A 223,015-nucleotide genomic window follows, 5' to 3' on the forward strand; every position below is an offset into this window, starting at 1 on the left:
AGAGGTGCTGAACTCGGCGAAGACGCTGTCGTCTGAAAGCACGCGCCTGCGGGCCGAACTGGACCGCTTCATGGCGAATATCAGGGCGGCGTAGGGATCACTCCCTCCCAAACGCCCGCGTCAGCTCTACCTTGGCCTTCTCCAGCCGTTCGCGCTGCGTCTTCGGCAACGTCTTGCCGGCGCGCTTGGTACTCTTGCGTGCGGTGCTGCGCCTCGCGCTGGTCTTCTCGCGTGCTGACGGTTTGCGTGAATGTGTCGTCTTTCTGACATGAGCCATGCGTCAACTCCTTGCGGCTCCAGCGGAAACGGCCGGTATTCGGCGACGTTCCTATTGGAACCTGCCCCTGCCGCGGACGTTGTCGCAGGTGGCAGGCGGAATGCCGCACCCCCCATGACCCAGCAACCCGATGGAATTGCAGCAGAGCCGAGCGCTGAATGATGGACCTGTCGTCTCGGCGGCGGCCGTGACCGATCGCATCGTCGAGACCAGCATTCCCGCGCGGCTCGATGCGCTGCCCTGGAGCGGCTTTCATACCCGCGTGGTCCTGGCGCTCGGGATCACCTGGATTCTCGACGGCCTCGAGGTGACGTTGGCCGGCGCGCTCTCGGGGGCGCTGAAGCAGAGCCCCACGCTGCTCTTTTCCAATCTCGATCTCGGGATCGCCAACTCCGCCTATCTTGGCGGTGCCGTGCTCGGCGCGCTCGGCTTCGGCTGGCTCACCGATCGCATCGGCCGCAAAAAACTGTTCTTCATCACGCTTGCGCTCTATCTCACCGCGACGGCCGCGACCGCGCTGTCGTGGAATATCGAGAGCTACGCGCTGTTTCGCTTCCTCACCGGCGCCGGCATCGGCGGTGAATACACTGCGATCAATTCGACCATCCAGGAGCTGGTACCCGCGCGCTATCGCGGCTGGACCGATCTGGTCATCAACGGCAGTTTCTGGATCGGCGCGGCGATGGGCGCGGTTGCGGCCATCGTGCTGCTCGACCCCGCGTTGCTTGGCCCCGATCTCGGCTGGCGTCTCGCTTATCTGATTGGCGCGACCATCGGCCTCGTCGTGCTGTTGATGCGGATGTGGATTCCGGAAAGCCCGCGCTGGCTGATGATCCACGGCCGTCCCGACCAGGCCCACAAGATCGTCGACGACATCCAGCGTTCGGTGATCGGACACGATCAGGACACGAGCGACGGGCGCTTCGCCAAGATGCGGCTGAAGATGCGCGATCACACGCCGATCAGGGAAGTTGTGCACACGCTGTTCGTCACCTATCGCCAGCGTTCGCTGGTCGGCCTCGTGCTGATGGTGGCGCAGGCCTTTTTCTACAACGCGATCTTCTTCACATTCGCGCTGGTGCTGACCGATTTCTACGGCATCAGCGCCGATCACGTCGGCTGGTACCTGCTGCCGTTCGCGGCCGGTAATTTTTTGGGCCCACTGCTGCTCGGCCGCCTGTTCGATACGCTTGGCCGGCGCACCATGATCACGCTGACCTATGGTGTCTCTGGCGTGCTGCTGGCGGTGTCGGGCTATCTGTTCTCGATCGGCGCGTTGAGCGCGCAGGGGCAGACCATCGCCTGGATGGTGATCTTCTTTTTTGCCTCACCGGCCGCGAGTGCGGCCTATCTCACGGTGAGTGAGACCTTCCCGCTCGAAATTCGCGCGCTGGCGATTGCGGTGTTCTATGCGGTTGGCACCGGCATCGGCGGGGTGATCGGTCCCGCGCTGTTCGGCGCGCTGATCGACACGGGATCACGCAGCAGCGTGTTCGCCGGGTATTTGCTGGGAGCCTTCCTGATGATCGTGGCCGCGATCGTGGCGTGGCGCTATGCCATCTCGGCGGAACGCAAATCGCTCGAAGAAATTGCGCGGCCACTCGCCTCTATGGAGTAATCTCATGAAATCGGAACTGGCGGAAATACCACTGGATCAGAAGCGAGCCATGCCTGACGACGAAACTCCCGACGCGGTGCCGGTGCCGCAAGCGCTGGTCCCGCATCTCCACGAGACCGCGATCCTGCTCGATATCGACGGTACGCTGCTCGACCTGATGCCGACGCCGCGCGAGGTGTGGGTGCCGCCGGGCTTGTCGGAGACGCTCAACCAGTTGACGGAGCGCACGTCGGGTGCGCTGGCGATGGTCAGTGGCCGTTCGCTCAACGACATCGATCTGATCTTCGCCCCCGATGTGTTTCGCGCCGTCGCCGGTCACGGCGCTGAGATGCGCCTGTCGATTGGCAATGAGGCCGACGACGTGCACGCGCCGCCGATGGACAAGGAACTGAAGCGGCGCCTTGCCGCGATCGCAAAGCTCAGCCCCGGAATTCTGCTCGAGGACAAGGGCTATTCGCTGGCATTGCATTATCGTCTTGCGCCGCATGCGGAGAAGGCGATCTACGAAGCCGTCTCGCTGATCCGCGCCGATCTGCCCAATGCGCCGATCGAAATTCTGCCCGGAAAGTTTGTCTGCGAGATCAAGCATTCCGGTTTCACCAAGGCGACCGGCGTGCGCGAATTGATGCAGCATGAGCCATTCAAGGGACGCCGGCCGATCTTCATCGGTGACGACGTCACTGATGAAACCGTGTTCGCGATCATGCCCGACATGAACGGTCTATCTTTCTCGGTCGGCCGCCGCGCGATCGGCGTCAACGGTCACTTCGATGCGCCGAACGATGTGCGCGCGTTCCTTGCGCGCTTGCTCGACGACACAAGGTTGGAATAAGGCGCGGTCACCTCAGAGCCACATTGTTGTCCGCCCGGCTCCAGTGTTCGGGTAATTCACACTGCGAACCAATTGCAAAACGCGGTCTTCCTCAATGAAATCGCTGGGTTCCTTCAACGGAAAACTGGTTCCAACGCGCATGCCTGACTTTGGTTTCATTTCGTAGAAATGATGACAGGAACCATATTGATGAACGGCAGTTAAATGGGGTGGAATGAACAGGAGGGGACGACCTGTGAACTTAGTCGTCGTTTCGAATCGAGTTGCGCGCGGTAAACCCAACGAGCCGATGACGGGTGGCCTTGCGGCTGCCTTGTTGCCTGTCGTGGAGAACTCAGGTGCGATCTGGGTGGGTTCCTCCGGCCGCGTGCGCGACGGCCACCAGAAGGAACCCTTCGCCGAGATCGAGGCGCTGGGGTCGGGTGCCATTGCGACGCTGGATCTGCCGGCGGCACATTACGGTGGCTACTATGAAGGCTTTGCCAATTCGGCACTGTGGCCCGCGCTGCATTCACGCAGCGATCTGATCCGCGTCTCGCGCGACGACTATGTCAGCTATCGCGAGGTCAACGCGTTCATGGCGCGCGCCTTGATGCGATTCCGCAAACCACAAACGGGCTTCTGGGTGCAGGATTATCATTTCCTCGCGCTCGGCGCGGAGCTGCGCGATCTCGGCGTCGATGATCCCATTGGCTTCTTCCTGCATACGCCTTGGCCGGTTGCTGCGGTGATGCAGGGCGTGCCCAATCATCGCGAGTTGATCACGGCGATGCTTGCCTACGATCTGCTTGGCTTCCAGACGGATGAAGATTGCCAGAATTTCCTCGGCTATGCCGCCGGCGAGCTTGATCTCACAATCGAGGACGGTGTCGTCATCTCGCAGCATGGCTGCACGCGCTGTGAAACGTTTCCGATCGGCATTGATGCGGAAAAATTTGCGGCTTATGCCGCGAAGTCGGCGTCGCATCCGGACGTTTCGCGCCTGCGCCGCAGCCTCAACGGCGAGCGGCTCGCGATCGGTGTCGACCGGCTCGATTATTCCAAGGGCCTGATCAATCGCATCAGCGCGTTCGACCGTCTCTGGACTGAGCAGCCGCAGTTTGCGCGCAGCATTTCGCTGCTGCAGATCGCCAATCCTTCGCGTGGCGCGATCGAAGCGTATGGCAACCTCCAGAACGACGTCGCGCGCCTTGTTACCGACGTCAACGGCCGCCATGGCGAAGTCGACTGGACGCCGATCCGCTATCTCAACAAGGGCTTTAGCCAGGCCGTGCTCGCGGGCCTTTATCGCACCGCGCAGATCGGTGTGGTGACGCCGCTGCATGACGGCATGAACCTCGTCGCCAAGGAATATGTCGCTGCGCAAAATCCGGCCGATCCCGGCGTGCTGGTGCTGTCGAAATTTGCCGGTGCGGCCAACGAGCTCGAGACCGCGCTGCTGGTCAATCCGCACGACATCGACGGCATGGCTCGCGCCATCGCGGTCGCCGCCGCGATGCCGCTCACCGAGCGCAAGATGCGCTGGGAGGCGATGATGAAGACGCTGCGCGGTCACACCATCCAGCAATGGTCGGCGGATTTCGTCGCCGAGCTGGAGAAGTGCCGCACCGAGAAGGTTGCAGAGGCACCGCTCGCAGCGCAGCCGCCGCAAGCGTTGCGCTGGCTGAAGTCGGCGATATCGGGCGTGCGGTTGATCTAGATCTTTCTTCCGTTCCCCGTTTTCGCGGGAGAGGCGAGCCTCAATAGCAATACGACACGCTATCCAAAATCGCGCACTGCCGCTTGTTCGGCGCGTTTGGATCATCCATCGGCACCATGCCCTTGCCTTGGCCGACGAACACGCCGGGTCCGACATGCACCGAGCTTTTGTAGCCGATGATCACGCTCTGGTGCGGGGTCGAGCTGGATCTGGTTCCGTCCGGCCAGAGGATGGCATCGCCCGAAAGCACCCCGCGCCGCCCATCGTCGCAGGTTACATCGACGCCCTGCCGGGTGCAGGCCTGTGCCTTGGCCGATGCGGTCAAGGCGGCGCCGAGTGCCAAAACCAGGCTCAGCGCGGCAATGGTTTTGCAGACGGTCATGGCGTCCCCGGTCGTGTTTGGCATCCTTGAGTGAATCGTCGCGCCCAGCCCGCCACAGGTTCAGCCTGAAGTGAGTTCCACGCAGTCTCCGGCGTGCGATATTCCTCCGTAAATACAATATGTTGCGGAAAACTTACCCGATTTACCCGCGATCTCTTGCAAAATCGCCGGCGCCCCTTCAAGAGAAGGCGCTCCGGAGAGATGGCCGAGTGGCTTAAGGCGCACGCTTGGAAAGCGTGTGTGCGGGAAACCGTACCGTGGGTTCGAATCCCACTCTCTCCGCCATCCAGGCCGAAAAGTCATTAATTTTCAGCGCTTCGTGACGGTAGCTGTTCGGCAGCCCATATCCGCGCCCATACTCGCGATCAATGATCAACGGCAGACTTTCGTCGCGCCTTGGCTCCGGGAAACCCTTGATCCTTGCTAACCGCCGGGAACGCGCGGCGATTGGAAAGGGATTTGGCCTTAGCAGGAGTAATCCGGATGCCGAGAGCAAGGAAGACCGGCAGGCAATCCGGATCACGAGAGGCTGGGCGATCGACGTGCTGCAGGAGGTCCGCGCCATCGGCAAAGTCGATGAGGCCGGCTAGGCGTAGGACTGAGCGGACCCGCCGCGAGTTCGCCTTAGATATATCCAAGAAGAATTCCGCCCGACGGCATCTCGGTTAACGAAGCCGTCGCGGAAGTGCTCGTTGTCCTCGATGCGATCGGCGACACCTGCCCGAGTGTCCAGCGGGATAGGTGTGTTGAACGACATTATTCCCGCGGGCGTCGCGGCGCGTCCTTAAGTCTTTCCTTTCCGCTCTCCGGCGCTCCTACTGCGCCTTATCCAGCGCACGCCTGCGCTTTCGCCATTGCCATGTCGCGTTTCGCCCGCCCCCTTTCTACCGCGCCGTCACTCTTGCGGCCCGGCATCCCGCCGTTTCCAATCGCGTTCGAACTCCGCAGCGGCTCCTGCCGCTGAGTCTGCTTCTGTGCGCTTCCCTTCAAGCTGGCGTCCTAAGGGTCAGACTCCGGAACTCTGTTAGCGTTCTTGGCTCCGCACCGGGTACCAAGGAATGAGAGATATAAACAAACGTCCTGGTTGTGATTGGCGCGCTATTAATTATAGATGAAATTGCAGGAACTTGAATCGAAGCTGGTTGGTGCTGGGAGACCGCCAGAAACGCGCTGGGCATGCCGCAAGGGGCGGAGCACAAAGCGCAGGGGGTTGTTCGCTTCTAAATTTCGATAGCTGCACCGCAGTGGTCGTCCCCGACAACGGTCGGTTCGAGGGCGCGGGGGAGAATGTGCTCCGCAAAGTCTCTTGCGCCGGGACAGCGCGTCGACGATCCGAACATCAACCCGTTGCCAAGCGGGATCAGTACCGTGCCAAGAGTGGGAAACCGCCCTCGACCGTAGTCGCGATGACCCAGGATCACGCCCCTGTCGTTCATCAAACGCAGTCAAAAATGCAGTGGGCTCGATGAACCTGACGGTTCGTGACTGGGGTTCAGCTGAGCATTGCTCGCATACGATGCCAAACTCAGATCTCTGGAAATGGATCTCTGGATGGCCACAGCTCTTGCAAATTCGGTAGTACTTGTCCGGCATGTACTCCTTGGACCGACGCACGATGCCGCGACTGGTCCAGATTCGCCCACCAGCGACTACCTCGGCACCTGGAGCGTATTCCCCTATCGCAAGCGCCGCGTCGCGATCGAGCTGGAGAGACGCACCTTGCGCGAAGCGACTCTCGTCGGCCGTCGCACGATTTTCGGAGATCTCAAGACGAATAGAATGAACAGGGAAGCTGTAGGTCGGTATGACCGCTGACCGCGACAACACGGTTACTAAGAACTGGTCGAGAAACTGCGCCTTCTCACGCATTTTCGCAGCAAGGCGATTTGAAGCCTTTCGCTTATCGTCCTCGCTAGACGCTTCATCCATGATGCGACGCTGCTCTGCTGCGGCGGCATCGAGCGCCTGCCACCTCTCTGAGATATCATCAACGAACCGATCAACAACTGACGTGACGTGATTTCTTAAGTCGTCGCCGACGAGACCAACAGTGCTAAGTTCGCCGGGAAGCCAATCATGCAAAGTTTCGGCGAGCCGAACAAAATGCGCTCCCTGCTCTGTCGCAATCCAGGTAGAGAATTCGACTCGAAGCGTCTGTTGATCTTCCCCTGTTAATGAGTCCGAGAAGAACTCTTTCAGTCTTGGAGCCCCCGTACGGTTGCGATTGGTCAATCGACTTTCGAGGAAGCCAGCTAAAACCGTGGATACTTGATGCCTTCGAAAGAAGCTCGGGTTATCCAAAGTGAGGTAAGGAACGGCCGGCTTAGCGTTCAGATAGCTGTGAAGATCGCTGTACTGCGCCTGGTCGTACCGGCTATTTCGCGCGACCAGCAAGGCGGTCGGCGCTACTTGCGCTCTGCGGCCTGCTCGCCCCGCTCGCTGCTGATAGTTGGAAATGCCAGGAGGAACGTTACGGCAGAGAACCGCCTCGAGGTCTCCAATATCGACGCCCATCTCCATTGTCGTCGTGCAACTGAGTAGGTTGAGTTCGCCTTGCCGAAACTTCTCTTCAATGTCAGACCGCAGATCGGGACCGATCGCCGCTGTGTGCTCCCGGGCAAGTGCAGCAAGTGGGGTTCCCGCGTATCTGTTGACGTAGTGACTCGTTCGCGATTTTTGCGAAGCTCGGCCAGATCGGAAAGTGCGCTTGGTGGTGTGCTCGGGCCTACCGCTTTCGCAATCACCGCTATCCACGCTCGATCGACAGATTATTGACCTGCTGCTCCCGCTTGAAGCAGGCGATAAGCTGGACGTGTTCCTAATTCCACGGACCATGTTGGAAGGCGCACCACGCATTGCTGCTCGTAAGCGCAAGAAGATCGAGATGAGGTTCGCACACTTGAAGCGCATCCTGAAGCTTGGTCGGCTCCGACTGCGTGGCCCGCGAGGTGCCCAGGATGAGTTTGTTCTGGCCGCCATCGCCCAGAACCTGAGGCGGTTTGCATCGCTGGTCGCACGACCGCCACCGGCCCAGGCTCTGCGCATCGCGTAGCGTCGAAGTTGCGTAAAATGCGTCAGGGCCAGCGCTTCAGAGCGCGGCTCAACGAAAGACCCAACGGCCAAATCCACTACAGCCGACTTTTGCAACAAAATCGGCCCTTAGCGGACTTACACGGCGACGCCCCGTTGAGGACCGCAAGGCGGACGTTCGTAAGTCCGTCCTGTCCGTCTGCGAGCTCATGTCAGAGAAGCGAGTCGGAGGACTGCGGGCGAAAGCGCGGCGGGGCGCCAGGTAGGCTGCAGGCTTGAGAGCAATTTTGGGGGCTTACGTACAGACGTTCAGGAGATTATAAAGGGCCCTAATCGCCGGCCCGGGTGCCGCCATCCCTCCCAACGGCACATTGATTACGGACGCTACGCAACGGCTCACGGAGAAGGTTCGAACCCAGGTGCTCTCCCTCCGCCATCAGGTCGATATAACGGGCTGAAATCACAAGATATTTTGCGAAAGTATGGCGGTTGGCCTCCAAATTCGTTCCGATATCCGCGTTGATGCGCCGACCGCTGATCATGATCGAAGGCATGTGCGGTTGCATGTTCTGAACAAGTTAGTTCCGGCGGCACGATAGAGTCTCCGGAATGCTCTTCAACTCCTATCAATTCATATTCGTCTTTTTGCCCATCGCGCTCTTGGGCTATTTTTTTATAGGGCGCTTCGGGCCCGTGTTGCCGGTGGTTTGGCTAGCGCTCGCGTCGCTCGTTTTTTACTCGATCAGCAACGCGCAATTTGTAGCCCTGCTACTTGCGTCCGTCGCCTTCAATTATGCCATCGGCTCGCTGTTGATACGGACGCGGCTTGTTGGCGGTCGGCGGTTCGCGGTTCTACTCGGCATCCAGCAACACAGCGAATTCATTTACTTCAGATTTTGATGAGCAAAAGCCTTGCACCGGTCGGATGGCTCTTGGCGTTGTCGGCAACAATCGTCGGCCTCGTCGCCGCTTTCAATTTCGTCGTCGATCCCCTACAACTTTTTCGGCCCGCTATCCTTTACAAGCCGCTCTACTCGTCTGACACCCGAATGCAAGATGCCGGGCTGATCAGAAGCCAAAAGTTTGACACCGTATTTATGGGTACATCGCTGGCGGTCCACTATCGCCAAAGCGAAATCGATGCGGCGCTGGGCGTCAAATCCTTGAAACTGGCGATGTCCGGCTCAAACTCGGTGGAGCAGAGCTTCGTCCTTGCCGCCTCGCTTCAACGTCACCCCAAAAATGTAATTTGGGAGATGGACGACTGGATTTTTCGGAAGTCTCCCACTGTCGACGAAAACCAGTTCTTGCCGGCGGATCTCTATCGGATGAACATTAAGGGCGTCGCTAATTACTTGTTCAGTTTAGACACGGCCCGAGAGGCGTTCTTCACCGTTCTTCGATTCATAAAACCGATGAAGGAGGTTGCACATGCATTGGCAGCCGCACAATACCTGAAATTCTACAATGATCAGGTCAACGAGATAAACACACTGCCGCCCCATCTTGATCTTTCCACCATTTACAACAGCGAGAAAGCACGAGCTTCATTCGCGCACTACGCTAAATTTCCTGCTGAGATCATGGCGTCCTATGATTACGACACGATAGTCAGAAATTTCGAGCGGGATGCGATAACTCTAATTCGAGAAAACCCCCACACCAATTTTCGTATCTTCTTTCCGCCCTATTCGATTCTGCAGACCGTCGCAATGCGGGACTTTGACCCGAAGGCACTTCAGACTTTCTACCAAGCTAACACTTATATACTGGAGCGGTTGGTGCAGTTCCCGAATGTGAAAGTCTATGATTTTCGGGATGCCCAGGAAATAACGCACGACCTCGGCAATTACGCAGATGTTGTCCATCACTCGCCGATAGTAGACCGAAAGATACTTTCACTTATGGCGGCAGATAGTCACTTGGTGAACTCTGAGGCTCCGATTGCGTCGCTCGATGCTCTAAAGAGACAGGTGGAGATGTATCGCTAATTTGCGCTGCTACGAAGCGGTTGCCGCTTCCTCAGTTCGGCGTTGGGACGGTGCACTCGTGCGGGACTGCAATGATTATCGTCGAAAGAACAAAGCCGATGACCTGAACGCGCGCCGGATTTTTGGCGACTCCGGCGGAACGGTTAATCCAGATTGACTCGAATTTTAGCCAATTTACCAATAATCATTAGGGTTACTTCCTCGATCTCTAAGCGAATTATTGTCCGCTTTACCACCCGCCTCTAACGGAGGGACGGCGGACAACGCACATGCCTCATCCAGGCCGATAAGTGCGGCCCGCGTCCCACGCGGAGGTGGCACGATGCGCAACGAGACGATCGCTATTCACGCCGGCTACGAGCCCGAGGCCACCACGCACGCGGTTGCCGTGCCGATCTACCAGACCGCCGCCTATGCCTTCGACAGTGCCGATCACGGCGCGGCCCTCTTCAATCTCGAGGCCGAGGGCTATCGCTATAGCCGCATCGCCAATCCGACTAGCGCCGTGCTGGAGAAGCGCATCGCCCAGCTCGAAGGCGGCGTCGGCGCACTCGCGGTTGCGACCGGCCAGGCCGCACTGCATTTCGCCTTCGTCAACGTCGCCGACCACGGCGGCAACATCGTGTCCGTGCCGCAGCTCTACGGCACCACCCACACGCTGCTCTCTCATATTTTGCCGCGCCAGGGCATCACCGGCCGCTTCGCAGAGAGCGACGCTCCTGATGCGGTTGCAAGGCTGATCGACGAGAACACCCGGGCGGTGTTCGCCGAGACCATCGGCAATCCCGCCGGCAATGTCTGCGATATCGAGGAGCTGGCCAAGATCGCGCATGCCCACGGCGTGCCGCTGATCGTCGACAACACCGTCGCCACGCCCATCCTGCTCAAGCCGTTCGACTACGGCGCCGACATCGCCGTGCATTCGTTGACCAAATTCCTGGGCGGTCATGGCACCACCCTGGGCGGCGCCATCGTCGATTCCGGAAATTTCCCCTGGGCCAAGCACGCCGACCGCTTCCCGGGCTACAACAAGCCGGACGCCTCCTATCACGGTCTCGTCTATGCCGAGCGTTTCGGCAAGACCGCCTACATCGAGCGCGCGCGCAGCATCTATCAGCGCACCATGGGTTCGGTGCTGTCGCCGTTCAACGCCTTCCTGCTGCTCCAGGGCATCGAGACCGTGGCGCTGCGCATGGAGCGCCATTGCGAGAACGCCCGCAAGGTCGCCGAATTCCTGCGCAACGATCCGCGCGTCGCCTGGGTCAACTACACAGGCTTCCCGGAAAGCCCCTATTACCCGCTGGTCCAGAAGTATCTCGACGGTGACGCCTCCTCGCTGTTTACGTTCGGCATCAAGGGCGGCATGGAGGCTGGCAAGGCTTTCTATGATGCGCTGAAGCTGATCACGCGCCTCGTCAATATCGGCGATGCCAAGTCACTGGCCTGCCATCCGGCCTCGACCACGCACCGGCAAATGTCGCCGGAGCAGCAGCGCATAGCTGGCGTGCTGCCGGAAACGATCCGCCTCTCGATCGGCATCGAACATGCGGCTGATATCATCGAGGACATCGACCAGGCGCTGGAAAAGGCTTGTCGGGCCGCGCGTCTTCAGGCGGCGGAGTAGGCAATCGGGCCGATGAGTGTCTTGATCGACAGGGATCAAGGTATCGCAAGCCCGGCGCTGGTGCCGGCCGAGGCTGGCTTCGCGCGCGATTGTGCTGGCGCTGTGCTCAATATCGGCCTGATCAACAACATGCCTGATACGGCACTGAAGGCGACTGAACGGCAGTTCATGAAGCTGCTTCAGGCTGCTGCGGGGCCGCGCCGCATCCGCTTTCACTGCTTCTCGCTGCCGTCGGTGAGGCGATCACCGGAAGCGAAGTGGCATGTCGAGAGCGAATATTCCGATCTCTCCGATCTCAAGCGCCAGAAGTTCGACGGGTTGATTGTGACCGGTGCCGAACCGGTCGCGCCCCAGCTCGATCAGGAGCCGTACTGGCGCGATCTCACCGAGTTGATCGACTGGGCCAGGACCAATACCCGCTCGACGATCTGGTCATGCCTCGCCGCACATGCGGCGGTGCTGCATCTCGATCGTATCGAGCGACAGCGCCTGCCATCCAAATGTCATGGCATCTTCGGGTGCGAGTCTGTAACCGGCGACCCGCTGACACGCGATGCCCCGGCGCCGCTCAAAGTCTCGCATTCCCGTCTCAACGAAGTCACCGAGGGGGATCTCACGCAGGCCGGTTATCAGGTGCTGACCCGGTCGGCCCAGGCCGGCGTCGACGTCTTCGTCCGGCAGTATGACAGCCGCTTCGTGTTCTTCCAGGGGCATCCCGAATATGACGCGCTATCGCTCCAGCGTGAATATCTGCGCGACATCGGCCGCTTCCTCGCGCGCGAGCGAGAGGCCTATCCCGCGCTCCCCGTGAGTTATTTTGACGCACCGACGGAGGAGAAGCTGGTTCGATTCGAAAGGCGAGCGAGGCATCAGCGGCATCCGGCACTGACCAATGAACTGCCGGCGCTGACTCTGCGCACCGATATTGCGGCCGGCAGCGCCGCCGCTGTGCTTTTTCGCAACTGGCTGCGATATCTCGGGGTAGACGCCGAAACTCCCCTGCTGGCGCGTTAACTCCGGGCTGTTGGTTCCGCGTTAGGATTACCCAGGCGTTAGGCTTGCCTCAGACCGCGCGCAAATGTTTCAGTACAGAAATATGGAATTACAGGAAGTGCACCCGTGCTGTCGGCCCTCAACGGACGCTTGAGCAATCGGCTGGCCCGGCATTTCCGCGCCGCGCCGCACCGCTTGCCGGGGCACGCGCCGATGGTGAGCTTCACCTTCGACGACGCGCCCGACAGCGCCGCAGGCGAGGGCGCCTCGCTGCTGGAAGCGCATGGCGGGCGCGGCACCTTCTATCTCGCCGGCAGCCTGATAGATCAGCCGGGAGACCATTGGCACGGCCTGTCGAATGATGCGATCGTTCGGCTGCATAGCGGCGGCCACGAGATCGGCTGCCACACTTTCTCGCATTTGCGTGCGGTCGATCTCGACGAGAGTGCGATGGCGCGCGAGATCGAGCGGAACCGCGACTATTTTCTCGGCATCGACTCCTCGATCCGGCTTGAGAATTTCGCCTACCCCTATGGCCTCGCCTCTGTCTGGCGCAAGCCGCAGCTCGCCCAAAACTTCCGCTCGGCGCGCGGCATCCTTCCCGGCGTCAATAGCGACGTTATCGATCTTCAGTTCCTTCGCGCCTCGCCGCTGGTCGATAGCGAGATCGATACCGATGGTGTCGATCGCTATTTCGACGATGCCGTCGCAAGCGGCGGCTGGCTGATCTTCTACGGCCATGACGTCGTCGATGCGCCGAGCCCTTATGGCTGCACGCCGGCCCTGCTGCGCCACGCGCTGAAGGCGGCCGAGGCGCGCAACATGCCGATCGTGACGGTCGCCGAGGCCTTGCGTCGGATCGAGGCGTAGCTTTTCACCTCTCCTGCTTGCTGGGCAGAAGATGGACTTGCAACGCCCGCGCCGTCATGCGACTGGCCTTGTGACGAATCTCGCAAACCCCCGACACGCCCATGCCCGTCCCTTCCACCGCTCCGCTGCCAGCGCCGGCCGATGGCCGCGATGCGTTGTCAGTGCTGCAGTCGGTGTTCGGCCTGCCTGGGTTCCGAGGCGCGCAAGGCGAAATCATCCGGCATGTCACCGACGGCGGCAATTGCCTGGTGCTGATGCCGACCGGCGGCGGCAAGTCGTTGTGCTATCAATTGCCGTCGCTGTTGCGCGAAGGCTGCGGCATCGTGGTCTCGCCGCTGATCGCGCTGATGCGCGACCAGGTCGCAGGTCTGCTCGAGGCCGGCGTCAACGCGGCCGCGCTGAACTCGTCGCTATCGCTACAGGAGGCCTCCGACATCGAGCGGCGCCTGATCGCGGGCGATCTCGACCTGCTCTATGTCGCGCCGGAACGCCTGGTGACGCCGCGCTGCCTGTCGATGCTGGCGCAGGCCAAGGTGGCCCTGTTCGCGATCGACGAAGCGCACTGCGTCTCGCAATGGGGTCATGACTTCCGGCCCGAATATGTCGGCCTCTCCATCATCGCCGAGCGCTTTCCAAATGTGCCACGCATCGCGCTGACAGCGACCGCCGACGAATTGACGCGGAAGGAGATCGTCGAGCGGCTTCAGCTGACTGATAGCCCGCAATTCGTCTCGAGCTTCGATCGCCCGAATATCCGCTACGAGATTGTCGACAAGCGCAACGCGGTGACGCAGCTCAAGGAATTCATCCGTGAGCGCCACGCGTCGGACGCGGGCGTCGTCTATTGCCTGTCCCGCAAACGGGTCGAGGAGGTCGCTGCCGCGCTCGACGAGGCCGGGATTGCGGCGCTGCCGTATCACGCCGGGCTCGACAGCAGCGTGCGCTCGCGCAATCAGGACCGTTTCCTCAACGAGGACGGCATCGTCATCGTCGCGACCGTCGCCTTCGGCATGGGCATCGACAAGCCGGACGTGCGCTTCGTCGCGCATCTCGACCTGCCGAAGAGCATCGAGTCCTACTACCAGGAGACGGGACGCGCCGGCCGCGACGGCAAGCCGTCGGCCGCCTGGATGGCCTATGGTCTCTCCGACATCGTGCAGCAGCGCCGCATGATCGACGAATCCAACGGCTCGGACGATTTCAAACGCGTCTCGATCGGCAAGCTCGACGCGCTGGTCGGGCTCGCCGAGACCGCGCAGTGCCGCCGCCGGCGTCTGCTCGCCTATTTCGCCGAGACCCTGCACGGCGAAACTTGCGGCAACTGCGATAATTGCCTGACTCCGCCAAAGATGCGCGACGGCAAGGTGCTGGCGCAGAAGCTTTTGTCCTGCGCCTATCGCACCGGCCAGCGTTTCGGCGCGATGCATCTGATCGACGTGCTGATCGGACGCCTGACCGAGAAGGTGACGCAGTTCGGCCACGACAAGCTGTCGGTGTTCGGCATCGGGCGCGAGCTCAACGAGAAGCAGTGGCGCACTGTGCTGCGGCAGCTGGTCGCGATGGGGCATTTGCAGAGCGACAGCGAGGCTTTTGGCGCGCTGAAGTTAACGGACTCCGCGCGCGGCGTGCTGCGTGGCGAGACCGAGGTGTGGCTGCGCGAGGAAGCGCCCGGCACCCGGATCCGGTCAAGCCGCACAAAATCCCGCCGCGGCGACCTCGCGCCGGCGGCCAGCACCCCGCAGGGCGATGTCGATCCCGAATTGCGCGCGCGGCTCAGGTCCTGGCGTTCAGATATCGCGCGCGAGCGCGGCGTGCCGGCCTATGTCGTGCTGCACGATGCCACCATCGACGGCATCGTCCGGGCCTGGCCGACCACGCTGGACGAACTACGCAATGTCCCCGGGATCGGCGACAAGAAGCTCGAGCATTATGGCGACGAGCTGCTGCAGATCGTCCGCACGCGATAGCGCGCGCCTCTCATTCACCCGTTCCGGAATGCATATCCATATCCGTTGAGCGCGGGCGCGCCGCCGAGATGGGCGTAGAGAATCTTCGCGCCCTTCTCGAAATGGCCCTTCTGGGTGAGGTCGATCAGGCCCTGCATCGATTTGCCTTCATAGACGGGATCGGTGATCATCGCTTCTAGCCGTGCGGTAAGGCGGATCGCCTCCTTGGTCTCTTCCGACGGCACGCCATAGGCGGGATAGGCGTAGTCCTCGATCAGCACGACGTCGTCTGCAACGATGTCCTTGTCGAGCTCGACGAGCTTCGCAGTGTTCTGTGCGATCGAGAGCACCTGCGCTTTCGTCTGTGCCGGCGTGAAGGAGGCGTCGATGCCGATTACTTTTCGCGCACGGCCGTCGGAGGCGAAGCCGACCAGCATGCCGGCGTGGGTCGAGCCGGTCACGGTGCAGACCACGATGTAGTCGAACTTGAAGCCGAGATCGGCTTCCTGCTTGCGCACTTCCTCGGCGAAGCCGACATAGCCGAGGCCGCCAAATTTGTGCACGGAGGCGCCGGCGGGAATCGCGTAGGGCTTGCCGCCCGCGGCCTTCACTTCCTCGATCGCCTGCTCCCAGCTCTTGCGGATGCCGATGTCGAACCCGTCGTCGACCAGGCGTACATCGGCGCCCATGATGCGCGAGAGCATGATGTTGCCGACGCGGTCATAGACGGCGTCCTCGTGCGGCACCCAGGCTTCCTGCACCAGGCGGCACTTCATGCCGATCTTGGCGGCGACCGCAGCGATCATGCGGGTGTGGTTCGACTGCACGCCGCCGATCGAGACCAGCGTGTCGGCGTTGGAGGCGATCGCGTCGGGGATGATGTATTCGAGCTTGCGCAGCTTGTTGCCGCCATAGGCGAGGCCCGAATTGCAGTCCTCACGCTTGGCGTAGATCTCGACATTGCCGCCGAGGTGCTTTGACAGCCGCTCCAGCTTCTCGATGGGCGTCGGACCGAAGGTCAGCGGATAGCGTGCGAATTTGTCCAGTCCCATTGGATCATCCCGATTGGCGTTGGTGTCTGGGATGTGGTTAGCATCGCACTGCAAAAAAGTGCTCTCGAATATTGCGCCTGTATTGCAGGAAATCTTGCGAGTATTGCGGATTCTGATAACATTCTTTCCGTAATAGCATCGATTGTCGGAAGATTCTTCCATGTCCGCCCGTCTCGATCGCACCGACCTCAAGATGTTGAGATTGCTGCAGAATAATGGCCGGCTCAGCAACGCCGAGCTGGCCGAAACGGTCGCGATCAGCCCCGCCACCTGCCACCGTCGCACCCAGCGCCTGTTCGAGGACGGCTTTATTGCCGCGGTCCGCGCCATGGTGGCGCCGAAGAAGGTGGCCAAGGGCACGTTGGTGATGGTCGGCGTCGTTCTCGACCGCTCGACGCCGGAGAGTTTTGCGACTTTCGAGCAGGCGATCGCCAGGTTGAAATTCGTGCTCGACTGCCACCTCGTCGCCGGCGACTTCGACTACTTCCTGAAGATCCGTGTCGGCGACATGGAGGACTTCAACCGCATCCATGGCGAGCAGCTGATCGCGCTCCCCGGCGTGAGGCAGACCCGCACCTTCTTCGTCATGAAAGAGGTCGTCGACAGCGCGCCGCTGGAGTTCTGAGCCAGAGCATTTTCCAGCGAAGTGGAAACCGGTTCGCGTTATGAAAACGCGTCAAAACAATAATCTACGGCTATTGATGCGCGATACGCATCATGAGAGGTTCGCCCGATGCAGCCGCTTCCCTTTCGCCAGCATGATCCCGTCGCACCGGCCTACCGGCGCGGCTGGGTCGACGAGGCCATCGCGGCGATTGAGGCCGACCAGTGCCGTACGGCCGACACCCATCTGATTCGTCTGATCGTGCCGGCGCTATCGGGCATCGACCTCTATCTGAAGGACGAGTCGACGCATCCGACCGGGAGCCTGAAGCACCGGTTGGCGCGCTCGCTGTTCCTTTACGCGCTTTGCAACGGTCACATCCGCGAAGGCACGCCCGTCGTGGAGGCCTCGTCGGGGTCGACCGCAGTATCGGAAGCATATTTCGCGCAGATGATCGGCGTGCCCTTCTACGCCGTGATGCCGCGCACGACCTCGGCGGAGAAGATCGCCGCGATCGAGCATTACGGCGGAAACTGCCATCTGATTGACGACGGCCGCGCGCTCTATGCCGAGGCCGCCGCGCTCGCGACCCGGCTCGGCGGCCACTACATGGACCAGTTCACCTTCGCCGAGCGCGCCACCGACTGGCGCGGCAACAACAACATCGCCGAATCGATCTTCACGCAGTTGAAGGGCGAGACGCGTCCGCTTCCGGACTGGATCGTGATGGGGGCGGGGACCGGAGGCACCTCGGCGACCATCGGGCGCTATCTGCGCTATCGCCAATATCCGACGCGGCTGTGCGTCGCCGATGTCGAGCACTCCGCGTTCTTCGATTGCTTCCGCTCGCAGGACCGCTCCCATGTTTGCGAGCGCCCCTCGCTGATCGAAGGCGTCGGCCGCCCACGCTGCGAGCCGTCCTTCGTGCCGGGTGTGGTCGACCGCATGATGAAAATCCCCGATGCGGCGACGATCGCCGCGATGAACGTGCTGTCGCGCCGGCTGCGCCGTGCGGTCGGCGGCTCCACGGGGGCCAATTTCCTGGCGCTGTGCCAGCTCGCTTCGGAGATGCGCAAGGCGGGCCAGACAGGATCGCTCGTGACGTTGATCTGCGATTCCGGGGAGCGTTACCGGCAGACTTATTACGAGCCCGCCTGGCTCGCCGCGCGTGGTCTCGACCCGGCCCCGTTCGAGGCGGCCTTGTCGTCGTTCCTCGATACCGCGCAGCCATTGGCGCTCGCGGTCGAAGATGTCGTCAATCCGCAAAGCAAATGAAGCCGTGAGGGCTCCTAGCGGAGTCTCCTGGCCGTTTGCAAAATTGCACGATCGTCACGGCAACTTCACTTGCCATGCGCGCATACGCGGGTGACGGTCGCCCCTTCTCAACGAGGAGACCTTGCCGTGCGCCTTCCCATTCTCGATCCGAAAGAGCTGACCGACGAACAGAAGCCGCTCTATGCCGACATGCAAGCGGGCATCAAGGACCACTTCAAGGGCTTTGTGAACATGCGCGACGACGGCGCGCTGCTCGGCCCCTGGAATCCCTGGATCCGCGAGCCGCGCTTCGGCGGCCCTGTGTGGGAGCTGGTCAAGGCGATCGCATCGAACCCACTGCTGCCGGCGCCGGTGCGCGAGGTCGCGATCCTCGTCACCGGCTCGCATTTCCGCTCCGGCTACGAACTCTATGCTCACGTGATGGTGGCCGAGCAGCGCGGCCTCTCCGATGAGAAGCTCGCGACCATCGTTGCCGGACAACGGCCGGTCGATCTCACCAAGCAGGAGGCGGTCGCCTACGACATGGCGTCTGCGCTGGTGAGTGGCGGCGTGCTGCCTGAACTGACCTATCGGGCTGCGGTAAAGGAGTTCGGCGAGCATGGTGCCGCCGAGCTGTCCTATCTCGTCGGCGTCTATTGCATGGTTTCGGTCACGCTGAATACGTTCGATGTGCCGGTGCCGGACTAGCCGGATCGTGCTCTAGTTCCGGACTGCGTAAAGCGGCGTGCGTAGCGTCATCTGGTAGGACGGTTTCGGCATCCACGCGATCTGCGCGGTGATGCCGAACAGGCGGTTGTCGTTATCGTCCATCCGGTCGAGGTCGAGGCGCAGGATCGGCTGGGTGAAGGACTCCGCCAGCACCCGGCCTGCGATCTGTGCACCGCCGAACGACTGCATACCAAGGCGCCCGGTGAATTTCCAGTTGCTCGGCCATTGGTAATAGCCGCCGGCATAGAGGATCGTGTTCGGCCGGATGCTGGCGAATGGGCTCGCGATGGTGCTGGTGTATTGCACGCCGGCAAGCCAGCCCCTCGTTTCGTCCTCGTCGAGCGCGTAGTCGAACTCCAGGATGTTGTTGAATGAGTTCGTCATGCCCGTTTCGTTGGGCACCGACTGCGTCAAGGTCGATTGCAGCGTGATCGTCGGAAACGTCCCGCCATTCTGCTGATAGAGGTCGGCCTGCACGCCGATGTTCCAGCTGGTAATGTTGAATGCCGACCAGCCGCCGCCGATATCCGTCGTTGAGCCCGACACGCCGCCATAGAGCGAGACGCGATCGCTGACGTCGACCGTCAGCGGCAGGTCGACGGCGATTGATTTCGCCGCCGGCAAGCCGCCCGGCAGCGTCGCACCTCGTCGTGCCGCCAGGGCTTCGAAAGCGGCCGATAGCGAGGTGCTGCCGAAGCCGAGCCCAAGGGTGCCCGCCGGGATCGTCGCGTAGGTCGTGCGGAGATCGAGATAGATGTTCGGCACAGCCGGTCTTGCCGGTGCATCTTCCCCATCGTCAGCGGCGAAGGCGGCGCCTGCCGAAATTGTCAGGCACAGCATCCCCATCGCGACAGCGCGCAAAGCGGGGCGATGCGATGGGCTGTGATGGGACACGTGACAATCCGACGCGTGGCGATTTGATGGCGGAACCGTTGTTAGATGGAACGTGATCGCTCGTATGGTCAAGCGCTATCCGCAAGCGATGGACTGCACGGATACGCGCGATTACCATGCCGCGATCGCTGACACACTGGCCCGCCACTGTGCAGGCCGGCAATGGAGACGGCAGCCATGAACACGTCACGCCGCACCTTGCTCACTGGCCTGGCGGGGCTCGCCGTGGCTCCGAGCGCCGTGGCCGCTGCGCCGACGTCCGCCATTGGGGATGCGACAGTTGCCGAAGAACGCTTCGCGCGCATGATTGCCGCCGCGCATGCATCCGATGTCGCCTGCGCGCGCCAAGCCGAACGCTATGCGGATGCGCATTGGCCGGACTATGTCGTGGCAGCCAGGGCCGTGCTCGACGCGCGCGTGTGATTCGCGCCTTTATTTCTCCACCGCGCGCCTGACCTGCTCGCCGATCTGCGACAGCACGAGCTGCGCCTGCGGCAGGATCGCGCCCATGGCATGGAAATTGTGGACCATGCCGTCATGGCAGACGTGCTCGACCGCGACGCCCGCGGCGAGCAGCTTGCGCGCATAGGCATTTCCCTCGTCGCGCATCGGATCGAATTCGGCGGTGTGGATGATCGTGGTCGGCAGGCCTGAGAGACGCGTCGCGCGCAGCGGCGAGACGCGGGGATCGGCGGCATCCAGGCCCTCGGGCAGATAATCGGCGAGATCGGCCTCGATGGTGACGCGGTCGATCAGATGGCCCTCGGCGAAGGCGTCGCGCGAGGGTGAAGTTTCCTCGAAATCCAGCACCGGGCAGATCAGGCATTGCGCGACAATGGAAAGACCGGCGCTCTGCGCCGCCTCCTGGCACACGATCGCAGCCAGCGTGGCGCCTGCGGAATCGCCGCCGACCACCAGCCGCTCGGCGTCGATGCCGAGTGAGGATGCTTCGCGCGCGACCCACTCGGTCGCAGCGATCGAATCGTCGACGGCGGCGGGATATTTGTGTTCGGGCGCGAGGCGGTAGTCGACCGAAACGAGACGGCAGCCGGTCGCATGCGCCAGCGCAGCTGCGATACGGTCATGCGTCGCAATGCTGCCGGCGACGAGCCCGCCGCCATGAAAGAACACGAAGCCCGGCGCACGCTCGCCGGCAGACGCCGGCGAATAGAGCCGATAGGATAACTCGCCACCGGGGCCAGGCAGCGTACCGTCGGACGCCGTCACGTCCGGCGCATCAGTGCGTGCGAACTGCATCAGCTTCGCCAGCGATTGTCGCCGTGCCTCGACGCTCGGCCGGCTTCGCGCCTGCGGCGCAGCCGCAGCCATCATGGTCAACAAGCGCTTTGCAAGCGGATCGAGCGGCATGGGAAACTCCGTGACGTGCCGACACTATAGCCGGTTTGGTCGCGCTGTCGTCTTAACCTCCCGGGAGAGGAGAGTTGATGCTTCGCCACAGCAAATCGTTTAGAAATTGGGACAATAGTACCCGGGCATTTTTCGAGGGGAGGCCGGTCATGGCCGAGATCAAGAAGCCGATCGAATATTCGCCGAGCTGGACCTTCTTCGAGGGCAAATGGCATGACGGCAACGTGCCGATCATGGGGCCGCGCACGCATGCGGCCTGGCTCGGTTCGGTCGTGTTCGACGGTGCGCGCGCGTTCGAGGGCGTCGCGCCCGACCTCGATCGTCACGTCGCCCGCGCCAATCAATCCGCGATCAATTTTGGCCTGAAGCCGGTGGTCGATTCCGGCGCCTGGCTCACGCTCGCGAACGAAGGCATCGCGCGCTTTGCGCCGAATGCGGAGCTCTATGTCCGCCCGATGTACTGGGCACAGAACGGCTCGGGTGGCGGCGTGCTGTTCGACCCCGAGACCACCAATTGGTGCCTCTGCATCTACGAAGCGCCGATGCCGAAACCGGTCGGCAATGCGATCACGCTCTCGCCGTTCCGCAGGCCCACGGCCGAATGCGCGCCGGTGGATGCGAAGGCGGCCTGCCTCTATCCAAACAATTCGCGCGCGTTGGCGGAAGCGGCCTCGCGCGGCTTCCAGAACGCGCTGATGCTCGACATGCTCGGCCATGTCGCCGAGTTCGGCAATTCCAACGTGTTCATGGCCAAGGACGGCGTGGTCTTCACGCCGGTGCCGAACGGCACCTTCCTCAACGGCATCACGCGTCAACGCGTGATCAGCCTGCTTCGCGGCGACGGCGTCACCGTGGTCGAGAAGACGCTGCGCTATGCGGATTTCCTTGCCGCCGACGAGATTTTTTCATCCGGCAATTTCGCAAAAGTCGCGCCGGTAATTCGTATCGACGAGCGCGAGCTGAAGCCGGGGCCGTTTTACGCCAAAGCGCGAAAACTCTATTGGGACTTTGCGCATGCGGTGAAGCTGGCGGCGTAGGCCGGCGCACTCCTCGCGAACTCCGTCATTGCGAGCGCAGCGAAGCAATCCAGAGTCTTTCCGCGGAGGGATTCTGGGCTGCGCTCGAGATGACGACGATGAGACAACCGGGCAAGGTAGCCGCGGGCGTGCTCGCGGCCGGTACGGCTTACGAAGGATCTACTCGTCCTTCTTCGACATCTTTTCGAGGCGTTCCTGCATGTCCTTCATCTGCTGGCGCAGGTCGTCGATGTTGGTGTCCTTGGCTGGTTCGGCGCTGGCATCGGGCTCCGTCGTAGCTCCCGCGGGGCGTCCCGCGGCGCCCGGCGCAAACGGCTTGAACATCGAGAAGGTCTGCTGGAACAGCTCCATGTTGCGGCGGACCTGCTCCTCCAGCGGTGCGAAGGGCGTGCCGGAGAGCGAGTTGGCGATCTGCTTGCGGAACTTCTCCTGCTCCTGGGTCAGCGTCGCGATCGACTGCTCCAGATATTTCGGCACCACCATCTGCATGCTGTCGCCGTAGAAGCGGATCAACTGGCGCAGGAACGTGGTCGGCAGCAGGTTCTGGCCGGCCTTGTTCTCCTGCTCGAAGATGATCTGGGCGAGCACGGAGCGGGTGATGTCGTCGCCGGACTTGGCGTCGTAAACCAGGAAATCTTCGCCGTCCTTGACCATGGCGGCGAGGTCTTCCAGCGTCACGTAGGTGCTCGTCCCGGTGTTATAGAGCCGGCGGTTCGCGTATTTCTTGATCGTGGTGGGTTGGTCTGATTTCGCCATGGGCTCTCACTTGCAAACGCTGAGAACGGGAACCTGCCGGGCTATGCCGCAGGGCGGGAAGAGTACGCAACGCAACAAAGTAAGCATTTTCAACGGGAGCACGCTACCGTTTTGTGCGGCACGGTTAATCGCGCAGCTAAAACGTGCTTGCGAAAGCGCCAAGAACGCTATTTTGAATGCGCTGCGGCATGAATTCGGCCACCGGCCGATTGACATGCCGCAACGACGTTAACAGGATGCCGTCCGAGACTGGCGAGCCGTTTCCCCAGCCCCGCCTGCCCCCATTCAACACCAGGAGATGCCCATGTCAGACGATGTCGTCATCGTCAGCGCCGCCCGCACCCCGGTCGGAAGCTTCAACGGAGCGTTCGCGACCCTTCCCGCCCACGATCTCGGCGCGATCGCCATCAAGGCCGCGCTGGAGCGCGGTGGCATCGAGCCCGGCCGGGTTTCCGAAGTCATCATGGGCCAGATCCTGACCGCCGCTCAGGGCCAGAACCCGGCCCGCCAGGCCTCGATCATGGCCGGCATTCCTGTGGAGAGCCCGGCCTGGGGCGTGAACCAGCTTTGCGGTTCGGGCCTGCGCACAGTCGCGCTCGGCTATCAGGCGCTGCTCAACGGCGATTCCGAGATCGTCGTGGCTGGCGGCCAGGAATCCATGAGCATGGCTCCGCACGCCCAGTATCTGCGCGGCGGCGTCAAGATGGGTGCGGTCGAGTTCATCGACACCATGATCAAGGACGGCCTGTGGGATGCCTTCAACGGCTACCACATGGGCAACACCGCCGAGAACGTCGCGCGGCAGTGGCAGATCACCCGCGCCCAGCAGGACGAGTTCGCGGTCGCCTCCCAGCAGAAGGCCGAGGCCGCGCAGAAGGCCGGCAAGTTCAACGACGAGATCGTTCCCGTCACCATCAAAGGTCGCAAGGGCGACGTCGTCGTCAGCGCCGACGAATATCCGCGTCACGGTGCGACGCTCGACGCAATGGCGAAGCTCCGTCCAGCCTTCGAGAAGGAAGGCACGGTCACCGCAGGCTCGGCCTCCGGCATCAATGACGGCGCTGCCGCCGTGGTGCTGATGACGGCCAAGCAGGCCGCCAAGGAAGGCAAGACACCGCTCGCGCGCATCGTGTCCTGGGCGCAGGCCGGCGTCGATCCGAAGATCATGGGCTCGGGCCCGATCCCGGCCTCGCGCGCCGCGCTGAAGAAGGTCGGCTGGAGCGTCGGCGATCTCGACCTGATCGAAGCCAACGAGGCCTTCGCGGCGCAGGCCTGCGCCGTCAACAAGGATCTCGGTTGGGATACCTCCAAGGTCAACGTCAATGGCGGCGCGATCGCGATCGGCCATCCGGTCGGCGCTTCCGGCGCACGCGTGCTGGTGACGCTGCTGCACGAAATGCAGAAGCGTGATTCGAAAAAGGGCCTTGCCACGCTGTGCATCGGCGGCGGCATGGGTATCGCGATGTGTCTGGCGCGCGACTGACGTTAGCTGACGCGTAACTTACGCGTCGTCCGCGCGTGCGCTGCACTCGGATCGAGTGCGTTGCACGCGATTAAAAAGGCAGCGGTTGCAAATCAAATATTCTTCGCAACCGCGCAAGCCTCGACTAAATACGAACGCCCGGCTCAACGCCGGGCGTTTTGTTCTTGATGTCCGTCAAACCAGCCGCATAATCCATCACTAAAAAGATCACCCAGAAACGTCCGAAGAGTCCAAGGGAAGGAATACGATATGGCACGAGTTGCATTGGTGACGGGTGGTACGCGGGGCATCGGAGCTGCGATCAGCAAGGCGTTGAAGGCGGCCGGCTACAAGGTCGCGGCGAGCTATGCCGGCAACGATGCGGCGGCGGAGAAGTTCAAGGCCGAGACCGGCATCGCCGTCTACAAATGGGACGTCAGCAATTTCGATGCCTGCGCCGAAGGCGTGAAGAAGGTCGAAGCCGAGCTCGGCCCCGTGGACGTGCTGGTCAACAATGCCGGCATCACCCGGGACACTGCCTTCCACAAGATGACGCTCGAGCAGTGGAATGCCGTGATCAACACCAATCTCGGCTCGCTGTTCAACATGACGCGCCAGGTGATCGAGGGCATGCGCGCCCGCAAGTTCGGCCGCGTCATCTCGATCTCGTCGATCAACGGCCAGAAGGGACAGTTCGGCCAGGTCAACTATTCCGCGGCAAAGGCCGGCGACATCGGCTTCACCAAGGCACTCGCGATCGAGAACGCCAAGGGCGGCATTACCGTCAACGCGATCGCGCCGGGCTACATCAACACCGAGATGGTGCAGGCGGTGCCGAAGGATGTGCTGGAGAAGAACGTGATCCCGCAGATCCCGGTCAATCGCCTCGGCGAGCCCGAGGAGATCGCGCGCGCGGTCGTGTTCCTCGCAGCCGACGAGGCCGGCTTCATTACCGGCTCGACGCTGACCATCAACGGCGGTCAGTACCACGCCTGATAGCGCGCCAAGCCTGTAGCTTCAGGCGCGACAAGACGATAATGAAGACGTTATGCCCGGCCTCGTGCCGGGCATAAGCGTCCTCAGAGCCTCTCGATCGATGAATCCGCGCACTGCAACCTTGATCGGATTGACCGCGATCCTGATGTGGTCCCTGTTGTCAGTGATGACGGTGGCGACCGGAAAGATTCCGGCGTTCCAGCTCGCCGCCATGACGTTCGCGATCGGAGGTCTCGTCGGCCTGCTCACCTGGATCGGCCGCGGCGATGCGGCGAAAAGCCTGCGCCAACCGCTGGTCGTCTGGGTGGTCGGTGTCGGCGGCCTCTTCGGTTATCACGCGCTGTATTTCCTCGCGCTGCGCTTCGCGCCGCCGGCCGAAGCCGGACTTCTGAATTACATGTGGCCGCTGCTGATCGTGCTGTTCTCGTCATTGCTGCCCGGCGAGCGGCTGGCTGTGCATCACATCATCGGCGCCGGGCTCGGTCTCGTCGGAACAGTGCTGCTGTTTGCCGGCAGCGCCACCGGTTTTGCGCCAGGCCAGGTGCCGGGATTGATTGCGGCGTTCATCGCGGCGTTCGTCTGGGCGGCCTATTCGGTGCTGTCGCGGCGATTGAAGACGGTGCCGACCGACGCGGTCGCGGGCTTCTGCCTCGCCACATCGGTGCTCGCCGCGCTGATGCATGGTCTGCTCGAAACCACGGTGTGGCCTGAGACCGCGCTGCAATGGCTCGCCGTGATCGGGCTCGGCATCGGCCCCGTCGGCGCGGCCTTCTACGCCTGGGACATCGGCATGAAGCGTGGCGACATCCGCGTGCTCGGCGCCGCCTCCTACGCGACGCCGCTATTGTCGACCGGCTTCCTCATCGCCGCCGGCTTCGCCAAAGCCAGCACCAACATTGCGATTGCCGCAATCCTGATCGCCGGCGGCGGTCTGATCGCGGCTAAAGACATGGTGCTGCGGAAGCGGTGAGCCTACGGCTCCCAGCCCTTCGGTGCGAGCTCGAATTTCGCGAACTCGAAGGCGGGTGCCACCGTGCAGCCGACCAGCGTCCATTCGCCGGTGGCTTCCGCCATCTGCCAGGCGTCCGCAGGCACGATCGCCTGCGGCCGCTCGCCGCGCACAAGGTCAGTGCCGAGCCGCACCTCGTGCTGGGAGCAGCCGTCATGGGCGATGCGCAGGGTCAGCGGGCTGCCGGCATAATAGTGCCAGGTCTCGACCGCATCGATACGATGCCAGTGCGAGCGCTCGCCGCGCGCGAGCAGGTAGTAGATCGACGTCGAACGCGATCGACCATTGGCGTCCGTGGTCTGGTCGCGAAAGGTCTCGCGGTAATGCCCGCCCTCGGGATGCGAGCGGAGTTCGAGGCGCGCGATGATCTCGGCTGCGGTCGGCATCGATCCCCGTCAGGGCTTGTTCTCAGGACTTGTTTTTGCGTTCGCGCAGCTCGCCGAACACCACGGCGGCATCCGCGCCCTTCATGTGTAGCCTGGCCGCGACCGACGGTTCATCAGCGCGCAGGAACACGTTTGCTCGCTTCTCATCACCAAGCAGTGAGGGAATGGTCGGCTTGTTCTCCGCCCGCAACCTCGTCACTTCCGCCGCGCGCGCTTGAAGGGCCGCATTGTCCGGATCGACGGTCAGCGCGAATTTGACGTTGGAGGCCGTGTATTCGTGGCCGCAGTAGAGCTTGAAGTCGTCGGGCAGGGCACGCAGCTTCAACAGCGAGTCCCACATCATCGGGTAGGTGCCCTCGAACACGCGGCCGCAGCCGATCGAGAACAGCGTATCGGCGGCGAACAGCGTCTTCTCGGTGTCGAACACGTAGGAGATGTGGTCGAGCGTGTGACCGGGCGTCTCGAGCACGCGCCCCAGCAAGGTGCCGACCTTGACCACGTCGGCATTGGCGACGCGCAGATCGACATCGGCGATCTTCGTCGTCTTGTCATGCGGCGCGACGACGCGGCAATTGTACTTCTGCTTGAGTTCGGCGACCCCTCCGACATGATCGCCGTGATGATGGGTGATCAGGATGTCGGTGAGCTGCCAGCCCTCGCGTTCCAGCGCCTTGATGATGGGGCCGGCCTCCGGCGCGTCGATCGACGCCGTCGCCTTGGTTTCCACATCGTGGATCAGATAACCGAAATTGTCGTTTAAACAGCTGAAAGTACGAATTTCGGCAGCCATGACATCTCCATCGCGCTCAGCCCCGTCAGACAAATATGGCGTTAACGTTGCGCAGGCAATGCAATATTCAGCGCGCAGCCGCCGCCTTGTGCATGGTACATTGCCGTCATGACCATTGATGTCGTCGATCTTCGCGAGTTCTATTCCCGGCGCCTCGGCATCGTGGCGCGGCAAATGATCAATCGCGGCATCAGAGAGCGCTGGCCGATCGCCGACGGCCAGCGCGTGCTCGGCATCGGCTATCCGACGCCCTATCTCGGGCTGTTCCGCGAGGACGCCGAGCGCTGCATCGCCTTCATGCCGGCGGCTCAGGGCGTGTTGAAATGGCCGACGGGGAGGCCCGCGCTGGCCGCACTGATCGACGAGTTCTCGCTGCCGCTTCCCGACGCTGCGGTCGACCGCATCCTGCTGGTCCATGCGCTCGAGATGTCGGACGATCCGGCCGCGCTGTTGCGGGAGGTCTGGCGGGTGCTGTCGCCGTCCGGCCGCGTCATGGCGGTGATCCCGAATCGGCGCGGCGTGTGGACGCGCAGCGACAACACGCCGTTCGGCCACGGCCGTCCCTATTCGCGCTCGCAGATCACGGACCTGCTGCGCCAGACCTGGTTCACGCCGACCGGCTGGGGCGAGGCGCTGTTCATGCCGCCCTATGCGGGCCGCTGGGTGCTGAAATCGGCGCAGATGTGGGAACGCGCCGGAGCTGCGCTGTCGCTGCCCTTTGCCGGCGTCCACATCGTCGAGGCGACCAAGCAGGTCTATCGCGCGATCCCCGCCAAGCGCGAACGGGCGCGGCTGATTCCCTCGTTGAAGCCGGTGCTGGTGCCGTCCTCGACCACGGTGAGGCGGACCTGAAAGCAAATCGTCCCGGCGAAGCCGGGACGATGCAGTCCTGAAAGTTCAGAAGATTTGGTGCGGCTTACTCGCTGGGAGCGAGATCGTCGCCGGACGCGGCTGGAGCTGCTTCGCGCTCGGGGCGAGGGCCGCTATGCGGCCGGCGGCGCCGCCGCGGGAAACGTTCGCCAGCACCACTATTGCCACCTTCGAAGCCGCCGGGAGCACCGTTCGTCTGCGGCTGGGCACCGGTGATGAAGGAGGGAAGGCGGTCGACATTGCCGGCGTCTGGTGCAACCGGCTGCGGCTGGCTCTGCGGTTGCGGCTGGGGTTGATATTGCGGCTGCGGACGGTGGTCGCGTTCGCGGTGCTCGCGCGGCTGCTGCTGATCACGCTGATAGGGCTGCTGGTTGTTGTCGCGCTGTTGGTAGTCACGCTGGTGATCGCGCTGGCCGTCGCGGTCGCGCGAGAAGGGCTGCTGCTGCTGTGGCGGCTGCGGAACGAAGCCCGGCTCTTGGCCGAAATTCGAGAAATTCTCGCCGTCGTCCTCGCCGTCATCGCCGCTATTGTTGCTGCCCGTGGCCTCATCACCGCGCGGCTGCTGGTTCTGCCGGAACTGCTCCTGGGCGGCCGCAATCAGGCGGAAATAATGCTCGGCATGCTGGTAGTAGTTCTCGGCCGCGACCGGATCGCCGGAGGAGGAGCGCGCGTCGCGCGCAAGTTGAAGATATTTTTCGGCAATGTGCGAGGCGGTGCCGCGGATCTTGATATCGGGGCCGTTGGATTCGTAGACCCGGGTCATCGGGTTCTGGCCGCGCCGGTTATTATTATTGTTATTATTGTTGTTGTTATTGTTGCGGCTGCGCATCCGCTGCTTGTTCTGACCGTTTCTCATGTCCTGCCTTTAATTCCAGCCCTAAAGGTTGCACGCATTACTGATTGCAGAGAGTGACCTGATGACAGCGGTTCACATGCCTCGCGCGCACCGCGCACAAGAGCGGATTGAACCCTGCCGATGTTCGTCGACCGTCGCGTTCAACAAAGACGCGTTCCCACCGCCAGCATCCATTGCCAGCGAACCCATTCATATCGCCTGCCGAAACAAGCCCAGCTGTGTTGCGTAAGTTTTCAAGCGCAATATCAGGCTTTCGTTCACGTTGCGGTCGGAAAGCAGCGTACCTCAATGGGCCATCGCGCTTAACAGGACCTGCGGCTTGGAACCTTAAATCAGTGAAGCTCTCGCCTGAGAGCCCGGCTTTCGCCCGTAGGTCTACGGGGCCGACACCGATGTGTTGACCGGAAGGTAGTCGTTCCCAGGGGATATTCCAAGAGGTTTTTTAGAGACCGATCCGGCTTTTATCGGGGCATTTTTCGGGCCGGGACGGCCCTCGGAATGCCCCCCAGGTCGGCTTTGGGCGGCCTGTCCACCGTTAACGCCGCGGCCGTCATCAAGGTCTGGATATCGGCGGCCTGCCCCTGCCCGGCCTCGACGATGAGTGCGCCGCCGGGCGCGAGCCGTTCGGCCGCCTGCGGAATCAGCGCGCGGTAGGCGTCATAGCCGTCATTGCCGCCGTCGAGCGCCAGACGCGGATCGTGCTCCCGCACCTCGATGCTCAGTTTCGGAATTTCCTCCGCAGGAATATAGGGCGGGTTCGACACGATCAGATCGAACGGGCCGTGAAGCGCCGACGCATAGGAGCAGGCGACGAAGGCCGCGCGGTCGGCGAGGCCTAGCGCGGCGGCATTGCCCCTGGCGGTGCCGAGCGCAGTGAGGCTCAGATCGGTGCCGACGCCGAAGGCATCTGGAATCTCGTGCAGCAGCGCGAGCAGGATGGCGCCGGACCCGGTGCCAATATCAGCGATGCGCGGGCGCCGCCCTCCGGTCGCGCGTTCCCGAAAAATATCGAGCGCCAGCTCCACCACGGTCTCGGTGTCCGGCCGCGGCACCAGCGTCGCCTCGGACAGCCGGAACGGCAGGCCCCAGAATTCCCGCACGCCGAGAATGCGGGCGACCGGCTCATGCGCAAGACGCCGCTGCGCATATGCTTCGAGCCGCGCAGCTTCGTCTGGTGTGAGATTTCGTGCCGCCTGCATGATCAGGGCGGTCAGATCGAGCCTCATTGCGGCGCCGACGAGCAGGCGCGCGTCGAGGGCCGGCTCTTCGATGCCGGCCGCTTGCAGCCGCGTCGTGAGGGCGCGTCGCGCACTCTCGATGCTGAGCCCGGAATTGGAATTTTTCGCCAATGGAGCCATCCTGCCTGGCATCGTGGATAGATCGCCGGCAATGCTTGCGTCAACGGAAAGGAGCGCATTTGATCGCGCCTCGCAGAGAAGGAGGGCATCCATGACGGCCTATGACGATCAGAACGTTTTCGCAAAGATCCTCCGCGGCGAGATCCCCTGCTTCGAAGTGTTCAGGGACGAGCGCAGCTTCGCCTTCCTCGACATCATGCCGCGCTCGCCAGGACACGCGCTGGTGATTCCCCGGGCGCCGGCGCGCGGCATCCTCGACATCTCCGACGACGATCTAGCCGCGGTCGCCCGGACCGCCAAGCGGATCGCGGTCGCTGCGATGAAGGCATTCGACGCGGAAGGAATTATCCTGCAGCAGTTCAGCGAGCCCGCCAGCGGGCAGGTGGTCTTTCACCTGCACATGCATGTCATGCCGGTCAGGGCCGGCGTCGATCTGCTGCCGGCGCAGACGCGCAAGGAAGACATGGCCGTGCTCGCCGATCATGCCAGGCGGATGACCGCGGCGCTTGGTGGCTGATCAAACGCCGAGATAGCGCTGGAGCAGTTCCGGCTGCGCCTTGAGCTCCTGCGCCGGACCCTCGTGGACGATGTGGCCGTTGTTGATGATGTAGATCCGCGTCGCCAGCGCCAGCGTGGCCGCAAGGTTCTGCTCGACCAACACGATGGTCTGGCCGGCAGCCGCGAGCTCGCGGCAGGCCTTGACGAGATCGTGGACGATGACGGGGGCGAGCCCCTCGAACGGCTCGTCCAGCAGCACGATCTTGGGATCGCGCACCAGCGCGCGTGCGATCGCGAGCATCTGTTGCTCGCCGCCGGAGAGCTCGGTGCCGCGATTGTTGCGCCGCTCCTTCAGTCGCGGGAACATCTCGTAGATGCGACCGAGCGGCCAGCGCTTCGGGGCGGTGAAGCCGGCGAGGACGATGTTCTCCTCTACCGACAGACTGCCGAAGATGCGCCGCTCCTCGTGCACGAGCTGCATGCCCGCCTGCGCGATCTTGTGGCTCCTGCGGCCGGCAATGTCGATGCCGTCGAACTTCACGCTGCCGCTGCGCGGCGTCACAACGCCCATCAGGCTCTTCAGCGTCGTGCTTTTGCCGGCGCCGTTGCGGCCGAGCAGCGCCACAACCTCGTGACGTTCGACATGCATGGCGACGTCGAACAGGATGTGGGAATCCCCGTAATAGCTGTTCAGGCCGTTGACCTCGATCAGGCTCATGCGGCGATCTCTCCGTGAACGCCGCCGAGATAGGCTTCCTGCACCGCGGCGTTGGTCTTGATTTCCTCAGGCGTGCCGGAGACCAGCACGCGGCCCTCCTGCAGCACCGTGACGCGCTCGACCAGCTCGAACAGCGAATCCATGTCGTGGTCGATGATGATCATGGTGCGACCGCGCGCGATCGATTTGAGCAGCTTGACGGTCTCGATCCGCTCGCGCGGGCTCATGCCAGCAAGCGGTTCGTCAAGCAGCAGCAGGCGCGGCGACGTTGCCAGCGCGAGCCCGATCTCCAGCCTGCGCTTCTCGCCATAGGCGAGCTCGGACACCGGCGTGTCGGCGCGGCGGGTCAGGTTCACCAGAGCAAGCGTGTGCTCCACCTGTTCCGTCAGGCCCTTGACGCCGGCGAGCGTACGGAACAGGTCGAGCCGGAATTTTCCGCGCAGCTCCGCGAGGGCGGCGATCGTCAGGTTCTGCCGCACCGTCAGGCCCGTGAAGAGCTGGTTGACCTGGTAGCTCTTGGTCAGACCGAGCTGGCAGACTTCAGTGACCTTCAATCCCGTGATATCGCGGCCCTCGAACACGATCTGGCCGGAGGTCGGTGCGATCTCGCAGGTCAGCATCTTGAAGAAGGTGGATTTGCCGGCGCCGTTGGGGCCGATGATCCCGCGCAGCTCGCCTTGATCGACGCTGAAATCGATGTCGCTGTTGGCGACGAGGCCGCCATAGCGCTTGGTGAGACCGGTGGCTTTCAGGATCGGCCCGGAATAGGTGGGATGCTCGACCGCCTTGGCCTGCATCGGGGCAGGCGGAGCTTGCGGCGGCGTCTCGACCTCAGCTTCCTCCTCCGTATCCGCAGCCTTCCGGTCTCGCTTGCCGGAGACGAGGCCGTAGAGATCGACGAGGCCGCCAACGATGCCGCCGCGCAGGAAGCAGACCAACAGCACGAACACGACGCCGAGCACGAGCTTCCAGGCTGCTCCCAGACCAAGCGCGGACTGGAGGAAATCCTGAAGGAACAGCCAGACAGTCGCGCCGACCAGCGGGCCGAACAGTGTGGCCCGGCCGCCAATGGCGGTCTGCATCACGAGCTGGCCGGACGTGTCGAACGTGAAGGCGTCAGGCGGCATGAAGGCCTGGAGCACCCCGAGCAGGCCGCCGGCGAAGCCCGCGTAAGCGGCTGCGATCACGAAGGCGGTCAGCTTGTAGCCGTGGATGTTGTGGCCGACGGCGGTGGCGCGCAGCGGATTGTCCCGGATAGCACTCAGAATCGCGCCGACCGGCGAGCGCACGATCCTGAGCGCAATGATGACGCCGATGAGATAACACAGCGCGATGAACTGATAGAGCGACCAGCCATTGGTGAAATGGACGGTGGTAAAGCCAAGATTGAAGCTCGGTGTCGGTACGCCCGGTAGGCCGTTCTCGCCACCGGTGAAATCCGAGAGCGGATTGAACTCGACGAAGAAGAACACTTCCGCGATCGCCACCGTGATCATGGCGAAATAGATGCCGGTGCGGCGGAGCGCGATCAGGCCGATCAGATAGCCGGTCCCTGCCGCCGCGATCATGCCGATGACCAGCGCGCCCAGCACATTGCTGAAGCCGGTGCGGGTCAGAAGGTAAGCGGCGACGAAGCCGCCGGTGCCGTAGAAGGCGGACTGGCCGAACGACAGCAGGCCGGTGAAGCCGAACAGGATATCGAAGCCGAGGCCGAACAGGCCCCAGACCAGGATCCGGTTCACGGTGTTGGGCGCAAAGCCGAGATGAGGCAGCACGAAGGGAGCCACGATCAGGCCGATGGCCGTCAGTGTCTCGATCAGGAACGGGCGTTGCTTGAGCATCAGCGGATCACTTATTCGCGGCCCTGGGCGCCGAGCAGGCCGTGCGGTCGCACCACGAGCACGAGCGTCATCGCCGCAAACAGCATCACATAGGCGTAGCCGGGGTTGAACATGGAGGTGACGCTGATGATCTCGCCGGCGATCAGGCCGCCGAGGATCGCGCCGGGGAATGAGCCGACGCCGCCGATCACCACCACCACGAAGGTCTGGACCAGGATGTCGTCACCGATGCCCGGTGTCAGCGACACCACCGGCGCGTTGACGATGCCGGCAAAGCCGGCGGCCATCGCGCCGATGCCGAACACGATCATGAAGACGCGGTAGACGTTGATGCCGAGCGAATCGACCATCACCGAATCCTCGATGCCGGCGCGCACGATCATGCCGAGCCGGGTCCGGTAGAGGATGATGAACAGCGCGCCGAGCGCGATCGCGACGATGCCGACCACGGCGAGCCGGTAGGTCGGATAGAACATGAAGCCGAGATTGGTGATGCCCTGGAACACGGCCGGCGGCGGCACCAGCTGCGACTGGCTGGAGAAGATCAGGCGCACGATCTCGACGAAGCAGATGCCGAGCCCGAATGTCACGAGCAGCTGATCCTCGTGCGGGCGGTGATAGAAATGGCGGATGATGACACGTTCCATCACGACGCCGAGCAGCATGACGAACAGTGACCCCGCGATAACGGCGAGAATGAACGATTCCGTGTACTGATAGGTGACGAAACCGGCATAGCCGCCGATCATGAACATCGCGCCATGCGCGAGGTTGAGCACGCCGAGCGTGCCGTAGATGATGGTCAGGCCGGAGCTGATCAGCGCAAGCAGGGCGCCGAGCGCGAGCCCGTTGAAAAGCTGCGAAACGAGATTGGGCCAACTAATCATGCAACAATCGCTGTTGTGACGCGCTACGGGCTTACGTCAAAAAAGGCGACGCCGCAGGTCCAGAGTAAGGCCTGCGGCGTCACAGGGGTTAGCTTGGGATCAGGTGTAGTCGCCGAGATGGCAGCCGAACGCGTCCGGCTTCTGCATCAGGCCTTCACCCGGGACGATCTCGACGATGTCGTACCAGTCTTCCTTGTTCTTCATGTCCTTCTGCTGCTTCCCCTTGACGATGATCACCGGGCGAATGCACTGGTGATCCTCGGGGCGGTAATGCACGTCGCCGACCAGGGAGGGGATCGTCTCGCCCTTTTCATAGGCCTTGATCACGTCGGGCGGATTGAAGCTGCCGGCTTGCTCGCACATGTGGGCCCAGTGCGCGAAGCTGACATAAGCGTTTTCGGCACCCCATTCCGGCTTGTAGCCGTACTTCTTCTCGAAAGCCGCGTTGAACATCTTGGCCAGCGGGAACTTGTCCTCGATGGTCCACCAGTAGTCGGTGGCGGCGTAGACGCCCTGCATCAGGCCGCCGGTCTCGCGCGCGATAAACGGCACTTGGTAGGGGACGACCAGCTTCATCTTGTCGAGCACGCCGAACTGCTTGGCCTGCTGGGTCGACAACACCGCGTCGTGACCCCAGTTGACGTTGATGAGCACGTCGGCGCCGGAGTTGGCGACGTTCAGCAGATACGAGGAATAATCAGGTGCGCCGAGTGGGGCGACCTGGTTGGTCACGGTGGTCCAGCCGGACGCAGCGAGGAAGTCCTGCATCGACTTGGTGACGGTGTGGCCATGGGTGTAATCCGGCGTGAGATACGCGGCTTTCTTACCCTTGCCGAACTCACGCACCATCACCGGGCCGATCGCGGCCGCGGCGGTCTGGCCGAAGAAGTTTTGACGGAAGCCGTAACGCACACAATCCTTGCCGGTGGTGTCGTTCGAGCCGGAGATACCGCACACGAACAGCACGTGCTCGCGCTGCGCGAGCTTGTTCAGCGCGACCGCAACGGCGCTCGAGGTGCCGCCGGTGATCATGATGGCCTTGTTCTCGCTGATGAAGCGCTGCTGGGCCTGAACCGCCTCGTTCGGCTTCGCCGCAGAATCCGCAACACCGAATTTCAGTTCCTTGCCGAGCACGCCCTTGCTGGTCTTCGGCGAGATCTTCTTGATCAGCTCGTGACCCTCGTTGATGTGCTCGATCGCGAGCTGATAGCCCTTGAGCTCGTCCTCGCCCTGCACCGCATAGGTTCCGGTGCGCGGCACCGAGATTCCGATGAAGGCGGTGGAACCCGACACGCCCGCGGGATAGGAGCCGATCGCCGGCTTGTCCTCGGCAAAAGCCGGCATCGCCGGCAGCATCGAGCCGCCGATGAGGCCCGCCGTGGTCTGAAGCAGGCCACGGCGCGAAAGGCCGCGGCGGATAAGATCGTCAGTCATGGTCGTTTCCTCCGAACATCGTTCTTGTTTGCAGGCAAAACACGAATTGTCCAGCGTCGGCCGGCCCCGTAGGCCTGCCCGCGCCGGGCACGTCACATCCGCGTGTAGCTCTTGGACGTAAGCATCGCTTGTGAAGGCCGTCTGTCAATTTCGTCTTTGGTCGAACGACGAAAATTATGTCGTGAAAACATGTCGGATGGCGATATATATTAGCCTTTGTGAGTACGAAGCTGGCGGGTTCGGCGAAAGAAATGGCGCGGCAGACGACAGTGGCAGGTGCCCGGAAGCGACGATCATGGTTGCAGGAGACGGAGCAGCCTGAGGCGGCGCGGCCCGCTGAGGCCAATGACCAACGTGCGACGCCGCAGTCCGGCGAGGCCTCCCGCACGCCCGAGCCACGCAATCGGCCGACCGGCGAGCGAGGACCGGCTGTCGGCTCCGTTCAGGCCAAGCGCGCGCCGGTGCCGATGAAGCGACTGAGCGTACGGGCCCAGAATGTCCTGAAGGAGCTCGCGGTCGAGCTCACCGGCGAGCAGCCGCCGAAGGGGACTTGGTCGCCTTCGCGCGATCTGATGCGCGCGCTGACGGCCGAACGCCTCGCGACCGCGCGCAATTGCGGTCCGCACACGATGCGGGAGATCGTCGACTGGGCGCAGGGTTGCGGCGTCACCATCAAGCCGGTGATCCCGCCCGGTGGCTCGCTGTCGCAGATGTGGGCGGAGCTGATTGCCAACGCGTCGGCCGGCGCCTTGACCAGTGCGGAGATCGCCGGCGCGCTGCAGCGCTCGATCCGGCGGAAGAGCGTCCGCATCCCGATCGCGTTTCAGGTCATCCTGGTGAAGATCCTGCTATCCAGCTTCGAATAGGCGACTGGATAGTTGTGCATCTGTGACGCCGGCCGGTTGGTCTGGCGGCGGTCGCTTGCTACTTTGGGCTATGTCTTCCGCGACGCGGGGCGACATCGTCGGAGCGAGCATGGTTCAAGCGAAGAAGGCGCAGCGGTCCAGGGTAACGACGTCGTCGCGGCGCACCGGCAGCACGATGCGTAATTCCGATTACGCCGCGCTGTCACAGTTTCGCTATCAGATCCGCAGCTTTCTGGCGTTTAGCGAGGCGGCGGCGGCCCAGCAGGGATTGACACCGACGCAGCACCAGGCGCTGCTTGGCATCAAGGGCTTTGTCCGTCCGGGACCAGCAACCGTCGGCGATGTCGCGCGGTTCCTGTTGATCCGGCATCACTCCGCTGTCGAGCTCATCAACCGCCTTGCCAAGCTCGGGCTGGTCAGCCGGGTTGCAGACCCCGAAGACGCGAGGCGCGTTCATCTCAAGCTGACGAAGAAAGGTGAGCAGAAGCTCCAGGCTCTTTCCCGGAAGAACCTCGAAGAGCTCCGCCGCGCTGCAAACCCGGCGTTGAGCTGGCTCTTGAAATCATTCCGAGTCTCCAGCGAGGCCTGAGCGCCTGCTACGCTGCCGCGCCTTGCGCCGCGAGCTGTGCGGCCTGGTGCTCAGTGGTCAGCGCATCGGTCAATTCGCCGAGCGCTTCGCCGGCGATCACCTGCGGCAGCTTGTAGAGCGTCAGATTGATGCGGTGGTCGGTGACGCGGCCTTGCGGGAAATTATAGGTGCGGATGCGCTCGCTGCGGTCGCCGGAGCCGACCTTTTCCTTGCGCTCGGCCGAGCGTGCAGCGTCGACGCGCTGCTGCTCGGCGTCGTAGATGCGCGAGCGCAGGATGTTCATGGCAGACGCGCGGTTCTTATGTTGCGAGCGGCTGTCCTGCATCATCACCACGATGCCGGTCGGAATGTGGGTGATGCGGATCGCCGATTCCGTCTTGTTGACGTGCTGGCCGCCCGCCCCTTGCGCGCGCATGGTCTCGATGCGCAGATCGTCGTTCTTGATCTCGACGTCGACCTCCTCGACCTCCGGCATCACGGCGACGGTAGCGGCAGATGTGTGAATGCGCCCCTGCGTTTCAGTGTCGGGCACGCGCTGCACGCGATGCACCCCGGATTCGAACTTGAGCTTGGAGAACGCACCGCGGCCCTGCACCTCCGCGATGATTTCCTTGTAGCCGCCGACCGTGCCCTCGCTCGCCGAGATCACCTCGACCTTCCAGCCTTGAAGGCTCGCGAACCGCTCGTACATCCGGAATAGATCGCCGGCGAACAGCGAGGCCTCGTCGCCGCCGGTGCCGGCGCGGATTTCCAGCACGACGTTGCGGTCGTCCATGGCGTCCTTGGGCAGCAGCGCGACGCGGATCTTCTGGACCAGATCGTCGATCTTCGGGTTGAGTTCGTCGCGCTCGGCCTCGGCCATGCTGCGCATCTCGGCATCGGTCGCAGGATCGGCGATCAGCGCCTCGGTATCGGCGAGTTCTTTGACCGCCGACCGATAAGTCTTCACCGCCTCGATCAGCGGGTTGATCTCGGCGAGCTCGCGCGTGACCTGCACGTAGCGTTCGGAGGAGAGCTGTCCCAGCGATTCGGCCTCGAGCGAAGCGTGATGCGCGAGCAGGACGTCCAGTTTGGCTTCGGGGAGTGACGACATCGGTATGGTCTCAAATGGCGGAAAGAGGCGAGGCGGCGGAGACGAGCGGCAGGCCCGCTACAACGCCAGGCCTTCGGCCTCGGCAAATTCCGTCAGCTTTTGCCGGATCGAAACGCTGCCGCTCGGCGCATCCAGCAGCGGGCCGAGCATCGCTTCGGCCCTCTTGGCGTCGAGGTCGATCACCATCGCCTTGACCGGGCCGAGCGCGGTCGCCGACAGCGAGAGCGAACGGTAGCCCATCGCGATCAGCGCCAGCGCGCCGATCGGCTTCGAGGCCATTTCGCCGCACAGTGACAGCGATTTCTTCGCGTCTTGCGACTTGCGCGCGATGTCGCGCAACGCGCGCAGGATCGGCGTCGACATGGTGTCGAAGCGCTCGGAGACCTTGGCATTGCCGCGATCGACCGCGAACAGGAACTGGAATAGATCGTTGGAGCCGACCGAGATGAAGTCGACTTTCCTCAGGAGCTCATCGAGCTGATAGAGCAGCGCCGGCACCTCGACCATGGTGCCGATGTCGATGCGCTCCGGCAGCGTGTGGCCGTGCTGGCGCAGATAAGTGAGCTCGCGTTCGACCAGTGCCTTCGCCGAATCGAACTCGGCGACCTCGGAGATCATCGGAAACATGATGCGCAGCGCACGGCCGCCGCCGGCGCGCAGCAGCGCGCGAATCTGGCCGCGCAGCAGGCCGGGACGGTCGAGCCCGAGCCGGATCGCGCGCCAGCCGAGCGCGGGATTCTCCTCGATCACCGTCTCCATATAGGGCAGCGCCTTGTCGCCGCCGATGTCGAGGGTGCGGAAGGTCACGGGCTTCTGGCCTGCGGCATCCAGCACGGCGCGGTAGAGCGCGAGCTGGTCGCTGGTGCGCGGCAGGCTCTGGCCGACCATGAATTGCAGCTCGGTGCGGAACAGGCCGATGCCGGCGCTGCCGGTGTCGTCGATATGGGGCAGGTCGATGGCGAGGCCGGCATTGATCAGCAGCTCGACCTTCTCGCCGTCCCTGGTGACGCAGGGCCGGTCGCGCAGCGCCACATATTGCGCCTGGCGGCGGGCGCGGAAACGCACCCGCTCGGCATAGGCCGCTTCGACTTCCTGCGACGGGCGCACATAGATGGCGCCCGAGGTGCCGTCGACGATGATGGCGTCACCGGGGTCGGCAATGCCGGTCGCGTTCGGCACCTCGCCGACGGCGGGAATACCGAGCGCACGCGCCACGATCGAAACGTGGGAATTGGCGGTGCCTTCCTCCAGCACGATGCCGCGCAGGCGCTTGCGGTCGTAGTCGAGCAGCGCCGCCGGTCCCATCGCACGCGCGATGACGATGGCATTGTCGGGCATCTGCTCGCGCGACGGCGCATGGTCCTGGCCGACCAGCTGCCGCATCAGGCGGTAGCCGAGGTCCTCGAGATCGTGCAGCCGGTCGCGCAAATAGGGATCGGTCACGCGCAGCATGCGGGCGCGGGTGTCGGATTGCACGCGCTCAACGGCGGCTTCCGCCGTGAGGCCGGTGGCGACCGCCTCGTGCAGCTTGTGCGACCAGCCCTGGTCATTGGCGAACATGCGGTAGGCTTCGAGCACGTCGCGGTGCTCACCGCCCTCGGCGACATCGCCGCGCTCCAGCATGCGGTCGAGATCCGAGCGCAGCTTGGCGAGCGCGGTGTCGAGCCGCTTGATCTCCTTCGGCAGATCCTCGGCGATGTAGTCCTTGATGACGACGCGCGGCTCATGCAGCACGACATGGCCGAGTGCGATGCCCTCCGAGAGAATCGCGCCGGCCTTCTGCGTCGAATGGCGCGCGGCCGGCTCAGCGCCGGGCTGGGCGAGCGCGGACAATTCGCCGGAGGCGATCAGCTCCGCCAGCACCATGGCGGTGGTCTGCAGCGCCTCGAGCTCTTCCTCGACATAGGTGCGCTTGGCGCGATTCTGCACCACCAGCACGCCGAGCGTGTTGCCGGCGCGCAGAATCGGCACGCCGAGGAAGGAGTGGTAGATCTCTTCACCGGTTTCGGGGCGGAACGAGAAGGCCGGATGGCTCTGGGCGTCGTTCAGATTGAGCGGCGTCGCCTCGCTGGCGACGAGGCCGACCAGGCCCTCATGGGCGCTCAGCACCGTATGGTGCACGGCCTCGCGGTTGAGGCCTTCGGTGGCGTAGAGCTCGAGCGTGTTGTCGATGCGCAGCACATAGGCCGAACACACCTCGGCCACCATATTGGCGGCGATCAGCACCACGATCTTGTCCAGCCGCTCCTGGGCTGAGACCTGCTCCGCCATGGTTTCGCGGAGCCGTCTCAACAAGACGCGGGGACCTCCCGACGCGCTCCGCATGAACCGTCAATCTCCTCCGTGTGCCCGGCCCGGCGATATTGGCCGGCGGCTGGCCTAAAATTCCAGAGAAACAATCAATCTGTTTATCCGGCGCGGGCACAAACCCAAATCTACTTGAGATTTTGCGCTTGCGCCGAATCAGCGCCACCTGAACTGGGACACAGTCCGCGGCAGCCCACCCTGTTCGCCGTATAGCGAATTGAGGCTTGTTTTGCCAAGCAAAACGCCTGCCAAACGCGAAGGTGTGTACACCTTCGCGTTTGCTGCGACCGCTAAGAGAAAATTAGTCCAGGCATGGTCCGGAAAAGTGCGAGGCGGTTCTCCGGAAAGACCATGCTCGAACAGCAACCTAAAGCGCGACGACAGTCGCGCTTTAGGCCTGATCGAGGCCGTAGAGCGTGTGCAGCGTGCGCACCGCAAGCTCGGTATAGGCGGTGTCGATCAGAACCGAGAATTTGATCTCGGAGGTTGTAATGGCCCGGATGTTGATATTCCGTCCGGCGAGCGCCGAAAATGCCTGGGCGGCGACGCCGGCATGGCTGCGCATGCCGCTTCCGATGACCGAGATCTTGGCGACATCGGTAGCGGTATCCAGCCGGGCATAGCCGATCGTGGCCTTGGCGGCGGTAATCGTATCCTTGGCGCGGTTGTAGTCGGCCGCCGGCACCGTGAAGGTGAGGTCCGTGGTCTTGCCGTCCTCAGACACGTTCTGAACGATCATGTCGACGTTGATATTGGCATCCGCGAGCGGGCCGAAGATCGACGCCGCGACGCCGGGCTTGTCCTCGATCTGGCGCACGGAAATCTGAGCTTCGTCCTTCGAAAAGGCGATGCCGGTAACGACGTGGCTTTCCATGATCTCCTCCTCGCTGCAGATCAGCGTGCCGGGCGGTTGGTTGGCATGCGGGTCGATATCCTCGGGCTTGTCGAAGCTCGAGCGGACGAAGATCGGCATGTTGTGGACCATGCCGAGTTCCACCGAGCGCACCTGGAGCACTTTCGCGCCCTGGGAAGCCAGTTCCAGCATGTCTTCGAACGCGATCTTGTCGAGCCTTTTGGCCTTCGGCACGATGCGCGGGTCGGTGGTGTAGACGCCGTCGACGTCGGTGTAGATGTCGCAGCGGTCGGCCTTGACGGCGGCGGCGATCGCCACGGCCGAGGTGTCGGAGCCGCCGCGGCCCAGCGTGGTGATACGGTTGGTCTTGGGATCGATGCCCTGGAAGCCGGCGATGACCGCGACCTCCTTGCGATCCTTGAAACGGGTGATGATCTCGCTGCCGTCGATGTCCTCGATCCGGGCCGAGGCATGGGCGTCGCTGGTCTTGATCGGAATCTGCCAGCCCTGCCAGGAGCGGGCCTGGATGCCCATGCCCTGAAGCGCGATGGCCAGCAGACCCGAGGTGACCTGTTCGCCGGAGGCGACGACGGCGTCGTATTCGCGCGCGTCGTGCATCGGCGAGGCCTCGGTGCACCAGGCAACCAGCTCGTTGGTCTTGCCGGACATCGCCGAGACGACCACGGCCACCTCATGGCCGGCATCGACCTCACGCTTCACATGGCGTGCGACGTTGCGGATACGTTCGATGTTGGCGACGGACGTGCCGCCGAATTTCATCACGAGGCGGCTCATGACGACGCGTGCATTCCTTCATAAGGATCAGTATGGTGACCCGCACTGGACGGGTGCCTGCGGACACCGACCGCGCGTATACATAGCGGCGGGGCCGGGGGCAAGCGGGTTCCTGCGGGACCAATCCGGGCAATGGGTTAATCGAGGTTATGGCGCGCTATATCGACGACATCCTGCAGCCCGGCGAGCGGGTGCTGTATTCGACCAATGCGCATTGGATCTTCTATTCTCCGGCCATCCTGGCCTGGATCGTGGCCTTGGCCCTGTTCGTGGCCTCCCGCCAGATGATCGATGTTTATAGCGTGATGATCCTCTGCCTGTTCGGCGCCGGCCTGGTGGCGCTGGCCGCGCTGTACTGGACCCTGAAGGGCTGGTTCCATCGCTTCACCACCGAGACCGACGTCACCAATCTCAGGGTTGTGCATAAGACCGGATTCATCAAGCGCCGCACCTTTGAAATGGCGCTGGACAAGGTCGAGAGTGTCGACGTCAACCAGTCGATCCTTGGACGTATTCTCAACTACGGCGATGTGACCATCAACGGCGTCGGCGAAGGTCGCGAGACCATCGCAACCATCGCCTCGCCGCTCGCCTTCCGTAGTTCGATCACCACGCGGTAGGACCGCGCGTAACCATGAGCATGCAGCAAGACACTTCCGCAACCGCAAGCCCGCAGGCGGCCTCGACCGTCGACGCCGCCGAGATCGCGAAATTCTCAAAACTCTCGGCCGAGTGGTGGGACCCCAAGGGCAAAATGGCGCCGCTGCACCGGATCAATCCGTTGCGGCTCGGCTATATCCGCGACTCTGCCTGCCGCAAGTTCGAGCGCAATGTGCGCAGCCTCAACTGCCTCGGCGGCCTTCGCGTGCTCGACATCGGCTGCGGCGCCGGCCTGTTGTGCGAGCCGCTGTCGCGGCTGGGCGCGCAGGTCATCGGCGTCGATCCGTCGGCCAGCAACATCGCCGCGGCGAAGCTGCATGCCGACAAGGGCCATCTATCGATCGACTACCGCTGCACCACGGCGGAGGAGATCGACCCGCGCGAGCGCTTCGACATCGTGCTGGCAATGGAAGTGGTCGAGCACGTCGTCGACGTCGGCGTTTTCCTGAAGCGCTGCGCCTCGATGCTGAAGCCGAACGGTCTCATGGTCGTGTCCACGCTCAACAGAAACTGGAAGAGTTTTGCGCTCGCCATCGTCGGTGCGGAGTACGTCCTGCGCTGGCTGCCGCGCGGCACCCACGAATGGAACAAGTTCGTCACCCCGGACGAGCTGACCAAACACCTCCTCGACAACCGTCTCGTCATTACCGAGCAGACCGGTGTCGTCTACTCCCCCTTCGCCGACAAATGGACCCTCTCGTCGGACATGGACGTGAACTACATGGTCGTGGCGGAAGGGATGGTGTGAGGGGCTCTGAGTGAGGCGCGAGCTGTCGCTCCGCAGATGCTGTCGTCCCTGCGAACGCAGGGACGACAGCCTGCGTGTTGCGAGAGCATCGCTCCCATGACGTCCGTGCGGTTGACCGCGCTTGCCCTAGCTTGCAGGTTGGCCGCGGTCATTTCTCACTAACGTCCTGTTACTCCCCGCCCCATGTTCACCGTCACCAGCCTCTGGATTCCCTTCACAATCATTGCCGCGTCCGGGCAGGTCGCGCGCAATGCGATGCAGCGATCGCTCACGAAGCCGCTGGGGACATGGGGCGCGACCAATATCCGCTTCCTGTTCGGCTTTCCGTTCTCGCTGCTGTTCCTGGGCGGCGTGCTGGTGGCGACCGGCGATCACCTCGGCATGCCGCCGACCGTGTTCTGGCCGTGGCTGCTGCTCGGCGCGCTCAGCCAGATCGTCGGCACCGGGTTGATGCTGCTGGCCATGAACGATCGCTCCTTCGTGGTGACGACAGCGTACCTCAAGACCGAGGCGATCCAGACCGCGATCTTCGGCTTCGTCTTCCTCGGCGATCATCTGACATGGGTCAAGGTGCTGGCGATCGTGATCGCGACCGTCGGCGTCGTCATCACCGCGCTGCGGCCGGGCGGCGAGAAGAGCTTTGCCGAGCTGAAGCCGACGATTACCGGCCTCGTCGCCGCCGCGGCGTTTGCGCTCTCCGCGGTCGGTTTTCGCGGCGCCATCATCAACGTGCCGGGCGTATCCTTCGTCACATCAGCATCGTTCACGCTGGTGCTCGGCCTGTTTGTGCAGACGCTGATCCTGACGGTCTACCTGCTCTGGCGCGCGCCAAAAGTGCTTCAGTCGATCCTGGGGCTCTGGCGGCCGTCGCTGCTCGCGGGCTTCATGGGCGCCTTCGCCTCGCAGTTCTGGTTTCTGGCGTTCGCGCTGACGGCCGCCGCCAATGTCCGCACGCTCGCACTGATTGAGGTGCTGTTCGCGCAAGCGGTGGCTTATTACTCGTTCAAGCAGCCGATCGCGTCGCGCGAGATTTTTGGCATCGTGTTGATCGTGGTCGGCGTAGCGCTGCTGGTGGGCTTCTGACGCGTCGTACGCGTCAGTTTCGGTCTTCCGGCAGCGTCGGCAGCGCCGACACCTCGATGCCTTCGTCGATCAGCGATTTTGCCTCATCCGGCGAGGCCTCGCCATAGATCGGACGGTGCTCCTTGTCGCCGTAATGCATCGCACGGGCTTCGTTCGCAAAGCGCTCACCAACATTATCGGCGTTCTTCACGATGTGGTCGCGCAACTCTTTCAGCTTGCTGCGCAGCTCTTTCTCCTGCGCCATCATCAGCGAGGTCGGTCCGGACGGCGCTGCCTCTGGCGCGGTGGCGGTCGTAGTCGGCTCCGGCGGCGGCATTGCGCGGCCGCGGCCCTTCTTGCCGACGATGCGCGGCGCCATGATCGCCTTGTCGATCTTGGCCGAGCCGCAGATCGGGCAGGTCACGAGTTTGCGCTTCACCTGCGAATCATAGGCCGACGAGCTCTGGAACCAGCTCTCGAAGGCGTGGTCGCGGTCGCAATGGAGCGCATAGCGGATCATGCCGATCCCCGCACCAGGTGCAGATGGTCGGGCCCGGCCTTGGGGTCGGCGACACCGAAGCGGCGGCCGTGCTGGAGCGACGGGATTGCACGGCGTGCGATCTCGACCTTGGCTGGATCGATCCTGGCCATGATGATGCCGGGCTCGACATCGCCCTCGGCGAGGATCTCGCCCCAGGGATCGATGATCAGCGAGTGGCCGTAGGTCTCGCGCTTGTTCTCGTGCAAACCAGCCTGCGCTGCGGCGAAGATGAAGCAGCCGGTCTCGATCGCGCGCGACCGCAACAGGATATGCCAGTGCGCTTCGCCGGTCTTGCGGGTGAAGGCGGAGGGAACGGTGATGAAGTAGGCGCCACTTTCAGCGAGCGCGCGGTAGAGCGCGGGGAAGCGCACGTCGTAGCAGATCGTCAAGCCAACGCGGCCCCAGGGCAGGTCGGAGATGACCGCAGTCTCGCCCGGTTGGTAATTGGCGGATTCGCGATAGCTCTCGCCGTCCGGCAGCTCGATGTCGAACATGTGGATCTTGTCGTAGCTCGCGAGCACCTGGCCCTCGGGCCCGATCAGGAAAGAGCGATTGACCGCCTTCTCCGGCGAAAAGCGCAGCGCCAGCGAGCCGACATGGATGTGAATCTTCAGCTCGGCCGCAAGCTCGCGATACGCCTTCAGCGAGGCGTCGTCCTCCTCGCTCTGGAGGTGCTCGAACAGCGCCTTGCGGTTCAGCTGCATCATGTTGCTGACCTCGGGCGTCTGCACGTAGTCGGCGCCGTTGGCCGCAGCCTGCCGGATCAGCTTGGTTGCCTGCGCAAGGCTCGGCTCGGGCATCAGGCCGGTGCGCATCTGCACCATGGCCGCGGTGAAGGTCCTGTTGTCAGTCATGAGACCGCCTTGACGCTTTCGAGGAGGCCGTCGAGCTTGCCTTCGCGGTCGAGCGCGTAGAGGTCGTCGCAGCCGCCAATATGGGTTCCGCCGATCCAGATCTGCGGGAAAGTCGAGCCCTCGCCGGCGCGGTCGTACATCTCGTCGCGCCATGACGGGTTCTTGGCGACGTCGAATTCCGTGAAGCTCACTTTCTTGCGGGTCAAAAGCGACCGGGCGGCGGAACAATAGCCGCAGCCCGGCCTGGTGTAGATCTCGACAGCAGCGGTCATGGCGTCCAGCGCTTTCATGTCATGAATTCGTTGAATTATATGGGAGTTTACCGGCTCTCGACAACCCGGGCAAAGACCAGCACGTCGACCTGGGCCGCCTTGGCACGGAGCAAGGCCCGCGCACATGCATCCAGCGTTGCGCCGGAGGTCAGGACATCATCGACAAGGATGATGCGCCGGCCCTGGACCTCGGCCTGACGGTCTGGGGATACCCGGAATGCGCCCTGCACATTGGTGGCGCGCTGGGCCCGCGACAGGCCGATCTGCTGCTCGGTGGCGCGCACCCGGCGCAGCACCTCGCCGCGCACCTTGACCCCGCTCTGCCGCGCGATGATGTGCGCCAGCGCGCCGGACTGGTTGTAGCGGCGCCGCCAGGCCCGCCGCCAATGCAGGGGCACCGGCACCAGCATGTCGGCGCCCGCAAGCAGCTCGCCGCCGGCGCGCGCCATCCAGCGGCCCATGGCCGGCGCCAGATCCGTGCGGTCCTGGTATTTCAGCGCATGCACCAACGTGCGCGCGACGTCGTCATAGCGCACCGCTGCGCGCGCCCGCTGGTAGGCCGGCGGGCTCGCGATTGCCTCCATCGACAGCATGTCCGGGCCGGGATCATAGACGAAGGGAATGCCGAGCCTCGGACAATAGGGCCGTTCGATGAATGACAGCTTTGACCAGCAGGCGGCGCATACGCCCTCGCCATCGACCGGCTCGCGGCAGGAGACGCATAGCGTCGGCAGCGCAATGTCGAGCGCAAGTTTTGCCGCACGCGTCAGCACATGGCGGCCGGCCGTCCATGCGGCACGGAAGGGTGCGGCGGTGAATCGGGCGGGGGCTGCGGCGTCGGCGTCCATGATCGGGAGGCTAGCTCTGCACGCGCCGGATTGCCAGAACCGTCGTGATCGGCGTAACCAGCGGCATGGCCCAGAACCCGCAGACCCCGCCGGCTTTGTTTGATCGCGCTTTGCTGCATGCGCGGCAGCAGCGTGCGCAGGCGCAGGGGGCTGTGAGCTTTCTGCTCGACCGGGTCGCCGAGGACATGTCCGACCGGCTGGCCGCGGTGATGCGCGAATTCCACGCGCCGGCTGATCTCTGGACGCCCGGTGCGGGGCTTGCGACGCTGCGGGCGCGGCTGCCGTGCATCGAATGGATCGCGCTCGATGCAGCGGGCTCGGAGAAATTGCCCCTCGCGCCGGAAAGCCTCGACCTCGTCGTCTCCGCGCTGGCGCTGCAATTCGTCAACGATCTTCCCGGTGTGCTCGCTCAGGTTCGCCGTGCGCTACGGCCGGACGGGTTGCTACTCGCCGCGATGATCGGCGGCGATAGCCTGACCGAGTTGCGGCAGGCCTTTGCGGCGGCGGAAGCCGAATGCGAGGGCGGCGTGTCGCCGCGGGTGGTGCCGTTTGCCGATCTGCGGGACGTCGGCGCGCTGTTGCAGCGGGCGGGCTTTGCGCTGCCGGTCACCGATGTCGATCGCGTCGTGGTGCGCTATGCGAACGCCTTTGCGCTGATGCAGGATCTCCGCCGGATGGGCGCGACCAATGTGCTGATCGAGCGGCGGCGTGCGCCGAGCCGGCGTGCGACGCTGCTGCGCATGGCCGAAATCTATGCCGAGCGCTTTGCCGATTCCGACGGCCGCATCCGGGCTACCTTCGACATCATCTGGCTCTCCGGCTGGGCGCCGCATGCGAGCCAGCAGCAGCCGCTCAAGCCCGGCTCGGCCAAGGCGAGCCTGGCGGAGGCGGTGAAGAAGGCCGGGAAGGAGTGATCGCCATGAGAGGTGAGGTCCGGCCTCACATCAGCAAATCAATCAAATGCGGGATCAGCGGAATGTCCGCCGGCGGCATCGGATAGTCGCGCAATCTGTTGGCGCGAACCCAGGCCAGATTCTGGCCTTCGCGGGCTTCAACGATCCCTTCCCAGCGCCGGCAGATGTAGAGCGGCATCAGCAGGTGAAAGGTCTCGTAGCCGTGGCTCGCAAAGGTCAGCGGCGCCAGGCACGGCTCTGCGACGGTGATGCCGAGCTCCTCGTGGAGCTCGCGGATCAGGCTCTGCTCCGGCCGCTCGCCGGGTTCACACTTGCCGCCGGGAAATTCCCAGAGACCTGCGAGCGCCTTGCCTTCGGGGCGCTGCGCGATCAGGACGCGCTTGTCGGCGTCGACGAGCGCGCATGCCACCACCAGTGTCAGTTTGAGTTCGGCCATCGGCGTTCGGCTTAAGACCTGTAATCCCCGTTGATCGCGACGTATTCCTTGGTGAGATCGCAGGTCAGCACGCGGTCGCGGCCCTTGCCGAGGCCGAGCGAGACCTTGATCGCGATCTCCGGGGCCTTCATCGCTTCCGACACTTCCGCCTCGTCATAGGACGGATCGCGCGCGCCGCTCTTGGCGACGCGGATGCCGTTGAAGGAGATCGAGAGCTTGTCTCGATCGGCCGGCTCGCCGGCCTTGCCGACCGCCATCACCACGCGGCCCCAATTCGCGTCTTCGCCCGCGATCGCGGTTTTCACCAGCGGCGAGTTCGCAATCGACATCGCAATCTTGCGTGCCGAGGCCTTGGTCTTGGCGCCCTCGACGGTGATCTCGACCAGCTTGCGTGCGCCTTCGCCATCGCGGGCGACCTGTTCCGAAAGATTGGCGAGCACCTGGTTGAAGGCTTTTACGAAGGCCTTCAGGCGCGGATCGCTGGCGCGGCTGATTTTTGGCGCGCCGTGTTCTGCGGCAGCGCCGGTCGCGAATGCCAGCAGCGTGTCGGAGGTCGAGGTGTCGCCGTCGATCGTCACCGCATTAAAGGTGTCTTCGACGCCGGTCTTGAGCAGCGCCTGGAGCGCAGCGGGCGCGATCGGCGCGTCGGTGAAGATGAAGGACAGCATCGTCGCCATGTCGGGGGCGATCATGCCGGCGCCCTTGGCCATGCCGTTGATGGTGACCTTGGCCTTGCCGAGCTTCACGGTCGCGGTCGCGACCTTGGGGAAGGTGTCAGTGGTCATGATCGCCTTGGCAGCGGCGAGGTAATCACCGGCTTCCGCGGTTTCGGCGAGACGGCCCAGCACGCCGTCGAACTTGGTCGCGTCTAGCGGCTCGCCGATCACGCCGGTCGAGGCCAGGAAGATCTCGCTCTCGCTGCAGCCGACGGCCTTGGCCGCGATCTTGGCGGTCATCGCGGTGGAGCCGCGGCCGGTCTTGCCGGTGAAGGCATTGGCATTGCCGGAATTGACGACCAGCGCGCGCGCCTTGCCGCCCTTCAGCTTGGCGCGGCACCATTCGACCGGCGCGGACGGGCATTTCGATTGGGTGAAGACGCCCGCGACCGCTGTGCCCTTGTCCATGATCGCCAGCAGCACGTCGGTGCGGTTCTTGTAGCGGATGCCGGCCTCGGCCGTCGCGAGACGGACGCCCGCGATCACGGGCATGTCGGGATAATGTTTCGGGGCGAGGGGAGAGACGGCTGAGGACATCGTTGGGCGCGCCTTGATGAGGTCTGGATATGCAGATGCCCGGCACGGGGGCCGGGCATCACAAAGGCTTAGATACTATTCGCGTCACCGAAGTGACAGCAAATTCTTACTTCTTGGCCGGAGGGGCCATCTTGCTGTCGGAGGGCTTCGCGTCGGCGGGCTTCGCCGCATCGGCCGGCTTGGCGTCTTTTGCAGCGTCCGCCGCCGGCTGGTCCATCCGCTCGACCTTGGCCTCGGCGCGGAGCTTGGCCACGTAGTCGGCCTGGGCCTTGCGGGTGACGTACTGCTCGATCTGGGGCTTGACCTGGTCGAACTCCGGCGCCTTGCGGTTGCGCTTTTCCTCGACCTTGATGATGTGCCAGCCGAACTGCGACTTCACGGGGTCGGAGATCTTGCCCGGCTCCAGCGCGAACGCGACGGCCGAGAATTCCGGCACCATCTGTTCCTTGGTGAAGAAGCCGAGGTCGCCGCCGTCGGCGGAGCCCGGATCCTTGGACTTCTTCTTGGCGAGCTCGGCGAAATCGGCGCCCTTGTCGAGCTCGGCCTTCACCGCCTTGGCCTCGTCCTCGGTCTCGACCAGGATATGGCGGGCGCGCACTTCCTGCTCGCCGGTGATCTGCTTGGAGGCCTCCTCATAGACCTTCTTCATGGCGTCGTCGTTGGTCGCGGCCTTGCCTTCCTGGGCCAGCAGGCTGTCCATCAGGAGGCGGTTGCGGGCGAACGCCATCCGCTTCTTGAATTCCTCACCGTCGGCGACCTTCTTGTCCTCGGCGGCCTTGGCGACGATCTTCATGTCGATCAGGAACGACAGGACGTTCTCATCCTTGGTCGCGGGGTCCATCTGGGCCAGGCTCGGTCCGAGTTCCTCCGTGGCCATGGCGACGTCGCTCTTCTTGATTTCGGCGCCATTGACCTTCGCCAGAACCGGATCGTCGGCGGCCCGGAGCGGGCCCGCGAACGCCATGGTCAGCGCCAGGGCGAAGCAGCCAGCCAGGGCGGACGCATGGCGGAAACGCTGGCCGGTGGTTACCGGGAACGAGGTGGTCATGGAAAATCCTTTTGTTGAAGCAGGGGGCTGCTCGAGCGGGGCGGACACTCGCCCAATTCAGGGGGGCTTGGCAACGCGAAAAGTCTGTCAAAATGATGAATTAGCGGCAAGATCGGCCGCCGTTGACAAGGCTTGGACCCGGCCATATCTCTGCCGGGTCGCGTCCATGGCGATGGCGTTTATTTTGCTGCGTTTTTGGCCGTTGAACCCTGACTTGCCCAAATCCCACCCATATGGCGGATGACCCGCAGTCGGGCACTGACACCACAAGGCGTCACGGTGAGTTGATAGGCAGGGGGGTGCCAATCTCTTGGCTGCAACGCGGTTAAATCGCGAACACAGGAACTGGTCATGATCGGCGCGCTCGCCCGCAAGTTTTTCGGCTCCTCCAACGACCGGCGGGTGAAGGGGTATCAATCCCGCGTCAGCGCGATCAACGCGCTGGAGCCCGAACTCGTCAATCTCTCCGACGAAGAGCTCAAGGCCCGTACCGCCGAGTTCAAGCAGCAGCTCGCCGAGGGCAAGACGCTGGACGATCTGCTGGTGCCCGCCTTCGCCACCGTGCGCGAGGCCGCCAAGCGCACGCTGGGCCAGCGCCATTTCGATGTCCAGCTGATCGGCGGCATGGTGCTGCACGAGGGCGACATCGCCGAGATGAAAACCGGCGAAGGCAAGACGCTGGTGGCAACGCTCGCCGTGTACCTCAACGCGCTCGCCGGCAAGGGCATCCACGTCGTCACCGTCAACGACTATCTCGCCCGCCGCGACTCCGGCTGGATGGGCCAGATCTACAGTTTCCTCGGCTTGACCACGGGTGTGATCGTCCACGGCCTCGACGATGCCGAGCGCAAGGCGGCCTATGCCTGCGACATCACCTACGGCACCAACAACGAATACGGCTTCGACTATCTGCGCGACAACATGAAGTACCGGCTCGAGGACATGGTCCAGCGGCCGCACTTCTACGCGATCGTCGACGAAGTCGACTCCATCCTGATCGACGAAGCCCGCACGCCGCTGATCATCTCCGGCCCGCTCGACGACCGCTCGGATTTTTACAACACCATCGACGGCTTCCTGCCCAAGCTCGACAAGACCGATTACGAGGTCGACGAGAAGCAGCGCACGGTGACGCTGACCGAAGGCGGCATGGAGAAGATCGAGACCTTGCTGCGCGACGCTGGCCAGCTCAAGGGCGAATCGCTCTACGACGTCGAGAACGTCTCCGTCGTTCACCACATCAACCAGGCGCTGCGCGCCCACACGCTGTTCACCCGCGACAAGGACTACATCGTCCGCGACGACGAAGTCATCATCATCGACGAGTTCACCGGGCGCATGATGGCCGGCCGGCGCTATTCCGAAGGTCTGCACCAGGCGCTCGAAGCCAAGGAGCATGTCCAGGTTCAGCCCGAGAACCAGACGCTCGCCTCGATCACCTTCCAGAACTATTTCCGGATGTACGAAAAGCTCGCCGGCATGACCGGCACGGCCTTGACCGAAGCCGACGAGCTCTTTGACATCTACAAGCTCGAAGTCGTGGAGATTCCGACCAACGTGCCGGTAGGCCGCCTGGACGAGGACGACGAGGTCTATCGCACCCAGAAGGAAAAATACTCGGCCATCCTCGCCGAGATCGAGCGCGCCAATTCGCGGCTCCAGCCGGTGCTGGTCGGCACCGCCTCGATCGAGAAGTCGGAAGTGCTCGCCGAATTCCTCAAGCAGAACGGCTACAAGCAGATCGATTTCGGCAAGGAGAACGCGCTCGACAAGCTTTATGCGGCGGCGCGCGCCGGCAAGCAGGCCAAGCTGTTCGCGGTGCTGAACGCGCGCTTCCACGAGCAGGAAGCCTATATCGTCGCTGAAGCCGGCGTGCCCGGCGCGATCACGATCGCGACCAACATGGCCGGCCGCGGTACCGACATCAAGCTCGGCGGCTCGCTCGAGATGCGCATCCCGAAAGAGACTGCGGGCATCGAGGACGAAGCCGAGAAGGCCGAGAAGATCGAGCAGATCAAGGCCGACGTCGAGCGCTTCCGCGATATCGTGCTGAAGGCGGAAGAGACCGTCGAGATCGAGCCGGCGAAGGGCTCGAAGCCCGCCAAAACCGTGAAGAAACCCGGCGGCCTCTACATCATGGGCTCCGAGCGGCATGAATCCCGCCGCATCGACAACCAGCTTCGCGGCCGTTCCGGCCGTCAGGGCGACCCCGGCCGCTCGAAGTTCTTCCTGTCGCTGGAAGACGATCTGATGCGCATTTTCGGCTCTGATCGCCTCGACAGCATGCTCCAGCGTCTCGGCCTGCAAGAGGGCGAGGCGATCATTCATCCCTGGATCAACAAGGCTCTTGAGAAGGCGCAGCAGAAGGTCGAGGCGCGCAACTTCGACATCCGCAAGAACCTGCTCAAGTTCGACAACGTCCAGAACGATCAGCGCAAGGTGATCTTCGATCAGCGCGTCGACCTGATGAAGGATGAGAGCGTTGCCGAGACCGTCACCGACATGCGCCACGCCTTCATCGACGACCTCGTCGCCAAGCATGTACCCGAACATGCCTATGCCGAGCAGTGGGACGTCGCCGGCCTGAAGGAAGAGCTGAAGCGCGTGCTCGACCTCGACCTGCCGGTCGAGGACTGGGCCAAGGAAGAGGGCATCGCCGACGAGGAGCTGCTCAACCGCATCGAGACCCGCGCCGACGAGCACATGGCGGCCAAGGTCGGGCAGTGGGGTCCCGACGTGATGCGTTACGTCGAGAAGACCATCCTGCTCCAGACGCTCGATCACCTCTGGCGCGAGCATCTGATCATGCTCGACCATTTGCGCCAGGTCATCGGCCTGCGCGGCTACGGCCAGCGCGATCCATTGCAGGAGTACAAGACCGAGGCCTTCAACCTCTTCCAGGAGATGAGCGCGCATCTGCGCGAGGCCGTCACCGCGCAGCTGATGCGGGTCGAGATCGTCCCGCCGGAACAGGAAGCCCCTGTCCTGCAGCAGATGGAAGCGCACAAGTTCGATCCGAACACCGGCGAGGACGAAATGGCCGTCGCGAACGTTTCGCTGGCCCCGCAGGCCACCGACGCCGCGCTGCGCGATCCGAAGAACCCGGCGAGCTGGGGCAAGATCGGCCGCAACGAGGATTGCCCCTGCGGCTCAGGCAAGAAGTACAAGCACTGCCACGGGCGGTATGGTTAGTGCTTGATATGTAACGGTGAGGCGCGACGTCAGCGGGGTGTGTGGCGCGCAGCTACCTTGTAGCCCGGATGCAGCGAAGCGTAATCCGGGAGTTCTATCCGTATGCGAGAAGGACCCGGATTGCGCTTCGCTCCATCCGGGTTACGGCGGATTAGCGAGACGCGCGACCGGGCCACCTCAATTCGAACTATCGATCAAGCTCTCCAGCAGCCGCTTGAGTTCGCTCGTCGATTTGTCGCCGTAGCTCTCCAGGATATGCTCCTCCTGGTCGACCGCGAGCGAGTTGAGCTTCCTGCACAGCACCTTGCCGCGGTCGGAGATGAACATCAGCACCTTGCGGCGGTCGTTCGGGTCCTGCACGCGATAGACCAGCGTGTCGGAGACCATGCGGTCGATCATCTTGGTCAGCGTCGGGTGGTTGAGCAGCACGGCGTCCGCAAGCTCGCCCATCGAGTGGCCATTGCCATCCGACAGCACCTTAAGGATGCGCCATTGCTCGACGGGGACGCCCTCCTTGCTCAACCGCAGCTCCAGCTGCCGGTTGATCTCCCGGTTGGCTTGCGCGAGCAGGTAAGCGAGGTGTTCGGTGATTGGAGAGTTCGATTTTGCCACGGCTAAGACTTCGTCTTGACCCAAATGAGTGAATGTCTTGCAATCAATGCTGCTTCTATATGCACTTCAATTGTTGAATATTCAATATTTTCAAAATAGGATCATTGCACAACAAAAGGGCGGATGCCGCGGCCGCCTGCTCAATGTGCTTTCAGGTCTGGTGCCAGACAGGAGTTGGCGTGCGCGCGACGGTAAACTTCCCGGCTCACGGCGGCCCGGCGTTGCCGCCGTCCTTGCTGCTCAGGAACCTGTCGTCCTCGGCGGATGACGGTGCGTTGCTGCCGAGCGATCATGCCTTCCTCGGGCGCCGCGGCACCAACAAGCTGCGCATCGGGGGCTTCATCTGCTGCACCGGTTCGCCCGGGGTCTGGGGTCCGTGCGCGACCAACAGTGCGCAGCTCGCGGTCGCCGAAATCAACAAGCGCGGCGGCATTTTGGGCCGCGAGATCGAGCTTTCCATCTACGACGCCGGCGGACCGCTTGATAAGGTCCTGAACCTCGCCGAGCAGGCGATCGCCTTCGACGAGATCGATCTCATCGTCGGATTGCACACCAGCGCGGTCCGTGTCGGCCTGCGCGACGTCACCAGGCGGCATCGCATCCCCTACATCTACACGCCGGTCTATGAAGGCGGCGAGCGGACGCCGGGCGTGATGGCGATCGGCGAGACGCCGCGCTGGCAGAGCCGGCCGTCGATCCACTGGCTTGCCGACGTCAAGAAGGCGCAGCGCTGGTACCTGATCGGCAGCGATTACGTCTGGCCCTGGCAATCGCACCGTGCGGTGAAGAACTACATCAGGGAAACCGGCGGCCAGGTCGTCGGCGAGGAGTTCGTTCCCCTCGGCGAGGACAATCACGAGCCGCATCTGGCGCGTATCCGTTCCGCGAGACCCGACGTCGTGCTCATCTCGCTGATCGGCACGGACAGCAGCGCTTTCAACCGCGCCTTCGGCGAATGCGGCTTAGGTGCCACCACGCTGAGGTTCGCGGGGGCCATGGACGACACCGTGCTGCTCGGTATTGGCGCCGACAACAGCGAGAACATGTTCTGTGCTTCCGGCTATTTCACCGGCACCGGCGCGCGCGCCAATGACGACTTCCAGAGCCGCTATCGCGCCATGTTCGGGCCGAATGCGCCGCCGATCGGCTCGGTCGGACAATCCAGCTACGAAGGCCTGCGTTTCCTGGAGGCCGTGGCCAACAAGGCTGGTTCGTTGGCGATGGCGCCCATGCTCGCGGCCGGTCGCAACATCGTCTACAGCGGCGCCCGCGGTCCTGTCGCCGTCCGGAACGGGCACGCGCGGATGCCGATGCATCTCGCCGAGGCCGACGGTCTCGACTTCAAGCTGATCAAGCCGATCTGACATCGCCGCGGCGATCTGCGGGCCTAAACGCAAAATAATACTTGAAAAGGAAAATATTTCCGTTTTGAATGTTCCTGCGGGGCCGGTGATGCGTGCGTCGTGCCGGGGCGGCCGCGCCTAACGTTCGTTTCAAGAAACTCCAGGAGAGCGCCGTGACAGTTGTCCTTCCCACGCCAGCCCAACTTCGTGATGTCGCCGAGCAGTGCGGCCTTTCGCTGACCGACGGCGACGTCGCCTCGTTCCGCGGCCTGATGCAGGGCTCGATCGATGCCTACAATCTCGTGGGCGCGATGCCGGACGAGGTGCCGGAGGTGAAATATCCGCGCACGCCGGGCTATCGCCCCTCGCCGGAGGAAAATCCGCGCAACGCCTGGTATCGCAAGTCGACCGTGAAGGGAGCTTCAAGTGGCAAGCTCAAGGGCAAGACCGTCGCGCTGAAAGACAACATCATGCTGGCCGGCGTGCCCATGATGAACGGCTCGACGACTCTGGAAGGCTACGTCCCCGATTTCGATGCCACCATCGTGACGCGCATGCTCGATGCCGGCGCCGAGATCGCGGGTAAGGTGCACTGCGAATCCTTCTGCATGTCGGGCGGCAGCCACACCAACGCGGTTGGGGCCGTCCATAATCCCCACAAGATGGGCTATTCCGCCGGCGGTTCGTCCTCGGGCAGCGGTGTCGTCGTTGCGCTGGGCGAAGTCGATATGGCGATCGGCGGCGACCAGGGCGGCTCGATCCGCATGCCGTCCTCGTTCTGCGGAACCTATGGCATGAAGCCGACCTGGGGCCTCGTGCCCTACACCGGCATCATGCCGATCGAGATCTTCGTCGATCACACCGGCCCGATGACCGCGACCGTTGCCGACAACGCGCTGCTGCTCGAGGTGCTCGCCGGCGACGATGGCTACGATCCCCGCATCAAGGCTCCGAAAGTCGAGGAGTACACCAAGGCGCTCGGCCAGGGTGTGAAGGGCATGAAGATCGGTATCCTCAAGGAAGGCTTCGAGCAGGCGACCGCGGAAGCTGCCGTCAGCGAAAGCGTTCGCGAAGCCGCCAAGCGCTTCAAGGATATCGGTGCCACCGTCGAGATCGTTTCGATCCCGATGCACCTCGTCGGCCCCGCGATCTGGACCCCGATTGGCACCGAGGGCATGACCCAGACCATGATGTATGGCGACGGTTACGGCCTCTCCCGCGCCGACCTCTACTCGACCACGCTGATGGATTTTCATCGTGGCTGGCGCCGGCAGGCGGACTCGCTGTCCGAGACGACAAAGCTGTTCCTGATGCTGGGCACCTACATCAACAATACCTTTGGTCCCCGCTACTACGGCAAGGCGCTCAATATCTCGCGGCGCCTGACTGCGGCCTACGACAAGGCCTTTGGGGAATACGACCTCCTGTTACTGCCGACGACGCCGATGAAGGCGACCAAGCTGCCGGAGCCGACGGCGAGCCGCGAGGACTACGTTGCCCGTGCACTGGAGATGATCACCAATACCGCGCCGTTCGACATCACCCATCATCCCGCGATGTCGCTGCCCTGCGGCATGGTCGATGGCCTGCCCGTCGGCCTGATGCTGGTCGGCCGCATGTTCGAGGAATCCACCATCTACCGCGCTGCGCACGCCTTCGAGCAGATCGGCGACTGGAAGAAGATGTGAGCGAGGCGTTGATGCAGACGAACGGAAGATCAGAGCGGTTTCGAGCGAAGTGGATACCGGTTCGCGTGAAGAAAACGCGTCAAAACAAGAATCCACCAAATGGCTAACGCGTTCGTCGCGGCGTTCGAGATCCTGAGCTTTGGCGCGATCATCGTCCTGATCGTGCTGGGGCTCGGGATCATCGCCAGCATGATGGGCATCTTCAACTTCGCGCAGGGCGAGTTCGTCCTGCTCGGGGCCTATATCACCTATCTCGCTTATGCCAACGGCCTGCCGATCTGGGTCGGCATGGTTGCGGCGCCCTTCCTGGTCGGTGCGCTCGGCTTTGTGCTGGAGGCGCTGATCATCCGCCGCTTCTATGCCGCGCCGATCGTGGCGATGCTCGGCACCTACGCGCTCGGCCTGATCATCCGTGAAACCGTGCGCGGCCTGATCGGCGGCTTCTATCTCACCGTGCCGGAGCCGATTGGCGGCTCGATCGACATCGGCACCATGCACATTTCGGCGTGGCGCTTCACCATCATCGTCATCACGCTGATGGTGATGGTCGGCTGCTATCTCCTGCTGTCGCGCACCAGTTTTGGCCTCCGCATGCGCGCCACGCTGGAAAATCCGTCGCTCGCGCGTGCGTCAGGCATCTCGACCCCGCTGATGTACGGCGCCACCTTTGCGTTTGGCTCGGCGCTCGCCGGCCTTGCCGGCGCTCTGATCGTGCCGGTGTTCAGCCTCTACGCCGATCTCGGCATCCGCTTCCTGATCCAGGGCTTTGTCGCCGTCATGGTCGGCGGAGTCGGGTCCTTCATCGGCCCCGTCGCCGGCGCGGGTGTGATCGGAACGCTCAGTGCGGCGCTGCCCTGGGTCATGGCACCTGTGGTCGCCGATGTCCTCGTCTTCGTCCTCGCCATTGCTTTCATCAAATTCCGGCCACAGGGCCTCATCGCTGGAAAAGGGGTTTAGTCACATGTTCGATCGTCAACTCTCACGCCGCCGCTTCATGTCCAATCTCGCCTTCGCGTCCGGTGCGGTCGCGACCGGTGTCGGCAGCTGGGTGATCCCGGCACCGTGGGCCAACGCGGCCGAAGCCCCGATCAAAGTCGGCATCGCAACCGACCTCACCGGTCCGATCGCCTATGCCGGCAACGCCGACGCCAACGTCGCCAAGATGGTGATCAAGGAGATCAACGCAGGCGGCGGCCTGCTCGGTCGTCCGCTCGAGCTCTACATCGAGGACACCGCATCGAACGAATCGGTTGCGGTGGGCAACGTGCGCAAGCTGATCCAGCGCGACAAGGTCGACATGGTGCTGGGCGGCATCACCTCGTCGATGCGCAACGCGATCAAGGACCCGATCGTGGCGCGCGGCAAGACGCTCTACATCTATCCGCAGCTCTACGAAGGCAAGGAGTGCACGCCCTATCTGTTCTGCACCGGGCCGACGCCGGCGCAGCAATGCGACGAGTTCATCCCCTGGCTGGTCAAGAACGGTGGCAAGAAGTTCGCGCTGCCGAGCGCCAATTATGTCTGGCCGCACACGCTCAACGTCTATGCCCGCAAGGTGATCGAGGCCAACGGCGGCGAGGTCGTGTTCGAGGAATACTATCCGCTTGACCAGGTCGACTTCTCGGCGACCGTCAACCGCATCATCTCCAACAAGGTCGACGTCGTCTTCAACACCGTCATTCCGCCGGGCGTCGGCCCGTTCTTCAAGCAACTCTATGAGGCGGGCTTCCTCAAGAACGGCGGCCGTCTGGCCTGCGTCTACTACGATGAGAACACGCTCAACATCAATCAGGCTGCCGAGATCGAAGGACTCGCGAGCTGCCTCGATTATTTCAAGGTGCTGACCAAGGAGAACCCGTTCGACGCGAAAATCCAGGCCGCCTACGAGAAGGATTTTCCAGGTAACTTCCTGTTCGCCGCCGGCAGTGCTGCGACCGGTACCTATCGCGGCCTCAAGCTGTGGGAAGCGGCCGTCAAGGAAGCCGGCAAGGTCGACCGCGACTCGGTTGCCGCCGCGCTCGATCACGCCAAGATCGCCGAAGGTCCGGGCGGACCGGCCGAGATGGTGCCCGGCAAGCGGCACTGCAAGATGAAGATGTACACGGCGGTTGCCAAGGCTGGCAATTACGAGATCGTCGGGCGCAGCGACGGGCTCGTCGATCCGAAAGAGTGCTAAAGCAGAATGCCGAAGTCGATGGGTGCAGTGAAGCAGGCCGTCCCCGCCGAGATCGGCGGGGAGATGGACGTCGCCATGGGTAGCAGCGGAGTGGCGGGACAGGCCGCGGCGGGACGAAAAGTCCTGCCGATCGTGGAGGGCGTCGTGCTTGTCGCCGCGCTGGTCGCCCCGCTGGTGCTGCAGGATTACCTCACGGTGTTCGCGACGCGTGTCATCATCCTCGCGCTGTTCGCGTTGTCGTTCGATCTGGTGTGGGGCTATGCCGGCATCATGAGTTTTGGCCAGGCCCTGTTCTTCGGCTCGGCCGGCTATGGCGTCGCGCTGCTCGCACGCGACCTCGAGATCACCAACATCCTGCTGGTGCTGCCTGCGGGCACCATCATCGGCCTCACCTTCGCGCTCCTGCTCGGCGGCTTCCTGCTGCTGGGCCGGCATCCCTCCAGCGTGATCTTCGTGTCGCTCGGCACGCTCACCGGTTCCTATGCCGCCGATCGCCTCGCGCGCGGCTGGTACTATCTCGGCGGCCAGAACGGCATTCCCTCGATCTCGTCGATGACACTCGGCGGCTACGAATTCTCGGAAGGGCCGGCGTTCTATTATCTCGTGCTCGGCATCCTCGTCGTCGTCTATTTGCTTTGCCGCTTCCTGGTGCGCTCGCAGTTTGGCCTCGCGCTCGCAGGCCTGCGCGAGAACGAGCAGCGCATCGCCTTCTTCGGCTACAAGGCGCAGCACCTGAAGGCGATCATCTTTGCGATCGGCGGCGCCATCGCGGGGCTCGCCGGCAGCCTTTATGCCTTCCACGAGGGCTTCGTCTGGCCCAACATGGTCGGCGTCGTCGTCTCGACGCAAGTGGTGCTCTATGTGCTGTTCGGCGGTTCCGGCACCCTGATCGGTGCCGTCATCGGCACGGTGATCGTCGAGGGCGTCAGCTTCTGGCTGTCGGACAATTATCGCGACATCTGGCCGATCATTCTGGGATTGTTGCTGCTGCTGGTGATCCTGTTCCGGCCGCTCGGCCTGATCAGTTTCGTGCTCGGCGAGCGCGAGCGCGTTGGCAGTTTTGGTGCGCAGGGCAAGGAGAAGCGCGATGCTTCTTGAAGCTGCCGGCATCTCAAAGATATTCGGCAAGCTCACCGCGCTCGATGGCGCCGCGCTCATCGTTGGCGAGAACGAGTTTCACGGCCTGATCGGCCCGAACGGCTCGGGCAAGAGCACGCTGATGAAATGCATCGCCGGCGCCGAGGTGCCGACGCAGGGCAAGGTCTCCTTCGTCAACACCGACATCACCGCCTTCACGCCGACCGAGCGGGCGCGCGCCGGCATGAGCCTGAAATTCCAGATCACGAGCGTGCTGCCGTCGCTGACGCTGTACGACAACGTCCTGCTCGCACTGCAGGCGCAGTCCTCGCTGCTCGATCTCGTGCTCTCGCGCACGCGCGGGCTGCTGCATGATCAGGTCATGACCATGCTGACGCAGTTCCGCCTTGCCGATCGCGCCTTCGATGCCGCGGCCGCGCTGTCGCACGGCCAGCAGCAATGGCTGGAGATCGCGATGGCGCTCGCGGGCAAGCCAAAACTTCTGTTGCTCGACGAGCCGACCGGCGGCATGAGCCTGGAGGAGCGCCGCGTGACAGGCGAACTATTGCAGCCGATCAAGAAACATTGCTCGCTCGTCATCGTCGAGCACGACCTCGATTTCATCCGCGACATCTGCGATCGGTTGACCGTGCTCGACCAGGGCAAGGTGCTGGCATGCGGCACCGTGTCCGAGATCCAGGCCAACAAATCCGTCCAGGAGATCTATCTGCGCCGTGCCTGAATTTTTGGACATCAAGCATCTCGACGCCGGCTATGGCCGCAGTCAGGTCCTGTTCGACGTCAATCTCGGCATCCCCTGGCGCGGCGGCGTCGCGGTGCTCGGGCGCAATGGCGCGGGCAAGACCACGCTGATGAAGACCATCGTCGGCGAGTTGCCGGCGTGGAAGGGCGAAGTCGCGTTCGACGGCCGCGACATCAGCCGACGCGCGACGCAGGAGCGCGTCCGCGCCGGCATCGGCTACGTGCCGCAGGAGCATTCGGTGTTCGCGCGCCTGTCGGTGCGCGACAATCTCGCGGTCGGCTCGCTGGCGAGCAGAAAGGCCGACGCAGTCGACCACGTGCTGACGATCTTCCCAAAACTCGGCCAGCGCCTCGACCAGCCCGCCGGCACGCTCTCCGGCGGCGAGCGCAAGATGCTCGCCATCGGCCGCGCCATGCTGGGCGATCCAAAATTGCTGCTGCTGGATGAGCCGACCGAAGGCGTCTGGATCGGCGTGATCGAGGAGATCACCGAGCGCCTGATCGAACTCGCCAGGAATATCGCCGTCATCATCGTCGAGCAGCACCTCGACCTCGCGCTCCGCGTCGCCGACTACGCCTACGTGCTGGATCGCGGAAGGGTCGCGCTGCAAGGGCAAGCGGGCGAGGTGAGGAGCAATCCGGAGCTGATGCGGTATCTGGCGCCGTAAATATTCACGCGCGGAACGCCCGCTTACTTCACCGCTCCAAACCGGCTGTCGAACGAGTTCGACGATATCACCGGCGCCGCGCCCATCATTTGCGACGCATCACTCGCGCCATCCGAGACCGATTGCTTCAGCGCCGGACGTGTCGCCGCGAGGCGCGTATCGGGCTGCTTCGCCGGCTCGACCGGCCTGGCGGCTGCTACAGCCGGCTTCGGCGCGTCCTTCGCGGCATCGTGGTGACCGGGCACGAACCGCGTCACTGCGGCCTTCAGCCTGGAGGCCGTGCTCGGCGCTGCGGGCGCGGGGGTTACCGACGCGGTCGCTTGCGGCGCTGCTGATGCGGTCGCCGTCGTGTCGGCGATGCTCATGCCCATCTTGCGGCCGAGATTGGAGAAGAAGCCGCCGGATTTCGCGGCTGGTGCAGCGGTGGCAACGCGCGTGTTGGTTGCGGGTGCGGTGACCGCCACGACCGGCTCCTCCTGCGGCGCGGCTGCGACCGCCTCGAGATTCGGCTTCGGCGGATTGACGGTGCCGGGAATCGTGCCCGGCGCCTTCGACATCGACAGCATCTGCAGCGTATTGCCTTCGGCGCCTTCCGACAGGCCGGTCGAGCCTTCCGGAATCTTCGCCGCAAAAATCTTGTTCATGCCGCCGTCGATGCCGGTGTTCATCCGCGCCACGGGCGTACCGCGGGCGACGAGCTTGTTGTACTCGGCCTCGTCGCGCTGCTCCTTTCCACGTACGGCGCTGGCGATGTCCTCGGGGATCACATAGGCCGGGCACTTGGCCGAGGCGTCGAACACGGGATCGCGCTTCGCATCGGGCGCCTTGGCCGCGTCGAAGACGTACTTCTTCTCACAGAAGTCGACCTTCGGCTCCTGCCGCGTCACCTCGAAATGATCATAGCCTTCCTTGATCATTTTCCAGAAGGCCATGTTCGGATTGTTGCGGTGCTTGGCCATGTTCACCGGCGTCATCCTGAACGGATACGCCTGGAACTGGAACGCCTTCTGGCCGCCGAAGAAGGACTCGCGGCCGAGCGAATAGATCTCCGCGATCTGCTCGTCGGTCATGGCGTAGCAGCCACGCGACGAGCAATCGCCATGCACCATCAGCTGCGAGCCGGTGCGGCCGAGTGCCTTGTCGAACGCGTTGGGGAATCCGGTGTTGAACGAGAGGTAATAGGCCGACTGCGGATTCATCTGGCTCGGGTTGATCGAGTAGAATCCTTCCGGCGCCTGGCGGTCGCCTTCGCGCACCTTCGGACCGAGATCGCCCGACCAGCGGCAGATCGGATAGGTCTTGAGCAGCGCGAACTGGCCGGAGCGGGTCTGCTTCCAGATCTCGAGCTCGGCCTCCGACTTGAACAGGCGGATCAGGATCGGCGATTGCAGGTCCATGTCCTTCTCGCCCATCGCGGCGACGAGCTTTGGCGAGACCGGCTGATTGGCCTTGGCGTTGGTCGCGAGCGAGACCTGGTCGGTATCGCAGCCGGCCAGCACAATGCTGGCCGCTAGCGCAACCGAAGCCAAAAGCGCACGAGCAAGCGAACGAGAATTCAAGATGGACCCCACGACGTGCCGGGCAAGGAGCGCGAACCCCAATTTTTGGAGCATGGCCTGACCGGAGAACCGGACTTTATTCAGACCAAGCCCCAGCGCTTATGCCCTGAAGCCATTGATTAAAATTCTAACCTCCGGCCTCAAGCGTCGCAACCCGACCGGGGATCACGAGCCCGTTGGCCGACAGGCGTGGTCAACAGAGACTTAATCTGGGCCGTAACTTGGGACTCAATGGGGCTTGGCAGCCAAGCCCTACTGAGATCGCCGATTTGGGCAAAAAAAGGGTTAATACGGGGTTAGCGGCCACCTCTTTACCTCCCGCGCTTGCGGGGGAGGGAGCGCACCGCCGTTGGGGCGCCGGAATCCGCCCGGATCAGCCCAGTTTCCGGCCGATATCGAGGAATTTCTGCCGGCGCTGCTTGCGGATGGCGTCGCCGTCCAAGTCTCGCATCTCGTCGAAAGCTTTGGCAATGGCGTCACCCGTGGTGGCGATCATGGCGGCGGGGTCGCGGTGGGCGCCGCCGACCGGCTCCTTCAAAATGCTGTCGATCACCCCGAAGCGCAGCATGTCCTGCGCGGTGATCTTCATGTTGTTGGCGGCTTCCTGCGCCTTGCTGCCGTCGCGCCAGAGGATGGAGGAGGCGGCCTCGGGCGAGATCACGCTGTAGATCGCATGCTCCAGCATCAGCACCTTGTTGGCGGTGGTGATGGCAATCGCACCGCCCGACATGCCCTCGCCGGTGATGATGGCGACGTTCGGCACGGTCAGCGCCATGCAGGCATCGGTCGAGCGCGCGATGGCTTCGGCCTGGCCGCGCTCTTCGGCGCCGATGCCGGGATAGGCGCCGGCGGAATCGGCGAGCGACAGCACCGGCAGGCCGAACCGCTCGGCCATCTCCATCAGCCGCACGCATTTGCGATAGCCCTCGGGCCGCGCCATGCCGAAATTGTGCTTGATGCGGCTCTCGGTGGAATCGCCCTTTTCCTGGCCCATCACGCAGATGGCTTCGCCGCGGAAACGGCCGAAGCCGGCAACCAGCGCCTCGTCCTCGCCGAACTTGCGGTCGCCCGCGAGCGGGGTGAATTCGGTGATCAGGCCCTTGATGAAGTCGTTGAAATGCGGCCGCTGCGGATGCCGCGCGACCAGCGTCTTCTGCCACGGCGTCAGGTTGAGATAGAGGTCGGCCAACGCCTGCGCCGCCTTGTCCTCGATCCGGCCGATCTCCTCGGCGATATCCGTGCCGGAGGCCGCGAGCGTCCGCAGCTCGTCGACCTTGGAGTCGAGCTCGGCGACGGGCTTTTCGAAGTCGAGATAGCTGCGCATCTGGTCTGGCATCAACTCTATATAGAGGGGCGGGGCGAGAGAGCGAAGCGAGGTTGGCTTCTGGATAAGAAGTGTAGCTTCTTCAAGGGGTTCACCTGTGCGCTCCACGGGAGAGCGCCAAATCACGGTTGAGGCCACGGCTCTTTCTGCGGAGATGTGGCCGAAGTCAAGGCGGTTTCGGCCGCCGCTGCGCAGCGGCGGTTACTTCTCCGCCAGCGGGTGCAGATCGCGCACCAGGCTCTTCAGCCGCTCCTCGACCACGTGGGTATAAATCTGGGTGGTCGAGATATCGGTGTGGCCGAGCAGGGTCTGCACGATGCGCAGATCGGCGCCATTGTGCAGCAGGTGGCTGGCAAACGCGTGGCGCAGCACGTGCGGGGAGACCAGGCGCGCTTGAAGCCCCGAGGCGACCGCGAGCTCCTTCAGGTCGCGAGCAAAATGCTGGCGCGTCAGATGCCCGCTTTCGCCGAACGATGGAAACAGCCATTTCGTCGTGGCTGCACTGCCCTTCTTCTCGCCCTTCGCCGCTTCCGTCGCCGCGAGATAATCCGCCATCGCCTGCCGCGAGGCCTCGTTGAGCGGCACCAGGCGTTCCTTGTCGCCCTTGCCGCGCACCACGATCATGCGGGCGTCGCGTTTCGCGGCCGTGCGCGGCAGCGACACCAGCTCGGAGACGCGCAGGCCCGTCGCATAGAGCACCTCGAGCAGGCAATAGAGCCGCAAAGCGCGCAGCCGCTGCGACGGCGAGGCGTCCGCCGCCTCACTCAATTCCTTGGCGCGCTGGAGCATGCGATCGACATCGGCAATCGACAGGACCTTTGGCAGGCCGCGGCCGCGCTTGGGGCCGGACAGAATCGCCGCGGGATCTTCGCTGCGGATGCGCTCATTCAGCAGAAAGCGGAACAGATGCCGCATCGCAGACAGCCGCCGCGCGACGCTGGAGGATTTGAAGCCGCGCGCATCGAGATCGCCCAGATAGTCGCGCAGGACTTGCGTTTCGGCGTCCGCAAATGTGTGACCGACACGGCCGAGAAACTCGGAGAAATCGGTGAGGTCGCGGCGATAGGCGTCGAGCGTATTGGGCCCGGCGCCCTGTTCCGCTGCGAGCATGTCGAGGAACAGGCCGGTGAGCTTGGTATCTGAGGGCTTGCTGGCGGACGATTTGCGCATGCCCCGGAAGCTAGCTCCTATTTCTTGAGAAACTTATCCGGTGGGATCGTCACCGTCATTTCCCGCGGCTTCGGATTGACGAAGTTGGCCAGCGCGAAAACCGCGCCATAGACGATGCCGGCGAGCACGGCGACGACCGTCAGGAAGCGGAACAGGCTGGGCATCGGGTAAGCTCTCGACGAGGGTCTTGAACGGGCAAATTAACCAATGAAATCATCCAACATGTTCGCCGTTTCGTGGCAAGAGTCCTCTGGCGAGGGCCCCGAGGGGGTCGTATAGGTGGCCAGGGATGCCGCCTTTGGCGGCAGATTGAGCGAGATCCAGAGCAAGATCCAATGTCCGACGCCGCATTGCCAGCACAAACGAGCCCTGAGGCCGACATCCTGTCGGCGTTGGGCGCGCGTTCGATCGTGCTGGTCGGCATGATGGGCGTCGGCAAATCGACCATCGGCCGCCGCATGGCGGCGCGGCTCAAGTTGCCCTTTGTCGATGCCGACACCGAGATCGAGGCGGCGGCCGGCATGACCATACCGGAGATTTTCGAGCGCCATGGCGAGCTGCATTTTCGTGACGGCGAGGCCCGCGTGATCGCGCGTCTTCTCGACGGCGGCCCCATCGTGCTGGCAACCGGCGGCGGCGCCTTCATGCGCGAGGAGACGCGGAGCCGCATCGCGGCCAGGGCGATTTCGATCTGGCTCAAGGCGGACCACGACGTCATCATGCGCCGTGTGCGCCGCCGTGCCGACCGCCCGCTGCTCCAGACCGCCGATCCCGAAGGAACCGTGACGCGCCTGCTCACCGAGCGCGAGCCGGTCTACGGCCATGCCGACCTCACCATTGCCTCGCGCGACGTCCCGCATGACAGAATCGTCGAGGAGACCATCGAGACGCTGCGCGCCCATCTCTGTGGCGAGAGCGTATCCCAACCGTCAGCCGACGTCGCGAGTGCCGTTCGATGACCGCGCCTTTGAAGCATTCCGATCCTGTTAACGTCGACGTCGCGCTCGGTGATCGCGCTTACGATATCGTCATCGGCCGCGGCGTGCTGTCCTCGCTCGGCGAACGCGTCGCTGCTCTACGCCCGGGCGTGCGGACCGCCATCGTCACCGACCGCACCGTTGCAAAATATTGGCTCGAGCCGACGGAAGCCTCGTTGGCGGCCGCCGGCATCTCGACATCGCGCATTGTCGTCGAGGAAGGCGAGATTTCAAAAACCTATGCCGGCCTCGAGAAGGTCGGCGAGGCGCTGATTGCGGCCAAGATCGAGCGCAACGATCTCGTCATCGCGCTCGGTGGCGGCGTGGTCGGCGATCTCGCCGGCTTTGCCGCAGCGATCCTGCGCCGCGGTGTCGATTTCGTGCAGGTGCCGACCTCGCTGCTGGCGCAGGTCGATTCCAGCGTCGGCGGCAAGACCGGCATCAACTCGCCGCAAGGCAAGAATCTCCTTGGTGCCTTCCACCAGCCGGTGCTGGTGATTGCCGACACCGCCGTGCTCGACACGCTGTCGCCGCGGCAATTCCGCGCCGGCTATGCCGAGGTCGCCAAATACGGCGTGCTCGGCGACGAGGCGTTCTTCACCTGGCTTGAGAAGAACTATTCCGACATCTTCAAGGGCGGTTCGGCGCGCGAGCACGCGATCGCGACCTCCTGTCGCGCCAAGGCCGGTGTCGTCTCGCGCGACGAGCGCGAGACCGGCGAGCGCGCGCTGCTCAATCTCGGCCACACCTTTGGTCACGCGCTGGAAGCCGCGACCGGCTTCTCCGACCGCCTGTTCCACGGCGAGGGCGTTTCGATCGGCATGACGCTGGCCGCGCAGTTCTCGGCGGAACTCGGCATGATCGGCGAGGCCGATGCGGCCCGCGTCGAGCGTCACCTCATCGAAGCCGGCCTTCCGACACGCTTGCAGGACATCGCGGGTTTTGCGCAGGAAGGTTTGGCGGATGCCGATGCGCTGATGGCGCTGATGGCGCAGGACAAGAAGGTCAAACGAGGCAAGCTCACCTTCATCCTGCTGGAGGCCGTAGGTCGCGCCGTCATCGCGAAAGACGTGGAGCCGACTCCGGTGCGCGATTTCTTGAAAGAGAAGCTCGCGCAAAAGGCCTGAAACGCGTCAAAACAAGAAACCAGAGTGTCTCATGGATTGGCTCGGCTTCACCTTCGTCATCATCTGCCTGCTCGTGTCCGGTTTCTTCGCCGCGAGCGAGACCGCGCTGACCGGCGCCTCGCGCGCCAGCATGCTGCGGCTCTCCAAGCAGGGTAACCGCGACGCCGATGTGGTCTCGAAACTGCTCGACATGCGCGAGCGCCTGATCGGCGCGCTGCTGCTCGGCAACAACATCGCCAATATCAGCGCATCCGCGCTTGCCACCAGCATCTTCACGGCCTGGTTCGGCGATGTCGGCGTGCTCTATGCCACCGGCCTGATGACGGCGCTGGTCGTGATCTTCGCGGAGGTGCTGCCCAAGACCATCGCCATCAACGCGCCGGACCGCATGGCGCTCGCGGTCGCGCGCCCGATGCGAATGACGATGTACGTGCTGGGGCCGCTGCTGCGGGTCGTGGAAGTCATCGTGCGCCTGCTGATGCGTCTGTTCGGTCTGGCGGGCGAGCACCAGGCAATCCTGTCGCCGACCGAGCGCCTGCGTGGCGCGGTCGACCTCTTGCACCACGAGGGCAAGGTCGAGAAGCAGGATCGCGATATGCTCGGGGGCCTTCTGGATCTCCGCGAGCTTCAGGTCTCCGACGTCATGATCCATCGCACCGAGATGATCATGATCAACGCCGATTTGCAGCCGGAGGAATTGGTGCGCGAGGTGCTGGCGACCGAATATACCCGCATTCCGCTCTGGCGCGAGAAGCCCGAAAACATCATCGGGGTGCTTCACGCCAAGGATCTCTTGCGCGCGATCCGCGTCTCCGACGGCGACACCTCGCGCATCGACGTCTCGGCCATCGCGTTGCCGCCCTGGTTCGTGCCGGAGATGCGGCCGGTGTCCGAGCAGCTGAAGGCATTCCGTCGCCGCAAGACCCATTTCGCGCTCGTCGTCGACGAGTACGGCGAAGTTGAAGGCCTTGTGACGCTGGAAGACATTCTGGAAGAGATCGTCGGTGACATCTCCGACGAGCACGACGTCGTTGTCGCCGGCGTGCGCGCCCAGCCGGATGGCTCGGTCGTCGTCGACGGCTCGGTGCCGATCCGCGATCTCAACCGCGCCATGGACTGGCGTCTGCCCGATCAGGAGGCAACCACGGTGGCGGGCCTCGTCATTCACGAGGCGCAATCGATCCCCGACCGCGGCCAGAGCTTTACGTTCCACGGCTTCCGCTTCCGCGTCCTCCGCCGCGAACGCAACCGCATCACGGCGCTCCGTATTTCACCGGTGCCGCGTGAGGCGGAGTTGGAGGGAGCGAAGCCGAAACGGGCAGGGACGTCGTTCTAGGTGTCGCGTGACCCTGTCGACCCTCATGGTGAGGAGCGCCGCAAGGCGCGTCTCGAACCATGCAAGGCCAAGATGCCGCAGCGGGGGCCTCTATCCTTCGAGACGCGCGCAAGAGCGCGCTCCTCAGGATGAGGGGAATCGCGCAATTTGCCGTTCGAATTAGCGAGTTACCTCTCGCCTTCCCCCGGCGCCTGCGCGTGGATCGCCAGGGCGTGCACGCTGCCGGAGAGTTCCGCGGCCAACGTCGCATTTATCATGCGATGACGGTCGACCCGGCTCTTCCCTTTGAACGCCTGAGACACGATATAAACGCGGAAGTGCGTCTCGCCGCTCGGCCGATGGCCTGCGTGGCCCTCATGCAAATGTGACTCGTCGACGACCTGCAAGCTTTCCGGCGTGAAAGCTTCCTGCAACTTGTTGCTGATAGTGTCTTTCATAACCATGACTGCCATTAAGGCATGCGATCGCGCTCCGTCAATTGCCATAGGCCGCCTCTGGCGGCCGTTCTAAAAAACGCCGAAGTGAGACTTCCGCTACGGGTTTTGTCCTAATTGCAATGTCAAGACTTGAAGGTTTTTGCATTGCGTAGTCAAAGTTAGCCATGCCGATCGATTCATCAAAGTTCTTCGACTCTATCCGCGTGAAGCCGCGGGGCAAGCAGCCCGAGGTGAAGCCGCGCGATACCGTGGCCGCCTGCGAATGGACCGGGTGTCAGAACAAGGGCGCGCACCGCGCGCCCAAAGGACGCGATAACCAGCGCGAGTACTGGCACTTCTGCCTGGACCACGTGCGCGAGTACAATCAGAACTACAATTTCTTTTCCGGCATGAATGCCGACGCGGTCGCGCGGTACCAGAAGGATGCGCTGACCGGCCATCGTCCGACCTGGAAGATGGGCGCCAATGGCGGCGTCAAGAAGGGCGCGGAGGCCGAGATCGACGGTGCCTTCGATCCGTTCAGCATGTTCCAGGAGCTTAACGGCCGTACCGGTTGGCGGAAGGGTCCAGAGGCCGCCCAGCCCAAGGTCGAAACGCGCAAGGTGATGAACGCCGAGCGCAAGGCGCTCCAGGTGATGGGCCTTGGTCCCAGTGCCACGCTCGCCGACGTCAAGAGCAAGTACAAGGCGCTGGTGAAGCAGCACCACCCCGACGCCAATGGCGGCGACCGCTCCACCGAGGATCGCCTGATCGAGATCATCAAGGCGTATAATTATCTGAAGACGGTGGTACGGGAAGTCTGAGCCTTGCGGCCTTCTCTGGTGTCGTCCCTGCTTTCACAAGGACGACAGTATCGTAGGGTGGGCAAAGCGGAGCGTGCCCACGACTTCTGGTGCAATTTCGGATCGATGGTGGGCACGGCGCAAATGCGCCTTTGCCCACCCTACGATTCCGGATTCGCGGAGAACCTCACGCCTCCGGCATAGCCCCCACATAGGACGAACTCGGCCGGATCAACCGTCCCGTCCGTTGCTGCTCGCGCGCATGCGCGGTCCAGCCTGCTGCGCGTGCCACCGCGAAGATCGGCGTGAATGCCTGCCTTGGAATCGCCAGCGCATCGAGCAGGATCGCGGTGAAGAACTCGACATTGGTCTCCAGCGGCCGGTCCGGATTCTTCTTGCGCAGGGCGCCGCGGATATAGGCCTCGACCTCGCCGGCAAACGGCAGGTCGGCTCCGTTTGAGGCGAGCGCCTCGACCGCGGTCTTGAGCACGTCGGCGCGGGGATCGCGCACGCGATAGACACGGTGACCAAAGCCCATCATCCGCTCGCCGCGTGCGAGCGCCGCATCCACCCAGGGCTGGATCCGTTCGCGCGAGCCGATCGCGTCGAGCATTTCCAGCACCGGCTCCGGTGCGCCGCCATGCAGCGGGCCGGTCAGCGCGCAATAGCCGGCGGTCACGGCGGCGAACAGATCGGCTTGCGTCGAGGCCACCACGCGCGCGGTGAAGGTCGAGGCGTTCATGCCGTGGTCGCTGGCGGTGACGAGATAGGCATCGAGCGCGGTGATTTCGCGCGCAGCGGGCGCCCGTCCATGCAGCATGCGCAGCGTATCCGCGGCATGGCTCACGTTCGGATCGGGCGCGACGGGATCAAGCCCTTTCGCGCGGCGAACCAGTGCGCCCGCGATCACCGGAAACGCACCGACGATGGTCGCTTCATGCTCAAGCCCATGCTCGGCGCGCAACCCCGCGACCGCTGCACGAAACCCGTCGATGATGCCCATGCCCTGGGTTGCCGGCAGCAACTCGTCCAGCCGCGCAAAGGCACGTTCGCGAGCCGCGCCCAGGCTCGACCGGACATTGGCTTCGGTGAGGGTGGTCTTGCTGGCGCCATTCCAGAGCCGGGCGGTGACGCCCTCAAAGCTCGATTTGACGGCGAGGCGGCCGACATACTCGCCGGCGATGATCAGCTCGCCGCGCTCGCCGTCGACATGGCTCAGCACGGTTTCCGCTGCGGGAACGCCGTCCAGCCCGATCTGGCTTTTGGTGAGGTGGATGTTCATGGCCTTATCTCCTTTGCACTGCACCAAGGAAAAATCGGGCCTCTCGACAGATTGATCAATCTTGATTACATAAATCAATATGAAAAATTCGGAAGGCCTATACCTCTCCGCGCGGGAAGCTGCGGCCGAGCTCGCGATCTCGCCGGCCACGCTCTACGCCTATGTCAGTCGCGGCCTGATCCGCTCCGAGCCGACACCGGACTCGCGCAAGAACCGCTATCGCGCCGAGGACGTCCGCGCCCTGAAGGAGCGCCGGGTGCCGTCGCCGGAGCCGCGTGGCCTGCGCAGCTTCGATGCCGATCTGCCGGTCATGGATACGGAGATCTCGACCATCACCGAGGAGGGCGCGATCTACCGTGGCGTCAACTGCATTGATCTCGCCGAGAACGACACGCTGGAGCACACCGCAACGCTGCTCTGGGACGTCTCCGACGTCGATCCCTTCGCGTCGGACAATCAGCCTGCGATGTCCGACGAGATGCGTGCGATTGCGGACGCCGCGCGCCGCGCAGCTCCGATCGATCGCGCCATCGCGGTGCTGGCACTCGCGACCAGCGCCGATCCCCGTGCTTTCACCCGCGCGCCCGATGGCCGCGCGATGGTCGGCGCGCGCATCGTCCGGCTTCTCGTCGCGATCATGCTCAATGCCGAGCCGTCGCCCGAGCCGCTGCATCAGCAGATCGCAAACGTCTGGGCACCCGACAACAAGCACGCGCCCGACCTCATCCGCCGCGCGCTGGTGCTGCTGGCCGATCATGAGCTGAACGCCTCGACCTTCACCGCGCGCTGCGCGGCGTCGACCGGGCTTAATCTCTACGACTCCGTCATCGCCGGCCTCGCTGCGCTGAAAGGCCCAAAACATGGCGGCGCCGGCGTGCTGGCCTCGCAGTTGGTCAAGACCCTGGTCGACCGCGACGTCGAGCCGATGGTGCGCGAGCGCGTTGCGCTCGGCGAGCGCTTTCCGGGCTTTGGCCACGGCGTCTACAAGCACGGCGATCCCCGCGCGCAATCGCTGCTGAACGCGTTGGCGCGCGCCGGCGCACCGCGCAAATTCACGCGCGAGGTCCCGGAGCGGATCGCGGAAGCGACCGGCGAGTTCGTCAACATCGACTATGTGCTCGCCGTGCTCGTGCACGCGCTGCGCTTACCCGCCGGCAGCGAGCTCGCGCTGTTCGCCATGGCCCGCAGCGTCGGCTGGATCGCGCATGCGAGCGAGCAATTGCAGTTCGGCAAGCTGATCAGGCCGCGGGCCAGGTATGTGGGACCGGCACCGGGGCGAAGGATGGGGGCTGGTAGTTAGAATAACTGTGGGCGTTCCGCTCTCCGCTGTCGTCCCTGCGAACGCAGTAACCCATACCGCGTGATCCATCGATTGCGGTCAGTAAGAGTACCGATGGACCAGTCTTCGCCAAACTACTCCCTGGGGTTATGGGTCCCTGCGTTCGCAGGGACGACCCCGGGGGTGGGAGCGGCGTCCTAAGCCCGCGGCTTGACCGCCGCCACGCTACCGCCGTTCCGCCGACGATAGATCCAAACCCCCACGCCCAGCATGATCGCCACGCCAACCACGGTCAAAATCCAGATGTGCCTGCCCGGATGCCCCTGGTGCGCCACCCCGAAATATTCGTGGAAGGCCGACACCGCCAATACGCCCGGCAGCACATGGGCGGGGGCCCAAGCCAGAATCGCCGGGATATTGATCGCGTAGAAGCGCACCGGCGGCATCCCCAGTGCGCCAGCCGTGACCGGTACGAAGGCGCGGATCGGGGGCACGAAGCGAGCAAAGAACACGGCCCAGGTGCCGTAGCGGTTGAAGAAGGTCTCGCTCTCCTCGACCACGCGGGGATAGTTGGTCAGCGGCCAGGTGTTGAGGATTTTGCGCTGCTGCCGGTGTCCGAGCCAATAGGCCGAGCCGTCGCCCAGCATGGCGCCGCTGGCTGCGGTCAACAGCACCCATTGCAGCTTCAGGTCCCCGCCCGGAACCAGCGCGCTCAACGCCAGGATGATGGTCGAGCCCGGAATCACCGATCCCAGCACTGGAACGGCTTCGAGAAGCGCTGCCAGGAACAGGGTCAGGTAGGCCAGCCACGCATGGACTGAAACGAAGGATATCAGGGGATCAAGGAAGGACGTCACGTCGTCTCTGTAGCAGGCTGGGGCATTCGGGTTCAGACCCTTACATAAGTAGGGAGAGGCGATGAAAGTGCCATTCGCTTGGGCCGGGCACCTATTCGGTACGAAATTTGGGCGAGATTTGCAGGGCAGCCTTCCAAAAATCGCGTTCCTTGCCTATCTAAATGAAAAGACAACGGAACTTTGATTGGGGCGCGGGCTTCTGCCGGCCGGTCGTCTCTGATAGGTTCGCAGCCGCACCCAGCCGCAGCCAACGTGCAAATAACTGGTCTCGGGATCGCCCGGGACCTCGGAGGATTGATGACGACCGCCGCCATGTCCAAAGTTGAGGAAGTTTCCGGTCTGCCCGACATGAAGGTGTCGGTGCGCCAGGTGTTCGGGATCGACACCGATCTCGAAGTGCCGGCCTATTCCGAAGTCGATCCTCACGTGCCCGAAGTCGATTCCGATTACCGCTTCGACCGCGCCACCACGCTTGCCATTCTCGCCGGCTTCGCACGCAACCGTCGCGTGATGGTGACCGGCTATCACGGCACCGGCAAATCCACCCATATCGAGCAGGTCGCTGCCCGCCTGAACTGGCCCTGCGTGCGCGTCAATCTCGACAGCCACATCAGCCGTATCGACCTCGTCGGCAAGGACTCGATCGTGGTCCGCGACGGCAAGCAGGTCACCGAATTCCGCGACGGTATTTTGCCCTGGGCGCTCCAGAACAACATCGCGCTGGTGTTCGACGAATACGATGCCGGCCGTCCCGACGTGATGTTCGTGATCCAGCGCGTGCTGGAGGTCTCCGGCCGCCTGACGCTGCTCGACCAGAACAAGGTGATCAAGCCGCATCCGGCGTTCCGCATGTTCTCGACGGCCAACACCGTCGGCCTCGGCGACACCTCGGGCCTCTATCACGGCACCCAGCAAATCAACCAGGGCCAGATGGACCGCTGGTCGATCGTCACCACGCTCAACTACCTCAGCCATGACGAGGAAGTGGAGATCGTGCTGGCGAAGGCCAAGCACTATCGCACGCCCGAGGGCCGCGACATCGTCAACAAGATGGTTCGCCTTGCCGATCTCTCCCGCAACGCGTTCGCCAACGGCGATCTGTCGACGGTGATGAGCCCGCGCACGGCGATCACCTGGGCCGAGAACGCCGACATCTTCGGCGATATCGGCTTCGCGTTCCGCGTCACCTTCCTCAACAAGTGCGACGAGCTCGAGCGTCCTTTGGTCGCCGAGTTCTACCAGCGCTGCTTCAACGCGGAGCTGCCGGAATCGGCAGTCAACGTGGCGCTGTCCTGATCTCTCGGCATGTCGTCCCGGCGAATGCCGGGACGGACGCCGCGAGGTCTCTCGATGAAGCGACGCTGATAGTTTTCCCTGACGCACCAACCGTCGGTGGCTATGGGTCCCGGCCTTCGCCGGGACGACGGTGAGATCGAGATGAGCACGCCCTCCAACTCCAAATTCCGCAACACCAAGGAAGCCCCGACCGAGCCGTTCAAGCGCTCGGTGGCCTCGTGTCTGAAGGCGATTGCGAAGTCGCCCGAGCTCGACGTCAGCTTCGCCGCCGAACGTCCGGGCCTTGCGCCCGGCAAGGCGCGGCTGCCCGAACCCGCGCGGAAAATGACCAGGCGCGATGCGGCGATCGTGCGCGGCCACGCGGACTCGATCGCGCTGAAGATCGCCTGTCACGATGCAAAGCTGCATCGCAAGCTGATGCCGGGCAATCCGCAGGCGCGCGGCGTGTTCGAGGCGGTGGAGCAGGCCCGCGTCGAGGCGATCGGTGCGCGCCGCATGGCGGGCGTTGCCAAGAACCTCACCGCGATGCTCGACGATCACTTTCATCGCGGCAAGTTCGACGAGATCACCGACCGTGCCGATGCGCCGCTGGCGGATGCGCTGGCGATGCTGGTGCGCGAGCGCCTGACCGGCATGGCGCCGCCCGCGGCCGCAAGGAAGATGGTCGATCTCTGGCGTCCCATTCTCGAAGACAAGATCGGCAAGCGGCTCGACCGGCTCGATGGCGTGGTCGAGGACCAGACCAGGTTCAGCGATGCCGTGCATGATCTCCTGACCGCGCTCGAGCTCGGCGACGAGCGCAACGCCGACAGCGAGGACAATGACGACAACGACGAGAACCAGGACGGCGACAACGATCAGTCCGGCGCCGAGGGCTCGCCCGATTCCGATGCCGCGCAGGAGATGAGCGCCGACCAGGCGCAGGCCTCGTCGGAAGAGATGAGCGACAGCGCCATGGAAAGCGCGCAGGCCTCGACGTCGGACACGTTCGATGACGGCGAGCTCGGTGACGACGAGACGCCGGGCGAGGCGACACGGCCGAATTCGCACGGCAAGAACGAGCCGCGCGGGCCGGAATACCACGCCTTCGCGCCGAAATTCGACGAGATCATCGCGGCCGAAGATCTCTGCGACCATGACGAGCTGGAGCGGCTGCGCGCCTATCTCGACAAGCAGCTGGCGCATCTGCAGGGCATCGTCGCCCGCCTCGCCAACCGGCTGCAGCGCCGCCTGATGGCGCAGCAGAACCGCGCCTGGGAGTTCGACCTCGAAGAGGGCATCCTCGACCCCGCGCGCCTGTCGCGCGTGGTGACCGATCCCTATCACCCGCTGTCGTTCATGCACGAGAAGGAGGCGACGTTCCGCGACACCGTGGTGACGCTGCTGCTCGACAATTCCGGCTCGATGCGCGGACGCCCGATCACGGTCGCTGCGACCTGCGCCGACATTCTCGCGCGCACGCTGGAACGCTGCGGCGTCAAGGTCGAGATTCTCGGCTTCACCACGCGCGCCTGGAAGGGCGGGCAATCGCGCGAGGCGTGGCTTGCCGCCGGCAAGCCGGCCAGTCCCGGCCGCCTCAACGATCTCCGCCACATCATCTACAAGTCGGCGGATGCGCCGTGGCGCCGCGCGCGGAAGAATCTCGGCCTGATGATGCGCGAGGGTCTGCTCAAGGAGAACATCGACGGCGAGGCGCTCGACTGGGCGCACAAGCGCCTGCTCGGCCGGCCCGAGCAGCGCAAGATCCTGATGATGATCTCGGACGGTGCGCCGGTCGACGATTCCACGCTGTCGGTCAATCCCGGCAATTACCTCGAGCGGCACCTGCGCCACATCATCGAGGAGATCGAGACCCGCTCGCCGGTCGAGCTGATCGCGATCGGCATCGGCCATGACGTGACGCGCTACTACCGCCGCGCGGTGACGATCGTGGACGCCGAGGAGCTCGGCGGCGCCATCACCGAAAAGCTCGCCGAACTCTTCAGCGAGACCAACACCGCGCCCACGCAACCGGCCAATCGCCCGCGACGCAAATTGCATTCGTGAGCAACACCACATCCCGCCGCCTCTTCCTCGGCCACGCGGCGGCGGGATTTTCCACTCTCTTGGTTCCTCGGCTCGCACACGCGCAGCCCGCGCCAAGGCCGGCGCAGCCCGAGCACGCCCTCACCGAACCGGTCGGCATCGAGGTCAACGCGCGGCCGATCCCGAATTTCGAGCCGCGCGACCGTTCGCGCGTGCGCTTCGGCTCATTGCAATATCGCAGCGGTCTGGTGCTGACCTCGCCGCATCGAGGCTTCGGCGGCCTCTCCGGCATCCGTTTCCTCGATGACAAGGGCGAACGTTTCCTCGCGCTGTCCGACCAGGGCAGCTGGTTTACCGGCAGCATCCGCTATTCCGGCAGCAAGATGAGCGGGCTCGACGATGTCGAGGCCGCGCCGATGCTCAATGCCGAGGGACGGCCGATCACGGAGAAGCGGCTGTGGTTCGATACCGAGTCGCTCGCGCGCGACGGCTCGCTGGTCTATGTCGGGCTCGAACGCGTCAACCAGATCATGCGCTTCGATTTCGCCAAGGGCGGCATCCGCGCCCGTGGCGAGGTGGTGCCGACGCCGCCGGCGGTGCGAAAACTGCCCTACAACAAGGGGCTCGAGGCGCTGGTGTTCGTGCCCAGGGACATGAAAGGACAGCCGCTCTCCGGCACGCTGATCGCGATGTCCGAAGGCGGCTTCGATGCCGACGGCAATCTGATCGGATTCTTGATCGGCGGCCCGTCGCCCGGCCAGTTCAGCATCAAGCGCACCGACGAGCAGTTCATCAGCGACGCCGTGCTCTTGCCCTCGGGCGAGCTGCTCATTCTCGAACGCAAATTCTCATGGTTCACCGGCATCAAGATCCGCATCCGGTCGATCGCCTTGAAGACAATCGCGCCCGGCGCGGTCGTTGACGGCCCCGTGCTGTTCGAGGCCGATCTCGGCTACGAGGTCGACAACATGGAAGGCATCGACGCCCATGTCACGGCAGAAGGCGAGACCGTTCTGACGATGGTGTCGGACGATAATTTCTCCCCGCTCCAGCGCACTCTGCTGTTGCAGTTCACGCTGGTGGAATGATTTCGTAGATCTTTGGGATCATATGACCGCCGCAATGCATGGCCCCGCGACCGGCCATGTCCCCCGCGCGGCTGGCAATCCGCGCGTCCCCCACTACACTTCATGCAATTGCTTTTATCCGCCCCGATCGCCCTCCCATTCCGGAACTCCCTCGCATGAGCGCCCTGTTTTCCCCGATCAAGCTGCGCGGCCTGAATTTGAACAACCGTCTGGTGGTGTCGCCGATGTGCCAGTATTCGGCCGAAGACGGTGTTCCCACCGACTGGCATTTCACCCACATCAACAATCTCGCGCTGTCGGGCGCGTCGATGTTCTGCATCGAGGCGACCCATGTCGAGGCGATCGGCCGCATCACGCCGGGCTGCCTCGGGCTCTACAGCGACGCTGCGGAAGCCGCGCTGAAGCAGATCCTCACCTCCGTGCGCAAGCGCTCCAGCACGGCGATCGCGATGCAGCTCGCGCATGCGGGCCGCAAGGCCTCGAGCGCGCGGCCCTGGGATGGCGGCCAGCTCATTCCGCTCAGCGAGGGCGGCTGGCAGACGGTGGCGCCGTCAGCGCTGCCGCACAAGGAGGGCGAGGCCGCGCCGCTGGCGCTCGATGCGGCCGGCCTGAAGCGCATCCGCGAGGCCTTTGTCGACAGCGCGAAGCGCGCGGACCGCATCGGCATCGACGCGATCGAGCTGCACGGCGCGCACGGCTATCTCATGCATCAATTCCTGTCGCCGATTTCGAACAGGCGCACCGATGAATATGGCGGTTCGCTCGAAAACCGCATGCGCTTCCCGCTGGAAGTTTACGACGCGGTGCGCGCGGTATTCCCGCACGACAAGCCGGTCGGCATGCGGGTGTCGTCGACCGATTGGGTCGAGGGTGGCTGGGATCTGGCGCAGACCATCGAATTCGCCAAGGCGCTGAAGGCGCGCGGCGTCGACTGGATCGATGCCTCCTCCGGCGGCGTGTCGCCCTTGCAGAAGATCACGCTCGGCCCCGGCTATCAGGTGCAGTTCGCCGAAGCCATCAAGCGCGAAACGGGATTGCCGACCATCGCGGTCGGCTTGATCACGGAAGGCAAGCAAGCTGAAGAGATCGTGGCGTCCGGCAAGGCCGACATGGTCGCGCTCGCCCGCGGCATGCTCTACGACCCGCGCTGGGGCTGGCACGCCGCCGCGGACGTCGGCGGCGAAGTCGAGGCCCCGCCGCAATACTGGCGCTCGCAGCCCTCGACGCAGAAGGCGCTGTTCGGCAAGACCACGTTCGGGGCGCGGTGAGGTCTTCTTTACCTCTCCTCGCTTGCGGGGAGAGGTCGGATCGCCCCCGGCGATGCGAAGCATCGTCCGGCGCGATCCGGGTGAGGGGGTACAGGTGCGGCGATAGTCTCATGCGCGGAGAGAGGCCCCTCACCCCAACCCTCTCCCCGTAAGGACGGGGAGAGGGAGTTAACTTCGACCTCACGCATCCGTAACTCCCCCAACCTTCCACCCGTCGCAAAATGGGCCTAACCTCCGCTGGTTCGGGGCACCACGGAGGTCCGTCATGCGGTTTCGTGTTCGCAAGACTGCCCATGTGTTCGAGCGATTGGGTCTCGCGATGGCAGGCGCTGCATGCGGGCTGTTTGTCGGCGCCTATGTCGGATCTGCGTTTGCCTCGCTCACCACGCAGGGTTTTCTGCTGTTGATGATGCTGCTCGGCGTCATCGGCTTCTATCTCGGCATCGACACGCCGCAGCAGCCCTTCGACGAAGCCCACAGCCACATCGACGCGGCGGAATTGCTGAGCTCCGCGGGCACGCTGTGCGCGACGCTCGCCGCACTCTCGTCAGTCGCCGTCATCGTGCTGCGGCTCGAGCCGCACGACGCGCTGACCTTGCTGGTGCTGGTGGCGTGGATTGCGGGCGTAGCGATGCAGATCGTCGCGGGTGCGAAAGCCCGGATGCGGGTGCAGCAGTGAGGGGCGGGGCGTAGCTGTCTCCCTTCTCCCCTTGTGGGAGAAGGTGGCGCGAAGCGCCGGATGAGGGGTATCTCTCCGTGCGCTAAAACGGTCGTGAGGATAGATACCCCTCACCCGTCTCGCCGCTATCGCGGCGAGCCACCCTCTCCCACAAGGGGAGAGGGCGAGCAAAGCGACGCTCTCCTAAAAAACCACACCCACCTTCGTCCCCCGCTTCCACGCAATCCGGCAGCGCTTCCTGGTGTTGACGTGCAGCAGGTCGAACCGGTCGGGGATCTTCACCTGGCCGCCGAGGTCGATGCAGGCGCCCCCCGGCGAATAATCCACCAGCGTACAGACGATGACCGGGGCGCGCGCGTCGGTGATGATCTTGGCCTGGCGGGATACCAGGCCTGCCGGTTTGACACGGGCATGTCGGCGCGGATGCATTGGCACTCTCCTCCAATACCGCGGACAACGCGGTGGGCTTGGGGAGAGATGATGGGGGGGAGATGATGCGATCGCGCTAAGGCGGGGGCGAGAATTTTAATGAAAAGTAGCCGGGAGTGCGGAAAATTGCGGTAGCGGGATATGGTCGTGGTGTGGTGCGCGCCTCCCTCCCCAACCACCGTCATTGCGAGCGCAGCGAAGCAATCCAGGCTGCCTCCGCGGAAAGATTCTGGATTGCTTCCGCCTTCGCCGAGGCTTCGGCGGACAAGTCGCTGCGCTCGCAATGACGAGTGGAGAGGCCGCAGCCCTCACACCCCCACCGCCTCCACCTCCGCGACCTCCCCGCCCGGCCCCACCGGCATCGGCACCGTCACAAACGCCTTCGGCAAATTCACCGGCCGATACCCGGGCTCCACCGCCATCCGCTTCACCACGCTCTCATGCACATGCGCGCCTTCGGGGATCACGCGCGGCTCGCAGTTGGGAATGTAGAAGCCCAAAAACACCTTCCGCTCCGGCCATTCCTTGTAGGTCGCGCGCTTCGGAAAGAATTCCAGCACGCGCCAGGCCGCGCTCATCGAATCGTGCAGCTGGCCTGCCGTGCCCGTGTACGCAGGCGGGACATATTTGAACGGCGAATTCTTGCGCTGCACGCCCCAGGCGAGCTGCTTCACGGTGCTGGGGTTGAAGTTCAGGCCCGCCTTCGTCGCCTCGTCGATCATCCAGATCAGCGGATATTTCGATTCCGCGCTCTCGGCCTCGGGATAGCCGCCGCCGACGTCGCAATGCACGCCGGCGAACCACACCTGCAGAATGTCCTGCGGCACCTTCTTCTCGTCGGGCACGTAGCGGTTGCGCCAATACTCCTGCGGCTCGTCGTACTCCTTGAGGCGGAACATGCAGCGCCGCTCGTCGATCGCGATCGCCTGTCGGAAGATGTTGACGCTCGGATTGCGCAGCGTGAAGGCCAGCTCCTCCAGGCTGAACACGAGGAGGAAGACGTCGCGCCGGGGCACGATCACGCTCGCCACCGTGTCCCACACGCCGATGAAATGGATGGTCGGCCAGCGCGTCGAGGTGATGCGCGCGAATTGCGCGGCGAGGTCGAATTCGTCCTTCGGCAGCGGCCCCTGGTCGTCGACGGCGATGTTCTCGATGTCCTCGATGTCGTTGCCGCGTCCGAGCCCGGAATACTGCTTGTAGGCGATGAGGCCGGAGCCGGCGAGGTTCGCCTGTTCCGGCGAGATCAGGCCGATCTTGTGGATCAGCCCCGCCAGCACCCGCACGGTATAGGCGCCGCGCGAGAAGCCAAACAGATAGATGCGGTCACCGGGCGCGTAATGCTCGACCAGGAAGCAATAGGCGTTGAGCACATTGTCATCGAGCCCGTAGCCGGTGGCGAGCCCCAGCACCAGCTTGATGTTGGCCTTCCACCTGTTCCACGTCGACGGCTCCGTCACCGTGCCGACGCCAGGATCGTAAAACACCATCTGCCGCGGCTGCGTCTTGTCGGTCTTGCGCAGGCAGCGATAGAGCTTCAGGACGTTGGAGATGTTTTCCGAGATCTCGTTGCCGGTGCCGTCACAGCAGATGACGAGATTTTTCGGTTCGGGTTTGGATTCGTCTCGGTGCTCGTGCTCCACGGTACGCCCCTCCAGATGATGCCACCGGGGCGAGCATAGCGGAAAAGCGCGACGGCGAGGAGACGAGGGCGTGGCGGCGCGGAAGACGGTGCGCTCCCTCGCCCCGTTCTTACGGGGCCGCGACGAGCTTCGCTCGCGCTGAGAGGGTTGGGGTGAGGGGCTCTCTCCGCGAGCGTCGTCTCTCGATACACCTGTACCCCCTCACTCGGAATTTGCTGGGCAAATTCCGACCTCTCCCCGCAAGCGGCAGGGCTATCGCATATGGGCTTGGCGAGGCCTGAGCGAGCGCCTCGTCCTTCGAGACGACCGCTCCGCGGTCTCCTCAGGATGAGGCTGAACGCAGCTTTGCGTGTCGAAATTGCTGCCACGTACTCCGTCCTCATCCTGAGGGCCCGCCGGAGGCGGGCGTCTCGAAGGATGGCCACAAGCGAGCTTCCCGCCGCGTTCTCCTCATATGCGATAGCCCTGCCGCAAGCGGGGCGAGGTGAAGAGGGCACCGGCTATGCGCGACGAGCGCGCCGACTATCGCCCTACTTCTTCTTCCCCTGACCGATCTCCGGCTGCCAATTGGCGTCCTTGCGGCTTGGTGCCGCGGCGGTCGCCTTGACCTTGTCTTTCTTTGGCTTCTTGGTTTCGCGATTGCTGCGTTGCTGTCCCTTGGGCATGGTTGTCGTCTCCTCCTGGGGGTTCGAATTCGCATCGGTTCGACCGATTGCAGCATCCGTCCGCGCGCTGTCCCGGCCATGAAGCTCGCCGCCGCGCACATGATGCGGGAGCAGAGCTTGAGGCTGGCTGCGCCGACACAACCAGCGTACGCCCGCACCACGCCGATAGCGAGCACCAAAACGCCGCCCGCGCGAGGCTGTTTCTTGCGTCCCGGTGCCTGCGGTGCGGCGACGATAGTGCTGGCTATTGCATGGCCGCGGGCGCATGGTCGTGACAGCTGGCGTCGGTTGGGGCCCCCTCTCTCTTTGCGAAAGGCAGGCGCGCATGACCATCCGCTCGCGGCGCGACATCATCACTGTCAGGCATCTGGTTCGCATCGGCGGCATCGCGCACTCCGGTGCGAGCTTCGCCCATGACTGACCATCCGGTCGATCTCGACAAGCATCGCGGCCTGGCTGCGCAGAAGGCGACCGATCTGCGCCGCGCGCTGGCCGAGGTCGAGGCCCATGTCAGGGATCTGCGCGAGCGCGAGGCCGAGCTCGAAAACCGCATGATGACGGTGCCCGCGATGTCGTGGCCGGAGGCCGCGGTGAAGGCGCGCCATCTGCTCAACCTCTATGCCGCGAGCCTGCCCGCTGAGGACACCCGCCACCGCGCGCTGGTGGCCGCGCTGTTCGACGATTTCGTCCGGCTCGCCGGGGACAATTGAGGCGAGCTCCAGGCCGCGGGCTCGCTGCTGCACCTCTCCCGCTTGCGGGAGAGGTCGACGCGCCCCGGGCGATGCGAAGCATCGTCCCGAGCGCGGCGGGTGAGGGCTCTCTCCGCATCGGGGTTCTCCCGTGCGGAGACACCCCCACCCCAACCCTCCCCCGCAAGCGCAGGGAATCGCAGATGGACAAACGTAGCGAGGAGCTCGCCCGCAGCCATCCTTCGAGACGCCCGCCTTCGGCGGGCCCTCAGGATGAGGACAGAGGATGCCGTAGCAGTTTCACCAGCGCTGCTACCACGAAGCCTCATCATGAGGAGACCGCGAAGCGGTCGTCTCGAAGGACGAGGCGCTTGCTCAGGCCTATCCGAAACATCATATGCGATTGCCCTGCCCGCAAGCGGGAGAGGGAGCGCACCTCCGCCGTGGCAGCAATCGAGCCTCTTCTCGTCAGGTCTAAGGAAGCAGGAGTAACCCCATGACGCTCACGACCAGCCGCTTCATCGGCCACGAACAGGACCGCGGCATCGTCCAGTTCTCGATGCAGGACGGCGAGCGGGAGATCGCCTGCGCGATCTCGACCTCCGCGATGGACGATCTCGAGCGCGGCCCGCGCGCCAGGCCCCACGAACGCGAAGAGCAGTTCATGCGCCTGCGCGACCGCATCGAAGCCTGCGCGGGGCGCAAGTATCAAGCGACCGAGTTCGAGGGCACGCCGCCGGGGATCGTGCTGCGGAGCATTGATTTTAGGGGGTAGGGCGAAACGAACGGGCGATCGTGATCTTGTCCCGGCTCTTCGTCTCAATTTAAGCGAAAAGGGTTTGCTGACGTTGAGCGAACTGGACCAAAACGTCGGTCATCAAGCGTGCGCGAATAGCATAGGATCCAGGTTGAGAATCTGGTGGCTCGAAACGAGAATGTTGAACGCGCCAAATGCCGACCTCACCAAAGTATGCAATGCCAATCAGGGCCGTGTGCACAGTAAGGAGCTTCGGCCCCATCGGCATCATAACCACACGAAACTCGTTTCTAAGTCCGTAGGTGATGTTGTCCAACATTTGGAATGTACCTACGGGGTCCTTCAGATCATAGGATAGGACCTTTGTATTAAATCCCGTGAAATCGAAATCAAAATTTGCCTTCTTGACGGCGTTGTCGAATTCTTTCGAAACACCGGTGCCCCAGAGGCAATAAGTTAGTCTCGGCTCCAGATGGCTGATGATGCCCATTGAAACACCGGCATCAAAACCAACTCCCATAATTAGACAGAGAGGCTTTGCAGGATCGGCATCAAATCCTGAGAATCCTCCGCTAATGGGGCCAAGCTTTTCGATGCATGGAAACTGTGGAATAGGTTCTACAAACGCAGCCGGGCAATAAAGCACTTCGATTTCGTCGCGCGGATTTGCGAACCTGCTGAGCGCCAACAGAACGTCAAATAAAACCAACCGATTCACCGACGATACGTCGAACGCAATTCGGATTGGTTTATCGCCTCGCCTGCTCCGTTCGATCGCTTCCGCGATCGAAGACTCAATCGGGCCATCGTCGCCAACAACTTGATGCTTTTGAGTATGAGCGAACGCTACGTTTCTTTTGAGTGAGTGAATCGAGGGGCCCGACATGCGGATCGCTAGCGTTCGTGTGGCATGCCCGATTACGCTCGGTAGTTTTGTCGAACGGGTCTCGAAACCAAGACCGTATATAAGAACGTCTAAGCTCTCTTTGCCCAATCGTCCAAACGTTACGCTGCCGCCGTCCAAAATCATAACGTTCGACCGAAAAGCTCAAGCGCCGCATTTTGCGTCGCATGCGTGCTGGTACGATCTAGAATGGTGGAAAGATTGATTGACCGTCCTCCAGCCAGAGACAGACGAAACTGTGGAGCAAATATGTTCGACAATCTAACCTTTAGGCCGGAGACGTCGCCGAGCCGAAAGGGCTCAACCTTCCGGTCGCCTGTTTTGCTTAGTTGGGCGCCGGTCGTCGTTACGAACGCTCCAATATTGATTCCGTGGCCAATCAGATCTTTCAACTTCTCGGGAACATCGTCGTCGACAAAAAATGAGGTAACCGGGTCAGCGTTAAACTCGCGGCCGAGGATGCTGGCATTGAAATAATTTCCAACCCTGTAAACCATGTCGAGAAGAGAATGCAGCCCGTAGCCTGCATTAGAGCTTGGCCGCAGCGACCGCAGACCCAGCAAACGGTTCAACGTATGCGTTGAATGACGGGGGGAAAAACCTTCTAAGGCTCTCGTATTGACGCTTTTTACTGCCAGCCCATCGAAGCAGCGGAAGCAAACTGTTTGTCTGATTGCTGAGAGAAGCTGGGTTTTTCAAGCTGCGTCCAAAAGCTATGTTTCGATGCAAATCAAATAAATCTACTAATGATGTCCGAAAACTAGCAAGCCCCGCAATGGGCTACCCCCAATTGTATTCCACGTACAAACAAAAACGGCCGGATCTTTCGATCCGGCCGCAACGCAAACTTGACTTGGCTAAGCCTACGCCACGCGACGCAACTTAGCCCCCGCCCAATCTGGAAACTGGCTTAGCTGGCCTTCTTGACCGGCGCAGCGGTCGGGCCGACCTTTTTCTGGATGGCGCGCTTCAGCTCGAGGGCGCGCGGCGACAGCACGTCGGACTTGGCCTTGAGCAGGAAGGCGTCGAGGCCGCCATTGTGGTCGACGCTCTTCACCGCGTTGGTGGAGACGCGCAGGCGCACATTGCGCTCCAGGGCTTCGCTGATGAAGGTCACGTTGACCAGGTTCGGCAGGAAGCGGCGCTTGGTCTTGATGTTGGAGTGGCTGACCTTGTGGCCGACGAGGGGGCCCTTGGCCGTCAGTTCGCAGCGGCGAGACATGTCAAAATCCTCAATCTTTCCCCCAATGATCTGCGGCCGCCATTCGGGGCGCCACGGGGGCAAATTCTCTGTCCTTGCAGGGAGCGGCGGACGTATAGGGGGGAAGCGGCGGGACGTCAAGTTTTTGGGGCGGGATTTCATGTCCCGCGCCGGCGGCAGTGCGCTCCCTCCCCCGCGCGCGGGGGAGGGCTGGGGAGAGGGTATCACCACGAAGGGGACGCCGTGAGTGTCCCCCGGAGCCGCGAGTGTCCCCCAGAGGAGGGAGCCCTCACCCGCGCTTTGCGCGACCTCTCCCGCAAGCGGGCGAGGTGATTGAGCCCGGAGCGCTCCCGATCACCAAAACGGCAGTGTTTGTCGCGCCTTACCATCACATAAAGGGCGTATTCGCACCTGAATAGTCCGGTGAGTTCCCGTGGCTTTCCGCCCCGACACATTGCTTGCCGCGAGATTTGGCTTAATTAACAAGGCCTGACGTCCCCATTGGATGGCTTCGTGCACACCCTGACCCCTCATCTGCTCCGGCTGTATGCGGCTAGCCGGCTGGCTTTGGCGGCCCTTTGCGGGCTGGCCTTGGCGTGGGGTGCCGTGCCGGCCGCGGCGCAGGGCAAGCTCGAGGCGCAATATGAGGCGACGCTGGCCGGCATTCCCGTCGGCCGCGGCGCCTGGAACATCGACATCCAGGACGACGTGTTCTCGGCCGCGGCCTCCGGCGGTACCACCGGCATCCTGAAATCGTTCGCGGGCGGGTCCGGCACCGGCGCCTCGCAGGGCCGCGTCGTCAACGGCGCGCTGGTCGCGACCGCCTATCAGGCCTCCACCACCACCTCGAAGAAGACCGAAGAGATCCACATCACCCTCGACAAGGGCAATGTGAAGGACTTCGGCATCATCCCGGAGCCGCCGGTCGATGCCGACCGCATCGTCGTCACCGAGGCGCATCGCCGCGGCGTCTGGGATCCGATGACGGCCTCGCTGGTGCGTGTTCCCGGCACCGGCGATGTGCTGTCGGCGGAGGCCTGCCATGGCAGCGCGGCCGTGTTCGACGGCCGCATGCGCTACGAGCTCAAGCTCGATTTCAAGCGCATGGAGACTGTGAAAGCCGAGAAGGGCTATCACGGCCCGGTCGTGGTCTGCGCGCTGTATTTCGTGCCGATCGCCGGCTACATCCCCGATCGTCCCGTGATCAGATACCTTGCCGCCCAGCGCAACATCGAGATCGCCCTCGCGCCCGTCGCGGGCACGCGGGTTTTGGTCCCGTTCTGGCTGAAAGTGCCGACACCCATAGGGCCGGCGATGCTGGAAGCGACCAGCTTCATCACCACCGCCCAGCCGCCAAGGGTGGCGAAGACGCAGTAGGCGCCGCTGCCGTAGCCCGGATGGAGCGCAGCGCAATCCGGGATTCTTCGCTTTGGCCCCCGCATTCCGCTCCGCTCCATGCGGGCTACGGCCCCATGAGTGATATCAACGACTTACCTACTGTGCATGGGGTTGTTTTCGCAAGATGCGGTGAGTGGGCCTTCGCTGCCCGGAATCCATTTGACTCCTCCCCGATTCTGATTCGACTCCGCGCCGTCCCCAACTTAACGAATTCCGTCGCCACATCGCCGCTTGTGCGACAGGGCAAAACTCCATCTAGTGCGGTGGAAACAAGAGCCCCGCGACATGTTGCGTGAACGTAACAGGACTCAAGGGCGAGTCAGCGATTCGGCCGCGATTCGTTCTAGACTCGTTCCGAAGCTTAAGGGCACAGGGAAAAGCGTCGCAAAGTGAGACAGTTGCGCGAGGTTTGGGGAGAGCGCTCCCACATAGGCGGTGTGCCCCTCACCCTGAGGAGGCCGTGCCAGCGGCCGTCTCGAAGGGCGAGGGGCCTGGCTTGTTCCGGTTTGGCATCAGCCGGGCCTTCATCCTTCGAGACGCGCTGACGCGCTCCTCAGGATGAGGGTCGGCAGAACGGCACTGACATTCGCCCTATCAGCCATTACCTAATCAATCAGACATGGCCTTTTCTTCCTCCCCCTTCGCTTCCGAGCGCGCGCCCGGCGCCGGCGTCACCGCGGTGCTCGGGCCGACCAACACCGGCAAGACCCATCTCGCCATCGAACGGATGCTCGCGCATTCCTCGGGCATGATCGGGCTGCCGCTGCGGCTGCTGGCGCGCGAGGTCTACAACAAGATCGCAGCCAGGGTCGGCAGCGACGCCGTCGCGCTTGTGACGGGCGAGGAGAAGATCAAGCCGAAGAGCCCGCGCTATTGGGTCTCGACGGTCGAGGCGATGCCGCGCGACCTCGACGTTTCCTTCCTCGCCGTCGACGAGATCCAGATCGCCTCTGACCTGGAACGCGGCCACGTCTTCACCGACCGCATCCTCAACCGCCGCGGCCGCGACGAGACGCTGCTGCTGGGCGCGGCGACGATGCGCCCGATCATCGAGCGGCTGCTGCCCGGCGTCTCCATGATCACCCGGCCGCGGCTGTCGCAGCTGGAATTCGCCGGCGACCGCAAGATCACGCGCCAGCCGCGCCGGACTGCGATTGTCGCCTTCTCCGCCGACGAGGTCTACGCCATCGCCGAGCTGATCAAGCGCCAGCATGGCGGCGCCGCCGTGGTGCTGGGATCGCTGTCGCCGCGCACGCGCAATGCGCAGGTGGAGATGTTCCAGAACGGCGAGGTCGACTATCTCGTCGCCACCGACGCCGTCGGCATGGGCCTCAATCTCGACGTCGACCACGTCGCCTTCGCCTCCGACCGCAAATTCGACGGCTACCAGTTCCGCAGGCTCACGCCGGCCGAATTCGCGCAGGTCGCGGGCCGCGCCGGCCGCGCCACGCGCAACGGCACCTTCGGCACCACGGGCCGCTGTGGCCCGTTCGAGCCCGAGCTGGTGAACGCGCTCCAGAACCACATCTTCGACCCCGTCAAGATGCTCCAGTGGCGCAATTCGAAGCTAGATTTCTCCTCCCTCGGCGCCCTCCAGGTGTCGCTGAACCTCGCCCCCGGCCACGAGGCGCTGACGCGGGCACCGATCGCGGAAGACATGCGCGTGCTCGACCATGCCGCCCGCGACGTCGAGGTGCGCGATATCGCGCATGGCAAGGCGGCCGTGGAGCGTCTCTGGGAGGCCTGCCAGGTCCCGGACTACCGGAAACTGTCGCCGGCGGCCCATGCCGAGCTGGTGACGACGCTCTACGGCTTCCTGATGCAGAAGGGATGCATCCCCGATTCCTGGTTTGCGGCCCAGATCGACCAGGCTGACCGCGTCGACGGCGATATCGACACGTTGTCGGCCCGGATCGCGCAGATCCGCACCTGGACCTTCGTCGCCAACCGCCCGGACTGGCTGAAAGACCCCGAACGCTGGCAGGGGATCGCCCGCGAGGTCGAAAATAAATTATCGGATGCGCTCCATGAACGCTTGACTGAGCGTTTCGTTGATCGCCGGACCAGTGTATTGATGCGCCGCCTGCGGGAGAACACGAGCTTGAATACGGAAATCGGCAAGACCGGCGAAGTCATCGTCGAAGGCCATGTCATCGGCCGCCTCGATGGCTTCACCTTTGCACCGGATGCGGCGGAAGCCGGCTCCGATGCGAAAGCCTTGCAGGCTGCCGCGCAAGCGGTTCTCGCCGGCGAGATTAACGCGCGTGCCGAAAAGCTGGGCAATGCGCCGGACGATCAGTTCGTGCTGACGTCCGACGGCACCATCCGCTGGACCGGCGATGCGGTCGCGCGGCTGACCGCGGCAGAGGAGGCGCTGCATCCGCGCATCCGCATCATCTCCGACGAACGCCTCACGGGAGCTCCACGTGAGAAGGTGCAGGCGCGGCTCGACCTCTGGCTCAAGACGCATATCGAAAAGCTGCTCGGGCCGATGTTCGAGCTGTCGAAGGCCGAGGACGTCACGGGCATCGCCCGCGGCATCGCCTACCAGCTGGTCGAGGCGCTCGGCGTGCTCGAGCGTCCCAAGATCGCCAACGAGCTGAAGGATCTCGACCAGCCCTCGCGCGCCGTCTTGCGCAAATACGGCGTCCGCTTTGGCGCCTATCACATCTATTTCCCCGGCATTCTGAAGCCCGCCGCGCGTGCGCTGGCCGCGCTTCTCTGGGCGCTGAAGCAGGACAATGTCGATCTGTCGGCGCTGTCGGGCGCACAGCATCTGGCGAGTTCGGGCCGCACCTCGTTCCCGGTCGACAAGCAGCTGCCGCGCGATGCCTATCGCGTGCTCGGCTACAAGCAGGCCGGTGAGCGCGCCGTGCGCGTCGACATTCTGGAACGCCTCGCCGATCTGATCCGCCCGGCGCTGGCCTGGCGCGAGAATTCACCCGGCGAAAAGCCCGCCGGCGCGTTTGACGGCCGCAGCTTCGTGGTGACGCAGGCGATGACCTCGCTCACCGGCTCCGCTGGCGAGGATTTTGCCTCGGTGCTGCGCGCGCTCGGCTATCGCATGGACAAGCGCCCGCCGCTGCCGGCGAAGCCGGTGGCTGCTGTTGCCGAGACGCCGGTGGCTGAAGCCAGCGCTGAGGCTTCCGCCGAGACGCCCGCGACCGAGGAAGCCGCAGTCGCTGCGGACGCCGCGATTGAAGCCGCTGCCGAACCGGTGACCGTCGAAGACGCGCCCGGCATGGAGCAGCACGACGAGCCCGCGCAAGAAGAGCCAGCGCTCGAAGCCTCGCCTGAAGCGCCCGTCACGCCGGAAGATGCCCCCGGCATCGCGCCGCCGGCGGAAGAGGCTGCTGCGCCCGCAGAGGCTGCCGCTGAAGCCGCTCCCGCTGAGACCGCCGCAACGGAAGCTGCTGCATCGACCGATGCCGCCGCGCCTGCAGACGCTGCCGCTGCACCCGCCGAGCCCGAGCTGATCGAAGTCTGGCGTCCCGCCGGCCGCCACGAGGATCGCAAGCCGCGCCACGAGCGTCATCGCCACCAGCGCCACAACAACCAGCGTCCGCAGGCCGGCGCTGAGGCAGGCGCCGCGCCCGCCGAGGGCGAAGCGGCGCAGGCCGCCGACGGCGAGAAGCGCGGTGAGCGCCATCGTCATGGCGGCGGTCATCGTCGCGATGGCGGCAGAGACTTCCGCAAGCCGCGCGAAGGTGGTGCTGAAGGCGCGCCGCGTCCCGAAGGGCGCGACGACCGGAATCGCAGTTTCCAGGGCAAGGACCGCGACAACAAGGGCAAGTTCGGCGGCGATCGTGACAAGGGCCGCGACAATCGTGGCCGCGACCGCGACAAGGGGCGCGACCGCCAGGGCGGTCCGTCGCTGCGTCCCTACGCCTCGAGCGCAAATCCGCGCGAGCGCGATCGTCCGGCCGATCCGAACTCGCCGTTCGCAAAACTCGCCGCTCTGAAGGAACAACTCGCCGGTCGCAAGGAGTAATCCCACGACCGAGCGGCAGCGCCTCGACAAATGGCTGTGGCACGCGCGCGTGGTGAAGGCGCGCACCTCCGCGGCTGAGCTGGTCGAGTCAGGTCACGTCCGCATCAACGGCTCGCGCGAGAAATCGCCAGGCCACGCGATCAAGATTGGCGACGTGATCACCGTCGCGCTCGATCGCACCGTGCGCGTCCTGAAGGTGACTGCGTTCAACGAGAAGCGCGGCGACGCAGCCTCGGCGCGTGTGCTCTACGAAGAGCTGAGTGAAGCAAAGCGCAATTAATTGCGCTTTGAATTCATTTCTTGGTCGATCAAACACATAAAGCCATCATGATCGGGGTTTCCCGACCTTGCAGCGCCGGGCCATCCGCGCTACGCAAGCCGCGACTTTTAAAAGAGCTTTTCGGAGCGTTGGATGACTTACGTCGTCACTGAAGCCTGCATCAAGTGCAAGTACACCGACTGCGTCGAGGTCTGCCCGGTCGACTGTTTCTACGAGGGCGACAACATGCTCGTCATCCATCCTGACGAGTGCATCGACTGCGGCGTGTGCGAGCCGGAATGCCCTGCCGACGCTATCAAGCCGGACACGGAACCGGGCCTTGAAAAGTGGCTCCAGGTCAACGCCGACTACGCCAAGACCTGGCCGAACATCACCCAGAAGAAAGAATCACCCGACGACGCGAAGGAATTCGACGGGGTGGAAGGCAAGTTCGAGAAGTATTTTTCTCCGAACCCCGGCTCCGGAGACTAAATTCCGGCGCAAACTTAACCCTAATACCTTCGTCAGCACCGAAAACCAGCCCTCAAGACCCCTAAATCATTGATTTTTGCGGGAAATGTGCTATATTGGGCACATTAAGCTGAACCCCCCGTCAGCCCAGTTGGCCCCGCGGGGTTCCCGTGAAACCAAATGTCGAACAGGGGCGTGGCAGTTTCCGCGCGCAGGCTGTGTCACAGAAAACGCGTAAAAAGAGTACTTCAGCGAGGGCTTCCCATAAGGAGGCCAAAAAAGTCGCCACGGCCAGCCGTAGCGCATCCAAGGGTCGGGCCGCTACCAAGGCGCCGCCGGCTGCAAAGTCCTCGAAGAACAAAAGAAGCGCAATGCCTAACAAGACTGCGAAACCGGCCGCGAAAGCGACCGTTGCCAAGCCTGCTGCTGCCAAGGCCCCCGCTCCCAAGCCCGTTGCTCCGAAGGCTCCTGCTGCTGCCGCCCCCGCCAAGACCCCCGTTGCTGCTGCCAAGCCGGCGGTGAAAGCCGCTGCACCCGCGCCGAAGGTCGAGGAAAAGAAGGTCGTGACCCAGCGCCAGGGCTTCAAGGCCAATGAATTCGTCGTCTATCCAGCTCACGGTGTCGGCCAGATCCTGGCCATCGAGGAGCAGGAGATCGCCGGTGCGAAGCTCGAGCTGTTTGTCATCAACTTCATCAAGGACAAGATGACGCTGCGCGTTCCGACCGCGAAGGTCGCTAACGTCGGCATGCGCAAATTGTCCGAGCCCGCGCTGGTGAAGAAGGCGCTCGAGACCCTCAAGGGCCGCGCTCGCGTCAAGCGCACCATGTGGTCGCGCCGCGCCCAGGAATACGAAGCGAAGATCAACTCGGGCGACATCGTCGCGATCGCGGAAGTCGTGCGCGACCTCTATCGCTCCGAGTCGCAACCCGAGCAGTCCTACTCTGAACGCCAGCTCTATGAAGCGGCGCTCGATCGTCTGTCCCGCGAGATCGCGGTGGTGCAGCACTCGACCGAGACGGAAGCGGTCAAGGAGATCGAGGCCCAGCTCGCCAAGAGCCCGCGGCGCACCGGCGCCAAGTCCGAAGCCGCCGAAGGCGAGGCGGATGCCGAGGGCGACACCGACGAGACCGATGGCGACGGCACCACGGTTGCCGACGAGGCCGCGTAAGCGTCTCGCGTCGATCGCAACAGATCAAAAGCCCGGCCGGTTGGCCGGGCTTTTTGTTGGAAGTTCGCCGGGAGGGCTACTTCACCGGCCTCTTCTCGAGCTTCCTTGCCAGCGTACGGCGATGCATCCCCAGCCGCCTCGCCGCTTCCGAGATGTTGAAATCCGTCTCGATCAGCGTCTGGTGGATGCGCTCCCATTCCAGCGTCTTGATCGAGGTCGGCCGCACGTCCAGTGCGACGTCGGCGTTGCCTTCGGCCTTATTGAAGGCCGCTTCGATGTCGTCGGTGTTGGAGGGCTTTGCGAGATAATGGCAGGCGCCGAGCTTGATCGCCTCGACGGCGGTCGAGATGCTGGCGAACCCCGTCAGCACCACGATCAGCATGTCCTCATCATGGGTGTGCAGCAGCTCGACGCAGGCAAGGCCAGAGGCGCCGCCGAGCTTGAGGTCGACCACGGCATAGCCAAAGGATCTGCCCTCCAGGACTTTCCGGACCTCCTCGATCGAGGCGGCGAGCACAACCTCGTAGCCGCGGCGCTCGAACGAGCGCTTGAGCGTGCGCGCAAAACCTTCATCGTCCTCGACGACGATGAGCGAACGGTCAGACGTCAAAGCTACCTCCGATCGCCAGCGTTGCGAGCGGCAGCGTCAGGCGCACTGTGGCGCCGCGTTTCCTGTGGTTCTCGGCCGTCACGCTGCCCCCTAACTTGCGCACCACGTTCACCACCAGGAACAGGCCGAGCCCGCCACCGGCGCGGCCCTTGCTCGACTGATAAGGCTTTCCGAGCTGCGCCAGCATTTCCGTTGCGAAGCCCTGGCCGCGGTCGCTGATCGAGAGCACCAGATTGTCGCCCTCGCGCTCGGCGAGCAGCTCTACCCACTCGCGCGAGACCTCATAGGCGTTGTCGAGCACGTTGAAAATCACCTGCTTCAGCGCGATGTCCGAGACGATCGCGACGTCCTCGCCGAAGGTGTTGACGAAATAGAGCGTCCGCGCCGAGCGCGCGTTGCGCCACTCTTCGACCAGCGCGGTGACGAAGGCCGTCACCGTCGTCGGCGACGATCCCTCGCCGCGCGCTTCGCCTGCAGACACCAGAATGCCCGTCACGATGGTCTTGCAGCGCTGCAGCGAGGTTTCCATCTCGGTGAGGTCCTCCGCGAGTTCCTGATCGGCGGCGAGATCCGGCATGCGGCGCCAGTCGCCGAGGATGACGGAAAGCGAGGCGAGCGGCGTGCCGAGCTCATGCGCCGCGCCGGAGGCGAGCAGGCCCATGCGGACGATGTGATCCTGCTCGGCGGCGTGTTGGCGCAATGCCGCCAGATGCGCGTCACGCTCGCGCAAATTCCTGTTGATGCGGGTGACGAACACGACCAGCAGCACGGCGTTGAGGATGAAGCCCAGCAGCATGCCGGTGACGGTGAGCGTATAGGTTTCGTTCAGTGGATTTGGCGGCAGGTCGAGCGGTCGGTAGTCCATCGTCAGCCACACGAAGCTCGCGCAGCTCAGCGCCACCAGCGACCAGGTCGAGCGGGCATCGAGCAGCACCGCGCCGAGCGTGACCTGAAGAAGGAACAGCGACGTGAAGGGATTGGTGGCGCCGCCGCTGAGATAAAGCTGCGCGGTAAGCGCCGCGACGTCCAGCATCAGCGCGACCAGCAGCTCATTGTTGGTGATCGCGGCGCGATGGCGCACCCAGACCAGGCTCGAGACATTGAGCAACACCAGCGCGCCGATCACCGCGCTCATGCGGGTCCGCGGCAGGGGAATGCCGAGCCAGAAATGCACGCCGCCGATGGTCACGATCTGGCCAACCACCGCGGTCCAGCGCAGCTGGATCAGCAGCGCCATGTTCTTTCGGTTGGTCTCGCCGTCGGTCGGTGCAGCGCCGATCAACTCGCCGCGCGCGTCCGCCTGCGATTGCAGCGTGACCGCCAGCTCGCCGTAAGTGTTCCCGTCGTCAGGTCGGTTCGACGATCGTTCCAGCATCTGATCCCGTCCTGCGGGCGGAGGCATTCGAGCCGCCGGTCGGTTCGTGGACGAAGCGCTTGCGACGGAACAGCCCGCCGCCGAATCTGACAAAAAGCTTGCCGGCCAGCATGAAAGCCAGGGCAAACCACGTCAGTGCGTAGATCAGGTGGTTATTGGGAAAGCGGACCACGGTCAATCCGCCGATGGGACCGTTGCCGGATTGTGATCCGGCATCGGCATCGACGAAGAAGGGCGCGACGTTTTGAAGATCGCGCGCGGCCGCGATCGCGGCGACATCCCGCGAATACCAGCGGTTGTGCTGGGGTACGTTGTTCCTGAGGAATCCACCCTTCGGCTCGGTGATGCGCAAGAGGCCGGTGATCTCGACCTGGCCGTTCGGATTGCCGTCCTGGCGCGTCGATGCGTCGCGCCGCTCGGACGGCACGAAGCCGCGGTTGACCAGGAGTGCCGTGCCGTCGCTGCGCGCAAGCGGTGTCAGCACCCAATAGCCCGGGCCTTCCTCGGTGACAGCCTGAACCAGTGTCTCGCGGTCATGCTCGAAGCGGCCGGTGACGCTGACATGCCGGTATTCGTCGTTTGCGGCGGTGATCGCCGGCCATGAAGCCCGCACGGGGATTGGTTGCGCCGGGGCGTGGACGCGTTGCTCGACGCGATCGATCAGCGCAAGTTTCCAGGCGCGGCGCTCGACCTGCCAGACGCCGAGGGCCATCAGAACAACGAAGGCAGTGAGCAAGAGAACCGTGAGCCACAGGTGCGGACGCGCAGCCCTTGCGGGCTCGCGCGTTTCGTTGTCCTCGGGTCTCACGAGATCGCTCACTTCATTCCCGTCATCTCGTGGATCGGCATCATGTTGCTGTTGAGATGGTTCATCACCCACAGCGAACCGGACAGCGCGATCGCCACCATGACGATGGTGAAGATCAGCGCCATCATGCTCCAGCCGTTCTCGGATTTCGGGCTCATGTGCAGGAAGTAGATCATGTGCACGACGATCTGGACGACGGCAAAGGCCATGATGACCAGCGCGGTGATCTGCTTGTTCGGCAGCGTGCCGCTCATCACTAGCCAGAACGGGATCGCGGTCAGCACCACCGAGAGCACGAAGCCGAGCATGTAGGTCGAGAACGTGCCGTGAGCGTGGCCGTCACCGTGGTGATGATCGTCTGCGTGGGCGGCACGGGTGTCGGTGTTCATCGCAGAACTCCCAGGAGATAGACGAAGGTGAAGACGCCGATCCAGACCACGTCGAGGAAGTGCCAGAACATCGACAGGCACATCAGGCGACGGCGGTTGGCCTCGATCAGGCCGAAACGCCAGACCTGCACCATCAGGGTCACCAGCCAGATCAGGCCGCAGGAGACGTGCAGGCCGTGGGTGCCGACCAGGGTGAAGAAGGCGGACAGGAAGGCGCTGCGCTGGGGCGTGGCGCCTTCATGGATCATGTGGCCGAACTCGGTAAGCTCGATGCCGATGAAGGCGGCGCCGAACAGGCCTGTGATCAATAGCCACATCTGCGTCTGGCCGATCTTGTTCTGCTGCATCGTCAGCATCGCAAAACCGTAGGTGATCGACGACAGCAGCAGCATCGAGGTGTTCACCGCGACCAGCGACAGGTCGAACAAATCCTTCGGCGCGGGTCCGGCGGCGTAATTGGCGCCGAGCACACCGAAGGTAGCGAACAGGATCGCAAAGATGAGACAGTCGCTCATCAGGTAGATCCAGAAGCCAAGCGAGGTGCTGTAGCCTTCCGGATGCGGATGTTCGTCGGCGAGGTAGAAGATCGGCTCGCCGGATTGGGTGGGATTGATAGCGACAGTCATTTACTTGGCTCCGGCGAGCAGTTTGGTGCGCGTGTCCTCGGCCCGAACGACATCGTCGGCCGGAATGTCGAAGTCGCGGTGATAGTTGAAGGTGTGACCGATCCCGATGGCGAGCATCGCGATGAAGCTCGCAGCCGCCAGCCACCAGATGTACCAAATCAGGCCGAATCCCATCGCGGTGGCGAAGCCGGCGAGGATGATGCCGGTGCCGGTGCTGCGGGGCATGTGGATCGGCTTGAACCCTGTGAGCGGACGCTGGTAGCCGCGCCTCTTCATGTCCCACCACGCGTCATTGTCGTGAACGACGGGGGTGAATGCGAAGTTGTAGTCCGGCGGGGGCGAGGACGTCGCCCATTCCAGCGTGCGCGCGTCCCAGGGATCGCCGGTGACGTCCTTGAGCTGCTCGCGCTTGAGGAAGCTGACCGCGAACTGCATCAGCATGCACATGATGCCGAGCAAGACGAGGCCGGCGCCGATCGCGGCGATGACGAACCAGATCTGCAAGGAAGGATCGTCGAACACGCGCAAGCGGCGAGTCACGCCCATCAGGCCCAGCACATAGAGCGGCATGAAGGCCATGTAGAAGCCGGTGACCCAAAACCAGAACGACAGCTTGCCCCAGAACGGATCGAGCTTGAAGCCGAACGCCTTCGGGAACCAGTAGTTGATGCCGGCGAACGCGCCGAACACCACGCCGCCGATGATCACGTTGTGGAAATGCGCGATCAGGAACAGGCTGTTGTGCAATACGAAGTCGGCCGGCGGCACCGCGAGCAGCACGCCGGTCATGCCACCGAGCACGAAGGTCAGCATGAAGGCGATCGTCCACAGCATCGGCAGCTCGTAGCGGATGCGGCCGCGATACATCGTGAACAGCCAGTTGAACATCTTCGCGCCCGTCGGGATCGAGATGATCATCGTGGTGATGCCGAAGAACGAGTTGACGCTGGCGCCCGAACCCATCGTGAAGAAGTGGTGCAGCCAGACCAGGTACGACAGGATGGTGATGACCACCGTGGCGTAGACCATCGAGGTGTAGCCGAACAGGCGCTTGCCGGAGAAGGTCGAGGTCACTTCCGAGAAGATGCCGAAGGCGGGGAGAACCAGGATGTAGACCTCGGGATGGCCCCAGATCCAGATCAGGTTCACGTACATCATCGGGCTGCCACCGAAATCGTTCGTGAAAAAGTTGGTGCCGACATAGCGGTCGAGCGTGAGCAGCGCGAGCACGACGGTCAGAACGGGAAAGGAGGCGACGATCAGGACGTTGGTGCAGAGCGAGGTCCAGGTGAAGACCGGCATCCGCATCATGGTCATGCCGGGGCAGCGCAGCTTGACGATGGTGCAGATCAGGTTGATGCCGGACAACGTGGTTCCGACGCCGGCGACCTGCAATCCCCATATGTAATAGTCGACACCGACGTCAGGACTGTAGCCGATGTTGGACAGCGGCGGATAAGCCAGCCATCCGGTGCGAGCGAATTCACCGATGAACAGCGAAGCCATCACCAGCACCGCGCCGCCGACCGTCATCCAGAAGCTGAAATTGTTCAGGAACGGGAACGACACGTCACGCGCGCCAATCTGCAGCGGCACCACGAAGTTCATCAGGCCCGTGACCAGCGGCATCGCCACGAAGAAAATCATGATCACGCCGTGGGCGGTGAAGACCTGGTCGTAGTGATGGGCAGGAAGGAAACCTTCGGAGCCGCCGAACGCGAGCGCCTGTTGTGCGCGCATCATGAGGGCATCGGCGAAGCCGCGCAGCAGCATCACGACGCCGAGGATCATGTACATGACGCCGATGCGCTTGTGATCCACGCTGGTGAACCACTCGCGCCACAGATAGCCCCAGAGACGGAAATAGGTCAGGCCGGCGAACAGCGTGATGCCGCCGAGCGCGACCACCGCAAAGGTGCCGACGAGGATCGGTTCGTGCAGCGGCAGCGAATCGATGCTGAGACGGCCGAAGATGAGCTTGAGGAGATCAGGAGACATGCGAGCTCTCTTTAGGAGTCTGACTTCAGGAATCTGACTTGGGACGTTGTCCGAGGAAGAAGGACGACGAGGACTTCATCGGCGCGAGGGTCGGCCGCTTCAGGCCGGCGCCGATCAGCGGCGCGGCGTCGAGGGGCGCCTTGATCGCGGCCGTGGTCTGGCCCTGCGGCGCATCGGGTGTGCAGGTGCCGGCGACGAAGGTCGGCTCGGGACCGAACGCGGTGCCGCGGCGGGCGTACTTGTCGTAGGCCAGCGGCAGGGTGTTGTTCAGGCCTTCACGGCCGAGACCGCCCTTGGCGTCGATCGCCATCATCTCGCTCTGGCACATCTTGCCGGTCTCGACGCACATGTTGAGGATCCGGCGGTAGAGATCGGAATCGACCGTGCCGTAGCGGCGTACCGGCTCGTTCTCGCTTGGCTTCTCGAGCTGGAGATATTCGGCGCGGCCAAGCGAGCCGCCGGCGGACTTGGCCTGCGCGATCCAGGCGTCAAAGCCCTTGTCGTCGAGGCCCTGGAAGTTGAAGTGCATACCGGAAAAGCCGGCGCCGCTGTAGTTCGCCGAGAAGCCCCGGTAGGTGCCCGTGTGGTTGATCACGGCGTGAAGCGACGTCTCCATGCCGGGCATCGCGTAGATCTGTCCGGCAAGCGCGGGGATGTAGAAGGAATTCATCACCGAAGACGAGGTGATGTGGAAATTGATCGGGCGATCGACCGGCGCGGCGAGCTCGTTGACGGTAGCGATGCCGTAGTCGGGGTAGATGAAGAGCCATTTCCAGTCGAGTGCGACGACGTCGACCTCGAGCGGGGCCTTGGCCTGGTCCACCGCGCGCTCCGCATGGATGCGGCCGATGTTGCGATAGGGATCGAGCAGATGCGTGCCCATCCAGGTCAGCGCGCCGAGGCAGACGATGATCAGAAGCGGCGCCGACCAGATCACCAGCTCAAGGCTGGTCGAGTGGTCCCAGTCCGGCTCGTAGCGGGCGGACGTGTTGGACTGGCGGTAGCGCCAGGCGAACAGCACCGTCAGCGCCATCACCGGGACGACGATCAGGAGCATCAGGACGGTGGAGATGATGACGAGGTCGCGTTGCTGCGCTGCGATATCACCAGCTGGCGCCAGCACGACGTAGTTGCAGCCGCTGAGTGCAACTGCCAGGGGTAGCAGCGCCAGGATCTTGAGACGGGACACGGGCCGAGCCTTATGAGAATGAGTTTCCTTTGCGGGGCCAATGGGTAGCTGCGGCGCAGCAATCCGGACATTGGACAATTTGTCCAATGTTGCAGTGCAGGATGCTGGGTCAAACAAGGGGGGACTGCCCGGCGCCCGCCGGGGGGTCGGCTTTGGTTTACAGGACGTTAAGGGCGCAACGCATGGCGACGGCACAGACCCCCGCAATGGCAGACCTCCACTCGGGCGAGCACGGCCACGACCAGGCCAGTCCCGGCGAGATCGCCATCGGCGTCATCATCGGCCGCACGTCGGAATTCTTCGACTTTTTCGTCTACGCGATCGCCTCGGTGATCGTGTTCCCGCGGCTGGTGTTCCCGTTCACGAGCGAACTGACCGGCACCCTCTATTCCTTCATGATCTTCGCGCTGGCTTTCATCGCCCGGCCGCTCGGCACCGTCATTTTCATGACGGTCGACCGCGAATACGGCAAGACGGCCAAGCTGGTCTCGGCGCTGTTCCTGCTCGGCACCGCCACCGTGGCGCTCGCGTTCCTGCCCGGCTATCACGATATCGGCGTCGCCGCGATCTGGCTGCTGGCGCTGGCGCGTATTGCGCAGGGTCTGGCTTGGGGTGGCGCGTGGGACGGCATGGCCTCGCTGCTGGCGCTGAACGCGCCGGCCTCCAAGCGCGGCTGGTACGCGATGGTGCCGCAGCTTGGCGCTCCGCTCGGACTGATCGTGGCAAGCGCGCTGTTCGCCTATTTCGCCGGTAACCTCTCTGCCGACGACTTCTTTGACTGGGGCTGGCGTTATCCGTTCTTCGTCGCTTTCGCCATCAACGTCGTGGCGCTGTTCGCGCGCCTGCGCATGGTGACGACCGAGGAATATGCCTCGCTGTTCGAGACCCGCGAATTGCAGCCCTCGCGCATCTCCGACACGGTTGCGCGCGAAGGCCAGAACATCATGCTCGGTGCGTTTGCGCCGCTCGCAAGCTTCGCGCTGTTCCACATGGTCACGGTGTTTCCGCTGTCCTGGGTGTTCCTGTTCACCCGCGAAAGCCCGGTGCGCTTCCTGATCATCGAGATCGTTGCCGCCGTATTCGGCGTCGCCGCGATCGTGGCCTCCGGTATCATCGCCGACCGCGTCGGCCGCAAATCCCTGCTGATGGGATCGGCGATCGCGATTGCGATTTATAGCGGCTTCGCGCCGCAGCTGCTCGACGCCGGCGAGTTTGGCCAGACCATCTACATGGTGATCGGCTTCATCCTGCTCGGTCTCTCCTTCGGCCAGTCCTCGGGCGCGATCGCCTCGAACTTCAAGCAGATGTACCGCTACACGGCGTCCGCGCTGACCTCGGACATGGCCTGGCTGTTCGGCGCCGGCTTTGCTCCGCTGGTCGCACTGCTGCTCGCCACCAATCTCGGCGTCATCGCCTCGGGTGCCTATCTGCTCTCGGGTGCGTTCTGGACCCTGCTCGCGCTCTGGCTCAGCGGCCAACGCGAGGCGGGTGACATGGACGCAGGCGAATCTTCGAACTGACAGGGAATAAAGCGCGGGCCGGACGATCCTGTTTGCGGCCGCAAACAGGAGATCACATGAACGTCCGGTCGAATTCCGTCCTTCCGCGAAGCACGACGAGCCCGGCTCTCGCCGCCATCGCGATTGCGATTCTATGCTCAGCCGGCCCGGCCGGCGCCACCGGCAATGCTGCGCGCGGCCAGACGCTCTACAAGAGCTGCGCCGACTGTCACTCGATCACCGAGAACAATGTCGGCCCGATGCACAAGGGCGTGGTCGGGCGTAAGGCGGGCAGCGTTCCCGGCTACGACTACTCGCCCGATCTGAAGAACTCGGGGATCGTCTGGACCGAGGACAATCTCGACAAATGGCTGACCGGACCGCAGGCCATGGTGCCGGAAACCAAGATGTTCTTCGATGTGCCGGATGCGCAGGATCGCGCGGACATCATCGCGTTTTTGAAGGAAAAGGCGAAGTAGCCGCCAGCCCTAGTCCGTCACGATCTTCACGCGGTCACGCACCTTCACCTGTGCGGTGCGATCGAGGCCGTTCAGCACGCGAAAGCGTTCGGCGGGGTGATCGACGCCGGCCATGCGGTGGGACAGCGATTCCACGGTGTCGCCGGGCTGTACGGTGATGACCTTGATGCGCAGCGGACGCGCGGCCTGGATCTCCTCGAGCGTCAGGCGGCGGAATGAATTGACGGTCTCTCGCGCATTGCGCTCGCTCTCGGTCGACTTCTGCCGCGTGGCGAAGATGAAGCGATAGACGTCGCTGCCGAAGCGCAGCGCATAGACCTTGAACTGCCACTGGTCGCCCTTGGCGGTGGCGGACGCAGCCGGGAAGCCGTTGATGGTGATGTCTTCGGTGGAGGCCTTTTCGACGCCTTCCATCCAGCCGGAATTGAGGTAGTCGCCGAGCGACTGCTCGGCCGGCACGCGCACGACGTCGAAGCGCATCGCCTGCGAGCCGCCCTCGCGCACGCCGATCACCGCCTGGGCGGTGTTGTCGAGCGTAAAATTGTCCGGCGCCTGGAAGGTGAAGCCGAGCTTTGGATGCAGGAAACGCCGGCCGCGGACAAAGCCCTCGCTGGGGTCTTCGCCATAGACGAGGTTATCGATCGCGGCGAGATAGCTCTCGCGGTCGCGCTCGGCGCCCTCGGGCGCCGTATATTGGCGTGCGATGGTCTGCGCATTCTGCACGCGTTCGGGCGTGGCCGGGTGTGACGAGGTGAAATCCTGCGCGCGCGGATCGAGCGAGTTCTTGCCGGCCTTGAGTTCGGCGTTGCGCTCCATCGCCGCGAGGAAGCGTGCCGCGCCGTAGGGGTCAAAATGTGCCTTGGCGGAGATGCCGACGCCGATGCCATCAGCCTCGAACTCCTGGTTGCGCGAAAAGCTCGCCATGGTGAGCTTGGTCTTGGCGAGCGCGAGCGCGGTGAGATCGGGATCGGTGCTCATGTCTGTGACGACGCGAGTCACGATCGCGGCCTGACGCGCCTGGTCCTCGCGCATCGCGGCGTGCTTGGACAGCACATGCGCCATCTCGTGGCTGAGAACCGAGGACAATTCCGAGGTGTCGCTCGCAAGCGCAAGAAGTCCGCGGGTGACATAGAGCTGGCCGTTCGGCAGGGCGAAGGCGTTCACCGCGCCGGAATTGAGGATAGTGACCTTGTAGCCCTGGTCGGGACGGTCAGAGGCGGCAACCAAACGGTCGACGGTTTTGCTGACCAGTGATTCGAGCCTTGGGTCGTCATAGGTGCCGCCATAGCTCGCCAGGATGCGCTCGTGCTCCTTCTCGGTCGCCGCGGTCTGGGCGATGGCCGGCTTCGGCTTGGGCATCGCCACGGTCGGCGGGGCGGCCGCGGTCTGGAACCGGCCCATATCGCCGCAGCCCGCAAGCGCTGTGCCCAGCACGAGACAAAGCGCAGCCGGCGCTGCCCGCAGGCGGCGGCATTCACCTCGTCCGTGCCGTTCTAGCACCCCATTCACGTCGTTAACCCGTGCCTGACCCTTGTTAGGGTCTTACCCCAATAGGCTCGTTTGCGCCCAGCAACTCGATCTGTCCCACCCGAAGCACATCGATACGCGGCCCCGCAGTCCCCTCAACCCAGCCCCGGACGCGAAGACGCCGACTTTCCAAAGACTTAAGGGGCATTCCGGCGTTTTCGAACGCCGGCACTGTGCGCTTTGAAATAATCACCGCAAAGCCGCGTGTCCAGTTCCGTCCGAAGTTGAGGTAGGTCATTGCCCCAGCTTGCCGGACCGACAGGACTTTGCCCTCGACCACCATAAAGCGCCCTATCCCGGCCAAAATATCGTCCGGACTTTCCGCGTTTTTTATGGCCGACGGGTCAGCCCAGTTGCCCTTTTTTTGGCGCCGCGCCTCCGCCTCGGACGACGTCAGGGCGGCAGCGCAGTCCTTGTCCGGGATCTCGGCCGAGACGAGGGCGTTGCCCTGGGCGAGCAGCATCGCCTGTACGGAGGTCTCGCTCTCGCCGACGAAAAGCAGCGCGCCCTGGCGGCCATAACGGTCCGGCGTATCGTCAGTGCTGCGCAGCGTGACGTCGCGGCCGACGAGCAGCGTTGTGAGTGCTTGCCTGGTTGTTGCTGTTGCCTCGATCCCGGTGAGACGGACTTCGCGGCCGTCATCGAGACGCACACTGCGCGCATCGACGATTCCCGCGACGCGGCCTTCGCCTTGTGCTTCAAATTGGCACGGCGCCGCGAACGCAGTTTGACCTGCGACGAGAAGAAAAGCGACGGTGAGATGAAGCCGTTGCGTCACATGACCCGGAGAGGTTGCGTTACGTGCCGATTTTAACTCAAGCGCGGTGAGACGCGAAGAGGCTTCCTCTCACTCCGTCATTGCGAGCGCAGCAAAGCAATCCAGAATCTTTCTGCGGAGGGACTCTGGATTGCTTGGCTGCGCTCGCAATGACGTGAAAACATCCGTCCGCATCTCGCCATTCCGCTTTGCGGAAAACACTGGATCGCCACGAGACGCGCATCGCGCTTCTGCTTGCTGCGCTCTTGCGCATGCGGCATGATTGCGGGAATAGCGATCGCCAAGAGCAATAATCAAGCCGCCATTCAGAGTCAGGCGATCAAGGGAGGTCTTTTTCGATGAAGCATATTTTGTCGGGCATTTTTGCCGCCGCATTGGCTCTCAGCGCGAGTGCCGTGCAGGCCCAGGACAAGCCGCCCCTCAAGATCGGCGGCATCCTCGACATGTCTAGCCTTTATGCCGACATCACCGGCCCCGGCAGCGAGACCGCGGCGAAGATGGCGGTGGAGGATTTTGGCGGCGAGGTGCTGGGGCGCAAGATCCAGGTGCTGGCGGCCGACCATCAGAACAAGGCCGACCTCTCCGCCAACATCGCCCGCGACATGCTCGACAATCAGGGCGTCGAGATGATCTACGACGTCGCGGCCTCCGCGACCGCGCTTGCCGCCGGCGAGATCGCGAAAGCGCGCAACAAGATCATCATGTTCAACGGCCCGGGCTCGATCCGTCTCACCAACGAGGCCTGCGGTCCCTACACCGTCCACTACGTGTTCGACACCTACGGCCAGGCTAATGTGACGGGCCTTGCGGCCGTGAAGTCGGGCCTCGACACCTGGTTCTTCCTCACCGCCGACTATGCCTTCGGCCAGGATCTGGAGAAGGACACCAGCGCGGTCGTCGTCAAGACCGGCGGCAAGGTGCTCGGCGCGGTCCGCCATCCGCTCAACACGTCGGACTTCTCGTCGTTCCTGCTGCAGGCCCAGGCCTCCAAGGCCAAGGTGATCGGGCTCGCGAACGCCGGCGGCGATACCGTCAACGCCATCAAGCAGGCGGCCGAGTTCGGCATCACCAAGGGCGGCCAGAAGGTCTCGCCGCTGCTCGCCTTCGTTTCCGATATCGATTCGATCGGGCTCGAAACCGCGCAGGGCCTGCTGCTCGCCGAAGCCTTCTACTGGGATCTCAATGACGAGACCCGCGCGTGGTCGAAACGCTTCATGGAGCGCACCAAACGGATGCCGACCTCGGCGCAGGCCGGCGTCTATTCCTCCGTCATGCACTATCTGAAAGCGGTGAAGGCCGCGGGTACGACCGACTCTGCCGCAGTGATGAAGGTGATGAAGGAAACGCCGATCAACGACTTCTTCGCCAAGAACGGCAAGATCCGTGAGGACGGCCGCATGATCCACGACATGTACCTGTTCGAGGTGAAGAAGCCGTCGGAGTCCAAGGGCCGCTGGGACGACTACAAGTTGCTCGCCACCGTGCCCGGCAGCGAAGCGTTCCAGTCGCTGGAGCAGTCGCGTTGCCCGCTGGTGAAAAAGTAAGCTTCGTCATTGCTAGGAACGAAGTGACGAAGCAATCCAGACTGTCTCCGCGGAAACATTCCTGGATTGCTTCGCTCCGCTCGCAATGACGATAGCCCGGTCAAACAACAACAAGGGAGACGTCCCATGAACGACATGGTCCTGCAAAAGCTCGAAGGCGGGCTGCTTACCATCACCATGAATAGGCCCGAACGAAAGAACGCGCTCAACCCCGAGATGGTCGCTGGCCTGGTCGAGGCGGCGCGGCGCGCGGCTGACGATCCGGAGGTGCGCGCGGTGCTGTTCAAGGGCGCTGGCGGATCGTTCTGCGTGGGCGGTGACGTCAAGTCGATGGCGGCCGGCCGCGCGCCGTTGCCGTTCGAAGTGAAGATGGCGAACCTCCGCCGCGGCATGGAAGTGTCGCGCATCCTGCACCAGATGCCGAAGCCCGTGGTGGCGCAGCTCGATGGCGCCGCGGCCGGTGCGGGCCTCTCGATGGCGCTGTCGTGCGACCTGCGCGTTGCGAGCGAGTCCTGCAAAATCACGACGGCATTCGCCAAGGTCGGTTTCTCCGGTGACTACGGCGGCACCTATTTCCTCACCCAGCTGCTCGGCAGCGCGCGGGCGCGCGAGCTTTACCTGACGTCGCCCGTGCTGACGGCGAAGGAAGCGCATGCGATCGGCATGGTAACCAAGGTCGTCCCCGACGCCGAGATTGATACCGCAGCGCACGAGCTCGCGCTGTCGCTGGCACAGGGGCCGTCGATTGCGCTCGGCTACATCAAACGCAACATCAACAATGCCGAGCACCTGCCGCTGGAAGATTGCTTCGACGGTGAGGCTATCCACCACACCCGCTGCAGCGACACCGAGGATCACAAGGAGGCCGCGAAGGCTTTCGTCGAAAAGCGCAAGCCGGCCTTCAGGGGCGCATGACGATGTCGCCCTATATGCGGCTGCGGCAGATTTGTCTCGTCGCGCCGCAACTCGCGCCTGTCATCTCTGATATCGCCGAGATCATGGGCCTCGCCGTCTGCTACCGCGATGGCAATGTCGCGAAGTACGGCCTGGAGAATGCACTGCTCCCGGTCGACACGATCATGCTCGAGGTCGTCGCGCCCTTCAAGGATGGCACCACGGCCGGCCGCTTCATCGAGAAGACCGGCGGCCGCGGCGGCTACATGGCGATCTTCTGCTGCACCGATCCCGACGAGCGCGGCCGCAACGCCAACGCGATGGGCGTGCGCACCGCCAACGTGATCGACCACGCGCCCTATCACGGCGTCCAGCTTCACCCCCGCGACTGCCGCGCCGCCTTCATCGAATTCAATCACACCGAAGGCAGCGACGACAATATGGGCGCATACCCGCCAGCCGGGCCGGACTGGCAAAGTTTTGTCCGCAAGGACGTGACGCAAGCGCTGACGACGGTGGAAATGCAAAGCCCGGACCCGCGGGGGCTGGCGGAGCATTGGGGCAAGATCATCGGAGTCGCGGTTGACGGTTCTGAACTGAATCTGCCCAATGCGACGTTCCGCTTCGTCAAGGGTGCCAGCGAGATCATGAGCGCGTTGGAGTTTCGGGTGGCCGATGCCGCGCACGTGCTGCATGTCGCAAGGTCAAAGGGGCTCGCGGTCGCGGGTAACGAGTTCCTGTTGGGCGGGGTGACGTTCCGCGTCGGATGATTCTCCCATAGTGATCCGTCACCCTGAGGTGCTCGCCTCTTCGGCGAGCCTCGAAGGGCGACGGCTACCGGCGAGGCCGCTCATCCTTCGAGGCTTCCCGCACAGTGCTGCGCACCGTGCGGCTCGCACCTCAAGATGACGGTCGTGAGTGTGGCGGATGCACAAAGAACAAGAAGGGGATCACACATGCCGCATCCGCTCGACAGCTTCTTCGCCCCCGCAAGCATCGCGCTGATCGGCGCCTCGCGCGATCACGAGAAGATTCCGGGGCGGCTGCTGGCGATGCTGCGCAAGAACGAATATCCCGGAAAGATCTATCCGGTGAACCCGAACTACGCCGAGATCGACGGGCTCGTCTGCTACAAATCGGTTGTGGAGATCGGCGCGCCGATCGATCTCGCAGTCGTCATCATCCCCGCCCGTGCCGTGCTGCCGGCACTCGAACAATGCGCAACCGCCGGCGTCAAGAACGCCGTCATCATTTCCTCCGGCTTTGCCGAGGAGGGGGGCGACAGTGCGGCGATGCAGGACGCGATCGCCGCACTGGCGAAGCGTACCGGCATGCGGATTTCGGGGCCGAATGCCGAGGGTTTTTTCAGCCAGATGCAGCGCGTCGCGGCAACCTTCAGTCCCGCCGTGGATGTCAAGCCGGATGTGGTCCCGCTGGTCGCCACGACAAAGCGGATCGGTATCGTTGCGCAGAGCGGCGGCATCGGTTTTGCCTATTATCACCGCGCCAAGGCGCTTGGTGTTGCGGCGAGCTACGTCGTCAGCGCCGGCAATGAATCCGATCTCGGTGCCGGCGAATTCCTGGACTACATGGTGCAGGACGCCTCGACCGACGTGATCCTGTTGTTCATCGAGGGCATCCGCGACGTCGACAAATTTCTCGCGGCCGCGCGACGCGCGGCGGAGCTGAAGAAACCCGTCATCGTGACAAAAGTCGGCCGCTCCGGCGTTGGGATGCGCGCCGCAGCCTCGCACACCGCAAGCATGGCCGGCTGGTCGGCGGCCTATGATGCGGTGTTCGCGAAATACGGCTTCATCGTCTCCAATGATCTCGACGAGGCGCTGACGATCGCGGCGGTGCTCGTGAGCAATCCGCTGCCGAAAGGCGATCGCGTTGCCGTCCTCACCACGTCCGGCGGCGCGGGCATCTGGGGTGCGGATGCGGTGGCGTTGCAGGGCTTGCAGGTGCCCGAGCTGTCCGAACAGGTTCAGGCGGAGATCGGAAAGCTGATGCCGTCCTACGGCACCGCACGCAATCCGATCGACGTCACCGCGCAGGGCGTGACCTCGGGCGGCCTGCAGAAGAGCGTCGATCTGCTCGCCGTTTCCGATGAGGTCGACGCGATCCTGGTCGTGCTGTCGCTCTCGAGTGATGTCCGCAAACCGTTCAAGGAGGCTGAGCTCACGCCGGTGCTGGCGGCGCGGCACAAGCCGGTCGTGTTCTATTCCTACACGGTGCCGTCCGACTTCGCGCGGCGCGGGCTTGCCACGTCGGGCGTCGTCGTGCTGTCGGGCCTCAGCCATGTCGGCGTCGCGATGCGGCGGATCGTCGACCACGCAAAATTCAGCCTGCCGAAACGTACGGACGAGACACGGCTGCCGGCGCGCGATCTTTCCGCGCATCTGACATCGCCAGTATTGTCTGAGGCCGATAGCAAGGCACTGCTCCGCGCGGCCGGCATCTCGCTGCCGGATGAGGTGTTGGCCAGAGAGAGGAGCGATCTGGATGCCGCGGTCGCTCGTGTCGGCTTTCCGCTTGCGATGAAGATCCAGTCGCCTGACATTCCGCATAAGAGCGAAGTCGGAGGTGTGCGCGTCAATATCGCCACCAAAGGCGAGGTCTTTCTGGCATTCGAAGCTTTGCTCAACAATGCACGCAAACACCGGCCGGAGGCGGCGATTCAGGGCGTGTTGGTCGGTCCCATGGCGAAGAAGGGCGTCGAGATCATCGTCGGCACGATGACGGACAAGACGTTTGGCCCGATGGTGATGGTGGGACTTGGCGGTATCACCACGGAACTGTTTCGCGATGTCGTCTATCGCCCGGCACCGGTGAGTGCGGAAGAAGCCGGCGCGATGTTGACGGGCCTGAAGGCTGCTCCGCTGTTGAATGGATTTCGCGGAGCGGCGAAGGCGGATGTTGGGGCGCTGGCGCAGCTGATCGGCGATATCTCAGTGCTCGCCGCGCGCCATGCTGGTGAGATCGCGGAGATCGAGCTCAATCCGGTGTTGGTGCATCCGGAAGGGCAGGGCGTGACGATCGTGGATGCGTTGGTGGTGGGGCGCGGTTAGACTAGACCTTCTCCCCTCATAAGAGGAGAAGGGAAGAAAGGGATCACCGCCCCTTGAAATTAGCCACGCGCCGCTCTTCCGTGGCCTTGACGCCTTCCTTGAAATCTTCCGTCGCGCGCAGCCGGGTCTGCTCCGCGAGCTCGTGATTGGTCGCGGCCATGACGCGATCGGCCAATCCGGCGCGCATCGTGGCGCGGGTGGAGACGAGGCCGAGCGGCGAGCATTCGGCGATCTCGCCGGCAAGCTTCATCGCACCCGCCTTGACCTGATCCTGCGGCACCAGCACGTTGGCGAGGCCCCATTTGACGGCTTCTTCGCCGGTAACGCGGCGGCTCGTATAGAACATCAGCTCGGCATTGTTCTTGCCGATCAATTCCGGCAGCGTCGTCGTCAGGCCGAAGCCCGGATGGAAGCCGAGTTTGGTGAAGTTTGCGGAGAAGCGCGCTTCGGGGCAGGTGACGCGGAAGTCGGCCGACACCGCGAGCCCGAGGCCGCCTCCGATGGCGGCGCCCTGCACGGCCGCGACGATCGGCTTCTTGGCGCGGAAGATGCGAACGGCCTGGATATAGAGATGATTGATCGCGCCAAGGCTGTCGGCCGGATCGCCCTTGGCCGTCTTGTCGGCTTCGCGTGCCTCCTGCGCCTGCCGCGCCGGGTCCTGGAAATTCGCGCCGGCGCAGAACGCCTTGCCTTGAGCCGACAAGACCGATGCACGGATCTCGATGTCCCGGTCGAACTCGTCGAGCGCGTCCGCGATCTGGTTGATCAGCGCGATGTCGAAGAAGTTTAGCGGAGGCCTGCGGATCTCGATGGTGCCGACGTGTCCAACCTTCTCGACGCCGATATCTTTGTAAGTGGTCATGATGATCCTCGAAGGTTTAGCGCAGACCAAGTCCGCGGGCGATGATGCCGCGCAGCACCTCGGTGGTGCCGCCCTGGATGGTGAGTTTCGGTGCGGTCTTGATGGCGAAGTCGAGCTGCCGCTCCAGCGTCTCGCGGTTGGTCGCGGTCTCCTCGACGAAGGCGGCAAGATCGCGCACGCGATGCGGCAGCTGCTGTTCCCAGACCGTGCCGATGTCCTTGACGATCGAGGCTTCCACCACCGGCTCCTTGCCGGCGTGCAGCATGCCGGCGACGGAAACCGACATGCGCCGCATGGTGTGGAGCTGCGCGACCAGCCGGCCAATGCCTTCGGCGCTGCGCGTGTCCGGGTTGGGGCCGACGGCGCGGACCAACTCAGTCAGCACGTAGTAGGTCTCGAGGAAACGCTCGGGACCGGAGCGCTCATAGGCGAGCTCCGATGTGGCCTGCTTCCAGGCGCCGTCGACCTCACCCAGCACGTGATCCTCGGGCACGAAGAAGTCGGTGAAGACGACCTCGTTGAACTCATGCTGGCCGGTGATCTGGCCGATCGGATTCACCTGGATGCCCGGCTGCTTCATCTTGACCAGGAACTGCGTCAGGCCGTGACGGCGGTTTTCCTTGGTCGGCTGCGAGGTGCGGAAGATCGCGATCATGTAGTCGGCGATATGCGCCGACGAGGTCCAGATCTTGGTGCCGTTGATGAGATAGCCACCATCGGTCTTGGTCGCCCGCGTCTTGGCCGCGAACAGGTCCGAGCCGGAGTTCGGCTCGCTCATGCCGATCGCGAAGCAGATTTCGCCGCGGCAGATGCGCGGCAGGATGTCCATCTTGATGTTTTCGGGGGCGTATTTCAGCAGCACCGGGCCGCTTTGACGGTCGGCGACGAAGAAGCGCCGCGTCGGGGCGTTGGCGACGCGCATCTCTTCGGTCACCACGTAACGTTCGAGGAAGGAGCGCTCCTGGCCGCCATATTTCTTCGGCCATGTCATGCCGAGCCAGCCCTTGGCGCCGACCCGGCGGGAGAATTCCGGTGCGTCGGTGTCTTCGCGGTTGGGTTTGTGCGGATCGAAGGTGCCGGCGGCGATCTCTTCGGCGAGGAAGGCACGCACCTCCTTGCGCAATTGCTCGCACTTCTCGGGCAGGCGGATCGGATCGAAACGAAGAGCAGCGGTCATGTGTTTCGATCCCTGTTAACGCGATGCCACGAGCGGCCACAATTCATCGGCGCCACGCTTGGCGACAAGCTTGCCGAGCTCGACGGCCCAGTGGCTTTCGGAGCCGAAATCGTCGCGCCAGGCCAGCGCCCGCAGCGAATAGCGGTGCAGGATGTGCTCGATGGTGAAGCCGATCGCGCCATGGACCTGATGCGCAATGCCGCCGCCTTTTTCCGCGGCTTCGGCGCAGCGGATCTTTGCGGAGGCGGCTTCGAGATAGACCTCATCATTGAACGATTTGGCGTTCGCGATGGCGTCCGCTGCCGAGGTCGCGGCCGCAAGCGCCGCGGCTGATTCGCCGGCGAGGCGCGCGAGATTGTGCTGCACCGCCTGGAATTTCGAGATCTTCTTCTCGAAGGCGACGCGCTCGTTGGAATAGCGCACGGAGATGTCGAGCATGGATTCCAGCGCGCCCGCGATCTGAAGGCTGCGCGCGACGCCGCCCATCAGCATCATCGTGGTCTGGTCGAAGCCCTTAGGCGCGGCCTTGATGGTGACGGGCTGAACTTTGTCGAGCGTGACGGTATCGCTGTGGTCGTAGCCGACATTGAGCCCGGATTCGATCCGGCCTTTGGAGGCGTCGACCAGCGCCATCGAGACGCCGTCCTTGCCATGCGCCAGCACTGCAAAATGCTTCGCCGCTTTGGCAAAGGGCACGCCGCGGCAGCGGCCGGAGAGTGCGCCGTCCGCATCAATCGTGATGCGATCCTTTGGCGAGGCCGGCAGCACCGTCATCTCGCCTTTGGGCGAGGCGATCTTCGCCTGCGCCAGCAGCCAGCCTGCGAGCATGGTCTCGGCCAGGGGAACCGCGACCGCGAAGCGGCCGGCGGCATTCAGCAAGGCAAAACCGTCGGCAAGGCTCGCGCCGGAGCCGCCGAGATCGTCGGGCACCCAGGACAAGGGCAAGCCGGCCTCGGTCAGCGCCTGCCACAGCGGCGCCTGCCACGAATTCTTCTTGTCATTGTTGACGGTCTGCGGATCGGCGAGATCGGCGAAGATCTTCTCCGCGGTCTCGACGACGATATTGTCACTCTCCGCCACAGCGTTCCCCGTGTTTTGCCATTGGCGCATCCTGCCCGGTCGGTGCGGCGCGCGGTCTCTTCTTGCGCCCGATGATCCAAAAAAGCCATGGCCCTGACAAGCGTTGATCGCAGGCCCATCTGCGGCACCGGCATGGGGGCAAGAAACAGCCCAAGAGCCGGTCTGGACTAATTCCGCTTAGCGGAGTTTGCGCGATTTGCAGGGCGCGACAAACTCGCTAAACAAGGCGCCACATTTAATCACGGGGAAGGAAATCCGGATGGCAAAAGACAGTCTGTGCGCAATCGTGACGGGGTCCGCATCCGGCCTCGGTGCTGCGACCGCGGAAATTCTCGCGCGGAGCGGGGCGCGGCTCGTCATCAACTATTCGTCGAGCCAGAAGGAAGCCGAGGCCACCGCAGAGCTCTGCCGCAAGGCGGGCGCTGCGGAAGTGCTGGTCGCGCAGGGCGACGTCTCGAAGGATGACGATTGCCGCAAGATCGTTGCGGCCGCGAGTGGCTGGGGCCGACTCGATATCCTCGTCAACAATGCCGGCACCACCAAGCATGTCGCCCATGCCGATCTCGACGGATTATCGGCTGAAGATTTCCAGCGGCTGTACGGCGTCAACACCATCGGCCCGTTCCAGATGGTGCGCGCGGCGCGCAGCTTGTTGGAAGCCGGATCGAAGGCGTCGGGGCGTCCGTCCGCCGTCGTCAACGTATCGTCGGTCGCTGGCATCAGCGGCGTCGGCTCGTCGATCGCGTACGCCGCGAGCAAGGGCGCGCTCAACACCATGACGCTGTCGCTGTCGCGCGCACTCGCGCCGCTGATCCGCGTCAACACGGTGTGCCCCGGCTATATCGACACGCCCTGGTTCACCAAGGGCCGCGGCGAGGCCGGTGCCAAGCAGGTGCGCGACAGCGTGGTGGCGAAGGTGCCGCTCAAGGTCGCATCGACGGCGGAGGACATCGCGCAGCTCGTCTGCTTCCTGGCGATGCCGGCCTCCAGCAACATGACCGGCGAGGTCGTGCGCATGGATGCGGGGATGCATTTGGTGACTTAGCCGTCATCGCGAGGAGCGAAGCGACGAAGCAATCCAGACTGTCGCTGCGGAAAGATTCTGGATTGCTCCGCTTCGCTCGCAATGACGGAAAAGGCGACTTGCGCAGTCACCCCTTGATCACGCCGCTCGCGACCAGCCGGTGCCAGATGAACAGCACCACCACCGCGCCGATCGTGGCCATGATGAATCCGGCGCCTTGATCCGGGCCGTAATGGCCGATGGCCTGGCCGATGAAGGTCGCCAGAAACGCGCCGACGATGCCGAGGATGGTGGTGAGGATGAAGCCGCTTGGGTTGTTCGGTCCCGGCGCCAGAAAACGCGCGATCAGGCCGGCGATGAAGCCGACGACGATGACCCACAAGATGCCGCCCATACTCATGTCAGTGCTCCCCTTGCTGAATGCGTAGATCCAATTTCGCTTAAATTTTGCCCGAGATCTCTTGCTCCGTCGGCAGCCGTCCGTCCGGCGTCAGATGGTCGATCACCTGCGGCAGGTACTGGCTGAGGCCGGAGAGCAGCTCGTCACGCGACAAGCCGCTTTGGGCAGACAGGCTCTGGATCTGGTCGGCGCCGAGCGCATTGGCGAGATCGCCGGGCGCGATCGCCTTGTTCTCACCCTTGCCGACCCAGGTGTTCGCGGTGTCGCCGTGGCCGCCCTGCTGGAGCTGGTTGAGGAGATCGCCGAGGCCGCCGCTGAGCACGGAACCCGCCGCGCCGCCCGCGAGCATGCCGCCGAGGCCGCCCTTGAGGAGATCGCCGAGGCCGCCGCCTCCGCCAAGAGCACCACCAAGCGCGCTCCCGAGACCGCCGCCAGCACCCGCATTCACCGGCGGGGGCAGGTGCGTTGGCGTCGGAGACGGCTCCGGCGTCGTCCCGGGTTGGCCTGCCGTTAAATGCTTGAACGTCTTCCAGGCGAGCAGGCCAAGGATCGCCATGGTCATGGGCGACATGCCGCCGCTTGACGAGGATTGCGAACTCGGAGCGCTCGGGCCGCGGGGACCGTTCTGCATGCCATTGAGGACGTCGAGTAGACCCATGGTGCTCTCCTTTGGCGTTCTCGTCGGCGAACTCTCGCCGGTGACAAAGCCCCCGGCAAAAACATATGGGGGTCTCATGACGGTTACAAGGCAGATGCGTCGTGATGGGCATGCCGGTCCAGCTCTGCTATCGAGGGTTGGCATTCAGGGAGTAGGCGAGGTGGTGACGGATCGACCGATCGTGGTGGCCGGCGCCGGCGCCATCGGCTGTTTTGTCGGAGGCCAGCTGGCGGCTGCCGACCGTCGGGTCGCACTGCTGGTGCGGCCGCGGGTGAAGACCGAGATCGAGCGGTTCGGCCTGCGGCTGACGGATTTCGAGGGCGCCGAGAAGAAGCTGGATGCGGGCCGGCTCGCGCTGTCGGAAGATCCCGCGATCTTCCACAGCGCAGGCATCGTGCTGGTGACGGTCAAGAGCGCCGACACGGCTGATGTCGCGGACCAGATCGCGCAGCACGCGCCTCGGGATGCGGTCATTGTGTCGTTGCAGAACGGCGTCGGCAATGTCGCCGTGCTGCAAGAGCGGCTCGGCGGCCGGCGCGTGCTCGCCGGTATGGTGCCGTTCAATGTGGTCGCAAGGGGGGAAGGACGTTTCCACCGTTCGACCTCCGGCGACATCTATCTCGGTGACGATGCTGACAACACGGCGGCAGCGCTCTCGGTGCCGGGGCTCAACCTGCGCGCAAGCCGCGACATCGCCGGCGTGCAATGGGGCAAGTTGATCATCAATCTGAACAACGCGCTCAGCGCACTGTCCGACATGCCGCTCGCCGCGCAATTGGCGAACCGCGATTGGCGAAAATTGTTTGCCGACCAGATGGCGGAAGGGCTGGCCGCTCTAAAGGCCGCCGGCATCACGCCGGCCTCGGCAACGCCGATCCCGTCGAACTGGACGCCGACCCTGCTGCGACTGCCCGACACGATCTTCAACGTGATCCTGGGCCGTACGATGAAGATCGATCCGGAGGCGCGCTCCTCGATGTGGCAAGATCTGAAGCAGGGCCGCAAGACCGAGATCGACTATCTCCAGGGCGCCGTCATCGCGCTCGCCGAGCAGAACAATGTCGATGTGCCGCTGATGCGCCGCATTGTTGGGTTGACCAAGGACGCCGAGACCGCCGGCAAGGGCCCGCCGGGCCTTTCGCCGCAGCAAATTCGCGGCGAGGCCTAACCGTCGATGGTCGATGGAGGTGCGCGATGAAATATGGACTGACGTTTGCGCTTTCGCTGACGGCATTTTGCGCCGCCTCCACATTCGCCGAGGCCCGGCCGCCGACCGTCACGAATTCTCCGGGCTATGACGCGCGATTGCAGGAGAGCCGGAAGGCGCTGGGCAATTCACAGACAGCGCCGGAGCTAACGACTCCGCCGGTGACGACGCCCAAGCGCAGCAAGAAGAAGCATCCGAATTGAGGATGGGACGCGGACTCCCATCCGCTCGCAATGACGGCTGCCTCAGCCCTTCTTCGCCGGCTTGCTCGGCGTCGGGCTGAACAGCTTCTTAAATTCGCTCAAGCCTTCCGACAGTCGCGGCCATTCGCAGGAGAACGAGCCCTTGGCACAAGGCGCGCCTTTCTGTCGCAACACCTTCGGCCGTTCCACGGGCACTGGTACCCGCTCAACCTCGGTTCGCAGTGCGACCTTCTGAAGCTGCTGCGCCTGTTGTTCCTGCTGCTCGCGTTGCTGGCGTGCCACGGCCTGGGCCGCTTCATTGCTGCGGCGCTGATTGGCGAGATAGGCGGTATAGGAGGCGTCGATCTTCTTCTGCTCGTCCGGCGTCGGGTTCGGCCCGGCGATGTCGAAAGTACGATCCTGAAGGAAGTCGTAATAGGAGTAGCCGCCACCTGCCTTGCGCCGGCCTGCGAATTTGGCGTTGCAGTCCGCAAGTGCTGCGGTCTTTTCAGCCTTGGTCGCGGATTTCTCGGCGGCGTCGGCGCATTCCTCGAAGTCGACCGGCGCGCGCTTCCACCATTGCGCGTGGGCATGCCACGACGTCAGCAGAAAAACTCCTGCTGCGGCAACGAAAAGCGGCGCCGCATGACGCGATGTAAACACGGACGGCATTCTACGAGAGCATTCCTTGCAAGACTCAACCCGAACTGAGTCGAACCTGATTTTTGCCTCTTTATCGCCCGCTTGTCACCCATGGAACCCGGGAATTTCATGGCTGGGTTGCTGACATTTTTTGCTTGACGTGGCCCGGGAGTCACAGCCCCGTGACCCATGATGTGCGTAGAATTTTATCGGTCTGAATGCGACAGGGAAATGTCCGTCATGAGAGCGCTGAGCCATTTCGTCGCAATCGCGTTGGCGTTGGTTTGCGGCCGTGCGCTCGCCGCGGAGGACGATGCGCCCAACAACAAGCCGGTGAAGGTCGTGGCCGATGCGCGGCTCTCGGTCGGCGGCCAGGGCCTATTGCCGCTCTATCTCTCCAGCGACTGGTCGATGCCGCTGCCGACGATCTCGCGCGCCATCATCGTGCTGCACGGACGCCTGCGCAATGCCGACGAATACTACATCTCAGCCCACGCCGCGCAGGTCGCGGCCGGCGACGACGGCAAGAGCGCGCTCATGATTGTGCCGCAGTTTCTGGCCGAGGTCGACATTGAGGCACACAAGCTGCCCGCGGACACGCTGCGCTGGTCGCTGATGGGATGGGAGGGCGGAGAGGCCGCGCTTGCGCCGAACCCGGTCTCTTCCTTCGAGGCGCTCGACGCGGTCCTGGCAAAACTCTCCGACCGGCGCGTCTTCCCGAACCTGAAACAGGTCGTGGTTGCCGGCCATTCCGGCGGCGGCCAGGTCGCGCAACGCTACGCCATCGCCGGCAAGGGCGAGGCGGCGCTGTTGCGCCAGCACATCGATGTCCGCTACGTCGTCGCCAATCCGTCGTCTTATGCTTATTTCACTAAAGAGCGCCCCGTGCCGGCGATTGCCGCGTCCTGCGCGGGCTCCAACAATTGGAAATATGGCATGGACGGGCGCCCGCCTTACTTTGCTGAAGTAACGCCGACGGCGCTCGAGCAGCGCTATATCGAGCGTGACGTGATCTATCTGCTCGGCACGCTCGACACCAAGCCAGCGGCAGACAAGAGCTGCATGGGCGAGGCGCAAGGCCCAAATCGCTACGCCCGCGGCCATGCCTATGCGGACGCGATGGCGAAGCGCAATCACGGCACGCCCAATCATCGCGTGTGGGACGTCGCCGGCGTCGGTCATGACGGCGACAAGATGCTGACCTCGAAATGCGGGCTCGCGGCATTGTTCGATAGTCCGGGCTGCGGCGCAGAGCGCTGATGCGAGCGCTTTGATGGCTTGCGCTTTGAAGGCTTGCGCCTTGAAGGTCCAGCTCCGGCTGTTACACTTCGTCCCGCGGGTGTCTCATTCTGAGGCGACGCCAAGAAGACGAAGTGGAAACGCCTGATGCTACTGCCCCTGTCCGATGTGCCGCGCTGGTACGCTCAACGCAAACCCGAAGGCGCGATCGCCGTCCAGCATGGGCAGGATAGGCTGACCTGGGATCAGCTCGAGCGCGGCGCCAACCGGCGCGCGCGGGCGTTTGCGGCGAAGGGCGTCAAGCCCGGCGATTTCGTCGCGATCGGATTGCCCAACGGCAATGCGTTCTTCGAGACCACGTTTGCGGTGTGGAAATGCGGCGCGACGCCGACCTCGCTGTCATGGCGGCTACCGCGCGGCGAAGCCGCAGCCGTGCTCGAGATCCTCAAGCCGGCGCTGGTGGTCGGCGGCGAGACCGACTGGAATGCGCCGAACAGGCTGCCGGCGGATTTCGTGCCGGAAGGCTATTCCGACGAGCAGATCGATCCGCCGGTGGCGCGCTACTGGAAGGCGATGACCAGCGGTGGTTCGACCGGCCGTCCAAAAGTGATCCTCGATCACAACCCTGCGGTGGTCGACACGGTCGCAGCACCGCCGCTCAACATGCCGTTCGGCGCCTCGCTGCTGAATCCGGGCCCACTCTATCACAATGCGCCGTTCATCGTGTCGCACTACGCGCTGTTCACCGGCGGCAAGCTCACCGGCCTCGTCAAGTTCGACGCCGAAGAGACGCTGCGGCAGATCGCGCGCGAGCGCGTGCAGTGGGTCAATTTCGTGCCGACCATGATGCACCGGATCTGGGCGCTGCCGGACACCGTGCGCAATGCCTACGACGTGTCGAGCCTGCAGACCGTCTTCCACATGGCGGCGCCGATGCCGCCCTGGCTCAAGGAGAACTGGATCGCCTGGCTCGGGCCGGAGCGTGTCTGGGAGCTCTATGGCGGCACCGAGCGGCAGGGCGCCTGCATCATCTCCGGCACGGAATGGCTGACGCACAAGGGCTCGGTCGGCAAGATCGGCGAGACAGCGAAGCTTCGCATCATCGGCGAGGACGGCAATGACGTCGCGCCCGGCGAGACCGGCGAGATCTATTTCCTGAATAATGACGGCAAGGACGCCACCTATCACTATCTCGGTGCCGAGCCGAAGCGTCGCGCCGACGGCTGGGAATCACTCGGCGATATCGGCAGGCTGGACGCCGAAGGCTATCTCTATCTCGGTGACCGTCTCGCCGACATGGTGCTGCGCGGTGGCGCCAACATCTATCCGGCCGAGGTCGAGGCCGCCGTCTCCGAATCTCCCGGCGTGCGCTCCTGCGTGGTGGTGGGCTTGCCCGATCCGGAATTGGGCCAGCGTGTGCACGCCATCATCGAGCCGGAGCCCGGCGTGGACGGTCAGGTGATCGCCGATAGCATGGCGGACTTCCTGAAAGAGAGGCTCAGCCGCTACAAACATCCCGAGAGTTTCGAGATCGTTGGCACGCCGCCGCGCGATGATTCCGGAAAGGTTCGCCGCACATTGTTGCGCGACGAGCGGGCAGTATGGATGAAGGAGGGCCGCGCCTTCCGCATCATGCCGGCGAAGGCGCGGGCGCACGCCGAGTAGGAAATAACAGAAGGACTGAATTCTATGACCACCACCATCGCAACGAACAGCGTGCCAAAACCGCCGGCCGATATCATCGAGGGTTTTCGAAATGCACCGACCTCGATCATATCAGACAATCTCAGCCGGCTGCCGGGTGCGGTCGGGCTCAAACCCTATCATCGCAGCGGCAGGTTGATCGGCGCGGCGTTCACGGTGCGCACCCGGCCCGGCGACAATCTCGCCATCCACCGCGCCCTCGAGCTGGTCGGTCCCGGCGACGTCATCGTGGTCGATGGCGGCGGCGACGAAACCCGGGCGTTGGTCGGTGAGATCATGAAAAATATCGCGCAGTGGCGCAAAGCGGAAGGCTATGTGATCGACGGCGCGATCCGTGATGTCGCGGCTTTCGCCGACGACGATTTTCCCTGCTTCGCCCGCGCGGTGATTCATCGCGGCCCCTACAAGAACGGCCCCGGTGAGATCAACGTGCCGGTTACGATCGGCGGCAGCGTGATCTCGCCCGGCGACATCGTGGTCGGTGACGAGGACGGCGTGGTGTCGTTTCCCGCCGCCGGCGCAGCGGCGCTGCTGGAGGCTGTGTGCGCCCAGATCAAGCGCGAGGAGGAGACACTGAAGGCAATCCGCGAGGGCCGCTATCAGGGCTCCTACGGCAAGTCGTAATCGAGGCAGGGCAGGGAGACCGGCGTGAGTCAGAAGGACGAATTCCACAATCTCGACAATGCTGCCGACGGGCTGTTTCGCGAGCTGGCGGCCGGAGTGACCACGCGCATCTTCTCGGGCGAGCAGGCCATGCTGTCGGTGGTAACGTTGGCGCCGCACGCGCAAGGTACGCTGCATCATCATCCCGAGGAGCAATGGGGCGTGCTGCTCGACGGCTCCGCGATCCGGGTCCAGGGCGGCGAGGAGATTCCGGTGACGAAGGGCGACTTCTGGCGCACGCCCGGCAACGTGCCGCACACCATGCGCGCCGGCCCCGAGGGCGCCCGTGTGCTGGACATTTTTAGCCCGCCCCGGCCCGAGTACAAAAAGGCGGGGTCCGGGTTCGGGGCGACCTGAAGCGCGCTCTCGGATTCGATCAAGCGGAGGGCTTCCGAAGCGCTCCTCGCTTTGATATGTACACCTCCAGGCAACCTGCCGCTTGGCGGGTTCCGCGGTCCCGTAGCTCAGCCGGATAGAGCGGCGGTTTCCTAAACCGTAGGTCGCATGTTCGAGTCATGCCGGGATCGCCATTCCAGCCTTCAAGGCGCTTCAGCGAAGGTCCTGTTGGGCCTTCCGCTCAATCTCTTCTCCTTTGCGGTTTGCCTGGCCGGAGCAAAAATTGCTAAGCCGGGCTAATCTGCCGCCACGCTCACTGCCGTATCCGGAGACGATGATGCCTTTCGACTTGATCCTGCGCGGCGGCCGTGTGGTCGACCCGTCCCAGAAGCTCGATGCCGTGACGGATGTCGCCTTCGCGGGCGGCAAGGTCGCCGCCGTCGGCAACGGGCTCAAGGCGGATCCGGCCACAGACGTGCGCGACGTCTCGCAGCTCATCGTGACCCCGGGCCTGATCGATCTCCACACCCATGTCTATTGGGGCGGCACCTCGCTCGGCATCGATGCCGAGGAGTTCTGCCGCGCCTCCGGTGTCACCACCTCGGTCGACACCGGCAGCGCCGGCCCCGGCAATTTCGCGGGCTTCCGCAAGCATGTGATCGAGCCGAGCCAGGTCCGCATCCTCGCGTACTTGCATGTCTCCCATGCCGGCATTTTCGGCTTCTCGCACCGGATCATGGTCGGCGAGAGCGAGGAATTGCGGCTGATGAATCCGATCGAGGCGGCCAAGGTCGCGGATGCCAACCGCGACCTCATCGTCGGCATCAAGGTGCGCGTCGGGCTGCACTCCTCGGGGACCTCCGGCGCCGTGCCGCTCGACATCGCGCTCCAGGTCGCCGACGAGGTCGGCATGCCTCTGATGGCGCATATCGATCATCCGCCGCCGAGCTACGAGGAGGTGCTGGCCCGCCTGCGCCCCGGCGACGTGCTCACCCATGCGTTCCGCCCCTTTCCGAACACGCCGGCGACCGCGCAGGGCACGGTGAAGAAAGCGGTGCTGGACGCGCGTGAGCGCGGCGTGCTGTTCGATATCGGCCACGGCAAGGGCTCGTTCGCGTTCAAGACCGCGCGCGCGATGCTCGCCAACGGCTTCTATCCGGACACCATCTCGTCCGACATCCATCAGCTCTGCATCGACGGTCCGGCCTTCGACCAGGTGACGACCATGTCGAAATTCCTCTGCATGGGCATGTCGCTGTCGGACGTGATCGCGGCGTCGACGGAGAACGCCGCAATGGCGTTGCGGCGGCCAGAGCTCGGCAGCCTCAAGCCAGGCAGCGTCGGCGACGCCACGCTGATCTCGGTCAAACAAGGCCAGTTCGACTATGAGGACGTGGTCGGCGAGCATTTGATCGGCGATCGCAAGATCGTCTCTGAAGGCGTCGTCATCGGCGGCCGCTGGTGGCATCCGAAATAGCGTTTTGCCGTCTTCCCGCGCGTGCCGAGAGGGCGCCGCCTATTCGTTCTTGTCCACATTCCAGAACATCGGCGTCGCCGGGCCGTCGATCACGCCGGTGAGCGATTTGCGCCATGCGCTCGGCGCCTGGAACTGGCCGAGCGGAACATAGATCACCTGATCGTAGGCTTCCTTCTGCACGTCGAAGGCGATGTTTCTCCGCTCTTCCGGTGAGGCGGCGCGGGCAAAGGCGTCGCGCAGCTCTTCGAGCTTGGGGTCCTCGGACCAGCCGAACCAGCCGCCCTCCTTGCCCTTGCCGACCATCGCGCCATTGACGAGCGGGTTCATCGAGTCGGCGGCTCCCTGGTAGGTGAAGAACATGCTCCAGCCGCCTTCTTTCGGGGACTTCTGGTTAGCGCGGCGGGTGACCACGGTCTGCCAGTCCATCGCCTGAAGGTCGACCTTGAAGCCGGCCTCGCGCAAAAGCTGTGCGACCACGACCGGCTGCGCTTTCAGCAGGATCTGATCGGTCGGCGCCAGGATCACCACGGGCGTGCCGTCATAGCCGGACTCGGCTAGCGCCTTCTTGGCGTCCGCCATACCGTTGCCCTTGATCAGTGTCTCGCCCCCGGCGTCGCTGGCCAGCGGCGTGTCGCAGATGAAGAATGCGCCACAGAGCTTGTAGTATTTGGGATTGCCGATCTGCGCGTCGAGCACGTCCTTCTGGTTGATCGCGAGCAGCGCGGCGCGGCGGATCTTCACATTGTCGAACGGCGGATGCAGGAAGTTCATCCGGCCGAACGACTGGAAGCCGAATTTGTTCAGGATCGTCACGTTGATGTCCGGATTGGACTCGAGCGTGGGCAGCAGGTCGAACGGCGGCGTCTCGACGAAATCGACATCACCGGATTGCAGCGCGTTGAGCGCGGTCTGCGCGTCCGGCATCGTCAGCCACTCGACACGGTCGACCTTGACCACCTTGCCGCCCGATGTCCATTCGGCCGGCTCCTTGCGCGGCACATAGTCCGTGTTCTTCTCGTAGACGGCTTTCACGCCAGGCTGGAATTCGGCAGCCACGAATCTGAACGGGCCGGAGCCGATCTGCTCAGGAATCTGCTTGGCGATCGGGGTCTCCGCAAGCCGCTTCGGCATCATGAAGGCGCAGATCGACGATGGCTTGGCGATGGTCTCCAGCACCAGGCCATAGGGCTCCTTCAGCTTGAGGACGATCGTTTTGGCGTCTGGGGCTTCGAAGCCTGCCGTGAAGTCCATCAGCTTGCGCGCCATGCCGTCGACGCTCGTGCCCCAGCGCTTCAGTGAGGCGACGCAGTCCTCCGCCGTCACCGGCGCGCCATCATGCCATTTCAGGCCGTCGCGCAGGGTGAAGGTATAGGTCAGCTTGTCCGCGGATACCGTCCAGTCGGCCATTTGCGGCCGCACCTTGAAGCTGGAATCGATGCCGAGCAGGGTATCGTAGACCATGTAGCCATGGTCGCGGGTGATGATGGCGGTCGTGAAGCCGGGATCGGTGACGCGAAGGTCCGATTGCATCACCGCAATCAGGATTTTCTTTCCGCTCGCGGCCGATGCGATCGACGTCCAGGCCGCAGGAAGTGCCGATGGCGCAACAGCCGCAAGCTGAAGCAGTTTCCGGCGCGAGACGTGAACCATTCGCAATTCTCCCGACTTGAGGCAAACGAGACCGGATTGGCGGCTGCCGACGACAGGCAGCGTATGGCGGGGAGCCACACGTGACAAGCAGGGTTGCTTCGACCGATCTGAACTCGTTGGCGACCAGGCAAGGGCTGTGCCGCCCAAGCCTGCGGCGCAGCAATGCCGAAAGTCGTCTCGCTTCTGACCGCCGCGGTCAGTCGCGTCCCGCCTCCATGATGGCTTTCGCAAGACGCGCCGGATCCGAGAAGCACAATTCGTGGCTTCCCGACACCTGTACCAGGCGGAATAGGCCGAGCTTCTCCGACAGCCGCGGATGCCAGCCATAGCTGTGCGGCATCGCGGTGTCCTCGGTGCAGTTGATGTAGGACTTTGCCAGCGGCATCTCGGCCGGGTTGGCCTTCAGCGCGATCTTGTCGGTGAAGGTCGCCAGCGGATGCGGATTGAGCACGTCATAGGCGCGCTGCGCCGTCGCGAGATCCGCGTCGTTGATGAAGGCTTCGCGCCAAACCGGGAATGGCAGCACCACCGAGCCGTCACCACGCCCGGCCGCGATCGTGTCGAACAGCCCGATATAGTGCGGCGGCACCATATCGTTGAGGCATTCGCCGTTGTTCGGCACGAAGGCGTTCCAATAGACAAGGCGACGGATGCGCTCGGGCGCGAGGTCGGCGACGCCGGTGATGATCATGCCGCCATAGGAATGGCCGACCAGGACGACGTCCTTCAGATTGTTTTCGGCGAGATAGTCGGCGATCGACTGGATCGCCTCCTTCAGGCCCGTCGTCTTGGCGTCGCCCGGGCGGTTGCCCTTGATTGTCGGCGTGTAGGCCTGATGGCCGGCGGCGCGGATCGGAGCCGCGACAGGCTCGAACTCGGCACCGGTGTGCCAGGCGCCGTGGACGAGAACGTAGGTCGACATGTTGTGGCTCCTCCGCAGGATGTGGTTAGATCGGCATGAATTGGGTTTTTTGCGGCGCCCGCGAGGCGCAGCGGCACAACTCTTGTTGTGCGAAGTGTGAACCGGCCGGCCATTTTGCGCTTGGCTGGAAGTGAACCGGATTGGTCTCGGAGTGAACCGATGCAGGAAATCGCGAGCCCCGTTCCGTCACGCCAATCGGTCTGGAATACCGCAGGTCTGCGGCAGAGCGAGCAATTCGCCTATTATCGCGAGGCGGTCTGCCAGGCCTTCATGAAGCTGACGCCGGAGCCGATGGCTGAAACGGGCTTCTCGGCCAGTGTTCAAAACATCCGTCTGGGCGATGCCGCGCTCAACCGGGTCAGCTTTCCCGCGCATGTGGTGCGCCGATCCGCGGCTGACATCGCGGCGTCAGACCGCAGCTGCTTCTATCTCAACCTGAAGCTGGCCGGCCGCTGCCGCATCCGGCAGGATGACCGCGAGATCAGCCTGTCGCCTGGACAGGTCGGCATCTTCGGCAGCGACCGTCAGTTCGCGCTTCTGCACGACCGTCGTCCACAATTGCAGGTCGCCTCGTTTTGGGTGCCGGCGGAGGCCCTGCGTGAGCGGTTACCGGCCTCGTTCGATGTCACCGCGGCCCGCGTCTCCGACGATCCATTTGTCGGCCACCTCATCACAGAGACGGCACGGACACTCAGCGACGGCGCGCTGCGCATGACCGAGGACGAGGGCGTGCATCTGCTCCGCGCATTGATCGAGCTGGTCGCGATGAGCTTGTCGCGGCAGAGCCGGGCGCGCACCGCAGAGGCCGAGAGCCTGACGGACGCGACCACCTTGGCACTGAAGCGCGCCATTCACCGCCGGCTTCGCGAGGCCGGCCTTGCGGTTGCCGATATCGCCGAGGCCGTCGGCATCAGCGAGCGCTATGTGCACAAGCTGTTGGCGCGGTCGGGCTCCGGCTTCACCGACTATGTGATCGAGCGTCGCCTCGATGGCATCGCCAGGGATCTCGGGGATCCCGCAATGGCGAATCGTGCGATCGGCGCCATTGCGTTCGACTGGGGCTTTTCGGACCTCTCCCACTTCACGCGGCGTTTCAAGCAGCGTTTTGGCTGCCGCCCGCGCGACTGGAGGGCCCGGTAGCGCCGCCCTGCAGCGACCGGGTCATAAGGATCTGGCGATCAGCAGCTTCATGATTTCGTTGGTGCCGCCATAGATCTTCTGGATGCGGGAATCGATGAAGATGCGCGAGATCGGGTATTCCTGCATGTAGCCATAGCCGCCGAATAGCTGGAGGCATTCGTCGGCAGTCTGGACCTGCTTGTCCGAGCACCAGTATTTCGCCATCGAGGCCGTGACGGTGTCGAGATCTCCGGCGACCAGGCGCTCGATGCACCAGTCGACGAAGACGCGCGCGATCATGGCTTCAGTCTTGCGCTCGGCGAGCGTGAAGGCGGTGTTCTGGAAATCCATCAGCGGCTTGCCGAACGCCTTCCGCTCCTTGGTGTATTCCGTGGTGAGCTTGACCGCGCGTTCCATCGAGGCGACAGCGCCGACCGCGAGCGCGAGGCGCTCCTGCGGCAATTGCTGCATCAGCTGGGCGAAGCCCTGGCCTTCCTCATTGCCGAGCAGGTTTTCCGGCGGCACCGTGACATTGTCGAAGAACAGTTCCGACGTGTCGGAAGCGTGCAGGCCGATCTTGTCGAGGTTGCGCCCGCGCTTGTAGCCGTCCGCGCCCGCGGTCTCGACCACGATCAGCGAAATGCCTTTGGCGCCGGCGTCGCCGGTGCGCGCGATGACAACGACGAGATCGGCGGCCTGACCGTTGGTGATGAAAGTCTTCTGTCCGTTGATGACATATGAGTTGCCCTGCTTCTTCGCTATCGTCTTGACGGCTTGCAAATCCGAGCCGGTGCCGGGCTCGGTCATGGCGATGGCGCCGACCATCTCGCCCGACGCCATCTTCGGCAGCCAGCGCTTCTTCTGTTCTTCCGAGCCGTAATTGAGGATGTAATGGGCGACGATTGCGCTGTGCACGGAGACACCGGTTGTCAGTTCCGGCACCGTGCTTTCGAGGTCGTCCAGCACCGCAGCGTCATAGGCGAAGGTCGCGCCCAGGCCGCCATATTCCTCCGGCACGCTCGCCAGCAGTGCGCCCATCTCGCCGAGCCCGCGCCAGGCGAAGCGGTCGACCATCTTCTGCTCGCGCCATTTTTCAGCGTGCGGTGCCAGATCCTTGGCGAGGTATTTCCGGAACTGGTCGCGAAAGATTTCGAGCTCTTCGGTCATCCAGGAGGAGCGGTAGGACATGATTACCTCGGTTGATGCGGCTTGCCGGCTTGGTAGGCCAGTCGACTGCTGCAATTATTGTGTTTTCAGGCTGCGCCGGTGACGCTACCAAGGCGGCCGTAGCAGCGTCTGTTGGGATGGTTGATTGTGGCTGTCAAAACTCAAGAGCTCAAGCTCGACATCGCCCGCATCGGCGCGGTCTCCGCCATCCTGATGCAGCCGGAGAATGCGCGCGCCTGCTACGTCCTGGCGCATGGCGCGGGTGCCGGGATGCGGCATGCGTCGATGGACAAGATTGCGGACGGCCTCGCAGATCGCGGCATTGCGACATTCCGTTTCAATTTTCCCTACATGGAGAACAAGCAGGGGCGCCCCGACCAGCCGGCGGTCGCGCACGCCGCGATCCGCTCGGCGGTCGCGGAGGCGGCGCGGCTTTGTCCCGGATTGAAGCTCGTCGCGGGTGGAAAATCGTTTGGTGGGCGCATGACGTCGCAGGCTCAGTCGAAGACCCCGCTGCCGGGCGTAAAGGGGCTCGCCTTCCTCGGCTTCCCCCTGCATGCGGACAAGAAGCCATCGATTGAGCGCGCCGAGCTCCTTGGTGGCGTCGCCATTCCCATGCTGTTTCTCCAAGGTACGCGAGACGGGCTCGCCGACCTCGGCCTTCTCAAGCCCGTCGTCGCGGCGCTCGGTGCGAAGGCGAGGCTGCATGAGGTCGAAGGCGGCGACCATTCCTTCGCGGTGCTGAAGAAGTCCGGCCGCACCAGCGAGGAGGCGCTGACCGAGGTCCTTGACACGCTCGCGGCCTGGATCGACGAGCTCGCTTGAGGTTCAAGCGGAGTAGAGCCCCTTGTCGCGGGCCTTCTGGATCGCGAGCGCTGCGATCAGATCGAGCGTCGGTGTCGACAGGCCGGCGGTCCGCGCGAAGGCGGCGGGCGCCTTCACCAGCACGTCGATCTCCATGGCGCGGCCGAGCTCGTAATCCTGCAGTAGCGATGGCTTGTGGTTGGGGGCGGGACCGCTGCGCGTCACGCGCTTGACCTCGGGAATGAAGTGCTGCGCGATATCGTTGGCCTCGTTCAGCATGCGCGGGATGAGCTCGGAGAACGCAGGATCGTCGCGCACGCCGCGCGCGGTCTGGCCGGTGAGCAGGCACAGCACCGACAGCGACATGTTGGTCAGCAGCTTTGACCAGATCGCCTCGCGGATCTCGGCCACCGGCGGCGATTCCAGCCGCGCGTCGTTGAACACGCCGCGGAGTTTCGTGATGCGTTCGCAATTGCGGTCATCGCATTCGCCGATCAGGAGGCGATTGCGGTCCGGCGTCAGGTTCTGCACGACGCCAGGCGCGGTCACCTCGTTGGAGGAGAAGATCACCCCGCCGATGATCCGCTCCTTCGGGATGCAGGCGCGCAAGCGCCCGCCCGGATCGAGGAAGGAAATATCCGGCGGAGTCGGGTGTCGCGGCGGCAGGCCGATCCCGTACCACCAGGGAATGCCGTTCTGCGCGAATACGATGGCGGTGTCGTCCTGGAGCAGCGGCTTGATGCTGGAGACCAGTCCGGTCAGCGCCGTGGCCTTCAGCGTCGAGATCACCAGGTCTTGCGGGCCGAGCTGGGCCGCGTCGCCCGACGCGTTCACCTTGGCGCTGACCTCGGAATCGCCGACGCGCAGCTTGAGGCCATTGGTGCGCACCGCCTCGAGATGCGCGCCGCGCATCACGCATGAGACCTCGTGACCGGCGCGTGCGAGCCTGACCGCGAGATGGCTTCCGACGGCGCCCGAGCCGAAAATGCAGATGCGCATAGATGATGTCCGTCCCTGATCGCTGGTCGTCGCCCGGCGCCACCATGACACAAGCCGCCATGCGATGGGCGCGGCCGCCCCACGCTTGAAAGATATGGATCGGGATGCGTTGCCTCGGCCATAGTGCGCGGCAAACAACGACCGGAGGATCGCCGATGACTGCCAACCCTGTCCTGTGGACCCTCGACGAGCGTGGGGTTGCGACCGTCACGTTGAACCGGCCCGAGGTCAACAACGCCTATGACGGCGCCCTGATCACCGGCGTGCTCGCGGCCATGGACGATCTCGGCAAGAAGCCCAACCTCCGCGTCGTCGTGCTCAGGGGCAACGGCAAGCATTTCCAGGCCGGCGCCGACCTGAAATGGATCAACGGCGTGCGGCCGCAATCGCCTGAAGCCAACGAGGCGGCGTCGCGGGCGACGTTCGAGGCCGTGCAGCGGCTCAATACACTGCCCATTCCGACCGTGGCATTGGTGCAGGGCGGCTGCTTCGGTGGCGGCACCGGCGTGATCGCGGCTTGCGATGTCGTGATTGCGGCGGACAACGCCCTGTTCTCCATCACCGAGGTGCGCTGGGGCCTGACCGCCGCGATCATCATCCCCCAGCTCTGCGATGCCATTAGTGTACGGCAAGTCCGCCGTTACGCGCTGACCGGCGAACGCTTCGGCGCCGAAGAGGCCCGCCGCATCGGCCTCGTCCATGACGTGGTGCCGCTCGCCGATCTCGAGGCGGCCGGCGCCAAGTTGGTGGAGCAGTTGCTTGCCAACGGCCCGGAGGCGATGGCCGAGACCAAGCGGCTGGCGTTGGAGAGTTCGTTCGGCGGAATGGCCGTCGACGATGCGGCGTATACGCGGCTCGTGCAACTGCATTCGCTCAAGCGCCAGAGCGTGGAAGCGGCGGAGGGACTGGCCTCGTTCGCCGAGAAGCGGGCGGCGAACTGGGGCGGTGGGAAAGGCTGAGCGTCAGCAGCCGCGGCAGATGTTGCTGTCCCCGTAGCCCGGATGGAGCGGAAGCGTAATCCGGGGACCGGTATCCCCGCATTCCGCTGCGCTCCATGCGGGCTACGACACCGCAATTCACAGCGACGACGCGAGTGATGTTTTCAGCAAAGTCAGCAGCGCCTGCACCGCGGCCGCATTGCGCCGCCGCTCGGGGATCGCGGCTTTCACCCATAATTCCGGAATCGGAAAGTCGCGCAGCACGGGCTTCAACGTGCCGTCGCGCAGAGCGTCCGCGACGAGATAATGCGACATCAGCGCGATGCCGTTACCGGCGATCGCGCTGCGCGCCAGCACATGTCCTTCGTTGGACGAGAGCAGCGGGCTGACCTGGATGTTGATGCGGCCGCGCGGTCCGTCAAAGATCCATTCTGGGCCGGTCGGCAGGAAGCTGAGGCAGCGATGTTCGACGAGGTCGCGCGGATGCTTTGGCGTGCCATGCTTCTTCAAATAGGCCGGCGAGGCGCAGAGCAGCCGTTTCAGCGGACATAGTGGCTCGTCGACTACGCCGCCGAAGGAATGCGGGAAGGCGCCGATGGCAATGTCAAAGCCTTCGGCGACGGGATCGACCGGACGATCGATCAGCACGATCTCGAGTTTTAATCGCGGGTTCTGGGTCTGAAACGCGCTGAAGGCGTCCGCAAGCCGCGCTACCGTCAGCGAGGTCGGCGCCTTGATGCGGAGGTGATCGACGAGATCGTGGCCCTTCTCGCCCATGCGCGAGAGCAGGTCGGTGGCGTCGGTCACGACGCCGCGCGCGCGATGCACATAACGCTGGCCGGCCTCGGTCAGCCGCAATTGCCGGGTCGAGCGGTGAAACAGTGGCGTGCCGATTCGCGCCTCCAACTGCGTGACGCGCTTGGCCACGACCGAAGTCGAGACACCGAGTTTTCGCGCGGCGGCGGAGAAGCCGGCCGCATCTGCCGTGGCGAGGAACGCCTGAAGGTTTACCAGGATGTCCATTTTGACCTTTCTCGATTCGAGAAAGCTGATCGCGTATATTGGTGGATTGTAGCGCGCCTTGCGTTAATTCATAGTCGGCGCCAAGCAAGGATTTTTTCAGAGATAGGACGCGCCATGCGGGCCACGACGATCGAAGAACCGGCGCGCCAGGTGCCGCTTTATGGCGAATATGAAGTCGTCGTGCTCGGCGGCGGCCCGGCCGGCATCGTGGCGGCGGCGTCCGCCGCGCGCGCCGGGCGTAAAACACTGCTGATCGAGCGCTACGGCTTCCTCGGCGGCATGGGCACCGCGGCCGGCGTCACCAATTTCTGCGGCCTGCATGGCAACGTTTACGGGGAGGCTCACCGGCTGGTGCAGGGCATGGCGTCCGACCTGCTGGCGCGGATCGATCATCTGAACGGCCTCAATGCGCCGCATCTGATTCTCGGCAAGGTCTTTGCCCAGGCCTATGACACCGCGGCCTACAAGATCGCAGCCGACGAGCTGCTGGCGAGCCACAAGGTGCACATTCTCTTCCATGCGCTCGGCGCCGGCGTCGTGATGGGCGAGAACCGCCGCATCGACGCGCTGATGGTCGAGACCAAGGCGGGCCGGCAGGCGGTAAGATCAGAGATCTTCATCGATTGCTCCGGCGATGGCGATCTCGCGGTCTGGGCCGGCGCGCCGTTCGACATTGGCGATGAACAGGGCCATCCAATGTACCCGTCGATGATGCTCCGCCTCAACGGCATCGATCCCGCGAAGGCGGGCGACGCCTGGCGGACCATCCCGCAATTGATGGAAGAGGCCACCGCCGCCGGCACGCACAAATTCCCGCGCAAGAGCGCGATTGTGCGGCCGCAAAAATCCGGCATCGAATGGCGGGTGAATTTTACGCAAGTGGCGCGCGAGGACGGTCACGCCATCAACGGCGTCGAGCCCGACGATCTCACCCGTGGCGAGATCGAGGGCCGCAAGCAGGCGCTCGCCGCCTTTGAATTCCTCCGCACGGTGCCGGGCTTCGAAAAGTCCTACATCGTCGACCTGCCGCCGCAGCTCGGCATCCGCGAGACCCGGCGCATCAAGGGTGGTTACCAGCTCAGCGGCGAGGACGTCCTTGGCTGCGCCTCGTTCGAGGATTCCATCGGTGTCAATGGCTGGCCGATCGAGGCCCATGTTGCCGGCGACGTCGTCTTCACTTTTCCGCCCATCCCGGAATCGCGCGGCTACAACGAATTGCCGTATCGCATGCTGGTGCCGGAGGGCGTAGACAATCTGCTGGTCGCCGGCCGCTGCGCCTCCATGACCCATGAGGGCCAGTCGGCGGCGCGCGTCTCCGGCGCCTGTTTCGTGATGGGGGAGGCGGCCGGTTCCGCTGCTGCGCTGGCGCTATCGGGCAATCACATCCCGCGTGACATCCCGGTTGAAAAATTGCAGGAAACATTGAAACAACAGGGTGCCTTCATTGGGCGGGACCAGGTGGTGCCCGAAGGCCTGTAACAGACTGCAAGAAGAACCATTGGAGGAAACGGGATGATCGGGATTGCACGGCTCGCCGCAGCTGGCCTTTTGGCGATGATGGCGATGGGCACGGCCCGGGCCGAAGACGCACTGAAAACCAAGATCGGCGTGCTCCGCCTGTCGTCCTCCGCGCCGGTCTTCATCGCGCAGGACAAGGGCTACTTTCGCGAGGCCGGCCTCGAGGTCGAGCTGAAGTTTTTCGATGCGGCGCAGCCGATCGCGGTTGCCACAACCTCGGGCGACGTCGATTTCGGCGTCACGGCTTTCACCGCCGGCCTCTACAATCTTGCCGGCAAGGGCGTGTTGAAGGTGATCGGCGGCATGAGCCGCGAGAAGGCCGGCTATCCCCTGATCGGCTATTTCGCCAGCAACAACGCCTACGCTGCTGGCCTCAAGACGCCGAAGGATCTCGCGGGCAAGCGCATCGCGATGACCCAGGTCGGCTCCAGCTTCCACTATTCGCTCGGCCTGCTCGCCGACAAATACGGCTTCAAGCTCGCGGATGTGAAGATCGTGCCGCTGCAATCGCTGTCGAATGCGGCGGCTGCGCTGAAGGGCGAGACCGTCGATGCGGCGCTGTTGCCCATCTCCACCGCGCGAAAGCTGGTGGACGACGGTGGCGCGAAATTTCTGGGCTGGGTCGGCGACGAGACGCCCTGGCAGTTGGGCGCGGTGTTCGCCTCGCCGAAGACGGTGGCCAACAAGGTGCTGGTGACCAAGCTGCTTGGCGCGCTCGCCAAGGCGGATCGCGAATATCACGACGTGATCCTGGCTTCGATGAAGGACGGCGTTGCGCCGATCAACGACAAGACAAAGCCGCTGCTGGAGATTATCGCAAAGTACACCAATTTGCCGGTCGAGCGGGTGGTTGGTAACTGCGCCTATATCGATCCGGACGGCAAGCTGGACGTCAAGAACGTCGACAACCAGATCAAATGGCTCCAGGAACAGGGCTTCGCCGACAAGGGCTTCGATGCGAATACGATCATCGCCAAGGATTTTGTGAAGGCGGATTGATGCTGTGCGCACCCTTCCCACCCCGTCATCCTGAGGTGCTCGCGAAGCGAGCCTCGAAGGATGTACGGCCCGGATGTAGCGGGGCCGTCGCCCTTCGAGGCCTCCGCCCAGCGGCGCAATTGCGCCGCAAGGCTCCGGCACCTCAGGGTGACGGATCACGGTATAGGACGTGAGATGGACCTGATCGCCAACCACATCTCCCACCGCTTCGGCGATCTCGCCGTGCTCGACGACATCTCCTTCACGGTGAGCGCGGGCGAGGTGGTGGCGATCGTCGGTCCCTCCGGCTGCGGCAAGAGCACGTTGCTGTCGATCCTTGGCGGCTTGCTGCAGCCGACCTCAGGCGCGCCGGAGCTCCGCGGGGCACCGCCGGCGGACAGTCTCAATCCGCTAACCTTCGTGTTCCAGGATTTTGCGCTGCTGCCCTGGGCAACGGTGGAGGAGAACGTTGAATTCCCTCTGCTGCACGCGCAGCTCTCTGCCGCGCAGCGCCGCGGGCTGGTCGACGATGCCCTGCGCCGCACCGGGCTGACCGACTTTCGTACCGCCTATCCAAAACAGCTGTCCGGCGGCATGCGCCAGCGCGTCGGCATTTCGCGCGCCCTTGCGGTGAAGCCTGCGATCCTGCTGATGGACGAGCCGCTTTCGGCATTGGATTCGCAGACGCGCGAGCTGCTGATGGAGGATTTCGTTCGCCTGCTCGCCGATGGCGGCATGGGCGCAGCCTATGTCACGCACAATCTCGAAGAGGCGGCGCGGCTTGCCGACCGCATCGTCGTGCTGTCGCGGCGGCCCGGCCGCATCCGCGAGGTCGTGACGGTACCAATGACGCGCGCCGAACGCGGCGAAGCGGCGGCACGTGAAAAGCTGCTGGCGCTGCAGAACCAGATCTGGTCGCTGATCCGCCATGAGGCGATCGATGCAGAGCGCGAGGTCCAGCATGCTTGATCGCGCGGCGGATTCATCGGCCAAGGACGAAGCGATCCGGCGCGTCCGCTTCCGTGGCGCGGGCTTCGTGCCTGCCTCCAGCCGTTTCAGCGGCTGGATCGCGCTCGCGCTGGTCATTGCGATCTGGCAGGCGGCCGGCAGCGCCGGTGTCGTCAATCCCTTGTTTCTGCCGGCGCCGTCGGCCATCGTGCGGGCGATCTATGAGCTCGCGATGTCGGGCGCGCTTTGGCAGCATCTCTCTGCTTCGATCCTGCGCATCGGCGTCGGCTGGGTTCTTGGAACAGCGGCTGGCATCGCGGTCGGCTTTGCCATCGGCCTGTCGCGGCTGGCGCGTAGCGTCGGCATCACCTTCATTTCGGCGCTGTTCCCGATCCCGAAGATCGCGCTGCTACCGTTGCTGATCCTCTGGCTCGGCATCGGCGAAGAGCCGAAGATCGCGACCATTGCCCTCGGTGTGTTCTTCTCGACCGCGATCTCGGTCTATAGCGGCGTCGATGCCGTGCCGCGCAATCTGATCCGCATGGCGCAGAGCTTTAACGTTCCCTTCGCCACCATCGTGCGCAAGGTGGTCTGGCCCGGCGCGCTGCCCGCGATCCTTGCCGGCTTCCGCATCACGGCGTCCGTGGCGCTGCTGCTCGTCGTCAGCGCCGAGATGATCGGCGCGCAATACGGCATCGGCGCCTTCGTGCTGCAGGCCGGCAATCTGATGCAGACGGATCAGCTGCTCGCGGGCGTGGTGATCCTGTCGGTGTTCGGGCTCGTGGTGGGGAAGGTGATCGGCTGGCTCGAGGTCAAGCTCCTGCACTGGCGGTAGCCAAGTTTTCCGCTGCTGTAGGGTGGGCAAAGCGCAAGCGTGCCCACCATTTCTTCATGAGTCGCGAAGACGTGGGCACGGCGCGTTGTGCCTTTGCCCACCCGACACCGGTGGTCGTCACGCGTTTCCGCGATCCTCGCGAAACAAATCGAGCTTCTGCTGCACTGGCCGGTCCGAGAAGCTGAACAGCACGGCATCCTCATCCGCCTCGTGCGTCACCCATTGCCAGCTCGGCACCACGAACAGATCGCGCGGGCCCCACTCGAAAACGGCATCGCCGATGCGGCTGCGGCCGTTGCCCTCGATCGGACAAAACACTGTCGCATCGGTCGCGCGATAACGCGCGGTCTTGAACCCCTTGGGCAGCAACTGAATGAACGTGCCGATGGTCGGCATCGCGAAATCGCCGGTCTCGGGGTTGCTGAACTTGAGCTTCAGCCCGTGGCAGGCGTCCCATTCCTGGCTCGTCCGGGCCTTCTCCAGCGCTTCGCGCGTATAGGCATAGGGATAGCTGAAGATCGGAGAGGTCTTCGATGACCGTTTCACGTCGACGGGCAGCAGGTTATGGCCGTAACGGGCAAAGCTGTCGCCGGCAGGTCTTGTGATCTTCTGCTGGTCTTCCTTGGAGCCCTCCGCAAACGAGCAGTCGAAGAACTGCACCAGCGGAATGTCGAGGCCGTCGAGCCAGAACATCGGCTCGTTCGTTTCATTGGAATGATCGTGCCAGGTCATTGACGGCGTGATAATGAAGTCGCCGGGCTCCATCGCGGTGCGCTCGCCGTCCACGGCAGTATGCGCACCCTTGCCTTCGAGCACGAAACGCAGTGCCGACTGGCTGTGGCGATGGGCGGGAGCGACGTCGCCGGGCACCACCATCTGCACGCCGGCATAGAGCGAGGTCGTGATCTTGGACTGGCCGCGCAGGCCCGGGTTCTCCAGCACCAGCACGCGCCGCTCGGCTTCCTTGGCGGTGATCAGCTTGCCGGCCTCGGTCATGTAGTCGCGGATGATGTCGAACTTCCAGAGGTGCGGCCGGCAGGCGCTTTTCGGCTCTGGCGTGATCAGATCGCTCATCACCGTCCACAGCGCGGTGAGATTCTCGCCGTCGATCTTCTTGTAGAACGCCTCGCGTTCCGGCGTCTTGGTCACGGCTTCCACGGCGCGCCTCCTGTCGTACTCTGTAGATTGACAGCATACTGACAATCTTTGTAGCGTCAATGGCCGCCGCTCTTGCTAGGTAACGAGAAAACTCGAAGGGAGGGTTCCGATGAAGCTGCACGGCTATTTCCGCTCCAGCGCCGCCTACCGCGTGCGGATCGCGCTGAATCTCAAAGGGCTCGGTGCCGAGCATTTGCCGCATCACCTTCGCAAGGGCGAACAATGCGCGCCGGCCTATTTGGCCATCAATCCGCAAGGCCTGGTGCCGGCGCTGGAGAACGATACCGGCACGGTGCTGACCCAGTCGGTCGCCATCATCGAGTGGCTCGACGAGACCCACCCCAATCCGCCGCTGCTGCCCAAGGATTTGCTGCAGCGCGCCAAGGTGCGGGCGTTCGCGCTGGCGATTGCCTGCGACACTCACCCGGTGCAGAATTTGAAAGTGCTGGCGCGGCTGCGCGAGCTTGGCTTGCCCGAAGAGAAGGTCCAGGACTGGGCGGCGTGGGTTAATCGCGAGGGCCTGTCGGCCTGCGAGACGCTGATCAAGAACGAGCCGGGGCCGTTCTGCTTCGGGGACGCGCCGACGCTCGCCGACCTCTGCCTGGTGCCGCAGCTTGCCAATGCGCGCCGCTTCGGCGTCGATGTCGCGGCGTATCCGCGCCTGCTCAAGGCCGAGGCCGCCGCCAAGGCGCTAGCCGCCTTCGCCAATGCCGCACCCGAGAAGCAGCCCGATGCCGAGTAAGCCTGTAGCGCCCATCACGATAGACGCGATCTATGCCGCGCCAGGCTATCTGTTCCGGCGCATGCAGCAGATCGCGGTCTCGATCTTCATGGAGGAATGCAAGACGTTCGATCTCACGCCGGTGCAATATGCCGCGCTGATCGCGATCCACACCCATCCGGGCATCGATGCGACGCGGCTGTCGGCGGTGATCGCCTTCGACCGCTCCACGCTCGGCAGCGTCATCGAGCGTCTTCAGGCCAAGGATTTTGTCGAGCGCAAGCCGGCGCCGGAGGACAAGCGGATCAAGCTGCTCTATTTGACCAAATCCGGCGCCGCGATCCTCCGAGAGATCATCCCCGCCGTCGAACGCGCCCAGGCCCGCATGCTGGAGCCGCTCAAGCCCACTGAGCGCAAAGCGTTGATGGGGCTCATGGCGCAGCTCGTCGATCTCAACAACGAGGCTTCACGCGTGCCGCTGCGGGCCGAGGATGCGCTGGAGCATTTGGGGAAGGCGGGGTGAGACGATGCTGTCGCCTCTGTCTCTGCGGTCATTCCCCGCGAAAGCGGGGAATCCAGTACGCCGCGGCCTCTCGACTCAATCACAGCTGTCTCGGATTACTGGATCGCCCGGTCAAGCCGGGCGATGACAGCGGAGGCTACATCCGCAACAACGCCTGCCGATCGATCTTCCCCGTTCCTGTCTTCGGCAGCTCGTCGATGAAAACCACCTCGCGCGGATATTTGTAGGGCAGCAGCTTGCCTTTGACGTAGTCCTGTAACCGCCGCGTCGCCTCGTTCTGATCGGTGGCGCGGTCGTTCATTACCACCACCGCCTTCAGCGTCATGCGCCGGTCGGGCAGTTCGGCGGCGAACACCGCGCATTCGCGAATCTCAGGATGGTCGGCGAGGCAAAGTTCGACCTCGAGCGGGTAGACCCACTGGCCCGAGATCTTGATGAGATCATCGGCGCGGCCGCGGAAGAAATGAAAACCATCACTGTCGCGGACGAAGCGATCGCCGGTGTAGATCCAGCCACCGTCGCGGATGGTCTCGGCGGATTTGTCCGGCCGGTTCCAGTATAGCGGCGTGTTGGAATCGCCGCGCACCCACAAGATGCCTTCCTCGTTGTCGCCGACGTCGCGCCCCTCCTTGTCGCGCAGCGCGACCTCGTAGCCGGGAACGCGCAAGCCCGCCGCTCCGAGCTTCTTCTGCTCGGGGCGGTTGGACAGATAAATGTGCAGCACCTCGGTCGAGCCGAGGCCCTCGACGATTTCGAGCCCCGTGAGCATCTTCCAGCCGTTGAACACTTCCGCCGAGAGCACTTCAGCGGCGGAGAGCGCCATGCGCAGCGATGAGAAGTTTGTCTTGCCCGCGCCCCCGGCCTTGGTCAGCGAGGTGTAGAGCGTCGGCAGGCCGAAGAAGACCGTCGGCTTGTACTGCTCGATCACGGCAAAGATCGATGCCGGCTTCGGCTGTCCTGGCAGCAGCAGCGTCGATGCGCCGGCCGAGAACGGGAAGGTGATGGAATTGCCAAAGCCATAGGCGAAGAAGATTTTGGGCACGGAGAAGCAGATGTCCTCAGGCGTCAGCTTCAGCACGTTTTGCGCGAAGGCGACCTCGCTATAGGCCATGTCGTGCTGGAGATGCACGATGCCCTTGGGCCGGCCGGTCGAGCCGGAGGAGTACATCCAGAACGCCATCTCGTTGCGATGCGTCGCCGCTTCGGCCAGGTCGGCGGGAAATTGCGAGAGCCAGTCTGCGGCGGCCACCGCCTTCAGCGCAGCGTGATCGCCGACATCGCCATTGACGACGATCAGCGTGCGCAGCTCCGTGTCCTTGCAGGCCTCGGCGTTAAAGCGCGCGCAGAACTCGGCATCCGCCACCGCAACGCTCGCGCCGGAATCAGCAAGATAGAATTGCAGCAGGTCCGGCGGCGTCAGCGTATTGATCAGGAGCGGCACGAAGCCGGCGCGTACCGCGCCGAAGAACGCGGCCGGGTAAGCCGGCGTGTCATCGAGGAACAGGAGCACGCGGTCGCCGCGCGCGAGTCCCAAGGAGGCAAAACCATTGCCCCAGCGGCAAGCCTCGGCACAGAGCTCGGCATAGGTCCGCGTGCCCGCGGGACCAATCAGCGCGAGCTTGTCGCTGCGGCCCTTGGCGAGATTGTCGAACAGCAGGCGGCTGGCGTTGTAGATCTCAGGAACCGCAAAACCGATCTCACGGGCGCCCGCGCCGTCGGCAGGCACCTGGTCGCGTATCTCGTTGCTCATGCCGCGTCCCCGCCGTTCTTCTCGGTTTCGTAGCGAGCCATGAAGGCCGGAGACATTGCGCGCAGCCGCGAATCGTCGATGCGGCCGGAGCGGGTGATGTAGCTGTAGGCAAAGTCCATCAGGCCAAGCTGCATGTGTTGGGCAAAATGCTCGTACCAGAACGCGCTGGTGCGCGCGGCATTAACGAGCTTCTGCACCACGGGCTTGCGCGCGGCCTGGTAGCGATGCAGCGCGGTCGACAGATGCGCATCCGATTCCAGGGCCTTGACCAGCGCGGTCGCATCCTCGATCGCGAGCCGCGTGCCCGAGCCGATCGAGAAATGCGCCGAGTGCAGTGCGTCGCCTATCAGCACCATGTTCTTGAACGACCAGTTCTCGTTCCAGACCCAGGGGAAATTACGCCAGACCGATTTGTTGGAAACCAGGCAATGGCCACCGAGCGTGTCCGCAAACACCTCCTCGCAGACGCCCTTGGACTGCTCGACGTCCTTGTAGGCGAAGCCATAGGCCTGCCAGGTCGCGTGATCGCATTCGACCAGGAAGGTGCTCATGTTTGGTGAGTAGCGGTAATGGTGCGCGTTGAAGGCGCCGCGGTCGGTCTTCACGAACGTCTGCGACAGCGTGTCGAAGCGTTTTGAGGTGCCGTACCAGACGAATTTGTTGGAGGAATAGGACAGCGAGGTGCCGAAATCGCCCTCATAGGCGCGACGCACCAGCGAGTTCAAACCGTCGGCGGCGATGATCAGATCGTGGCCGTTGAGCTGGTCGATCGCGTGGATCTGGGTATCGAAGCGCGGGGTGACGCCGGCATCGAGCGCGCGCTGCTGCAGGAACTGTAGGAGTTCGAGCCGGCCGATCGAGGAGAAGCCGACGCCGTCGATGGCGACGCTGTCGCCGCCGTGGTTCAGCGTGATGTTCTCCCAGCTCTCCATATACGGCGCGATCGCATCGACCGTCTCGGGGTCGTCGGCGCGCAGGAACTCCAGGGCCTGGTCGGAGAACACGACGCCAAAACCCCAGGTCGCGTCGGCCGGGTTCTGTTCGAACAGGTCGACTTGATCCTCGGGGTGACGCTTCTTCCAGAGATAGGCGAAGTAGAGCCCACCGGGCCCCCCGCCAATCACGGCGATCCGCAAATCCTGCCTCCCTAATTGACAGTATACTTACTATCTCAGGGTAGACTAATGAGCTCCAGCCTCCCACGCCAGCGTAATTATCGACAAGGCAAGGTGCGCCGCAGCACGGCCGCGGGCACCCGCCTCGCGCGTGTCCGAAACCGTCAGCTGTGAATCATAGCCAAACCGCGCCGGATTGACTACCCGCGCGTCAGACGCAGCGTTTCACGTAAACGCCGTCCACCAGCACCCTGGTGCACCGGACTACGGGCTTGCGGACCACGACGGCGCCGTTCGGTCCGGCGCAACCGGCGCGATAGACGCCGCGGGCGCACACCACGGCATTCGCGTCGGTGGTCTCAAAAGTCATGGTCGCGGCGAAGGCGAGCAGCGCGGAAGCGATGAGCAGGAAGGAACGCATGTCTTTCTCCCGGTCTTGTGGTGATTGAAATCGGATGTCGGCGAAAGATTAGTCGCAAGAGGCGCGCGAAAATTCACGCGTGCCGCCCAATATCGATGGCAGCGTGGGCTGCGTGCCGTTTATCGTGCGGCGAACGGCGCAAGCACGTCCTTGCAGCCCGGCGATAGTGACGCAGCATTGCTGGCGATACATTGCACGATGCGGCCGCCACCAGGCTGGATGCCGGCGCAGAGCGTACGGATGTCGGCGCCGCAAGCGGACCGGGCGATGAACAGCTCCTCGCGCGGCCGCAGCGGGCGCAGAACGATCACGGTGGGCGCGGCCGCCGGTGCTGCTCCAGTAGCCGGTGCGGCACCGGCCGCTGGCGCTGCCGTCGCCGCAGCTCCGCCGGCGCCAGCCGCCGCGGTCACGGCTTTCGCGCAGGCCGATGAAACCTTGGCCTTGTTCTTCTCCAGGCATTCGAGCGCGGGCGCGCCGCCCGGCGGCACGCTGGCGCATACCCTGGGATAATCGGCGCGGCACGCGCTTTTGACCGCAGCAATCTGCGCGCTGCTTGGCTGCTTGGCTGCCGCAGCCTTCGGAGCGGCTGCGGCGGCCGGCTTCGCCGCAGGCTCGGCAGCTGGCGCTGCTTCGGTCTTTGAAGGTTCAGATTTGGCCGGCTCAGATTTGGCAGGCGCCGCTTCGCTCTTCGGCGCTGCAGCCGGCTCGACTGCGCGAACTGCCGTCTGGCATCCCGACGACAGGCTCGACATGTGGCTTTGCAAACATTGATACGCCTCGACACCACCGGGCGTCACGCTCGCGCAGTGAGTCATGAAATCCGAGCGGCATGCGGAGCGGATGGCGCTCTTCTGCGCCTCGGTCGGCGCTTGCGCGAATGCGCTTGTTGCAGTTGCGAAGAGTGCTGCGGCGAGCAACGCCTTTAGCGTCGAAATATGTTTCAACGTGTTGAACATCTGGGTGAGTTCCTGCCCTGTTGGCAACGCCGATGATTTATTAAAAAGAGTGCAAGCAATTGTCGCGGGTGATGCCGCGTGCAGCATCATTCGCCGCCGCGAGATCTACCGCAAGTAGATATTACTTGCGGAATTGCGACGTAACTTAGAGCATGGTCCGGAAGAATGTGCCGCGGTTTTCCGTCGCGAAAAGCGCGGCACGCGTTTGCGCGGAGATCATGCTCAAACAGTACGTCGTTAGAGCTTGACCATGCGCTTGCCGCGATTCTCGCCGGCGAGCAGTCCGATCAGCGCCTTCGGCGTGTTCTGCAATCCGTCGATGATGTCTTCCTGCACCTTCAGCTTGCCGGATTTCACCCAGGTCTGGAGATCGGCGAGCGCGCGCTGGCTTTCCTTCATGTAGTCCATCACGATGAAGCCCCGCATGATGAGCCGCTTCACCACGATCAAACCAGGCACGCCGCGCGGGCCGTGCGCCGACGGCGCGCCGTCATATTGCGAGATCGCACCGCAACAGGCAATGCGGCCGTAATTGTTCATCTGCGGAATGCAGGCTTCCAGAATGTCGCCGCCGACATTGTCGAAATAGACGTCGATGCCCTTTGGCGCGGCCGCACGCAGCGCCTTGAACACCGCGCCGTCCTTGTAGTCGACGGCCGCATCGAAGCCGAGCTCGGAGGTCAGCCAGTAGCACTTGTCGGCGCCGCCGGCGATGCCGATCACGCGGCATCCTTTGATCTTGGCGATCTGTCCGACGATCGAGCCGACCGAGCCCGCTGCCGCCGAGACCACGACAGTCTCGCCTTCCCTGGGCTTGCCGACCTCGAGCAGGCCAAAATAGGCCGTGAGGCCGGCGATGCCGAACACGCTGAGCAGATGTGTCATCGGCTCGAGCTTCGGCATTTTCGTCAAATGCTTCGAGGGCACTGCGGTAAACTCCTGCCAGCCGGTGTCGCCGAACACGATGTCGCCGGGTGCAAGCCCCGGCGCCTTGGAGCTGATGACCTCGGCGATGGCGCCGCCGGCCATCACGCTGTTGGCTTCGACGGCCGAGCGATACGTCGCGCCGTGCATCCAGGCGCGGTTGGCGGCGTCGAGCGAGATGTAACGCACGCGCAGCAAGGCCTCGCCGTCCTTTGGCTCCGGCAGCGCGCTCTCAACCATCTTGAAGTGCGCGGGACCGAGCTTGCCGCTGGGCTTTTCCACCAGAAGAATTTGCCGATTGACGCTTCCAGTCATGGCGTTCCCTCTCTGATTGTCTGACGTTTATTGATGCATCGCCCGCAAACAAAACGTGCAAGCCGCATTCGTTGTGCGCTGCATGAAGGCTAGATCGCTGCGCCCAGTTTCGCAACGGGAACATCCGACTTCGAGCGACCGCACGCAAAGCGTGTTGCGTCGCTGTCATATCTGCGACATCATGAAGCGGCCGGTGTAGTGGGGGTCTTTGATGTCCAACAGGTTTACGCAATACATTCTGGCGGCGATGGTGCTCGGCATCATCATGGGCTCGGCGATCTACAATTTCCTGCCCGATACGCGAGGCGACTGGGCCTCCTCCATCAACCTGATCGCCGTGATCTTCCTGCGCCTGATCAAGATGATCATCGCGCCGCTGGTGTTTGCGACCCTGGTCGGCGGCATCGCCCATATGGGCAGTGGTGCAAGGCTCGGACGAATCTTTGCCAAGACCATGGGCTGGTTCGTCAGCGCCTCCTTCGTTTCGCTGTTGCTGGGCCTCGTCATGGTCAATCTGCTCCAGCCCGGCGCCAACTTCCCCGGTACGCTGCCGGACAAGGCGCAGTCGACAGGCCTACCGGTCTCGGCGTTCTCGATCGAGAAATTCCTGACCCATCTGATCCCGACCTCGATCGCGGACGCGATGGCGCAGAACGAAATCCTCCAGATCGTGATCTTCGCGGTGTTCTTCTCGGTGGCAATGGGCGCATTGCCCGAACGTTCCAAGCAGATCCTGTCGCTGATCGACGATCTCGGGCACATCATGCTCAAGGTGACGAGCTATGTAATGCTGTTCGCGCCGATCGCGGTCTGGGCCGCCATCACTGCGACGGTCGCCAAGAACGGCCTGCTGGTGCTCTGGAAGCTGATCGTGTTCATGGGCGGCTTCTATCTGTCGCTGTTCCTGCTCTGGGGTATCCTGGTGATCGTCGGCTTCATCGTGATCGGGCCGCGCTACAGCCATCTCCTCAGGTTGATCCGCGAGCCGCTGATGATCGCGTTCTCCACCGCGAGCTCGGAAGCGGCCTATCCGAAGACGCTCGAGGGGCTCAACAAGTTCGGCGCCTCGTCGCGGATCTCGAGCTTCGTGCTGCCGCTCGGCTATTCCTTCAACCTCGATGGCACGATGATGTACTGCACTTTCGCCAGCATCTTCATCGCGCAGACCTATCACATCGAGATGTCGCTCTCGACGCAGCTTGCGATGCTGGCGACGCTGATGATTACCTCGAAGGGCGTCGCCGGCGTTCCGCGCGCCTCCCTCGTGGTGATTGCCTCGACGCTGTCGCAGTTCGGCATCCCCGAGGCCGGTTTGTTGATGATCATGGGCATCGATACCTTCCTCGACATGGGCCGCAGCGCCACCAACGTGATCGGAAACTCGCTCGCGACCGCGGTAGTCGCGAAGTGGGAAGGCGAACTCGGGCCTGAGCACGCGATGGGACCGGGCGATGTCGTGCCGGGCGATATGGTGCCGGGCGAAGTGCCTGCGATGGCCGGTCACTGACTGGAGGACGTCATGCGCCCTTTGACGGCGATTTCGGGCAGCCTGTTGCTGGCAGCGTGTCTGCTGGCAACCGGTGCCTCCGCTCAGACCGTCGGCAGCGAAGGGCTTAGCCCGACGCTATCAGCCATCAAGAATGCGCACACCGTGCGGCTCGGCTATCGCGAAAGTTCGCCGCCGTTCTCCTTCCTTGACCAGGCCAACCGACCGATCGGCTACAGCCTCGAACTCTGCGAGGCCATTGTCGAGGAGATCGGCGTCGAGGTCGACGATCCCAATCTGAAGATCGACTACGTCAAGGTTACCTCGGACGACCGCATCGACGCCGTGCTTCAGAACAAGATCGACCTGGAGTGCGGTTCGACCACGGCCAATTCCGAGCGCGGCAAGCGCGTCGCCTTTTCGCCGCTGATGTTCGTGGCCGGCACCAAGCTGATGGTGCCGAAGGCGTCTAGCGTCCAGGCGCTGACCGACCTGAAGGGCAAGACCATCGTGGTGACGAAGGGCACCACCAACGAGCAGGCGATCCAGGCGGCCGACAAGAAGTTTTCCTTGGGGCTGAAAATCGTCGTCGGCGCCGATCACGAGCAGTCGTACCAGATGCTCGTCGACGGCAAGGCCGACGCCTTCGCGACGGACGACATTCTCCTCTCGGGCCTGATCGTCCGCCACAAGGCGCAGGACAAGTTTCGCGTCACCGGCGATTATTTGTCCTACGATCCCTACGGCATCATGTTCCGCAAGGGCGATCCGCAACTGTCAGCCGTGGTCGACCGCACCTTCCGCAAGCTCGGCTCCAACCACGACCTCGTGCCGCTCTACAACAAATGGTTCATCGCGCGAATGCCGACCGGTGAGAAAATGAGCGTGCCGATCTCGCTACAGCTGGAAGAAGCCTTCAAGGCGATGGACGATTCCGCGAGCGCGAATAATTAGCGGAGCCTGACTGCAGCGCTCGCGCTACAAGCTCGGTGCACCCTCGCCCCTTGTGGGAGAGGGTGGCTCGCCGCGCAGCGGCGAGACGGGTGAGGGGTATGTCTCCGCGAGACCAACTCTCATGAATTCGCGGAGACATACCCCTCATCCGGCGCTTCGCGCCACCTTCTCCCACAAGGGGAGAAAGGATTACAGCGAGCACTCGCGCTCAGCTTACATCCCCAAACACCCGATCCAGCGCCGCGTCATACGTCGCCTGCACCAGCTCCGGATGCAGCTTCCCCAGCGCTTCCATCATCACGCCCGAATTGATTTCCAGCACTTTCCACGCGCCATCGACACGGACCACGTCGATCGACGCGAACCGGATGCCGATCGCGTTGGCCGCGTCGATGGCAAGTTTTGCGCAGGCCGCGCGGACCTCGCCATCCTCCAACAGCACCGGCTTGGCGCCGGTGTCGAGATTGTGCCGCCAATCTGTGCCACGCTGCTTGCTGTAGACGACCAGGGGCACGTCATCGAGCAGGATCACACGGACTTCGTCCTCGATCGCGACATAGGGCGAGATCACGAGCCCGGCGCTCATCGAAAAAACCTCGCCAACCGCATGGTCGAGTTCCACCTCCGTCGTCACCTTGAACACCGAGCGCCCCGACGTCCCCTCGTTCGGTTTCACCACCACGCCTTGCGGATGGTCGTGAAGCAGCTCAAGCATCCCATCTCGCCAGGTGGGGCCAACAACATTCGTGCCCAGCTTTGGATTGAGGAAGAGATGATGCGGAATGCACCGCAGGCCCGCGAGCGACAGCGCCTCTGATGTCGCCGATTTGTCGTTGGCGAGGCGATGTGCGATCGCGCTGTTGAGGCCGATGTCGTAGCCGAAGGCGAAGCGGCGCATCTCGCCACGGCGCATCGCGATCAGCCATCCATCGGCGCGGACATCGACGTCGATGCCATAGCGCGCGCCATAGCGCCTGATGGCCTGGACGAAGATCCGCTCGCTGCTTGTCATGTCTCGGTCGTTCCAGGCGCTAAAAGCCGCAAAAATGCGGGAAATGGCGCCAAGCCGGAGTGAAATCGGAGCTATTCTTAATGAAATTCTCGCGAGCAGGACGGAAATTAAGTGCTGCTTTCGAGCTCAAAAGGGAAAAGAAATTGCCCTTGAGGCACGCCGGACAGCAGATCCGTTAATGACGTGACCATTTTCGCCGCAAATGCCGCTTTGACCGGCATCAACTGCAGCCGGAACGAGGTTGATTATTGGCCTCAATGGCGTAGATCACACCCAAGAAATCCTCCGCCATGGCAATGGTGTCCGCCCGGTTTTCAGGGCCGGGCAACGCTTTTGCCCTAAAAGCCGCAATTATTCGGAATATCGAAAATCATGAGCGCGTTTTACCGAGAGAAGGTTCTGTCCGTCCAGCACTGGACCGACACGCTGTTCAGCTTCCGCGCCACGCGCGATAGCGGCTTCCGCTTCCAGAACGGCCAGTTCGCGATGATCGGCCTCGAGATCGAGGGCCGTCCGCTGCTGCGCGCCTACAGCATGGCCAGCGCCAATCACGAAGAAGAGCTCGAGTTCTTCTCGATCAAGGTGCAGGACGGTCCGCTGACCTCGCGCCTCCAGAAGATCAGGGAAGGCGACACCATCCTGGTCGGCCGCAAGGCGACCGGCACGCTGATCACCGACAACCTCGTCCCCGGCAAGCGGCTGATGCTGCTCTCGACCGGTACCGGTCTTGCGCCCTTCGCCAGCCTGATCAAGGACCCCGAGGTCTATGAGCAGTTCGAGACCATCGTGCTGGTGCACGGCTGCCGCCAGGTCTCCGAGCTCGCCTATGGCGAGAAGCTGGTCGCGAATTTGCGCGAGGACGAGCTGTTCGGGGAGCTGCTCGCGGACAAGCTGATCTATTATCCGACCGTGACCCGTGAACCGTTCCGCAATCGCGGCCGCATCACCGACCTCATCAACTCCGAGCAGATCTTCAACGACATCGGACAGGGTCCGCTCGATATCGCAACCGACCGAGTCATGATGTGCGGCAGCCCGGCGATGCTCGAAGAGCTGAAAGTGATGTTCGAAGGCCGCGACTTCATCGAAGGCTCCGGCAACAAGCCCGGCCATTTCGTGATCGAGAAGGCGTTCGTCGAGCGCTAAGCACGGCTCGCGCCAGTTAACTCACTGTCGTCTCGGCCAAGGCCGCGACGCGAGTGGAGAGCGGGCCAGCGCCTCGCCTCCCATCGCCTCTTCCCCTCACCATCCTCCCCCGACTTTGTTATTGGCGTCGCCCGCGCGTGGCTTGTTATAAGTTCGCGCCGAAATCTCGCAGCGATGGTGCGATGCGAGAAATGGGGGAGCTACCACGCCTTGTCCGCGATCGACCATGGTCGTCCGCCAAGACCGACTGCCTATGTGCTGGCGGGTGGCGGCAGTTTCGGGGCGATCCAGGTCGGCATGATGCATGCGCTGGCCAAGCACGGGGTCGTCGCCGACCTCGTGGTCGGCTCCAGTGTCGGCGCGATCAACGGCGCCTATTATGCCGGCGATCCCTCGCTCAAGGGCGTGCTCGGGCTGGAAGCGATCTGGCGTAGCCTGAAACGTCAGGACGTCTTCCCGGTCACGTGGCGGACCCTGCTCGGATTCATGTGGCGGCGGGACTTTTTGATCCCCCATGACGGCATCCGCAAGCTGATCGAGGATCATCTGCCCTACCGCAATTTGGAGCAGGCGCAGCTTCCGGTGCACATCGTGACCACCGATTTCGTCTCCGGCGAGAGCGTGGTGCTGTCGGATGGTCCGGCGGTCGAGGCGGTCCTGGCGTCCACCGCGATCCCCGGCGCCTTCACGCCGGTCCACTACCGAAACCTCTTCCTTGCCGACGGCGCGATCTCTTCGAACACGCCGGTCCGGATCGCCGTGCAGAAGGGCGCCAGGCGGCTGATCGTCCTGCCGGCCGGGCACGCCTGCGCGGTCGCCAGCCCACCGGTCGGCGCGGTCGCCAATGCTCTGCACGCGCTGACGCTGCTGACCGCACGGCAGTTGGTGGCCGAGCTCGAAGCGCTTGCCCCGGATATCGAATATGTCGTGGTGCCGCCGCTCTGCCCGATGGTGGGGTCACCTTACGATTTCTCACGCACCGGCGAACACATTGATCGTGCGATCGAGGCTACCGGCGAATGGCTGGCGCAGGGCGGCCTCGAGCGGCACGGCGTGATTCCGCACGAGGCGCAGCTGCACGGCCACTAAATTGGTCACTGATTTGTCATGTCGTTGAATCTATTGCACTGCAAAAGCCAGCGCCTGGACGGATTGATTTGAAGCGTGTGGATTCGGTAGCCTGAAGCCAGGTCCGCGTCATATCCATAGACGCGGCGCGGGCGTATCATACCCCGTCATGCTGACGAGAGGGACGTGGTCGTGGCCAACGAGAACAAGACGCAAGCTTCGCCCGAAGGGCTGATGGAAACCCTGCTGCTTCCATTCTCGCCGCGCTTCATCATCCTGACGATTTGTGCGGTCGTCACTGCGCTCCTGATCGGCATCGGCATCGCCGACCGCAAGATCTTCGGGATCCTGCTGATCCCGATCGTGATCTTCGGCGCCCTGACGCTGCTCGGCGTCCGCGATCTCATGCAGAAGGGCCATGCGGTTCTCCGCAACTATCCGATCTCGGCGCACATCCGCTTCCTGCTCGAAGAGATACGCCCCGAGATGCGGCAGTATTTCTTTGAGAGCGAGAAGGATGGAATGCCGTTCTCGCGCGACATTCGTGCGGTGGTCTATCAGCGCGCCAAGATGCAGCTCGACAAGCGTCCGTTCGGCACCCAGGAGGACGTTTATCGCGAGGGCTACGAGTGGATGCATCACTCGGTGTCGCCGCAGGCGCATGCCGAGGAGAAGTTTCGCGTCACCATCGGCGGACCGGATTGCGCAAAACCCTATTCGGCCTCGGTGTTCAACATCTCGGCGATGAGTTTTGGCGCGCTAAGTCCGAACGCCGTCCGCGCGCTCAATGCCGGTGCGAAGAAGGGCGGCTTCGCTCACGACACCGGCGAGGGTGGCTTCAGCCCCTATCACGCCGAGATGGGGGGCGACATCATCTGGGAGATCGGCTCCGGCTATTTCGGCTGCCGTCATCTCGACGGCAGCTTCGATCCTGATGCGTTCGCGCGTGTTGCGAGCCAGGACCAGATCAAAATGGTCGAGCTCAAGATCAGCCAGGGCGCCAAGCCCGGCCATGGCGGCGTGCTGCCGGCGGCGAAGGTCTCTGAGGAGATCTCAAAAATCCGCGGCGTCTCGATGGGCGAGGACTGCATCTCACCGGCCTCGCACCGCGCCTTCTCGACGCCTGTTGGCATGATGCAGTTCATCGCCGAGATGCGAGAACTCTCCGGCGGCAAGCCGGCCGGATTCAAGCTCTGCATCGGCCATCCCTGGGAGTTTCTGGCGATCTGCAAGGCGATGCTGGAGACCGGCATCTATCCGGACTTCATCGTCGTCGACGGCAATGAAGGCGGCACCGGCGCCGCGCCGCTCGAGTTCATGGACCATCTGGGCATGCCGATGCGCGAGGGCGTCAGTTTCGTCCATAACGCGCTGGTCGGGATCAATGCCCGCGACCGCATCAAGATCGGCGCGTCCGGCAAGATCGCCACTGCCTTCGACATGGCCCGCGCAATGGCGATCGGCGCCGACTGGTGCAATTCGGCGCGCGGCTTCATGTTCTCGCTTGGCTGCATCCAGTCGCTGAGCTGCCACACCGACCGCTGCCCGACCGGGGTCGCGACGCAGGATCCGACGCGTGCGCGCGCGCTCTATGTGCCGCTCAAGATCGACCGCGTGCACAATTATCACCACGCCACGCTGCATTCGCTGACCGAGCTGATCGCGGCGGCCGGTCTGACCCATCCGCAGGAGCTGCGCCCGGTCCATTTCAGCCAGCGGAGCTCGACGACCCATGTGCAGACTTTCGCACAGCTCTATCCGGCGCTGCGCCCGGGCGAACTGCTCGAAGGCACGGAAGACCCGCGGTTCCGCGATGCCTGGCGGATGGCGCGGACGGATTCGTTTCAGCCCGTGCTGTAATAGGGCGATCCATCGCATGATACCGCCGCCTGCAGCGGCGTAAATTCGTCGCGAGCCGGTTGCATCTTAACCTCTGTGTCAGCTTCGGGTGTAAATTGATCCGATGGACGAACGGCGTGACAAAGCCAGGCACCGCGTGCTCAAGGCCGGAACCATCGAGTTCGGCGGCGGCGCGATCGACTGCACTGTCCGTAATTTCTCCGACACCGGCGCGGCCCTCGAGGTCACCAGCCCCGTCGGCATTCCCGAACATTTCACCCTGACCATCAAGGCGGACGGAGCGCACCTGTCCTGCAAGGTGGTGTGGCGCAAGGAAAGACGGATCGGGGTGCGGTTCGGGTGATGGTGTGGCGGGGCTTGGGCAACAATTCCGGTGTCGTCCCGGCATCGATCCCCACGACGCCTAGGCCGATGTGCCATCCATGCGCTGGTGAGGATCAGATGAACCTCGAGCGACTGCTTTGGTTGCAAAATCCCCGCGCCGCGGCATCGCCAGAGACGACCGAGGCGCCCATCGTCCAGCGAAGATTATCAGATCAGCTATTCTTGGGCCGTCCCGACAGAACCCGCCCAATGAACGCGTGGAATTCGGCCATATAATTGCGCAGAAACTCCTCGGTCGAGCCGACAGTCACCTCTCCCTCGTCGGTGACCAGGCCGGGCGTGAACTGGATATAGGCCTCCGGCGCATTCATCTGCGGCGAATTGCAGAAACTCAAAACGCTGCGAAGGCTCTGCTGCGCCACCGCCGTGCCGATCGCTCCCGGGGAGGTCCCAATGACCGCGGAAGGCTTGTGCGTGAACGCATTGGTGCCGTAAGGCCGGCTTGCCCAGTCGATGGCGTTCTTCAGGCCGCCCGGAATCGAGCGGTTATATTCCGGGGTCACGAACAGCAACGCGTCGACCGCGCCGACGGCGTCCTTGAATGCGCGCGCTACGGGCGGATAGTCCGCATCATAATCGTAGCTGTAGAGAGGAAGGTCTTTGAACGATATTTCCATGAATGCGAGGCTCGGAGGCGCCAGCTTCGTCAGCGCCCGGGCGAGTTTGCGATTGATCGACTTGGTAGCAAGGCTTCCGACGAAGTATCCGACTTTGTAGCTGGTCATTGGCGACTCCTCTCGCTTCGGCGCCCGTGGCGACGGGCTCAAACGCTCGGCATCTCGCACATCTGCGCTCAGAATTTCTCGGGATTGTTCCCATCTTTGGCGGTCACGTCGGACTGTTTGGCGAACTTCGCGACGGGAAGCTGCCATCTGTATCGAATTGCCATGACGCGGAGACCGAAGCACAGGATCAACGCGGTAATCGTCACCGGCGCGACCGGCAAGTGCAACAGGTGACCGATCACGACGACGGTCGCCGCAACAAGTGCCGCGACCGCATAGAGTTCGGCGCGCAGCACGGTCGGAATCTCGGTGAGCAGCACGTCTCGCACCATACCGCCGCCGATCCCGGTCACCATGCCGAGCACGACCGCCATGACCGGGCTCAGTCCGTGATCGAGCGCTTTCGACGCGCCCGCGACGGCGAAAAACGCGAGGCCCGCCGCGTCGAACAGCAACACCGCGTTCGATAACCGCACGATCAAGGACGCGAAGTAGAAGGTGACGAGACCCGCGAACAGGGAGGTGCCGAGATAACGAAGATCGTGGAACGCGGCGGGCGGAACCGCACCGATCAGGAGGTCGCGCGTGATGCCTCCCGCGTTCGCCGCCGCGAACGACAGAACCAGAACGCCGAACAGGTCCAGCCCTCGCTTCACCCCGGCTAACGCCCCGCTCAGCGCGAACACAAAGGTGCCGATCAGATCGAGCGCAAGCGAAAGCTCCTCCATGATTTCGGGCCTAGGATGCCGGCAGCCAGGCGCGCGCCGCGACGACCAGCGACTCGACTCCGGTTTGCAGCGTCGGATGAAGAACAGGCGCGAATTTCGGGCTGTGGTTCACAGGAAGTTCGTTGAGCCGGTTGGCTTCCTTCGCCTTCGCGTAGGTCTCCGGGTCGGTGCCGCCGACGAACCAGAAAACCGACGGGACGTGCCACTCCGCGCCGAAGGACCCGAAGTCTTCGCTGGCAGGGGCCAGCCCGGTCGCCCGGACCCGATCGGCGCCGAAATGGCCGCGGAACGCGTCCACTACGCGCTTGCTGGCTTCCTGATTGTTCACGTTGAGGGGATAGTGATCGAGGGTCGTGATCTCGGGTGGTCGAGGCGCGCCCGAAGCGGCCGCTTCGGCGTTGACGATCCGCTCGATCGCCGCCAGCACGCGCGTGCGCACGCCGGCATCGAAGGTCCGCACATTGAGTTTGATGATCGCCTCGTCGGGAATGACGTTTTCCTTGGTGCCAGCCTGCAGGACGCCCACCGTCAACACGGCCGCCTCGGCGGCAGCTACTTCACGGGACACGATGGTCTGCAGCCGCAGCACGGTCGAGGCGGCCATGACCACGGGGTCGATGCTGGCCTGCGGCATCGAGCCGTGCGCACCACGTCCGAACAGACGGATCTGCAGGCTGTCCGCAGCAGAGGTGATCGCGCCGGCGCGCCCGGCGACCGTGCCGGCGGGCCCCACCATCACGTGCTGACCGAGGATGATGTCCGGCTTCGGAAAACGCTTGAACAGACCGTCGTCGATCATGGCCCGCGCGCCTTCAGCCGTTTCTTCCGCCGGCTGGAAGACCACCATCAACGTGCCCCGCCAAGGCGTCCGGGCTTCCGCGAGCAGTTTGGTGGCGCCCGCAAGCCAGGTGACATGCATGTCATGGCCGCACATATGCGAGACCGGGACGCTATTGCCGTCCCGATCGGTGGCGGTCGCCTTGCTTGCGTAAGGGAGGCCTGTCGCTTCCTGCACGGGCAGTGCGTCCATGTCGGCGCGCAGCATGACGGTCGGGCCGTCGCCATTGCGAAGGAGCCCGACCACCCCCGTCTTTCCGACGCCCGACGTCACTTCGAAGCCCGCCGCGACAAGCCGGTCCGCGGCGAGTTTGGCCGTACGGGTCTCCTGCATCGACAATTCGGGATGCGAATGCACGTCCTTGTAGAGTTCGCCCAGGTCGGGGAGCAGGGCCTCGAGGTTGCGCAGTGCCGGATCGGAAAAGCTTCCGTTGGCGGTCATGGGCGGCTCCATCGCGTGACGAGGCGAGGCAGTCTTTGCTCGTTTCTATCGAGGCGCAAGTCATTTCGATGCGGATGCGAGCGTACCGGTGCGGCCGGCAGAGGTCGCGTTGCGCCGTCGAACCGCCGGGTCTCTGCCTCTACAAGCTGCTGTTCAACAGAGCCAGCAAGTCTCATCCGAGGTCACCGCCGGCAACGGGAAGAACGCTGCCGGTGACATAGCTCGCTTCATCCGACGCGAGAAACAGAATTGGCGCAACTTGCTCATTGATCGTTCCGTATCGCTTGAGAAAGCTGGACTCCTCAACCTGCTTGACGACCTCGGTCATCCATTGCGTTTCCTCAGCCGTGTCACCGTCGGCGTTACGTGGCACGCGCCTCGGCGGCGCCTCGGTGCCTCCGGGCGCCGTGGCGACGACGCGGATGTTGCGTGACGCGTACTCCATCGCCAGGCTTTGAGTGATCGCGTTGATTCCACCCTTTGCGGCCGAGTACGGCCCGCGGTGGATGCCGCGCGTCGCGTTCGATGAAACGTTGACGATAGTACCGCCGCCCCGCTCGATGAGATGCGGAAGGACCGCGTGGCAGCACCAAAGGGTGGGCATCAGCGAGCGCCGGATTTCCGCCTCGATCTGCGGCGGCTCGAACCGGTCGTAGGGTCGCATCCGGATGGCGCCGCCGACGTTGTTGATGAGAATATCGACACCGCCGAAACACCTGACCGCCTCGGTCATTGCCCCGGCGGCACCTTCGTAGGATTCGAGGTCGCACACGAAGCCGCGACCCCGCACGCCCGCTTCTGACGCGACGTCGCCTACGAAATCCGCGCGATCGACAAACAGGACCATGCCGCCCTCGGCTGCGGCTCGTAGCGCCACGGCGCGTCCAATCCCTTGTGCGGCCCCGGTGACAACCAGCGTCTTGCCGGCGAAGCGATCGGCGAAGATCATGCCGCCACCGCTTCGGTCGCGGAGAACTTCTCGTAAAAGAAATGCGAGGGCTTCACCCCTTTCTCCATGAAGAAAGCCCGCACCGCCTCCACCATGGGCGGTGGACCGCACAGATAGACGTCGCAGTCGCCGGCATTGAGGTGCTCGTCGGCAAGATGAGCCGTCACATAGCCCTTCAGCGGATGGGCGCTATCCGGATTGACGACGCAGGTCGCCCAGGTAAGGGTCGGCAGTCGCCTGGCGAGTGCCTCGATCCGTTCGATCTCGACCAGATCACCATCGTTGGTGACGCCGTAGATCAGGTGCACCGGCTGATCGGTGCCCTGGTCGGCGAGGACCTCAAGCATCGACAAGATCGGCGCCAGGCCCGTACCGCCCGCGAGCATCAGGACCGGACGCTCCACCGTGCGCAGGAAGAAGCTTCCTTGCGGGCCGACGAACTTCATCCTGGCACCCGTCTTCGCCTCGTTGGCGAGCCAGCCGCTCATGAGGCCGCCCGGCACGTTACGAATGAGAAAACTCACTTCTGGCGCTCCTGCCTTCGAGCTGAAGGAGTAGGAGCGATGTTCGCTGGTTCCCGGCACGGTGAGGTTTACGTATTGGCCGGGAAGGAATCCCAGCGCGTCGGGCCTGTCGAGCTTGAGCTTGAGGATGATCGTGCTATCGGACGCGAGCGCGACCGAGCTCACCTCCCCGCCATGTTCGGCAGGCTTCACCTTGCAGGCACCGGACGGGACCGGTACCGCGATGACGCAGTCCGAGGAAGGCACCATCTGACAGGTCAGCACCAGTCCTTCTTCGGCCTCGGCTTCGCTCAGGGCGTCTTCCAGGTATTCGTCGCCGAGATCGTATTCGCCCCGCTCGCATCGGCACTTGCAGGTGCCGCAGACGCCGTCCGAACAGTCCATCGGCAGGTTGATCTTGTTGCGATAGGCCGCATCCAGGACCTTTTCGCCTTCGTTGCATTCGACGAAGCGGGTGGCTCCGTCTTCGAAGTTGAGTGCCACGCGATAAGTCATGTCTACTCTCCGGTGATCCCGACGAGCGGTGTCAGATGTGATAGATGTCGATGACCTGGTGGATGTAGTCGCTCTTGAGCACGACCTTCTTCGCTAGAATCTGGGGCTCGTCGCCGCGCGTATCCAGCGTGTAGAATGCGGTGCCGAAGAAGCTGTCGGTCTTCTTGTAGCGATGGCTCAGCGTCTGCCAGTTGAAGCGCAGGTCGAGCTCGCCGTCACGCTTCCCCACGATCTCGACATTCGAGATATTGTGGCTGGTGCGTGGCTCCGGCGTGCTCGCGCCCGAGCGCTCGGTCTTGATCCGGAAGACGCGATCTTCGAGGCCTTCCCTGTTGGGGTAGTAGATCAGCGAGATATGCTGCTGCGGATCCTCGACGAGCCGGTCGTCGTCGTCCCACGCCGGCATCCAGAAGCTGGCGTCGGGCGAATAAAGCTTGATCCACTCGTCCCACTGCCGGTCGTCGAGGAGCCGCGCCTCGCGAAACAGGAAGGAGCGGATCTGTTCGAGGTCAAATTTGCCGACGGACACAAGCGGGCTGGCGGTGGCTAGGGTCATGCCGCTTCTCCCCGCATCGGGACGGCGTCGGCCGCTTCGCCGCCGTTTCGCAAAATCGCCTGGCGCAGCGACTTGGCCCAGAATTCGTGCTGGCGCACGAACAGGCCTTCGTCCTCGCTGCGCTCGCCGCTGAGCAGCGGCTTGAGGCCGATCGCCCTGGCGTTCTCATCCGGGCCGTCGATCCAGTGGACGGCACCACGGCTGAGGTCGTTCCAGAGCTCGCCGGCGCCGACATAGGCGGTCTGACACGCGCGGAATTCTTCGAGATCGTCCGGCGTGCCCATGCCGGATACGTTGAAGAAGTCCTCATACTGCCGGATGCGGGTCGCGCGCTCCTTGGCGTCCTCTCCCTTGGGCGCGAAGCAATAGATGGTCACCTCGGTCTCGTCGACGCTGATCGGCCGCACCACGCGGATCTGCGTCGAAAACTGATCCATGAGGTAGACGTTCGGGTAGATTCCGAGATTGCGGGTCTGGCCGATGATGAAGCCGGCGCGGTCCTTCCCGACGCGCGCTTCGAGCGCGTCCTTGTGATTGAAGACAGGCCGTACTTCAGGATTGAGCAGATTGGTCCAGAGCAGAATGTGTCCATTTTCGAAGCCGTAGACGCCGCCCACGCTCTTGGACCAGCCGTTGGCGTCGACCGTCTTGGTGCCCTCGTTGTCGTAGCTGCGATGGCCCATGGTCGCCGAATAGTTCCAGTGTACGGAGCTCACATGATAGCCGTCGGCGCCGTTCTCCATCTGCAGCTTCCAATTGCCGTCGTAGATGTAGGAGGAGTTGCCGCGCAGCACCTCGATGCCGTTGGGCGCCCCATCGACGATCTGGTCGATCACCGCCCTCGCGCCGCCGAGATGCTCCTCGAGGGATACGACGTCCGGATTCAGGCTACCGAACAGAAATCCGCGATAACTCTCGAACCGCGGTAGCTTCGCCAGATCGTGCGAGCCCTGGGTGTTGAAAGATGCCGGGTAGTCGCCGGTCTTGCCGTCCTTCACCTTGAGAAGCTTGCCCGCATTGCTGAAAGTCCAGCCGTGAAATGGGCAGGTGAAGCTGCCCTTGTTGCCGTGCTTTCGTCGGCAGAGCATCGCGCCGCGATGGGCGCAGGCGTTGATCATCGCATGGAGCTCGCCTGCCTTGTCGCGGGTGATCATGATCGGCTTGCGGCCGATCCAGGCGCTGAAATAATCGTTGTTCTCCGGTATCTGGCTTTCGTGCGCCAGGAACACCCAGTTGCCCTCGAAGATATGCTCCATCTCGAGGTCGTACATCTCGACATCGGTGAAGATGTCGCGGCGACAGCGGAACAGCCCGCTCTCCTTGTCTTCGACCACCGCGCCGTCTATGCGCTCCAGAAGTGTCGTCATCGCTTCCTCTCCTCTTTCGTATTCGTTGCCGCGTCGGATCGCTGCCGAGCCTCAGGCCGCCTCGGCGCGCTGTCGGCTGGAAAGGTGCTCGTCGGAGCCATCGGCGGCGCGCTGGAGCTGGAAATCGAAATTGATGTAGGCGCTGTCGCCCTGACGCTGCGGGACCGGCAGCAGACCGTCGCGGGTGGCGAAGGCGAAGTCGTCGGCTGCATGCGGATCGTCGCCGAAGTTGATCTGCGTCGTCAGCTTCCGATAACCGGGCGCTTCGATGAAGAAGTGGACGTGCGCCGGGCGATGTCCGTGACGACCGATCGCCTTCATCAGTGTGTCGGTGGCGCCGCCGGGCGGCACGGAATAGCCGTTCGGCATCTTCGAGTGAAACGAGTATTTTCCGTCGGCGCCGAGCTTGATCCGCGCGCGATTGTTGAACGGCGTTTGTTCACGGGTCGGATCGAAATGCGAATACCAGCCCTGTGAGTTGGCGTGCCAGACGTGCAGGATCGCGTCCTTGACCGGCTCGCCGTTCGGGCCAGTGACGCGGCCCCTCATGTAGAGGCTGCCGGTCGCGTCCGGATCCTTCGTCAGATTGACATCGCCCTCCTCGAGCGGCGCACCCGCCACGTAAAGCGGTCCCTCGATGGTACGCGGCGTGCCGCCCGTGCGGCCAGCTTCCGCGTCCTTCGCATCCATGAACAGATCCAGGAAGTGCTCGAGACCCGTGCCTGGAGCCAGCAAGCCGAATTCCGGCGCGCCCTTCTGTAGGAAGTTGACGGCGCCCCAGAATTCGTTCTCACTGATATCGTGGCGGACGATGATTTTCGCAGCGGCCTCGACGATGTCGCGCACGATCGCCTTCAGGCGCTGATCGCCGCCAGGTTGATTGAGACCTGCCGCCTTGTCGAGCAATGCCTGGACTTCCGGGGTCTTCACGAAATTCGCGTCCATGTCGTTTCTCCCTTGGTTTTAGGTCCGCCATGCGGACGTTGGTCGTTCGAGGTGTTTCAGCGATCGTCGTCGTGGGTCGAGGATGGGTGCCTGCAGAGCGGCGTGACCTTCATCTCCATGAAGGGAAAGAGCGGCAGGCTGGTCAGGATGTCGTGAAGCTCAGCGTTGCTTTCGACGTCAAAGATGCTGACGTTCGCGTAGTGTCCGACGACGCGCCAGATGTGACGCCACTTGCCGGCACGCTGCAGTTCCTGAAACCGCTCCTTCTCGCGCGCCTTGAGGCGCTCGGCTTCTTCCTTTTCGAAGTCCAGCGGGATACGTACGTTCATCTCGACCATCGTGAGCATGTGTCACGCTCCCTTCGCTGCGGCGACGACGTGCAGGGTCGGCGCGGTGCGATCCCGCCGAAACCGGGCGATCTTGTCCTCGTCGAGGGCGATACCGAGACCGGGTCCCGTCGGCACGCCCAGCGAAAAATCGGCATAGTCCAGCGGTTCGGCCAGGATCTCCTCCGTGAGCAGCAGCGGGCCGAACAGTTCGGTGCCCCAGGCGAGTTTGGGAAACGTCGCGAAGAGATGGGCGGAGGCGGCCGTACCGACGCCGGCCTCGAGCATGGTGCCGCCGTAGAGACCGATATCCGAAGCGTCGGCGATGGCCGCGACATCGCGACCGGCATGTAGTCCACCCGACTGGGCGATCTTCACGGCGAACACGCGGGCGCCGGCGCCGGCGGCAACACGGAACGCATCGCGGGGACCGTGCAGCGCTTCGTCGGCCATCAGCGGGATGCCATGACGGGCGGACAGACGCGCCATGGCGGCAAGCGCGTCGCGGGCGACCGGCTGTTCGACCAGGTCGCAGCCGACGTCTTCGAGCATCTTCATGCCGGCGTCGGCCTGTGCCTCGTCCCAGCCCTGATTGACGTCGACGCGGACGCTGCCGCGATTTCCGATGGCCTTCTTGATCGCCGCGACATGAGCAACATCGTCGGACACGCTGCGCTTGCCGATCTTGAGCTTGAAGATCGAATGCCGCCTGGCCTCGATCATCGCCTCGGCTTCCTCGATGTCGCGAGCGGTATGTCCGCTCGCGAGTGTCCAGGCCACCGGCAGGCGGTCGCGTACGCGTCCCCCGCCGATCAATTCGGAGACGGGAACGCCGAGACGCTTGCCGGCGGCGTCGAGGAGCGCGGTCTCGACTGCACATTTGGCGATGTGGTTGCCGACGACACTGCTGCCGATCTTCGACATCGTCTCGGCGACGCGGGAGACGTCACATGTCTTCAGGACCGGCGCGATGTAGGTATCGATTGCGAGCTTGATGCCTTCCGGACTTTCGTCGCCGTAGCTCAGACCACCGATCGTGGTGCCCTCGCCGATCCCGATAACCCCGTCGAAGCAGGTGATCCGGACCAGAACCAAGGCCTGGCTGCGCATCGTGGCCATCGCCAGCACATGAGGCCGGATCGTGGGCACATCGACGATAAAGGTATCGATCTCAGCAGCTTTGGTCGTCACCGGCGCATCCTCTATTTCGTATTTCTTGGCTGAAAAATAGAAGCCAGGAGCGCGGACGGCAAAGACCGATTAGGTTTACATATTATACCTTGAAGGTATAATTACACATGGACCTCAGGCAGCTCCGCTACTTCGTGACCCTCGCCAACGAACGCAACTTTTCCCGCGCGGCCGACCGGCTGCACATCGCGCAGCCGCCGCTGAGCCGACAGATCCAGCAACTCGAAGGCGAAGTTGGAGCCGAACTGATCGATCGCTCGTCGCGACCATTGAGGCTCACCGAGCCCGGGCGGCTCTTCTACGAGCAAGCGGTCCAGGTGCTGTCGCGCGTCGAGGAGATGCGCTCGATGATGAAACGGGCGCTCAAGATCGAGAAGAGGCAGTTCGTCATCGGCTTCGTGGGCTCGGTGCTCTACGGGCATCTGCCCGAACTCGTCCGCGAATTCCGGCGTGCCGCGCCCGACGTCCAAATCCACCTGATCGAACTCGTCAGCCTCGAACAGATCGGAGCCTTGAAGGAAGGGCGAATCGACGTCGGCTTCGGACGCGTGCGCTTCGACGACGACGAGGTCCGGCGCATCGTCCTCCGCGAGGAGCCGTTAATGGCTGCATTGCCTGTCGATCACCCCCTGGAGAGACAAAGCGGCCCGGTGTCGCTGATGCAGCTCGCCGACGAACGCCTCATTCTCTACCCCCGCGCACCCCGCCCCGGCTATGCCGACCAGGTGATCGCACTGTTCCATGACCGGGGACTGGAGCCGAGGATCGCACACGAGGCGCGCGAGCTGCAGATCGCCGTCGGCCTGGTCGCGGCCGAGGAAGGCGTGTGCATCGTGCCTGTCTCGGTGCAGAAATCGCGCGTCGAAGGTGTCCGCTATAAGCGGCTGGTCGAGCCTGCAACATCCCCGATCATCATGAGTTATCGACTCGGCGACAAACGGCCGGAGCTCACCCTGATGGCCGACGTCATAGCGCGCATGTACGAAATCTGGGGGTATGAAGTGCCCGACGCACTGCACCAGTTCGACCCATTTTGATCGTGAGTCTTGCCTGCTTAGGTTGCCGCCTCAAGCTTGCGAACGCGGCGCGGCCAGCCGCCATGTGCGAACGGCCCAGTCGCGGCCGCTGGTCGCCAGCAGCGCCATGTCGCGCTTGAGGTCTCACCCTGTCTCGACTTCACCGAGCCGGCTCGCAAGAATCTTGTCGATCCTCCTTCCGTCGAGATCGACCACCTCGATATGCCAGCCGGCGAAGTCGAAGGCATCGCCGACATTGGGCAGCACGGTGAATTGCTGCAGCACGAGACCCGCCACCGTGTTGTAGCGATGCGGCGGCAGCTCGATGTTCAGAAGCTCGCCGAACTCGTCGACCGGCATCCAGCCTGAGACCAGCAGCGACGAGTCGGCGCGCCTGACATAGGCCGGCTCCGGCGGTCCCTCCTCCGAGTGGAAGGCGCCGACGATCGACTCGAAGATGTCGGCGGTAGTCACCATGCCTTCGAAGGCCCCGTATTCGTCGTAGACGAGACCGACGTGAACCGGCGCAGCCCTGAGGATGGTCAGCACGTCGCGCGCATCTGCCGATATCGGAATACCGGGCGCCTCGCGCACGAGCGGGCGCAGATCCGGCGCGCGTTCGTTCATATAGGCGATCAGCAAATCCTTGGCCTGGAGCACGCCGATAGGCTTGTCGCGATCGCCGTCCGAGACCGGAAAGCGTGAATGTGGGCTCTTGACGATGATCTCGCGAATGGCCTCCGGCGCATCGTTCAGATCGATCTCGTCGACGTCCGTGCGCGGCGTCATCACGGCGCCAACCGGGCGATCGCCGAGCCGCATCACGCCGGCGATCATCTCCTTCTCGCCGGGCTCGAGCACACCTGCGCTCTCGGCTTCGCTGACGAGATGATGGATCTCGTCCTCCGACACTTTCTCCTCGGCCTTGCCGCTGCGGCCGAGCAGCGCGAGGATCAACTTGCCGGAGAGATCGAGCACAAACACGAGCGGCAGCGAGATGCGCGCCAGCACGTGCAACGCGGGCGCGACCTTGACCGCGATGCTCTCGGGGTCGCGCAGTGCCACCTGCTTCGGCACCAGCTCGCCGACGATCAGGGTCGCGTAGGTGATGAGCGTGACGACGATGCCGACGCCGACGATGTCGGCAATACCAGCCGATACGCCGAGCTCGACCAGCCATTGCGTCAGCCGCTGCCCGAGCGTCGCGCCGGAGAATGCGCCCGAGAGCACGCCGACCAGCGTGATGCCGATCTGCACCGTCGAGAGGAACTTTCCGGGATCGGCAGCCAGCGTCAGCGCGCGCTCGGCGCCGCGCACGCCTTTGGCGGCCAGCAGCGACAGCCGCGCCGGGCGCGATGAGACCACGGCCAGCTCGGACATCGACAACAGGCCGTTGATGACGATCAGGACGGCGACGATGATGAGTTCGACAGACAACATTTTGCGCAGGGGAGATGGGAGATTCAACCCGGCGGGCGCCGGACCAAGCCCCTTATATATGAATGCGATACGCGATTGCCCGGTTCCGACCAAATTGTCGCAGGCGAAGTTCAGGTGCTTTCGCCGGGGTTTTCCAGGCTGAACGTCTCGGACTGCTCGTCATAGGCGAATAGCTCGCCGTAGCGTCCCCAGGATACCACCGTCTTCAGCGTTTCGTCGGCATAGTCCTCGGACATATAGTCCTCGAGCTCGTTACGGAATCGCGCCGCGAGCGCAGTGTGCGAGGGACGTTCATCGAGCACGCGGCGGATCAGCCCCATCACCGGCACGTAAGTGACGAGATGCTCGGCGAACAGCTTCTTACGCGCGTCGGTTTCCAGATGGGCGAAGCGCTTGCCTGCATCGGTGAGCATCAAGTCGCCCTCACTGAGCTGGGCGAATCGCAGGAGTTGGAGGGACTCGCCGAGATGAAGGATCTCGTCAGCCTCGAGTTGAAGTTGGCTCGCTAGCACAGGCAGGTCCGCATGTCCGTTGTAGGGTGCTCCTGCCAGCCTCTCGATCAGGCCGGACAGCACGTTGGATGACACGTGATGCAGAGTCATGCCGACGCCCGAGCCGGGGATGCCTTCGATCGCGGGCGTCTTCGGCTCCGCGCACTGGGTCATGCGCGCGTAGATGCTGTCGACGAGCTGGCGAAAGTGCGGATCGAGCCGGTTGCGCGGATGGCTCATCTCGACCTTGATCTCTGCCGCGACACGGCCTGGGTTCGCTGAGAAAACCAGGATGCGATCACACATCAGGACGGCTTCCTCGATGTTGTGTGTCACCATGAGGATCGATTTGATCGGCAGCCGGCCCTCGATCCAGAGGTCGATCAGATCGGTACGCAGCGTCTCGGCCGTGAGCACGTCGAGTGCCGAGAACGGTTCGTCCATCAGAAGCAAGTCGGGATGCACGACCAGCGCGCGCGCAAAGCCGACGCGCTGGCGCATGCCGCCCGAGAGCTCTTTGGGATAGGCCGACTCGAACCCGTCGAGGCCGATCAGGTCGATCGCCGCCAGTGCACGCGTGCGACGCTCGGTTGCGTCGACGCCAAGCGCTTCGAGCCCAAGCTCGACGTTTTGCAGCACAGTCAGCCAGGGAAACAGAGCGAAGGACTGAAACACCATGGCGACGCCATTCGGCGGTCCCGCGATGATCTCGCCCCGGCAGGTCGCCTGTCCCGTGGACGGGGCGACCAAGCCGGCGATGATCCGCAGCAGCGTGGATTTGCCGGAGCCCGAGCGGCCGAGCAAGCCGACGATCTCGCCCGAGCGGATCGTCAGATCAACTTTCTCCAGCACCAGCAGCTGTTCGCCGCTGCCCTTCGGAAACGACCGGCATACGCCGCGAATATCGATGAGCGCGGAAGGATGATCGAGCATGATTGTCTCCCTCGTCAGCCGAGTCGCAGGCGGCGCTCGCCGAAAGCGTAGAGCGGTCGCCAGACCAGACGATTGAACAGCGTTACCAGGATGCACATCGTGGTGATTCCGAGAACGACGCGCGGGAAGTCGCCGGCTTCCGTCGCGGACGCGATATAGGCGCCGAGCCCGGTAGCTCTCAGGTGCGTGTCGCCCCAGCTGGCGACCTCGGCCACGATCGATGCGTTCCAGGAGCCGCCGGAAGCGGTGATCGCTCCCGTGACGTAATAGGGAAAGATGCCGGGCAGGATCACCTTGGACCACCACCGCCATCCGCCGAGATGAAAGCTGCTCGCGGCCTCGCGCAGGTCGGTCGGGAAGGCGCTGGCGCCGGCGATGACGTTGAACAGGATGTACCATTGCGTGCCCAGGATCATCAGCGGGCTGAGCCAGACATCGGGATTGAGCCTGAAGGTGACAATGGCGACGACGAAGACGGGAAAAGCCAGATTGGCCGGAAGGCGGCGAGAAATTGCGCCAGCGGCTGGATGCGTTCGGCCAGCTTCGGACGCAGCCCAATCCAGACGCCGACCGGCACCCAGCTCAGCGTCGCGAGGCTGATCAGTACGACGACGCGCAAGAGCGTGACCAGTCCGTCCCGGATCACCATGAGCAGGTCGGGCAGGCCAAGACTTGCCGAGAGATAGCGATAGATCGTCCAGGCGGCGTAGGCGGTGCCGGAGAGAATGAGGGCGCCCCAGAGCATGTCGATCAGGCGTGACGGCGGACCTTTGGTCCTTACCGCCGGCCGCAATCGCGGCAGCGGCAAGTGTAGATTTGAGATCGTGCGGTTGACCGCCGAAAAGGGAAGCGTGAGGGCGCGCAATGCGCGGGTCCGGCGAAACAGGTCGAGCATCCAGGAGGTCGGCGCCTCTCCCGAGGCGGTCTGCTCGAAGCGGAACTTGTCGGCCCAAGCGACGATCGGGCGGAATAGCAACTGATCGTAGCCGATGATGACAAGCAACATCGCCAGGATAGCGTAGAAGATCGCCGGCAGATCCTGTTGCTGGATGGCCAGCGCGACATAGGACCCGACACCCGGCAAGGTCACCGTTGTGTTGCCGACAGTGATCGCTTCCGAAGCGACCACGAAAAACCAGCCGCCCGACATCGACATCATGGCATTCCAGATCAACCCGGGCATCGCAAACGGCACGTCGAGACGCCAGAAGCCAGAAGCCAGAAGCCAGAAGCCAGAAGCCAGAAGCGCTGCCAGCCGGATAGATGAAAGCTCTTCGTGGTCTCTTCCAGATCGTTCGGCACGTTGCGCATCGACTGGTACATGCTGAAGGTCATGTTCCAGGCCTGGCTCGTGAAGATTGCGAATACCGAGGCGAGCTCGGCGCCGAGCACCTGGCCTGGAAACAGGTTCATGAAGAAAACGACGGTGAAGGTGAGAAAGCCCAGGATCGGCACTGACTGGAGGATGTCCAGCAGCGGAATCATGACCAGCTCGGCGCGCTGGCTCTTGGCGGCGATCGCCGCGTAGATGAAGGTAAAGATTGTCGAGCAGACGATCGCAAGCAGCATCCGCAGGACGGTGCGTAGCGCGTAGAGCGGCAGGTTTGCCGGATCGAGCGAGACCGGCGTACGCTCCAACTCGGACAACGGCGCGACGGTCTGCTCGCCGCCATAGACGATCAGCACCATGGCGCCGATCACGAGGACCAGTGCCACGACATCCCAGACATTGGGGAGCAGCGCGCGGCCGATCGCGGCCGTGCGGATATCTCTCGGCTTCATGGGCCCGCCCTTGGGCTAGAATCTTGGACGAGAATCTTGGGCTCAGAACTCGGCGTGCAGACGCCCCGAGAAGATCGAGACCGGTCCACGATCGGCGTTATAGGCCGGGTTTGTGATCAATTGATAGTCGGCGGTCATCGTCACGCCCTTGATCACCGAATAGACGTAGTAGCCCTCGAGGATTCGTTCGGTGCGATAGTTGAGCTGGCCGTCGCCGATCAGGAGACCGATGCCGCCGGCGGCGAGGAAGTCGCGATGCGCGGCTGACAGGCCGTTGATCGCGCCGCCGATGCCGATTGTATCGTCCGGCCGGCCCCAGCTTCTGCCCTTGATCGAGAGGCCGCCTGAGACGCTGCGGTCGATATCGGTGAAGGACAGAATCTGGTTCTGGCCGTCGTTCCAGCTCGCGCGGGCGAATAGGCCGACATCGTTGATGATCTGCTGCTCAAGATTGACGTAGAAGCCGTATTTGGAGCGCGTGCGCTGGTTCGCGGTCGTGATGTCGTTGATGTCGAGTGCGGGGTTGGCGGCCGCCTGCGCGACGACGTCGTTGTAGTTCGCGGTGTTGCCGCTGTTGGCGAAGACGCCGACGCGCAATTTGCCGGGCTGATCGAAGATCGAATGACGCTCCTCGAACTCGACCACGGTGCCGCCGGTCTTGAAGGTCAGCACGTCGCTGTTCGGCGCGGACGGCACCTGGAACAGGCCGGCGCGGATCGCCCAGTCCTTGCGGTTGAGCTCGACCACGGCGCCGCGGGTATAGCCGGGCAGGTCGGCGGGGAAGTCGTAGGCGGCCGACGACCACATCGCCCAATTCATGAAATCGGCGCGGGGGTCTTTCGCATAGGAGTTGCCGTCGAAGAAATCGCCGACGGCGAAGCGGCCGACAACCAGCGTGACGCGATCGATATCGCGCTTGCCCGCGAGCTGGTTCGGCGCGTCGTCGACCGATTCCTGCTCGCCGCCGAGTCCGAAGGTCTGCTTGAAATAATAGCGCTGCGCGCGGATCTTGGGGAACGGCGCGCCGGCCTTCTGCGCTTCGCCGTTGGAGAAACCAGCGAGTCCAAGCGTGCCGTTGAGGCCAAAACCCTGCGCGAGCTCGGGATTGAAATAGAATTCGCCGCCGTCCCAGAGCCGCGCGCCCAAAAACGCCGTCGTCGTCCACGTCGCCTGGAACTGGCCGCCGCCGGGAAGGCTCTGAGGGCTCGCATAGGGCGAATGGATCGGGCCATAGCCTTGCGGCAGCACGGTGGTCTGGGCGTGAACGTTCCAGTCGTCGGATTCAGGCAGCTTGGATTTGCCGCCGACCACCGGCATCCACGGCGTGTCGCCGAACTGGTAGTTCAGGCCGAGTTTGAACAGATGAATGCGTGGTTCGACATTGACGCTGCCGAGGCCAAAGCCGCTGAGATCGTAAGTCTTGCGGGAGAGGTCGATATACTCGTATTCGGCCTTCGCGGTCCAATTGCCGCTGACGGCGTATTCGAGACCGAGGCCCGCAGTCCATCCGGCCTGGTAGTGCCCGACCGGGAACAGCGGCGTGACACCGTCGGCATCATTGACGTTGATATGCGTGTGTCCCCACGCGACGCCGCCCGTGACGTAAGGCATGAAGCGGTCGAAGGCATAGCCGACGCGGCCGCGCACCGTGCCGACGTAGTTGATCGTGGTGTTGAAGGGCACCGGTGCACGCGCGAGTGCCGGGCCGTCAAGCGGCCCCGTGAACGTCGCATCGGCTTCGATGCCGAGCACGACGCGGTTGGCGAACTGGCGGTTGTAGCCGAGCTGATAGCCGCCGCTGAGCCCGGTTGCGCTATGGGGCAGGACGACGCCTTGCTCGGGCAACGGATTGGTGCCGGGCCCGAAGCTCGCGTCGCCGTAGCCGAAATGGCCGCCGACATAGAAGCCGGTCCACTCGTAGACAGTTTTCGCGGCGCGCGCCTTCAGCGGCAGGTCGGCAGCGAAGCCGGCACCCGGCAGCACGAGCACGCCCGAGGCAATCGCCGCGGCCGTCCGCAAATACCTGTAACGGTGACCTCTCAACGTCAAAACTACGCCCCCAGACGCGACTGTGCCCCAACCGCTCCCGACATCCCTGCCGATTCGCGGTGCTCCTGTCATCAGGGTCTTGGCCGTTCACGCGATCGGATGAGACGAGCTCGTTTCGATGCGGTTCACCCCAAGATCTTGCCAAGTCCCTGCGCTCGTTTGCGAACCTTATTGCTAATAATTCGCAATAGCAACTAGTCCAGAATGTCGCAGCGGATGGTTCGCATCGTTATGTGACGGGACTGCAACAAATTCCCGGCCTCCAAAAAGGATGACCCCGCCCGGGGGGACAGCCGGGCGGGGTCGGGGACACGACACGGGGTGGATGAGGCGCCCGTGTCGGACGCAGGATCCACGTAAGATCGGCCTCAGAGCCTCACATCAGTAGCAAGTACGAACGTTGCCGACGAACTGGCCGTAAGCGTTGTAACGGGGGGACCAGCCGCAGCGGCGATAGCCGTAATAGGGGTCGTTGCTGGCGGCGATCGCGGTGCCGACGACGGCGGCGGTAGCTATGCCCAGACCGACACCGACGCCCCAGCCGAGCGGCTTGGCTTCGGCCTGCGAGGTGGTGGTGGCGATGCTGCCGGTGACGGCGAGGGTAGCGAGGGCGAGTGCGGCAATCTTGGTCGTGATCGACATCTGAAACTCCATCCAGGTTGAGGCGGTCCGTTGTGGTCCGCGTGCCCAATTGGACGGAGGCTTGCCGAAACCGGTTCGAAAGCGCCTTTGGCAGCCTAGGAATCCGGCTCTTTCGCAAATGATTTCAGATGGATGCGAGCTAGCCCAGGGGGCCTTTGGCAAGCCTGTTCACGTCGAATTTATCGACTTCAGTGAGCAACTCGCAAAAGACGCGCGCGCCTTCGTCGATGAGCCGGTTGCCCTTCTCGACGACGGCCAGTGTCGCATTGCCGACGGCGCCGCTGGCGTTGAGATCCTGCGCCTGCCAGGCAAAGGCCGCGGGCCGCTGCGTCGAGAGCCAGCGATATTGCTTTTCCATCGCGATGCTGCTTGCGGGAAAATCCGCGATGGCATCCTTGCGCACTTGCTCCGGATAGCGCGCCAGCATGATCGAGGTCTCGATGGCGCCGCCATGGATGCCGTGACGCACTTCTTCGGCAGGGAATAGTTTCTCCGCGCCCGACAGGCGCGACCACGACGTCGTCACCACGAACAGTTTCTGATGCGCGCGAAGATCCTGCGCCACCAGCATCATCGCCGCGCTGTTGCCGCCATGGCTGGTGATGATGACGAGCTTTTTCATGCCGCGTCGGGCGACATCCTCGCCGATTGCTGTCCAGCGCTTCAACGCCACCTCGGTCGGCAGCGTCTGCGTGCCCGGATAGTCGATATGCTCGGTGGAGATGCCGATTGATTCAACGGGCAGGAACGTCGCCGGAATGGTCGCGGGCAGCACCTCCCGCACGCGCGCAAGATAGGCGTCGGCGATCAGCACGTCGGTTTCGAGCGGCAGATGCGGGCCGTGCTGCTCGGTCGCCGCCAGCGGCAGCACCGCGATCCAGCGTGCAACACCCGCGGGATCAGCGTCAGCCCAGCGGATGTCGGTCCAGTCGCGGGAAAACGTCATCAAGGTTTCTTTGCCCGAATTTGTCACGTAGTTTGGGGTTATCAGGGGACGCGGGCCAGGCCGGCCAGCGTCCCCGAATATCTTGCAGTTTTATCGCGTTGCTTTCACATCGGCCAGACACGATCGACGGAGTGCATTCATGAGCCCCTCCCATCTGCGGCGAGCGTTAACGGCGGGCTTTCTGGCTGCTGTCGTGTCGATCCTGCCCGCGCGCGCGGAAACCCTGGACAAGGTCACTTTCGGCACCAACTGGGTCGCCGAGGCCGAGCATGGCGGTTTCTTCCAGGCCGTCGCCGACGGCACCTACAAGAAATATGGGCTCGACGTCACTATCGTTCCGGGCGGTCCCAACGAGAACAACCGGATGCTGCTGATCGCCGGCAAGATCGATTTTTTCATGGCCGCGAACACGCTGATGTCGTTCGATGCCGTGGCGAACAACGTCCCTGTGGTGACGATCGCGGCGGTCTTCCAGAAAGACCCGCAGGTGATGCTGACGCAGCCGGATGCCAAGGTCACCAAGATCGAGGACCTCAAGCCGCTGACGCTGTTCGTCTCCAAGGAAGGCATGGGCAGCTACTTCCAGTGGCTGAAGTCCGAATATGGTTTCAGCGAGAAGAACGTCCGGCCCTATAATTTCAATCCGCAGCCTTTCATCGCCAACCCCAAGAGCGCGATGCAGGGCTACGTCACCTCCGAGCCCTTCGCGGTCGAGAAGGCCGCCGGCTTCAAGCCCAATGTCATCCTGCTCGCCGATGCCGGCTTCAACACCTATTCGACCCTGATCGAGACCCGCCGCGACCTCATCGAGAAGAAGGCGGACCTGGTGCAGCGCTTCGTCGATGCCTCCATGATCGGCTGGTACAATTACATCTACGGCGACAATGCCGCCGGCAATGCCATGATCAAGAAGCTCAATCCGGAAATGACCGACGAGTTGCTCGCCTATTCCGTCGCCAAGATGAAGGAATATGGCATCGTCGATTCCGGCGACAGTTTGAAGAACGGCATCGGCGCGATGAGCGACGATCGCTACACTTCCTTCTTCAACAAGATGGTGAAGGCGGGCGTCGTGAAGGGCGATCTCGACTTCCGTAAGTCCTACACGCTGCGTTTCGTCAACAAGGGCGTCGGCGTCGAGTTGCGCCCCGCCAAGCCTTAGCGCAAAGCGTTGATGTCAGCCGTCCAAACTTCGTCAGAGGTCGAGGCCAGCCTGACGGCGCTCGCCGTCAGCCTGCGCGGCGTGACCAAGGTCTATGACAACGGCGTCATGGCGCTCGGTCCGCTCGACCTCGTCGTGCGCAAGGGTGAGTTCATCTCGCTGCTCGGTCCGTCCGGTTGCGGCAAGTCGACGGCGCTGAGGCTGATTGCGGGGCTCAGCGCAGCATCGTCCGGCACGGTCCGGATGTCGCGTCAAGAAGGCCCGTCGCAGTTGGGTCACGGTATCGGCTTCGTGTTCCAGGAGCCGACCCTGATGCCCTGGACCAGTGTGCGCGAAAACGTGCGGCTGCCGCTGAAGCTTGGCGGCATCCCGAAGGCCGAAGGCCGCGCGCGGGCCGATGCAGCGCTGGCGAGCGTCGGGCTCGCCGATTTTGCCGACGCATTTCCGCGCGAATTGTCCGGCGGCATGAAGATGCGGGTATCGCTGGCGCGCGCGCTCGTCACCGACCCCGATATCCTCCTGATGGATGAACCCTTCGCGGCGCTGGACGAGATTACGCGCTTCCGCCTCAACAACGATTTGCTTGCCCTGTGGCGCAGCCTTGGCAAGACCGTCATCTTCGTCACCCATTCGGTGTTCGAATCCGTCTATCTGTCGCAGCGCGTCGTGGTCATGACGGCGCGGCCCGGCCGCATCCAGGCTGACATCCGCATCGAGACCGTCGAGCCGCGGGCTGAGGAGTTTCGGACCTCAGCGGCCTATTCCGACTATTGCCGCAAAGTATCGGCTGCGCTGGCGCCGTCCTATTCGGGACAGTCGATGCTATGAACGCGCAAGCTCCCGTCACAGCGGAACCGTCAGGTGCGCAGAGCGTAGTGCGCTTCGTGCTGCCCGTCATTGTGTTCGCAGCCGGCCTTGCCGCCTGGGAGCTTGTGGTCCGCATCCGGGAGATCCCGCCCTACGTGCTGCCGGCGCCGTCGGTGATTTTCCTGACGCTGATCAAGGATTGGGCGGTGCTGTCACAATCGCTCGCGACCACGCTGCTGACGACGCTTGAAGGCTTTGTGGCGGCCAGCCTCGGCGGTATCGCACTGGCGCTGTTGTTCAACCAGTCGAAATGGGTGGAATATTCGCTGTTCCCCTATGCCGTTGTGCTCCAGGTGACGCCTGTCATCGCGATCGCGCCACTCTTGCTGATCTATCTGGACCAGCAGACCGCCGTCGTCGTCTGTGCCTTCATCGTCGCCTTTTTCCCGGTGCTGTCGAACACCACGCTCGGGCTGAATTCGGTCGACCGTAATCTCGCCGGCCTGTTCCAGCTTTATGACGCCTCGCCACAGCAGACCCTGCGCTTCCTGAAGCTGCCGGCAGCGCTGCCCTATATCCTCGGCGGCCTGCGTATTGCCGGCGGACTGTCGCTGATCGGCGCTGTGGTGGCGGAGATTGCGGCGGGAACGGCGGGCGCCGGCTCCGGGCTCGCCTACAGGATCGCCGAATCCGGCTATCGATTGAACATACCCCGCATGTTCGCAGCGCTGCTTTTGTTGTCGCTGGCCGGGATTGTCATCTATGGGGTGCTGGCGCTAGTTTCCCACCTCGTTTTACGGCGCTGGCATGAGAGCGCGCTTGGAAAGGAAAACTGATGTCTACCGGTTCGATTTCGTCCGACAAGATCGACCTTCTGATTTATGGGCCGGTGCGGCCGATCCTCGAGAACGGGTTTTCCGACCATTTCGTCGTGCATAAAGCCGAGACGCACGGCGACCTCGAGCGGCTGACACCAGCGGTCCGAGAGAAGATTCGCGGCGTGGCGGTGACCTATCACACAGTGCGCGCGGACAAGGATTCACTGTCGCGATTGCCCAAGATCGAGATGGTGGCGAGCTTCGGCGTCGGCTACGACCACATCGACGCCAAATATGCAGCCGAGCACAACATCATCGTCACCAACACGCCGGACGTGCTGACCGAGGAGGTCGCCGACGTCGCGATGGGCCTTCTGATCTCCACCGTGCGCGAATTCATCACGGCCGATCGTTACGTCCGTTCCGGCCTCTGGCAGACGCAGAACTATCCGCTTAGCGTCGGCTCGCTGCGCGACCGCAAGGTCGGCATCGTCGGCATGGGCCGGATCGGCCAGGCGATCGCGCGCCGGCTCGAGGCCTCGCTGGTGCCGGTGGTCTACCACTCGCGCAATCCGTCCAAAGACGTCTCCTACAAACACTATCCCGATCTGATCGAGATGGCGAAGGCGGTGGACACGCTGATGGTGATCGTGCCGGGCGGCGCCAGCACCAACAAGATGATCAATGCCGAGGTGTTCAAGGCGCTCGGCCCGCGCGGCGTGCTGGTCAACGTTGCCCGCGGCTCGGTCGTCGACGAGCAGGCTTTGGTCCAGGCGCTCAAGTCCGGCACCATCCTCGCCGCCGGCCTCGACGTATTCGCGGCCGAGCCCAGCGTGCCGGAGGAGCTCAAGACCATGCAGAACGTCGTGCTGCTGCCGCATATCGGTTCGGCTTCGGTGGTGACGCGCAATGCCATGGACCAGCTCGTGGTCGACAATCTCAAGTCCTGGTTCGCCGGCAAGGCGCCGCTGACGCCGGTTGTGGAAACGCCGTTCAAGGGGCGCTGATGACCGTTCTTCGGGTCGTTGCATGGCTGATCGCGGCTTGTGCCGCCGCGATCGGCGTCGCGCATGCGCAGGATGCGACGACCCTGAAGAAGGAGATGGTCGGGCAGTGGGAACTCTCCACCACCGAACGCAGCAAAACCTGCGTCGTCACTATCAAGGGCGACCCCGTGGCTCTGGGTTTCAAGCTCGAACTCGAGCCGGCCTGCAAGACCGCGCTGCCCTTCACCAAGGACATCGTCGCCTGGAGCGTCAAGGGCCTCGACATCGTCCGCTTGCAGGATGCGACAGGTGAATCCGTGATCGACTTCACCGAGGTGGAGGCCGGCATCTTCGAAGGCCTGCGACAGGGCGAGGGCGTCTACATCCTGCAGGACCTCGCCGCCGCCCGCTCGATGGCCAAGTCGATGGACCAGATGATCGGCGACTGGGCGATGGTTCGCGCCAACGGCCAGCCGGTCTGCGGGCTGACCCTGACCAACACGGAAGCCGAGCAGGACAATTTCCAGGTCTTCCTCAAGCCGAAATGCGACGCGGCGATCGCGCAGTTCAACCCGACTCAATGGCGGCTCGAGCGCGGCCAGATCATCCTGATGTCGAAATCCGGCGAGGTCTGGCAGTTCGAGGCCGACGACAACGCGCAATGGCGGCGGGTTCCCGATACGGCCGACCCCTTGGTCATGCTGCGCCAGTAGGCGCCCGTCCGGCCTCTTGATTGTCTGCTCTTGCAATTTTTCTCCTGCCCATGTCGATCCGGCCCCGGCTGGATCGTCATCCCAATAGCGAGCTGATCGCGCGGCCGAACCGGCTGCGTCTCGCCTCAACAGGGAGTTTTGCATGCGCTTCATGTACATCGTCACCTCCAGCCAGCCGATGACCGGCCCGAACCCGGCGATGATGGAGGCCATGCAAAAAATATCCGAGCGGGAAATCAAGGCCGGCCGGATGATCGACAATGGCGGCCTGATGCCGCTTGCGACCGGCGCCCGTGTGCGGATCGTCGACGGCGAGCTCAGCGTCATCGATGGCCCCTTCATCGAGGCCAAGGAAGTGATCGGCGGCTACGCCATTTTCGAGCTGCGCGACAAGGCGGAGGCCCTGGCCATGGCCAAGGAATTCATGCAGCTGCACCTCGATCACATGCCGGGCTGGGACGGCACCTGCGAGTTGCGGGCGTTTGCCACGCCGGGCGTGGATGGCGCCTGCGAGGTCGATTCGCGGTCAGGGGTAGCTGCGCACGCCTGATGGACAGCATCGTTTGTTCCGGTCGGCGGCGATGACGGCCGCCGACATCGATCAAATCATTCGTGCCACGATTCACGCAAGTTGGCGCGTCGTGCAGCCGCGGCTGATCGCGACGCTGTCGCGGATGCTGCGCGATGTGCCGCTCGCAGAAGAGCTGACCCAGGACGCACTGGTTGCGGCGCTGGAAGCGTGGCCCATGATCGGTGTGCCCGACAATCCCGGCGCCTGGCTCATGACGACCGCCAGGCGGCGTGCGCTTGATCATTTGCGCCGCGGCAGGATGCTTGGCGAGAAGCACGACATGCTGGCGCGAGACATGTTGCAGGAGCAGGAGACCGTGCCGGATTTCGATGCCGTGCTCGACGACGACATCGGCGATGAATTGCTGCGGCTGGTCTTCACCGCCTGTCATCCGATCCTGTCGCGCGAGGCGCGCGCCGCGCTGGCGCTGCGCATGATCTGCGGTCTGACGACATCCGAGATCGCGCGCGCCTATCTCGTGCCGGAAGCGACCATCTCCCAGCGCATCGTCCGCGCCAAGCGCACGCTGTCGCGATCGGGCCTCGCCTATGAGACGCCGAGCGGCGAGGCGCTATCGGAGCGTCTCGCCTCGGTGCTGGAGGTCGTCTACCTGATCTTCAACGAAGGCTACCTCGCGGCGCGCGGCGAGGAATGGCTGCGGCCGCAGCTTTGCGACGAGGCGCTGCGCATGGGCCGGGTGCTCGTAGGCCTTGCCCCGGACGAGCCCGAAGTTCACGGCCTCGTCGCCCTCATGGATATGAATGCTTCACGGGCGCATGCGCGCACCGATGCAAACGGCGATCCCATTCTGCTGATGGACCAGGATCGCTCGCTCTGGGATCGCTCGCGGATCCGTCGCGGTCTGCGCGCGCTCGAACGTGCCGGCGAGCTTGGCGGCGCCGGAGGATTTTACGCGCTTCAGGCTGCGATCGCGGCGTGCCACGCCACGGCGGAGACGGCTGCAGATACCGACTGGCGGCGCATCGCGCAGATTTACGTCGGGCTGGCGCGGCTGGTGCGCTCGCCAATCATCGAGCTCAATCGCGCGGTCGCGGTTGGGATGGCCGAGGGACCGCAAGCGGGACTTGACGTACTGGACGAGATCGCCGGCGCACCGGCGCTGTCGACCTATCATCATCTGCCGGCGGTTCGTGGTGACTTCCTGCGGAAGCTCGGACGGCTCGTCGAGGCGCGGCAGGCGTTCGAGGCCGCCGCGCATCTCGCCACCAACGGACGTGAACGCGCGCTGATGGAGCGCCGCGCCGCGGCGCTCCACGCTCAGGAAATCTAGGTCGTCGGCTTCGGCGGCGGCGCGGTGCCCTGCGCCCATTTCTCCATCTTGCCGAGCACGCCCCAGGCCGTGAGCGCCAGCGAGATGGGAAGCGCGAACTGGCCCAGGCCCGGTATCGCCGACGCGATCGTCCCGAACAGTCCGGCAAGCCCTCCGGCGTTGGGGCTTGCCGTCACCGCGGAGAGCAGCGCGGTGATGAGTGAGCCGCCGATGCCGAGCGCCGTCTTCTTGCCATTCAGCATTGTGCCGATGGTTTGGCCGAGCGCCCCATTGACCTGGCCGAGCACGGGCTTGTTGCTGAGCAGGGTGCTGAGCAGGTCGACCACCTGTTTGAGCTGATCGGCTGGCGCGGGATTTGTTGCGACCGGCGTGCCGGGAGCGGTCTTGGTGATGAGAGAGAGGAGCTGTCCAAGCACGTTGACCGTCGGGTTGGCCGCCGGCATTGTGCTCACTGGGGCTGTTGCTGCCGGCTGCAAGGCCTGCGTGAGGCTCTGCAATTGATTCAGGACCTGAGATAGCTGGGTGGACTGCCCTGCAGGCATTGTCCCTATCGGCGGAGTTGCTATCGGCGTTGGCGTCGTTCCTCCCGGTTGTACGAGCTGTGCGAGATTTTCCAGCCGGCTCAGGATTTGAGACAGACCGACAGACGGTCCTGCCGAGGTGACGCCTGCGGGTGTTGCGCCTCCCGGCTGCACGACCTGTGAGATATCATCCAATCGTTTGAGGATCTGGGACAGATCGAAGTTCGACGGCTGGACCGGCTGCATTCCCGCGCGCGTGATGGCGGCGATCGTGGTCCCGTCGAGCAGGCCGGTATCCTCGAGGGAATGTTGTTGCTGAAATTGCGAGACGGCCGCCCTGGTCTTCGGTCCGCTGATGCCATCTTGGTCGAGCGGCGGATTGGCGCCGAGCTTGTTGAGCGTCTGCTGCATCAGCAACACCGACGACGCCACATCCTCGTCGGGCTCGACATGGGGGGCAATGGACGGGCTGTCGTCGAGCGTGATCGAGGAATCCTGCGACATCATTGCATGCAGGATCACCGCGGTGCCGAGCTGGGAATCGACATGGCTCGGGTCGAAGACGTGGTCCGCGACGAACTTGCCGGCCTTGGCCTCGGTCGGTCCGTAGAGCGTCGAGCCGCCGTAGAGATAGGGCGAGTTGACGCCCTTGGCGTGATAGCCGAGGCCGTTGAAGCATTCGAGCCGGTGTAGTGTGCGCGCGATGCACCAGTCCTGCGTGCCGACGAAGTGCTGGATCCTCAGCGCGTCCACAGCGCCGTCGACGAACGAGGCGAACGGGCCACGCCCTTTCGGAACGAGGCACGTCACGCGATGCAGTGACTCGCCGTTGCCGAGATAGGTGTCGAGATCGAAATTGGATTCGCGATAGTGACAGAGCGCAACGAAGTACCAGGGCACGCCGGTCAGTCGCTCGACCTGCTGATAGGTCGCCTTGCCGTTGATGGCTTTGCGGGCCGTCGCGTTGGCCTCGCCAAGGCGTGCGGGCCGGATCTGGAGATTGGCCCAGTTCCTCTCATACTCACTCTTGAGACTCTCGTATGACACCATCTGCCGCTCCCGCGAATTGTTAAAATTATCGGTTGGTTGTGCAAATCAGGCGTGAGCCGCGTGCCGCCGTTGGCGGACGCGGGCTCTGGGCGTGGTCCGGCAAATGTGGCAGGTCAACGCTGGGGTGCATGTGAAATGGCTTACAGGTGCAGCGCGAAAGATTGCGGTCAAAGGACGCAACGTCAGGGACGAACGCACGAACGCGCGGTCGCCACACGCACTCCGGGAACTGGCCGGGCGGCCGTCCGTTAGCGCTGGAGACGGTCTGCTCAAGGAATCCTGAGATGGCCAAACGCGTCCTCGCAATCGGCATTGAACCCGGCGGTGCAGACTACAGCGCGTTTCCGCAGCTCACGCCGGCGCTCGTCCGCAACTACATCGAAGCGCAGCTGCTGCGCCTGCGCGGTCTCGGCTACGAGGTCACGAGCTGCCTGATCGATCTCGACGAGGCGGCGGAAGCGGCCGTAACGGCGGCGCTGCGCGACGAGCGCTTCGATTGTATCGTCATCGGTGCTGGCCTGCGCGAGCCAAAGGAACGGCTGCTGCTGTTCGAGAAGGTGCTCAACCTCGTCCACTGCCTGGCGCCGCAAGCCGCGATCTGCTTCAACACGACGCCTGCCGACACAGCGGAAGCCGTGCAGCGCTGGGTCGCGCCGTAGTCGCGGCAATCGCACTCTCGGTCTGAGGCATCGGCTGGCTGTCGCGACAGGCTGGCCGGTGGCGTCAGAGGCGGGAGCGTGCCGGATTCGCGCGATTATTCTGGCCCGGGACCGTCCCAAACGCTATGACTGGCCGCATCAGATGGGAGGTTCAGGGATGCTTCGACGTCTTGGAATTGCAGCATGTTTCGCGGTCGCGATGGCCATCCCGGTCCATGACGCGGTGGCGCAGGACGCTATCGGTGGCGCCATCCTCGGCGGCGTCGGCGGAGCGATCGTGGGCGGAGCGCTTGGCGGCGGCCGTGGGGCTGCCATCGGCGCGGTTGTCGGCGCCGGTACGGGCGCTGCGATCGCCTCCGAAGGCGAACGTCGCCGGTCCGGCTATTACGCGTATCAACGTGGCTGCTACTTGCAGCGCCCAGACGGCCGCTACGTCCCGGTCGATCCGCGATATTGCTACTGAATGTCGTTGCGCCGGCGACGCCTCACGCGCGCCGGCGCATTCATGTCTGATCGCTGCGCCTTAAGCAGCGCTGGTCCGGCCGACTGCGTCGCCGAGCTCGGCATTGGTGTAGGCCTTGCCGCCAATGCCCCACAGCCCGTCCACGGCATAGACCATGTTGACGAAAATCCGCTCGCGCGGATGACGGCCTTCCGCGGCCCTGAACGCGATGTCGGTGGCCTCCTGGATGAAGCCCGCCTTTTGCGCAGGCGCTGCCAGCGCGAAGGACGGGACTTTCAATTCGACCACGACGATGTCGTTTGACGTCCCGCCGGCGAACGACCGGCCCTTCGGGACGGTGCTGATCTCGCCGATCACGTTCGGCGTCAGGAACGCGTTGCCCGCAAGATCATGGTGCCTGAGAAACGAGGCGGTCAGTTCGGCGAACATGGTTTTCTCGGCGGCTGCACTGAAGATGCCATCCGTGGCGACGACGGTGATCGGCATGACCAAAACTCCCTTCGTGAGTGAGCGTCGCGAACGCCGGCTGCGATCGCGGCTTGCGTTAATATTGCGATCGTTATATAACGATCGTGATTGCATTCGCACGACGAGGGCGATGTCGTCAATCTTAAAATAACGTTCGTTATCTAAAAAGGACGTCGTGGTGCGATACAAGTCCGGACACAAGGAAGAGGCGCGCGCGCGCATGGTCGCGGCTGCCGGCCGCGGCTTTCGCCGCCAGGGCTATGGTGGCATCGGCGTCGACGGTCTTGCCAAGGAGGCCGAGGTCACCTCCGGTGCGTTTTACGGGCACTTCTCGTCCAAGGGCGAAGCGTTCAAGGCCGCGCTGGTGACGGGCCTGGAAGAGCTGCGTCAGGGCGTCGAAGGTCTGCGGGCCGAGCATGGTGCCAAATGGGTGACGGCGTTCGTCGATTTCTATCTCGGGCAAAAGCGGGTCTGCGAACTCGGTTCGAGCTGCGCCTTGCAGAGCCTGACCTCCGAGGTGCAGCGCGCAGACGCCGAAATCAAGACCGTGTTCGAGGCCGAGATCGAGGGCGTCGTGAGCGCGGTCGCCGGCGGCTTGCCGGGCCGATTGCCTAAGGACAGGCGCGCGCGCGCCTGGGCGCTGCTCTCGATCCTGTCCGGCGGCGTGACGATGGCGCGGGCCGTGGCCGACAAGGATGTCAGCGCGGCGATCGCGTCGGCGTGTCGTGCCGCTGCGCTCAAGGCCTGTGCCGAGATTTGATGGGTTGGAAGCGGATAGCGGCAGATGCAGATGTCGAATTATCTCTTCTTCACGACGCATTGCGAGCCGGCGCTCGCTTTCTATACCGCCTGCGGTCTCGGCAAGGTGACCGAGATCAAGCGTCACGGCGCCCCCGGACCGATGCAGGGCAAGATCCTGCATGCGAGATTCGAGGGGCCGGGCATTCAATTCTACGCATCCGACAATGACGATGCCGAGCCGATGCGCGGTTCGGCGCACATCCTGATGATGGACGATGCGCAGGCAACGACTGATCTGTTCGCGCGTCTCGCCGAAGGCGGCACGATCACCACGCCTCTCGGGATCCAGCCCTGGGGCGACTATTACGGCAAGCTCACCGATCGCTTCGGTGTGCAATGGATGCTGAACTGTACGCTGGTGCGCGCCTAGCGCCCAAGACTGTCGGCCGGCTTAATCAATTTCGTCCCGCCGGCGCCTCCGGCATGATCTGGCGCAGCCGCTCCGGCGAAATCGATATCTGGCCCGTAAACGGGCGATCGTGCGGCGATCAGGAGCACCGGCAGATTGTGCAGCCAGTCGCTCATGCTGTTCCTGCCAAATGAATCTCAGATCTAGATCAGCCTTATCCCGCGCCGACTGCTCGCGTGTGACTAATTGTCGGTAAGAAGAGCAAACCGACGTCTGTCGATCCGCTCGCGCGCCAACTGTCCTGCTGCTGTGCAAAGATCGGGCGCATAGACCTGGCAAGTTGCTCGCTTCTCGATTCCCCTGTCGATTAGCTCCAAAACTCGTGCAGGCGCGATGTCCGGCGGGACGGCGATGCGTCCGGTGACGACATGCTTTTCGATTTTCTCGTGATCAACGTGATCGATGTCAGGATTGCGCCAGCAATTTGCGCACATAAGCTTGAGGCTCTCCGAGTGCGAATAGATGACGGCGTCGCCGTCCAGCTCTTCGCTCATGCCGGTCAACTGCCGTGCCGTCTCCTGTGTGCCCGCGAAATCGAAGAATTGGTAGTTCCGACACAGAAGCGTTGCCAAATGGGGGAAGACCGGTATCTGCTGGTCACCGTAGGTGTGGTGCGTGATGGGGGCGCCATCCATGAGGATGACATCGCCATAGTCGACGCCGAGATTGCGGTATAGCACGCTACGTATAATGCCGTGGCACGGACTTAACCTTTCGATCCAAACCGTCTCCTCGTCGCCTGGGTCATCTAAGTCTGCCGCCCGCTCCGCGAGGGGACGTTCGGCGAGCTTCACCTTGCAGCCAGAATATCCGCCCTCCGGCAATCCAAACCGTCCAACCTCGATTTTTTGCCCCATGCGCTTCCACACGTCCAAGGCTGTCTCGGCGTCTCCGGCGCCGGTGGCGCAGATACCAAGATTCCATTCGTAGCTGTCGACAACTTCCTGCGAGAGATTTGCGGCAATCCGGTTGGCCGCCACGCCTTCTGCGAACCTGCCGCGAGTCTTGTAGAAAAGCCCCAGATTGTAGTGGTGCGCGCTTTTGCATGGATCGATTTCGGTGAGCTTGCGAAGGCTGTCCTCGGCGATCGTATCCCGCTGGCGCGCCATCATTCGCGCCGCCGTTGCTAGCCCGCGCAATATCTGTTCCTGTTCAGCTTTCCCCTCGTAGAGCCTGACCAAGCGGTCCAGCTTCTCGACCGCCGTCCGAAATATTGGGTGTACCGGCGCCGCGGCGTTCAAATCATCAATGTCGCGGACGGCTTCGAGGCATAGGCCGAGCCCCGAGAGAATAGCAGCGTCGTCATCGTAAGCATTTGCTATCTCTGAAAGCACGTCTGCGGCATCTTCCCTTGCGAGGCTTCGTTCGTCGACAATCCATAACAACGCCCTGGCCGCCTCAGGCTGGTGGCGCTGGGTCCTTCGAAGCGGCTGTATTTTCTGCGATGCGGCCTGCTTGCGGCCCGCTTGTCCCTCTGCGACGGCGTCTCGTGCAATCGCGGCGATCTCGTCGGAAGAAAGAACCGCGCTGGGGCCGTTCAACATGATCGTCTCCGTGGAGGCCCACCGGTATGGCAGGGACGAGCAGTGTTATGCATCTCAACATAATGGGATTATATCAGCTTCATGCCCCGCAGGCTTGCATGCCCGTTCTTGCCGACGATGATGTGGTCGTGCACGGCAATCCCGAGCGGCTTGGCGATGTCGATGATGGCCTTGGTCATCTGGATGTCGGCCTGCGAGGGTGAGGGGTCGCCGCTCGGATGATTATGGACGAGGATGATGGCGGTCGCCGACAGTTCGAGCGCGCGCTTGATCACCTCGCGCGGATAGACCGGGGTGTGGTCGACGGTGCCGGTTTGCTGCACCTCGTCGGCGATGAGCTGGTTGCGCTTGTCGAGGAAGAGCAGGCGGAACTGCTCCTTGTCGGCGAAGGCCATGCTGGTGCGGCAATAGGCGATCACCTCGTTCCAGGACGACAGCGCGTTGCGGCTGTTGACCTCGCCCTTGGCGACGCGGTGCGCCGCCGCTGCGATCAGCTTGAGCTGGTTGATCGCGGCTTCACCGACGCCGTCGATCTCACGCAAGCGCGCCACCGGCGCGTGGACGACCTCGGCGAACGAGCCGAAAATCTTGATCAGTGTCTTTGCCAGTGGCTTGGTGTCGCGCCGTGGCAGTGCCGGAAAAAGTGCCATCTCCAGCAGCTCATAGTCGTTGAGCGCGTCCGCGCCGGCGCTGTAGAAGCGCTCGCGCAGCCGCTCGCGATGGCCGAGATAATGCGGCGTGTCCTCTGGCTTGCTGTCGTCGGGCTTGGTTCTGGCGGGCATCGCCGACAACCATGCCGTACGGTGCGCGTTTTGCAACCATGAAGTGTCGTGGCGTCCGGCGGCATGCGGATTTCGATCAGAATCTTGCCTGAGGCCGAGCAATAGAAGTGCGGCACGCGAATGCCGCGCCTGCGGCGTCAGGATGCGGGATCGACGAACAGGGCGGCAAGATCGCGCTGCAATGATGTCGGCAATCAGCCGATCTGCTTCTCGCCGTGCCGTTCCGACAGCGTAAAGATCTCGACGCCGGTGGCGGTGACGCCGACCGAGTGCTCGAACTGTGCCGAGAGCGAGCGGTCGCGGGTGACCGCGGTCCAGCCGTCGGACAGGATCTTCACGTGCGGCTTGCCGAGATTGATCATCGGCTCGATGGTGAAGAACATGCCGGGCTTCAGCTGCACGCCTTCGCCGGGCCGGCCGATATGGATGATGTTCGGCTCGTCGTGGAACATGCGCCCGAGGCCATGGCCGCAGAAATCGCGCACCACGCTCATGCCCTGCGGCTCGACGAAGCTCTGGATGGCGTGGCCGATGTCGCCGGTGGTGGCGCCGGGCTTCACCGCGGCGATGCCGCGCATCATCGCTTCATAGGTCACTTCGATCAGCCGCTCGGCCTTACGCGCGATCGGGCCGACCGAATACATCCGGCTGGAATCGCCGTACCAGCCATCGACGATGAAGGTGACGTCGATGTTGACGATGTCGCCTTCCTTCAGCGGCCGGTCGCCGGGCATGCCGTGGCAGACCACGTGGTTGAGCGAGGTGCAGGTCGAGTAGCGATAGCCGCGATACATCAGCGTCGCCGGATAGGCCCCATGGCTGAAGGCGAACTCGCGGACGAATTCGTCGATGCGATCGGTCGGCACGCCGGGGCCGACGATGTCGGTGAGCTCGTCGAGGCACTTCGCCACCAGGGCACCCGCCTTGCGCATGCCGGCAAAAGCGGCCGGGCCATGCAGCTTGATCTGTCCGGTCTTGCGCAGGGAGGTATCGGTGGCTTCGACGTAGCTCATGCTTGTCTGGTCTTCTAGGCTTGGGAGCGGGCGGAAACGCTTGATTTCAGGCCCCAATTTAATGATTGCGGCTCTTCGTGCAAGCTTAGCCTATCCGCTATGCGCCCGAAAGCAGGCTCAATTCGGGACTTCTACGGTGGTTTCGACAGGCAGCGCCCCGCCGCGGACGCGGATTTCGCGGACGGGGTAGGGAACCCGGATGCCCTCGCGCTTGAAGGCATCCCACAGCGCCAGCATCACGTCACTCTTGACGTTGTCCATGCCGTCGGGGTCCGCGAGCCAGAGGGTGAGCGAGAACTTCATGCCGGCCTCGGCGAACTCGGTCAGGATGCAGTTCGGCGGCTTGGCCTTCTGCGCCCGCGGATGGGCGGCCGCGGTCTCGATGGCGAGCTTGCAGACCAGCCTGGGATCGGCGTCGTAATTGGTGCCGAAAAGGATCTTCACCAGCGTGTTCTTGTCTGTATAGGTCCAGTTGACGACCTTCTGCGTCACCAGATCCTCGTTCGGCACCAGGAACTCGCGACCGTCGCCGGCGGCGACGGAAATATAGCGCGTCTTCATCGCGCTGATGCGTCCGGTGTTGTCGCCGATGGTGACGAGATCGCCGGGCTTCACCGATTTGTCGGCGAGCAGGATAATGCCGGAGATGAAGTTGGCGACGATCTTCTGCAGGCCGATACCGATGCCGACGCCGACCGCGCCGGAGAACACCGCAAGCGCGGAAAGGTCGATGCCGACAGTGCCGAGCGCGATCACGATTGCGATTGCCAGCAGTCCGATGCGGATGATCTTGACCAGCAGCACCTGAACCGACGGCGTCAGGTCGCTCGCCGAGTTGATCTTGCTCTCGGCGAAATTGCTGGCGATGTTGGTGAGCCAGAGCGCGAGGATCAGAAGCGCGCCGGCCTTGAGCACCAGGAGTGGCGTCAGCCGCAGCCCGCCGAGCACGATCGCATAGGAATCGAGCAGGTCGACCGTGGTATCGAGCTGGCCGAGAATGGACAGCGCCGCGACGAACCATGCCGCGACCGACACCAGCTTGACGAAGAATGCATTGCGCAGCACCGAGGTCAGGAGCCGGATCGCGAGCCAGGCGAGTCCCAGCTTGGCGGCGACCATCAGCAGATAGCTGCGGCTCGGCCAGGTTGCGTGATACATCACCACGCGAGAGATGATCACGAGCAGGGTGAACACCGCCGTCGAGCCGCTCGAGACCATCACGCGGGCGAAGTGGCGGAGCGGCAGCGGCCAGCGCATCGCCAGCGAGGTCATGTCGACCCGGTTGCGAATGACGGCTTCCGCGGCATAGGCGATCCCGGCCGCCGCCAGAATGAGGCCGAATTGCAGGTAGAACCAGGGCGAAGCGATTTCCGCCCCGACGCTGCGCGCGGTGGTCTGCACGAACTCCATGAAGTCTTTGAGGTCCATCGGGCAGGTCTCGTTGGAAAGGTCTCGTTGGAAAGGTCTCGTTGGAAAGGTCTCGTCGGGCGGCGGCGGGAGGATTTGATTCGAAAGCGCCGCAGAATCCCACAAAGCAGGCGGCCGGGCCATCGATACACCGCGAAGTGAAGCACGTTAAGGCCGCAAAATACGGGCAGATTGCCGCGAGTGGGAGAAAATGGGTTGGCGCGCCGGTGCTGCGACGATAAGGATGCAATTCCAGCGATTTGTACCCGGAAGGTGGATGGCCTCTCTCGACTCCTTCAGCATCGCCATTCTGCTCGGCGCCGTCCTGGTGATGGCCGGTATCCTGTCGAGCCTGCTCGCGCTGCGCTTCGGTGCGCCGCTGCTGCTGGTCTTCCTCGCGATCGGTATGCTGGCGGGTGATTCAGGCCCCGGCCAGCTCCAGTTCAGCGACGTCGGCACGACCTATCTGGTCGGCTCGGTGGCGCTGGCCCTGATCCTGTTCGACGGCGGCCTGAAGACCCGCTTTGCCAGCATCCGCACCGTGCTGGCGCCCTCCGTGGTGCTCGCGACCGTCGGCGTGCTCCTGACCGCGCTGATCACGGCACCGTTCGCGAAATTCGCGCTCGATCTGAACTGGACGGAGTCGCTGCTGGTCGGCGCGGTGGTGGCCTCGACCGACGCGGCCGCGGTGTTCCTGCTGGTGCACACCCAGGGCCTGCGCCTGCGCCCGCGCGTCGGCGCGACCCTGGAAGCCGAGTCCGGCACCAACGATCCGTTCGCGATCTTCCTCACCTTGATGCTGGTCGAATACATCTCGCTGGGCTCGAGCTCGCCCGGCCACGTGGTGATGGAGTTCCTGCAGGAGGCGGTGCTGGGTGCCGTCGTCGGCTTCTTGGGCGGACGTCTCGTCGTCATCGGGCTCAACAAGGTCGCATTGCCGCAGGGCCTGCACGCGCCATTCGTGACCACGGCCGCGCTCGTGATCTTCGGCGGCTCGCAGATCATGCACGCCTCCGGATTCCTGGCCGTGTATATCGCCGGCATCATCATCGGCAACCGGCCGACGCGCGCGCATAATTCGGTGGTGGCGTTTCTCGATGCCGCGACCTGGCTGGCGCAGATCGTGATGTTCGTGCTGCTGGGCCTCCTGGTGTCGCCGAGCCGGCTGGGCTCCAGCGTGCTGCCGGCGATCGGCGTCTCCTTCGTGCTGATGCTGGTGGCACGACCGATCGCGGTGTTCGTGTGCCTGGCGCCGTTCCGTTTCAACTGGCGCGAAAAGATCTTCATTGCCTGGACCGGCCTGCGCGGCGCGGTCGCGATCTTCCTGGCGTCGATCCCGATGCTGGTCGGCCTGTCAAAGGCTTATCTCTATTTCGACGTCGCCTTCGTCGTCGTGATCATCTCGCTGCTGCTGCAAGGCTGGACGCTGGCACCGGCCGCGCGCAAGCTGCACGTGGCGCTGCCGCGCGCCGAGCGCGGTCCGCGCCGCGTCGAGCTTGATCTGCCCGGCCAGCTCGAGCAGCAGCTGGTCGGCTATCCGGTGCGGCCAAAAAGTCTGTATTTCCGCCGCGGCCTGATCCCGTCCTGGTCCAAGCCGACGCTCGTGATCCGCAAAGAGAGCATTTTGACGCCGACGGAGGCCGATCCGATCGCGCCCGGCGACTACATCTATTTGCTGGCGCCCCCGGAAAAGGCCGAGGCGCTCGATCGCTTTTTCGTCGACATGCAGCCAAGCTCGACACCCGACCCGCATCTGCTTGGCGACTTCATGGTCTCAGGCGAGCACACGCTCGCCGAGCTTGCCGAGATCTACGGCGTGAAGGTCGGCGACGACGACGGCAAGCTCACGCTCGCCGATTATTTCGATGTCCATCTCGATCGCGCACCGAAGGAAGGTGCCGAGCTCGCGTTGGATTCCATCGTGCTCGTCGCACGCAGCATTTCCGGCGGCCGCGTCAACGTCGTCGGTCTCCGGCTGCCGGAAGAAGATGAAACGCCGGCGCCACTGACCCGTGGCCAGACGCTACGACGCAGGCTTGCGGAGCTGTGGACCTCGGTGGCTGGGGTATAGTGCCAGCCACGAACTCGTCATTGCGAGCGCAGCGAAGCAATCCAGACCGTCTCCGCGGAAAGATTCTGGATTGCTTCGCTGCGCTCGCAATGACGGGGATGGGGCACGGGTCTGCTACGTCAGCACCTTCACCCCGCCGAACGACGTCACTCGGCCCTGCCTGAGCATCACGATCTGCGTCGCGAGCTGGCGCAGTTCGGCGACGTCATGGCTGACATAGACCATGGGGACATTGGCCTCGTCGCGCAGCCGCACCAGATAAGGCAAAATCTCGAGTTTGCGGGCCTCGTCGAGCGCGCCAAGCGGCTCGTCGAGCAGCAGCAGGCGCGGCTTTGACAGCAGCGCGCGGCCGAGCGCAACGCGCTGGCGTTCGCCGCCGGAGAGTTTTCCGGGACGGCGGTCGAGAAGCGCGCCGATGTCGAGCAGCTCAACGACGCGCGTGCGCTGCGCCGGATCCACCGCGAGGCGGTTCATCCGCCGTCCATAGTCGAGATTTTGCGCGACGTTGAGATGCGGAAACAGCCGCGCATCCTGGAACACATAGCCGATGCGGCGGCGCCAGGTCGGCACATGAATGCCGGCGGCGGTGTCGTCGACGACATCGCCGTCGATGACGATGGTGCCGCGGTCGGGCCGGAGCAGGCCCGCGATCATGTTGATCAGCGAGCTCTTGCCGGCGCCGGACGCGCCGAACAGACCGGTGACGCGGCCTTCGCTTTCGAAGGACGCGGAGAGCGAGAATTCGCCGAGCTGTTTTTCGACATTGACGCGCAGCATGGTCAGTTCCCGTGCAATCGCTGCGTGGCGCGGCGGGCGAACCATTCGGCGGCGATCAACGCGCCGAGTGCGAGCACAATCGAGACGATCACGAGCCGTCCCGCAGCCGCATCGCCGTCCGGCGTCTGGATCAGCGAATAGATCGCGGACGAAATCGTCTGGGTCTCGCCGGGAATGTTGGAGACGAAGGTGATGGTGGCGCCGAATTCGCCGATCGCCTTGGCAAAGCCGAGCACCATGCCGGCGAGCACGCCGGGCAGCGCCAAGGGCAGCGTTACCGTGAAAAACACCTTGAAGGGAGCAGCACCCAGCGTCTCGGCGGCCTGCTCGAGCCGGCGATCGATTGCCTCGATCGAGAGCCGCATCGGGCGCACCAGCAGCGGAAACGACATCAAACCGCAGGCGAGCGCCGCCCCGGTCCAGCGGAACGCGAAGACGATGCCGAGATGATCGGCAAGGAAAGCGCCGACGAGACCGCGGCGGCCGAAGGTGAGGAGCAGGAGATAGCCGGTCACGACCGGCGGCAGCACCAGCGGCAAATGCACCATCGCGTCGAGGAATGATTTGCCCCAAAAATCCTTGCGGGCAAGCAGCCACGCCAGCGCAATGCCGAACGGCGTTGCCACCAGCGTCGCGATGACGGCGACCCTGAGCGAGAGCAGGATCGCCGTCCATTCGGCGGGAGAGATGTCGAGCATCAAGTTGAAAAATCAGGTCGCAAAGATCAAGTTGTCGGGCTGATCAGGAATTTGAAGCCGTATTTTTCCAGAATGGTCTTGGCCGTCGACGTGCGCAGGAAAGCGAGATAGTCGTTGGTCTCGGGTTTCGCCGTCGTGGTCGCCGCCACCGGATAGATGATCGCGGGATGCGAATCTGCCGGGAAGGTGCCGACGACCTTCACACCGGGCTCGACCTTGGCGTCGGTGGAGTAGACGATGCCGAGATTGGCTTCACCACGGGCCACCAGCGTCAGCGCGGCGCGCACGCTCTCGGCCATGGCGAATTTCGGCTCGGCTGCCTGCCAGGCCCCTAACTTCTCCAGCGCGGCCTTGGCGTATTTTCCGACCGGCACCGACTTGACGTCGCCGGTCGCGATCTTGCCGTCGCCGGCAAGTTTTGCGAGGTCGAAGCCATGCGCGATGGTGACGTTGTCGATTTTGGAATCCTTCGGCGCGATCAGCACGATGCTGTTGCCGAGCAGGTTGACTCTGGAAGGCTCGTTGATGGTCTTCTTCGAGGCCGCGTAGTCCATCCAGTCGGTGTCGGCCGAGACGAACACGTCGGCCGGCGCGCCCTGCTCGATCTGTTTTGCCAGAACCGAGCTTGCCGCGTAGCTCGCGGTGATCTTCACACCGGTCTTGACGGTGTAGGCGGCATCGACCTCGTCGAGCGCGTTTTTCATCGACGCCGCGGCGAACACAGTGATGGTCTTGTCCTCGGCGGCAGCAGGCGAGAGGCTCGTGCCCGTGAGCATGACGAAGGCGGTGAAAAGTCCGGCAATACGATACATGGATGGCGCTCCGTGCGAGCCCGCGCGCGCAAAGGCACGCGCAAATCTGGCGTTGGCTGGGTTCAAGTCGCGACCGGCGGAAGCACTGTTCCGCGTGTTCCTGCAACGGCTTACGGCCGGCGGGGATATCGCTGGCCTCGAAGATAGCAGGCCGCGGCCTCAGGTCAAAGGCGACCGTTTGTCTGAGGCGATGGCCTACTGTGCCGGAAGGATCGAAATCGACAGCGAATTGTCCTTGGCGCCACTGATTTGGAGCACGAACGGCTTGTCCGAGAGCTTGTATTTCATGGTCTTGCGGATGCCGTTGCAATCGGTGGCGCCGCTGAAGGCGACCGGCTTGAGGAAATGCCCGTCCTGGACCAGATCGACCCAGGCGCCCGAGGACAGGCTGATCGTGTAGAGCCCGGCCTTCGCGGCCTTGATGCTGGTGAAGCCGGCAAAGGTGCCGTCCTTCGGCGCCCGCTCCGGCGGCGTCGGCAGCTTTGCCTCCTGAGGCGCGACCAGCCCGAGCGTGATCGCCGATGATGGGACCGCGGCCTGTTCGCTGCCCGACGCCAGCTTGGCACGATCCGGCGCAGTCAGCGCGGCGCGGTCACGCTCGATCGGCCATTTGAACTTGTCGCAGCCGCTGGGTTCCTCCGCAGCGAGAGCGGAGGTCGCGCCGAGCGAGAGCACGGCAAGGAGAGCGAGGACGCGCATGTGGAATCTCATCATTGGCCACGCGGGGGCCGCGGGCTTGCAGTCAGGCTTCCTTGGCAGATGGGATGCGCATCCCGGAATGCCGCGGGCTCACGGCCGAGCGACAAGGCAATCCTAGCGCATTCACATGGTGCGAACCACTCTCTTGTCGCCGGCCCGTAGCCCGGATGGAGCGAAGCGTAATCCGGGTCTTTCGCGCAAAGTGGTCAGCGTTCCCGGATTGCGCTTCGCTCCATCCGGGCTACGATCCTGGCGGAAGCTGCGGTACTGCGGCCCACGCGCCCTACCGCTTCGCATCCGCCGCATGCAGCACCACCTTGCACGCCGCCGGCATCTGCGCCAGCGTCATCGGCGGTTTCGGCTTCGGCGGCTCCGGCGGCGGTTTGGGGTGCAGCACGCCCTCGCTGAACCAATAGGCGAAATCGGAGGGCTTGCAGCCTTCGTCCTCGGATTGCGACGGCTGGCCCTTGCATTCGCCGGCGCCCGCGGGGCAGCGCATGCGGATGTGGAAGTGATAGTCGTGGCCCCACCACGGTCGTATCTTCGACAGCCAGGCGCGGTCGCCCTTGGCCTCGCGGCACAGCGCCTTCTTGATCGCGGGATTGACGAAGATGCGCTGCACCGCCGGCTCCTGCGCCGCGTCGCGCAGCACCAGCACGTGGGCGGGCGTGAACACTTTCGGATCGATGTCGAGCCGGTCCGGACGCACCATCATCACCGCGGACATCTCCTCGCGCTCCTCTCGCGAAAGGCGATGATCCGGCATCGGCGTTAGCCAGATGTCGGCGTCTAACCCGATCTGATGGCTGGCATGGCCGGATAGCGCCGGCCCGCCGCGCGGCTGGCCGATGTCGCCGACCAAAATGCCCGGCCAGCCCGCGTCCTTGTGCGCCTTGGCCGCGAGCCGCTTGATCAGCGCGATCATGTCGGGATGACCGTAATTGCGGTTACGCGACAGCCGCATCACCTGCCAATTGTCGCCGTTGAGCGGCATCTGCGTGGCGCCGCCGATGCAGCCCTTCACATAGGAGCCGATGACATGCGCCGGCCCCGTCGAGGGCAGCAGTTTTCGCGCGAACAGCTCTTTGGCGCCGAGATGCGGATCGTTCGGATTGGCGAGCTGCGGCAACGGCTTTGGGTTCAAGCTGCCCTTGTCCTGGGCCAGCGCGCCGCCGGCGGCCAGGAGCGTCATGACAAGCAGGAGGGGGGCGATGCGGCAGGGACTCATGCTGGCATCCTTATAGCCCATCGTCGCCTCAGGGTTAAGAACCAGGCTTTCAGCCAAGCGCGATCTCACGGTGTCTTTACGTTGCTGCTCGGCAGCGACAGCGCGAGTAACAGCAAGGTCATCCGAAGTGGCGGTTTCTTTGCGTCGATCAGCTCGTTTTTAACGGCACGATAACCCTATGTTGCATTGACCAAAATTCGTGCGCGGAGTGAGCAATCACGGCCGCTCGCATGCAATCGCGCGCGATTGTGGAAATGATTCAAGCGAGCGCGCAATTTTGCGCCAGTGAGCTCATCGATCGCGACGAGGGAGCAGGTTCAACGCGTCCGATTGCGTTTCTCGCGCCTCGCAAACAGGCAAAACGCTCCGGCTCCGGGCTGCCGCATTGCGCGTCCTCGCGGCACGAGACCACCCAGGATTACTTTTCTTTCAGATCCTTGTCGCAAAACTTGCGTCGCTGGGCGCGGCTAGGACGTGTGAAGTTGAGTTTGGGGTCCAAAAAAACAGAAAAGCGAAAGCGCAAGCCGGCTGCCCGGGGCGGCCGACAGCCGCGCAAGCCGCGATTCGCGCGCGCGGCTCATCCGCCCGTTGAACGCGACCAGCTCATGCAGAGCCGCGCGGAAGCCGAAGCCGCCATCATCGAAGCCCGCAAATCGCATGAGCGGCTGCGCCAGGCCGTCGACCTGCTGCCGCAGGGCATCGTGATCCTCGATCGTGATGGTCGCTACATCCTCTGGAACAAGCAATATTCCGAGATCTACAGCAAGACCGCTGATCTCTTCCAGGAAGGCGCGCGCCTCGAAGACACGCTGCGCATCGGCGTTGCCCGCGGCGACTATCCGGAAGCCATAGGCCACGAGGACGAATGGATCGCCGAGCGGCTGAAGAAGCTCCACGAGCCCGGCAAGCGCCACGAGCAGACGCTGTCCGACGGCCGTGTCATCCTGATCGAGGAGCGCCGCACCGATGACGGCGGCGTCGTCGGACTGCGCGTCGACATCACCGAATTGAAGCAACGCGAGGCCTCGTTCCGCCTGCTGTTCGACGGCAATCCCGTCCCCATGATCGTCTGTGCGCTGGACGACGAGCGCATTCTCGGCGTCAACGACGCCGCGGTCGCGCATTACGGCTATGGGCGCGCCGAGTTCGAGAAGCTGAAGATCCGCTCCTTGCAGGCTTTTGACAGCGAGCCGCCCTGGACCACCGATCGGTCCGGCGACGAGCAGGCCGCGCGCACCTGGAAGCATGTCAAGGCCGACGGCGCGCTGATCGATCTCGCGATCTATTCCCGTGAACTGACCTATGACGAGCGGCCGGCCGTGCTGCTGGCGCTGATGGACATTACCGAACGCAAGCGCGCCGAAGCGCGGCTTGCTTTCATGGCCCAGCATGACGGGCTGACCGGCCTGCCGAACCGCAATCTGCTGCGCCAGACCATGGACGAGATGCTGCAGCATTCGCGGCGCAGCCCCGAGAAGGTCGCAGTCCTGATGCTCGGGCTCGACAATTTCAAGGCGGTCAACGAAACGCTGGGTCACGCGGTCGGTGACAAGCTGTTGCGCGGCGTCGCCAAGCGGCTGCGCTCGACGTTGCGCGAGGAAGACGCGCTGGCGCGGCTCAACTCGGACGAGTTCGCGATCGTGCAGAGCGGATTGGCCCGGCCGGAAGACGCGGTGGGGTTGGCAAAACGCCTGCTCGAGGCCATCGCCGATCCCTATCTGCTCGACGGCCATTCCGTGCTGATCGGCGCCTCCATCGGCATCGCGATGGCGCCGGGTGACGGCGACGATTCCGAAAAGCTGCTCAAGAGCGCCGACATGGCGCTGTCGCGCGCCAAGTCCGACGCACGTGGCACCTTCGCCTTCTTCGAGGCCGCGCTCGATGCGAAAGCCCAGAGCCGCCGCAAGATCGAGGTCGAGCTGCGCGATGCGATCCAGAACGACGTGCTTCGCCCCTATTACCAGCCGCTGGTCGACCTCCAGAGCGGCCGCATCACCGGTTTCGAGGCGCTGGTGCGCTGGCCGCACGCCGAGCGCGGCATGGTCTCGCCCGCCGAGTTCATTCCGGTCGCGGAAGAGACGGGCCTGATCAATCCATTGGGCGGCCTGATGCTGCGACGCGCCTGCCTCGATGCGGCGACCTGGCCGGACGACGTTCGCGTCGCCGTCAATTTGTCGCCGCTCCAGTTCCGCAGTGGCAATCTACTCTCGATGGTGACGGACGCGCTGAAGCATTCCGGCCTGTCGCCGCGGCGGCTCGAGCTCGAGATCACCGAGACGCTGCTGCTGGAGAAGAGCGTGCAGGTGCTGGCGACGCTGCATGCGCTGCGCGCGCTCGGCGTGCGCATCTCGATGGACGATTTCGGTACCGGCTATTCCAGCCTCAGCTATCTCAGAAGCTTCCCGTTCGACAAGATCAAGATCGACCAGTCCTTCGTGCGCGATCTCGGCGCCAATCGCGAGGCGCAGGCGATCATCCGCTCGATCATCAGCCTCGGCAAAGGCCTCGGCGTCATCATCACCGCCGAGGGCGTCGAGACCGAGGCCGAACTGAGCTGTCTCCGTACCGAGGGCTGCGACGAAGGCCAGGGCTTTCTGTTCAGCAAGGCCCGGCCCAATGCCGAGATCATCAGCCTCTTGGTCGCGCAGCGCGGCATTGATGCCCCGGATGAGGACGCCGCGCTGGTGGCGTGATCGGCGTTGGAGCGCGCTGCCCTCTTACCTCGCCCCGCTTGCGGGGAGAGGTCGGATCGCCTCGGCGATGCGAAGCATCGTCCGGTGCGATCCGGGTGAGGGGGTACAGGTCTATCGACGATCTCACGTGTGGAGAGAGGTCCCTCACCCCAACCCTCTCAGCGCGAGCGAAGCTCGTCGCGGCCCCGTAAGAACGGGGCGAGGGAGCGTACCTTCATTGCGGTCGCAATCTCGGGAGATCATCAGCCTCTTGAAGGCGCAACGCAGCGCAGATACAACCTTCGGCGAGATCGCTGGGCTGGTGGCATGATCCGACCTCCGCCATTGTCGGGCGTCTGACGATTGAGCCGGAGACCAGCGCCCATGAGCCTCACTGCGCCGATCGCGCCTGACATGCCGCGCTATGCACGGTTCTCACGGCGGCTGCGCGCCATGTTTCTCGACTGGACCCTGGCGATGGCGTTGATGTTTGGCGCCTTGATGGTGGCGAGCAACGTCGAGAGCGATGTCCTGGCTCGGGCCCTGGGCGCTGTGGTCGTTCTGATCCTGCTGCTGTACGAACCGGTGATGGTCTGGTGTGGCGGCGCCACGCTCGGTCACGCCTGGACCAATTTGCGCGTCGTCGCCGATGATGGCGGCAATCTGAGCCTTGCCAGGGCTCTCGGACGCTTTGCGCTGAAGAGTCTATTGGGCTGGTACTCGTTCCTGACCATGGTGGCCACCCGCCGCAATCAGGCGGTTCATGATCTCCTGACCCACTCGACCGTGCAGATTCGCGATCCGGCCAAGGCCAATCCGGGGCAATTCATCACGGAGCGGAGCGAGGACGATCCGGCGATGCCCTCGCGGTTGCGGCGCACGCTCGTGACGGTGGTCTATCTCGCGTTCGGTGTCTTGCTCTATTTCGGCGTGCTCGCCGCCCTCCTCCAGGGCGGTATCTTGTCCCGCGCCTGCGTCAATCACGGCATTTGCTCGGGAGGCGACCGTATCGTCGACCTCGCTGCCGCCGCGGCGTGGCTCGTGATGATCGCCGTCGTCATCGGCATGGGCTGGCGAGGCCGCCTGTTCGGCGCACGCAAGGCGTAGACGAATTCAGCGGCCGGCGTCGACTCCGCTCGCAAGGATCATCTTCCCCACATCCTCATAATGCGTGTCGCGCGCCTGGATCTGCTGGGTGATGGCGTGCATGTCGCGAAAACGTCGTTCGAACGGATTGCTGCGGAACACCGCTGTGGCACCGGCCATGTGATAGGCGGTGTCGACCACCTTGGCCGATTGCTGGATGGTCCAGGTCGCGGCGAGGCGGACGGCGCTGCGATATGCCGGGCTGAATGTGCCGGTCGCCGAGAGGTCGCGCCACATCGCATTCGCCGTAGCATAGAGATAGGCGCGCGCGGCGCGCAAATCCGCCTCGGTGCGGCCGATCAGACCCTGAACCGCCTGGTTGTCGCGCATCGCACTGGCCGCCAACGACTGATGCTTTGCGCACGCCAGCGTGATCGCCGCATCCAGCGTCGCGCGCGCGACGCCGAGCGAGACCGCGGCGAAGCCGAGGCTGAAGGTCGAACCGGTCGGGAGCCGGTAGAGCGGGCCCGGTTCGCGCAAAGCGCTCGGCACGTCGCGGAACACGGCAAAGCGATCGGGAATGAAGAGGTCGTGCACCTCGTAGGAATCGGTGCCGGTGCCGGCGAGCCCGATCGCCTGCCAGACGTCGTGCATCTCGGCGCTCGCGAGCGGGAACAGGATGGTGCGCATCTCCGGCGCGCCGTCGGCATTTTTGCGCGGCGTGCCGTCGGCATTGACGATGCGGACATGCGCGCCCAACCAACTCGCCTGCCGCGAGCCCGAGGCAAAATCCCAGCGTGCGGTGACGCGGTAGCCGCCCTCGACCGCGCGCGCCTCATGCGCGACCGCGCCCCAGGCGAGGATGCCGGGGGCGCTGTTGAAGATCTCGTGCGCGCTGTCGTAGTCGAGGCTGGCTGCGATCATCGCGCAGACGCTGCATTGGCCGAGGCACCAGGCCGTGGACGCATCGGCCTTCGCGATCTCCTCCAGCATCTGCATGAAGATGTCTGGCGGCGCTTCCGATCCGCCGAGACTCTGCGGCAGCAGCGCGCGGTAGAGCCCGTTCTCGATCAGCGCGTTGACGACATCAGGCGTCAACCGCCGCGTCCGTTCGATCTCGTTGGCCTTATCAGCAATCAGCGGCGCGATGGCCCGCGCCCGCTCGACGAGATCAATTCCGACAGTTGCGTCCATGTCCGCGTTTCCTCGCTCATTCTGGCGTGAGCGGTGAAATGCGATGGTGGTCTATTTGGTCGCGGCGATCAAGGTGATGGGTCGGCCAGGCATTGTTCCGCTCGCGTCAGACTCGGCGATTACCTTGTCGCGCAATCGGTATAAGTGCTACATGATGTAGCAGTTGTCCGCCCAAGAGGCACGTCATGAAGAAGCCAACCCGCCGCGCCGCGGCGACGCCCGCGCTCGAGGACGCGTCGATGAGCGACATCATCGATGCCCTGGCCGGCGGGCAGCTCACCGCGACGGCGCTGACCAAAGCCTATCTCGCGCGGATCGCGGCCTATGACCGCGCCGGGCCGATGTTGAACTCCGTCCGCGCGCTCAATCCCGATGCGCTCGCGATCGCAGGCAGGTTCGACGGCAGCAGGCCGTCGGCCAAGCGGCCGCTGGCCGGCGTGCCGATCCTGGTGAAGGACAACATCGCGACCTCCGACAAGCAGCCGACCACGGCAGGCTCGCTGGCGCTGGAGGGTGCGCGCGCCAGGCGTGACGCCACGGTCGTCAAGCTGTTGCGCAAGGCAGGCGCGGTGATCCTCGGCAAGGCGAACCTGACCGAATTCGCCAACATCCTCGCGATCGAGATGCCCGGAGGCTATTCGTCGTTGGGCGGCCAGGTGAAAAACCCTTATGCGCCGGCGCTGATGGGCGATCACGACATCCCGCTGGTGTCTCCGGGCGGATCGAGTTCGGGATCGGCGGTCGCCGTGGCGGCTGGCCTGTGCGCGGCTTCGATCGGCACCGAGACCTCGGGTTCATTGTTGTACCCCGCAAGCATGAACGGCCTCGTTACGGTGAAGCCGACTGTCGGCTTGATCAGCCGCGCCGGTATCGTGCCGATCGCGCACAGCCAGGACACCGCAGGCCCGATGACACGCACCGTGCGCGACGCGGCGATGCTTTTGAATGTGCTGGCCGCCCATGACCAGCGCGATCCCGCGACAGAGCGGCAACGGCGGCCGGCCGATTACACGGCGGGCTTGTCGCGCGATGCGATGAAGGGCGCGCGCATCGGCGTGCCGAACGACCCGACCGATCCGCCAAACGATCGCTATTACGGCAAGCTGCAACCCGACTGGGTCAAGGTGATGACCGAAGCGATCAAGGTGATGGAGGATCTCGGCGCCGTCATCGTGCGCGCCAACATGCCGACGCGTGGATGGATCGGAGGGCCGGGCACCGGCATGGCCGTGCTCAACCGCAATCCGCTGAGCAGCAACAAGGGCAATCCGACGGGGGCGCCGATCGTCTTCCTCTACGAACTGAAGTACGGGCTCAATCTCTACCTCAGGGATTGGGCGACCAATACCGACATCAAGACCATGGCCGACGTCATCGCCTTCAACGCGGCGCACGCGCAGAAAGCACTGCGCTTTGGCCAGGACCTGTTCCTCGCCGCCGACCTCACCAAAGGCGATTTGAGCGAGCGCGAGTACAAATCGGCGCGCGCGATGGACCTGCTCGCCGCCAGGACGCGCGGCATGGACGCCTACATCAACCAGCACAAGCTCGATGCGGTGCTGTTTCCCGGCAGCAGCGGCTGCGTGATTGCGGCGAAGGCGGGCTATCCCAGCGTCATGGTGCCCGCGGGCTTCGTCTCGGGGGCCGGCGACAAGGACACGCCGGACTATCCGCTCGGCGTCAGCTTTGCGGGTAGTGCCTGGAGCGAGCACAAGCTGTTGCGTCTGGCCTATGCCTATGAGCAAGCCTCGCACATGCGCAAAGCCCCGCCCGGGCTGTCGGCGCTGTGAACCTCGGCGGCGCGCGCGACCTTCCCAAATGGGCGTCCGGCGAGCCGGTGCGCGCCGATCTCGCCACCTTCACGGCCGCGCTTCAGGCGGTGAATTGATCGCGCATCAGACCTGCGCTTCGGCCTTCACGTCCGCGCTACTCTGCCCCAGCCTCGGTTCCGTCCCCGCCAACAGCCGGCGAATGTTGGCGCGATGGCGGATGATCACGTAGAGGCCGCCTGCGATCACCAGAAGCCGATACGGCCACGGGTGCTCGAAACCGCAGACGATGACGATGGCCGTCAACGCCGCGAGCATCGAGCTCAGCGAAACGATCCTGGCAATTGCCAGCATGATGCCGAAGACCGCCGCCGCACCCAGTCCCACCGGCCACGACATTCCGAGCAGCACGCCGAGCCCGGTCGCCGCGGATTTGCCGCCGGTAAAATTCAGCCAGATCGAGCGGCCATGGCCCAGCAGCGCGGCGATTCCGGCGAGGCACACCGCCCACGGCACCCAGACTTGCAGTTCAGCCGCCATCGGCGGCGTCGTGGATAGTTCGGTGATGAGCCAGGGACAGAACCAGCGGCCAACGAAGATGGCGGCCACGCCCTTCAGAACATCGGCGATCAGCACCACCAGCGCAGGCCATTTGCCGAGAGTCCGCAAGACATTCGTGGCGCCGGTGGATCTGGAGCCATGCTCGCGAATGTCGATGCCCCTCAGCAGTTTTCCTGCCAGATAGCCCGAGGGAATCGAGCCGAAGAGATACGCGATCACCAGTCCAACTGTAGCCGCCGTCCAGAGAGCCATCGTCTTGTTTCCAACGGGGGTGTGTTCGGTGTCCGTTAGCGCAGTTTTATCGCCGACTTCGCCTGACTGCCATGGCCAGTATCTTGGAACCATCTTCCCGCTGTAGTAGAAGCGCCTTGGCTCGGGTGAAAGATCATGCGTTGGGCGCTCAGAATCTTCGGCTTCGTCGTCGGCATTTTGGCCTTGGCGATCGTGGGACTGGTCGGCTGGATCGTCATCGCCCGTCAGGACACATTGCAACTCGCTTCCGCCGCTGCGGCGAAGACCGTCTGCTCCAATGTCTTCATGGCCGGGCGCGACGTGGACGCGATCGTGCAGGCTGACCTGCTGGCCCTCGGATATCAGGCCTTCCGTCTGATGAAGATCGACGTCAACGCCGCCGATCACCGCGTCGATGCGGGCTTCTTCGGATTCATTGCCGAGCGTCACGCGCAATATATCGAAGGACGGGGCTGCACCAATGTCCTGAACGAGCAATCCTGGAGTCGCCCCGCCGCGCAGCCACTCCCGCCCAGGGCAAGCGTCGACGCGCTTTGGCCAGCCGGCGAGAAGGTGCAGTTGTCCGACAACGCACGTTTGCAGGCGGCGGTGAACGATCCGGTTCTGCAAGGCCCGGGCATGCGCGCCATCGTCGTCGTCCATGACGGGCGTATCGTCACTGAAGCCTATGGCCAGGGCTTTGCTGCGTCGACGCCCTTGCTGGGCTGGTCGATGACCAAGGCCGTCACGGCGGCCCTGGTCGGCATGGCTATCAAGGACGGCAAGCTGTCGTTCCACCAGAAGCATTTGTTTCCGCAATGGGCGGGCGGCGCCCGCGCGGAGATCTCGATCGCCGATCTCTTGGCCATGACCGGCGGACTGAAATGGAACGAAGATCAGGGGCGGCTCACTGATCCCGGGCGCATGGAATATCTGGTGAGGGATGCGGCGGCTTTCGCGCGCGATCGTGAACTCGCCGCCCCGCCGGGCACGAGATTCAACTATGCCAGCGGCGAATCCGTCCTGCTGACGCGGCTGTGGCAGAACGCGGTTGGCGAGGCGGCTCCGTCTTTCCCGCGCGAGCGTCTGTTCAACCCCTTGGGCATGACCAGCGCCGTGATCGAAGCCGATGAGGCCGGCACGTTTCTCGGCGAAGCCTTCCTCTATGCCACCGCGCACGATTGGGCGCGGTTCGGCGAATTCTTGCGATTGGGCGGCGAATGGAACGGCCGGCAGCTTCTGCCGGCGGGCTTCGTCGACTATATGCGCTCGCCTGTCGCGGTCTCCGATGAGGGCCACGGCCCGGTCTACGGTCGTGGACAGCTTTGGCTGGCCAAAGGCCAGGGGTTCGATCTCCCCGTCGACACCTTCATGATGCAAGGGCATCTCCGCCAGGTGATAGCGATCATTCCCTCGCGCAAACTGGTGATCCTGCGCATGGGAATGACGCGGGAAGATATCGGTTTCAGCAACGCGGGACTGCTGCGCGCAATCGTGGCGGCGTTCCCGGTTCAGCCCTGACCGCGGCTGCTAATTCGCTCCTGGATGGTCGACAGGCGCTCTGACGGCACCTCATTCCACTTTTTACCGCATCGATGGCGCAACCATGTCGGCATGGACTGGTCTCGATCGTCCTTGGGGGACACTTCCTTGACGTGCTGGACATGGACCCCGCACATTTGAAGTGATCTCGTCACCTCGAGCCGTCACAATCGAACTGGAGCAATACCCATGAGGATCACCGTCGAAACCAGCGTCGCAGCCCCCATCGATCAGGTCTGGCGTGCCTATACGACGCCTGCCGACATCGTGAAGTGGAACGCCGCGTCGGACGAATGGCATACGACCAAGGCGACGGTCGACCTGCGCGAGGGCGGCGTGTTCTCGTCGCGCATGGAAGCCAAGGACGGCAGCATGGGTTTTGACTTCGCCGGCACCTACACGACGATCGTCGAGCACAAGCTGATCGAATATGCGTTCGGCGACCGCAAGGCCGAGGTCGAGTTCGTGCCCGGGGCGAAGGGCGTCGTCGTCCGCGTCGTGTTCGATGGCGAGCAGACGCATTCGGTCGAGCAGCAGCAAAGCGGCTGGCAGGCAATCCTCGACAGTTTTGCGCGATACGTCGAAGCGAAGAAGAAGAATTCGTAAGGGCGCGTAGCGGGCGCGACGGAGGCGGAGCCGAATGCTCCTCCTTCCCCGCCGGCGAGCGCCGCCAACGTCTGCCAGGGCCAATGGCCGACCTGTTTGGGTGTCGGCGGATCATTCTGGCAGTCCAGATGCGCGGAGGGCCTTACCTAGTTTCGATGCCAATTCAGGCGCACAATCCACGCCGGCGAGTTGTCCGCTGATGCGAAAGCCGGGCTGCAATTCCAGCACGCAAGCTGCCGCGGCCCTCGCCTCTTCCATACGTCCGAGCGCGGCAAGCGATGCGGCGAGTTGCACCCAGGTGATGCTGTGAGCGGGATTGGCGAGGTTGGATTTGTAAGCGGCGCTGGCTGCCTCGGCGTAGTGATCGCGATTGAAATGACCGAGCGCCTGGGCGTCGTAAGCCGCAAATGCCCAAGGATCGAACGGACTCAAGCGCATGCCGCGCTCGCTCCAATCGATCGCACGCTCCGCTTCGCCCGCCCATCCGGCGACGACGCTGCCGAGGATCCAGGCAAGCGCGGTCGATGGACTTAAGGCAAGCGCCGCTTCGAAGGCAGCGAAAGCTGCCTGGCGGTCGTGCGCGTCCATGCCGAGCGAGAACCCGGCATAGGTAAGCGCCAGCGCATCGTCGCGACCATGCTCGATTGCAAGACGCGCGTGCCGCACCGATGCGAGGCGGTCCTCTTCCTTGAGCCCGGCGCGCAGAAAGCGGTTATGATGGCACATCGCGGCCAGTCCATGGGCGAGGCCGTAGGTGGGTTCGAGACCAAGCGCGCGCGAAAGTTGCGTCAGAGCGGCCGTAGCGCGTTCGGGCATACCGGAATCAACATCCGGTTGCGCACGCAGTACAAGCTCGTAGGCATCGAGACTGTCAGGCCGCTTGCGGCGGATGCGCTCAACCTCGGCGCGGCGCAGGCTCGGCTCGATGGCGCCGACGACGGCGAGAGCGATTTCGTCCTGCAGGGCGAACAAGTCGCCCACGGTGCGGTCGTAGCGTTCGGCCCAGATCTGCGCACCACTTGTGGCGTCGGCGAGATGCGCGTTGATACGGACGCGATCGTCGGCGCGGCGCACGCTGCCCTGCAGGACATAACGCACCCCGAGGTCGCGGCCGACTTGCTCCACGCCGGCGATACGATCACGCCAAACGGAGCTCGAGTTGCGGGCGATTACGAATAGCCACCTGATGCGCGACAGTCCGGTGATGATGTCGTCGACCATGCCGTCGGCAAACCAGGCGGCTTCGCCCGATTGCTCGAACGGCAGCACCGCAATCGAAGGCTTTTCTGGTACAGAAAGCGCGGCCGGTCGAGCGGCGTCGGCCGCATTCGCTTCGACGCGCGTCACCGGCGGGCCAATATAGCGATAGCCGCGACGTGGTAGGGTCTCGATCCAGCCTCCGCCACCTGGCTCGAGTGCGCGGCGAAGCGCCGCAATCTGCACAGTGAGATTGCTATCCTCGACGATGAGCCCGGGCCACGCGGCATCGATCAGCGCGTCCTTGCTGACTGGCACTGCGGCGCGCTCCAGCAGAAGGCGCAGCAGCGCTGTGCCGCGCTGACCAAGCAAGCTTGGGACACCCTCGCAAAGCAGCGCGCCGGTCTCGGCATCGAGGGAAAAGGAGCCGAATCTGTAGGTTGCTGGCGCGGGTTGCTCGGTCATTTCGGTGACATTTTGCAACAGTTTCGGAGATGTTTCACGACCTTTGGATGGTTCACCGGCAGATTCAAGCTCCTAGACCACCAATCGGGAGAGTCATCATGAACCGACAGCCGATCATCCGACGCCCCGGGGAAGGCAAATCCGTCAAACTGGCCGGCCAGCCGATGGGATTTCTGGTCACCGGCAGCGATACCCGGCACACCTCGATGTTCGAGTGGACAGTCCCGCCCGGCTTCTCCACCGGGCTGCATGTCCACCGGGTGCAGGAAGAGACGTTCTATGTACTGGAGGGCGAGTGCGACTGGCAGGTCGGCGACGAACACGTGCGCGCGACTCCTGGCACTTATCTCTTCTTGCCGCCGGGCGTGCCACATAACATCGCCAACGCGTCCGATACCATCGCGCGCGTGCTCATGACAGTGTCTCCGCCCGGCCACGAGCGCTATTTCGAGGAACTCTCCGAGACGGTGGCGCGAGGCGGTGCGGATCCAACGACAATCGCGGAGTTGCGGGCTCGCTATGACACGGATCAGCTATCGGAGCTCAAAAGCAAGGCGACCTCCACCCCAAAGGCCTGAAAACGCAATTGCTGTCGACTCCCGAAATGTCTCGTTTGGGTCAGAGGACTTGAAAGCGACGACTCGAATTGCCGCCTCAGTCCTCAGACCTCAGACCTCAGACCTCAGACCTCAGACCTCAGACCTCAGACCTCAGACCGGGGCTGAGGACCGAGTTACCGGGCCTCGGCGATCCTCGGTCCGGATGACAGCATCTGCGCGTTCGTTGCCGAGGGCCGGTTCGACGGCGATGCCGGGTCCGGCGATCGGAATGCGGCGTCGGGTGGCGCTCCCTGGGATGGACGGCGGGCAGCGGCTGCCGGAAGCACGATCACTTTCGCTCCGACTTTCACCCGCTCATAAAGGTCCGTGACGTCCTCGTTGGTCAGCCGGATACAGCCGGACGAAACCCGCTTCCCGATCGTATCGGGCTTGTTGGTGCCGTGTATTCTATAGTCGGTCTCGCCGAGATACATCGCCCGGGCGCCGAGCGGGTTGGTGGGACCGCCCGCCATGAACCGTGGCAGATAGGGCTGACGCACGAGCATGTCGGCAGGCGGACGCCAATCCGGCCATTCTGTTTTGCGGGCCACCGTCTGCTCACCGGACCATGTGAACCCTTCGCGACCAACGCCAATGCCGTAACGCATCGCCTGCGCGTCGTTCAGAACGAAATAGAGGAATGTGTTTTTGGTATCGATGATCACGGTGCCTGGAGCCTGATGGCTCGCGTAGTCAACCACCTGCCGGACAAATGCTCCGGGACCGTCAGCGGCTTTTGGTGGTTCGACCAGCGGCGCCGGAGCCGAAATCGGAGCCGGAGCTGGCGCTGATGCATGAACTGGAGTTGCCACGTAAACCGGAGATGACGAGGCCTGGGCCTCGTGCACGGACAGCCTCCGCATCGGCTGAACGGCCGCCGGGCGAGACAGCAAACCGTATCCCAATGTGGCGACGGCCACGACGCCAATCGCAACTCTCGCGACCATCGGGAGTGCGAATGTCGCCGCCTTTCCACGTTTGGTCCGCTTACCCATATCTTTCCCCGGATCACATTGCCCGGAAGAGGTACCCAGCAAATTTTAAGAAACCTCGAAGCGATTCCCACTCAGACCGGAACCGTTAAACGTCGTTAACGCCAACTCTTGTTCGGCAACATGAAGGTTGGGAGTTCCACGCGATATCGCCCGCGCGGAGCGGACACGCTGCGCTGCTTCGCGAACGGCTTCGGGGCCAGAAGCGAACGTCGATTGTCGAACCTGCCGAAAGATTCAATCAGCAGCCCCGGCAGATGCCGCTGATCTTCCGATCCACACTGGCATCCTCCTGATCCCGGAGATCCTGCATTCCCGTGGTCGTCGCGGGAACGTCGGCCGCATGCGGCTGGCGGTGGCCGATCGGAGCCGTCCAGGGTCTTGTAGTCGTTTCCCTTCCAGCCACCGACGGATGGAAGGATTGCGCCGACGCGGCGTCGATCGTCGAGACGAGTGCGAGCGCAACCAACAGCTTCGAGGTGATCATCGCGGCCTCCAAATGCCATCCCGCGCGAGATGCGCGGTTCTGACATTCAGATTTGCAACGAGGACCTGTTATTCCTCCCCATAGCGGAGGGAGGGCAATCGCATATGGGAGCGATTCCCCCCGTAGCCATCCTTCGAGACGCCCGCCGTTGGCGGGCCCTCAGGATGAGGACCGAGTGTGCGGCCGTCGTTTCGACCAACTCCAATGCCACTTAGCCTCATCCTGAGGAGACCGCGAAGCGGTCGTCTCGAAGGACGAGGCGCGCGCTGCGATCGCGCAAACTGCCATATGCGATTGCCCTAATAGCGGAGGCGTGATGCCGCGGTCGCGAAGCGTTTTCGAACGACGCCTCGTCAGACCGGCGCTTTCCTGCCGATCAGGCCGAACGCGATCATGACGAGGCTGATGCCGCCGACGGCGCCGGCGACCTCGCCGACCGTCCGCATCAGCGCCGCAGGATCATCGGACCACAGCGTCATGTCGCGCATCGACAGGAAGAACAGCGCAGCCAGCACCAGCAGCACCGTGCCCACCGCAACCAATCGCCAGTTTCGTTGTCGCATGCGAGATGCTCCCCCGCATCGCCCGTGAGCGGGCGAGGCCGTTTACTGTCCACGGGGATAGTGTCGTCCATTCGCGTTCCGGTTCAACGGAGCACTATTTCCCGCGATATCGAAGAGCCTCGACCAGCACCGAAAAGGCGGAGGAAGGCTGCCGCCGGCTGGGATAGTAGAGGTGATAGCCCGAGAATGGCGGACACCAATCCGAAAGCACCCGGATGAGCTGGCCCTTGGAAACGTGCTGCTGCACGTGACCCTCCGTAAGATAGGCAAGGCCCAGGCCCTTGAGGGCCCCGTCGAGGAGAAGGCCAGCGCTGTTGAACACCAACTGTCCCTCCACGCGCACCTTGAGCTCGCGCCCGTTCTTCTCGAACTCCCACGCGTACAGGCTGCCGCCATGAGTCGGCAGGCGGAGGTTGAGGCAGTTGTGGTGCGTCAGATCCTGCGGCGTCTTCGGCCGTTTGCGTTCGGCGAAGTAGGAAGGCGAACCAACCACGGCCATCCGGAGGTCTGGGCTGACCCGCACGGCTATCATGTCCTTGGCGACAAGCTCACCCGGTCGGATGCCGGCATCGACCTGCTGCGCCACGATGTTGGTGAGCCCGTAGTCGATGACGATCTCGACATGGATGTCGGGGTATTTCGGCAGGATCTTGCCGAGGGCAGGCAACAGGATCGCGGCGGCTGCGTACTCCGTCGCCGTCAGGCGAACGGTCCCCGCCGGCTTCTCGCGAAGTTCGCTGAGCGCGGCGAGATCGGCATCCATCTCGCTGAACTTGGGCCCAATGCTGAGGAACAGCCGTTCTCCAGCTTGAGTTGGGGTGACGCTGCGCGTCGTCCGGTTCAAAAGCCGGATGCCGATCCGCTCCTCCAGATTGCGGATGATCTGGCTGAGGGCAGACTGCGTCATGCCGAGTTTCGCGGCGGCACGGGTGAAATTGCGCTCCCGCGCCACGGCAAGGAACGCCAGCAGGTCGCTCGCGTCTTCTCGTTGCATTGATAAGTGGTCCTAATGACTGCATTCAAAATCTATCACCTAATCATGGGCGAACGGAAGGCTTAGGTTCAGACCAGCCGTCCGGCGGCACCGCCGTCTCAAGCAAGAAGGCAAGAGCCGATGACTGAAGCCGTCAAAGATCCCATCAGGCAGGAGCTGTAATCTCCGCATGTCCGCAACAACCATGCAGGAACCCGTCGCGGCCCCGCGCGTCGTAGCCACGCTGCTACCGATCATGGGGGTGGTCTTCGTTGCCTTTCTCGTCATCGGCATCGCGATGCCGGTTCTTCCGCTTCATGTGCACGATGGATTGGGGTTCGGCACCTTCGTCGTCGGCCTCGTCGCCGGCAGTCAGTTCGTGGCTTCGCTGATTTCCCGACCGTGGGCGGGCCACTATTCGGATGGAAGCGGAGCCAAGCGCGCGGTGGTCGTCGGCCTGCTCGCGGCCGCGGCTTCCGGGGTGCTCTATCTGACGTCGCTTGGCTTTGGCGATGCGCCGCTGAAATCGGTCGCGATTCTCCTGCTGGGGCGGGCGTTGCTCGGTGCCGCGGAGAGCTTCATCATCACGGCCGCCGTGAGCTGGGGGCTGGCGCTTGTCGATGTCGGGAGCTCGGGCAAGGTCATCGCCTGGGTGGGCTCCGCAATGTTCGCGGCCTTCGCCATCGGCGCACCAGCGGGGTCCGCTCTCTACGCCGCCTACGGCTTTCCTGCGATCGCGGTCGCCACCGCCGCGGCTCCACTGTTGACGCTGCTGCTCGTCGCGCCCGTTCCGACGGTTTCACCGGTGCAGCACGCCCGTGTCTCGTTCGCCGAAGTGATCGGCGCCGTGTGGGTACCGGGTCTCGGCTCGGCTCTCGGCAGTGTCGGCTTCGGTGCGGTGACCACGTTCGTGGCCCTGCTGTTCGCGAGCCGGGGATGGGACAACGGATGGCTCGCCTACACCGCCTACGCCGTCGCCTTCATTCTGGCGCGGATATTCTTCAGCCATGTCGCCGATGCGATCGGCGGCGCAAAGGTCGCGCTGGTCTGCGCGGTGATCGAAGCCGCCGGCCAGGCCTTGATCTGGCTTGCCGTTCGACCCGAGATGGCCCTGGCGGGCGCCGCGCTCACCGGCTTCGGCTTCTCGCTGGTCTATCCCGGCTTCGGCGTCGAAGCGGTGCGGCGGGTACCGGCGCAGAGCCGCGGCCTTGCCATGGGAGCCTACACCGCCTTTCTCGACCTCGCGCAGGGAGTCGCGAGCCCTGCGCTTGGGTTGATCGCGGTCGGCGCGAGGCTGAACGTCGTGTTTCTCGCCAGCGCCGTGACCGTCCTCGGTGCTGCGCTCGTCGCGTCATGGCTGATGGCGCATCCCGCGACGACCGAAGGAAGCCCGCGATGAGAGTGTTCGCCGCGACCATATTTTCGTTCTGTCTGATCGTGGGCGGCGCTGCCGCCGCGGAACAGGCATCCCCCAAAGGAGCTAGTCACATGCCGACATCAGAAGACATCCGGGCCGTCGCGCCCGCGCTGGAGCAGTATGCGCAGCAATTCGTTCTGGGCGATCTCTGGAAGCGCTCCGGTCTTTCGCCGCGGGACCGCAGCATCGTCACGCTGGCTGCGCTCATCGCCCGCGATCAGACGGTCGAACTGCCGTTCTATCTCGGTCTTGCGCTGGACAGCGGCGTGAAGCCGGCGGAGATCTCCGAGATCATCACGCACCTCGCGTTCTACACCGGCTGGGCGAACGCGATGGACGCGATCCCGGCGGCGAAGGACGTCTTCAACAGCCGCAACATCGGGACCGATCAGCTCCCGCCGGCATCGGGACCGCGGCTACCCCTCGACGAGGCCGCCGAGAAGCAACGCGCGACCCGCGTCGGAGAGCAGTTCGGCGAGATCACGCCAAGCCTCGTCAAGTACACGACGGACGTGCTGTTCCGGGATCTCTGGCTGCGACCGGGCCTTGCTCCGCGTGACCGCAGCCTCGTCACCGTGAGCGCTCTCGTTGCAACCGGACAAGTCGCCCAGATCACCTATCACCTGAACCGTGCGATGGACAACGGATTGACCAGGGAGGAGGCCGGCGAGGTAGTTGGCCATCTCGCCTTCTATGCGGGCTGGCCCAACGCCTTCTCGGCGGCGCCGGTTGTCAAGGACGTCATCGAAAAGCGCCCGCGCTAAGGCAGCAGGGCAATCCCCGCGATGAACCGGGGAACATGATGATCACGCGCAGAGGCGTGCTCGTCGGCGGCGGCGCCGCCGCTACGATCGGAGTTCACCGGACGCGGGCGCTCGCGTCCGAAACACCAAAGGAGTTTTCCATGGACATCGATATCAAGAGAAACGGATCCCGGCCTTCTCAGAAGGGCCCGCAGGACTGGTTCACCGGAACGGTGCGGGTCGATCCGCTGTTTCAGGCGCCGGATCCCGCCCGCGTCGGCGCCGGACAGGTCACCTTCGAACCCGGTGCCCGGACCGCATGGCACACGCATCCGCTCGGGCAGACGCTGATCGTCACCGCCGGGCTCGGTTGGGTGCAGCGTGAAGGCGGTCAGGTCGAGGAAATCCGGCCCGGCGACGTCGTGTGGTTTCCGCCGGGACTCAAGCATTGGCATGGCGCGTCGCCCACGACCGCGATGACGCACATCGCGATACAGGAATCCATCGGCGGCAAGAACGTCGATTGGCTCGATAAGGTCAGCGACGAGCAATACCGCAAGTGAGTCGATAGCCTGACGCGATGTGACGCCGCTGATGTAGCTGGCGCTGCGCAGGAGGTAACGATGAACACAAGGCTGGGCCGAACGGACGCCATCGTGCTCGGCGCGAAGACGAAGTGAGCGGCCATCATTGCCGGATCTGTGACAGCGACTTGCGCATCACACGAGAGTTGTGCCAGGCAGTCATTTCGCTATCGGAGGGTCAGCCGGGCCACCCCAAGCGCCAGATTGACACCAACCTGGCCTTCGACCGACAGTGGCTGCAGCGAAATCGTGCGATGGGATCCGCCGACGAGTACGTTGGCGCCGAGGCCAATACCTAACGACGCATTGCCGCTGGCGCCCACATAGGTTCCTCTCAGCGTCCCGCGCCCGACATGCGAGGTCGGTGCGAACACCCCCCAGAACAATCGTCCCCCGCCGGTGACCCCGACATCGAGGCCAAGCCGGCTCATCGTGCCGCTATAATCATAGTGGCGGCCCGTTGCGTTCGACCTGAAAACGCACCGCAAGTTCTGCCGCGAGCCGAGCACCAAACCCACTCTGGGACCGGTATCGCAAGTTAACCCCCCGACGCGAACAGGTTGTGCTTGCGCGAACGCAGGTCCTGCGAGAGCGACCATGCAACATGAAATGAATGAAAGGCAGATTTTCGACATTGGTCTCTTCCTGTGCGCGGCGGGTTCGAGCAACTCAGCGGCAATATCGGTGCGACACGCGATGAGACCTTCCATTGCGCGAACGATACCAGCAACTACCGTTCCTCCAATAATAACTGTGCCAATGGTGACGCCGGTGGGCACCGGCAACAGCACCCGCGGCAGCTCCTATGGCAGCGCCGCGACGTCCGCCAACGGCACCTCCGATAACCGCACCCCGCAATGCACTCTGGGCGTAGGATTCGGTGGAAGGCAGTATTCCAGCTAGTGAGATCAGAATTAACAACAGCGAAAGTTTTCGCATCTCGACCCTCTTGTCGTTCGTACGGGTCGGCATCCTAGACAACGCCGTTCAGGGGGATAATCAGGTCAATCTGGTGCTGCCGCTCAGGTAAACTACCGAGGCGATAACAGTCCACGCCAGCGGCTGCGGGCCGACGGCCACACACCCGGCGATGATGGCATCATGCAGGTGTTTTGCCCGACGAGTCCTGCCCCGCTTCAGCTGCCAGATCAACGAAGGCGCACGGACGGTGTCCTACAGTCCGAAACCTCTGCTGATGTCCCGCATGAGCCGGAGCGCGGCCTCGGTATTGCGACCGTAGAAGAGCGCTCGATCAAGCTGGGAAAAGATGCCCATTCCGAATAGCGCTATGGCAATGCCTCTAAGCATGGTTGTGGACCGGGTTTGAACGATGCTGTGAAAGTTCATAACGGCCCCAGCCGCAGGATGGGGGCCACAGCCGGGGCCGGCATTCCCATTCCAATGTGCCGCAATCGGCGGTGGGCGGCACTCATCAAGTTAGGCACACAGACGCTAACAAACCATTTTGTTTCGCAGTCACTCCGCGAGGGTCGCGGCCGGTTGTGTGATACTGCGCGCTCCAGGAAGCGGTGAGCAAACTGAGCAGTGGTCGAAATGATCGAGCGCCGCATCATTGGCCAAATGCTCCCAATACTCGGCTTCGGCGAGCAGTTTCCAACTTCGATCAGGATGACGCGCGGCTGTCTGACGGCACAACACTGCCATCGCGCGCAGGCGACCCGCAGTAACCATGTACTCCTCCCATTATTTATTCTTGTTGATTGCAGCCTATTTTCTTTTTTTGCGTCGGAGTCATTACGATTATGACGCTGAACTAATTTTCAGCCACGAAGAGCGCTTCGACTTCGTTACACCTTCAAATCGCGTTTCGTGCACAACTGGTGCAATTGCAAAGGCTGTACCGACGTGCTTCCCCGTACATCTACGGGCGTTGAGCATTCATCGTCGCCGGCATCTACTTCCGATTGTTTCTATGACGCTCAAATTATCAGGCGAGCGCTCGTGAGCGCTAAAGCCATGATGGCGACGATCCGCTAGAACCAACTGGAATTGTGCGGCGTGCAACCGCCGACTTCATTCAGCTTATGAAGCGATCATCGAGCAGTTGGTTGAACGGCTCAGCGAGCTCGAGCTTGGCTTGGTCGCCCGCCGCGCGGCGTGCATCATCCTCGGCTGCACCGAGATCACGATGCTGGGTGCTGCCGACACCTCGGTCGAGACATTCGACACGACGGCCATTCATGCGGAGACCGCGGCGGATTTTGCGATTGGATAGGCCACGTCACTCTGGAACGCCTGCTTTGCGGAGGCCGTCGATATACGACCGAAGTCCCAATAGCTCGCCGGGCGCTACACGTTTGGAAATGCGAAAGTCGGGGTCGAGTTCGAGCAGACTGGCCACTGCCTGCCTTGCCTCTACTTCGCGCTCCCGATGAGCTAGTGCTGACGCAAGGCAGCGATAAGTGAAAGGAAAAAGTGGGTTCTGGCGGGCGGCCTTCTTCGCTGCAGAGATCGCCTCATCGAAGCGACCAAGCCCGATCAGCGCCATGCTCATTCCAGCAAACGTTGCGAAGAGCAACGGGTCGAATGGGCTTAATCGAATGCGGCGCCCAAAGCTGCGGATTGCCTCTTCGGGCTGCCCCGCTGTCAGGTGAGTCCAACCTCGCTCTTCCCATGCGCGGAATGAATTCGGGTTTAATGCGACCGCACGGTCGGCCATCTCTACTGCCGTATCGAAATCGGCAGAAAAGGAAGCCGTTGCGCGGCCAAGCATGCTCAGTGCCAAGGTCGCGTTCCCGTCGATATTGAGCGCGAACCGCAGAAGCCGAAATCCTTCTGCAATTTCCGACTTCGGATCCGCTGCCCATCCCTGGCGCACATTTCGGATATGACATTCGGCCGCAAGGGTAGCGGCAAAGCCGTACCGAGGGTCGATCTCCAATGCACGAGAGGCAAGCCGAAGGCTCTCGTCGGATCCGCCCCGGGTCCATGACTGGAGGTGTTGTGCTCGAAGACAAAGATCATAGGCACTGAGATTGTTTGGCCGACGCGCAGCCAAGTCTATTTCGGTTTGAAGCAATCTCGGCTGAATGGCGGAGACAACATTGACCGCTACCTCGTCCTGCAGCGCAAAAACATCGATCAGATCACCTTCAAATCGATCAGCCCAAAGGTTCGCGCCAGTCATGGCATCAATCAATTGACCGGTAACGCGGACTTTTCCTGCAGCTTTGCGCACACTTCCTTCCAGGACGTAACGAACACCGAGCTCGCGCCCGACGAGTTTGATATCGACGGCCCTGCCCTTGTAAGTAAAGCTGGAATTGCGCGCGATCACGAACAGAGATTTGAACCGCGACAAGGCGGTGATGATCTCGTCCACCATGCCATCCGCAAAATAGTCTTGCTCCGGATCACCGCTCAGATTGGCGAAGGGGAGAACCGCGATCGAGGGCTTGTTGGGGAGCGTGAGCGCCGGCATTATCGAGTTGTCGGTGGTTTCAGCGTCTGCGGGCCCCTGCGCCTCCACCACCGGCGCGACGAAGCGGAAGCCTTTGCGCGGCAATGTTTTGATCAGGCGCTGATCCTCGCCTGTATCTCCGATCACGCTCCGAGCGACATTCAGGCGGGTCGTCAGCGCTGCATCGGACACGCTCCGCCCGTTCCAGATAGCGTCGATGAGATCGCCTTTGCTGACGACGCGCTCCCTGTTGCGGATCAGGTAATCGAGCAGGTCGAATACCTGTGGCGCGACGGAGACGACGTTGGCCCCGCGATGCAGCTCGCGCCGGACCGTGTCGAATGCAAAGTCGTCGAACAGATAGCGCAAGCTGCGAATCCTTCAGTCGCCCCGATTTGCCGGGCTTTGGCGCCGCCTGAAGTGTGAAGAATAAGCCCCGGGTGAGGAAAATGTAAGCCACCAGTTAAGCGCGCTGGAGGATCTTGCGTCAGCTTGGTGTGACGAAACGTCCAGACAGGACACGCCGCAATGAGCACCATCAACGAGATCACCGAGCCCCGATCCGCAAGCGCAAAGCGACAGGTCTATAGTCCTCTCGAAACATATTGGATTGCATTTCAAGAGTGGCGCAAACGCGAAAAGGTGCGCGCCCGGCTGTGGCAACTGACGGACAGCGAGCTTGCGGACATCGGTATCACGCGCGGTGAGATCGATTACGTTGCATCGCACCGGGATATGGACCCGTGAATGATCCGATCCGCCGCAGGAACGTCGCGAAAACCTTTTGGCGACCCGTGATCTAGTTCACCTGCTGTGCCTCTGCGTGTGGCGTAGAAGGATGTTCATGGCAATGATCAACATATGGAGTTCGATCATGCCCATCATATTTGACGTGCTTTACCGCGAATTTCTCCGTGCGCGCCTCGCCGAGATGCGGAAGCAGCTCCTGCTGTGGCCTGGTACCGCTGTAGTTCCCGAGGAGAATTGCGAGGCCGGCCACCCCGACAAAGCTCCTGAGTCCCCGCGGGACTGGGACAGTCACGCGGACAGAAAGCATTCTTGAGATTGGCGAAGTAAAACCAAAAACCGCTTCATTTGGTTTGGGCGCCGCCGATCACACACGCTGCGATGATGCCATCATGCCAGTGTTTTGCCCGTCGCGTCAAATCTATTTCGTAAAAATCGAAAAAATACTGCCGACAATGCGCCTGCTACTGTGCATGGGGTTGTTTTCGCGTTTTTTGTTTGAGGCGAGACCAGCGCGGCGAGAGGAGCGCCGGCCGCGGGCTGTGGACCCGCCTCAGCTATCGACCTTCAGCGCGGCAATGAAGGCTTCCTGCGGGATGTCGACCTTGCCGAACTGCCGCATCTTCTTCTTGCCTTCCTTCTGCTTCTCCAGAAGTTTTCGCTTACGCGTGATGTCGCCGCCGTAGCACTTTGCGGTGACGTCCTTGCGCAGCGCGCGCACCGTCTCGCGCGCGATCACCTTGCCGCCGATCGCCGCCTGGATCGGGATCTGGAACATGTGCGGCGGAATCAGCTCCTTCATTTTCTCGACCATGGCGCGGCCGCGCCCCTCGGCGCGGGTGCGGTGGACCAGCATGGAGAGCGCATCGACCGGCTCGTTGTTGACCAGGATCTGCATCTTCACCAGATCCGCCGGCTTGTAGTCGGTGAGATGATAGTCGAACGAGGCGTAGCCCTTGGAGACCGACTTCAGGCGGTCGTAGAAGTCGAACACGACCTCGTTGAGCGGCAGATCGTATTTCACCATGGCGCGGGAGCCGACGTAAGTCAGCTCCTTCTGCGCGCCGCGGCGGTCCTGGCACAGCTTCAACACACTGCCGAGATATTCGTCGGGGGTGAGGATCGTGGCCTCGATCCAGGGCTCCTGGATCTCCGCGATCTTGACCACGTCAGGCATGTCGATGGGATTGTGAATCTCGATCTCGGAGCCGTCGTTGAGCTTCATCTTGTAGATGACGCTCGGTGCGGTCGCGATCAGGTTGAGATCGAACTCGCGCGACAGCCGCTCCTGGATGATCTCGAGATGCAACAGCCCGAGGAAGCCGCAGCGGAAGCCGAAGCCGAGTGCGGCGGAGGTTTCCATTTCGAACGAGAAGCTGGCGTCGTTGAGGCGCAGCTTGCCCATCGCGGCGCGCAGCGTCTCGAAGTCGTCGGCGTCGACCGGGAACAGGCCGCAGAACACCACGGGGATCGCCGGCTTGAAGCCTGGCAGCATCTCCGTGACGGGCTTCCTGTCGTCGGTGATGGTGTCGCCGACGCGGGTGTCGGCAACTTCCTTGATCGCGGCGGTGATGAAGCCGATCTCGCCGGGGCCGAGCTCGTCGACCTGCTGCATCTTCGGCGTGAAGAAGCCGACGCGCTCGATGTCATAGGCCGCACCCGTGCCCATCATGCGGACGCGGCTGCCCTTCTTCATGACTCCGTCGACGACGCGGATCAGCACGACGACGCCGAGATAGACGTCGTACCAGCTGTCGACCAGCAGCGCCTTCAAGGTCGCGTCGCGATCGCCCTTCGGTGGCGGCAGGCGGGTGACGATGGCCTCCAGCACGTCGGGAATACCGATGCCGGTCTTGGCCGAGATCATCACGGCGTCCGACGCATCGATGCCGATGACGTCCTCGATCTGCTGCTTGACCTTCTCGGGCTCCGCGGCCGGAAGGTCGACCTTGTTCAGGACCGGAACGATCTCGTGATTGTTGTCGAGCGCCTGGTAGACGTTGGCGAGCGTCTGCGCTTCGACGCCCTGGCTGGCGTCGACCACCAGCAGGGAACCTTCGCATGCCGCCAGCGACCGCGAGACTTCGTAGGCGAAGTCGACATGGCCTGGCGTGTCCATCAGGTTGAAGATGTAATCCTTGCCGTCCTTGGCGCGGTAGGTGAGCCGGACCGTCTGCGCCTTGATGGTGATACCGCGCTCGCGCTCGATGTCCATGGAATCGAGCACCTGCTCCTTGCCGGCCATTTCGCGGTCGGAGAGGCCGCCGGTCATCTGGATCAGGCGGTCGGCCAGCGTCGATTTGCCATGGTCGATATGGGCGACGATGGAGAAATTGCGGATGTTGGAAATGGGGACGGTCGTCATGGGCGCGGGATACCACTCACATCCCCGTGCGGCAACCATATTGCTGTATTTTCAGGGCCTTTCTTCACGCCAAGCTGATTCCACGGGAGCCGAAAACGCGCTACGCAACGGCGATGTCAACGACCTCGATCCCCTCCGCCCGGGCGCGCGGGAAGACCCGCCTCAGCTTTGACCGTTTTCGGGCCTGGCTGGTTGCCTGCGCGACCCACCCCTCAGCCCGGCTTTGGCTGGTGATCCAGTTCGCCATCCTGCATGCGGTGATCTGGACCTTCATCCTGATCAATCTCAAGGCGGCGCAGGACGTTCACATGGACGTCGCAGAAGCCTGGGGCTGGGGCCAGAAATTCCTGTGGGGCTACGGCAAACATCCGCCGCTGTCGGGCTGGGTCGCCGGGCTCTGGTTCATGACGTTTCCGGCGACGGATTGGGCGACCTATGCGCTTGCGATGGCGACGGTGAGCGTCGGCATGGTGATCTGCTGGCTGGTCGCGTTGCGCGTGGTCGACCCGCGGCGCGCATTCCTCGTCGTGGTGATGGTCGCGCTCTATCCGGTCTTCAATTTCAAGGGCTTCAAGTACAACCCCGATCTGCTTCAGCTCGTCACCTTGCCGCTCGTCGTGCTCGCTTATCTCAACGCGTTCGAGAAGCGGAGCTGGCAGTCCGGAATCTGGCTTGGACTCGCCGGCGCGCTGGCGCTGATGACCAAATACTGGGTGCTGACCATGATTGGCGCCATTGGCCTCGCCGCGTTGATCCATCCGGAACGCGTGAAGTTCCTGTTGTCGCCGGCACCCTGGGTCGCCATCGCGACGATGGTGGTGGCGATGATCCCGCACATCATCTGGCTTGCGGATGCGCATTTCGTGCCGCTGACCTATGCCGGCGACACCTACAGCATCGAGGATGCCGGCGAGGTACGTCAGCTCGTGTTCGGCTATGTCCTGCACAATGCCGCGCTGCTGGCGCTTCCGGTGGCGCTCGCCGCGCTCGCGATGGCGCTGGTGCCGCCTTGGCTGACGCTGCTTGTGCGCGCGCCGCTGCGCATCGTGACGCGGGCCTGGGCGCGCGGCGCCAACGCGAGCGTCGATCTTTCGCAGGCCCTGAATATCTGGATCATCCAGATCATCGTCGCGGCCGGGCCGCTGCTCGGCGCGCTTGCCTTCAGCATCTACATCAAGACCGATTGGGGAATCTCGCTGTTCTTCCTGGTGCCGCTCGCACTGGTCGCGATCCCGGCGCTGAGGATTCAGAGTGCCGTGCTGTTCAATATCACCGCGATCTGGCTCGTGCTCAGCGTTGCGACGCTGATTGCCTCGCCCTGGATCGCTGCGCGCGAGATGGCGGTGAATTCGGACAACACGGCGACCTATGGCGCGCGTTCGGAGCTCGCGCGCGAACTGACGCAAGCCTGGCATTCGCGCTTCGCCTCGCGCTGGGCGATCGTCGCCGGCACCATGGAATCGATCCAGCCAATGGTGTTCTACAGCCCCGATCATCCGGCTGCGTTCACACCGAACGAGGCTTGGGGCTCCGGGCTGACATCACTCGAAGATGTGAAGAAATACGGCTTCATCGGCGTGTTCGACCCGACCGACGGCCGCCTGCCCGCTTTCGAAAAATGGGTGTCCGAGATCGCGCCGAACGCCGAGCGCATGGTGATGACGACGCGCCGCTTCACCCACGGCAAAGCCGGCCCGTCGATGACCTGGAACATCTACATCGCTCCGCCGGCGAAGTGACCGGGGAGCCTAAACCCCTTCCTCGTTGAACTTGCTTTCAACGAGCTCGGCAATCGCCGCAAGCGCGGCTTCGGCGTCTGCACCGGCGGCCGCGACAGTGATTGTCGTGCCCGGTCCTGCCGCGAGCATCATCAGGCCCATGATCGAGGTGCCGCCGACGGTCTCACCGCCGCGCGTCACCCACACCTGCGCGTTGAAGCGCTCGACCGCCTGGACGAATTTTGCGGAGGCGCGGGCATGCAGGCCGCGTTTGTTGATGATCAGGAGCTCTTTGGAGATCGCGCCCGCGGGCACGCCTGTCCCCGCTTGTGGCGCGTCGTCGCTCATTTGCCGGCGAGTACCCGGCTGGCGATGGTGACGTATTTGCGACCAGCTTCCTGGGCCATCGCGATCGCGTCGGGAAGCGGACGCTCCTCGCGCACCTTGGCGAGCTTCACCAGCATGGGCAGGTTGATGCCGGCGAGCACTTCGACCTTGGGCCGGCTCATGCAGGAAATCGCCAGGTTGGATGGTGTGCCGCCGAACATGTCGGTGAGGATTGCTACGCCATCGCCGGAATCGACGCGGTTAACCGCCTCGATGATGTCGCTTCGGCAGAGATCGGAATCATCTTCGGCACCGATCGTAATTGCTTCGATTTGCTTTTGTGGGCCCATGACATGTTCAAGCGCTGCCTTGAATTCGTCGGCAAGGCGCCCGTGGGTCACAAGTACTAGACCAATCATCGGAAAACTCCCGCGGGCGCTTTTGGTGCACCGCACGAACGCGCCACTTTGACCATCCAGAGCCCCCGCGCAAGGGGGGATGTTGCGTATCTCCCTGAATCTAGACGGATGGATGAGGGGAGCTGCGCCGGTCTATTCGGTCGCGAGTGTGGGGTTCATATGGTTACCAATTCCCTTCAAACAATCGCCTCAAGGGTTAGCCAAGGGTTAACTCTTGGTAGTGGTCAAGGCAGCGACAACCAAAGGGAGGGGCGAATAGCCGCGCCCGACTGGGATTCGCGGTATTCCGGCACCCAAAATGGTGGTTTTCAGCGATTCCCCTGGCGGCAGCCGTTCGGCGTCGTCAGCGTCCAGATCGACCACGAGACCAACCGTCGCGTGCTCCACGAAGTCGCAGCGGCGGATTCCCAGTCCCCGGATCTCGATCAGGCCGGCCAGCAGCCCGGCAGGGCGAACCACAATTTCATCGCCGACTGTCGCCAGATGGACACGGTCGTCGCCGATCAGGACGGCGCTGTCGACCACGCCTGCGCGCCCCGCCATGATCAAATCGAAGGCAAGTCGCGACTTGCCGGCACCCGAGGGCCCGCGGATCAGCACCGCCAGATTCCCGACCTTGACCGCAGATGCGTGAACGCTCGGCTCGCCGTCGCTCATAGCGCCGGCAGTCTCACCACGAAGCGCGCGCCGGCAACCGTCGGCGTCCCGTCTTCGTCCGCGGGGCCGGCGCGATTCTCGGCCCAGATGCGCCCGCCATGGGCGTCGACAATCTGCTTGGAGATCGACAGGCCGAGGCCGGAATTCTGGCCAAAGCCCTGATGCGGCCGGTCGGTGTAGAAGCGCTCGAAGATGCGCTCCAGCGCGTCGTCGCGAATGCCGGGGCCGTCATCGTCGACCACGATCTCGATCTCGCCGCGGACACGGCGGCAGGTCAGGCGCACCTTGCTGCCGGCCTCCGAGAAGGACTGCGCATTGGAGAGCAGGTTGGAGACAATCTGCCCGAGTCGCGAATCATGGCCGGTGACCGCGAGCGTGTCGGTTGGGCTGCGGCCCTCGAAGCGCGCCTCGACGGCGACGTCGTGGCCGAGTTTTGTTTCGTTGGCGACAGCAACAAGCGTGCCCAGCAGCCGCTTGAGATCGACCGGGGCCGCATCCTGCCGCTGCAATTCGGCATCGAGCCGGCTTGCGTCCGAAATGTCCGAGATCAGCCGGTCGAGCCGCTTGACGTCGTGCTCGATCACCTCGAGCAGGCGGGCGCGGCTGCTCTCGTTGCGCGCCAGAGGCATCGTCTCGACCGCGGAGCGCAGCGAGGTCAAAGGGTTCTTCAGTTCATGGGCGACGTCGGCAGCGAACATCTCGATCGCCTCGATCCGCTTGTAGAGCGCGTTGGTCATGTCGCGCAGCGCGCCGGAGAGATGACCGATCTCGTCGCGGCGGCGGGTGAAGTCAGGGATCTCGACGCGGGTCTTGATGCGGCGGCGGACCCGCTCGGCGCTGTCGGCGAGCCGACGCACCGGCCCTGCGATGGTGCTTGCGAGCAGCAGCGATAGCATGATCATGACCGCGGCAGCAACGCCGCCGACCTTCAGGATCGCCAGCCGTTCCGCCGTGACCATCTGGTCGATGTCGTCGCCCTGCGTCGACAGCATCAGCGCGCCGCGGATGGCACGCGAGCGCAGCACGGGGACCGCAACCGAGACGATCACCTCGCCGCGCGAATTGACCCGCACCATCGAGCGCTTCTGGCCCTGGAGTGCATCGGCAACTTCCACATAGCCATTGCCGTTCTCACGCCCGAGTTCGCGATACAACGGCAGGTCGCCACGGTTGATCCACAGGCGGACCGCGACGGTGCCGCGTTCGATCAGGTTGAGTTTTTCCGACGGCGGCGGCAGCGGTTGGGTCCGCACGATGTCGAGGTCACGGCTGTCGAGCAACACCGAACCGTTGGGATCGAAAATCCGCGCGCGGGTCTTGGTCGGCGAGATCAGCGTGCGCAACACCGGCGCCACGCGCTCGGGATTGATCGGAAAATCCAGCGAATCGTCCATTCCGCCGTAGCTCTCGCCCAGTTTCAGGTCGAGCAATCGCTCGGGATCGACGGTGATCGCGTTGGTTTGCACCGTCGCCGAGGCGCCGATGGCGCCGGCGATGATTTCGGCCTGCACCAGCAGGCTCTGCGCGCGCGCGTCGATCAGGCCGGCGCGGAACTGCGACAGATAGAGGATGCTCGCCACCAGGGCGACGAGGCCCGCGAGGTTGAGCGAGACGATGCGGCGGGTCAGGCTCGAGAACGACAGCGCGAAGAAGAACTGGCCGGCGCGTTTGAGCCAGTTCAGCGGTCCCCAGCCTCGCGCGACCGGCTTGTCCTCATGCTCAAAGGCGCCGTGGGCGGTAACGTCCTCGGCGTTCGAACTCGGATCAGGCTGCGTTCGGTCAAGCAATGCTTACGCCCGCGTTAGGACAGCTCGTGCGACGGTCCCCGCATCCTAGAGCATGATCCGGAAAAGTGTGCAGCGGTTTTCCGAAAGATCATGCTCAAACAATAACCTGAAGCGCGATTGCGCTTCAGAGCATGCCCGGTTCTGATGGAATCAGAACCGGGCGCAGCCCTCATCTGTCGCGAAGGCGCGTTAAGCCTCAGGCTTCCTTGAAGCGGTAGCCGACGCCGTAGAGCGTCTCGATCATCTCGAAATCGTTGTCGACCACCTTGAACTTCTTGCGCAGCCGCTTGATGTGGCTGTCGATGGTGCGGTCGTCGACATAGACCTGGTCGTCATAGGCGGCGTCCATCAGCGCGTTGCGGCTCTTGACCACGCCGGGCCGTGTCGCCAGCGCCTGGAGGATCAGGAATTCGGTGACCGTCAGCGTCACCGGCTCGTTCTTCCACGTGCAGGTATGCCGTTCCGGATCCATGCGCAGCAGGCCGCGGTCGAGCGCCTTGGCATCGTTCTCCTTCGGCGCGACGGTCGGATCCTTCGGCGCCGAGCGGCGCAGCACCGCTTTGACGCGTTCGACCAGCAGGCGTTGCGAGAACGGTTTGCGGATGAAATCGTCCGCGCCCATCTTGAGGCCGAACAGCTCGTCGATCTCCTCGTCCTTGGAGGTCAGGAAGATCACCGGCAGGTCGGACTTCTGCCTGAGACGGCGCAGCGTCTCCATGCCGTCCATGCGCGGCATCTTGATGTCGAGGATGGCGAGATCGGGTTGGGTGGTGCGGAAACCGTCAAGTGCCGAGGCGCCGTCGGTGTAGGTCATGATGCGGTAGCCTTCGGCTTCCAGCGCGATCGA

Annotated in this window: 214 protein-coding genes, 2 tRNA genes and 4 pseudogenes (1 of these 220 cut by a window edge); 109 read left to right on the forward strand and 111 right to left on the reverse strand. The window is 63.6% G+C overall.

All coding sequences use genetic code 11. The features are described from left to right. Positions 1–97 precede the first annotated feature (97 nt). Positions 98–277, reverse strand: a complete 180-nt coding sequence (locus ABIA96_RS22825) for a hypothetical protein (protein WP_354139303.1) — start codon at positions 275–277, stop codon at positions 98–100. Between the two features lie 130 nt (positions 278–407). On the opposite strand from ABIA96_RS22825, the gene ABIA96_RS22830 reads away from it, so the two are divergent. From ABIA96_RS22830 to ABIA96_RS22840, 3 genes are all read left to right on the forward strand, one after another. Continuing rightward, positions 408–1,895, forward strand: a complete 1,488-nt coding sequence (locus tag ABIA96_RS22830) for an MFS transporter (RefSeq protein WP_354139304.1) — start codon at positions 408–410, stop codon at positions 1,893–1,895. A gap of 4 nt (positions 1,896–1,899) precedes the next feature. After that, positions 1,900–2,727: a trehalose-phosphatase gene (otsB, locus tag ABIA96_RS22835; protein ID WP_354139305.1), complete on the forward strand. Its 828-nt coding sequence runs from the start codon at positions 1,900–1,902 to the stop codon at positions 2,725–2,727. A gap of 235 nt (positions 2,728–2,962) precedes the next feature. Then, the gene (locus ABIA96_RS22840) at positions 2,963–4,426 is read left to right on the forward strand and encodes a trehalose-6-phosphate synthase (protein ID WP_354139306.1); all 1,464 of its coding nucleotides are present in this window, start codon (positions 2,963–2,965) and stop codon (positions 4,424–4,426) included. Between the two features lie 40 nt (positions 4,427–4,466). Here ABIA96_RS22840 and ABIA96_RS22845 read toward each other — a convergent pair whose 3' ends face one another. Continuing rightward, positions 4,467–4,808, reverse strand: a complete 342-nt coding sequence (locus tag ABIA96_RS22845) for a hypothetical protein (protein ID WP_354139307.1) — start codon at positions 4,806–4,808, stop codon at positions 4,467–4,469. A 195-nt stretch (positions 4,809–5,003) separates the two neighbouring features. On the opposite strand from ABIA96_RS22845, the gene ABIA96_RS22850 reads away from it, so the two are divergent. Then, positions 5,004–5,093, forward strand: a tRNA-Ser gene (locus ABIA96_RS22850). A gap of 128 nt (positions 5,094–5,221) precedes the next feature. Next, entirely contained in the window at positions 5,222–5,398 is a 177-nt protein-coding gene (locus tag ABIA96_RS22855; protein WP_354139308.1) for a hypothetical protein, read from the forward strand. 511 nt (positions 5,399–5,909) lie between these two features. On the opposite strand, the gene ABIA96_RS22860 is transcribed toward ABIA96_RS22855, so the two are convergent. Beyond that, on the reverse strand, positions 5,910–7,718 hold the full coding sequence (locus tag ABIA96_RS22860) for a helicase-related protein (protein WP_354139309.1): 1,809 nt from the start codon (positions 7,716–7,718) through the stop codon (positions 5,910–5,912). On the opposite strand from ABIA96_RS22860, the pseudogene ABIA96_RS22865 reads away from it, so the two are divergent. After that, positions 7,672–7,860, forward strand: a pseudogene (locus ABIA96_RS22865) (transposase); the annotation flags it as partial. The gene ABIA96_RS22860 and the pseudogene ABIA96_RS22865 overlap by 47 nt on opposite strands. A gap of 307 nt (positions 7,861–8,167) precedes the next feature. Here ABIA96_RS22865 and ABIA96_RS22870 read toward each other — a convergent pair. Then, a complete protein-coding gene (locus ABIA96_RS22870; RefSeq protein ID WP_354139310.1) occupies positions 8,168–8,392 on the reverse strand; it encodes a hypothetical protein in 225 nt (74 codons plus the stop codon). A 55-nt stretch (positions 8,393–8,447) separates the two neighbouring features. Here ABIA96_RS22870 and ABIA96_RS22875 point away from each other — a divergent pair, with 55 nt between their 5' ends. The 6 genes from ABIA96_RS22875 to recQ all read left to right on the forward strand — a co-directional run bounded on the left by ABIA96_RS22875 (position 8,448) and on the right by recQ (position 15,283). After that, positions 8,448–8,738 (forward strand): hypothetical protein, encoded by a 291-nt coding sequence (locus ABIA96_RS22875; RefSeq protein WP_354139311.1) that lies wholly within the window; start codon positions 8,448–8,450, stop codon positions 8,736–8,738. After that, complete coding sequence (locus ABIA96_RS22880) at positions 8,738–9,829, forward strand: hypothetical protein (protein WP_354139312.1); 1,092 nt, start codon at positions 8,738–8,740, stop codon at positions 9,827–9,829. Before ABIA96_RS22875 ends, ABIA96_RS22880 begins: the two co-directional genes overlap by 1 nt. 322 nt (positions 9,830–10,151) lie before the next feature. Further along, entirely contained in the window at positions 10,152–11,453 is a 1,302-nt protein-coding gene (locus ABIA96_RS22885; RefSeq protein ID WP_354139313.1) for an O-acetylhomoserine aminocarboxypropyltransferase/cysteine synthase family protein, read from the forward strand. Between the two features lie 12 nt (positions 11,454–11,465). Next, the gene (gene metA, locus ABIA96_RS22890) at positions 11,466–12,467 is read left to right on the forward strand and encodes a homoserine O-succinyltransferase MetA (RefSeq protein ID WP_354139314.1); all 1,002 of its coding nucleotides are present in this window, start codon (positions 11,466–11,468) and stop codon (positions 12,465–12,467) included. Positions 12,468–12,572: 105 nt separating this feature from the next. Further along, entirely contained in the window at positions 12,573–13,316 is a 744-nt protein-coding gene (locus ABIA96_RS22895) for a polysaccharide deacetylase family protein (RefSeq protein WP_354139315.1), read from the forward strand. Between the two features lie 101 nt (positions 13,317–13,417). Beyond that, a complete protein-coding gene (gene recQ / locus ABIA96_RS22900) occupies positions 13,418–15,283 on the forward strand; it encodes a DNA helicase RecQ (RefSeq protein ID WP_354139316.1) in 1,866 nt (621 codons plus the stop codon). Positions 15,284–15,297: 14 nt separating this feature from the next. Here recQ and ABIA96_RS22905 read toward each other — a convergent pair whose 3' ends face one another. Further along, positions 15,298–16,314, reverse strand: coding sequence for a 1-aminocyclopropane-1-carboxylate deaminase (locus ABIA96_RS22905; protein ID WP_354139317.1), 1,017 nt, complete (start codon positions 16,312–16,314; stop codon positions 15,298–15,300). A 160-nt stretch (positions 16,315–16,474) separates the two neighbouring features. Here ABIA96_RS22905 and ABIA96_RS22910 point away from each other — a divergent pair, with 160 nt between their 5' ends. From ABIA96_RS22910 to ABIA96_RS22920, 3 genes are all read left to right on the forward strand, one after another. Further along, positions 16,475–16,939, forward strand: a complete 465-nt coding sequence (locus ABIA96_RS22910) for an Lrp/AsnC family transcriptional regulator (protein ID WP_354139318.1) — start codon at positions 16,475–16,477, stop codon at positions 16,937–16,939. 108 nt (positions 16,940–17,047) lie between these two features. After that, complete coding sequence (locus tag ABIA96_RS22915; RefSeq protein ID WP_354139319.1) at positions 17,048–18,193, forward strand: PLP-dependent cysteine synthase family protein; 1,146 nt, start codon at positions 17,048–17,050, stop codon at positions 18,191–18,193. Between the two features lie 126 nt (positions 18,194–18,319). Then, on the forward strand, positions 18,320–18,880 hold the full coding sequence (locus ABIA96_RS22920; protein WP_354139320.1) for a carboxymuconolactone decarboxylase family protein: 561 nt from the start codon (positions 18,320–18,322) through the stop codon (positions 18,878–18,880). A 12-nt stretch (positions 18,881–18,892) separates the two neighbouring features. Here the strand turns inward: ABIA96_RS22920 and ABIA96_RS22925 are convergent, their stop codons facing one another. Then, the gene (locus ABIA96_RS22925) at positions 18,893–19,762 is read right to left on the reverse strand and encodes a hypothetical protein (RefSeq protein ID WP_354139561.1); all 870 of its coding nucleotides are present in this window, start codon (positions 19,760–19,762) and stop codon (positions 18,893–18,895) included. A 210-nt stretch (positions 19,763–19,972) separates the two neighbouring features. Here ABIA96_RS22925 and ABIA96_RS22930 point away from each other — a divergent pair, with 210 nt between their 5' ends. Continuing rightward, complete coding sequence (locus tag ABIA96_RS22930) at positions 19,973–20,218, forward strand: hypothetical protein (protein ID WP_354139321.1); 246 nt, start codon at positions 19,973–19,975, stop codon at positions 20,216–20,218. Positions 20,219–20,227: 9 nt separating this feature from the next. Here the strand turns inward: ABIA96_RS22930 and ABIA96_RS22935 are convergent, their stop codons facing one another. Next, positions 20,228–21,163 carry an alpha/beta hydrolase gene (locus ABIA96_RS22935; RefSeq protein WP_354139322.1) on the reverse strand — a complete coding sequence of 312 codons (936 nt, stop codon included), beginning with the start codon at positions 21,161–21,163 and terminating at the stop codon, positions 20,228–20,230. 149 nt (positions 21,164–21,312) lie between these two features. Between ABIA96_RS22935 and ABIA96_RS22940 the strand changes: the two genes are divergently transcribed. Further along, positions 21,313–22,200 (forward strand): branched-chain amino acid aminotransferase, encoded by an 888-nt coding sequence (locus tag ABIA96_RS22940; protein WP_354139323.1) that lies wholly within the window; start codon positions 21,313–21,315, stop codon positions 22,198–22,200. Positions 22,201–22,359: 159 nt separating this feature from the next. Here ABIA96_RS22940 and phaR read toward each other — a convergent pair whose 3' ends face one another. Next, positions 22,360–22,956 carry a polyhydroxyalkanoate synthesis repressor PhaR gene (gene phaR, locus ABIA96_RS22945; protein WP_354139324.1) on the reverse strand — a complete coding sequence of 199 codons (597 nt, stop codon included), beginning with the start codon at positions 22,954–22,956 and terminating at the stop codon, positions 22,360–22,362. 304 nt (positions 22,957–23,260) lie between these two features. On the opposite strand from phaR, the gene ABIA96_RS22950 reads away from it, so the two are divergent. The 3 genes from ABIA96_RS22950 to yddG all read left to right on the forward strand — a co-directional run bounded on the left by ABIA96_RS22950 (position 23,261) and on the right by yddG (position 26,384). Then, the gene (locus ABIA96_RS22950; RefSeq protein WP_354139325.1) at positions 23,261–24,439 is read left to right on the forward strand and encodes an acetyl-CoA C-acetyltransferase; all 1,179 of its coding nucleotides are present in this window, start codon (positions 23,261–23,263) and stop codon (positions 24,437–24,439) included. Between the two features lie 249 nt (positions 24,440–24,688). Beyond that, the gene (gene phbB / locus ABIA96_RS22955) at positions 24,689–25,414 is read left to right on the forward strand and encodes an acetoacetyl-CoA reductase (protein WP_028149509.1); all 726 of its coding nucleotides are present in this window, start codon (positions 24,689–24,691) and stop codon (positions 25,412–25,414) included. A 100-nt stretch (positions 25,415–25,514) separates the two neighbouring features. After that, entirely contained in the window at positions 25,515–26,384 is an 870-nt protein-coding gene (gene yddG, locus ABIA96_RS22960) for an aromatic amino acid exporter YddG (protein WP_354139326.1), read from the forward strand. Positions 26,385–26,386: 2 nt separating this feature from the next. Here the strand turns inward: yddG and ABIA96_RS22965 are convergent, their stop codons facing one another. Together ABIA96_RS22965 and gloB are read right to left on the reverse strand one after the other, a co-directional pair. Then, entirely contained in the window at positions 26,387–26,809 is a 423-nt protein-coding gene (locus ABIA96_RS22965) for a cupin domain-containing protein (RefSeq protein ID WP_354139327.1), read from the reverse strand. A gap of 22 nt (positions 26,810–26,831) precedes the next feature. After that, positions 26,832–27,599 (reverse strand): hydroxyacylglutathione hydrolase, encoded by a 768-nt coding sequence (gene gloB, locus ABIA96_RS22970; protein WP_354139328.1) that lies wholly within the window; start codon positions 27,597–27,599, stop codon positions 26,832–26,834. Positions 27,600–27,707: 108 nt separating this feature from the next. On the opposite strand from gloB, the gene ABIA96_RS22975 reads away from it, so the two are divergent. Continuing rightward, a complete protein-coding gene (locus ABIA96_RS22975; protein ID WP_354139329.1) occupies positions 27,708–28,451 on the forward strand; it encodes a class I SAM-dependent methyltransferase in 744 nt (247 codons plus the stop codon). Between the two features lie 64 nt (positions 28,452–28,515). Here ABIA96_RS22975 and ABIA96_RS22980 read toward each other — a convergent pair whose 3' ends face one another. Further along, the gene (locus ABIA96_RS22980; RefSeq protein WP_354139330.1) at positions 28,516–29,325 is read right to left on the reverse strand and encodes a DUF4167 domain-containing protein; all 810 of its coding nucleotides are present in this window, start codon (positions 29,323–29,325) and stop codon (positions 28,516–28,518) included. A gap of 461 nt (positions 29,326–29,786) precedes the next feature. Further along, on the reverse strand, positions 29,787–30,683 hold the full coding sequence (prmC, locus tag ABIA96_RS22985) for a peptide chain release factor N(5)-glutamine methyltransferase (RefSeq protein ID WP_354139331.1): 897 nt from the start codon (positions 30,681–30,683) through the stop codon (positions 29,787–29,789). A gap of 91 nt (positions 30,684–30,774) precedes the next feature. On the opposite strand from prmC, the gene ABIA96_RS22990 reads away from it, so the two are divergent. After that, positions 30,775–31,200: an HIT family protein gene (locus ABIA96_RS22990; protein WP_354139332.1), complete on the forward strand. Its 426-nt coding sequence runs from the start codon at positions 30,775–30,777 to the stop codon at positions 31,198–31,200. Here ABIA96_RS22990 and ABIA96_RS22995 read toward each other — a convergent pair whose 3' ends face one another. The 4 genes from ABIA96_RS22995 to ABIA96_RS23010 form a co-directional block, all read right to left on the reverse strand. Then, a complete protein-coding gene (locus ABIA96_RS22995; protein WP_354139333.1) occupies positions 31,201–31,899 on the reverse strand; it encodes an ABC transporter ATP-binding protein in 699 nt (232 codons plus the stop codon). Then, entirely contained in the window at positions 31,896–33,740 is a 1,845-nt protein-coding gene (locus ABIA96_RS23000) for a branched-chain amino acid ABC transporter ATP-binding protein/permease (protein WP_354139334.1), read from the reverse strand. Before ABIA96_RS23000 ends, ABIA96_RS22995 begins: the two co-directional genes overlap by 4 nt. Before the next feature lie 11 nt (positions 33,741–33,751). Beyond that, complete coding sequence (locus tag ABIA96_RS23005; RefSeq protein ID WP_354139335.1) at positions 33,752–34,627, reverse strand: branched-chain amino acid ABC transporter permease; 876 nt, start codon at positions 34,625–34,627, stop codon at positions 33,752–33,754. Between the two features lie 99 nt (positions 34,628–34,726). Beyond that, positions 34,727–36,061: a substrate-binding protein gene (locus ABIA96_RS23010; protein ID WP_354139336.1), complete on the reverse strand. Its 1,335-nt coding sequence runs from the start codon at positions 36,059–36,061 to the stop codon at positions 34,727–34,729. Positions 36,062–36,312: 251 nt separating this feature from the next. On the opposite strand from ABIA96_RS23010, the gene ABIA96_RS23015 reads away from it, so the two are divergent. Together ABIA96_RS23015 and ABIA96_RS23020 are read left to right on the forward strand one after the other, a co-directional pair. Then, positions 36,313–36,927, forward strand: coding sequence for a hypothetical protein (locus tag ABIA96_RS23015; RefSeq protein ID WP_354139337.1), 615 nt, complete (start codon positions 36,313–36,315; stop codon positions 36,925–36,927). Positions 36,928–37,036: 109 nt separating this feature from the next. Beyond that, positions 37,037–37,516, forward strand: coding sequence for a MarR family winged helix-turn-helix transcriptional regulator (locus ABIA96_RS23020; RefSeq protein ID WP_354139562.1), 480 nt, complete (start codon positions 37,037–37,039; stop codon positions 37,514–37,516). Between the two features lie 7 nt (positions 37,517–37,523). Here the strand turns inward: ABIA96_RS23020 and prfA are convergent, their stop codons facing one another. From prfA to ABIA96_RS23035, 3 genes are all read right to left on the reverse strand, one after another. After that, positions 37,524–38,609, reverse strand: coding sequence for a peptide chain release factor 1 (gene prfA / locus ABIA96_RS23025; protein ID WP_354139338.1), 1,086 nt, complete (start codon positions 38,607–38,609; stop codon positions 37,524–37,526). Positions 38,610–38,666: 57 nt separating this feature from the next. Further along, positions 38,667–40,934, reverse strand: coding sequence for a phosphoenolpyruvate--protein phosphotransferase (gene ptsP / locus ABIA96_RS23030; RefSeq protein WP_354139339.1), 2,268 nt, complete (start codon positions 40,932–40,934; stop codon positions 38,667–38,669). Between the two features lie 373 nt (positions 40,935–41,307). Beyond that, positions 41,308–42,564 carry an aspartate kinase gene (locus ABIA96_RS23035; RefSeq protein WP_354139340.1) on the reverse strand — a complete coding sequence of 419 codons (1,257 nt, stop codon included), beginning with the start codon at positions 42,562–42,564 and terminating at the stop codon, positions 41,308–41,310. A gap of 149 nt (positions 42,565–42,713) precedes the next feature. Here ABIA96_RS23035 and ABIA96_RS23040 point away from each other — a divergent pair, with 149 nt between their 5' ends. The 3 genes from ABIA96_RS23040 (at position 42,714) to ABIA96_RS23050 (ending at position 45,055) form a co-directional block, all read left to right on the forward strand. Continuing rightward, complete coding sequence (locus ABIA96_RS23040; protein ID WP_354139341.1) at positions 42,714–43,184, forward strand: PH domain-containing protein; 471 nt, start codon at positions 42,714–42,716, stop codon at positions 43,182–43,184. A 14-nt stretch (positions 43,185–43,198) separates the two neighbouring features. Continuing rightward, on the forward strand, positions 43,199–43,972 hold the full coding sequence (gene ubiG / locus ABIA96_RS23045) for a bifunctional 2-polyprenyl-6-hydroxyphenol methylase/3-demethylubiquinol 3-O-methyltransferase UbiG (RefSeq protein WP_354139342.1): 774 nt from the start codon (positions 43,199–43,201) through the stop codon (positions 43,970–43,972). 183 nt (positions 43,973–44,155) lie between these two features. Next, positions 44,156–45,055: an EamA family transporter gene (locus ABIA96_RS23050; RefSeq protein WP_354139343.1), complete on the forward strand. Its 900-nt coding sequence runs from the start codon at positions 44,156–44,158 to the stop codon at positions 45,053–45,055. A 13-nt stretch (positions 45,056–45,068) separates the two neighbouring features. Here the strand turns inward: ABIA96_RS23050 and ABIA96_RS23055 are convergent, their stop codons facing one another. From ABIA96_RS23055 to ABIA96_RS23070, 4 genes are read right to left on the reverse strand one after another with little or no spacing between them, the layout of a single operon-like run. Next, a complete protein-coding gene (locus ABIA96_RS23055) occupies positions 45,069–45,554 on the reverse strand; it encodes a DUF1178 family protein (protein WP_354139344.1) in 486 nt (161 codons plus the stop codon). Then, positions 45,551–46,429, reverse strand: coding sequence for a carbon-nitrogen hydrolase family protein (locus ABIA96_RS23060; protein WP_354139345.1), 879 nt, complete (start codon positions 46,427–46,429; stop codon positions 45,551–45,553). Before ABIA96_RS23060 ends, ABIA96_RS23055 begins: the two co-directional genes overlap by 4 nt. After that, positions 46,426–46,701, reverse strand: a complete 276-nt coding sequence (grxC, locus tag ABIA96_RS23065) for a glutaredoxin 3 (protein ID WP_354139563.1) — start codon at positions 46,699–46,701, stop codon at positions 46,426–46,428. Before grxC ends, ABIA96_RS23060 begins: the two co-directional genes overlap by 4 nt. A gap of 47 nt (positions 46,702–46,748) precedes the next feature. Then, positions 46,749–47,549, reverse strand: a complete 801-nt coding sequence (locus tag ABIA96_RS23070; RefSeq protein ID WP_354139346.1) for a ComF family protein — start codon at positions 47,547–47,549, stop codon at positions 46,749–46,751. A 65-nt stretch (positions 47,550–47,614) separates the two neighbouring features. On the opposite strand from ABIA96_RS23070, the gene ABIA96_RS23075 reads away from it, so the two are divergent. Beyond that, entirely contained in the window at positions 47,615–48,463 is an 849-nt protein-coding gene (locus ABIA96_RS23075; RefSeq protein ID WP_354139564.1) for a methyltransferase domain-containing protein, read from the forward strand. A 25-nt stretch (positions 48,464–48,488) separates the two neighbouring features. Here the strand turns inward: ABIA96_RS23075 and ABIA96_RS23080 are convergent, their stop codons facing one another. From ABIA96_RS23080 to ABIA96_RS23090, 3 genes are all read right to left on the reverse strand, one after another. Beyond that, complete coding sequence (locus ABIA96_RS23080; protein WP_354139347.1) at positions 48,489–48,899, reverse strand: (deoxy)nucleoside triphosphate pyrophosphohydrolase; 411 nt, start codon at positions 48,897–48,899, stop codon at positions 48,489–48,491. Positions 48,900–48,910: 11 nt separating this feature from the next. Further along, positions 48,911–50,152, reverse strand: a complete 1,242-nt coding sequence (argJ, locus tag ABIA96_RS23085; RefSeq protein ID WP_354139348.1) for a bifunctional glutamate N-acetyltransferase/amino-acid acetyltransferase ArgJ — start codon at positions 50,150–50,152, stop codon at positions 48,911–48,913. A 106-nt stretch (positions 50,153–50,258) separates the two neighbouring features. Continuing rightward, positions 50,259–51,200, reverse strand: coding sequence for a peptidylprolyl isomerase (locus tag ABIA96_RS23090; RefSeq protein WP_354139349.1), 942 nt, complete (start codon positions 51,198–51,200; stop codon positions 50,259–50,261). 351 nt (positions 51,201–51,551) lie between these two features. Between ABIA96_RS23090 and secA the strand changes: the two genes are divergently transcribed. Continuing rightward, entirely contained in the window at positions 51,552–54,392 is a 2,841-nt protein-coding gene (gene secA, locus ABIA96_RS23095; RefSeq protein ID WP_354139350.1) for a preprotein translocase subunit SecA, read from the forward strand. Positions 54,393–54,569: 177 nt separating this feature from the next. On the opposite strand, the gene ABIA96_RS23100 is transcribed toward secA, so the two are convergent. Beyond that, positions 54,570–55,004 (reverse strand): MarR family winged helix-turn-helix transcriptional regulator, encoded by a 435-nt coding sequence (locus ABIA96_RS23100; protein ID WP_354139351.1) that lies wholly within the window; start codon positions 55,002–55,004, stop codon positions 54,570–54,572. Positions 55,005–55,183: 179 nt separating this feature from the next. On the opposite strand from ABIA96_RS23100, the gene ABIA96_RS23105 reads away from it, so the two are divergent. The 7 genes from ABIA96_RS23105 to ABIA96_RS23135 all read left to right on the forward strand — a co-directional run bounded on the left by ABIA96_RS23105 (position 55,184) and on the right by ABIA96_RS23135 (position 62,718). Further along, a complete protein-coding gene (locus ABIA96_RS23105; protein ID WP_354139352.1) occupies positions 55,184–56,368 on the forward strand; it encodes a substrate-binding domain-containing protein in 1,185 nt (394 codons plus the stop codon). 152 nt (positions 56,369–56,520) lie between these two features. Next, positions 56,521–58,035: an amidase gene (locus ABIA96_RS23110; protein WP_354139353.1), complete on the forward strand. Its 1,515-nt coding sequence runs from the start codon at positions 56,521–56,523 to the stop codon at positions 58,033–58,035. 99 nt (positions 58,036–58,134) lie between these two features. Beyond that, on the forward strand, positions 58,135–58,992 hold the full coding sequence (locus tag ABIA96_RS23115; protein WP_354139354.1) for a branched-chain amino acid ABC transporter permease: 858 nt from the start codon (positions 58,135–58,137) through the stop codon (positions 58,990–58,992). A 4-nt stretch (positions 58,993–58,996) separates the two neighbouring features. Next, entirely contained in the window at positions 58,997–60,211 is a 1,215-nt protein-coding gene (locus ABIA96_RS23120) for a substrate-binding protein (RefSeq protein ID WP_354139355.1), read from the forward strand. Between the two features lie 6 nt (positions 60,212–60,217). Beyond that, positions 60,218–61,309 (forward strand): branched-chain amino acid ABC transporter permease, encoded by a 1,092-nt coding sequence (locus tag ABIA96_RS23125; RefSeq protein ID WP_354139356.1) that lies wholly within the window; start codon positions 60,218–60,220, stop codon positions 61,307–61,309. Continuing rightward, positions 61,299–62,030, forward strand: coding sequence for an ABC transporter ATP-binding protein (locus tag ABIA96_RS23130; protein WP_354139357.1), 732 nt, complete (start codon positions 61,299–61,301; stop codon positions 62,028–62,030). Before ABIA96_RS23125 ends, ABIA96_RS23130 begins: the two co-directional genes overlap by 11 nt. Then, positions 62,023–62,718, forward strand: coding sequence for a branched-chain amino acid ABC transporter ATP-binding protein (locus ABIA96_RS23135; RefSeq protein ID WP_354139358.1), 696 nt, complete (start codon positions 62,023–62,025; stop codon positions 62,716–62,718). Before ABIA96_RS23130 ends, ABIA96_RS23135 begins: the two co-directional genes overlap by 8 nt. A 23-nt stretch (positions 62,719–62,741) precedes the next feature. Here ABIA96_RS23135 and ABIA96_RS23140 read toward each other — a convergent pair whose 3' ends face one another. From ABIA96_RS23140 to ABIA96_RS23155, 4 genes are all read right to left on the reverse strand, one after another. Continuing rightward, entirely contained in the window at positions 62,742–64,277 is a 1,536-nt protein-coding gene (locus ABIA96_RS23140) for a L,D-transpeptidase family protein (protein WP_354139359.1), read from the reverse strand. Positions 64,278–64,650: 373 nt separating this feature from the next. After that, positions 64,651–65,613, reverse strand: a complete 963-nt coding sequence (locus ABIA96_RS23145) for an acetyl-CoA carboxylase carboxyltransferase subunit alpha (protein ID WP_354139360.1) — start codon at positions 65,611–65,613, stop codon at positions 64,651–64,653. Between the two features lie 189 nt (positions 65,614–65,802). Then, the gene (gene xerD / locus ABIA96_RS23150; protein ID WP_354139361.1) at positions 65,803–66,771 is read right to left on the reverse strand and encodes a site-specific tyrosine recombinase XerD; all 969 of its coding nucleotides are present in this window, start codon (positions 66,769–66,771) and stop codon (positions 65,803–65,805) included. A gap of 17 nt (positions 66,772–66,788) precedes the next feature. Beyond that, positions 66,789–66,935, reverse strand: coding sequence for a histidine kinase (locus ABIA96_RS23155; RefSeq protein ID WP_354139362.1), 147 nt, complete (start codon positions 66,933–66,935; stop codon positions 66,789–66,791). 171 nt (positions 66,936–67,106) lie between these two features. On the opposite strand from ABIA96_RS23155, the gene ABIA96_RS23160 reads away from it, so the two are divergent. From ABIA96_RS23160 to ABIA96_RS23170, 3 genes are read left to right on the forward strand one after another with little or no spacing between them, the layout of a single operon-like run. After that, the gene (locus ABIA96_RS23160; RefSeq protein ID WP_354139363.1) at positions 67,107–67,730 is read left to right on the forward strand and encodes a shikimate kinase; all 624 of its coding nucleotides are present in this window, start codon (positions 67,107–67,109) and stop codon (positions 67,728–67,730) included. Next, positions 67,727–68,875: a 3-dehydroquinate synthase gene (gene aroB, locus ABIA96_RS23165; protein WP_354139364.1), complete on the forward strand. Its 1,149-nt coding sequence runs from the start codon at positions 67,727–67,729 to the stop codon at positions 68,873–68,875. Before ABIA96_RS23160 ends, aroB begins: the two co-directional genes overlap by 4 nt. A gap of 31 nt (positions 68,876–68,906) precedes the next feature. Next, positions 68,907–70,211 carry an HlyC/CorC family transporter gene (locus ABIA96_RS23170; RefSeq protein WP_354139365.1) on the forward strand — a complete coding sequence of 435 codons (1,305 nt, stop codon included), beginning with the start codon at positions 68,907–68,909 and terminating at the stop codon, positions 70,209–70,211. Positions 70,212–70,378: 167 nt separating this feature from the next. Here the strand turns inward: ABIA96_RS23170 and ABIA96_RS23175 are convergent, their stop codons facing one another. Then, the gene (locus ABIA96_RS23175; RefSeq protein WP_354139565.1) at positions 70,379–70,654 is read right to left on the reverse strand and encodes a BolA family protein; all 276 of its coding nucleotides are present in this window, start codon (positions 70,652–70,654) and stop codon (positions 70,379–70,381) included. A gap of 158 nt (positions 70,655–70,812) precedes the next feature. Here ABIA96_RS23175 and ABIA96_RS23180 point away from each other — a divergent pair, with 158 nt between their 5' ends. Further along, the gene (locus ABIA96_RS23180; RefSeq protein WP_354139366.1) at positions 70,813–71,451 is read left to right on the forward strand and encodes a J domain-containing protein; all 639 of its coding nucleotides are present in this window, start codon (positions 70,813–70,815) and stop codon (positions 71,449–71,451) included. A gap of 166 nt (positions 71,452–71,617) precedes the next feature. Here the strand turns inward: ABIA96_RS23180 and ABIA96_RS23185 are convergent, their stop codons facing one another. After that, entirely contained in the window at positions 71,618–72,712 is a 1,095-nt protein-coding gene (locus ABIA96_RS23185) for a citrate synthase/methylcitrate synthase (protein WP_354139367.1), read from the reverse strand. A gap of 79 nt (positions 72,713–72,791) precedes the next feature. Between ABIA96_RS23185 and ABIA96_RS23190 the strand changes: the two genes are divergently transcribed. Further along, positions 72,792–74,012 (forward strand): citrate/2-methylcitrate synthase, encoded by a 1,221-nt coding sequence (locus ABIA96_RS23190; protein ID WP_354139368.1) that lies wholly within the window; start codon positions 72,792–72,794, stop codon positions 74,010–74,012. 176 nt (positions 74,013–74,188) lie between these two features. Here ABIA96_RS23190 and ABIA96_RS23195 read toward each other — a convergent pair whose 3' ends face one another. Then, positions 74,189–74,848: a DedA family protein gene (locus ABIA96_RS23195; protein WP_354139369.1), complete on the reverse strand. Its 660-nt coding sequence runs from the start codon at positions 74,846–74,848 to the stop codon at positions 74,189–74,191. A 297-nt stretch (positions 74,849–75,145) separates the two neighbouring features. Here ABIA96_RS23195 and cobS point away from each other — a divergent pair, with 297 nt between their 5' ends. The 5 genes from cobS (at position 75,146) to ABIA96_RS23220 (ending at position 81,204) form a co-directional block, all read left to right on the forward strand. Then, complete coding sequence (gene cobS / locus ABIA96_RS23200; protein WP_354139370.1) at positions 75,146–76,144, forward strand: cobaltochelatase subunit CobS; 999 nt, start codon at positions 75,146–75,148, stop codon at positions 76,142–76,144. A gap of 141 nt (positions 76,145–76,285) precedes the next feature. After that, a complete protein-coding gene (gene cobT, locus ABIA96_RS23205; protein WP_354139371.1) occupies positions 76,286–78,190 on the forward strand; it encodes a cobaltochelatase subunit CobT in 1,905 nt (634 codons plus the stop codon). After that, positions 78,187–79,257, forward strand: coding sequence for an esterase-like activity of phytase family protein (locus ABIA96_RS23210; RefSeq protein WP_354139372.1), 1,071 nt, complete (start codon positions 78,187–78,189; stop codon positions 79,255–79,257). The genes cobT and ABIA96_RS23210 overlap by 4 nt, the downstream gene beginning before the upstream one ends. A 155-nt stretch (positions 79,258–79,412) precedes the next feature. Next, positions 79,413–80,525 carry an NADH:flavin oxidoreductase/NADH oxidase gene (locus ABIA96_RS23215; protein WP_354139373.1) on the forward strand — a complete coding sequence of 371 codons (1,113 nt, stop codon included), beginning with the start codon at positions 79,413–79,415 and terminating at the stop codon, positions 80,523–80,525. Between the two features lie 265 nt (positions 80,526–80,790). Further along, positions 80,791–81,204: a hypothetical protein gene (locus ABIA96_RS23220; protein WP_354139374.1), complete on the forward strand. Its 414-nt coding sequence runs from the start codon at positions 80,791–80,793 to the stop codon at positions 81,202–81,204. A gap of 183 nt (positions 81,205–81,387) precedes the next feature. Here ABIA96_RS23220 and ABIA96_RS23225 read toward each other — a convergent pair whose 3' ends face one another. The 3 genes from ABIA96_RS23225 to ABIA96_RS23235 form a co-directional block, all read right to left on the reverse strand. After that, positions 81,388–81,633, reverse strand: a complete 246-nt coding sequence (locus tag ABIA96_RS23225) for a PilZ domain-containing protein (RefSeq protein WP_354139375.1) — start codon at positions 81,631–81,633, stop codon at positions 81,388–81,390. A gap of 308 nt (positions 81,634–81,941) precedes the next feature. Continuing rightward, complete coding sequence (locus tag ABIA96_RS23230) at positions 81,942–83,276, reverse strand: T6SS phospholipase effector Tle1-like catalytic domain-containing protein (RefSeq protein WP_354139376.1); 1,335 nt, start codon at positions 83,274–83,276, stop codon at positions 81,942–81,944. Between the two features lie 530 nt (positions 83,277–83,806). Then, the gene (locus tag ABIA96_RS23235; RefSeq protein WP_354139377.1) at positions 83,807–83,941 is read right to left on the reverse strand and encodes a hypothetical protein; all 135 of its coding nucleotides are present in this window, start codon (positions 83,939–83,941) and stop codon (positions 83,807–83,809) included. A 413-nt stretch (positions 83,942–84,354) separates the two neighbouring features. Here ABIA96_RS23235 and ABIA96_RS23240 point away from each other — a divergent pair, with 413 nt between their 5' ends. Next, complete coding sequence (locus ABIA96_RS23240; protein ID WP_354139378.1) at positions 84,355–84,651, forward strand: hypothetical protein; 297 nt, start codon at positions 84,355–84,357, stop codon at positions 84,649–84,651. A gap of 475 nt (positions 84,652–85,126) precedes the next feature. Further along, complete coding sequence (locus ABIA96_RS23245; RefSeq protein ID WP_354139379.1) at positions 85,127–85,405, forward strand: DUF1488 family protein; 279 nt, start codon at positions 85,127–85,129, stop codon at positions 85,403–85,405. 49 nt (positions 85,406–85,454) lie between these two features. On the opposite strand, the gene ABIA96_RS23250 is transcribed toward ABIA96_RS23245, so the two are convergent. The 3 genes from ABIA96_RS23250 to rpmB form a co-directional block, all read right to left on the reverse strand. Then, positions 85,455–86,417 (reverse strand): hypothetical protein, encoded by a 963-nt coding sequence (locus ABIA96_RS23250; RefSeq protein WP_354139380.1) that lies wholly within the window; start codon positions 86,415–86,417, stop codon positions 85,455–85,457. Beyond that, positions 86,414–86,863 carry an ORC-CDC6 family AAA ATPase gene (locus ABIA96_RS23255; RefSeq protein ID WP_354139381.1) on the reverse strand — a complete coding sequence of 150 codons (450 nt, stop codon included), beginning with the start codon at positions 86,861–86,863 and terminating at the stop codon, positions 86,414–86,416. Before ABIA96_RS23255 ends, ABIA96_RS23250 begins: the two co-directional genes overlap by 4 nt. Positions 86,864–87,201: 338 nt before the next feature. Then, on the reverse strand, positions 87,202–87,513 hold the full coding sequence (gene rpmB, locus ABIA96_RS23260) for a 50S ribosomal protein L28 (protein ID WP_354139382.1): 312 nt from the start codon (positions 87,511–87,513) through the stop codon (positions 87,202–87,204). A 546-nt stretch (positions 87,514–88,059) separates the two neighbouring features. Here rpmB and ABIA96_RS23265 point away from each other — a divergent pair. From ABIA96_RS23265 to ABIA96_RS23285, 5 genes and pseudogenes are all read left to right on the forward strand, one after another. Next, entirely contained in the window at positions 88,060–88,869 is an 810-nt protein-coding gene (locus ABIA96_RS23265; protein WP_354139566.1) for a DUF3108 domain-containing protein, read from the forward strand. A 640-nt stretch (positions 88,870–89,509) separates the two neighbouring features. Beyond that, positions 89,510–92,881, forward strand: coding sequence for a helicase-related protein (locus ABIA96_RS23270; RefSeq protein ID WP_354139383.1), 3,372 nt, complete (start codon positions 89,510–89,512; stop codon positions 92,879–92,881). Positions 92,882–92,891: 10 nt separating this feature from the next. After that, a pseudogene (locus ABIA96_RS23275) lies at positions 92,892–93,161 on the forward strand (RNA-binding S4 domain-containing protein); the annotation flags it as partial. Between the two features lie 132 nt (positions 93,162–93,293). Further along, positions 93,294–93,632 (forward strand): ferredoxin FdxA, encoded by a 339-nt coding sequence (fdxA, locus tag ABIA96_RS23280; RefSeq protein WP_354139384.1) that lies wholly within the window; start codon positions 93,294–93,296, stop codon positions 93,630–93,632. Between the two features lie 350 nt (positions 93,633–93,982). Continuing rightward, positions 93,983–94,780, forward strand: a complete 798-nt coding sequence (locus tag ABIA96_RS23285) for a CarD family transcriptional regulator (RefSeq protein ID WP_354139385.1) — start codon at positions 93,983–93,985, stop codon at positions 94,778–94,780. Between the two features lie 76 nt (positions 94,781–94,856). On the opposite strand, the gene ABIA96_RS23290 is transcribed toward ABIA96_RS23285, so the two are convergent. Genes ABIA96_RS23290 through cyoA form a run of 7 tightly spaced genes read right to left on the reverse strand, consistent with a single transcriptional unit; the run spans position 94,857 to position 101,775 of the window. After that, positions 94,857–95,390, reverse strand: coding sequence for a response regulator transcription factor (locus ABIA96_RS23290; protein ID WP_354139386.1), 534 nt, complete (start codon positions 95,388–95,390; stop codon positions 94,857–94,859). Then, positions 95,380–96,765 carry an ATP-binding protein gene (locus ABIA96_RS23295; RefSeq protein ID WP_354139387.1) on the reverse strand — a complete coding sequence of 462 codons (1,386 nt, stop codon included), beginning with the start codon at positions 96,763–96,765 and terminating at the stop codon, positions 95,380–95,382. The genes ABIA96_RS23290 and ABIA96_RS23295 overlap by 11 nt, the downstream gene beginning before the upstream one ends. Beyond that, positions 96,737–97,585 (reverse strand): SURF1 family protein, encoded by an 849-nt coding sequence (locus ABIA96_RS23300; RefSeq protein ID WP_354139388.1) that lies wholly within the window; start codon positions 97,583–97,585, stop codon positions 96,737–96,739. The genes ABIA96_RS23295 and ABIA96_RS23300 overlap by 29 nt, the downstream gene beginning before the upstream one ends. Then, positions 97,582–97,962 carry a cytochrome o ubiquinol oxidase subunit IV gene (cyoD, locus tag ABIA96_RS23305; protein WP_354139389.1) on the reverse strand — a complete coding sequence of 127 codons (381 nt, stop codon included), beginning with the start codon at positions 97,960–97,962 and terminating at the stop codon, positions 97,582–97,584. The genes ABIA96_RS23300 and cyoD overlap by 4 nt, the downstream gene beginning before the upstream one ends. Beyond that, positions 97,959–98,588 carry a cytochrome o ubiquinol oxidase subunit III gene (cyoC, locus tag ABIA96_RS23310; protein WP_354139390.1) on the reverse strand — a complete coding sequence of 210 codons (630 nt, stop codon included), beginning with the start codon at positions 98,586–98,588 and terminating at the stop codon, positions 97,959–97,961. The genes cyoD and cyoC overlap by 4 nt, the downstream gene beginning before the upstream one ends. After that, positions 98,589–100,586, reverse strand: coding sequence for a cytochrome o ubiquinol oxidase subunit I (gene cyoB / locus ABIA96_RS23315; RefSeq protein ID WP_354139391.1), 1,998 nt, complete (start codon positions 100,584–100,586; stop codon positions 98,589–98,591). Positions 100,587–100,611: 25 nt separating this feature from the next. Then, entirely contained in the window at positions 100,612–101,775 is a 1,164-nt protein-coding gene (gene cyoA, locus ABIA96_RS23320; protein ID WP_354139392.1) for a ubiquinol oxidase subunit II, read from the reverse strand. Positions 101,776–101,957: 182 nt separating this feature from the next. Here cyoA and ABIA96_RS23325 point away from each other — a divergent pair, with 182 nt between their 5' ends. Together ABIA96_RS23325 and ABIA96_RS23330 are read left to right on the forward strand one after the other, a co-directional pair. Then, complete coding sequence (locus tag ABIA96_RS23325) at positions 101,958–103,295, forward strand: MFS transporter (RefSeq protein ID WP_354139393.1); 1,338 nt, start codon at positions 101,958–101,960, stop codon at positions 103,293–103,295. A 56-nt stretch (positions 103,296–103,351) separates the two neighbouring features. Beyond that, the gene (locus tag ABIA96_RS23330; RefSeq protein WP_354139394.1) at positions 103,352–103,753 is read left to right on the forward strand and encodes a c-type cytochrome; all 402 of its coding nucleotides are present in this window, start codon (positions 103,352–103,354) and stop codon (positions 103,751–103,753) included. 9 nt (positions 103,754–103,762) lie between these two features. Here the strand turns inward: ABIA96_RS23330 and ABIA96_RS23335 are convergent, their stop codons facing one another. Together ABIA96_RS23335 and ABIA96_RS23340 are read right to left on the reverse strand one after the other, a co-directional pair. Beyond that, positions 103,763–105,154, reverse strand: coding sequence for a M48 family metalloprotease (locus ABIA96_RS23335; RefSeq protein ID WP_354139567.1), 1,392 nt, complete (start codon positions 105,152–105,154; stop codon positions 103,763–103,765). A 133-nt stretch (positions 105,155–105,287) separates the two neighbouring features. Further along, positions 105,288–106,058 carry a thermonuclease family protein gene (locus ABIA96_RS23340; protein ID WP_354139395.1) on the reverse strand — a complete coding sequence of 257 codons (771 nt, stop codon included), beginning with the start codon at positions 106,056–106,058 and terminating at the stop codon, positions 105,288–105,290. Between the two features lie 338 nt (positions 106,059–106,396). On the opposite strand from ABIA96_RS23340, the gene ABIA96_RS23345 reads away from it, so the two are divergent. From ABIA96_RS23345 to ABIA96_RS23360, 4 genes are all read left to right on the forward strand, one after another. Beyond that, entirely contained in the window at positions 106,397–107,602 is a 1,206-nt protein-coding gene (locus tag ABIA96_RS23345; protein ID WP_354139396.1) for an ABC transporter substrate-binding protein, read from the forward strand. Between the two features lie 126 nt (positions 107,603–107,728). Next, on the forward strand, positions 107,729–108,517 hold the full coding sequence (locus ABIA96_RS23350) for an enoyl-CoA hydratase (protein ID WP_354139397.1): 789 nt from the start codon (positions 107,729–107,731) through the stop codon (positions 108,515–108,517). 2 nt (positions 108,518–108,519) lie between these two features. After that, a complete protein-coding gene (locus ABIA96_RS23355) occupies positions 108,520–109,266 on the forward strand; it encodes a VOC family protein (RefSeq protein ID WP_354139398.1) in 747 nt (248 codons plus the stop codon). Positions 109,267–109,452: 186 nt separating this feature from the next. Continuing rightward, positions 109,453–111,567, forward strand: coding sequence for an acetate--CoA ligase family protein (locus tag ABIA96_RS23360; protein ID WP_354139399.1), 2,115 nt, complete (start codon positions 109,453–109,455; stop codon positions 111,565–111,567). 43 nt (positions 111,568–111,610) lie between these two features. Here ABIA96_RS23360 and ABIA96_RS23365 read toward each other — a convergent pair whose 3' ends face one another. Genes ABIA96_RS23365 through ABIA96_RS23375 form a run of 3 tightly spaced genes read right to left on the reverse strand, consistent with a single transcriptional unit; the run spans position 111,611 to position 114,686 of the window. Next, on the reverse strand, positions 111,611–112,429 hold the full coding sequence (locus tag ABIA96_RS23365; RefSeq protein ID WP_354139400.1) for an enoyl-CoA hydratase/isomerase family protein: 819 nt from the start codon (positions 112,427–112,429) through the stop codon (positions 111,611–111,613). A 16-nt stretch (positions 112,430–112,445) separates the two neighbouring features. Further along, a complete protein-coding gene (locus ABIA96_RS23370; RefSeq protein ID WP_354139401.1) occupies positions 112,446–113,606 on the reverse strand; it encodes an acyl-CoA dehydrogenase family protein in 1,161 nt (386 codons plus the stop codon). A 15-nt stretch (positions 113,607–113,621) separates the two neighbouring features. Beyond that, entirely contained in the window at positions 113,622–114,686 is a 1,065-nt protein-coding gene (locus tag ABIA96_RS23375) for an acyl-CoA dehydrogenase family protein (protein WP_354139402.1), read from the reverse strand. A gap of 259 nt (positions 114,687–114,945) precedes the next feature. On the opposite strand from ABIA96_RS23375, the gene ABIA96_RS23380 reads away from it, so the two are divergent. Continuing rightward, positions 114,946–115,731, forward strand: coding sequence for an SDR family NAD(P)-dependent oxidoreductase (locus ABIA96_RS23380; protein WP_354139403.1), 786 nt, complete (start codon positions 114,946–114,948; stop codon positions 115,729–115,731). 106 nt (positions 115,732–115,837) lie between these two features. Here ABIA96_RS23380 and ABIA96_RS23385 read toward each other — a convergent pair whose 3' ends face one another. Further along, positions 115,838–116,110, reverse strand: coding sequence for a GlsB/YeaQ/YmgE family stress response membrane protein (locus tag ABIA96_RS23385; protein WP_354139404.1), 273 nt, complete (start codon positions 116,108–116,110; stop codon positions 115,838–115,840). A 40-nt stretch (positions 116,111–116,150) separates the two neighbouring features. Then, the gene (locus ABIA96_RS23390) at positions 116,151–116,768 is read right to left on the reverse strand and encodes a YidB family protein (RefSeq protein WP_354139405.1); all 618 of its coding nucleotides are present in this window, start codon (positions 116,766–116,768) and stop codon (positions 116,151–116,153) included. 160 nt (positions 116,769–116,928) lie between these two features. Between ABIA96_RS23390 and ABIA96_RS23395 the strand changes: the two genes are divergently transcribed. Continuing rightward, a complete protein-coding gene (locus tag ABIA96_RS23395) occupies positions 116,929–117,936 on the forward strand; it encodes a 2-dehydropantoate 2-reductase (RefSeq protein WP_354139406.1) in 1,008 nt (335 codons plus the stop codon). Positions 117,937–117,962: 26 nt separating this feature from the next. After that, positions 117,963–118,178: a hypothetical protein gene (locus ABIA96_RS23400; protein ID WP_354139407.1), complete on the forward strand. Its 216-nt coding sequence runs from the start codon at positions 117,963–117,965 to the stop codon at positions 118,176–118,178. A 42-nt stretch (positions 118,179–118,220) separates the two neighbouring features. On the opposite strand, the gene ABIA96_RS23405 is transcribed toward ABIA96_RS23400, so the two are convergent. After that, positions 118,221–118,829 carry a hypothetical protein gene (locus ABIA96_RS23405; RefSeq protein WP_354139408.1) on the reverse strand — a complete coding sequence of 203 codons (609 nt, stop codon included), beginning with the start codon at positions 118,827–118,829 and terminating at the stop codon, positions 118,221–118,223. Between the two features lie 210 nt (positions 118,830–119,039). Between ABIA96_RS23405 and ABIA96_RS23410 the strand changes: the two genes are divergently transcribed. The 6 genes from ABIA96_RS23410 to ABIA96_RS23435 all read left to right on the forward strand — a co-directional run bounded on the left by ABIA96_RS23410 (position 119,040) and on the right by ABIA96_RS23435 (position 124,218). Next, positions 119,040–120,059 carry an alpha/beta hydrolase gene (locus ABIA96_RS23410; RefSeq protein ID WP_354139409.1) on the forward strand — a complete coding sequence of 340 codons (1,020 nt, stop codon included), beginning with the start codon at positions 119,040–119,042 and terminating at the stop codon, positions 120,057–120,059. A gap of 126 nt (positions 120,060–120,185) precedes the next feature. Then, complete coding sequence (locus ABIA96_RS23415) at positions 120,186–121,703, forward strand: AMP-binding protein (protein ID WP_354139410.1); 1,518 nt, start codon at positions 120,186–120,188, stop codon at positions 121,701–121,703. A gap of 24 nt (positions 121,704–121,727) precedes the next feature. After that, positions 121,728–122,366 (forward strand): RraA family protein, encoded by a 639-nt coding sequence (locus tag ABIA96_RS23420; RefSeq protein WP_354139411.1) that lies wholly within the window; start codon positions 121,728–121,730, stop codon positions 122,364–122,366. A 24-nt stretch (positions 122,367–122,390) separates the two neighbouring features. Beyond that, entirely contained in the window at positions 122,391–122,762 is a 372-nt protein-coding gene (locus ABIA96_RS23425) for a cupin domain-containing protein (protein ID WP_354139412.1), read from the forward strand. 96 nt (positions 122,763–122,858) lie between these two features. Next, a tRNA-Arg gene (locus ABIA96_RS23430) sits at positions 122,859–122,935 on the forward strand. Between the two features lie 143 nt (positions 122,936–123,078). After that, positions 123,079–124,218 (forward strand): amidohydrolase/deacetylase family metallohydrolase, encoded by a 1,140-nt coding sequence (locus ABIA96_RS23435; protein WP_354139413.1) that lies wholly within the window; start codon positions 123,079–123,081, stop codon positions 124,216–124,218. Between the two features lie 39 nt (positions 124,219–124,257). Here the strand turns inward: ABIA96_RS23435 and ABIA96_RS23440 are convergent, their stop codons facing one another. After that, on the reverse strand, positions 124,258–125,868 hold the full coding sequence (locus tag ABIA96_RS23440; protein WP_354139414.1) for an ABC transporter substrate-binding protein: 1,611 nt from the start codon (positions 125,866–125,868) through the stop codon (positions 124,258–124,260). 196 nt (positions 125,869–126,064) lie between these two features. Next, positions 126,065–126,790 carry an alpha/beta hydrolase gene (locus tag ABIA96_RS23445; protein WP_354139415.1) on the reverse strand — a complete coding sequence of 242 codons (726 nt, stop codon included), beginning with the start codon at positions 126,788–126,790 and terminating at the stop codon, positions 126,065–126,067. A gap of 159 nt (positions 126,791–126,949) precedes the next feature. Between ABIA96_RS23445 and ABIA96_RS23450 the strand changes: the two genes are divergently transcribed. After that, positions 126,950–127,930 carry a helix-turn-helix domain-containing protein gene (locus ABIA96_RS23450; protein WP_354139416.1) on the forward strand — a complete coding sequence of 327 codons (981 nt, stop codon included), beginning with the start codon at positions 126,950–126,952 and terminating at the stop codon, positions 127,928–127,930. A 21-nt stretch (positions 127,931–127,951) separates the two neighbouring features. Here ABIA96_RS23450 and ABIA96_RS23455 read toward each other — a convergent pair whose 3' ends face one another. Continuing rightward, complete coding sequence (locus ABIA96_RS23455; RefSeq protein ID WP_354139417.1) at positions 127,952–129,097, reverse strand: acyl-CoA dehydrogenase family protein; 1,146 nt, start codon at positions 129,095–129,097, stop codon at positions 127,952–127,954. A 126-nt stretch (positions 129,098–129,223) separates the two neighbouring features. Here ABIA96_RS23455 and ABIA96_RS23460 point away from each other — a divergent pair, with 126 nt between their 5' ends. Continuing rightward, the gene (locus ABIA96_RS23460) at positions 129,224–129,901 is read left to right on the forward strand and encodes an alpha/beta hydrolase family protein (RefSeq protein ID WP_354139418.1); all 678 of its coding nucleotides are present in this window, start codon (positions 129,224–129,226) and stop codon (positions 129,899–129,901) included. 3 nt (positions 129,902–129,904) lie between these two features. Here the strand turns inward: ABIA96_RS23460 and ABIA96_RS23465 are convergent, their stop codons facing one another. Beyond that, positions 129,905–130,879 (reverse strand): ketopantoate reductase family protein, encoded by a 975-nt coding sequence (locus ABIA96_RS23465; RefSeq protein WP_354139419.1) that lies wholly within the window; start codon positions 130,877–130,879, stop codon positions 129,905–129,907. Positions 130,880–131,034: 155 nt separating this feature from the next. Between ABIA96_RS23465 and ABIA96_RS23470 the strand changes: the two genes are divergently transcribed. After that, entirely contained in the window at positions 131,035–131,838 is an 804-nt protein-coding gene (locus ABIA96_RS23470) for an enoyl-CoA hydratase-related protein (RefSeq protein WP_354139420.1), read from the forward strand. A gap of 117 nt (positions 131,839–131,955) precedes the next feature. Here ABIA96_RS23470 and ABIA96_RS23475 read toward each other — a convergent pair whose 3' ends face one another. Beyond that, positions 131,956–132,840, reverse strand: a complete 885-nt coding sequence (locus ABIA96_RS23475; protein ID WP_354139421.1) for a LysR family transcriptional regulator — start codon at positions 132,838–132,840, stop codon at positions 131,956–131,958. Positions 132,841–132,954: 114 nt separating this feature from the next. On the opposite strand from ABIA96_RS23475, the gene ABIA96_RS23480 reads away from it, so the two are divergent. The 4 genes from ABIA96_RS23480 (at position 132,955) to ABIA96_RS23495 (ending at position 137,119) form a co-directional block, all read left to right on the forward strand. Further along, positions 132,955–134,319, forward strand: a complete 1,365-nt coding sequence (locus ABIA96_RS23480; protein ID WP_354139422.1) for an FAD-dependent oxidoreductase — start codon at positions 132,955–132,957, stop codon at positions 134,317–134,319. Between the two features lie 33 nt (positions 134,320–134,352). Continuing rightward, positions 134,353–135,357, forward strand: coding sequence for an ABC transporter substrate-binding protein (locus ABIA96_RS23485; RefSeq protein WP_354139423.1), 1,005 nt, complete (start codon positions 134,353–134,355; stop codon positions 135,355–135,357). A gap of 174 nt (positions 135,358–135,531) precedes the next feature. Next, the gene (locus tag ABIA96_RS23490; protein WP_354139424.1) at positions 135,532–136,305 is read left to right on the forward strand and encodes an ABC transporter ATP-binding protein; all 774 of its coding nucleotides are present in this window, start codon (positions 135,532–135,534) and stop codon (positions 136,303–136,305) included. Further along, on the forward strand, positions 136,298–137,119 hold the full coding sequence (locus ABIA96_RS23495; RefSeq protein WP_354139425.1) for an ABC transporter permease: 822 nt from the start codon (positions 136,298–136,300) through the stop codon (positions 137,117–137,119). Before ABIA96_RS23490 ends, ABIA96_RS23495 begins: the two co-directional genes overlap by 8 nt. Before the next feature lie 117 nt (positions 137,120–137,236). On the opposite strand, the gene gtdA is transcribed toward ABIA96_RS23495, so the two are convergent. Then, a complete protein-coding gene (gene gtdA, locus ABIA96_RS23500; protein ID WP_354139426.1) occupies positions 137,237–138,277 on the reverse strand; it encodes a gentisate 1,2-dioxygenase in 1,041 nt (346 codons plus the stop codon). 109 nt (positions 138,278–138,386) lie between these two features. Here gtdA and maiA point away from each other — a divergent pair, with 109 nt between their 5' ends. Beyond that, positions 138,387–139,019, forward strand: coding sequence for a maleylacetoacetate isomerase (gene maiA, locus ABIA96_RS23505; RefSeq protein WP_354139427.1), 633 nt, complete (start codon positions 138,387–138,389; stop codon positions 139,017–139,019). Further along, positions 139,009–139,521 (forward strand): MarR family winged helix-turn-helix transcriptional regulator, encoded by a 513-nt coding sequence (locus ABIA96_RS23510; protein WP_354139428.1) that lies wholly within the window; start codon positions 139,009–139,011, stop codon positions 139,519–139,521. The genes maiA and ABIA96_RS23510 overlap by 11 nt, the downstream gene beginning before the upstream one ends. Positions 139,522–139,657: 136 nt before the next feature. On the opposite strand, the gene ABIA96_RS23515 is transcribed toward ABIA96_RS23510, so the two are convergent. From ABIA96_RS23515 to ABIA96_RS23530, 4 genes are all read right to left on the reverse strand, one after another. Further along, positions 139,658–141,271: a benzoate-CoA ligase family protein gene (locus tag ABIA96_RS23515; protein WP_354139429.1), complete on the reverse strand. Its 1,614-nt coding sequence runs from the start codon at positions 141,269–141,271 to the stop codon at positions 139,658–139,660. Beyond that, entirely contained in the window at positions 141,268–142,407 is a 1,140-nt protein-coding gene (locus ABIA96_RS23520) for an FAD-dependent monooxygenase (protein WP_354139430.1), read from the reverse strand. The genes ABIA96_RS23515 and ABIA96_RS23520 overlap by 4 nt, the downstream gene beginning before the upstream one ends. 190 nt (positions 142,408–142,597) lie before the next feature. Next, on the reverse strand, positions 142,598–142,807 hold the full coding sequence (locus ABIA96_RS23525; RefSeq protein WP_354139431.1) for a hypothetical protein: 210 nt from the start codon (positions 142,805–142,807) through the stop codon (positions 142,598–142,600). A 119-nt stretch (positions 142,808–142,926) separates the two neighbouring features. Continuing rightward, positions 142,927–143,724 carry a cysteine rich repeat-containing protein gene (locus ABIA96_RS23530; protein WP_354139568.1) on the reverse strand — a complete coding sequence of 266 codons (798 nt, stop codon included), beginning with the start codon at positions 143,722–143,724 and terminating at the stop codon, positions 142,927–142,929. On the opposite strand from ABIA96_RS23530, the gene ABIA96_RS23535 reads away from it, so the two are divergent. Then, positions 143,621–143,881 carry a hypothetical protein gene (locus ABIA96_RS23535; RefSeq protein ID WP_354139578.1) on the forward strand — a complete coding sequence of 87 codons (261 nt, stop codon included), beginning with the start codon at positions 143,621–143,623 and terminating at the stop codon, positions 143,879–143,881. The two genes, ABIA96_RS23530 and ABIA96_RS23535, sit on opposite strands and share 104 nt — an antisense overlap. A gap of 119 nt (positions 143,882–144,000) precedes the next feature. On the opposite strand, the gene ABIA96_RS23540 is transcribed toward ABIA96_RS23535, so the two are convergent. Further along, positions 144,001–145,002 carry an NADP-dependent oxidoreductase gene (locus ABIA96_RS23540; protein WP_354139432.1) on the reverse strand — a complete coding sequence of 334 codons (1,002 nt, stop codon included), beginning with the start codon at positions 145,000–145,002 and terminating at the stop codon, positions 144,001–144,003. 211 nt (positions 145,003–145,213) lie between these two features. Between ABIA96_RS23540 and ABIA96_RS23545 the strand changes: the two genes are divergently transcribed. Next, a complete protein-coding gene (locus ABIA96_RS23545) occupies positions 145,214–146,509 on the forward strand; it encodes a dicarboxylate/amino acid:cation symporter (RefSeq protein WP_354139433.1) in 1,296 nt (431 codons plus the stop codon). A gap of 12 nt (positions 146,510–146,521) precedes the next feature. Beyond that, on the forward strand, positions 146,522–147,442 hold the full coding sequence (locus tag ABIA96_RS23550; protein ID WP_354139434.1) for an amino acid ABC transporter substrate-binding protein: 921 nt from the start codon (positions 146,522–146,524) through the stop codon (positions 147,440–147,442). 208 nt (positions 147,443–147,650) lie between these two features. Here ABIA96_RS23550 and ABIA96_RS23555 read toward each other — a convergent pair whose 3' ends face one another. After that, positions 147,651–148,454: an ATP-grasp domain-containing protein gene (locus tag ABIA96_RS23555; protein ID WP_354139435.1), complete on the reverse strand. Its 804-nt coding sequence runs from the start codon at positions 148,452–148,454 to the stop codon at positions 147,651–147,653. 372 nt (positions 148,455–148,826) lie between these two features. Between ABIA96_RS23555 and ABIA96_RS23560 the strand changes: the two genes are divergently transcribed. The 4 genes from ABIA96_RS23560 (at position 148,827) to ABIA96_RS23575 (ending at position 152,871) form a co-directional block, all read left to right on the forward strand. Continuing rightward, a complete protein-coding gene (locus ABIA96_RS23560) occupies positions 148,827–149,600 on the forward strand; it encodes a ferredoxin--NADP reductase (protein ID WP_354139436.1) in 774 nt (257 codons plus the stop codon). 210 nt (positions 149,601–149,810) lie between these two features. Continuing rightward, complete coding sequence (locus ABIA96_RS23565) at positions 149,811–150,689, forward strand: patatin-like phospholipase family protein (protein WP_354139437.1); 879 nt, start codon at positions 149,811–149,813, stop codon at positions 150,687–150,689. Between the two features lie 213 nt (positions 150,690–150,902). After that, positions 150,903–152,528 carry an FMN-binding glutamate synthase family protein gene (locus tag ABIA96_RS23570; RefSeq protein WP_354139569.1) on the forward strand — a complete coding sequence of 542 codons (1,626 nt, stop codon included), beginning with the start codon at positions 150,903–150,905 and terminating at the stop codon, positions 152,526–152,528. A gap of 103 nt (positions 152,529–152,631) precedes the next feature. Continuing rightward, positions 152,632–152,871, forward strand: a complete 240-nt coding sequence (locus ABIA96_RS23575; protein WP_354139438.1) for a PilZ domain-containing protein — start codon at positions 152,632–152,634, stop codon at positions 152,869–152,871. Between the two features lie 193 nt (positions 152,872–153,064). Here ABIA96_RS23575 and ABIA96_RS23580 read toward each other — a convergent pair whose 3' ends face one another. From ABIA96_RS23580 to ABIA96_RS23625, 10 genes are all read right to left on the reverse strand, one after another. Then, positions 153,065–153,637 (reverse strand): NADPH-dependent FMN reductase, encoded by a 573-nt coding sequence (locus ABIA96_RS23580; RefSeq protein ID WP_354139439.1) that lies wholly within the window; start codon positions 153,635–153,637, stop codon positions 153,065–153,067. A gap of 68 nt (positions 153,638–153,705) precedes the next feature. Further along, positions 153,706–154,365: a trimeric intracellular cation channel family protein gene (locus ABIA96_RS23585; RefSeq protein WP_354139440.1), complete on the reverse strand. Its 660-nt coding sequence runs from the start codon at positions 154,363–154,365 to the stop codon at positions 153,706–153,708. A 10-nt stretch (positions 154,366–154,375) separates the two neighbouring features. Beyond that, positions 154,376–155,644, reverse strand: a complete 1,269-nt coding sequence (locus ABIA96_RS23590) for a M20 family metallopeptidase (protein WP_354139441.1) — start codon at positions 155,642–155,644, stop codon at positions 154,376–154,378. 172 nt (positions 155,645–155,816) lie between these two features. After that, entirely contained in the window at positions 155,817–156,593 is a 777-nt protein-coding gene (gene benD, locus ABIA96_RS23595) for a benzoate diol dehydrogenase BenD (RefSeq protein ID WP_354139442.1), read from the reverse strand. Further along, positions 156,590–157,612, reverse strand: a complete 1,023-nt coding sequence (benC, locus tag ABIA96_RS23600; RefSeq protein ID WP_354139443.1) for a benzoate 1,2-dioxygenase electron transfer component BenC — start codon at positions 157,610–157,612, stop codon at positions 156,590–156,592. The genes benD and benC overlap by 4 nt, the downstream gene beginning before the upstream one ends. A 31-nt stretch (positions 157,613–157,643) precedes the next feature. Continuing rightward, complete coding sequence (gene benB / locus ABIA96_RS23605; protein WP_354139444.1) at positions 157,644–158,168, reverse strand: benzoate 1,2-dioxygenase small subunit; 525 nt, start codon at positions 158,166–158,168, stop codon at positions 157,644–157,646. Continuing rightward, the gene (locus ABIA96_RS23610) at positions 158,165–159,535 is read right to left on the reverse strand and encodes a Rieske 2Fe-2S domain-containing protein (protein ID WP_354139445.1); all 1,371 of its coding nucleotides are present in this window, start codon (positions 159,533–159,535) and stop codon (positions 158,165–158,167) included. The genes benB and ABIA96_RS23610 overlap by 4 nt, the downstream gene beginning before the upstream one ends. Before the next feature lie 51 nt (positions 159,536–159,586). Next, positions 159,587–160,480, reverse strand: coding sequence for a dioxygenase family protein (locus tag ABIA96_RS23615; RefSeq protein ID WP_354139446.1), 894 nt, complete (start codon positions 160,478–160,480; stop codon positions 159,587–159,589). Positions 160,481–160,536: 56 nt separating this feature from the next. Further along, positions 160,537–160,827, reverse strand: a complete 291-nt coding sequence (gene catC / locus ABIA96_RS23620; protein WP_354139447.1) for a muconolactone Delta-isomerase — start codon at positions 160,825–160,827, stop codon at positions 160,537–160,539. Between the two features lie 3 nt (positions 160,828–160,830). Next, positions 160,831–161,997: a muconate/chloromuconate family cycloisomerase gene (locus ABIA96_RS23625; protein WP_354139448.1), complete on the reverse strand. Its 1,167-nt coding sequence runs from the start codon at positions 161,995–161,997 to the stop codon at positions 160,831–160,833. A 107-nt stretch (positions 161,998–162,104) separates the two neighbouring features. On the opposite strand from ABIA96_RS23625, the gene ABIA96_RS23630 reads away from it, so the two are divergent. Continuing rightward, a complete protein-coding gene (locus ABIA96_RS23630) occupies positions 162,105–163,034 on the forward strand; it encodes a LysR family transcriptional regulator (protein ID WP_354139449.1) in 930 nt (309 codons plus the stop codon). 123 nt (positions 163,035–163,157) lie between these two features. Here the strand turns inward: ABIA96_RS23630 and ABIA96_RS23635 are convergent, their stop codons facing one another. The 6 genes and pseudogenes from ABIA96_RS23635 to ABIA96_RS23660 form a co-directional block, all read right to left on the reverse strand. Beyond that, positions 163,158–164,453 carry a hemolysin family protein gene (locus ABIA96_RS23635; RefSeq protein ID WP_354139450.1) on the reverse strand — a complete coding sequence of 432 codons (1,296 nt, stop codon included), beginning with the start codon at positions 164,451–164,453 and terminating at the stop codon, positions 163,158–163,160. Between the two features lie 110 nt (positions 164,454–164,563). After that, the gene (locus ABIA96_RS23640) at positions 164,564–165,877 is read right to left on the reverse strand and encodes an ABC transporter ATP-binding protein (RefSeq protein WP_354139451.1); all 1,314 of its coding nucleotides are present in this window, start codon (positions 165,875–165,877) and stop codon (positions 164,564–164,566) included. 14 nt (positions 165,878–165,891) lie between these two features. Next, positions 165,892–167,659 (reverse strand): annotated as a pseudogene (locus ABIA96_RS23645) (ABC transporter permease). Between the two features lie 42 nt (positions 167,660–167,701). Next, positions 167,702–169,780 carry a carbohydrate porin gene (locus ABIA96_RS23650; protein ID WP_502918847.1) on the reverse strand — a complete coding sequence of 693 codons (2,079 nt, stop codon included), beginning with the start codon at positions 169,778–169,780 and terminating at the stop codon, positions 167,702–167,704. Between the two features lie 309 nt (positions 169,781–170,089). Further along, positions 170,090–170,350 (reverse strand): hypothetical protein, encoded by a 261-nt coding sequence (locus ABIA96_RS23655; RefSeq protein WP_354139452.1) that lies wholly within the window; start codon positions 170,348–170,350, stop codon positions 170,090–170,092. A gap of 139 nt (positions 170,351–170,489) precedes the next feature. Further along, complete coding sequence (locus ABIA96_RS23660) at positions 170,490–171,296, reverse strand: creatininase family protein (protein ID WP_354139453.1); 807 nt, start codon at positions 171,294–171,296, stop codon at positions 170,490–170,492. 139 nt (positions 171,297–171,435) lie between these two features. Between ABIA96_RS23660 and ABIA96_RS23665 the strand changes: the two genes are divergently transcribed. The 7 genes from ABIA96_RS23665 (at position 171,436) to ABIA96_RS23695 (ending at position 177,644) form a co-directional block, all read left to right on the forward strand. Next, entirely contained in the window at positions 171,436–172,458 is a 1,023-nt protein-coding gene (locus ABIA96_RS23665) for an ABC transporter substrate-binding protein (protein ID WP_354139454.1), read from the forward strand. A gap of 12 nt (positions 172,459–172,470) precedes the next feature. Beyond that, positions 172,471–173,286: an ABC transporter ATP-binding protein gene (locus tag ABIA96_RS23670; protein WP_354139455.1), complete on the forward strand. Its 816-nt coding sequence runs from the start codon at positions 172,471–172,473 to the stop codon at positions 173,284–173,286. Then, the gene (locus tag ABIA96_RS23675; protein ID WP_354139456.1) at positions 173,283–174,101 is read left to right on the forward strand and encodes an ABC transporter permease; all 819 of its coding nucleotides are present in this window, start codon (positions 173,283–173,285) and stop codon (positions 174,099–174,101) included. Before ABIA96_RS23670 ends, ABIA96_RS23675 begins: the two co-directional genes overlap by 4 nt. Further along, on the forward strand, positions 174,101–175,090 hold the full coding sequence (locus tag ABIA96_RS23680; RefSeq protein ID WP_354139457.1) for a 2-hydroxyacid dehydrogenase: 990 nt from the start codon (positions 174,101–174,103) through the stop codon (positions 175,088–175,090). The genes ABIA96_RS23675 and ABIA96_RS23680 overlap by 1 nt, the downstream gene beginning before the upstream one ends. After that, positions 175,090–175,782, forward strand: a complete 693-nt coding sequence (locus tag ABIA96_RS23685; protein WP_354139458.1) for an AprI/Inh family metalloprotease inhibitor — start codon at positions 175,090–175,092, stop codon at positions 175,780–175,782. Before ABIA96_RS23680 ends, ABIA96_RS23685 begins: the two co-directional genes overlap by 1 nt. A 142-nt stretch (positions 175,783–175,924) precedes the next feature. Further along, positions 175,925–176,332, forward strand: a complete 408-nt coding sequence (locus ABIA96_RS23690) for a YciI family protein (RefSeq protein ID WP_354139459.1) — start codon at positions 175,925–175,927, stop codon at positions 176,330–176,332. Positions 176,333–176,363: 31 nt separating this feature from the next. After that, positions 176,364–177,644 (forward strand): RNA polymerase sigma factor, encoded by a 1,281-nt coding sequence (locus tag ABIA96_RS23695; protein WP_354139460.1) that lies wholly within the window; start codon positions 176,364–176,366, stop codon positions 177,642–177,644. On the opposite strand, the gene ABIA96_RS23700 is transcribed toward ABIA96_RS23695, so the two are convergent. Next, complete coding sequence (locus tag ABIA96_RS23700) at positions 177,641–179,215, reverse strand: peptidoglycan-binding protein (protein WP_354139461.1); 1,575 nt, start codon at positions 179,213–179,215, stop codon at positions 177,641–177,643. The genes ABIA96_RS23695 and ABIA96_RS23700 overlap by 4 nt on opposite strands. Before the next feature lie 284 nt (positions 179,216–179,499). Here ABIA96_RS23700 and ABIA96_RS23705 point away from each other — a divergent pair, with 284 nt between their 5' ends. Together ABIA96_RS23705 and ABIA96_RS23710 are read left to right on the forward strand one after the other, a co-directional pair. Further along, positions 179,500–179,874, forward strand: coding sequence for a hypothetical protein (locus ABIA96_RS23705; protein ID WP_354139462.1), 375 nt, complete (start codon positions 179,500–179,502; stop codon positions 179,872–179,874). A 157-nt stretch (positions 179,875–180,031) separates the two neighbouring features. Continuing rightward, the gene (locus ABIA96_RS23710) at positions 180,032–180,337 is read left to right on the forward strand and encodes a YMGG-like glycine zipper-containing protein (protein ID WP_354139463.1); all 306 of its coding nucleotides are present in this window, start codon (positions 180,032–180,034) and stop codon (positions 180,335–180,337) included. Positions 180,338–180,397: 60 nt separating this feature from the next. Here the strand turns inward: ABIA96_RS23710 and ABIA96_RS23715 are convergent, their stop codons facing one another. Beyond that, positions 180,398–180,823, reverse strand: a complete 426-nt coding sequence (locus tag ABIA96_RS23715; RefSeq protein ID WP_354139464.1) for a Tautomerase enzyme — start codon at positions 180,821–180,823, stop codon at positions 180,398–180,400. 160 nt (positions 180,824–180,983) lie between these two features. Here ABIA96_RS23715 and ABIA96_RS23720 point away from each other — a divergent pair, with 160 nt between their 5' ends. Both ABIA96_RS23720 and ABIA96_RS23725 read left to right on the forward strand, forming a co-directional pair. Beyond that, positions 180,984–181,565 carry a TetR/AcrR family transcriptional regulator gene (locus ABIA96_RS23720; protein WP_354139465.1) on the forward strand — a complete coding sequence of 194 codons (582 nt, stop codon included), beginning with the start codon at positions 180,984–180,986 and terminating at the stop codon, positions 181,563–181,565. Positions 181,566–181,589: 24 nt separating this feature from the next. After that, positions 181,590–181,976 carry a VOC family protein gene (locus ABIA96_RS23725; RefSeq protein WP_354139466.1) on the forward strand — a complete coding sequence of 129 codons (387 nt, stop codon included), beginning with the start codon at positions 181,590–181,592 and terminating at the stop codon, positions 181,974–181,976. On the opposite strand, the gene ABIA96_RS23730 is transcribed toward ABIA96_RS23725, so the two are convergent. From ABIA96_RS23730 to ABIA96_RS23750, 5 genes are all read right to left on the reverse strand, one after another. Beyond that, positions 181,973–182,131 (reverse strand): hypothetical protein, encoded by a 159-nt coding sequence (locus ABIA96_RS23730; RefSeq protein WP_354139467.1) that lies wholly within the window; start codon positions 182,129–182,131, stop codon positions 181,973–181,975. The genes ABIA96_RS23725 and ABIA96_RS23730 overlap by 4 nt on opposite strands. Positions 182,132–182,197: 66 nt before the next feature. Then, positions 182,198–183,559: a tetratricopeptide repeat protein gene (locus tag ABIA96_RS23735; protein WP_354139468.1), complete on the reverse strand. Its 1,362-nt coding sequence runs from the start codon at positions 183,557–183,559 to the stop codon at positions 182,198–182,200. A gap of 68 nt (positions 183,560–183,627) precedes the next feature. Next, complete coding sequence (gene radC / locus ABIA96_RS23740) at positions 183,628–184,341, reverse strand: RadC family protein (protein ID WP_354139469.1); 714 nt, start codon at positions 184,339–184,341, stop codon at positions 183,628–183,630. 194 nt (positions 184,342–184,535) lie between these two features. Next, positions 184,536–185,354 carry a type I methionyl aminopeptidase gene (gene map, locus ABIA96_RS23745; protein ID WP_354139470.1) on the reverse strand — a complete coding sequence of 273 codons (819 nt, stop codon included), beginning with the start codon at positions 185,352–185,354 and terminating at the stop codon, positions 184,536–184,538. 117 nt (positions 185,355–185,471) lie between these two features. After that, positions 185,472–186,782: a mechanosensitive ion channel family protein gene (locus ABIA96_RS23750; protein WP_354139471.1), complete on the reverse strand. Its 1,311-nt coding sequence runs from the start codon at positions 186,780–186,782 to the stop codon at positions 185,472–185,474. A gap of 256 nt (positions 186,783–187,038) precedes the next feature. On the opposite strand from ABIA96_RS23750, the gene ABIA96_RS23755 reads away from it, so the two are divergent. Then, positions 187,039–188,832, forward strand: a complete 1,794-nt coding sequence (locus ABIA96_RS23755; RefSeq protein ID WP_354139472.1) for a potassium/proton antiporter — start codon at positions 187,039–187,041, stop codon at positions 188,830–188,832. Positions 188,833–188,946: 114 nt separating this feature from the next. Here ABIA96_RS23755 and modC read toward each other — a convergent pair whose 3' ends face one another. The 5 genes from modC to mepA all read right to left on the reverse strand — a co-directional run bounded on the left by modC (position 188,947) and on the right by mepA (position 193,046). Next, on the reverse strand, positions 188,947–189,609 hold the full coding sequence (modC, locus tag ABIA96_RS23760; protein WP_354139473.1) for a molybdenum ABC transporter ATP-binding protein: 663 nt from the start codon (positions 189,607–189,609) through the stop codon (positions 188,947–188,949). A 2-nt stretch (positions 189,610–189,611) separates the two neighbouring features. Continuing rightward, positions 189,612–190,307: a molybdate ABC transporter permease subunit gene (gene modB / locus ABIA96_RS23765; RefSeq protein WP_354139474.1), complete on the reverse strand. Its 696-nt coding sequence runs from the start codon at positions 190,305–190,307 to the stop codon at positions 189,612–189,614. Between the two features lie 26 nt (positions 190,308–190,333). After that, positions 190,334–191,119, reverse strand: a complete 786-nt coding sequence (gene modA / locus ABIA96_RS23770; protein ID WP_354139475.1) for a molybdate ABC transporter substrate-binding protein — start codon at positions 191,117–191,119, stop codon at positions 190,334–190,336. Between the two features lie 195 nt (positions 191,120–191,314). Further along, a complete protein-coding gene (locus ABIA96_RS23775) occupies positions 191,315–191,818 on the reverse strand; it encodes a hypothetical protein (RefSeq protein ID WP_354139476.1) in 504 nt (167 codons plus the stop codon). 283 nt (positions 191,819–192,101) lie between these two features. After that, positions 192,102–193,046 carry a penicillin-insensitive murein endopeptidase gene (gene mepA / locus ABIA96_RS23780; RefSeq protein ID WP_354139571.1) on the reverse strand — a complete coding sequence of 315 codons (945 nt, stop codon included), beginning with the start codon at positions 193,044–193,046 and terminating at the stop codon, positions 192,102–192,104. A 605-nt stretch (positions 193,047–193,651) separates the two neighbouring features. On the opposite strand from mepA, the gene ABIA96_RS23785 reads away from it, so the two are divergent. After that, entirely contained in the window at positions 193,652–195,739 is a 2,088-nt protein-coding gene (locus tag ABIA96_RS23785) for a putative bifunctional diguanylate cyclase/phosphodiesterase (protein ID WP_354139477.1), read from the forward strand. A 363-nt stretch (positions 195,740–196,102) separates the two neighbouring features. Next, entirely contained in the window at positions 196,103–196,825 is a 723-nt protein-coding gene (locus ABIA96_RS23790) for an RDD family protein (RefSeq protein WP_354139478.1), read from the forward strand. A gap of 6 nt (positions 196,826–196,831) precedes the next feature. Here the strand turns inward: ABIA96_RS23790 and ABIA96_RS23795 are convergent, their stop codons facing one another. Next, positions 196,832–197,998 carry an acyl-CoA dehydrogenase family protein gene (locus tag ABIA96_RS23795; protein WP_354139479.1) on the reverse strand — a complete coding sequence of 389 codons (1,167 nt, stop codon included), beginning with the start codon at positions 197,996–197,998 and terminating at the stop codon, positions 196,832–196,834. A gap of 185 nt (positions 197,999–198,183) precedes the next feature. Here ABIA96_RS23795 and ABIA96_RS23800 point away from each other — a divergent pair, with 185 nt between their 5' ends. Continuing rightward, the gene (locus tag ABIA96_RS23800) at positions 198,184–199,788 is read left to right on the forward strand and encodes an amidase family protein (RefSeq protein ID WP_354139480.1); all 1,605 of its coding nucleotides are present in this window, start codon (positions 198,184–198,186) and stop codon (positions 199,786–199,788) included. 105 nt (positions 199,789–199,893) lie between these two features. Here ABIA96_RS23800 and plsY read toward each other — a convergent pair whose 3' ends face one another. Further along, the gene (gene plsY, locus ABIA96_RS23805) at positions 199,894–200,580 is read right to left on the reverse strand and encodes a glycerol-3-phosphate 1-O-acyltransferase PlsY (protein ID WP_354139572.1); all 687 of its coding nucleotides are present in this window, start codon (positions 200,578–200,580) and stop codon (positions 199,894–199,896) included. A gap of 618 nt (positions 200,581–201,198) precedes the next feature. On the opposite strand from plsY, the gene ABIA96_RS23810 reads away from it, so the two are divergent. Then, a complete protein-coding gene (locus tag ABIA96_RS23810; RefSeq protein ID WP_354139481.1) occupies positions 201,199–202,080 on the forward strand; it encodes a serine hydrolase domain-containing protein in 882 nt (293 codons plus the stop codon). A gap of 210 nt (positions 202,081–202,290) precedes the next feature. After that, positions 202,291–202,707 carry an SRPBCC family protein gene (locus tag ABIA96_RS23815; RefSeq protein WP_354139482.1) on the forward strand — a complete coding sequence of 139 codons (417 nt, stop codon included), beginning with the start codon at positions 202,291–202,293 and terminating at the stop codon, positions 202,705–202,707. A 111-nt stretch (positions 202,708–202,818) separates the two neighbouring features. On the opposite strand, the gene ABIA96_RS23820 is transcribed toward ABIA96_RS23815, so the two are convergent. After that, entirely contained in the window at positions 202,819–204,369 is a 1,551-nt protein-coding gene (locus tag ABIA96_RS23820; RefSeq protein WP_354139483.1) for a winged helix-turn-helix domain-containing protein, read from the reverse strand. Between the two features lie 98 nt (positions 204,370–204,467). Here ABIA96_RS23820 and ABIA96_RS23825 point away from each other — a divergent pair, with 98 nt between their 5' ends. Continuing rightward, complete coding sequence (locus ABIA96_RS23825; RefSeq protein WP_354139484.1) at positions 204,468–204,947, forward strand: cupin domain-containing protein; 480 nt, start codon at positions 204,468–204,470, stop codon at positions 204,945–204,947. A gap of 155 nt (positions 204,948–205,102) precedes the next feature. Here ABIA96_RS23825 and ABIA96_RS23830 read toward each other — a convergent pair whose 3' ends face one another. The 4 genes from ABIA96_RS23830 to ABIA96_RS23845 form a co-directional block, all read right to left on the reverse strand. Then, positions 205,103–205,963 carry a L,D-transpeptidase gene (locus ABIA96_RS23830; protein ID WP_354139485.1) on the reverse strand — a complete coding sequence of 287 codons (861 nt, stop codon included), beginning with the start codon at positions 205,961–205,963 and terminating at the stop codon, positions 205,103–205,105. A gap of 238 nt (positions 205,964–206,201) precedes the next feature. Further along, a complete protein-coding gene (locus ABIA96_RS23835; RefSeq protein WP_354139486.1) occupies positions 206,202–206,447 on the reverse strand; it encodes a hypothetical protein in 246 nt (81 codons plus the stop codon). Between the two features lie 353 nt (positions 206,448–206,800). Then, positions 206,801–207,010, reverse strand: coding sequence for a hypothetical protein (locus tag ABIA96_RS23840; protein WP_354139487.1), 210 nt, complete (start codon positions 207,008–207,010; stop codon positions 206,801–206,803). 94 nt (positions 207,011–207,104) lie between these two features. Beyond that, complete coding sequence (locus ABIA96_RS23845; protein WP_354139488.1) at positions 207,105–208,004, reverse strand: LysR family transcriptional regulator; 900 nt, start codon at positions 208,002–208,004, stop codon at positions 207,105–207,107. 169 nt (positions 208,005–208,173) lie between these two features. Here ABIA96_RS23845 and ABIA96_RS23850 point away from each other — a divergent pair, with 169 nt between their 5' ends. The 3 genes from ABIA96_RS23850 to ABIA96_RS23860 all read left to right on the forward strand — a co-directional run bounded on the left by ABIA96_RS23850 (position 208,174) and on the right by ABIA96_RS23860 (position 210,706). Continuing rightward, positions 208,174–209,382 (forward strand): arabinose transporter, encoded by a 1,209-nt coding sequence (locus ABIA96_RS23850; protein ID WP_354139489.1) that lies wholly within the window; start codon positions 208,174–208,176, stop codon positions 209,380–209,382. Continuing rightward, positions 209,379–210,164 carry a carboxymuconolactone decarboxylase family protein gene (locus ABIA96_RS23855; RefSeq protein WP_502918848.1) on the forward strand — a complete coding sequence of 262 codons (786 nt, stop codon included), beginning with the start codon at positions 209,379–209,381 and terminating at the stop codon, positions 210,162–210,164. Before ABIA96_RS23850 ends, ABIA96_RS23855 begins: the two co-directional genes overlap by 4 nt. A gap of 146 nt (positions 210,165–210,310) precedes the next feature. Next, complete coding sequence (locus ABIA96_RS23860; RefSeq protein WP_354139573.1) at positions 210,311–210,706, forward strand: (R)-mandelonitrile lyase; 396 nt, start codon at positions 210,311–210,313, stop codon at positions 210,704–210,706. A 188-nt stretch (positions 210,707–210,894) separates the two neighbouring features. Here ABIA96_RS23860 and ABIA96_RS23865 read toward each other — a convergent pair whose 3' ends face one another. Together ABIA96_RS23865 and ABIA96_RS23870 are read right to left on the reverse strand one after the other, a co-directional pair. Further along, positions 210,895–211,515, reverse strand: a complete 621-nt coding sequence (locus ABIA96_RS23865; RefSeq protein ID WP_354139574.1) for a DUF992 domain-containing protein — start codon at positions 211,513–211,515, stop codon at positions 210,895–210,897. Beyond that, positions 211,397–211,699: a glycine zipper domain-containing protein gene (locus tag ABIA96_RS23870; protein ID WP_354139491.1), complete on the reverse strand. Its 303-nt coding sequence runs from the start codon at positions 211,697–211,699 to the stop codon at positions 211,397–211,399. Before ABIA96_RS23870 ends, ABIA96_RS23865 begins: the two co-directional genes overlap by 119 nt. A gap of 1,093 nt (positions 211,700–212,792) precedes the next feature. Between ABIA96_RS23870 and ABIA96_RS23875 the strand changes: the two genes are divergently transcribed. Then, positions 212,793–212,963 (forward strand): hypothetical protein, encoded by a 171-nt coding sequence (locus ABIA96_RS23875; protein WP_354139492.1) that lies wholly within the window; start codon positions 212,793–212,795, stop codon positions 212,961–212,963. Positions 212,964–212,969: 6 nt separating this feature from the next. On the opposite strand, the gene ABIA96_RS23880 is transcribed toward ABIA96_RS23875, so the two are convergent. Beyond that, positions 212,970–214,517, reverse strand: a complete 1,548-nt coding sequence (locus tag ABIA96_RS23880) for a winged helix-turn-helix domain-containing tetratricopeptide repeat protein (RefSeq protein ID WP_354139493.1) — start codon at positions 214,515–214,517, stop codon at positions 212,970–212,972. A 159-nt stretch (positions 214,518–214,676) separates the two neighbouring features. Between ABIA96_RS23880 and ABIA96_RS23885 the strand changes: the two genes are divergently transcribed. After that, positions 214,677–214,895 carry a DUF1127 domain-containing protein gene (locus tag ABIA96_RS23885; protein WP_354139494.1) on the forward strand — a complete coding sequence of 73 codons (219 nt, stop codon included), beginning with the start codon at positions 214,677–214,679 and terminating at the stop codon, positions 214,893–214,895. A 553-nt stretch (positions 214,896–215,448) separates the two neighbouring features. Here the strand turns inward: ABIA96_RS23885 and lepA are convergent. After that, positions 215,449–217,260 carry a translation elongation factor 4 gene (gene lepA, locus ABIA96_RS23890; protein WP_354139495.1) on the reverse strand — a complete coding sequence of 604 codons (1,812 nt, stop codon included), beginning with the start codon at positions 217,258–217,260 and terminating at the stop codon, positions 215,449–215,451. 113 nt (positions 217,261–217,373) lie between these two features. Here lepA and ABIA96_RS23895 point away from each other — a divergent pair, with 113 nt between their 5' ends. Further along, the gene (locus ABIA96_RS23895; RefSeq protein ID WP_354139496.1) at positions 217,374–218,999 is read left to right on the forward strand and encodes a glycosyltransferase family 39 protein; all 1,626 of its coding nucleotides are present in this window, start codon (positions 217,374–217,376) and stop codon (positions 218,997–218,999) included. A 9-nt stretch (positions 219,000–219,008) separates the two neighbouring features. Here ABIA96_RS23895 and ABIA96_RS23900 read toward each other — a convergent pair whose 3' ends face one another. The 5 genes and pseudogenes from ABIA96_RS23900 to ABIA96_RS23920 all read right to left on the reverse strand — a co-directional run. Then, positions 219,009–219,326 carry an HPr family phosphocarrier protein gene (locus ABIA96_RS23900; protein ID WP_212303437.1) on the reverse strand — a complete coding sequence of 106 codons (318 nt, stop codon included), beginning with the start codon at positions 219,324–219,326 and terminating at the stop codon, positions 219,009–219,011. Continuing rightward, a complete protein-coding gene (locus ABIA96_RS23905; RefSeq protein ID WP_007597752.1) occupies positions 219,323–219,724 on the reverse strand; it encodes a PTS sugar transporter subunit IIA in 402 nt (133 codons plus the stop codon). Before ABIA96_RS23905 ends, ABIA96_RS23900 begins: the two co-directional genes overlap by 4 nt. A gap of 189 nt (positions 219,725–219,913) precedes the next feature. After that, positions 219,914–220,381, reverse strand: a pseudogene (locus tag ABIA96_RS23910) (HPr kinase/phosphorylase). Then, a complete protein-coding gene (locus tag ABIA96_RS23915; RefSeq protein WP_354139497.1) occupies positions 220,378–222,168 on the reverse strand; it encodes a sensor histidine kinase in 1,791 nt (596 codons plus the stop codon). Before ABIA96_RS23915 ends, ABIA96_RS23910 begins: the two are co-directional and overlap by 4 nt. A 196-nt stretch (positions 222,169–222,364) precedes the next feature. Then, positions 222,365–223,015, reverse strand: the 3' portion of a protein-coding gene (locus tag ABIA96_RS23920; protein WP_027535781.1) for a response regulator transcription factor. 51 nt of this gene lie beyond the right edge of the window; 651 of the gene's 702 nt are visible here — the last part of the coding sequence; the start codon falls outside the window, past its right edge — the gene reads right to left on this strand; the stop codon is at positions 222,365–222,367.

The organism is Bradyrhizobium sp. LB11.1, assembly GCF_040549385.1.
Classification (GTDB): Bacteria; Pseudomonadota; Alphaproteobacteria; order Rhizobiales; family Xanthobacteraceae; genus Bradyrhizobium.

What these genes read in the sequence shown, in the direction of transcription:
- ABIA96_RS23855 (WP_502918848.1), top strand. Translation starts at nt 209,379, where the DNA reads ATGAGAGTGTTCGCCGCGACCATATTTTCGTTCTGTCTGATCGTGGGC.
- ABIA96_RS22880 (WP_354139312.1), top strand. Translation starts at nt 8,738, where the DNA reads ATGAGCAAAAGCCTTGCACCGGTCGGATGGCTCTTGGCGTTGTCGGCA.
- ABIA96_RS23455 (WP_354139417.1), bottom strand. Translation starts at nt 129,097, where the DNA reads ATGTCCTACCGCTCCTCCTGGATGACCGAAGAGCTCGAAATCTTTCGC.
- rpmB (WP_354139382.1), bottom strand. Translation starts at nt 87,513, where the DNA reads ATGTCTCGCCGCTGCGAACTGACGGCCAAGGGCCCCCTCGTCGGCCAC.
- modA (WP_354139475.1), bottom strand. Translation starts at nt 191,119, where the DNA reads ATGTATCGTATTGCCGGACTTTTCACCGCCTTCGTCATGCTCACGGGC.
- ABIA96_RS23370 (WP_354139401.1), bottom strand. Translation starts at nt 113,606, where the DNA reads ATGACCGCTGCTCTTCGTTTCGATCCGATCCGCCTGCCCGAGAAGTGC.
- ABIA96_RS23215 (WP_354139373.1), top strand. Translation starts at nt 79,413, where the DNA reads ATGAGCGCCCTGTTTTCCCCGATCAAGCTGCGCGGCCTGAATTTGAAC.
- ABIA96_RS23785 (WP_354139477.1), top strand. Translation starts at nt 193,652, where the DNA reads ATGCAGAGCCGCGCGGAAGCCGAAGCCGCCATCATCGAAGCCCGCAAA.
- ABIA96_RS23690 (WP_354139459.1), top strand. Translation starts at nt 175,925, where the DNA reads ATGCGCTTCATGTACATCGTCACCTCCAGCCAGCCGATGACCGGCCCG.
- ABIA96_RS23250 (WP_354139380.1), bottom strand. Translation starts at nt 86,417, where the DNA reads ATGATTTTGGACGGCGGCAGCGTAACGTTTGGACGATTGGGCAAAGAG.
- ABIA96_RS23120 (WP_354139355.1), top strand. Translation starts at nt 58,997, where the DNA reads ATGTTCGATCGTCAACTCTCACGCCGCCGCTTCATGTCCAATCTCGCC.
- map (WP_354139470.1), bottom strand. Translation starts at nt 185,354, where the DNA reads ATGAGCTACGTCGAAGCCACCGATACCTCCCTGCGCAAGACCGGACAG.
- cyoB (WP_354139391.1), bottom strand. Translation starts at nt 100,586, where the DNA reads ATGTCTCCTGATCTCCTCAAGCTCATCTTCGGCCGTCTCAGCATCGAT.
- ABIA96_RS23020 (WP_354139562.1), top strand. Translation starts at nt 37,037, where the DNA reads ATGGTTCAAGCGAAGAAGGCGCAGCGGTCCAGGGTAACGACGTCGTCG.
- fdxA (WP_354139384.1), top strand. Translation starts at nt 93,294, where the DNA reads ATGACTTACGTCGTCACTGAAGCCTGCATCAAGTGCAAGTACACCGAC.
- ABIA96_RS22995 (WP_354139333.1), bottom strand. Translation starts at nt 31,899, where the DNA reads ATGAGCCTGATCGAGGTCAACGGCCTGAACAGCTATTACGGGGATTCC.
- ABIA96_RS23525 (WP_354139431.1), bottom strand. Translation starts at nt 142,807, where the DNA reads ATGCGTTCCTTCCTGCTCATCGCTTCCGCGCTGCTCGCCTTCGCCGCG.
- ABIA96_RS23185 (WP_354139367.1), bottom strand. Translation starts at nt 72,712, where the DNA reads ATGAACATCCACCTCACCAAAAGCCAGATCGGGCTGGACGGCGTTCCC.
- ABIA96_RS23545 (WP_354139433.1), top strand. Translation starts at nt 145,214, where the DNA reads ATGTCCAACAGGTTTACGCAATACATTCTGGCGGCGATGGTGCTCGGC.
- ABIA96_RS22990 (WP_354139332.1), top strand. Translation starts at nt 30,775, where the DNA reads ATGACGGCCTATGACGATCAGAACGTTTTCGCAAAGATCCTCCGCGGC.
- ABIA96_RS23655 (WP_354139452.1), bottom strand. Translation starts at nt 170,350, where the DNA reads ATGTCGATCACGACCAAGATTGCCGCACTCGCCCTCGCTACCCTCGCC.
- ABIA96_RS23000 (WP_354139334.1), bottom strand. Translation starts at nt 33,740, where the DNA reads ATGCTCAAGCAACGCCCGTTCCTGATCGAGACACTGACGGCCATCGGC.
- ABIA96_RS23840 (WP_354139487.1), bottom strand. Translation starts at nt 207,010, where the DNA reads ATGCGACAACGAAACTGGCGATTGGTTGCGGTGGGCACGGTGCTGCTG.
- ABIA96_RS23435 (WP_354139413.1), top strand. Translation starts at nt 123,079, where the DNA reads ATGCCTTTCGACTTGATCCTGCGCGGCGGCCGTGTGGTCGACCCGTCC.
- ABIA96_RS23360 (WP_354139399.1), top strand. Translation starts at nt 109,453, where the DNA reads ATGCCGCATCCGCTCGACAGCTTCTTCGCCCCCGCAAGCATCGCGCTG.
- ABIA96_RS23515 (WP_354139429.1), bottom strand. Translation starts at nt 141,271, where the DNA reads ATGAGCAACGAGATACGCGACCAGGTGCCTGCCGACGGCGCGGGCGCC.
- ABIA96_RS23510 (WP_354139428.1), top strand. Translation starts at nt 139,009, where the DNA reads ATGCCGAGTAAGCCTGTAGCGCCCATCACGATAGACGCGATCTATGCC.
- ABIA96_RS23440 (WP_354139414.1), bottom strand. Translation starts at nt 125,868, where the DNA reads ATGGTTCACGTCTCGCGCCGGAAACTGCTTCAGCTTGCGGCTGTTGCG.
- ABIA96_RS22875 (WP_354139311.1), top strand. Translation starts at nt 8,448, where the DNA reads ATGCTCTTCAACTCCTATCAATTCATATTCGTCTTTTTGCCCATCGCG.
- ABIA96_RS23220 (WP_354139374.1), top strand. Translation starts at nt 80,791, where the DNA reads ATGCGGTTTCGTGTTCGCAAGACTGCCCATGTGTTCGAGCGATTGGGT.
- ABIA96_RS23335 (WP_354139567.1), bottom strand. Translation starts at nt 105,154, where the DNA reads ATGGGCCGGTTCCAGACCGCGGCCGCCCCGCCGACCGTGGCGATGCCC.
- ABIA96_RS23815 (WP_354139482.1), top strand. Translation starts at nt 202,291, where the DNA reads ATGAGGATCACCGTCGAAACCAGCGTCGCAGCCCCCATCGATCAGGTC.
- ABIA96_RS23705 (WP_354139462.1), top strand. Translation starts at nt 179,500, where the DNA reads ATGGCCAAACGCGTCCTCGCAATCGGCATTGAACCCGGCGGTGCAGAC.
- ABIA96_RS23390 (WP_354139405.1), bottom strand. Translation starts at nt 116,768, where the DNA reads ATGGGTCTACTCGACGTCCTCAATGGCATGCAGAACGGTCCCCGCGGC.
- ABIA96_RS23905 (WP_007597752.1), bottom strand. Translation starts at nt 219,724, where the DNA reads ATGATTGGTCTAGTACTTGTGACCCACGGGCGCCTTGCCGACGAATTC.
- metA (WP_354139314.1), top strand. Translation starts at nt 11,466, where the DNA reads ATGAGTGTCTTGATCGACAGGGATCAAGGTATCGCAAGCCCGGCGCTG.
- ABIA96_RS23385 (WP_354139404.1), bottom strand. Translation starts at nt 116,110, where the DNA reads ATGAGTATGGGCGGCATCTTGTGGGTCATCGTCGTCGGCTTCATCGCC.
- ABIA96_RS23725 (WP_354139466.1), top strand. Translation starts at nt 181,590, where the DNA reads ATGCAGATGTCGAATTATCTCTTCTTCACGACGCATTGCGAGCCGGCG.
- ABIA96_RS23400 (WP_354139407.1), top strand. Translation starts at nt 117,963, where the DNA reads ATGAAATATGGACTGACGTTTGCGCTTTCGCTGACGGCATTTTGCGCC.
- ABIA96_RS23615 (WP_354139446.1), bottom strand. Translation starts at nt 160,480, where the DNA reads ATGGACGCGAATTTCGTGAAGACCCCGGAAGTCCAGGCATTGCTCGAC.
- xerD (WP_354139361.1), bottom strand. Translation starts at nt 66,771, where the DNA reads ATGCGCAAATCGTCCGCCAGCAAGCCCTCAGATACCAAGCTCACCGGC.
- ABIA96_RS23730 (WP_354139467.1), bottom strand. Translation starts at nt 182,131, where the DNA reads ATGAGCGACTGGCTGCACAATCTGCCGGTGCTCCTGATCGCCGCACGA.
- plsY (WP_354139572.1), bottom strand. Translation starts at nt 200,580, where the DNA reads ATGGCTCTCTGGACGGCGGCTACAGTTGGACTGGTGATCGCGTATCTC.
- aroB (WP_354139364.1), top strand. Translation starts at nt 67,727, where the DNA reads ATGACCGCGCCTTTGAAGCATTCCGATCCTGTTAACGTCGACGTCGCG.
- ABIA96_RS23235 (WP_354139377.1), bottom strand. Translation starts at nt 83,941, where the DNA reads ATGCCCAAGGGACAGCAACGCAGCAATCGCGAAACCAAGAAGCCAAAG.
- modC (WP_354139473.1), bottom strand. Translation starts at nt 189,609, where the DNA reads ATGCTGCGCGTCAATGTCGAAAAACAGCTCGGCGAATTCTCGCTCTCC.
- ABIA96_RS23010 (WP_354139336.1), bottom strand. Translation starts at nt 36,061, where the DNA reads ATGACTGACGATCTTATCCGCCGCGGCCTTTCGCGCCGTGGCCTGCTT.
- ABIA96_RS23465 (WP_354139419.1), bottom strand. Translation starts at nt 130,879, where the DNA reads ATGCGCATCTGCATTTTCGGCTCGGGCGCCGTCGGAAGCCATCTCGCG.
- ABIA96_RS23895 (WP_354139496.1), top strand. Translation starts at nt 217,374, where the DNA reads ATGTCAACGACCTCGATCCCCTCCGCCCGGGCGCGCGGGAAGACCCGC.
- ABIA96_RS23610 (WP_354139445.1), bottom strand. Translation starts at nt 159,535, where the DNA reads ATGACGACACTTCTGGAGCGCATAGACGGCGCGGTGGTCGAAGACAAG.
- ABIA96_RS22825 (WP_354139303.1), bottom strand. Translation starts at nt 277, where the DNA reads ATGGCTCATGTCAGAAAGACGACACATTCACGCAAACCGTCAGCACGC.
- ABIA96_RS23180 (WP_354139366.1), top strand. Translation starts at nt 70,813, where the DNA reads ATGCCGATCGATTCATCAAAGTTCTTCGACTCTATCCGCGTGAAGCCG.
- ABIA96_RS23090 (WP_354139349.1), bottom strand. Translation starts at nt 51,200, where the DNA reads ATGACCACCTCGTTCCCGGTAACCACCGGCCAGCGTTTCCGCCATGCG.
- ABIA96_RS22975 (WP_354139329.1), top strand. Translation starts at nt 27,708, where the DNA reads ATGACCATTGATGTCGTCGATCTTCGCGAGTTCTATTCCCGGCGCCTC.
- prmC (WP_354139331.1), bottom strand. Translation starts at nt 30,683, where the DNA reads ATGGCTCCATTGGCGAAAAATTCCAATTCCGGGCTCAGCATCGAGAGT.
- ABIA96_RS22905 (WP_354139317.1), bottom strand. Translation starts at nt 16,314, where the DNA reads ATGGGACTGGACAAATTCGCACGCTATCCGCTGACCTTCGGTCCGACG.
- secA (WP_354139350.1), top strand. Translation starts at nt 51,552, where the DNA reads ATGATCGGCGCGCTCGCCCGCAAGTTTTTCGGCTCCTCCAACGACCGG.
- ABIA96_RS23775 (WP_354139476.1), bottom strand. Translation starts at nt 191,818, where the DNA reads ATGCGCGTCCTCGCTCTCCTTGCCGTGCTCTCGCTCGGCGCGACCTCC.
- gloB (WP_354139328.1), bottom strand. Translation starts at nt 27,599, where the DNA reads ATGGCTGCCGAAATTCGTACTTTCAGCTGTTTAAACGACAATTTCGGT.
- recQ (WP_354139316.1), top strand. Translation starts at nt 13,418, where the DNA reads ATGCCCGTCCCTTCCACCGCTCCGCTGCCAGCGCCGGCCGATGGCCGC.
- ABIA96_RS23670 (WP_354139455.1), top strand. Translation starts at nt 172,471, where the DNA reads ATGTCAGCCGTCCAAACTTCGTCAGAGGTCGAGGCCAGCCTGACGGCG.
- ABIA96_RS23005 (WP_354139335.1), bottom strand. Translation starts at nt 34,627, where the DNA reads ATGATTAGTTGGCCCAATCTCGTTTCGCAGCTTTTCAACGGGCTCGCG.
- ABIA96_RS23055 (WP_354139344.1), bottom strand. Translation starts at nt 45,554, where the DNA reads ATGATCCGCTATGCGCTCCATTGCGACCGCGACCACGCCTTCGAGAGC.
- ABIA96_RS23175 (WP_354139565.1), bottom strand. Translation starts at nt 70,654, where the DNA reads ATGGTTATGAAAGACACTATCAGCAACAAGTTGCAGGAAGCTTTCACG.
- ABIA96_RS23845 (WP_354139488.1), bottom strand. Translation starts at nt 208,004, where the DNA reads ATGCAACGAGAAGACGCGAGCGACCTGCTGGCGTTCCTTGCCGTGGCG.
- ABIA96_RS23715 (WP_354139464.1), bottom strand. Translation starts at nt 180,823, where the DNA reads ATGCCGATCACCGTCGTCGCCACGGATGGCATCTTCAGTGCAGCCGCC.
- modB (WP_354139474.1), bottom strand. Translation starts at nt 190,307, where the DNA reads ATGCTCGACATCTCTCCCGCCGAATGGACGGCGATCCTGCTCTCGCTC.
- ABIA96_RS23700 (WP_354139461.1), bottom strand. Translation starts at nt 179,215, where the DNA reads ATGGTGTCATACGAGAGTCTCAAGAGTGAGTATGAGAGGAACTGGGCC.
- ABIA96_RS23835 (WP_354139486.1), bottom strand. Translation starts at nt 206,447, where the DNA reads ATGATCACCTCGAAGCTGTTGGTTGCGCTCGCACTCGTCTCGACGATC.
- ABIA96_RS23225 (WP_354139375.1), bottom strand. Translation starts at nt 81,633, where the DNA reads ATGCATCCGCGCCGACATGCCCGTGTCAAACCGGCAGGCCTGGTATCC.
- ABIA96_RS23830 (WP_354139485.1), bottom strand. Translation starts at nt 205,963, where the DNA reads ATGGGTAAGCGGACCAAACGTGGAAAGGCGGCGACATTCGCACTCCCG.
- ABIA96_RS23330 (WP_354139394.1), top strand. Translation starts at nt 103,352, where the DNA reads ATGAACGTCCGGTCGAATTCCGTCCTTCCGCGAAGCACGACGAGCCCG.
- ABIA96_RS23900 (WP_212303437.1), bottom strand. Translation starts at nt 219,326, where the DNA reads ATGAGCGACGACGCGCCACAAGCGGGGACAGGCGTGCCCGCGGGCGCG.
- ABIA96_RS23270 (WP_354139383.1), top strand. Translation starts at nt 89,510, where the DNA reads ATGGCCTTTTCTTCCTCCCCCTTCGCTTCCGAGCGCGCGCCCGGCGCC.
- ABIA96_RS23550 (WP_354139434.1), top strand. Translation starts at nt 146,522, where the DNA reads ATGCGCCCTTTGACGGCGATTTCGGGCAGCCTGTTGCTGGCAGCGTGT.
- ABIA96_RS23650 (WP_502918847.1), bottom strand. Translation starts at nt 169,780, where the DNA reads ATGACAGGAGCACCGCGAATCGGCAGGGATGTCGGGAGCGGTTGGGGC.
- ubiG (WP_354139342.1), top strand. Translation starts at nt 43,199, where the DNA reads ATGAGCATGCAGCAAGACACTTCCGCAACCGCAAGCCCGCAGGCGGCC.
- ABIA96_RS23325 (WP_354139393.1), top strand. Translation starts at nt 101,958, where the DNA reads ATGGCGACGGCACAGACCCCCGCAATGGCAGACCTCCACTCGGGCGAG.
- phbB (WP_028149509.1), top strand. Translation starts at nt 24,689, where the DNA reads ATGGCACGAGTTGCATTGGTGACGGGTGGTACGCGGGGCATCGGAGCT.
- ABIA96_RS23570 (WP_354139569.1), top strand. Translation starts at nt 150,903, where the DNA reads ATGGAAACCCTGCTGCTTCCATTCTCGCCGCGCTTCATCATCCTGACG.
- ABIA96_RS23800 (WP_354139480.1), top strand. Translation starts at nt 198,184, where the DNA reads ATGAAGAAGCCAACCCGCCGCGCCGCGGCGACGCCCGCGCTCGAGGAC.
- ABIA96_RS22860 (WP_354139309.1), bottom strand. Translation starts at nt 7,718, where the DNA reads ATGCGCTTCAAGTGTGCGAACCTCATCTCGATCTTCTTGCGCTTACGA.
- ABIA96_RS23850 (WP_354139489.1), top strand. Translation starts at nt 208,174, where the DNA reads ATGTCCGCAACAACCATGCAGGAACCCGTCGCGGCCCCGCGCGTCGTA.
- argJ (WP_354139348.1), bottom strand. Translation starts at nt 50,152, where the DNA reads ATGTCCTCAGCCGTCTCTCCCCTCGCCCCGAAACATTATCCCGACATG.
- ABIA96_RS23735 (WP_354139468.1), bottom strand. Translation starts at nt 183,559, where the DNA reads ATGTTGAACGGCCCCAGCGCGGTTCTTTCTTCCGACGAGATCGCCGCG.
- ABIA96_RS23070 (WP_354139346.1), bottom strand. Translation starts at nt 47,549, where the DNA reads ATGGACGCCGACGCCGCAGCCCCCGCCCGATTCACCGCCGCACCCTTC.
- ABIA96_RS22910 (WP_354139318.1), top strand. Translation starts at nt 16,475, where the DNA reads ATGTCCGCCCGTCTCGATCGCACCGACCTCAAGATGTTGAGATTGCTG.
- ABIA96_RS23470 (WP_354139420.1), top strand. Translation starts at nt 131,035, where the DNA reads ATGACTGCCAACCCTGTCCTGTGGACCCTCGACGAGCGTGGGGTTGCG.
- radC (WP_354139469.1), bottom strand. Translation starts at nt 184,341, where the DNA reads ATGCCCGCCAGAACCAAGCCCGACGACAGCAAGCCAGAGGACACGCCG.
- ABIA96_RS22950 (WP_354139325.1), top strand. Translation starts at nt 23,261, where the DNA reads ATGTCAGACGATGTCGTCATCGTCAGCGCCGCCCGCACCCCGGTCGGA.
- ABIA96_RS23040 (WP_354139341.1), top strand. Translation starts at nt 42,714, where the DNA reads ATGGCGCGCTATATCGACGACATCCTGCAGCCCGGCGAGCGGGTGCTG.
- ABIA96_RS23155 (WP_354139362.1), bottom strand. Translation starts at nt 66,935, where the DNA reads ATGCCCAGCCTGTTCCGCTTCCTGACGGTCGTCGCCGTGCTCGCCGGC.
- ABIA96_RS23870 (WP_354139491.1), bottom strand. Translation starts at nt 211,699, where the DNA reads ATGCCGACCCGTACGAACGACAAGAGGGTCGAGATGCGAAAACTTTCG.
- ABIA96_RS23480 (WP_354139422.1), top strand. Translation starts at nt 132,955, where the DNA reads ATGCGGGCCACGACGATCGAAGAACCGGCGCGCCAGGTGCCGCTTTAT.
- ABIA96_RS23585 (WP_354139440.1), bottom strand. Translation starts at nt 154,365, where the DNA reads ATGGAGGAGCTTTCGCTTGCGCTCGATCTGATCGGCACCTTTGTGTTC.
- ABIA96_RS23125 (WP_354139356.1), top strand. Translation starts at nt 60,218, where the DNA reads ATGCCGAAGTCGATGGGTGCAGTGAAGCAGGCCGTCCCCGCCGAGATC.
- ABIA96_RS23635 (WP_354139450.1), bottom strand. Translation starts at nt 164,453, where the DNA reads ATGTTGTCTGTCGAACTCATCATCGTCGCCGTCCTGATCGTCATCAAC.
- lepA (WP_354139495.1), bottom strand. Translation starts at nt 217,260, where the DNA reads ATGACGACCGTCCCCATTTCCAACATCCGCAATTTCTCCATCGTCGCC.
- ABIA96_RS23825 (WP_354139484.1), top strand. Translation starts at nt 204,468, where the DNA reads ATGAACCGACAGCCGATCATCCGACGCCCCGGGGAAGGCAAATCCGTC.
- benD (WP_354139442.1), bottom strand. Translation starts at nt 156,593, where the DNA reads ATGATCTTCGCCGATCGCTTCGCCGGCAAGACGCTGGTTGTCACCGGG.
- phaR (WP_354139324.1), bottom strand. Translation starts at nt 22,956, where the DNA reads ATGGCGAAATCAGACCAACCCACCACGATCAAGAAATACGCGAACCGC.
- ABIA96_RS23240 (WP_354139378.1), top strand. Translation starts at nt 84,355, where the DNA reads ATGACTGACCATCCGGTCGATCTCGACAAGCATCGCGGCCTGGCTGCG.
- ABIA96_RS23540 (WP_354139432.1), bottom strand. Translation starts at nt 145,002, where the DNA reads ATGACTGGAAGCGTCAATCGGCAAATTCTTCTGGTGGAAAAGCCCAGC.
- cyoD (WP_354139389.1), bottom strand. Translation starts at nt 97,962, where the DNA reads ATGAACACCGACACCCGTGCCGCCCACGCAGACGATCATCACCACGGT.
- ABIA96_RS23535 (WP_354139578.1), top strand. Translation starts at nt 143,621, where the DNA reads ATGAAATCCGAGCGGCATGCGGAGCGGATGGCGCTCTTCTGCGCCTCG.
- ABIA96_RS22885 (WP_354139313.1), top strand. Translation starts at nt 10,152, where the DNA reads ATGCGCAACGAGACGATCGCTATTCACGCCGGCTACGAGCCCGAGGCC.
- ABIA96_RS23755 (WP_354139472.1), top strand. Translation starts at nt 187,039, where the DNA reads ATGGCCTCTCTCGACTCCTTCAGCATCGCCATTCTGCTCGGCGCCGTC.
- ABIA96_RS23405 (WP_354139408.1), bottom strand. Translation starts at nt 118,829, where the DNA reads ATGCCGTCCGTGTTTACATCGCGTCATGCGGCGCCGCTTTTCGTTGCC.
- ABIA96_RS23245 (WP_354139379.1), top strand. Translation starts at nt 85,127, where the DNA reads ATGACGCTCACGACCAGCCGCTTCATCGGCCACGAACAGGACCGCGGC.
- ABIA96_RS23345 (WP_354139396.1), top strand. Translation starts at nt 106,397, where the DNA reads ATGAAGCATATTTTGTCGGGCATTTTTGCCGCCGCATTGGCTCTCAGC.
- ABIA96_RS23680 (WP_354139457.1), top strand. Translation starts at nt 174,101, where the DNA reads ATGTCTACCGGTTCGATTTCGTCCGACAAGATCGACCTTCTGATTTAT.
- ABIA96_RS23660 (WP_354139453.1), bottom strand. Translation starts at nt 171,296, where the DNA reads ATGACGTTTTCCCGCGACTGGACCGACATCCGCTGGGCTGACGCTGAT.
- grxC (WP_354139563.1), bottom strand. Translation starts at nt 46,701, where the DNA reads ATGACCGCTGCTGTCGAGATCTACACCAGGCCGGGCTGCGGCTATTGT.
- ABIA96_RS23060 (WP_354139345.1), bottom strand. Translation starts at nt 46,429, where the DNA reads ATGACTGACAACAGGACCTTCACCGCGGCCATGGTGCAGATGCGCACC.
- ABIA96_RS23160 (WP_354139363.1), top strand. Translation starts at nt 67,107, where the DNA reads ATGTCCGACGCCGCATTGCCAGCACAAACGAGCCCTGAGGCCGACATC.
- ABIA96_RS23295 (WP_354139387.1), bottom strand. Translation starts at nt 96,765, where the DNA reads ATGCTGGAACGATCGTCGAACCGACCTGACGACGGGAACACTTACGGC.
- ABIA96_RS23580 (WP_354139439.1), bottom strand. Translation starts at nt 153,637, where the DNA reads ATGACCAGCTACAAAGTCGGATACTTCGTCGGAAGCCTTGCTACCAAG.
- catC (WP_354139447.1), bottom strand. Translation starts at nt 160,827, where the DNA reads ATGCTCACGATGGTCGAGATGAACGTACGTATCCCGCTGGACTTCGAA.
- ABIA96_RS23415 (WP_354139410.1), top strand. Translation starts at nt 120,186, where the DNA reads ATGCTACTGCCCCTGTCCGATGTGCCGCGCTGGTACGCTCAACGCAAA.
- ABIA96_RS23820 (WP_354139483.1), bottom strand. Translation starts at nt 204,369, where the DNA reads ATGACCGAGCAACCCGCGCCAGCAACCTACAGATTCGGCTCCTTTTCC.
- mepA (WP_354139571.1), bottom strand. Translation starts at nt 193,046, where the DNA reads ATGAGTCCCTGCCGCATCGCCCCCCTCCTGCTTGTCATGACGCTCCTG.
- ABIA96_RS23075 (WP_354139564.1), top strand. Translation starts at nt 47,615, where the DNA reads ATGGCCCAGAACCCGCAGACCCCGCCGGCTTTGTTTGATCGCGCTTTG.
- yddG (WP_354139326.1), top strand. Translation starts at nt 25,515, where the DNA reads ATGAATCCGCGCACTGCAACCTTGATCGGATTGACCGCGATCCTGATG.
- otsB (WP_354139305.1), top strand. Translation starts at nt 1,900, where the DNA reads ATGAAATCGGAACTGGCGGAAATACCACTGGATCAGAAGCGAGCCATG.
- ABIA96_RS23365 (WP_354139400.1), bottom strand. Translation starts at nt 112,429, where the DNA reads ATGACCACTTACAAAGATATCGGCGTCGAGAAGGTTGGACACGTCGGC.
- ABIA96_RS23050 (WP_354139343.1), top strand. Translation starts at nt 44,156, where the DNA reads ATGTTCACCGTCACCAGCCTCTGGATTCCCTTCACAATCATTGCCGCG.
- ABIA96_RS23630 (WP_354139449.1), top strand. Translation starts at nt 162,105, where the DNA reads ATGGACCTCAGGCAGCTCCGCTACTTCGTGACCCTCGCCAACGAACGC.
- cyoC (WP_354139390.1), bottom strand. Translation starts at nt 98,588, where the DNA reads ATGACTGTCGCTATCAATCCCACCCAATCCGGCGAGCCGATCTTCTAC.
- ABIA96_RS23590 (WP_354139441.1), bottom strand. Translation starts at nt 155,644, where the DNA reads ATGACCGCCAACGGAAGCTTTTCCGATCCGGCACTGCGCAACCTCGAG.
- maiA (WP_354139427.1), top strand. Translation starts at nt 138,387, where the DNA reads ATGAAGCTGCACGGCTATTTCCGCTCCAGCGCCGCCTACCGCGTGCGG.
- ABIA96_RS23685 (WP_354139458.1), top strand. Translation starts at nt 175,090, where the DNA reads ATGACCGTTCTTCGGGTCGTTGCATGGCTGATCGCGGCTTGTGCCGCC.
- ABIA96_RS23795 (WP_354139479.1), bottom strand. Translation starts at nt 197,998, where the DNA reads ATGGACGCAACTGTCGGAATTGATCTCGTCGAGCGGGCGCGGGCCATC.
- benB (WP_354139444.1), bottom strand. Translation starts at nt 158,168, where the DNA reads ATGACCCTAGCCACCGCCAGCCCGCTTGTGTCCGTCGGCAAATTTGAC.
- ABIA96_RS22940 (WP_354139323.1), top strand. Translation starts at nt 21,313, where the DNA reads ATGGCCGAGATCAAGAAGCCGATCGAATATTCGCCGAGCTGGACCTTC.
- ABIA96_RS23495 (WP_354139425.1), top strand. Translation starts at nt 136,298, where the DNA reads ATGCTTGATCGCGCGGCGGATTCATCGGCCAAGGACGAAGCGATCCGG.
- ABIA96_RS23475 (WP_354139421.1), bottom strand. Translation starts at nt 132,840, where the DNA reads ATGGACATCCTGGTAAACCTTCAGGCGTTCCTCGCCACGGCAGATGCG.
- ptsP (WP_354139339.1), bottom strand. Translation starts at nt 40,934, where the DNA reads ATGCGGAGCGCGTCGGGAGGTCCCCGCGTCTTGTTGAGACGGCTCCGC.
- ABIA96_RS23810 (WP_354139481.1), top strand. Translation starts at nt 201,199, where the DNA reads ATGCGCGCCATCGTCGTCGTCCATGACGGGCGTATCGTCACTGAAGCC.
- prfA (WP_354139338.1), bottom strand. Translation starts at nt 38,609, where the DNA reads ATGTCGTCACTCCCCGAAGCCAAACTGGACGTCCTGCTCGCGCATCAC.
- ABIA96_RS22935 (WP_354139322.1), bottom strand. Translation starts at nt 21,163, where the DNA reads ATGCCGCTCGATCCGCTTGCAAAGCGCTTGTTGACCATGATGGCTGCG.
- ABIA96_RS22915 (WP_354139319.1), top strand. Translation starts at nt 17,048, where the DNA reads ATGCAGCCGCTTCCCTTTCGCCAGCATGATCCCGTCGCACCGGCCTAC.
- ABIA96_RS23355 (WP_354139398.1), top strand. Translation starts at nt 108,520, where the DNA reads ATGTCGCCCTATATGCGGCTGCGGCAGATTTGTCTCGTCGCGCCGCAA.
- cobS (WP_354139370.1), top strand. Translation starts at nt 75,146, where the DNA reads ATGACGACCGCCGCCATGTCCAAAGTTGAGGAAGTTTCCGGTCTGCCC.
- ABIA96_RS23750 (WP_354139471.1), bottom strand. Translation starts at nt 186,782, where the DNA reads ATGGACCTCAAAGACTTCATGGAGTTCGTGCAGACCACCGCGCGCAGC.
- ABIA96_RS23420 (WP_354139411.1), top strand. Translation starts at nt 121,728, where the DNA reads ATGACCACCACCATCGCAACGAACAGCGTGCCAAAACCGCCGGCCGAT.
- ABIA96_RS23380 (WP_354139403.1), top strand. Translation starts at nt 114,946, where the DNA reads ATGGCAAAAGACAGTCTGTGCGCAATCGTGACGGGGTCCGCATCCGGC.
- ABIA96_RS22870 (WP_354139310.1), bottom strand. Translation starts at nt 8,392, where the DNA reads ATGCCTTCGATCATGATCAGCGGTCGGCGCATCAACGCGGATATCGGA.
- ABIA96_RS22930 (WP_354139321.1), top strand. Translation starts at nt 19,973, where the DNA reads ATGAACACGTCACGCCGCACCTTGCTCACTGGCCTGGCGGGGCTCGCC.
- ABIA96_RS22980 (WP_354139330.1), bottom strand. Translation starts at nt 29,325, where the DNA reads ATGAGAAACGGTCAGAACAAGCAGCGGATGCGCAGCCGCAACAATAAC.
- ABIA96_RS23130 (WP_354139357.1), top strand. Translation starts at nt 61,299, where the DNA reads ATGCTTCTTGAAGCTGCCGGCATCTCAAAGATATTCGGCAAGCTCACC.
- ABIA96_RS23015 (WP_354139337.1), top strand. Translation starts at nt 36,313, where the DNA reads ATGGCGCGGCAGACGACAGTGGCAGGTGCCCGGAAGCGACGATCATGG.
- ABIA96_RS23190 (WP_354139368.1), top strand. Translation starts at nt 72,792, where the DNA reads ATGAAAAATTCGGAAGGCCTATACCTCTCCGCGCGGGAAGCTGCGGCC.
- ABIA96_RS23790 (WP_354139478.1), top strand. Translation starts at nt 196,103, where the DNA reads ATGAGCCTCACTGCGCCGATCGCGCCTGACATGCCGCGCTATGCACGG.
- ABIA96_RS23575 (WP_354139438.1), top strand. Translation starts at nt 152,632, where the DNA reads ATGGACGAACGGCGTGACAAAGCCAGGCACCGCGTGCTCAAGGCCGGA.
- ABIA96_RS23450 (WP_354139416.1), top strand. Translation starts at nt 126,950, where the DNA reads ATGCAGGAAATCGCGAGCCCCGTTCCGTCACGCCAATCGGTCTGGAAT.
- ABIA96_RS23080 (WP_354139347.1), bottom strand. Translation starts at nt 48,899, where the DNA reads ATGGCCGAACTCAAACTGACACTGGTGGTGGCATGCGCGCTCGTCGAC.
- ABIA96_RS23115 (WP_354139354.1), top strand. Translation starts at nt 58,135, where the DNA reads ATGGCTAACGCGTTCGTCGCGGCGTTCGAGATCCTGAGCTTTGGCGCG.
- ABIA96_RS22845 (WP_354139307.1), bottom strand. Translation starts at nt 4,808, where the DNA reads ATGACCGTCTGCAAAACCATTGCCGCGCTGAGCCTGGTTTTGGCACTC.
- ABIA96_RS23675 (WP_354139456.1), top strand. Translation starts at nt 173,283, where the DNA reads ATGAACGCGCAAGCTCCCGTCACAGCGGAACCGTCAGGTGCGCAGAGC.
- ABIA96_RS23350 (WP_354139397.1), top strand. Translation starts at nt 107,729, where the DNA reads ATGAACGACATGGTCCTGCAAAAGCTCGAAGGCGGGCTGCTTACCATC.
- ABIA96_RS23035 (WP_354139340.1), bottom strand. Translation starts at nt 42,564, where the DNA reads ATGAGCCGCCTCGTGATGAAATTCGGCGGCACGTCCGTCGCCAACATC.
- ABIA96_RS23490 (WP_354139424.1), top strand. Translation starts at nt 135,532, where the DNA reads ATGGACCTGATCGCCAACCACATCTCCCACCGCTTCGGCGATCTCGCC.
- ABIA96_RS23560 (WP_354139436.1), top strand. Translation starts at nt 148,827, where the DNA reads ATGAGCGCGTTTTACCGAGAGAAGGTTCTGTCCGTCCAGCACTGGACC.
- ABIA96_RS23145 (WP_354139360.1), bottom strand. Translation starts at nt 65,613, where the DNA reads ATGCCAGACCAGATGCGCAGCTATCTCGACTTCGAAAAGCCCGTCGCC.
- ABIA96_RS23710 (WP_354139463.1), top strand. Translation starts at nt 180,032, where the DNA reads ATGCTTCGACGTCTTGGAATTGCAGCATGTTTCGCGGTCGCGATGGCC.
- ABIA96_RS23445 (WP_354139415.1), bottom strand. Translation starts at nt 126,790, where the DNA reads ATGTCGACCTACGTTCTCGTCCACGGCGCCTGGCACACCGGTGCCGAG.
- cobT (WP_354139371.1), top strand. Translation starts at nt 76,286, where the DNA reads ATGAGCACGCCCTCCAACTCCAAATTCCGCAACACCAAGGAAGCCCCG.
- ABIA96_RS23170 (WP_354139365.1), top strand. Translation starts at nt 68,907, where the DNA reads ATGGATTGGCTCGGCTTCACCTTCGTCATCATCTGCCTGCTCGTGTCC.
- ABIA96_RS23885 (WP_354139494.1), top strand. Translation starts at nt 214,677, where the DNA reads ATGAGCACCATCAACGAGATCACCGAGCCCCGATCCGCAAGCGCAAAG.
- ABIA96_RS22830 (WP_354139304.1), top strand. Translation starts at nt 408, where the DNA reads ATGGAATTGCAGCAGAGCCGAGCGCTGAATGATGGACCTGTCGTCTCG.
- ABIA96_RS23285 (WP_354139385.1), top strand. Translation starts at nt 93,983, where the DNA reads ATGCCTAACAAGACTGCGAAACCGGCCGCGAAAGCGACCGTTGCCAAG.
- ABIA96_RS23555 (WP_354139435.1), bottom strand. Translation starts at nt 148,454, where the DNA reads ATGACAAGCAGCGAGCGGATCTTCGTCCAGGCCATCAGGCGCTATGGC.
- ABIA96_RS23485 (WP_354139423.1), top strand. Translation starts at nt 134,353, where the DNA reads ATGATCGGGATTGCACGGCTCGCCGCAGCTGGCCTTTTGGCGATGATG.
- benC (WP_354139443.1), bottom strand. Translation starts at nt 157,612, where the DNA reads ATGACTTATCGCGTGGCACTCAACTTCGAAGACGGAGCCACCCGCTTC.
- ABIA96_RS23665 (WP_354139454.1), top strand. Translation starts at nt 171,436, where the DNA reads ATGAGCCCCTCCCATCTGCGGCGAGCGTTAACGGCGGGCTTTCTGGCT.
- ABIA96_RS23410 (WP_354139409.1), top strand. Translation starts at nt 119,040, where the DNA reads ATGAGAGCGCTGAGCCATTTCGTCGCAATCGCGTTGGCGTTGGTTTGC.
- ABIA96_RS23640 (WP_354139451.1), bottom strand. Translation starts at nt 165,877, where the DNA reads ATGCTCGATCATCCTTCCGCGCTCATCGATATTCGCGGCGTATGCCGG.
- ABIA96_RS23695 (WP_354139460.1), top strand. Translation starts at nt 176,364, where the DNA reads ATGACGGCCGCCGACATCGATCAAATCATTCGTGCCACGATTCACGCA.
- ABIA96_RS22965 (WP_354139327.1), bottom strand. Translation starts at nt 26,809, where the DNA reads ATGCCGACCGCAGCCGAGATCATCGCGCGCCTCGAACTCCGCTCGCAT.